This window comes from Streptomyces sp. NBC_01233, from assembly GCF_035989305.1.
In the GTDB taxonomy this organism is placed as follows: Bacteria; Actinomycetota; Actinomycetes; order Streptomycetales; family Streptomycetaceae; genus Streptomyces.
This window is the reverse complement of the sequence record NZ_CP108514.1, coordinates 5,369,071-5,593,769: the sequence shown is the minus strand read 5'-3', so window position 1 is coordinate 5,593,769 and position 224,699 is coordinate 5,369,071. Positions and strand designations below refer to the sequence as shown.

The 224,699-nt window shown below is 70.3% G+C and carries 225 protein-coding genes, 4 tRNA genes and 6 pseudogenes (2 of these 235 only partly in view); 66 read left to right on the top strand and 169 right to left on the bottom strand.

All coding sequences use genetic code 11. From position 1 onward, the window contains the following. The 4 genes in view from OG332_RS26740 to OG332_RS26725 are tightly spaced (at most 56 nt apart) and all read left to right on the top strand, a layout consistent with a single transcriptional unit that may run on beyond the window. On the top strand, positions 1-423 hold the 3' portion of the coding sequence (locus OG332_RS26740; protein WP_327415835.1) for a response regulator transcription factor. Its footprint begins 258 nt before the window's first position; 423 of the gene's 681 nt are visible here — the last part of the coding sequence; its start codon lies off the left edge, out of view; it ends in the stop codon at positions 421-423. Next, positions 416-1,756: a sensor histidine kinase gene (locus OG332_RS26735; protein ID WP_327415834.1), complete on the top strand. Its 1,341-nt coding sequence runs from the start codon at positions 416-418 to the stop codon at positions 1,754-1,756. Before OG332_RS26740 ends, OG332_RS26735 begins: the two co-directional genes overlap by 8 nt. Positions 1,757-1,812: 56 nt before the next feature. Beyond that, complete coding sequence (locus OG332_RS26730; RefSeq protein WP_327415833.1) at positions 1,813-3,033, top strand: LCP family protein; 1,221 nt, start codon at positions 1,813-1,815, stop codon at positions 3,031-3,033. After that, positions 3,021-4,439 (top strand): FtsW/RodA/SpoVE family cell cycle protein, encoded by a 1,419-nt coding sequence (locus OG332_RS26725; protein WP_327415832.1) that lies wholly within the window; start codon positions 3,021-3,023, stop codon positions 4,437-4,439. Before OG332_RS26730 ends, OG332_RS26725 begins: the two co-directional genes overlap by 13 nt. Here OG332_RS26725 and OG332_RS26720 read toward each other — a convergent pair. Then, complete coding sequence (locus OG332_RS26720) at positions 4,430-5,329, bottom strand: polysaccharide deacetylase family protein (RefSeq protein WP_327415831.1); 900 nt, start codon at positions 5,327-5,329, stop codon at positions 4,430-4,432. The genes OG332_RS26725 and OG332_RS26720 overlap by 10 nt on opposite strands. Next, positions 5,326-6,195 (bottom strand): polysaccharide deacetylase family protein, encoded by an 870-nt coding sequence (locus OG332_RS26715; protein WP_327415830.1) that lies wholly within the window; start codon positions 6,193-6,195, stop codon positions 5,326-5,328. Before OG332_RS26715 ends, OG332_RS26720 begins: the two co-directional genes overlap by 4 nt. Before the next feature lie 195 nt (positions 6,196-6,390). Between OG332_RS26715 and OG332_RS26710 the strand changes: the two genes are divergently transcribed. Next, the gene (locus OG332_RS26710) at positions 6,391-7,587 is read left to right on the top strand and encodes a class I SAM-dependent methyltransferase (RefSeq protein WP_442816208.1); all 1,197 of its coding nucleotides are present in this window, start codon (positions 6,391-6,393) and stop codon (positions 7,585-7,587) included. 138 nt (positions 7,588-7,725) lie between these two features. On the opposite strand, the gene OG332_RS26705 is transcribed toward OG332_RS26710, so the two are convergent. Genes OG332_RS26705 through tsaB form a run of 5 tightly spaced genes read right to left on the bottom strand, consistent with a single transcriptional unit; the run spans position 7,726 to position 10,974 of the window. Next, positions 7,726-8,349, bottom strand: coding sequence for a hypothetical protein (locus OG332_RS26705; RefSeq protein ID WP_327415829.1), 624 nt, complete (start codon positions 8,347-8,349; stop codon positions 7,726-7,728). A 52-nt stretch (positions 8,350-8,401) separates the two neighbouring features. Next, positions 8,402-8,674 carry a hypothetical protein gene (locus OG332_RS26700; protein ID WP_327415828.1) on the bottom strand — a complete coding sequence of 91 codons (273 nt, stop codon included), beginning with the start codon at positions 8,672-8,674 and terminating at the stop codon, positions 8,402-8,404. Next, positions 8,671-9,810 (bottom strand): tRNA (adenosine(37)-N6)-threonylcarbamoyltransferase complex transferase subunit TsaD, encoded by a 1,140-nt coding sequence (tsaD, locus tag OG332_RS26695; protein ID WP_327415827.1) that lies wholly within the window; start codon positions 9,808-9,810, stop codon positions 8,671-8,673. Before tsaD ends, OG332_RS26700 begins: the two co-directional genes overlap by 4 nt. Next, positions 9,803-10,282 (bottom strand): ribosomal protein S18-alanine N-acetyltransferase, encoded by a 480-nt coding sequence (rimI, locus tag OG332_RS26690; protein WP_030710386.1) that lies wholly within the window; start codon positions 10,280-10,282, stop codon positions 9,803-9,805. The genes tsaD and rimI overlap by 8 nt, the downstream gene beginning before the upstream one ends. A 29-nt stretch (positions 10,283-10,311) precedes the next feature. Further along, positions 10,312-10,974, bottom strand: a complete 663-nt coding sequence (gene tsaB / locus OG332_RS26685; protein WP_327415826.1) for a tRNA (adenosine(37)-N6)-threonylcarbamoyltransferase complex dimerization subunit type 1 TsaB — start codon at positions 10,972-10,974, stop codon at positions 10,312-10,314. Between the two features lie 167 nt (positions 10,975-11,141). Between tsaB and OG332_RS26680 the strand changes: the two genes are divergently transcribed. Next, positions 11,142-11,699 carry a hypothetical protein gene (locus OG332_RS26680; protein ID WP_327415825.1) on the top strand — a complete coding sequence of 186 codons (558 nt, stop codon included), beginning with the start codon at positions 11,142-11,144 and terminating at the stop codon, positions 11,697-11,699. A gap of 33 nt (positions 11,700-11,732) precedes the next feature. Here OG332_RS26680 and OG332_RS26675 read toward each other — a convergent pair whose 3' ends face one another. From OG332_RS26675 to OG332_RS26640, 8 genes are all read right to left on the bottom strand, one after another. Then, a complete protein-coding gene (locus OG332_RS26675; RefSeq protein WP_327415824.1) occupies positions 11,733-11,912 on the bottom strand; it encodes a hypothetical protein in 180 nt (59 codons plus the stop codon). A 116-nt stretch (positions 11,913-12,028) separates the two neighbouring features. Continuing rightward, positions 12,029-12,595, bottom strand: a complete 567-nt coding sequence (tsaE, locus tag OG332_RS26670) for a tRNA (adenosine(37)-N6)-threonylcarbamoyltransferase complex ATPase subunit type 1 TsaE (RefSeq protein WP_383577451.1) — start codon at positions 12,593-12,595, stop codon at positions 12,029-12,031. Next, entirely contained in the window at positions 12,546-13,754 is a 1,209-nt protein-coding gene (locus tag OG332_RS26665) for an alpha/beta fold hydrolase (protein WP_442816376.1), read from the bottom strand. Before OG332_RS26665 ends, tsaE begins: the two co-directional genes overlap by 50 nt. Then, positions 13,751-14,887 (bottom strand): alanine racemase, encoded by a 1,137-nt coding sequence (alr, locus tag OG332_RS26660; protein ID WP_327415822.1) that lies wholly within the window; start codon positions 14,885-14,887, stop codon positions 13,751-13,753. The genes OG332_RS26665 and alr overlap by 4 nt, the downstream gene beginning before the upstream one ends. A gap of 281 nt (positions 14,888-15,168) precedes the next feature. Continuing rightward, complete coding sequence (locus OG332_RS26655; protein WP_327415821.1) at positions 15,169-16,557, bottom strand: NAD(P)H-hydrate epimerase; 1,389 nt, start codon at positions 16,555-16,557, stop codon at positions 15,169-15,171. Positions 16,558-16,583: 26 nt separating this feature from the next. Further along, the gene (locus tag OG332_RS26650) at positions 16,584-16,952 is read right to left on the bottom strand and encodes a holo-ACP synthase (RefSeq protein WP_327415820.1); all 369 of its coding nucleotides are present in this window, start codon (positions 16,950-16,952) and stop codon (positions 16,584-16,586) included. 22 nt (positions 16,953-16,974) lie between these two features. Further along, positions 16,975-18,822, bottom strand: coding sequence for a glutamine--fructose-6-phosphate transaminase (isomerizing) (gene glmS, locus OG332_RS26645; protein WP_327415819.1), 1,848 nt, complete (start codon positions 18,820-18,822; stop codon positions 16,975-16,977). Positions 18,823-18,931: 109 nt separating this feature from the next. Continuing rightward, entirely contained in the window at positions 18,932-19,693 is a 762-nt protein-coding gene (locus tag OG332_RS26640) for a hypothetical protein (protein WP_327415818.1), read from the bottom strand. Between the two features lie 259 nt (positions 19,694-19,952). Here OG332_RS26640 and coaA point away from each other — a divergent pair, with 259 nt between their 5' ends. Together coaA and OG332_RS26630 are read left to right on the top strand one after the other, a co-directional pair. Beyond that, entirely contained in the window at positions 19,953-21,002 is a 1,050-nt protein-coding gene (gene coaA / locus OG332_RS26635; RefSeq protein WP_327415817.1) for a type I pantothenate kinase, read from the top strand. Positions 21,003-21,018: 16 nt separating this feature from the next. Continuing rightward, positions 21,019-21,990, top strand: a complete 972-nt coding sequence (locus OG332_RS26630) for a DUF389 domain-containing protein (protein ID WP_327415816.1) — start codon at positions 21,019-21,021, stop codon at positions 21,988-21,990. Here the strand turns inward: OG332_RS26630 and glmM are convergent. The 45 genes from glmM to rfbB all read right to left on the bottom strand — a co-directional run bounded on the left by glmM (position 21,987) and on the right by rfbB (position 56,903). Then, positions 21,987-23,345, bottom strand: a complete 1,359-nt coding sequence (glmM, locus tag OG332_RS26625) for a phosphoglucosamine mutase (protein WP_327415815.1) — start codon at positions 23,343-23,345, stop codon at positions 21,987-21,989. The genes OG332_RS26630 and glmM overlap by 4 nt on opposite strands. A gap of 136 nt (positions 23,346-23,481) precedes the next feature. Beyond that, positions 23,482-24,000, bottom strand: a complete 519-nt coding sequence (gene rpsI, locus OG332_RS26620; protein WP_327415814.1) for a 30S ribosomal protein S9 — start codon at positions 23,998-24,000, stop codon at positions 23,482-23,484. Between the two features lie 42 nt (positions 24,001-24,042). Next, positions 24,043-24,486 carry a 50S ribosomal protein L13 gene (gene rplM, locus OG332_RS26615; protein WP_073912858.1) on the bottom strand — a complete coding sequence of 148 codons (444 nt, stop codon included), beginning with the start codon at positions 24,484-24,486 and terminating at the stop codon, positions 24,043-24,045. Between the two features lie 231 nt (positions 24,487-24,717). Then, entirely contained in the window at positions 24,718-26,031 is a 1,314-nt protein-coding gene (locus tag OG332_RS26610; protein ID WP_327415813.1) for a glycosyltransferase family 87 protein, read from the bottom strand. A 69-nt stretch (positions 26,032-26,100) separates the two neighbouring features. After that, complete coding sequence (locus tag OG332_RS26605; protein ID WP_327415812.1) at positions 26,101-27,729, bottom strand: ABC-F family ATP-binding cassette domain-containing protein; 1,629 nt, start codon at positions 27,727-27,729, stop codon at positions 26,101-26,103. 33 nt (positions 27,730-27,762) lie between these two features. After that, on the bottom strand, positions 27,763-28,614 hold the full coding sequence (gene truA, locus OG332_RS26600) for a tRNA pseudouridine(38-40) synthase TruA (protein WP_327415811.1): 852 nt from the start codon (positions 28,612-28,614) through the stop codon (positions 27,763-27,765). Between the two features lie 99 nt (positions 28,615-28,713). Then, a complete protein-coding gene (gene rplQ, locus OG332_RS26595) occupies positions 28,714-29,187 on the bottom strand; it encodes a 50S ribosomal protein L17 (protein WP_319733898.1) in 474 nt (157 codons plus the stop codon). A 92-nt stretch (positions 29,188-29,279) separates the two neighbouring features. After that, a complete protein-coding gene (locus tag OG332_RS26590) occupies positions 29,280-30,302 on the bottom strand; it encodes a DNA-directed RNA polymerase subunit alpha (protein WP_008739666.1) in 1,023 nt (340 codons plus the stop codon). Positions 30,303-30,452: 150 nt separating this feature from the next. Continuing rightward, positions 30,453-30,857, bottom strand: a complete 405-nt coding sequence (gene rpsK, locus OG332_RS26585) for a 30S ribosomal protein S11 (RefSeq protein WP_003956432.1) — start codon at positions 30,855-30,857, stop codon at positions 30,453-30,455. Between the two features lie 54 nt (positions 30,858-30,911). Then, positions 30,912-31,292 (bottom strand): 30S ribosomal protein S13, encoded by a 381-nt coding sequence (gene rpsM, locus OG332_RS26580; protein ID WP_030710357.1) that lies wholly within the window; start codon positions 31,290-31,292, stop codon positions 30,912-30,914. Between the two features lie 201 nt (positions 31,293-31,493). Further along, on the bottom strand, positions 31,494-31,607 hold the full coding sequence (rpmJ, locus tag OG332_RS26575; RefSeq protein ID WP_003956441.1) for a 50S ribosomal protein L36: 114 nt from the start codon (positions 31,605-31,607) through the stop codon (positions 31,494-31,496). A 74-nt stretch (positions 31,608-31,681) separates the two neighbouring features. Then, positions 31,682-31,903, bottom strand: a complete 222-nt coding sequence (gene infA, locus OG332_RS26570) for a translation initiation factor IF-1 (RefSeq protein ID WP_003956442.1) — start codon at positions 31,901-31,903, stop codon at positions 31,682-31,684. 540 nt (positions 31,904-32,443) lie between these two features. After that, complete coding sequence (gene map / locus OG332_RS26565) at positions 32,444-33,295, bottom strand: type I methionyl aminopeptidase (RefSeq protein ID WP_327415810.1); 852 nt, start codon at positions 33,293-33,295, stop codon at positions 32,444-32,446. 92 nt (positions 33,296-33,387) lie between these two features. Further along, complete coding sequence (locus OG332_RS26560) at positions 33,388-34,035, bottom strand: adenylate kinase (RefSeq protein WP_319725412.1); 648 nt, start codon at positions 34,033-34,035, stop codon at positions 33,388-33,390. Then, positions 34,035-35,348 (bottom strand): preprotein translocase subunit SecY, encoded by a 1,314-nt coding sequence (gene secY / locus OG332_RS26555; RefSeq protein WP_327415809.1) that lies wholly within the window; start codon positions 35,346-35,348, stop codon positions 34,035-34,037. Before secY ends, OG332_RS26560 begins: the two co-directional genes overlap by 1 nt. Before the next feature lie 187 nt (positions 35,349-35,535). Next, the gene (gene rplO, locus OG332_RS26550) at positions 35,536-35,991 is read right to left on the bottom strand and encodes a 50S ribosomal protein L15 (protein WP_008739693.1); all 456 of its coding nucleotides are present in this window, start codon (positions 35,989-35,991) and stop codon (positions 35,536-35,538) included. 2 nt (positions 35,992-35,993) lie between these two features. Continuing rightward, on the bottom strand, positions 35,994-36,176 hold the full coding sequence (gene rpmD, locus OG332_RS26545; protein WP_005313525.1) for a 50S ribosomal protein L30: 183 nt from the start codon (positions 36,174-36,176) through the stop codon (positions 35,994-35,996). After that, the gene (rpsE, locus tag OG332_RS26540) at positions 36,176-36,778 is read right to left on the bottom strand and encodes a 30S ribosomal protein S5 (RefSeq protein WP_030388857.1); all 603 of its coding nucleotides are present in this window, start codon (positions 36,776-36,778) and stop codon (positions 36,176-36,178) included. Before rpsE ends, rpmD begins: the two co-directional genes overlap by 1 nt. A gap of 45 nt (positions 36,779-36,823) precedes the next feature. Then, entirely contained in the window at positions 36,824-37,207 is a 384-nt protein-coding gene (gene rplR / locus OG332_RS26535; protein WP_008739696.1) for a 50S ribosomal protein L18, read from the bottom strand. A gap of 2 nt (positions 37,208-37,209) precedes the next feature. Continuing rightward, the gene (rplF, locus tag OG332_RS26530; protein ID WP_327415808.1) at positions 37,210-37,749 is read right to left on the bottom strand and encodes a 50S ribosomal protein L6; all 540 of its coding nucleotides are present in this window, start codon (positions 37,747-37,749) and stop codon (positions 37,210-37,212) included. Between the two features lie 20 nt (positions 37,750-37,769). After that, on the bottom strand, positions 37,770-38,168 hold the full coding sequence (rpsH, locus tag OG332_RS26525) for a 30S ribosomal protein S8 (protein ID WP_007265911.1): 399 nt from the start codon (positions 38,166-38,168) through the stop codon (positions 37,770-37,772). Positions 38,169-38,391: 223 nt separating this feature from the next. Continuing rightward, positions 38,392-38,577: a type Z 30S ribosomal protein S14 gene (locus OG332_RS26520; RefSeq protein ID WP_003956452.1), complete on the bottom strand. Its 186-nt coding sequence runs from the start codon at positions 38,575-38,577 to the stop codon at positions 38,392-38,394. A gap of 5 nt (positions 38,578-38,582) precedes the next feature. Beyond that, positions 38,583-39,134 (bottom strand): 50S ribosomal protein L5, encoded by a 552-nt coding sequence (rplE, locus tag OG332_RS26515; protein WP_030388859.1) that lies wholly within the window; start codon positions 39,132-39,134, stop codon positions 38,583-38,585. Further along, positions 39,134-39,445 (bottom strand): 50S ribosomal protein L24, encoded by a 312-nt coding sequence (rplX, locus tag OG332_RS26510; protein WP_327415807.1) that lies wholly within the window; start codon positions 39,443-39,445, stop codon positions 39,134-39,136. Before rplX ends, rplE begins: the two co-directional genes overlap by 1 nt. 2 nt (positions 39,446-39,447) lie before the next feature. Further along, the gene (rplN, locus tag OG332_RS26505; RefSeq protein WP_008739701.1) at positions 39,448-39,816 is read right to left on the bottom strand and encodes a 50S ribosomal protein L14; all 369 of its coding nucleotides are present in this window, start codon (positions 39,814-39,816) and stop codon (positions 39,448-39,450) included. Between the two features lie 137 nt (positions 39,817-39,953). Further along, a complete protein-coding gene (rpsQ, locus tag OG332_RS26500; protein WP_030008467.1) occupies positions 39,954-40,235 on the bottom strand; it encodes a 30S ribosomal protein S17 in 282 nt (93 codons plus the stop codon). After that, entirely contained in the window at positions 40,235-40,459 is a 225-nt protein-coding gene (gene rpmC, locus OG332_RS26495) for a 50S ribosomal protein L29 (RefSeq protein ID WP_008739703.1), read from the bottom strand. The genes rpsQ and rpmC overlap by 1 nt, the downstream gene beginning before the upstream one ends. Continuing rightward, entirely contained in the window at positions 40,459-40,878 is a 420-nt protein-coding gene (gene rplP, locus OG332_RS26490; RefSeq protein ID WP_008739704.1) for a 50S ribosomal protein L16, read from the bottom strand. Before rplP ends, rpmC begins: the two co-directional genes overlap by 1 nt. Before the next feature lie 5 nt (positions 40,879-40,883). After that, positions 40,884-41,726, bottom strand: a complete 843-nt coding sequence (gene rpsC / locus OG332_RS26485; RefSeq protein ID WP_008739710.1) for a 30S ribosomal protein S3 — start codon at positions 41,724-41,726, stop codon at positions 40,884-40,886. Then, positions 41,726-42,073, bottom strand: coding sequence for a 50S ribosomal protein L22 (gene rplV / locus OG332_RS26480; protein WP_037792011.1), 348 nt, complete (start codon positions 42,071-42,073; stop codon positions 41,726-41,728). Before rplV ends, rpsC begins: the two co-directional genes overlap by 1 nt. Before the next feature lie 43 nt (positions 42,074-42,116). Beyond that, positions 42,117-42,398 carry a 30S ribosomal protein S19 gene (rpsS, locus tag OG332_RS26475; protein ID WP_008739713.1) on the bottom strand — a complete coding sequence of 94 codons (282 nt, stop codon included), beginning with the start codon at positions 42,396-42,398 and terminating at the stop codon, positions 42,117-42,119. Between the two features lie 12 nt (positions 42,399-42,410). Continuing rightward, positions 42,411-43,247, bottom strand: a complete 837-nt coding sequence (rplB, locus tag OG332_RS26470) for a 50S ribosomal protein L2 (protein ID WP_030388860.1) — start codon at positions 43,245-43,247, stop codon at positions 42,411-42,413. 39 nt (positions 43,248-43,286) lie between these two features. Next, positions 43,287-43,610 carry a 50S ribosomal protein L23 gene (gene rplW / locus OG332_RS26465; protein ID WP_030154694.1) on the bottom strand — a complete coding sequence of 108 codons (324 nt, stop codon included), beginning with the start codon at positions 43,608-43,610 and terminating at the stop codon, positions 43,287-43,289. Beyond that, a complete protein-coding gene (gene rplD, locus OG332_RS26460) occupies positions 43,610-44,260 on the bottom strand; it encodes a 50S ribosomal protein L4 (RefSeq protein ID WP_030388861.1) in 651 nt (216 codons plus the stop codon). Before rplD ends, rplW begins: the two co-directional genes overlap by 1 nt. A gap of 4 nt (positions 44,261-44,264) precedes the next feature. Then, positions 44,265-44,909 (bottom strand): 50S ribosomal protein L3, encoded by a 645-nt coding sequence (gene rplC / locus OG332_RS26455; protein WP_007265899.1) that lies wholly within the window; start codon positions 44,907-44,909, stop codon positions 44,265-44,267. Positions 44,910-44,923: 14 nt separating this feature from the next. Beyond that, a complete protein-coding gene (gene rpsJ, locus OG332_RS26450) occupies positions 44,924-45,232 on the bottom strand; it encodes a 30S ribosomal protein S10 (RefSeq protein ID WP_003948644.1) in 309 nt (102 codons plus the stop codon). 469 nt (positions 45,233-45,701) lie between these two features. Then, a complete protein-coding gene (locus tag OG332_RS26445) occupies positions 45,702-46,802 on the bottom strand; it encodes a hypothetical protein (protein ID WP_327415806.1) in 1,101 nt (366 codons plus the stop codon). Positions 46,803-46,905: 103 nt separating this feature from the next. Further along, positions 46,906-49,512 carry a peptidoglycan recognition protein family protein gene (locus OG332_RS26440; RefSeq protein WP_327415805.1) on the bottom strand — a complete coding sequence of 869 codons (2,607 nt, stop codon included), beginning with the start codon at positions 49,510-49,512 and terminating at the stop codon, positions 46,906-46,908. A 189-nt stretch (positions 49,513-49,701) separates the two neighbouring features. Then, a complete protein-coding gene (locus OG332_RS26435; RefSeq protein WP_327415804.1) occupies positions 49,702-51,561 on the bottom strand; it encodes a hypothetical protein in 1,860 nt (619 codons plus the stop codon). Between the two features lie 16 nt (positions 51,562-51,577). Continuing rightward, positions 51,578-52,477, bottom strand: coding sequence for a glycosyltransferase family 2 protein (locus OG332_RS26430; RefSeq protein ID WP_327415803.1), 900 nt, complete (start codon positions 52,475-52,477; stop codon positions 51,578-51,580). Between the two features lie 5 nt (positions 52,478-52,482). Continuing rightward, on the bottom strand, positions 52,483-52,923 hold the full coding sequence (locus OG332_RS26425; protein ID WP_327415802.1) for a DUF2304 domain-containing protein: 441 nt from the start codon (positions 52,921-52,923) through the stop codon (positions 52,483-52,485). Beyond that, positions 52,920-53,609, bottom strand: coding sequence for a glycosyltransferase family 2 protein (locus OG332_RS26420; RefSeq protein ID WP_319725460.1), 690 nt, complete (start codon positions 53,607-53,609; stop codon positions 52,920-52,922). The genes OG332_RS26425 and OG332_RS26420 overlap by 4 nt, the downstream gene beginning before the upstream one ends. A gap of 68 nt (positions 53,610-53,677) precedes the next feature. Beyond that, positions 53,678-55,012: a lipopolysaccharide biosynthesis protein gene (locus OG332_RS26415; protein WP_327415801.1), complete on the bottom strand. Its 1,335-nt coding sequence runs from the start codon at positions 55,010-55,012 to the stop codon at positions 53,678-53,680. Further along, positions 55,009-55,929, bottom strand: coding sequence for a dTDP-4-dehydrorhamnose reductase (gene rfbD / locus OG332_RS26410; RefSeq protein WP_327415800.1), 921 nt, complete (start codon positions 55,927-55,929; stop codon positions 55,009-55,011). Before rfbD ends, OG332_RS26415 begins: the two co-directional genes overlap by 4 nt. Continuing rightward, positions 55,926-56,903 carry a dTDP-glucose 4,6-dehydratase gene (rfbB, locus tag OG332_RS26405; RefSeq protein ID WP_327415799.1) on the bottom strand — a complete coding sequence of 326 codons (978 nt, stop codon included), beginning with the start codon at positions 56,901-56,903 and terminating at the stop codon, positions 55,926-55,928. Before rfbB ends, rfbD begins: the two co-directional genes overlap by 4 nt. An 81-nt stretch (positions 56,904-56,984) precedes the next feature. On the opposite strand from rfbB, the gene rfbA reads away from it, so the two are divergent. Together rfbA and rfbC are read left to right on the top strand one after the other, a co-directional pair. After that, positions 56,985-57,860, top strand: a complete 876-nt coding sequence (rfbA, locus tag OG332_RS26400; protein WP_327415798.1) for a glucose-1-phosphate thymidylyltransferase RfbA — start codon at positions 56,985-56,987, stop codon at positions 57,858-57,860. Next, on the top strand, positions 57,857-58,456 hold the full coding sequence (gene rfbC, locus OG332_RS26395) for a dTDP-4-dehydrorhamnose 3,5-epimerase (protein WP_327415797.1): 600 nt from the start codon (positions 57,857-57,859) through the stop codon (positions 58,454-58,456). The genes rfbA and rfbC overlap by 4 nt, the downstream gene beginning before the upstream one ends. A 192-nt stretch (positions 58,457-58,648) precedes the next feature. Here rfbC and tuf read toward each other — a convergent pair whose 3' ends face one another. From tuf to rpsL, 4 genes are all read right to left on the bottom strand, one after another. Then, positions 58,649-59,842 carry an elongation factor Tu gene (tuf, locus tag OG332_RS26390; protein WP_031146566.1) on the bottom strand — a complete coding sequence of 398 codons (1,194 nt, stop codon included), beginning with the start codon at positions 59,840-59,842 and terminating at the stop codon, positions 58,649-58,651. Between the two features lie 147 nt (positions 59,843-59,989). Further along, positions 59,990-62,122: an elongation factor G gene (gene fusA / locus OG332_RS26385; RefSeq protein WP_033225050.1), complete on the bottom strand. Its 2,133-nt coding sequence runs from the start codon at positions 62,120-62,122 to the stop codon at positions 59,990-59,992. Between the two features lie 39 nt (positions 62,123-62,161). After that, positions 62,162-62,632, bottom strand: a complete 471-nt coding sequence (rpsG, locus tag OG332_RS26380; protein ID WP_007265894.1) for a 30S ribosomal protein S7 — start codon at positions 62,630-62,632, stop codon at positions 62,162-62,164. Between the two features lie 2 nt (positions 62,633-62,634). Next, positions 62,635-63,006, bottom strand: a complete 372-nt coding sequence (gene rpsL, locus OG332_RS26375; protein WP_007265893.1) for a 30S ribosomal protein S12 — start codon at positions 63,004-63,006, stop codon at positions 62,635-62,637. Positions 63,007-63,373: 367 nt separating this feature from the next. On the opposite strand from rpsL, the gene OG332_RS26370 reads away from it, so the two are divergent. Beyond that, complete coding sequence (locus OG332_RS26370; protein WP_327415796.1) at positions 63,374-65,842, top strand: YfhO family protein; 2,469 nt, start codon at positions 63,374-63,376, stop codon at positions 65,840-65,842. Between the two features lie 122 nt (positions 65,843-65,964). Here OG332_RS26370 and OG332_RS26365 read toward each other — a convergent pair whose 3' ends face one another. From OG332_RS26365 to OG332_RS26320, 10 genes are all read right to left on the bottom strand, one after another. Beyond that, positions 65,965-69,864 carry a DNA-directed RNA polymerase subunit beta' gene (locus OG332_RS26365; protein WP_319726621.1) on the bottom strand — a complete coding sequence of 1,300 codons (3,900 nt, stop codon included), beginning with the start codon at positions 69,862-69,864 and terminating at the stop codon, positions 65,965-65,967. A gap of 97 nt (positions 69,865-69,961) precedes the next feature. Then, complete coding sequence (gene rpoB / locus OG332_RS26360; protein ID WP_327415795.1) at positions 69,962-73,444, bottom strand: DNA-directed RNA polymerase subunit beta; 3,483 nt, start codon at positions 73,442-73,444, stop codon at positions 69,962-69,964. Between the two features lie 587 nt (positions 73,445-74,031). After that, positions 74,032-74,415: a 50S ribosomal protein L7/L12 gene (gene rplL, locus OG332_RS26355; protein WP_327415794.1), complete on the bottom strand. Its 384-nt coding sequence runs from the start codon at positions 74,413-74,415 to the stop codon at positions 74,032-74,034. A gap of 110 nt (positions 74,416-74,525) precedes the next feature. Further along, positions 74,526-75,056 (bottom strand): 50S ribosomal protein L10, encoded by a 531-nt coding sequence (gene rplJ, locus OG332_RS26350; RefSeq protein ID WP_008739730.1) that lies wholly within the window; start codon positions 75,054-75,056, stop codon positions 74,526-74,528. 264 nt (positions 75,057-75,320) lie between these two features. After that, entirely contained in the window at positions 75,321-76,247 is a 927-nt protein-coding gene (locus OG332_RS26345; RefSeq protein WP_327415793.1) for a hypothetical protein, read from the bottom strand. A gap of 179 nt (positions 76,248-76,426) precedes the next feature. Then, positions 76,427-77,155: a 50S ribosomal protein L1 gene (gene rplA, locus OG332_RS26340; protein WP_030710300.1), complete on the bottom strand. Its 729-nt coding sequence runs from the start codon at positions 77,153-77,155 to the stop codon at positions 76,427-76,429. 87 nt (positions 77,156-77,242) lie between these two features. Further along, on the bottom strand, positions 77,243-77,677 hold the full coding sequence (rplK, locus tag OG332_RS26335; RefSeq protein ID WP_266934889.1) for a 50S ribosomal protein L11: 435 nt from the start codon (positions 77,675-77,677) through the stop codon (positions 77,243-77,245). A gap of 164 nt (positions 77,678-77,841) precedes the next feature. Continuing rightward, on the bottom strand, positions 77,842-78,780 hold the full coding sequence (nusG, locus tag OG332_RS26330; RefSeq protein WP_327415792.1) for a transcription termination/antitermination protein NusG: 939 nt from the start codon (positions 78,778-78,780) through the stop codon (positions 77,842-77,844). An 84-nt stretch (positions 78,781-78,864) separates the two neighbouring features. Next, entirely contained in the window at positions 78,865-79,146 is a 282-nt protein-coding gene (gene secE, locus OG332_RS26325; protein ID WP_030825982.1) for a preprotein translocase subunit SecE, read from the bottom strand. Between the two features lie 106 nt (positions 79,147-79,252). Then, positions 79,253-79,325, bottom strand: a tRNA-Trp gene (locus OG332_RS26320). 236 nt (positions 79,326-79,561) lie between these two features. On the opposite strand from OG332_RS26320, the gene OG332_RS26315 reads away from it, so the two are divergent. Then, positions 79,562-80,788 carry a pyridoxal phosphate-dependent aminotransferase gene (locus OG332_RS26315; protein WP_327415791.1) on the top strand — a complete coding sequence of 409 codons (1,227 nt, stop codon included), beginning with the start codon at positions 79,562-79,564 and terminating at the stop codon, positions 80,786-80,788. A gap of 198 nt (positions 80,789-80,986) precedes the next feature. Further along, entirely contained in the window at positions 80,987-82,006 is a 1,020-nt protein-coding gene (locus tag OG332_RS26310; RefSeq protein WP_327415790.1) for an adenosine deaminase, read from the top strand. Here OG332_RS26310 and OG332_RS26305 read toward each other — a convergent pair. The 10 genes from OG332_RS26305 to OG332_RS26260 all read right to left on the bottom strand — a co-directional run bounded on the left by OG332_RS26305 (position 81,996) and on the right by OG332_RS26260 (position 88,273). Next, positions 81,996-82,412, bottom strand: coding sequence for a hypothetical protein (locus OG332_RS26305; RefSeq protein WP_319726599.1), 417 nt, complete (start codon positions 82,410-82,412; stop codon positions 81,996-81,998). The two genes, OG332_RS26310 and OG332_RS26305, sit on opposite strands and share 11 nt — an antisense overlap. 16 nt (positions 82,413-82,428) lie before the next feature. Further along, a complete protein-coding gene (locus OG332_RS26300; RefSeq protein ID WP_327415789.1) occupies positions 82,429-83,544 on the bottom strand; it encodes a UDP-N-acetylmuramate dehydrogenase in 1,116 nt (371 codons plus the stop codon). Further along, positions 83,541-83,939: a DUF3291 domain-containing protein gene (locus OG332_RS26295; protein WP_327415788.1), complete on the bottom strand. Its 399-nt coding sequence runs from the start codon at positions 83,937-83,939 to the stop codon at positions 83,541-83,543. The genes OG332_RS26300 and OG332_RS26295 overlap by 4 nt, the downstream gene beginning before the upstream one ends. A gap of 131 nt (positions 83,940-84,070) precedes the next feature. Then, positions 84,071-85,528: an MFS transporter gene (locus OG332_RS26290; RefSeq protein WP_327415787.1), complete on the bottom strand. Its 1,458-nt coding sequence runs from the start codon at positions 85,526-85,528 to the stop codon at positions 84,071-84,073. A gap of 80 nt (positions 85,529-85,608) precedes the next feature. Further along, positions 85,609-86,178 carry a TetR/AcrR family transcriptional regulator gene (locus OG332_RS26285; RefSeq protein ID WP_327415786.1) on the bottom strand — a complete coding sequence of 190 codons (570 nt, stop codon included), beginning with the start codon at positions 86,176-86,178 and terminating at the stop codon, positions 85,609-85,611. Between the two features lie 582 nt (positions 86,179-86,760). After that, entirely contained in the window at positions 86,761-87,189 is a 429-nt protein-coding gene (locus OG332_RS26280) for a MaoC family dehydratase (RefSeq protein WP_327415785.1), read from the bottom strand. A 1-nt stretch (position 87,190) separates the two neighbouring features. Continuing rightward, entirely contained in the window at positions 87,191-87,643 is a 453-nt protein-coding gene (locus OG332_RS26275; RefSeq protein ID WP_327415784.1) for a MaoC family dehydratase N-terminal domain-containing protein, read from the bottom strand. Positions 87,644-87,826: 183 nt separating this feature from the next. After that, a complete protein-coding gene (rpmG, locus tag OG332_RS26270) occupies positions 87,827-87,991 on the bottom strand; it encodes a 50S ribosomal protein L33 (protein ID WP_006604855.1) in 165 nt (54 codons plus the stop codon). Between the two features lie 88 nt (positions 87,992-88,079). Further along, positions 88,080-88,152: transfer RNA gene (locus OG332_RS26265), tRNA-Met, on the bottom strand. A 48-nt stretch (positions 88,153-88,200) separates the two neighbouring features. Then, a tRNA-Thr gene (locus tag OG332_RS26260) sits at positions 88,201-88,273 on the bottom strand. Between the two features lie 349 nt (positions 88,274-88,622). On the opposite strand from OG332_RS26260, the gene OG332_RS26255 reads away from it, so the two are divergent. Continuing rightward, a complete protein-coding gene (locus tag OG332_RS26255) occupies positions 88,623-89,891 on the top strand; it encodes an amidohydrolase family protein (RefSeq protein WP_327415783.1) in 1,269 nt (422 codons plus the stop codon). 53 nt (positions 89,892-89,944) lie between these two features. After that, on the top strand, positions 89,945-90,601 hold the full coding sequence (locus OG332_RS26250; protein ID WP_327415782.1) for an SDR family oxidoreductase: 657 nt from the start codon (positions 89,945-89,947) through the stop codon (positions 90,599-90,601). Between the two features lie 77 nt (positions 90,602-90,678). On the opposite strand, the gene OG332_RS26245 is transcribed toward OG332_RS26250, so the two are convergent. The 3 genes from OG332_RS26245 to OG332_RS26235 all read right to left on the bottom strand — a co-directional run bounded on the left by OG332_RS26245 (position 90,679) and on the right by OG332_RS26235 (position 92,743). Beyond that, on the bottom strand, positions 90,679-91,119 hold the full coding sequence (locus OG332_RS26245) for a DUF3574 domain-containing protein (RefSeq protein ID WP_327415781.1): 441 nt from the start codon (positions 91,117-91,119) through the stop codon (positions 90,679-90,681). Between the two features lie 218 nt (positions 91,120-91,337). Then, entirely contained in the window at positions 91,338-92,291 is a 954-nt protein-coding gene (locus tag OG332_RS26240) for a hypothetical protein (protein ID WP_327415780.1), read from the bottom strand. 299 nt (positions 92,292-92,590) lie between these two features. Continuing rightward, positions 92,591-92,743, bottom strand: coding sequence for a hypothetical protein (locus tag OG332_RS26235; protein ID WP_327415779.1), 153 nt, complete (start codon positions 92,741-92,743; stop codon positions 92,591-92,593). Between the two features lie 35 nt (positions 92,744-92,778). Between OG332_RS26235 and OG332_RS26230 the strand changes: the two genes are divergently transcribed. Continuing rightward, the gene (locus tag OG332_RS26230) at positions 92,779-93,912 is read left to right on the top strand and encodes a hypothetical protein (protein ID WP_327415778.1); all 1,134 of its coding nucleotides are present in this window, start codon (positions 92,779-92,781) and stop codon (positions 93,910-93,912) included. Positions 93,913-94,022: 110 nt separating this feature from the next. On the opposite strand, the gene OG332_RS26225 is transcribed toward OG332_RS26230, so the two are convergent. Further along, a tRNA-Tyr gene (locus tag OG332_RS26225) sits at positions 94,023-94,104 on the bottom strand. 200 nt (positions 94,105-94,304) lie between these two features. Here OG332_RS26225 and OG332_RS26220 point away from each other — a divergent pair. From OG332_RS26220 to OG332_RS26210, 3 genes and pseudogenes are all read left to right on the top strand, one after another. Further along, positions 94,305-94,793 carry a YajQ family cyclic di-GMP-binding protein gene (locus OG332_RS26220; RefSeq protein WP_030009008.1) on the top strand — a complete coding sequence of 163 codons (489 nt, stop codon included), beginning with the start codon at positions 94,305-94,307 and terminating at the stop codon, positions 94,791-94,793. Positions 94,794-94,992: 199 nt separating this feature from the next. Next, positions 94,993-96,420 (top strand): SulP family inorganic anion transporter, encoded by a 1,428-nt coding sequence (locus OG332_RS26215; protein WP_327415777.1) that lies wholly within the window; start codon positions 94,993-94,995, stop codon positions 96,418-96,420. 103 nt (positions 96,421-96,523) lie between these two features. Next, a pseudogene (locus tag OG332_RS26210) lies at positions 96,524-96,745 on the top strand (amino acid permease); the annotation flags it as partial. Here the strand turns inward: OG332_RS26210 and OG332_RS26205 are convergent. The 13 genes from OG332_RS26205 to OG332_RS26145 form a co-directional block, all read right to left on the bottom strand. Beyond that, a complete protein-coding gene (locus OG332_RS26205; RefSeq protein WP_327415776.1) occupies positions 96,729-97,253 on the bottom strand; it encodes an SMI1/KNR4 family protein in 525 nt (174 codons plus the stop codon). The pseudogene OG332_RS26210 and the gene OG332_RS26205 sit on opposite strands and share 17 nt — an antisense overlap. 54 nt (positions 97,254-97,307) lie before the next feature. After that, positions 97,308-97,700 carry a YccF domain-containing protein gene (locus tag OG332_RS26200; RefSeq protein WP_327415775.1) on the bottom strand — a complete coding sequence of 131 codons (393 nt, stop codon included), beginning with the start codon at positions 97,698-97,700 and terminating at the stop codon, positions 97,308-97,310. Then, positions 97,697-98,560, bottom strand: coding sequence for a zinc metalloprotease HtpX (gene htpX / locus OG332_RS26195; RefSeq protein WP_327415774.1), 864 nt, complete (start codon positions 98,558-98,560; stop codon positions 97,697-97,699). Before htpX ends, OG332_RS26200 begins: the two co-directional genes overlap by 4 nt. A gap of 172 nt (positions 98,561-98,732) precedes the next feature. Then, the gene (locus OG332_RS26190; RefSeq protein ID WP_327415773.1) at positions 98,733-100,274 is read right to left on the bottom strand and encodes an NADH-quinone oxidoreductase subunit N; all 1,542 of its coding nucleotides are present in this window, start codon (positions 100,272-100,274) and stop codon (positions 98,733-98,735) included. Beyond that, a complete protein-coding gene (locus OG332_RS26185; RefSeq protein ID WP_327419374.1) occupies positions 100,271-101,824 on the bottom strand; it encodes a complex I subunit 4 family protein in 1,554 nt (517 codons plus the stop codon). The genes OG332_RS26190 and OG332_RS26185 overlap by 4 nt, the downstream gene beginning before the upstream one ends. 38 nt (positions 101,825-101,862) lie before the next feature. Further along, positions 101,863-103,917 carry an NADH-quinone oxidoreductase subunit 5 family protein gene (locus tag OG332_RS26180; RefSeq protein WP_327415772.1) on the bottom strand — a complete coding sequence of 685 codons (2,055 nt, stop codon included), beginning with the start codon at positions 103,915-103,917 and terminating at the stop codon, positions 101,863-101,865. Further along, positions 103,914-104,270, bottom strand: a complete 357-nt coding sequence (gene nuoK / locus OG332_RS26175; RefSeq protein ID WP_327415771.1) for an NADH-quinone oxidoreductase subunit NuoK — start codon at positions 104,268-104,270, stop codon at positions 103,914-103,916. The genes OG332_RS26180 and nuoK (OG332_RS26175) overlap by 4 nt, the downstream gene beginning before the upstream one ends. Continuing rightward, complete coding sequence (locus OG332_RS26170) at positions 104,270-104,869, bottom strand: NADH-quinone oxidoreductase subunit J family protein (RefSeq protein ID WP_327415770.1); 600 nt, start codon at positions 104,867-104,869, stop codon at positions 104,270-104,272. Before OG332_RS26170 ends, nuoK (OG332_RS26175) begins: the two co-directional genes overlap by 1 nt. After that, positions 104,866-105,495 (bottom strand): NuoI/complex I 23 kDa subunit family protein, encoded by a 630-nt coding sequence (locus OG332_RS26165; RefSeq protein WP_327419373.1) that lies wholly within the window; start codon positions 105,493-105,495, stop codon positions 104,866-104,868. Before OG332_RS26165 ends, OG332_RS26170 begins: the two co-directional genes overlap by 4 nt. Next, the gene (locus OG332_RS26160) at positions 105,492-106,460 is read right to left on the bottom strand and encodes a complex I subunit 1/NuoH family protein (protein ID WP_327415769.1); all 969 of its coding nucleotides are present in this window, start codon (positions 106,458-106,460) and stop codon (positions 105,492-105,494) included. Before OG332_RS26160 ends, OG332_RS26165 begins: the two co-directional genes overlap by 4 nt. Next, positions 106,457-107,719: an NADH-quinone oxidoreductase subunit C gene (locus OG332_RS26155; RefSeq protein ID WP_327415768.1), complete on the bottom strand. Its 1,263-nt coding sequence runs from the start codon at positions 107,717-107,719 to the stop codon at positions 106,457-106,459. Before OG332_RS26155 ends, OG332_RS26160 begins: the two co-directional genes overlap by 4 nt. Further along, positions 107,716-108,303 carry an NADH-quinone oxidoreductase subunit B gene (locus OG332_RS26150; protein WP_327415767.1) on the bottom strand — a complete coding sequence of 196 codons (588 nt, stop codon included), beginning with the start codon at positions 108,301-108,303 and terminating at the stop codon, positions 107,716-107,718. Before OG332_RS26150 ends, OG332_RS26155 begins: the two co-directional genes overlap by 4 nt. Further along, a complete protein-coding gene (locus OG332_RS26145) occupies positions 108,294-108,701 on the bottom strand; it encodes an NADH-quinone oxidoreductase subunit A (RefSeq protein ID WP_030710243.1) in 408 nt (135 codons plus the stop codon). Before OG332_RS26145 ends, OG332_RS26150 begins: the two co-directional genes overlap by 10 nt. Positions 108,702-108,848: 147 nt before the next feature. Between OG332_RS26145 and OG332_RS26140 the strand changes: the two genes are divergently transcribed. From OG332_RS26140 to OG332_RS26105, 8 genes and pseudogenes are all read left to right on the top strand, one after another. After that, positions 108,849-110,030 (top strand): sensor histidine kinase, encoded by a 1,182-nt coding sequence (locus tag OG332_RS26140; RefSeq protein ID WP_327415766.1) that lies wholly within the window; start codon positions 108,849-108,851, stop codon positions 110,028-110,030. 516 nt (positions 110,031-110,546) lie between these two features. After that, positions 110,547-111,857, top strand: a complete 1,311-nt coding sequence (locus OG332_RS26135; RefSeq protein ID WP_327415765.1) for a sensor histidine kinase — start codon at positions 110,547-110,549, stop codon at positions 111,855-111,857. A gap of 489 nt (positions 111,858-112,346) precedes the next feature. Further along, entirely contained in the window at positions 112,347-113,006 is a 660-nt protein-coding gene (locus OG332_RS26130; protein WP_327419372.1) for a response regulator transcription factor, read from the top strand. A gap of 151 nt (positions 113,007-113,157) precedes the next feature. Then, positions 113,158-115,101 (top strand): 2-oxoacid:acceptor oxidoreductase subunit alpha, encoded by a 1,944-nt coding sequence (locus OG332_RS26125; protein ID WP_327415764.1) that lies wholly within the window; start codon positions 113,158-113,160, stop codon positions 115,099-115,101. Further along, complete coding sequence (locus OG332_RS26120; RefSeq protein WP_327415763.1) at positions 115,094-116,170, top strand: 2-oxoacid:ferredoxin oxidoreductase subunit beta; 1,077 nt, start codon at positions 115,094-115,096, stop codon at positions 116,168-116,170. Before OG332_RS26125 ends, OG332_RS26120 begins: the two co-directional genes overlap by 8 nt. 205 nt (positions 116,171-116,375) lie before the next feature. Further along, positions 116,376-116,522: pseudogene (locus OG332_RS26115) on the top strand (KR domain-containing protein); the annotation flags it as partial. 175 nt (positions 116,523-116,697) lie between these two features. Then, positions 116,698-117,642 (top strand): EamA family transporter RarD, encoded by a 945-nt coding sequence (gene rarD / locus OG332_RS26110; RefSeq protein WP_327415762.1) that lies wholly within the window; start codon positions 116,698-116,700, stop codon positions 117,640-117,642. A gap of 225 nt (positions 117,643-117,867) precedes the next feature. Next, positions 117,868-119,184, top strand: a complete 1,317-nt coding sequence (locus OG332_RS26105; protein ID WP_327415761.1) for a M28 family metallopeptidase — start codon at positions 117,868-117,870, stop codon at positions 119,182-119,184. A 56-nt stretch (positions 119,185-119,240) separates the two neighbouring features. Here OG332_RS26105 and OG332_RS26100 read toward each other — a convergent pair whose 3' ends face one another. From OG332_RS26100 to OG332_RS26085, 4 genes are all read right to left on the bottom strand, one after another. Further along, positions 119,241-119,657: a hypothetical protein gene (locus OG332_RS26100; RefSeq protein ID WP_327415760.1), complete on the bottom strand. Its 417-nt coding sequence runs from the start codon at positions 119,655-119,657 to the stop codon at positions 119,241-119,243. Further along, complete coding sequence (locus tag OG332_RS26095) at positions 119,654-119,857, bottom strand: hypothetical protein (protein ID WP_327415759.1); 204 nt, start codon at positions 119,855-119,857, stop codon at positions 119,654-119,656. The genes OG332_RS26100 and OG332_RS26095 overlap by 4 nt, the downstream gene beginning before the upstream one ends. Positions 119,858-119,962: 105 nt before the next feature. After that, complete coding sequence (locus OG332_RS26090; RefSeq protein WP_327415758.1) at positions 119,963-121,165, bottom strand: LolA family protein; 1,203 nt, start codon at positions 121,163-121,165, stop codon at positions 119,963-119,965. Positions 121,166-121,397: 232 nt separating this feature from the next. Beyond that, positions 121,398-122,408, bottom strand: coding sequence for a polyprenyl synthetase family protein (locus OG332_RS26085; protein ID WP_327415757.1), 1,011 nt, complete (start codon positions 122,406-122,408; stop codon positions 121,398-121,400). A 190-nt stretch (positions 122,409-122,598) separates the two neighbouring features. On the opposite strand from OG332_RS26085, the pseudogene OG332_RS26080 reads away from it, so the two are divergent. After that, a pseudogene (locus OG332_RS26080) lies at positions 122,599-123,378 on the top strand (peptide MFS transporter); the annotation flags it as partial. A gap of 106 nt (positions 123,379-123,484) precedes the next feature. After that, a complete protein-coding gene (locus OG332_RS26075) occupies positions 123,485-125,506 on the top strand; it encodes a CocE/NonD family hydrolase (protein ID WP_327415756.1) in 2,022 nt (673 codons plus the stop codon). A 96-nt stretch (positions 125,507-125,602) separates the two neighbouring features. On the opposite strand, the gene OG332_RS26070 is transcribed toward OG332_RS26075, so the two are convergent. Continuing rightward, a complete protein-coding gene (locus tag OG332_RS26070; protein WP_327415755.1) occupies positions 125,603-126,421 on the bottom strand; it encodes an HAD family hydrolase in 819 nt (272 codons plus the stop codon). A 339-nt stretch (positions 126,422-126,760) separates the two neighbouring features. Here OG332_RS26070 and fahA point away from each other — a divergent pair, with 339 nt between their 5' ends. Together fahA and OG332_RS47890 are read left to right on the top strand one after the other, a co-directional pair. After that, a complete protein-coding gene (gene fahA, locus OG332_RS26065; protein WP_327415754.1) occupies positions 126,761-127,984 on the top strand; it encodes a fumarylacetoacetase in 1,224 nt (407 codons plus the stop codon). An 82-nt stretch (positions 127,985-128,066) separates the two neighbouring features. Beyond that, positions 128,067-128,930 (top strand): hypothetical protein, encoded by an 864-nt coding sequence (locus OG332_RS47890; protein ID WP_442816207.1) that lies wholly within the window; start codon positions 128,067-128,069, stop codon positions 128,928-128,930. A 69-nt stretch (positions 128,931-128,999) separates the two neighbouring features. On the opposite strand, the gene nuoN is transcribed toward OG332_RS47890, so the two are convergent. The 14 genes from nuoN to OG332_RS25990 are packed head-to-tail and all read right to left on the bottom strand — an operon-like array spanning position 129,000 to position 144,954. Beyond that, a complete protein-coding gene (gene nuoN, locus OG332_RS26055; RefSeq protein WP_442816375.1) occupies positions 129,000-130,646 on the bottom strand; it encodes an NADH-quinone oxidoreductase subunit NuoN in 1,647 nt (548 codons plus the stop codon). Positions 130,647-130,651: 5 nt separating this feature from the next. Continuing rightward, entirely contained in the window at positions 130,652-132,268 is a 1,617-nt protein-coding gene (locus tag OG332_RS26050; RefSeq protein ID WP_327415752.1) for an NADH-quinone oxidoreductase subunit M, read from the bottom strand. 1 nt (position 132,269) lies between these two features. Next, a complete protein-coding gene (nuoL, locus tag OG332_RS26045; protein WP_327415751.1) occupies positions 132,270-134,168 on the bottom strand; it encodes an NADH-quinone oxidoreductase subunit L in 1,899 nt (632 codons plus the stop codon). Positions 134,169-134,177: 9 nt separating this feature from the next. Further along, on the bottom strand, positions 134,178-134,477 hold the full coding sequence (nuoK, locus tag OG332_RS26040) for an NADH-quinone oxidoreductase subunit NuoK (RefSeq protein ID WP_327415750.1): 300 nt from the start codon (positions 134,475-134,477) through the stop codon (positions 134,178-134,180). Continuing rightward, positions 134,474-135,280, bottom strand: coding sequence for an NADH-quinone oxidoreductase subunit J (locus OG332_RS26035; RefSeq protein ID WP_327415749.1), 807 nt, complete (start codon positions 135,278-135,280; stop codon positions 134,474-134,476). The genes nuoK (OG332_RS26040) and OG332_RS26035 overlap by 4 nt, the downstream gene beginning before the upstream one ends. Continuing rightward, entirely contained in the window at positions 135,277-135,888 is a 612-nt protein-coding gene (gene nuoI, locus OG332_RS26030) for an NADH-quinone oxidoreductase subunit NuoI (protein WP_327415748.1), read from the bottom strand. The genes OG332_RS26035 and nuoI overlap by 4 nt, the downstream gene beginning before the upstream one ends. Positions 135,889-135,891: 3 nt before the next feature. Further along, a complete protein-coding gene (nuoH, locus tag OG332_RS26025) occupies positions 135,892-137,259 on the bottom strand; it encodes an NADH-quinone oxidoreductase subunit NuoH (protein WP_327415747.1) in 1,368 nt (455 codons plus the stop codon). Beyond that, positions 137,256-139,775 carry an NADH-quinone oxidoreductase subunit G gene (locus tag OG332_RS26020; RefSeq protein ID WP_327415746.1) on the bottom strand — a complete coding sequence of 840 codons (2,520 nt, stop codon included), beginning with the start codon at positions 139,773-139,775 and terminating at the stop codon, positions 137,256-137,258. The genes nuoH and OG332_RS26020 overlap by 4 nt, the downstream gene beginning before the upstream one ends. Then, the gene (gene nuoF, locus OG332_RS26015; protein WP_319722239.1) at positions 139,772-141,151 is read right to left on the bottom strand and encodes an NADH-quinone oxidoreductase subunit NuoF; all 1,380 of its coding nucleotides are present in this window, start codon (positions 141,149-141,151) and stop codon (positions 139,772-139,774) included. The genes OG332_RS26020 and nuoF overlap by 4 nt, the downstream gene beginning before the upstream one ends. Then, complete coding sequence (gene nuoE / locus OG332_RS26010) at positions 141,148-141,930, bottom strand: NADH-quinone oxidoreductase subunit NuoE (protein WP_327415745.1); 783 nt, start codon at positions 141,928-141,930, stop codon at positions 141,148-141,150. The genes nuoF and nuoE overlap by 4 nt, the downstream gene beginning before the upstream one ends. After that, the gene (locus OG332_RS26005) at positions 141,927-143,267 is read right to left on the bottom strand and encodes an NADH-quinone oxidoreductase subunit D (RefSeq protein ID WP_327415744.1); all 1,341 of its coding nucleotides are present in this window, start codon (positions 143,265-143,267) and stop codon (positions 141,927-141,929) included. Before OG332_RS26005 ends, nuoE begins: the two co-directional genes overlap by 4 nt. Then, positions 143,267-144,028, bottom strand: coding sequence for an NADH-quinone oxidoreductase subunit C (locus OG332_RS26000; protein WP_327415743.1), 762 nt, complete (start codon positions 144,026-144,028; stop codon positions 143,267-143,269). The genes OG332_RS26005 and OG332_RS26000 overlap by 1 nt, the downstream gene beginning before the upstream one ends. Beyond that, positions 144,025-144,579 carry a NuoB/complex I 20 kDa subunit family protein gene (locus OG332_RS25995; protein ID WP_319722244.1) on the bottom strand — a complete coding sequence of 185 codons (555 nt, stop codon included), beginning with the start codon at positions 144,577-144,579 and terminating at the stop codon, positions 144,025-144,027. Before OG332_RS25995 ends, OG332_RS26000 begins: the two co-directional genes overlap by 4 nt. A gap of 15 nt (positions 144,580-144,594) precedes the next feature. Beyond that, entirely contained in the window at positions 144,595-144,954 is a 360-nt protein-coding gene (locus OG332_RS25990; RefSeq protein WP_030010013.1) for an NADH-quinone oxidoreductase subunit A, read from the bottom strand. Between the two features lie 779 nt (positions 144,955-145,733). Between OG332_RS25990 and OG332_RS25985 the strand changes: the two genes are divergently transcribed. Beyond that, positions 145,734-146,585, top strand: a complete 852-nt coding sequence (locus tag OG332_RS25985) for a C40 family peptidase (RefSeq protein ID WP_327415742.1) — start codon at positions 145,734-145,736, stop codon at positions 146,583-146,585. A gap of 77 nt (positions 146,586-146,662) precedes the next feature. Here the strand turns inward: OG332_RS25985 and OG332_RS25980 are convergent, their stop codons facing one another. Continuing rightward, positions 146,663-147,355 (bottom strand): hypothetical protein, encoded by a 693-nt coding sequence (locus OG332_RS25980; protein ID WP_327419584.1) that lies wholly within the window; start codon positions 147,353-147,355, stop codon positions 146,663-146,665. Here OG332_RS25980 and OG332_RS25975 point away from each other — a divergent pair. Continuing rightward, positions 147,330-147,760, top strand: a pseudogene (locus tag OG332_RS25975) (ABC transporter permease); the annotation flags it as partial. The gene OG332_RS25980 and the pseudogene OG332_RS25975 sit on opposite strands and share 26 nt — an antisense overlap. A gap of 52 nt (positions 147,761-147,812) precedes the next feature. Further along, on the top strand, positions 147,813-148,109 hold the full coding sequence (locus OG332_RS25970) for a hypothetical protein (RefSeq protein WP_327415741.1): 297 nt from the start codon (positions 147,813-147,815) through the stop codon (positions 148,107-148,109). A gap of 34 nt (positions 148,110-148,143) precedes the next feature. Here the strand turns inward: OG332_RS25970 and OG332_RS25965 are convergent, their stop codons facing one another. Then, entirely contained in the window at positions 148,144-149,427 is a 1,284-nt protein-coding gene (locus OG332_RS25965) for a geranylgeranyl reductase family protein (protein ID WP_327415740.1), read from the bottom strand. A gap of 97 nt (positions 149,428-149,524) precedes the next feature. Between OG332_RS25965 and OG332_RS25960 the strand changes: the two genes are divergently transcribed. The 4 genes from OG332_RS25960 to OG332_RS25945 all read left to right on the top strand — a co-directional run bounded on the left by OG332_RS25960 (position 149,525) and on the right by OG332_RS25945 (position 153,766). After that, positions 149,525-150,043, top strand: a complete 519-nt coding sequence (locus OG332_RS25960; protein WP_327415739.1) for a GNAT family N-acetyltransferase — start codon at positions 149,525-149,527, stop codon at positions 150,041-150,043. An 18-nt stretch (positions 150,044-150,061) separates the two neighbouring features. Next, the gene (locus tag OG332_RS25955) at positions 150,062-150,430 is read left to right on the top strand and encodes a hypothetical protein (RefSeq protein WP_327415738.1); all 369 of its coding nucleotides are present in this window, start codon (positions 150,062-150,064) and stop codon (positions 150,428-150,430) included. A gap of 334 nt (positions 150,431-150,764) precedes the next feature. After that, positions 150,765-152,996, top strand: a complete 2,232-nt coding sequence (locus tag OG332_RS25950; RefSeq protein WP_327415737.1) for a glycoside hydrolase domain-containing protein — start codon at positions 150,765-150,767, stop codon at positions 152,994-152,996. Between the two features lie 29 nt (positions 152,997-153,025). Continuing rightward, complete coding sequence (locus OG332_RS25945; RefSeq protein WP_327415736.1) at positions 153,026-153,766, top strand: hypothetical protein; 741 nt, start codon at positions 153,026-153,028, stop codon at positions 153,764-153,766. A gap of 61 nt (positions 153,767-153,827) precedes the next feature. On the opposite strand, the gene OG332_RS25940 is transcribed toward OG332_RS25945, so the two are convergent. From OG332_RS25940 to OG332_RS25920, 5 genes are all read right to left on the bottom strand, one after another. Beyond that, a complete protein-coding gene (locus OG332_RS25940) occupies positions 153,828-154,724 on the bottom strand; it encodes a glutaminase (RefSeq protein ID WP_442816374.1) in 897 nt (298 codons plus the stop codon). A gap of 38 nt (positions 154,725-154,762) precedes the next feature. Then, positions 154,763-155,455: a demethylmenaquinone methyltransferase gene (locus tag OG332_RS25935; protein ID WP_327415734.1), complete on the bottom strand. Its 693-nt coding sequence runs from the start codon at positions 155,453-155,455 to the stop codon at positions 154,763-154,765. Between the two features lie 103 nt (positions 155,456-155,558). Then, a complete protein-coding gene (locus OG332_RS25930) occupies positions 155,559-156,836 on the bottom strand; it encodes an ABC transporter permease (protein ID WP_327415733.1) in 1,278 nt (425 codons plus the stop codon). Beyond that, on the bottom strand, positions 156,833-157,585 hold the full coding sequence (locus OG332_RS25925) for an ABC transporter ATP-binding protein (protein WP_327415732.1): 753 nt from the start codon (positions 157,583-157,585) through the stop codon (positions 156,833-156,835). Before OG332_RS25925 ends, OG332_RS25930 begins: the two co-directional genes overlap by 4 nt. Beyond that, positions 157,582-159,102 (bottom strand): peptidoglycan-binding domain-containing protein, encoded by a 1,521-nt coding sequence (locus tag OG332_RS25920; RefSeq protein ID WP_327415731.1) that lies wholly within the window; start codon positions 159,100-159,102, stop codon positions 157,582-157,584. Before OG332_RS25920 ends, OG332_RS25925 begins: the two co-directional genes overlap by 4 nt. A 268-nt stretch (positions 159,103-159,370) precedes the next feature. Between OG332_RS25920 and OG332_RS25915 the strand changes: the two genes are divergently transcribed. The 6 genes from OG332_RS25915 (at position 159,371) to OG332_RS25890 (ending at position 163,358) form a co-directional block, all read left to right on the top strand. Next, positions 159,371-159,775 (top strand): hypothetical protein, encoded by a 405-nt coding sequence (locus OG332_RS25915; protein WP_327415730.1) that lies wholly within the window; start codon positions 159,371-159,373, stop codon positions 159,773-159,775. 57 nt (positions 159,776-159,832) lie between these two features. Then, positions 159,833-160,231, top strand: coding sequence for a hypothetical protein (locus OG332_RS25910; protein ID WP_327415729.1), 399 nt, complete (start codon positions 159,833-159,835; stop codon positions 160,229-160,231). 192 nt (positions 160,232-160,423) lie between these two features. Next, complete coding sequence (locus OG332_RS25905) at positions 160,424-160,822, top strand: hypothetical protein (protein WP_327415728.1); 399 nt, start codon at positions 160,424-160,426, stop codon at positions 160,820-160,822. A gap of 92 nt (positions 160,823-160,914) precedes the next feature. Further along, the gene (locus OG332_RS25900) at positions 160,915-161,889 is read left to right on the top strand and encodes a hypothetical protein (protein WP_327415727.1); all 975 of its coding nucleotides are present in this window, start codon (positions 160,915-160,917) and stop codon (positions 161,887-161,889) included. A gap of 161 nt (positions 161,890-162,050) precedes the next feature. After that, positions 162,051-162,947, top strand: a complete 897-nt coding sequence (locus OG332_RS25895; protein WP_327415726.1) for a DUF3152 domain-containing protein — start codon at positions 162,051-162,053, stop codon at positions 162,945-162,947. Between the two features lie 45 nt (positions 162,948-162,992). Next, positions 162,993-163,358 carry a response regulator transcription factor gene (locus OG332_RS25890; protein WP_327415725.1) on the top strand — a complete coding sequence of 122 codons (366 nt, stop codon included), beginning with the start codon at positions 162,993-162,995 and terminating at the stop codon, positions 163,356-163,358. On the opposite strand, the gene OG332_RS25885 is transcribed toward OG332_RS25890, so the two are convergent. The 4 genes from OG332_RS25885 to OG332_RS25870 all read right to left on the bottom strand — a co-directional run bounded on the left by OG332_RS25885 (position 163,324) and on the right by OG332_RS25870 (position 168,158). After that, positions 163,324-163,968 carry an imidazolonepropionase-like domain-containing protein gene (locus OG332_RS25885; RefSeq protein ID WP_327415724.1) on the bottom strand — a complete coding sequence of 215 codons (645 nt, stop codon included), beginning with the start codon at positions 163,966-163,968 and terminating at the stop codon, positions 163,324-163,326. The two genes, OG332_RS25890 and OG332_RS25885, sit on opposite strands and share 35 nt — an antisense overlap. 13 nt (positions 163,969-163,981) lie before the next feature. Beyond that, complete coding sequence (gene mqnC / locus OG332_RS25880) at positions 163,982-165,181, bottom strand: cyclic dehypoxanthinyl futalosine synthase (protein ID WP_319727704.1); 1,200 nt, start codon at positions 165,179-165,181, stop codon at positions 163,982-163,984. A gap of 78 nt (positions 165,182-165,259) precedes the next feature. Then, positions 165,260-167,095 (bottom strand): serine/threonine-protein kinase, encoded by a 1,836-nt coding sequence (locus OG332_RS25875; RefSeq protein WP_327415723.1) that lies wholly within the window; start codon positions 167,093-167,095, stop codon positions 165,260-165,262. Positions 167,096-167,294: 199 nt separating this feature from the next. Further along, positions 167,295-168,158 carry a menaquinone biosynthetic enzyme MqnA/MqnD family protein gene (locus OG332_RS25870; protein WP_327415722.1) on the bottom strand — a complete coding sequence of 288 codons (864 nt, stop codon included), beginning with the start codon at positions 168,156-168,158 and terminating at the stop codon, positions 167,295-167,297. A 237-nt stretch (positions 168,159-168,395) separates the two neighbouring features. Here OG332_RS25870 and OG332_RS25865 point away from each other — a divergent pair, with 237 nt between their 5' ends. Then, entirely contained in the window at positions 168,396-168,599 is a 204-nt protein-coding gene (locus OG332_RS25865; protein WP_030162033.1) for a cold-shock protein, read from the top strand. 346 nt (positions 168,600-168,945) lie between these two features. Here OG332_RS25865 and OG332_RS25860 read toward each other — a convergent pair whose 3' ends face one another. The 4 genes from OG332_RS25860 to OG332_RS25845 all read right to left on the bottom strand — a co-directional run bounded on the left by OG332_RS25860 (position 168,946) and on the right by OG332_RS25845 (position 175,131). Then, entirely contained in the window at positions 168,946-170,607 is a 1,662-nt protein-coding gene (locus OG332_RS25860) for a hypothetical protein (protein WP_327415721.1), read from the bottom strand. A gap of 309 nt (positions 170,608-170,916) precedes the next feature. Next, positions 170,917-173,649 carry a PKD domain-containing protein gene (locus OG332_RS25855; RefSeq protein ID WP_327415720.1) on the bottom strand — a complete coding sequence of 911 codons (2,733 nt, stop codon included), beginning with the start codon at positions 173,647-173,649 and terminating at the stop codon, positions 170,917-170,919. A 314-nt stretch (positions 173,650-173,963) separates the two neighbouring features. Then, positions 173,964-174,521, bottom strand: a complete 558-nt coding sequence (locus tag OG332_RS25850; protein ID WP_327415719.1) for a GNAT family N-acetyltransferase — start codon at positions 174,519-174,521, stop codon at positions 173,964-173,966. A 181-nt stretch (positions 174,522-174,702) separates the two neighbouring features. Continuing rightward, positions 174,703-175,131: an ATP-binding protein gene (locus OG332_RS25845; RefSeq protein WP_327419371.1), complete on the bottom strand. Its 429-nt coding sequence runs from the start codon at positions 175,129-175,131 to the stop codon at positions 174,703-174,705. A 139-nt stretch (positions 175,132-175,270) separates the two neighbouring features. Here OG332_RS25845 and OG332_RS25840 point away from each other — a divergent pair. Further along, positions 175,271-176,142, top strand: a pseudogene (locus OG332_RS25840) (helix-turn-helix domain-containing protein). Further along, a complete protein-coding gene (locus OG332_RS25835; RefSeq protein WP_327415718.1) occupies positions 176,139-176,396 on the top strand; it encodes a DUF397 domain-containing protein in 258 nt (85 codons plus the stop codon). Before OG332_RS25840 ends, OG332_RS25835 begins: the two are co-directional and overlap by 4 nt. 270 nt (positions 176,397-176,666) lie before the next feature. On the opposite strand, the gene OG332_RS25830 is transcribed toward OG332_RS25835, so the two are convergent. From OG332_RS25830 to OG332_RS25820, 3 genes are all read right to left on the bottom strand, one after another. Continuing rightward, complete coding sequence (locus OG332_RS25830) at positions 176,667-176,960, bottom strand: hypothetical protein (RefSeq protein WP_327415717.1); 294 nt, start codon at positions 176,958-176,960, stop codon at positions 176,667-176,669. Between the two features lie 346 nt (positions 176,961-177,306). Continuing rightward, a complete protein-coding gene (locus tag OG332_RS25825) occupies positions 177,307-177,930 on the bottom strand; it encodes a histidine phosphatase family protein (RefSeq protein ID WP_327415716.1) in 624 nt (207 codons plus the stop codon). 83 nt (positions 177,931-178,013) lie between these two features. Continuing rightward, positions 178,014-178,454, bottom strand: a complete 441-nt coding sequence (locus OG332_RS25820; protein WP_442816206.1) for an AMP-binding protein — start codon at positions 178,452-178,454, stop codon at positions 178,014-178,016. Between OG332_RS25820 and OG332_RS25815 the strand changes: the two genes are divergently transcribed. Beyond that, positions 178,393-178,527, top strand: a complete 135-nt coding sequence (locus OG332_RS25815) for a helix-turn-helix domain-containing protein (protein ID WP_442816373.1) — start codon at positions 178,393-178,395, stop codon at positions 178,525-178,527. The genes OG332_RS25820 and OG332_RS25815 overlap by 62 nt on opposite strands. Here the strand turns inward: OG332_RS25815 and OG332_RS25810 are convergent. The 6 genes from OG332_RS25810 to OG332_RS25785 form a co-directional block, all read right to left on the bottom strand. After that, positions 178,524-179,234 (bottom strand): contact-dependent growth inhibition system immunity protein, encoded by a 711-nt coding sequence (locus tag OG332_RS25810; RefSeq protein ID WP_327415715.1) that lies wholly within the window; start codon positions 179,232-179,234, stop codon positions 178,524-178,526. The two genes, OG332_RS25815 and OG332_RS25810, sit on opposite strands and share 4 nt — an antisense overlap. A gap of 12 nt (positions 179,235-179,246) precedes the next feature. Then, positions 179,247-179,546 (bottom strand): RNase A-like domain-containing protein, encoded by a 300-nt coding sequence (locus tag OG332_RS25805; protein ID WP_327415714.1) that lies wholly within the window; start codon positions 179,544-179,546, stop codon positions 179,247-179,249. 26 nt (positions 179,547-179,572) lie between these two features. After that, entirely contained in the window at positions 179,573-180,154 is a 582-nt protein-coding gene (locus OG332_RS25800; RefSeq protein ID WP_327415713.1) for a hypothetical protein, read from the bottom strand. Positions 180,155-180,257: 103 nt separating this feature from the next. Continuing rightward, positions 180,258-181,964, bottom strand: a complete 1,707-nt coding sequence (locus OG332_RS25795) for an RNase A-like domain-containing protein (RefSeq protein ID WP_327415712.1) — start codon at positions 181,962-181,964, stop codon at positions 180,258-180,260. After that, positions 181,964-182,269, bottom strand: coding sequence for a WXG100 family type VII secretion target (locus tag OG332_RS25790; protein ID WP_327415711.1), 306 nt, complete (start codon positions 182,267-182,269; stop codon positions 181,964-181,966). The genes OG332_RS25795 and OG332_RS25790 overlap by 1 nt, the downstream gene beginning before the upstream one ends. A gap of 22 nt (positions 182,270-182,291) precedes the next feature. Then, positions 182,292-182,732, bottom strand: a complete 441-nt coding sequence (locus OG332_RS25785) for a WXG100 family type VII secretion target (protein WP_327415710.1) — start codon at positions 182,730-182,732, stop codon at positions 182,292-182,294. A gap of 229 nt (positions 182,733-182,961) precedes the next feature. Between OG332_RS25785 and OG332_RS25780 the strand changes: the two genes are divergently transcribed. Together OG332_RS25780 and OG332_RS25775 are read left to right on the top strand one after the other, a co-directional pair. After that, entirely contained in the window at positions 182,962-183,171 is a 210-nt protein-coding gene (locus OG332_RS25780; protein WP_327415709.1) for a hypothetical protein, read from the top strand. Beyond that, a pseudogene (locus tag OG332_RS25775) lies at positions 183,149-183,845 on the top strand (lipase family protein); the annotation flags it as partial. The gene OG332_RS25780 and the pseudogene OG332_RS25775, both read left to right, overlap by 23 nt. A gap of 23 nt (positions 183,846-183,868) precedes the next feature. Here OG332_RS25775 and OG332_RS25770 read toward each other — a convergent pair. The 3 genes from OG332_RS25770 to OG332_RS25760 form a co-directional block, all read right to left on the bottom strand. Beyond that, positions 183,869-185,422: an alpha/beta hydrolase gene (locus tag OG332_RS25770; RefSeq protein ID WP_327415708.1), complete on the bottom strand. Its 1,554-nt coding sequence runs from the start codon at positions 185,420-185,422 to the stop codon at positions 183,869-183,871. Between the two features lie 380 nt (positions 185,423-185,802). Then, complete coding sequence (locus OG332_RS25765; RefSeq protein ID WP_327415707.1) at positions 185,803-187,704, bottom strand: AMP-dependent synthetase/ligase; 1,902 nt, start codon at positions 187,702-187,704, stop codon at positions 185,803-185,805. 177 nt (positions 187,705-187,881) lie between these two features. Continuing rightward, a complete protein-coding gene (locus OG332_RS25760; protein ID WP_327415706.1) occupies positions 187,882-188,712 on the bottom strand; it encodes an NAD(P)H-binding protein in 831 nt (276 codons plus the stop codon). An 82-nt stretch (positions 188,713-188,794) separates the two neighbouring features. On the opposite strand from OG332_RS25760, the gene OG332_RS25755 reads away from it, so the two are divergent. Further along, on the top strand, positions 188,795-189,787 hold the full coding sequence (locus tag OG332_RS25755; protein WP_327415705.1) for an AraC family transcriptional regulator: 993 nt from the start codon (positions 188,795-188,797) through the stop codon (positions 189,785-189,787). Between the two features lie 365 nt (positions 189,788-190,152). Here the strand turns inward: OG332_RS25755 and OG332_RS25745 are convergent, their stop codons facing one another. Then, positions 190,153-190,887, bottom strand: a complete 735-nt coding sequence (locus OG332_RS25745) for a helix-turn-helix domain-containing protein (protein WP_327415704.1) — start codon at positions 190,885-190,887, stop codon at positions 190,153-190,155. 485 nt (positions 190,888-191,372) lie between these two features. Here OG332_RS25745 and OG332_RS25740 point away from each other — a divergent pair, with 485 nt between their 5' ends. Beyond that, entirely contained in the window at positions 191,373-192,770 is a 1,398-nt protein-coding gene (locus OG332_RS25740; RefSeq protein WP_327415703.1) for an IS1380 family transposase, read from the top strand. 160 nt (positions 192,771-192,930) lie between these two features. Here OG332_RS25740 and OG332_RS25735 read toward each other — a convergent pair whose 3' ends face one another. After that, complete coding sequence (locus OG332_RS25735) at positions 192,931-193,368, bottom strand: ATP-binding protein (protein ID WP_327415702.1); 438 nt, start codon at positions 193,366-193,368, stop codon at positions 192,931-192,933. Between the two features lie 154 nt (positions 193,369-193,522). On the opposite strand from OG332_RS25735, the gene OG332_RS25730 reads away from it, so the two are divergent. The 8 genes from OG332_RS25730 to OG332_RS25695 all read left to right on the top strand — a co-directional run bounded on the left by OG332_RS25730 (position 193,523) and on the right by OG332_RS25695 (position 198,144). Continuing rightward, on the top strand, positions 193,523-194,380 hold the full coding sequence (locus OG332_RS25730) for a helix-turn-helix domain-containing protein (protein ID WP_327415701.1): 858 nt from the start codon (positions 193,523-193,525) through the stop codon (positions 194,378-194,380). Beyond that, entirely contained in the window at positions 194,377-194,559 is a 183-nt protein-coding gene (locus OG332_RS25725) for a DUF397 domain-containing protein (RefSeq protein ID WP_327415700.1), read from the top strand. The genes OG332_RS25730 and OG332_RS25725 overlap by 4 nt, the downstream gene beginning before the upstream one ends. A gap of 15 nt (positions 194,560-194,574) precedes the next feature. Then, positions 194,575-195,021, top strand: coding sequence for a WD40 repeat domain-containing protein (locus OG332_RS47885; RefSeq protein ID WP_442816205.1), 447 nt, complete (start codon positions 194,575-194,577; stop codon positions 195,019-195,021). Between the two features lie 74 nt (positions 195,022-195,095). Beyond that, positions 195,096-195,545: a hypothetical protein gene (locus OG332_RS25715; protein WP_327415698.1), complete on the top strand. Its 450-nt coding sequence runs from the start codon at positions 195,096-195,098 to the stop codon at positions 195,543-195,545. Then, positions 195,542-196,933: a hypothetical protein gene (locus tag OG332_RS25710; RefSeq protein WP_327415697.1), complete on the top strand. Its 1,392-nt coding sequence runs from the start codon at positions 195,542-195,544 to the stop codon at positions 196,931-196,933. The genes OG332_RS25715 and OG332_RS25710 overlap by 4 nt, the downstream gene beginning before the upstream one ends. Then, positions 196,930-197,250, top strand: a complete 321-nt coding sequence (locus OG332_RS25705) for a hypothetical protein (RefSeq protein ID WP_327415696.1) — start codon at positions 196,930-196,932, stop codon at positions 197,248-197,250. Before OG332_RS25710 ends, OG332_RS25705 begins: the two co-directional genes overlap by 4 nt. After that, positions 197,247-197,561, top strand: coding sequence for a hypothetical protein (locus OG332_RS25700; RefSeq protein WP_327415695.1), 315 nt, complete (start codon positions 197,247-197,249; stop codon positions 197,559-197,561). Before OG332_RS25705 ends, OG332_RS25700 begins: the two co-directional genes overlap by 4 nt. 262 nt (positions 197,562-197,823) lie before the next feature. After that, positions 197,824-198,144: a hypothetical protein gene (locus tag OG332_RS25695; RefSeq protein ID WP_327415694.1), complete on the top strand. Its 321-nt coding sequence runs from the start codon at positions 197,824-197,826 to the stop codon at positions 198,142-198,144. A 133-nt stretch (positions 198,145-198,277) separates the two neighbouring features. Here the strand turns inward: OG332_RS25695 and OG332_RS25690 are convergent, their stop codons facing one another. From OG332_RS25690 to OG332_RS25665, 6 genes are all read right to left on the bottom strand, one after another. Next, the gene (locus tag OG332_RS25690) at positions 198,278-199,609 is read right to left on the bottom strand and encodes a dicarboxylate/amino acid:cation symporter (RefSeq protein ID WP_327415693.1); all 1,332 of its coding nucleotides are present in this window, start codon (positions 199,607-199,609) and stop codon (positions 198,278-198,280) included. A 372-nt stretch (positions 199,610-199,981) separates the two neighbouring features. Continuing rightward, positions 199,982-200,293 carry a DUF4229 domain-containing protein gene (locus tag OG332_RS25685; protein WP_327415692.1) on the bottom strand — a complete coding sequence of 104 codons (312 nt, stop codon included), beginning with the start codon at positions 200,291-200,293 and terminating at the stop codon, positions 199,982-199,984. Positions 200,294-200,440: 147 nt separating this feature from the next. Beyond that, complete coding sequence (locus OG332_RS25680) at positions 200,441-201,634, bottom strand: IS30 family transposase (protein WP_327419355.1); 1,194 nt, start codon at positions 201,632-201,634, stop codon at positions 200,441-200,443. Positions 201,635-201,910: 276 nt separating this feature from the next. Continuing rightward, complete coding sequence (locus OG332_RS25675) at positions 201,911-202,435, bottom strand: GNAT family N-acetyltransferase (RefSeq protein WP_327415691.1); 525 nt, start codon at positions 202,433-202,435, stop codon at positions 201,911-201,913. A gap of 108 nt (positions 202,436-202,543) precedes the next feature. After that, positions 202,544-203,707 (bottom strand): aminofutalosine synthase MqnE, encoded by a 1,164-nt coding sequence (gene mqnE / locus OG332_RS25670; RefSeq protein WP_030710107.1) that lies wholly within the window; start codon positions 203,705-203,707, stop codon positions 202,544-202,546. Positions 203,708-203,768: 61 nt separating this feature from the next. Beyond that, the gene (locus OG332_RS25665; protein WP_030710106.1) at positions 203,769-204,224 is read right to left on the bottom strand and encodes an Lrp/AsnC family transcriptional regulator; all 456 of its coding nucleotides are present in this window, start codon (positions 204,222-204,224) and stop codon (positions 203,769-203,771) included. A 122-nt stretch (positions 204,225-204,346) separates the two neighbouring features. On the opposite strand from OG332_RS25665, the gene OG332_RS25660 reads away from it, so the two are divergent. Further along, a complete protein-coding gene (locus tag OG332_RS25660) occupies positions 204,347-204,481 on the top strand; it encodes a hypothetical protein (protein WP_267884487.1) in 135 nt (44 codons plus the stop codon). Here the strand turns inward: OG332_RS25660 and OG332_RS25655 are convergent. Continuing rightward, positions 204,478-205,167 (bottom strand): UbiX family flavin prenyltransferase, encoded by a 690-nt coding sequence (locus tag OG332_RS25655; protein WP_327415690.1) that lies wholly within the window; start codon positions 205,165-205,167, stop codon positions 204,478-204,480. The two genes, OG332_RS25660 and OG332_RS25655, sit on opposite strands and share 4 nt — an antisense overlap. Before the next feature lie 91 nt (positions 205,168-205,258). Between OG332_RS25655 and OG332_RS25650 the strand changes: the two genes are divergently transcribed. Continuing rightward, positions 205,259-205,879, top strand: a complete 621-nt coding sequence (locus OG332_RS25650; RefSeq protein WP_327415689.1) for a rhomboid family intramembrane serine protease — start codon at positions 205,259-205,261, stop codon at positions 205,877-205,879. Between the two features lie 70 nt (positions 205,880-205,949). Here the strand turns inward: OG332_RS25650 and mqnP are convergent, their stop codons facing one another. The 3 genes from mqnP to OG332_RS25635 form a co-directional block, all read right to left on the bottom strand. Beyond that, the gene (gene mqnP / locus OG332_RS25645; protein WP_327419369.1) at positions 205,950-206,870 is read right to left on the bottom strand and encodes a menaquinone biosynthesis prenyltransferase MqnP; all 921 of its coding nucleotides are present in this window, start codon (positions 206,868-206,870) and stop codon (positions 205,950-205,952) included. A gap of 88 nt (positions 206,871-206,958) precedes the next feature. Then, a complete protein-coding gene (locus OG332_RS25640) occupies positions 206,959-207,435 on the bottom strand; it encodes a hypothetical protein (protein ID WP_327415688.1) in 477 nt (158 codons plus the stop codon). Next, positions 207,432-208,889 carry a menaquinone biosynthesis decarboxylase gene (locus tag OG332_RS25635; protein WP_327415687.1) on the bottom strand — a complete coding sequence of 486 codons (1,458 nt, stop codon included), beginning with the start codon at positions 208,887-208,889 and terminating at the stop codon, positions 207,432-207,434. Before OG332_RS25635 ends, OG332_RS25640 begins: the two co-directional genes overlap by 4 nt. An 89-nt stretch (positions 208,890-208,978) precedes the next feature. Here OG332_RS25635 and OG332_RS25630 point away from each other — a divergent pair, with 89 nt between their 5' ends. Continuing rightward, positions 208,979-209,302, top strand: coding sequence for a PLD nuclease N-terminal domain-containing protein (locus tag OG332_RS25630; RefSeq protein WP_327415686.1), 324 nt, complete (start codon positions 208,979-208,981; stop codon positions 209,300-209,302). A 507-nt stretch (positions 209,303-209,809) separates the two neighbouring features. On the opposite strand, the gene OG332_RS25625 is transcribed toward OG332_RS25630, so the two are convergent. Continuing rightward, positions 209,810-210,181: a cupin domain-containing protein gene (locus OG332_RS25625; protein WP_327415685.1), complete on the bottom strand. Its 372-nt coding sequence runs from the start codon at positions 210,179-210,181 to the stop codon at positions 209,810-209,812. Between the two features lie 94 nt (positions 210,182-210,275). On the opposite strand from OG332_RS25625, the gene OG332_RS25620 reads away from it, so the two are divergent. Then, positions 210,276-210,740 (top strand): MarR family winged helix-turn-helix transcriptional regulator, encoded by a 465-nt coding sequence (locus OG332_RS25620; RefSeq protein ID WP_327415684.1) that lies wholly within the window; start codon positions 210,276-210,278, stop codon positions 210,738-210,740. A gap of 28 nt (positions 210,741-210,768) precedes the next feature. Here OG332_RS25620 and OG332_RS25615 read toward each other — a convergent pair whose 3' ends face one another. From OG332_RS25615 to hemL, 8 genes are all read right to left on the bottom strand, one after another. Further along, positions 210,769-211,272: an SRPBCC domain-containing protein gene (locus OG332_RS25615; protein WP_327415683.1), complete on the bottom strand. Its 504-nt coding sequence runs from the start codon at positions 211,270-211,272 to the stop codon at positions 210,769-210,771. Positions 211,273-211,297: 25 nt separating this feature from the next. Continuing rightward, entirely contained in the window at positions 211,298-212,383 is a 1,086-nt protein-coding gene (ccsB, locus tag OG332_RS25610; protein WP_327415682.1) for a c-type cytochrome biogenesis protein CcsB, read from the bottom strand. After that, on the bottom strand, positions 212,380-214,122 hold the full coding sequence (gene resB / locus OG332_RS25605; RefSeq protein WP_327415681.1) for a cytochrome c biogenesis protein ResB: 1,743 nt from the start codon (positions 214,120-214,122) through the stop codon (positions 212,380-212,382). Before resB ends, ccsB begins: the two co-directional genes overlap by 4 nt. A 13-nt stretch (positions 214,123-214,135) precedes the next feature. Further along, on the bottom strand, positions 214,136-214,909 hold the full coding sequence (locus tag OG332_RS25600; protein WP_327415680.1) for a cytochrome c biogenesis CcdA family protein: 774 nt from the start codon (positions 214,907-214,909) through the stop codon (positions 214,136-214,138). A gap of 4 nt (positions 214,910-214,913) precedes the next feature. Further along, positions 214,914-215,561, bottom strand: a complete 648-nt coding sequence (locus tag OG332_RS25595; protein ID WP_327415679.1) for a TlpA family protein disulfide reductase — start codon at positions 215,559-215,561, stop codon at positions 214,914-214,916. 121 nt (positions 215,562-215,682) lie between these two features. After that, entirely contained in the window at positions 215,683-216,741 is a 1,059-nt protein-coding gene (locus OG332_RS25590; RefSeq protein WP_327415678.1) for a hypothetical protein, read from the bottom strand. A gap of 175 nt (positions 216,742-216,916) precedes the next feature. After that, positions 216,917-217,597, bottom strand: a complete 681-nt coding sequence (locus OG332_RS25585; protein WP_327415677.1) for a histidine phosphatase family protein — start codon at positions 217,595-217,597, stop codon at positions 216,917-216,919. Continuing rightward, positions 217,594-218,916, bottom strand: a complete 1,323-nt coding sequence (gene hemL, locus OG332_RS25580) for a glutamate-1-semialdehyde 2,1-aminomutase (RefSeq protein ID WP_327415676.1) — start codon at positions 218,914-218,916, stop codon at positions 217,594-217,596. Before hemL ends, OG332_RS25585 begins: the two co-directional genes overlap by 4 nt. Positions 218,917-219,049: 133 nt before the next feature. Between hemL and OG332_RS25575 the strand changes: the two genes are divergently transcribed. Both OG332_RS25575 and OG332_RS25570 read left to right on the top strand, forming a co-directional pair. After that, the gene (locus OG332_RS25575) at positions 219,050-219,658 is read left to right on the top strand and encodes a hypothetical protein (protein WP_327415675.1); all 609 of its coding nucleotides are present in this window, start codon (positions 219,050-219,052) and stop codon (positions 219,656-219,658) included. Between the two features lie 565 nt (positions 219,659-220,223). After that, complete coding sequence (locus OG332_RS25570) at positions 220,224-224,516, top strand: golvesin C-terminal-like domain-containing protein (RefSeq protein ID WP_327415674.1); 4,293 nt, start codon at positions 220,224-220,226, stop codon at positions 224,514-224,516. Between the two features lie 75 nt (positions 224,517-224,591). On the opposite strand, the gene OG332_RS25565 is transcribed toward OG332_RS25570, so the two are convergent. Beyond that, a protein-coding gene (locus tag OG332_RS25565) for an SMI1/KNR4 family protein (RefSeq protein ID WP_327415673.1) crosses the window boundary here: on the bottom strand, positions 224,592-224,699 show its 3' end. The gene runs 450 nt beyond the window's last position; the window shows 108 of its 558 coding nt (coding positions 451-558); its start codon lies off the right edge, out of view; it ends in the stop codon at positions 224,592-224,594.

Here is a 224,699-nt window from a genome sequence, read left to right as displayed (position 1 = left end):
GACGAGGCCGAGGGGCTGGACCGCGGCGCCGACGACTACCTCACCAAGCCGTTCTCCTTCGTGGTCCTGGCCGCCCGGATCCGGGCGCTGGCCCGGCGCGCCGGCGCCCCCGACCGCGGCACCCTCCAGGCCGGCGACCTCCTCCTGGACCCGCAGGGCCGCCGCTGCCGCCGCGGCGGCCGGGACATCGAGCTCACCGCCCGCGAACTGGGCGTGCTCGCCTGCCTGATGGAGCAGCCCGGCCGGGCCGTCGCCAAGCAGGACATCCTCGACGAGGTCTGGGACACCCCGCACGGCATCGACCCGAACATCGTCGAGGTGTACGTCTCCTCACTGCGCAAGAAGGTCGACGCGCCCTTCGGCCGCCGCTCGATCCTCACCGTCCACGGCACCGGCTACCGGATGGCCCCCGACGGTGGCTAGAACCACCGTCCGCGCGCGCACCGCCGCGGCCGCCGCCCTCGCGATGGCCGCCGTCCTCGCCACCGGCGGGCTGTGGCTGCACGCCCTGCTGCGGGCCAACCTCCTCGACAACACCACCGGCCGCACCGAGCTCGCCGCCCGCAAGGCCGCCGGCCGGCTCGACGGCCGGACCCTGCCGCCCGGCGGACGGCTGCCCGCACCCGAGAGCGGGGTGGACCTGGTCCTCGTACGGGACGCGGCCGGCCGGACCGTCGCCACCACCGCAGACCCGAAGCACGCCCCGGACCTCCACCGGCTCGACGGCGCGCCGCGCCCCGGCCCCGGGGAGGACTCCAGGTCGGCCGTCCTGCCGCCCGCGCACCCCGGCGCGGAACGGCGCGCGGTCATCGTCGTCGAGGCGCCGGGCGGGCACACCGTGTACGCGATGACCGTGCTCGGCGACGTCGACGACGCGACCCGGGCCGTCGGGATCGGGCTGCTGGCGGGCGCGCCCCCGCTGATCGGCTTCGCGGCGGCCCTGGCCTGGTGGGTGACCGGCCACGCGCTGCGCCCGGTGAGCGCGATCCGGACCGAACTGGCGGCGGTCACCGGGAGCGAGCTGGGCCGGCGGGTTCCGGACCCGGGCGGGGCGGACGAGATCGCGCAGCTGGCCCGGACCGTGAACGACGCCCTCGACCGGCTGGAGCGCTCCGACGCCCGGCAGCGGCAGTTCACCGCGGACGCGTCCCACGAGCTGCGCAACCCGCTGGCCGCCGTACGGTCCCGGCTGGAGGTGGCGCTGGCCATGGACCGCCCCGACCGGGAGTCGGTCGCGGCCGCGCTGGCCGACACCGGGCGGCTCCAGCGGATCGCGGCGGACCTGCTGCTGCTGGCCCGCCTCGACGGCGGGCCGGCGCCCCGGCCCGAGCCGGTGGACCTGGCCCTGCTGGCCGCGGAGGACGTGGCGCGCCGGGGCGGCTCCCGGGTCGCGGTACGGCTGGACGCGCGGGCGCCCGTACCGGCGTCCGGGGATCCGGCGCGGCTGGAGCGGGCGCTGGCCAACCTGGTGGACAACGCCCTGCGGTACGCCCGCGCGGAGGTCGTCGTACGGGCGGCCGCGCAGGACGGCTGGGCGGTGCTGGAGGTCACGGACGACGGGCCGGGCATACCGCAGGCGGACCGGGACCGGGTGTTCGAGCGGTTCGTCCGGCTGGCCGCGGACCGGGGCCGGGCCAGCGGCGGCACCGGGCTGGGCCTGGCCATCGCCCGGGAGATCGCGCGGGCGCACGGGGGCGACGTACGCGCGCTGCCGGCGCCCGCCGGGGGCGCGCGGCTGGTGCTGCGGATCCGGTAGCGCTCCGCAGGCGCCCTCAGGATTCCTTCAGCGGACCTCCGTCAGCATCGGCAGGTATGAGCGCGCACCGGAGGAAGCCGACGACCCGATCCCGCCGCCGTCCGTCCCGCCGACGGCGCCTGGGCCGCACGCTGCTGGTCACCGGGTGCGCGCTGACGGCCCTGACGGGAGGCGGCGCCTGGTACGCGTACCGGGACCTCGCCGCCGGCATCGGCAGCTCCAAGGCCCTGCAAGGCGCCGAGAAGTCGAAGTTCGGCGACACCAACATCCTGCTCATGGGGCTGGACAGCCGCCGGGACCAGAACGGCGAGGAACTGCCGGAGGAGGTCCTCGACGCACTGCACGCCGGCAGCTCGGACATCGGCGGCTACAACGCGAACACCCTGATCCTGCTGCACGTGCCCGGGGACGGCAGCCGGGCGAAGGCCTTCTCCGTGCCGCGCGACGACTTCGTCGAGATCGCGGGCCACGGGAAGGACAAGATCAAGAAGGCGTACGGGCTGGCGAAGGAGAAGCGGCAGGAGCAGCTCGCCGCGCAGGGGGTCGAGGACCGCCGGCAGCTGGATCGGGAGGGCCGGGAGGCGGGACGCAGGGCGCAGATCGAAACGGTGCGGAACTTCCTGGGCGTCCCGGTCGATCACTTCGCCGAGCTGAACCTCGCCGGTTTCCACCACCTCGCCGAAGCGCTGGGCGGCGTACCGGTGTGCCTGAACAGGGCGGTGAAGGACAAGCACTCCGGCGCCGACTTCCCGGCGGGCCCGCAGACCCTCGACGGCCGGCAGTCACTGGCCTTCGTGCGCCAGCGGCACGGCCTCGACATGGGCGACCTGGACCGGACGAAGCGGCAGCAGGCCTTCCTGGCGGGCGCGACGAAGAAGCTGAACTCGGCCGGGACCTTCACCGACCCGATGAAGCTGATCAAGCTGATCGACGCCGCGAAGAAGGACGTGGTCACGGACGAGGGCTGGGACCTGCTGGCGTTCGTGAAGCAGGCGAAGAACCTGTCCGGCGGCCGGGTGCACTTCACGACGCTCCCCGTCGAACGCTTCGGAAGGAACCATGGGGAGGACATCAACGTCGTAGATGATATGAAGATAAAGCGCCTCATTGCCGAGCAGATCGGACCTGAAGCCGCCGCGAGCCCCGGCGCACCGGGCGCCGCGTCCGCACCTGCGGCGTCACATGAGGCGTCACGCGAGGACGCACCCCCGCCGCCCTCCTCACCGCCCTCCCCGTCCGCCCCCAAGGACGGTGGCGGCATCCCGTGCGTGGACTGAAACCCCTGACCTCGGCGGGCGCCCGCCGCCGCACGGAGGCGCTGCTCCTGGCCTTCGTCATCGCCATCGCGGTCTTCGGCCACGCCGCCGCGGGCCTCGCCATGAACGACGAGCTGCCGCCCAGCCTCGCCGGATTCACCATCAGCATGACCCTGCTGTCGTTGGTCGGGCACCTGGGCGTGCGCCGTTTCGCGGCCTACGCGGACCCGCTGGTCCTCCCCCTCGCGATGCTGCTGACGGGGCTCGGGCTGGTGCTGCTGCACCGCCTCGACCAGGGCTACATCGAGCGCTACAACTCGGACGCGAACGCCCCCGGGCAGCTGATGTGGACGGTGGTCGGGGTCGCCGCCTGCCTCCTGGTGCTGGCGCTGCTGCGCGACCACCGGCTGCTGCAGCGGTTCATCTACATCACGATGGCCGTCGCGCTGGTGCTGCTGATCGCGCCGGCCTTCTTCGGCGCGGACACCTACGGCGCGAAGCGCTGGATCAAACTCTTCGGCTTCTCGCTGCAGCCCGGCGAGTTCGTGAAGATCATGATCGCGGTCTTCTTCGCCGGGTACCTGGTCATCCACCGGGACTCGCTGGCGCTCACGGGCCGCAGGTTCCTGGGCATGCGGCTGCCGCCGATGCGCCAGCTCGGGCCGATCGTCACGGTGTGGATCGTCTCGATGCTGGTGCTGGTCTTCGAACGCGACCTCGGCACCTCCCTGATCTTCTTCGGCGTGTTCGTGGTGATGCTGTACGTCGCCACCGAGCGCACCGGCTGGATCGTCTGCGGCCTGGCCATGGCCGCGGCCGGCGCCTTCGTCGTCGGCTCGACGGAGCCGCACGTCAAGGCGCGCGTGGCGGCGTGGCTCAACCCGCTGTCGTACTACTGGGAGAACCGGCCGCCGGGGGTCACCTCGGACCAGTCGGCGCAGGCGCTGTTCAGCTTCGGCACGGGCGGCGTCTCCGGCACGGGCCTGGGCATGGGCCACCCCGAGCTGATCGCGTTCGCCGGGCGCAGCGACTTCATCCTGACCACGGTGGGCGAGGAGCTCGGCCTGGCCGGGGTCATGGCCGTCCTGATCCTCTACGCACTCCTCGTGCAGCGGGGGCTGCGGATGGCGCTCGGTGCCCGCGACCCCTTCGGCAAACTGCTCGCGGTCGGCCTGGCGTCGGCACTGGCCCTGCAGGTCTTCGTGGTCGCGGGCGGCGTGACGGGCCTGATCCCCCTGACCGGCAAGGCACTGCCCTTCCTGGCCAAGGGCGGCTCGTCCCTCCTGGCCAACTGGGTCATGATCGCCCTGCTCCTGCGCATCAGCGACAGCGCGGAACGCCAGCGCGAGGCGGACGCGCGCGGGCCGGTGGAAACCACCATCACCCCGGTGGTGCGGGTGGAGAGCGGCGCCCGCGGCTACAGGTAGTCCTCCAGGCGGCCTATGCGGTAGCCCTGTTCCTGGATCCGCTGGAGCATGCGCGTCGTCATCTGGGTCTCCGTCGCGCCCTTGAGCTCTGCCGGGCCGCGGAAGTGGGCCAGGATGATGTCGCCCGGGCGGAGGGCGGAGCCCTCGGCGTACTGGAAGTTGTTGATCTGCATCGACGCCCGCCACAGGACCAGGGACGAGACACCGCACTCCGAGGCGGCCCGGAGGGTGTCGTCGTTGTAGTTGCCGAAGGGCGGGCGGAAGAGCGGCGGGCGCGTGCCGAAGCGCTTCTCCAGACGCTCCTGCTGGCCGCATATCTCCTTCTTCTGCCCCTCGAAGGGCAGGGTCCGGAGGTTCGGGTGCGTCAGCGTGTGGTTGTTTATCGTGCTCGACGAGCCGTTGTCGCGGAGCTTCTCGAAGTGCCCGTAGTCCGAGGCGGCCACGTTGTCCGTGAGGAACATGCTGATCGGCAGCTTGAGGTCGGCCGCCATCTTCAGGAACTCGGGGTCCTTCTCCGCGCCGTCGTCGAAGGTCAGGAAGACCGTCTTCTCCCCGGCCGGGACGGGTATTCGGTCGACCACCGGGACCTTGCCCGGGGCCGCCTTCGGTAGCTGCGGCTTCTGGGCGGGCTTCGGCGCGAAGGAGAGGGGGGCCGTCAGGCCCCACTTCTTGTACGCCTCGTCAGAGGCGGTCCCCGGCGCCGACGGAGCCCCCGACGGAGCGGCGGAACCGGTGTCCGTCGGCTGCTTCGACTCCGGCGTCCCCTGCGTCTGCTTCGTCTTGCCGCCCAGTCGTTCGGTGGGGTCCACGCTGTCCCCGCACCCCGTCAGGGACAGCGCGAGCGCGCCGGCCGCCAGCGTTCCGGCTACCAACCGGCGCGCGTGCTTCACAGATAGTCCTCCAGGCGGGCCACGGCATATCCCTTGTCCGTGACGGTCTTCATGACATGACGGATCATGTCAGGCATCGTGCCCTTCCAGTCCTCCTTGCCGCGGAAGTGCGTGAGGATGATGTCGCCGGGGTGCAGGTCCCGGTCCCACTCGCGGTAGTCCATGCGGTTCGTGAACGCCTCGGCGTTCCACAGGGGGACGGCCTTGATGCCGCAGGACTTCGCCGCGCGCAGCGTGTCCTGGTTGTAGTTGCCGTACGGCGGCCGGAAGAGCGTCGGCCGCTTGCCGAACTGCTTCTGGATGGTGTCCTGCTGACCGCAGATCTCCTCGCGCTGCTGCTCGTACGACAGGCCCGGCATGTAGCGGTGGTTGAGCGTGTGGTTGTTCAGGGTGACGCCCGCGGCCTGCATCTCCTTGAAGTACGGGTAGTTGTCCCGCACGACGTAGTCGCTGAGGAAGGCCGTGTACGGGATCTTCAGCTCCTTCATCATCCTCAGGAACTCGGGATCCTTCTCCGACCCGTCGTCGATCGTCAGGAAGACGACCTTGTCCTCGGTCGGGACGGTGGTGAAGACGTTGGGGTACTCCTCCTGGTCCTCCACCTCGAAGCCGTCCCGCGTGGTGATCTCGGGCTTCTCCTTCGGCGCGGGCGGGGCGACGAGCGGGGTCTTGCGCAGGCCCCACTTCTTCGCCGCGACGACGCGCGCCTGCTGGGCCGCCTTGGCCTTCTCGGCGGCGCTGAGCGCACCCGCGGCGCCCGCCTCGGCGGCCTTGGCGGCCTTCTCCTTCGCGGCCTTGTCCGGCCCGGAGTCCCCGGATCCGCAGGCCGTTCCGAGGGCGGCGACGAGCAGGGCTGCGACGGCCACCCCGAACCGGCCGCGCGGACCTGCCGCGTACCGGTGACCTTGTTGCGACTTATTTCCCTTTTGTCGTACTAGCTGCATAGCAGCGCATCCTGGCACCCGACACACGGGCTCCCCGGAAGACACCGCGAACGCGGTCCCACCTTCCTTCGACTGGCCCACACGGTCCGGGTCCGGCCCGTCGCCGACAATGGACCCGTGACCCCCGAAGACTTCGCCGCCCTCCTCACCCCCGAGGGCCGCGCCCTCCTCGACTCGCTCCGCGACTACGACCCAGCCCAGGAGCTGGCCGTGGCCACGCGGCTGCGCCGCGAGCACCCCGCCGGGCTGGTGTCCGCCGCGCTCGGGCAGGCCCGGCTGCGGCAGCGCGCGGTGGCTAAGTTCGGCGCCGAGGACGCCTTCCGGATGTACTTCACGCCCGGCGGCGGCGAGATGGCCACCCGCGCGTCCGTGGCCTCGTACCGGGCGGAGCGGCTCGCGGCCCTCGGCGTACGCAGCCTCGCCGACCTGTGCTGCGGCATCGGCGGCGACGCCCTCGCCCTGGCCCGGCTCGGCATCCGGGTGCTCGCGGTGGACCGCGACCCGCTGACGGTCGCCGTCGCGCGGGCCAACGCCGAGGCGCTGGGGCTGGCGGACCTGATCGAGGTCCGGGAGGCGGACGTGACCGGGGTGGACACCTCCGGCTACGACGCCGTCTTCATCGACCCGGCCCGGCGCGGGGGGCGCGGCCGGGTCTTCGACCCGGAGTCGTACTCGCCGCCGCTGTCCTGGGCCGTCGCCACCGCCCGTACGGCGAAGTACGCGGCCGTCAAGATCGCCCCCGGGATCCCGCACGAGGCCGTGCCCGAGGAGGCCGAGGCCGAGTGGATCTCCGACCACGGTGACGTCAAGGAGGCGGTGCTCTGGTTCGGGACCGCCCCCGGGACCGTGCGCGCCACCCTGCTGCCCGGGCCGCGCGAACTGCGGACCGCCGATCCGCTGCCCGATCCGCCGGCCGGCCCGGTCGGCCGCTGGCTCTACGAGCCCGACGGCGCCGTCATCCGCGCCCACCTGGTCGCCGAGGTCGCCGGACAGCTGGACGGCCGGCTCATCGACCCGACCATCGCCTACATCACCGCCGACGAGCTGCGCGCGACCCCGTACGCGACCGCGTACGAGATCACCGACGTGCTGCCCTTCGGCCTGAAGAAGCTGAAGGCCCTGCTGCGCGAGCGCGGGGTCGGCGTCCTGACCGTGAAGAAGCGCGGCTCGGCGATCGAACCGGAGGAGCTGCGCAGGAAGGTCAAACCACAGGGCCCGAACTCGGCGACGGTCTTCCTGACCCGCGTGGCGGGCGCCCCGTCGATGCTGATCGGCCGTCCCGCCGTGCCGCCTGCGGCGATGCCTGAGCAGTGACTTCCCGCGCGGCCGCGACCCGGCGACGGGCAGCGCGGACGCGGCGCACGCGACGGCCCGGCATCCGGCGCAGCGCATGCGGCGGGCCCGACCGGCGGAGCCGGCGCGGGCCGGAGCCGGCAGCCTCCGGTCCCCGGGCTACGCCGTGCGGGCCGGGCGGACGGCGCGCAGTGCCCAGCGGTAGTGGGCGGCCGCCTTGGCGGCGCCCAGGAGGGCGGTGATCCACAGGATCATGCCCAGGCCCATGTAGTAACCGACCTCGCCGTAGGTGTCCTCGCCCGGGCGGGCCGACAGGGCGACGCCGAAGGTGACCCACAGCCCGGCCGCGCCCAGTGCGAGGGAGGCCAGCAGCCAGGTCAGGCTCCGGCCGGGCGCGCGCATCCGGGCGTCGACGGCCGGGTCCCGGCCCGCCTCGGCCCACGCACACAGCAGCCGCCGCACCTCGCGGTCGCGCCGGGCGCCCCAGGCGAACCAGAACCCGGCCGGGATCAGCACTCCGGAGCCCAGGACGACGAAGACGATCCCGAGGACGAAGGAGACCGGGTCCCCCGCCTCGAAGGCCACCAGGGCCATGCCGACGAAGGACCAGCCGAGGGCGAAGACGGCCGAGACGGCCCAGAGCAGCAGCAACCGCCCGATGCCCAGGCTGCGCTGACCCAGGTCGTGCAGGAAGCGCGCGCGGTCGGCCCGTACGTCGCCCTCGTCCAGCCAGGCGCGCAGGTGTGCGGGCGGCGGCGGAGGCGGCAGGTCGCGGCGAGGCATGCGCATGACCATAGCCGCAGCCCCGGACCACGCACGGACCGGGCGGGCGCCGTCAGCCCCCGTCGACCTCCACCGACTCGAACCGCCAGCGGTGCACCGCCCGCGTGATCAAGTCGGCCGCTGGCTCGGGAAGTTCGGGGAGTTCCGCCGACACCCCTTCGGCCGCCTCCCACCACGTGATCACGAGCACCCGGCCCTGCGGGGCCCGGAACACCTCGCGGCGCACCGGCTCCCGGGCGAGGACCTGGGCCCGGGCCCACTCCAGGAGTTCGTTGCCCCGGCCGTCGGCGGCCCGGGCCTCCCACATCAGCGCGACGGTGCTCATGAGTAGAGGTTGTCCTTGCTCAGCTCGTGCACGTGGTCGTGGTCGTGACCGTGTGCGTGCCCGTGGCCGTGGCCGTCACCGTGCGCGTGGCCCTCGCCCGGCACGTGCGGGTCCGTCACCGGCAGCGAGGAGTCCGCCGACAGGTCCCAGTCGGATGGGGCCCGGTTCCGCTTGACCATCTCCGCGCCCAGCGCAGCCACCATCGCGCCGTTGTCCGTGCACAGCTTCGGCCGCGGCACCCGCAGGACGATCCCCGCGTCGTCGCACCGCTCCTGCGCCAGCGACCGCAGCCGGGAGTTGGCGGCCACACCGCCGCCGATCATCAGGTGGTCGACGCCCTCGTCCTTGCACGCCCGGATCGCCTTGCGCGTCAGCACGTCCACCACGGCCTCCTGGAAGGACGCCGCCACGTCGCGCACCGGCACCTCCTCGCCCGCGTTCCGCTTCGCCTCGATCCAGCGGGCGACGGCCGTCTTCAGCCCGGAGAAGGAGAAGTCGTACGCCGCGTCGCGCGGCCCGGTCAGCCCGCGCGGGAAGTGGATCGCCTTCGGGTCGCCCTCGCGCGCGAGCCGGTCGATGACCGGACCGCCGGGGAAGCCCAGCTGCAGCACGCGCGCGATCTTGTCGAAGGCCTCGCCCGCCGCGTCGTCGATGGTCGCGCCGAGCGGCCGCACGTCGGAGGTGATGTCGGGGGCCAGCAGCAGCGAGGAGTGCCCGCCGGACACCAGCAGCGCCATCGTCGGCTCCGGCAGCGGCCCGTGCTCCAGCTGGTCCACGCAGATGTGCGAAGCCAGGTGGTTCACCCCGTAGAGCGGCTTGCCCAGCGCGTACGCGTACGCCTTGGCCGCCGAGGTGCCCACCAGCAGCGCGCCCGCGAGGCCCGGCCCGGCCGTGACCGCGATGCCGTCGAGGTCGCGGGCGCTGACCCCGGCCTCCTTCAGCGCGCGCTCGATGGTGGGGACCATCGCCTCCAGGTGGGCCCGCGAGGCCACCTCGGGCACGACGCCGCCGAAGCGCGCGTGCTCGTCGACGCTTGACGCGATCGCGTCCGCGAGCAGGGTCGTGCCACGGACGATGCCGACGCCGGTCTCGTCGCAGGACGTCTCGATTCCGAGGACGAGCGGTTCGTCAGCCATTGCTCTCACTGCTCTCAGTTCGTGCTTGTGCGGGGTCGGTCAGTCGCATGACGAGCGCGTCGACGTTGCCGGGCTGGTAATAGCCGCGCCGGAAGCCGATGGGCTCGAAGCCGAAGCGCTCGTAGAGCTTCTGGGCGCGGGTGTTGTCCACCCGCACCTCCAGCAGCACCTCGGCGCATTCGAACGCGGTGGCGGCGCGCAGCAGGTCGGTGAGGAGCCGGGCGCCGAGCCCGGTCCCCCACTGGTCGCGGGCGGCCGCGATGGTCTGTACGTCGGCCAGGTCGCCGGCGGCGGCCAGCCCGGCGTAGCCCACGAGCCGGCCCGACGCGTCCTCGGCCACGACGTAGCGGCGGGTGGCCTGCGGGCCGCGGGCGTGGGCGAGTTCGGACCAGAACATCCCGGCGGACCAGGCGTCCTCGGGGAACAGCTCGTGCTCCAGTTCCAGCACGGGTCCGATGTCCCACCAGCGCATCTCGCGCACGGTGTGGGGGGTCGCCGGGGTCACTGCGGGGTGACCACCTTGTAGTTCTTGGGGACCTGCGCGTCGGGCCGGCGCAGGTAGAGCGGGGTCGGAGGCAGGAACTCCGCTCCCGCCGCCAGTCGTTCCGCGGCCAGCGAGGCCAGCGCGGCGGCGGACTGGTGCTCGGGGCCGCGCGCGTCCGGGAACACCTCGGGGTACAGGAGCGCGCCCTGGCCCACCGCGGGCACCCCCGCGACCTGCTCGGCGATGTCGGCCGGGCGGTCCACGGCGGGCTCTCCGACGCGCGTGCGCGGGTCCTCGTACCGGGCCCAGTAGACCTCCTTGCGCCGCGCGTCGGTGGCGACGGTGAAGGGGCCCTCGATCCCGGCGGCGCCCGCGGCGTACGCGAGGCCGTCGAGCGTGCACAGGCCGTGCACGGGCACGCCCAGCACGGCGGCGAAGGTGGTGGCGGTGACGAGGCCCACGCGCAGCCCGGTGTAGGGGCCGGGGCCGACCCCGACGACGATGCCGGTGAGGGCGTCGAGCTTCAGCCCGGCCTCGGCGAGCACCTGGTCCACGGAGGGCAGCAGCAGCTCCCCGTGGCGGCGGGCGTCGACCTGGTTCGACTCGGCGAGGACGGACTCGCCGTCGTGCAGGGCGACGGTGACGGCGGGCGTGGCGGTATCTACAGCGAGCAGGAGCACGCGAACAGCCTACGACTCCGGCGGCCGCGCCCCTTGCGGCCGGTCGGAAAGGAGGGCGGCTGCTACCTTTCGACCGAGGGATCACTGAGGTATCGGTCGAGCCGTCGGCCGAGGTGTCGGTCGAGGTGTCGGCCGGCGTACCGGTCAGCGCGGAGAGGTGGAGCAAGGTGGCACGCAGCAGCTCGGGAATCGTGGCCGGGCTCACCGTCGCGGCAGTGGCCGCCGTCGGCTTCCTCGGCTACCAGGCCTCCGCCACGGCGCCGCCGCGCCCCCCGAAGGCGGCCCCGCAGAACGCGGCCCCCGCCCCGAGCCAGCCCGCCGCCAAGCAGGATCCGGCGAAGCCGGTGCCCGTGCCGGAGGGTTCCGGTACCGGGACGCGCGTCGTGTACTCGGTGGGCCAGAAGCGGGTGTGGCTGGTGGGCGACGCCGCGCAGGAGCCGAAGTCGTTCACGGTGATGCCGAGCACGGTGCACCCGAAGGCGGGCAGCTACCTCGTCGGTTCGCGCTCGGGCTCGGTCACCGGCACGGACGGCGTCCCGATCGAGCACGTCGTGCGGTTCGCCACCGCCGAGGGGGTGGCGGTCGGCTTCAGCGCCCGTCTGGACGGCGCGACCCCGGCGCCCGACGCGGCCAAGAAGACCGGCGGCATCCGCATGACGCGCGCCGACGGCGACGCGATGTGGGCCTTCGCGACGATCAACTCGAAGGTCGTCGTCGTTCCCTGACCGGAACGCCCGCGCTGCACCCGTACGTGCGACTCAGGCCGCTTCGGATTCCGGAGCGGCCTCTTCGCATGCGCCGTCCTCGGGCCCGCCCGGTACGCGTTCGCGCGCGGGCGGCGTCGAGACGGCTGTGGCGGCCACTCCGGCGGCGAGCAGCATCCGCATGGAGACGACGGACGGGCGGGGATCGCGCTGTGCTCCTGCTGGTGCCGACATGGCTGCCTCCTGGACCCCGGGACGCCGAACTTAGGCATACCTAAGAAACTCTCGGTACCATGTCACCACGAGGGCTGCCACCAGCGCAATATCTTGCCGACGAGTTGTCGGTACGTTCACTCCGAGAGGGCGCCGGCCAGGGAGTCCAGCCCGGCCCCGGCGGTCCAGCGCGCCCCGACCCCGCGCACCGAGACCTCGCGCACGTCGTCCAGCACCTCCTCGTGGCCGACCGCGCGCGCGATCACCACGTGCAGGCGGTCGTCGGAGAGCTCCTCCACCTTGCCGTCGCCCCACTCCACGACGACCACGGACTCGGGCAGCGAGACGTCGAGGTCCAGGTCCTCCATCTCGTCGAGCCCGCCGCCCAGGCGGTACGCGTCCACGTGCACCAGCGCGGGCCCGCCGGTCAGCGAGGGGTGGACGCGGGCGATCACGAACGTCGGCGAGGTCACGGCCCCGCGCACGCCCAGGCCCTCGCCCAGGCCGCGGGTCAGCGTGGTCTTGCCCGCTCCCAGCTCACCCGTCAGCAGGACGAGGTCGCCGGGACGCAGCAGGGCGGCGATCCTGCGGCCCAACTCCTGCATCGCGTCCGGCGAACCGACGGTGATCCGGGTCTCTGTGCTGTCCTCGGCCTCAGGTGCCGGTGCCTGGCTGCGCTGGGCTTCCAGCGGTACTTCTTCCATGCGCCCCAACGTTAGTCGGTGTGGGGAGCGGGACCGCGCCGGTCTGCGCCAGCAGCCCGGTGAGCAGCCGCGTCACGGTCTCCGGGCGCTCCAGCATCATCAGGTGCCCGGTGGACTCCAGGACCACGAGGTCGGCGCTGGGCAGCGCCTCCTTGATGGCCACGCTGTGCCCGGGCGGGGTGATCATGTCCTTGTCGCCGGCGATGACGGTGACCGGGATGTCCGCGAACAGCCGGAGCGCGGCCGTCTTGTCGTGGGTCTGGAAGGCCGGGTAGAACTCGGCGACCACGTCGATCGGGGTGGCCTCGATGAGCCGCTCCGCGAAGCGCGTGACGCCCGGGTCCACGTCCCGGGAGCCGAACGAATACATCTTGATCATGCCGGCGAACAGGTCGGCGGTGGCCCGGCGGCCCTTCTCCACCAGCTCCACCTGCGAGCCGAGCGCCTTGAGCACGCCCGGCAGGATCCGGCGCACGGCGCCCACCCCGACGGACGGCAGCCCGTACGTCACCTCGTCGAGGCGGCCGCTGGAGGTCCCGACCAGGGCCACGCCGACCACGCGCTCGCGCACGATGTCGGGGAACTGCTCGGCGAATCCCATGATGGTCATTCCGCCCATCGAGTGACCCACGAGGATCAGCGGGCCCTCGGGAGCGGCGGCGTCGACGACGGCCTTCAGGTCGCGGCCGAGCTGCTCCATGGTCAGCGGCTCGCCGTCCGCCTGGGCGAGGCCGCGCGCGCTGCGGCCGTGGCTGCGCTGGTCCCAGTAGACCGCGCGGACCATGCCGCGCAGGGCGGCGCGCTGGAAGTGCCAGGAGTCCTGGCTGAGGCAGTAGCCGTGGCAGAAGACGACGGTGGCCGGGGACGCGGCCTTGCGCCGCAGCCTGCGCCGCTTGCCCTCCGGCAGCTCTTCGACCTCGTAGTAGAGCTCGGTGGCGTCCCCGGCCCGGCAGGTCCCCTCGGTCCCGCGCAGGGCGCCGTAGTCCCCGGCGGCGTCGAGTGCGAGGCGCGCCTTCCTGCGCATGCCGCGCCCGACGGTGATCCGTTCGACCGCGACACCGGCCGCCGCGCCTGCGGCTATCACGCCGATGGCGGCGCCGGCCCAGCCGGCCTTGCGCCAGTTCTCGCTCACGCCGCCGCCCTCACTCCGCTCGCTCAGGCGCCCAGGTACACCCGGGGCACACGTCCACCGATACGGGTGACGATCTCATACGCGATCGTGTCCGCCGCTTGTGCCCAGTCCTCGGCGGTGGGTTCACCGCGTTCCGCGTCCCCGAAGATGACGGCTTCGTCGCCGACGCGGGCGTGGTCCGCACCCAAGTCGACCACGAACTGGTCCATGGCGACGCGCCCGGCGACGTGGCGGATCCGGCCGGCGACGAGCACCGGGCCGCGCCCGGAGGCATGCCGCGGGATGCCGTCGGCGTAGCCCGCCGGGATCAGCGCCAGGTTCGTCTCGGTCCCGGTGACGTAGTGGTGGCCGTAGCTGACGCCGTGCCCGGCGGGGACGGTCTTGACCAGGGCGAGGGAGGCCTTGAGGGCCATCGCGGGCCGCAGGCCCAGCTGGGCCGGGGTGCCGAGTTCGGGCGCGGGCGAGACTCCGTAGACGGCCAGCCCGCAGCGCACCATGTCGAAGTGGGACTCGGGCAGGGTCAGGGTGGCCGGCGAGTTGGCGATGTGCCGGACCTCGGGCTCGACGCCCTCCTTCTCGGCGTACGAGAGCATGTCGCGGAAGGCGGCGAGCTGCAGCTGGATGGAGGGGTGGCCGGGCTCGTCGGCACAGGCGAAGTGCGACCAGACCCCGGTGACCTGGACGGTCCCCTCGGCCTGGGCGGCGACGGCCGCACCGACCAGCGCCTCCCAGTCGGCGGGCTGGCAGCCGTTGCGCCCGAGGCCGGTGTCGGCCTTGAGCTGGACGCGCGCGGTCCGGCCCGCGGCCCGGGCGGCCTCGCGCGCCTCGTCGAGGGCCCACATTCCGCTGACGGACACGTCGATGTCGGCCTCGACGGCCTCGTGCCAGGGCCCGCCGGGGGTCCAGAGCCAGCACATGATCCGCCCCTCGATCCCGGCGGCGCGCAGCGCGAGCGCCTCCTCGGGGGTGGCGGTCCCGAGCCAGGTGGCACCGGCCTCCTGGGCGGCCCTGGCGCAGGCCGGGGCCCCGTGCCCGTAGGCATTCGATTTGACCACGGCCATCAACTCGGCCCGGGGCGCCCGCTCGCGCAGTGCGCGCACGTTCTCCCGTACGGCGTCAAGATCGATCTCGGCGTACACGCGCGTCGGTGTCTCGTTCATCGCCCCCAGTCTCTCAGAACCGCCGCCGTCCCCTGCCTTTCAGCTCCGCCGGGCCTGTCAAGCCTCGCCGGCGTTCGAGGCGCGGGGTCCGGGGCCGGCCCCGGCAACGGCGCCGCTGCGCGAAGCTGCTCCCCGCCCCGCCCTTTCACCGTTTCTCCCCCAGCTACCGCTGGGAGGTGCCCCCAGGGGCTCCGCCCCAGACCCCGGTCCTCAAACGCCGGACGGGCTGAAGATCCAGGCGCGGGGTTCGGGGCGGAGCCCCGGCAGCCGGGCCGCGCGGGTCACGGCCGGCTCGCTCGCCGCCAGGCAGCCGGCAGGGCCTCGGCCAGTTGGTGGGCCAGGAGGGGGCCGCCGGTGAGCCCGGCCGCCAGGCCGTGGAGGTACGCCGCCACCGAACCGGCGTCCGCGCCGGACAGCCCGCCCGCCAGGAGCGACCCGGCCAGCCCGGACAGCACGTCCCCGCTCCCCGCGGTGGCCAGCCACGAACTCCCCGTCGGATTCACCCGGACGGCGCACCCGCCGGAGGCGACCAGCGTCGTCGACCCCTTCAGCAGCACCGCCACCCCGTACCCGGCCGCCAGCCTCCGCACCGACCCCAGCCGCCCCGCCTCCACCGACTCCCGCGACACCCCGAGCAGCGCCGCCGCCTCCCCCGCGTGCGGGGTCAGCAGGGTCGGGGCCGTCCGGGCCCGCAGCACGTCCGCGTCCAGCCCGCGCAGCCCGTCCGCGTCGACCAGCACCGGCACGTCGTCCGCCAGCAGGTCCGAGACCTCCCCGACGCGCCCCTCCCCCAGTCCCGGCCCGACCACCCACGCCTGCACCCGGCCGGGCCCGATCAGCGTCTCCGGGTACCGCGCGAGCACGGCCTCCGCCGCCGGCCCCACGTACCGCACCGCACCCGCACCGCCCCGCAGTGCTCCCGCCACGGCCAGTACGGCCGCCCCCGGGTACTGCGCGGAGCCGGCGACGATCCCGACCACGCCCCGCCGGTACTTGTCGCTCGACGCCGTCGGCACCGGCAGCAGCCCCGCGACGTCGGCGTGCTGCAAGGCCTCCACCTGCGGCGACGGCAGCTCCAGCCCGATGTCCACCAGCCGCACCACCCCGGCCCGCGAGGCTCCGGGGTCGATCAGCAGACCGGGCTTGTACGCGCCGAAGGTCACCGTCACATCGGCCGTGACGGCCGGCCCCGCCACCTCCCCGGTGTCCGCGTCCACCCCGCTCGGCAGGTCCACGGACACCACCGGGATCCCCGGCGGGATCCGTTCCGCCAGCGCGGCCGCCGCCGGCCGCAGCCCGCCCCGGCCGCCGATCCCGAGCAGCCCGTCGACCACGAGGTCCGCCCGCTGCGGGACGGCCTCCTCGACCCGGCCTCCGGCGGCCCGCAGCGCGGCCAGCCCGCCCGCGTGCATCCGTTCCGGGTCCATGGGCACCGCCGTCACCGCGGCCCCGCGCCGGGCGAGCCGCGCCCCGGCGTAGAGCGCGTCGCCCCCGTTGTCGCCGGGCCCGACCAGCAGCACGATCCGGGACCCGTACACCCGTACGAGCAGCCCCGCGCACACGGCGGCCAGTCCGGCCGCCGCCCGCTGCATCAGGGCTCCTTCGGGCAGCCGGGCCATCAGCTCCCGCTCGGCGGCCCGTACGGTCTCCACGCTGTAAGCAGTACGCATGGCACCAGCCTGCCCGACGGCAGGCGCTATCCCTCGGCGATCACCACGGCGGACGCGACGCCGGCGTCGTGGCTCAGCGAGATGTGCCAGGACTTCACGCCCAGCGCCAGCGCCCGCGCCTCCACCGTTCCCGCCACCCGCAGCCGCGGCTGCCCGCTGGCCTCCACGAACACCTCGGCGTCGGTCCACAGCATCCCGGCGGGCGCGCCGAGCGCCTTGGCCAGCGCCTCCTTGGCGGCGAACCGCGCGGCGAGCGAGGCGGTCCCGCGCCGCTCACCGCTCGGCAGCGTCAACTCGGCGTCGACGAAAAGCCGCTGGGCGAGGCCCGGCGTGCGCTCCAGCGCCGCGCCGAACCGATCGATCTCCGCCACGTCGATCCCGACGCCGATAATCACGTCTCACAGCTCCAGCAGGTCACTACTCCACGGTCACGGACTTTGCGAGGTTACGCGGCTGGTCCACCTCGTTCCCCCGCGCCGTCGCCAGTTCGCACGCGAAGACCTGCAGGGGCACCGTCGCCACCAGCGGCTGGAGCAGCGTCGGCGTCGGCGGGATCCGGATCAGGTGGTCGGCGTACGGGACCACCGCCTCGTCGCCCTCCTCCGCGATCACGATGGTCCGCGCCCCGCGCGCCCGGATCTCCTGGATGTTCGACACGATCTTGTCGTGGAGCACCGACCGGCCGCGCGGCGACGGGACGACCACCACCACCGGCAGGTCCTCCTCGATCAGCGCGATCGGCCCGTGCTTGAGCTCGCCCGCCGCGAAGCCCTCGGCGTGCATGTACGCGAGCTCCTTGAGCTTGAGCGCGCCCTCCAGCGCCACCGGGTACCCGACGTGCCGGCCGAGGAACAGCACGGTGTTCTTGTCGGCCAGGGAGCGCGCGAGCTGCCGTACGGGCTCCATGGTCTCCAGTACGGTGTCCACCGCGGCGGCGATGTCCGACAGTTCGCGGATCACGGCCTCGATCTCGTCGCCCCACTTCGTGCCGCGCACCTGCCCGAGGTACAGCGCCACGAGGTAGCAGGCGACCAGCTGCGTCAGGAACGCCTTGGTCGAGGCGACGGCCACCTCGGGACCGGCGTGCGTGTAGAGCACGGCATCCGATTCGCGCGGGATCGTCGACCCGTTCGTGTTGCAGATGGCCAGCACCTTGGCCCCCTGCTCGCGCGCGTGCCGGAGCGCCATCAGGGTGTCCATGGTCTCGCCGGACTGCGAGATCGCGACGACCAGCGTCCGCTGGTCCAGGATCGGGTCGCGGTAGCGGAACTCGCTCGCCAGCTCCGTCTCGCACGGGATGCGGGTCCAGTGCTCGATGGCCAGCTTCGCGATCATGCCCGCGTGGTACGCCGTACCGCACGCCACGATCACGACCTTGTCGACCTCCCTGAGCACCGAGACGGGGATGCGCACCTCGTCCAGGGTCAGCGAGCCGCTCGCGTCGATCCTGCCCAGGAGGGTGTCGGCGACGGCCTTCGGCTGCTCGGCGATCTCCTTGAGCATGAAGTAGTCGTAGCCCCCCTTCTCGGCCGCCGAGGCGTCCCAGTCCACGTGGTAGGCCCGGACGGTCGCGGGCGAACCGTCGAAGTTGGTCACCGTGACCCCTTCGCGGCGCAGTTCCACGACCTGGTCCTGGCCCAGCTCGATCGCGGACCGGGTGTGGGCGATGAACGCGGCCACGTCCGAGGCGAGGAAGTTCTCGCCCTCTCCGACGCCCACCACCAGGGGCGAGTTCCGGCGCGCGCCGACCACCACGTCCGGGTCGTCGGCGTGCACGGCGACGAGCGTGAAGGCGCCCTGCAGGCGCCGGCACACCTGCCGCATGGCCTCGGCGAGGTCGCCGGCCGCCGAGAAGTGCTCGGCCAGCAGGTGCGCCACGACCTCGGTGTCCGTCTCGGAATCCAGCCGGTGTCCGCGCTCGGCGAGTTCGGCCCGGAGCTCGGCGAAGTTCTCGATGATGCCGTTGTGCACGACGGCGACCCGCCCCGCGTTGTCGAGGTGCGGGTGGGCGTTGACGTCGGTGGGCCCGCCGTGGGTCGCCCACCGGGTGTGCCCGAGTCCCGTGGAGCCGGCCGGCAGCGGGTGCCCGACCAGTTCCTTCTCCAGATTGACGAGCTTGCCGGCCTTCTTGGCGGCCGCCAGGCTGCCGTCGGCGAGCACGGCGACCCCCGCCGAGTCGTAGCCGCGGTACTCCAGCCGCTTGAGTCCGGCGATGACCACATCGAGCGCAGACTGCGCTCCCACGTAACCCACAATTCCGCACATACGGCGCAGCGTACGCCGTGGTTGGCTGTCTGCCCCGTACCTGAACCAGACGAAAACCCCGCCCCGGCGAATGGGCCGGAGCGGGGTTGACGTCGGGTCGGGCGGGGGCTCAGCCGAGCTTCTTCACCTGCGCCGCCACGATGGCGGTCGGCTTGTCCGCCACGCCCAGGGCCGACGCGGTGTGGGTGGCGAGGGTGTTGCCCTTGCGGACGACGACGGTCTCGGTCGTGACCTTCGCGCCCTCCACATCGGCCTCCAGCGTGAGGGCGAGCGCCTCGTCGCCCCCGGTGGCGGTGCCGGACACCACCTTGTTGATCTTGGTGACCTCGCCCTCCATCGTCAGCGTGAAGCCGCCGGCGCACGCGGTGGCCGCGGTCTTGACGGCCGCGAAGGCCTCCTCCGCGCCCTTGCCCTCGTACGAGGCGAGGGTGACCGAGGTCCGGGTGCCGGTGAGGGCCTTGAGGCCTGCGGCGGCCGTGTCCTCCGGGCTGGCGCCTTCCTTGGGCTTGGCGACGGCCTTGGTCCGCGCCACACCGGCGGCCGTACCGACGGTGGCCGTGCCCTGCGTCTTGACCACGGGCTGGCACTCGGCCTTGTCGCCGGACGCGGCCTCACCGAGAGCCACCTCGTCCTTCGGGACGGCGGAGAACAGGTGGTCCGCCAGCTCGGCCTTGGTCACGAGCAGGGCGGCCAGCTCGGCGTCCGTCTTCGCCTTGGCGGCCGGGGCGGCCGGCGCCGACGAGGACGCGGGGGCCGACGGCTTGGCGTCCGCCTTGGTGTCGGCCTTGTCGGAGCCGCAGGCGGTGGCCAGCAGGGCCAGGGACACCGCGGACGCGGTCAGGACGGTACGACGGACAAGAGCGGTACGCACGAAAGATCTCCCCCATGGAGCAAACGACATCAGGGCAGCACGAAAGGTCCTCAGCGCTGCGGTGATCAACAATGTACGGGCCGTTCGATCAGCCGGTCGGGGTTTTCCGCGCCGGCCCCCGATCGTGATCAGGGCGATACCCCCCTTGCCCCGAATCGAGACCGCCCCCGCCACAACCCGGGCCCGGCCCTCCCACGGCCCCCGCGCACGTGACCGACCACACCACCCACAAGCGCCCCGGAGCCCCGACAATGGCGGTGTGATCACTTCGCCGCCACGAAGCAGCACGCCGGACGACGCAACGGAGCGACGCGGCCGGGAGGGGCACCCCACGCGCCCCGCCCACCGCCGGGGCACCGAGGCCTCGCCGTACGTCGACCTCACCCGGGCCGAGTGGAGCGCCCTGCGCGAGCGGACCCCGCTGCCGCTGACCGCCGACGAGGTGGAGCGGCTGCGCGGCCTCGGCGACGTCATCGACCTCGACGAGGTCCGCGACGTCTACCTGCCGCTCTCCCGCCTCCTCAACCTCTACGTCGGCGCCACCAGCAACCTCCGCGGCACCCTGAACACCTTCCTCGGGGACGCGGGCAACGGCCACGGCGCCCAGCAGGGCACGCCCTTCGTCATAGGGGTCGCCGGTTCGGTCGCCGTCGGCAAGTCCACCGTGGCCCGCCTCCTGCAGGCCCTCCTCGCCCGCTGGCCCGAGCACCCGCGCGTGGAGCTGGTCACCACCGACGGGTTCCTGTACCCGATGAAGGAGCTCCAGCGGCGCGGGCTCACCTCCCGCAAGGGCTTCCCGGAGTCCTACGACCGGCGCGCGCTCACCCGCTTCGTCGCCGACATCAAGGCCGGGAAGGACGAGGTCAGGGCCCCCGTCTACTCGCACCTGATCTACGACATCGTCCCCGGCGAGGAGCTCGTGGTCCGCCGCCCGGACATCCTCATCGTCGAGGGCCTCAACGTGCTCCAGCCGGCCCTCCCCGGCACGGACGGCCGCACCCGCGTCGCCCTCGCCGACTACTTCGACTTCAGCGTGTACGTGGACGCGCGCCCCGAGGACATCGAGCGCTGGTACCTCAACCGCTTCCGGAAGCTGCGCGAGACCGCCTTCCAGAATCCCTTCTCCTACTTCCGCAAGTACACCCAGGTCTCCGAGGAGGAGGCCATGGAGTACGCGCAGACGATGTGGCGGACGATCAACAAGCCCAACCTGCTGGAGAACGTGGCGCCCACCCGCGGCCGGGCCACCCTCGTCGTCCGCAAAGGTCCGGACCACAAGGTGCAGAAGCTGAGTCTGCGCAAGCTCTGAAAGCTACTCTGCGGGGATGTTGCATCTGCGGATGATCACCCCGCACCACCTCACGGAAAAGGTGGTGGAGCTGATCGACAACACGGTCGGCACCACTCACCTGGTCGTACTGACCGGCGCCGCCCGTGACCCCGAGGGCGACCTCGTGCTGTGCGACGTCGCCCGTGAGGCGACCGACGAACTGCTGCAGGAGATGCGCGGCCTCGGCATCGACAAGAGCGGTTCCATCGCCGTCGAGAACATCGACCTGTCGATCTCCAGGCGCGCCGACGACGCCGAGGAGGAGGCCCCGGGCGAGGCCGCCGACGCGGTGGTCTGGGAGCAGCTCGCCGAGTCGACGCACGAGGAGTCCACCCTCACGATCACCTACGCGGCCTTCATGATCCTGGCGACGATGATCGCGGCCTGCGGTGTGGTCCTGGACAACGCGATCCTGATCGTGGGCGCCATGGCGGTCGGCCCGGAGTTCGGCCCGCTCGCCGGCATCTGCACGGGCCTGGTGCAGCGTCGGCCGAGGCTCGCCGGGCGCTCTCTGTCCGCGCTGGTGGTCGGCTTCACGGCGGCGATCGTCGCGACGACGGTCTTCAGTCTGGGGATGGACGCGCTCGGCCTGTTCCACGAGGGAATGCTCGACGAGCCCCGGCCGAACACCAGCTTCATCTGGCAGCCCGACCCGTTCTCGTTCGTCGTGGCGCTGCTCGCCGGCGTGGCCGGCATGCTGTCGCTGACGTCGGCGAAGGCAGGGGCGCTGGTCGGCGTGGCGATCTCCGTCACCACGGTCCCGGCGGGTGCCAACGCCGCCGTGGCACTCAGCTACGGCGATCTCGGCCAGATGTGGGGATCGGGCATCCAGCTGGCGCTCAACCTGGGCGGCATCATCTTCTCGGGCACGCTCACCCTCATCGCCTGGAAAATGCTGTGGCGCACCCAGCAGGGCCGGATGATCCGGAAGCCGGGTGCGCCACACAGGCCTGGCGGAGGAATCTAGCCGAGCGCGGACTTCACGACGTCCGCGAGCCGGCCGGCGACCGCGCGGGCCTGCTCGATGTCGGCGGCCTCGACCATCACCCGTACGAGCGGCTCCGTACCGGAGGGCCGGAGCAGCACCCGTCCGGTGGTGCCCAGCTCGCGCTCGGCGTCGGCCACGGCCGCCGCCAGCTCCGCGGAGGTGGTGACCCGGGACTTGTCCACGTCGGGGACGTTGACCAGCACCTGCGGCAGCCGCTGCATGACGCCCGCCAGCTCGGCGAGGGACTTGCCGGTGGCCGCGACCCGCGCCGCCAGCAGCAGGCCGGTCAGCGTGCCGTCACCGGTCGTCGCGTGGTCGAGGATGATCACGTGGCCGGACTGCTCGCCGCCGAGCGCGTAACCGTGCTCCTTCATCGACTCCAGCACGTACCGGTCGCCGACCCCGGTCTGTACGACCTGGATGCCCTCGCCCTCCATGGCCAGCTTGAAGCCCAGGTTGGACATCACGGTGCCGACCACGGTGTTCTCGCGCAGCTGGCCGGCCTCGCGCATGGCCAGCGCCAGCACCGCGAGGATCTGGTCGCCGTCGACCTCCGCGCCCGCGCCGTCCACGGCCAGGCAGCGGTCGGCGTCACCGTCGTGCGCGATGCCGAGGTCGGCGCCGTGCTCGACGACGGCCGCCTTGAGCAGGCCGAGGTGGGTGGAGCCGCAGCCGTCGTTGATGTTCAGGCCGTCCGGCTCGGCGCCGATCGTGACGATCTCCGCGCCGGCCCGGGCGAAGGCCTCGGGCGAGACGTACGCGGCGGCGCCGTGGGCCTCGTCCAGGACGATCTTCAGGCCGTCGAGGCGGTTGGGGAGGACACCGATGAGGTGGGCGACGTACTTCTCGAAGCCCTCGGTGTAGTCGGAGACCCGGCCGACGCCGGAGCCGGTGGGCCGGTCCCAGGGGGCGCCGGTGCGGTGCTCCTCGTAGACGGACTCGATGCGGTCCTCCAGCTCGTCGGCGAGCTTGTGGCCGCCGCGCGCGAAGAACTTGATGCCGTTGTCGGGCATCGCGTTGTGGCTGGCGGAGAGCATCACGCCGAGGTCGGCACCCAGCGCACCGGTGAGATACGCCACCGCCGGGGTGGGCAGCACACCGACGCGCAGGACGTCCACGCCCGCGCTGGCGAGGCCGGCCACGACCGCGGCCTCGAGGAATTCGCCGGAGGCCCGGGGGTCCCGGCCGACCACGGCCGTCGCCCGGTGGCCCGCGAAGGTGCCCGCTTCGGCCAGTACGTGGGCAGCCGCCACGGAGAGGCCGAGCGCGAGCTCCGCCGTCAGATCCGCGTTGGCAACGCCGCGTACACCGTCCGTCCCGAAGAGTCGTCCCACTGTTGTCCTCCCGAGTTTCCGCATCGCTTTTTGACCGCTTGTGACAGGTATTTGCCGCTTGTGGCGGTAAACGAACCGCCCCGGCAGCACAGAGAGTGCTGCCGGGGCGGTTTCGTTGCAGAACAGCAGGCGCAGATTAACGCTTGCTGTACTGCGGAGCCTTACGGGCCTTCTTGAGACCGGCCTTCTTGCGCTCGACCGCACGGTCGTCGCGGGAGAGGAAGCCGGCCTTCTTCAGCGCCGGGCGGTTGTTGTCGACGTCCGCCTCGTTCAGCGCACGGGCCACGCCGAGACGCAGGGCGCCGGCCTGGCCGGAGACGCCGCCACCCGCGATGCGGGCGATGACGTCGTAGCGGTTGTCGAGCTCGAGCAGCTTGAACGGCTCGTTGACTTCCTGCTGGTGCACCTTGTTGGGGAAGTAGTCCTCAAGGGTGCGACCGTTGATCTTCCACTTGCCGGTGCCCGGAACGATCCGGACGCGGGCGATGGCGTTCTTGCGACGGCCCAGGCCGGCAGCCGGCTGGGGGTCGCCGAAGCGACCGGCAAGGGACTCAGAGGTGTAGTCGCCCTCGACTACGGCCTCGGACTCGCTGGTGTACTCCTCGACGTTGCCCTCGAACTCTTCGACGGTCGTCTCGGCGGTGGTCTCGGCCACGATGCTCCTCAGAATTTTCTACGTCTTAGGGGGTGGCCGGAACTACTGCGCGACCTGGGTGATCTCGAACGGCACCGGCTGCTGGGCAGCGTGGGGGTGCTGGTCGCCCGAGTAGACCTTCAGCTTCGAGAGCATCTGACGGCCCAGGGTGTTCTTGGGGAGCATGCCCTTGATGGCCTTCTCGACGGCCTTCTCCGGGTTGTTGGCCAGGAGGTCGTCGTAGCGCACCGAACGGAGACCGCCCGGGTAGCCGGAGTGGCGGTACGCCATCTTCTGGGTCGCCTTGTTGCCGGACAGGTGAACCTTGTCGGCGTTGACGATGATGACGAAGTCGCCCATGTCCATGTGGGGGGCGTAAGTCGGCTTGTGCTTGCCCCGCAGGAGGGCAGCGGCCTGGGTCGCCAGACGGCCGAGGACAACGTCCTGGGCGTCGATGACGAGCCACTGGCGCGAGATGTCGCCGGGCTTGGGGCTGAACGTACGCACGCGTATGCCTTCGCTTCTTCAGTGGTGGTATCCCAAGGGCGCAAGCCCCGCGGGAAGGTCCTGACAGGGTCACCACGGACGATCACGACAGCCCTCGTTCACATCGGGGACGCAACCCGTGTGAACCGCTGGTCATCGGTCCGGTGGACCGGCGCAAGGCCCTTTCACGTGAGAATGAGAAAGCCAATACGCATAACAAACCAGCAGGATACCCAAGCAGACCCTTACGGGTCAAAACGCGGTCCGCGATGCCGATTCTGCTGGCGTCGCGGCGCACTCCGGTTCGGTCCTGGGTGGGGACCCCGCAGTTGTTACGGGCTCCAGAGTAACCCGCCCGGAGCGCAGCGCACGACGCGCCAGCAGAATCGCGAGCCCGCAGAGGGTGGCGCAGTCCTTGAAGGCGCGCCGCTTGTGGGCCAGCTCCGACGGCCACGGGACCAGCGCCACCTGGGGGGTCAGGGCCAGCCAGAACCAGGGCGAGCGCGGCATCGAGCCCGGCCGCACCGCCGAGGCCAGCAGCAGCGGAAGCACCACCAGCAGGTAGTGGTCGAAGGACGGACGCGACACCAGGAATGCGGCGAGCATCACCATGCAGGCGGTCTCCACCAGGCGCAGCTCCCCCTGGTCGGTCTCGTCCTGCCGGCGCCAGCGCACCCAGGCCGCCCACAGGCCGCCCCCGGCCCCCGCGAACGCGAGCAGCACCGCCACCGGCTCCGGCACCCCCAGCCGCGGCAGCACCGCTATCGGCGAGGCGTCCCAGGGCAGGGCGTACGCGTCCTGCCCCTGGAGCAGGAAGGGCAGGGTCTTGGTGAAGAAGAGCGTCGGGCTCGGCATCGTCAGCGCACCGGCCAGCGAGAGCCCCAGCGGCACCAGTACGGCCGCGGCCAGTGCCCGCCACTGCCGGGCGAGCAGGAACAGCAGCCCGATCGGCACCAGCATCGGCTTGCAGGCGATCGCCAGCCCGACCACCAGCCCGGCCGCCGCCCACGACCGCCGGTGCGCGAGCAGCAGCGCCACCGGCAGCGCGGCCGCCGAGATGGCGGTCCAGTTGCCGATCAGCACGAGGTTCACGTACGGCTTGTAGGCGAGGGCGAACACCGCGAAACCGCCGACCGCGAAGCGCGAGCGCAGCGGCACCGAGAACATCCGCAGCGCGGCCAGCCAGCCCGCGCCCAGCAGCCCCGACATCCCGACCGGCAGCACCCACTGCAGCAGCGTGCGCGGCAGCAGGGCCTCGGGAACCGCCATGATCACGGCACTGGGGAGGTAGAGGAAGCGCTTGTCCTCGTACGGGGACCCGCCCGCGAGCAGCGTCTGTGCGGCCTTGACCACGAAGGCGTTGTCCGAGCCCCAGTTCGCGCGCAGGCTGGTGGAGACGCAGACCCCGAGGAACACCGCGAGGGAGAGCACCTGCCAGGTCCGGGAGGCCGGGCGCAGCAGCCAGTCGATCAGCCGGCTCCCCGAGCTCCCGTTCCCCGGGGACCGTTCCCCGGGGGCGCCGTCCCCCGGGGCCCTGGTTCCGGAGGTCTGGTTCTCCCACTTCATCAGCCAGATGCTAGGCCGCAGCCCCACGACGCCTGCCCCTCACTCATCCGAGGGGGTGACGGTATCCCCCTAGCGCTTGCGTTCGACCCTACGTTCGTCCCAGACGGGTTCCTGAGTCTCCCGCACAACACCGTCCGAACCGAAGACCAGGTAACGGTCAAATGTGCGCGCGAACCACCGGTCGTGCGTGACGCACAGCACAGTGCCGTCGTACGCCTCCAGCCCGTCCTGCAGCGCTTCCGCCGATTCCAGGTCCAGGTTGTCCGTCGGCTCGTCCAGGAGCAGCGCCGTGGTCCCCGCCAGCTCCAGCAGCAGGATCTGGAAACGGGCCTGCTGGCCGCCGGAGAGCTTCTCGAAGGGCTGCTCTGCCTGCCGCTCCAGCTCGTAGCGGCGCAGGGCGCCCATCGCCGCGCCGAGCGGCTTCGCCGCCTCCGACCACAGGATGTCGACGAGGGTACGGCCGAACAGCTCCGGGTGGGCGTGGGTCTGCGCGAAGTGCCCCGGGACCACGCGGGCACCGAGCTTCCACGTACCCGTGTGCTTGACGTCCTCGCCCGCCATCAGCCGCAGGAAGTGGGACTTCCCGGAGCCGTTCGAACCGAGGACCGCGACCCGCTCCCCGTAGAAGACCTCCAGCGAGAAGGGCTTCATCAGCCCCGTCAGCTCCAGGTTCTCCACGGTGAGCGCGCGCACGCCCGTACGCCCGCCCTTGAGCCGCATCCGGATGTCCTGCTCGCGCGGCGGCTCCGGCGGCGGGCCGGCCTCCTCGAACTTCTGGAAGCGGGTCTGCATCGCCCGGTACCGCGAGGCCATGTCGGGGCTGCTCGCGGCCTGGTTGCGCAGCCGCAGCACCAGGGCCTTCAGCCGGGCGTGCTCCTCGTCCCAGCGCCGCTTGAGCTCCTCGAAGCGCGCGAAACGCTCCTTGCGGGCGTCGTGGTACGTGGCGAATCCGGCGCCGTGCACCCAGACGTCGGAGCCCGTCGGGCTCGCCTCCAGGCTGATGATCTTCTCGGCGGCCTGGGTCAGCAGCTCCCGGTCGTGGCTGACGAAGAGCACCGTCTTGCGGGTGGCCTCCAGCTGCTCCTCCAGCCACCGCTTGCCCGGGACGTCGAGGTAGTTGTCCGGCTCGTCGAGCAGCAGCACCTCGTCCGGCCCGCGCAGCAGCGCCTCCAGGACGAGCCGCTTCTGCTCACCGCCCGACAGCGTGCGCACCTCGCGGAACTGCGCCGTGTCGTACGGGAGGGCCAGCGCGGCCATCGTGCAGACGTCCCACAGCGTCTCCGCCTCGTACCCCTGCACGTCGGCCCAGTCGCTGAGCGCCTGCGCGTACGCCATCTGCGCGGCCTCGTCGTCCACCGTCAGGATCAGCTGCTCGGCGCGGTCCACCGCCTTCGCGGCCTCCCGGATCCGCGGCTGCGCCACCGAGACCAGCAGGTCCCGTACGGTCGTCTCGTCGCGGACCGAGCCCACGAACTGCGACATCACGCCCAGCCCGCCGCTCACGGTGACCGCGCCGCCGTGCGGCTGCAGCTCGCCGGAGATCATCTTCAGCAAGGTGGTCTTGCCGGCCCCGTTCGCGCCGACGAGGGCGACGACCGACCCCTCCCCCACCCGGAAGGAGACGTCGGGGAGCAGGACCCGCCCGTCGGGAAGGTAGTACTCCAGGTGGCTGGCTTCGAGATGTCCCATGCCGCGCATTGTCCAGGTCCGGCGCCGATCCACCCAAACCGATTAACAGCAGCCGGCGCCCGGCAGGGTCCGCATGTTGCGCGCTTCCTTGCTGCGGGCGGCCAGCAGCTCGTCCGCGGGGTAGCCGACCTCTTCCAGGGTCAGCCCGTGCGGCTTCACGACGTGCACCGAGGAGTCCCGTACGGCGGCGCGCAGGACCTTCCCCGGCCAGTCGGTGGGCCGGTGCCCGTCTCCGACGTGCAGCAGGGCGCCCACCAGCGAGCGGACCATGTTGTGGCAGAAGGCGTCGGCGCGGACGGTCGCGGTGACGATCCCGTCCTCGGCGCGCTCCCAGCTGAGCTGCTGGAGCGTACGGATGGTCGTGGCACCCTCGCGCTTCTTGCAGTACGCGGCGAAGTCGTGCTCGCCGAGCAGCGGGGCGGCGGCCTCGTTCATGGCGTCCACGTCGAGGGGCCACTGGTGCCACAGCACGTGGCCGCGGCGCAGCGGGTCGACGCCGCCCTGGTGGTCGCCGACGCGGTAGGCGTAGCGGCGCCAGATGGCCGAGAAGCGCGCGTTGAAGCCCTCGGGGGCCTCGGCGACCTTCCACACCCGCACGTCGTGCGGCAGCCGGCCCGCGAGCCGGCGCAGCAGCTTGTCGTGGTGCTCGGCCCACACCTCCTCGGCGAGGTCGAACTGGGCGACCTGCCCGCGGGCGTGCACGCCCGCGTCGGTACGCCCGGCCACGGTCAGCTCGACCGGCTCGGACAGCCGCATCACGGTCTGCAGGGCCGACTCCAGCTCGCCCTGGACGGTGCGCAGCACGCGCTGCTTCGCCCAGCCGGAGAAGTCCTTGCCGTCGTAGCTCAGGTCCAGCCGCACCCGGACGTGCCCGGGGTCCACCTCGTCACTCACGTGACAGATCCTCTCAGAGTCACCGAAATGCAGAACGGGCCCGCCCCGGGAAGGGGCGGGCCCGTTCAGAGCCGATCAAGCAAGCGTGATCCCGGGGGATCAGGCCTCCTTGGTCTCCTCGGCGGGGGTCTCGGTGGCCTCGGCCTTGGCCTCCGCCTCCTTCACCGCGCGCTTGGTGGCGGCCTCGGCCTCACCAGTGGCCTGCTGGGCGACCGTGAGGGCCTCGACCAGCTCGATCACGGCCATCGGGGCGTTGTCGCCACGACGGTTGCCGATCTTGGTGATGCGCGTGTAACCACCGGGGCGGTTCTCGTAGCGCGGGGCGATCTCGGTGAACAGCGTGTGCACGATGCTCTTGTCCGTGATCGTCTGCAGCACCAGGCGACGGTTGTGGATGTCGCCCTTCTTGGCCTTGGTGACCAGTCGCTCGGCGTAGGGACGCAGGCGACGGGCCTTGGCCTCGGTGGTGGTGATGCGGCCGTGCTCGAAGAGCGCCTTCGCGAGGTTCGCGAGGAGGTGCTTCTCGTGCGCGGCGGAACCGCCCAGGCGGGCACCCTTTGCGGGACGCGGCATGGTGTTACTCCTTCATATCTGCACCGGCCGTGTCAGGTACCGGTGTCAGTTCCCCCGAGGCGGATGCCGCGGGAAAGATCTACGGGTGCTGCTTAGTACTGCTCGGTCTCGACGAAGCCGGCGTCGGCGTCGTCGTCCGCGCCGAACGCGTCGGCGGCGGCGGTCGGGTCGAATCCGGGCGGGCTGTCCTTGAGGGCCAGGCCCATGCCGGCCAGCTTCGCCTTGACCTCGTCGATCGACTTCGCACCGAAGTTGCGGATGTCGAGCAGGTCCGCCTCGGAGCGGGCGACGAGCTCACCCACGGAGTGGATGCCCTCGCGCTTGAGGCAGTTGTACGACCGAACGGTGAGCTCGAGCTCCTCGATCGGCAGCGCCAGGTCGGCGGCCAGGGCGGCGTCCGTCGGGGACGGGCCCATGTCGATGCCCTCGGCGTCGATGTTGAGCTCGCGCGCCAGACCGAACAGCTCGACCAGGGTCTTGCCGGCGGACGCCATGGCGTCACGCGGGCGCATGGCCTGCTTGGTCTCGACGTCGACGATCAGCTTGTCGAAGTCGGTGCGCTGCTCGACTCGGGTCGCCTCGACCTTGTAGGTGACCTTGAGGACCGGGCTGTAGATGGAGTCGATCGGGATGCGGCCGATCTCCTGGCCCAGCTGCTTGTTCTGGACGGCGGAGACGTAGCCGCGACCGCGCTCGACGGTCAGCTCCATCTCCAGCTTGCCCTTGCCGTTGAGCGTGGCGAGGACCAGGTCCGGGTTGTGCACCTCGACACCGGCCGGGGGCGCGATGTCAGCAGCGGTGACCAGGCCGGGACCCTGCTTGCGCAGGTACATCACGACCGGCTCGTCGTGCTCCGAGGAGACGACCAGCTGCTTGATGTTGAGGATGATGTCGGTGACGTCTTCCTTGACGCCCGGCACGGTGGTGAACTCGTGCAGGACGCCGTCCACGCGGATGCTGGTGACAGCGGCACCCGGGATCGAGGACAGGAGCGTACGGCGCAGGGAGTTGCCGAGGGTGTAGCCGAAGCCCGGCTCCAGCGGCTCGATCACGAACCGCGAGCGGTACTCGTCGACGACCTCTTCGGTCAGCGAAGGACGCTGAGCGATAAGCATGTCTGTGTTCCTTCATTCGTGGACGCCCACTATTTGACGCCCGACGGGATGCCGTACCGGAGTACGGCTACTGCAAGGGTACGGGCGGCACGGCCCCCGAAGGGGTCGTACCGCCCGGACACTCAAGAACGCACAGGTGCGTCCGCTGCGTCAGACGCGGCGGCGCTTCGGCGGGCGGCAGCCGTTGTGCGGGGTGGGGGTGACGTCCTGGATCGAGCCGACCTCGAGGCCGGTGGCCTGGAGGGAGCGGATCGCGGTCTCGCGGCCGGAGCCCGGACCCTTGACGAAGACGTCAACCTTGCGCATGCCGTGCTCCTGCGCGCGGCGGGCGGCCGACTCGGCGGCCATCTGCGCGGCGAAGGGGGTGGACTTGCGCGAGCCCTTGAAGCCGACGTGGCCGGCGGAGGCCCAGGAGATCACGTTGCCCGAGGGGTCGGTGATCGAAACGATGGTGTTGTTGAACGTGCTCTTGATGTGGGCGTGCCCGTGAGCGACGTTCTTCTTTTCCTTGCGGCGCACCTTCTTGGCAGCGCCCTGACGACCCTTGGGGGGCATCTAAATCTCCTACGGGAGGTGGTCGGTCCTACAGCGCAAGACCGCTGAACAGGACTACTTCTTGCCCGGCTTCTTCTTACCGGCGATCGCGCGACGCGGGCCCTTGCGGGTACGCGCGTTCGTGCTGGTGCGCTGACCGTGCACCGGGAGGCCGCGACGGTGGCGGATGCCCTGGTAGCACTGGATCTCGACCTTGCGACGGATGTCGGCCTGGATCTCGCGGCGGAGGTCACCCTCGGTACGGAGGTTGGCGTCCACGTACTCGCGGATCTTGACCAGGTCCTCTTCGGCCAGGTCACGAACGCGGGTGTTCGGGTTCACGCCGGTGGAGGCGAGGATCTCCTTGGACCGGGTGCGCCCGATACCGAAGACGTAGGTGAGTGCGATCTCCACACGCTTTTCGCGCGGGATGTCAACACCGGAAACGCGTGCCATTCAATGGCTCCTGTGTGTTCGGGGGTCTTCCGCAGAATCAGCCCCGACCGCCGACCACACCTGATGGGTGGTGGTACGTCCGGGTCCCCGGCCCCCGCCGGAGGTGCCGCCGGCCACTTTGCAGGGCTGGGCGGATTCTGCGTATGTACGTTTTCTTACGTCGCGCGAAGAACTGCGTTAAGGCAGGTCGGTCGGCGTGCGTCAGCCCTGGCGCTGCTTGTGGCGCAGGTTGTCGCAGATGACCATGACCCGGCCGTGACGGCGGATCACCTTGCACTTGTCGCAGATCTTCTTGACGCTCGGCTTGACCTTCATGTTGGTGAGGTTCTCCGGGTCAGTGCCACCACCCGCACCGGGACAAGACGCCCAGGCAGGAGTGAGGACAAGATCTACTTGTATCGGTAGACGATCCGGCCACGCGTCAGGTCGTACGGAGACAGCTCCACGACGACCCGGTCATCCGGGAGGATGCGGATGTAGTGCATGCGCATCTTGCCGCTGATGTGCGCGAGGACCTTGTGACCGTTCTGCAGTTCCACCTTGAACATCGCGTTCGGGAGGGACTCGATCACGGTGCCCTCGATTTCGATGGCACCTTGCTTCTTGGCCACGCTTCGCCCTTCGAATCGGCTACCTTGATCGGCTCGGTGCGCCATGCAGGCATGGAAGTGCACGAGAGCCGACGAGTCAGTCTACGTCAGGGCACCCAGAAAGACGAATCCGGAAAGTTTGCCCCAGAGTGTAGATCATTACGCCAGAGGGTCCGGAGCCGTGGCGACCCCGGCCCCTCTTCCCCCTGCCGCTCTCGCGGGCTCGGCGCTGGCGCGCCTCACATGCTTCGAGCAGCTGCGCCGGACTCCGTCCGCCGACCACCCCGGCCGCGGCCCCGGCAGGGCACTCCCCTGCGTCGGCCCGGGACCGCGGAACACGGGCCCGGGGTCGCCCCAGGGTCAGCCCAGGGGGTCCGGAGCCGTGGTGACCCCGGCCCCTCTTCCCCCTGCCGCTCTCGCGGGCTCGGCGCTGGCGCGCCTCACATGCTTCGAGCAGCTGCGCCGGACTCCGTCCGCCGACCACCCCGGCCGCGGCCCCGGCAGGGCACTCCCCTGCGTCGGCCCGGGACCGCGGAACACGGGCCCGGGGTCGCCCCAGGGTCAGCCCAGGGGGTCCGGAGCCGTGGTGACCCCGTACTCCGCCAGCTTCGCCTTGCCGCAGTCGGGGCTGGTCAGGACGATCGGCCCCGCTTCGGTCAGGGCGATGGAGTGCTCCCAGTGCGAGGACCAGGTGCCGTCCGTGGTGATGACGGTCCAGTCGTCCGCCAGTACCTCCGTCTGGGCGGTGCCCAGGGAGACCATCGGCTCGATCGCCAGGCAGACGCCCGGGACCAGCTTGATGCCCTTGCCCCGCTTGCGCGAGACGTAGTTCAGCAGGTGGGGGTCCATGTGCATCTCGGACCCGATGCCGTGGCCGCCGTAGTCCTCGATGATCCCGAACTTGCCGAGGCTGTGGTCACCGGTGGCGGGACGCGGCTGGCGCTTGATGTACGTCTCGATCGCCTTGGAGATGTCCACGAGGCGGTTGCCGAGCTTCATGGCGGCGATACCGGCCCACATGGACTCCTCGGTCACCCGGGAGAGCTCCAGGAGCTCAGGGGCGTGCCCAGTGCCCACGAAGGCGGTGTACGCGGCGTCGCCGTGCCAGCCGTCGACGATGGCGCCGGCGTCGATCGAGATGATGTCGCCGTCCTTGAGGACCGTCTTGTCGTCCGGGATGCCGTGGACGACGACCTCGTTCACCGAGGTGCAGATCGTCGCGGGGAAGCCGCCGTAGCCGAGGAAGTTCGACTTGGCCCCGGCGTCCGCGATCACCTTGCGGGCCACCATGTCCAGATCCAGCGTCGTGGCGCCCGGAACGGCCGCCTCACGGGTCGCCGCGTGGATCGCGGCGACGACCAGCCCCGCCTCGCGCATCTTCGCGATCTGCTCGGGGGTCTTGATCTGGACCATGAAAAACGCCTTCCAGCCTCGGTACGAGTCTTCTCAACAGTACGGCCGCGATGCCCTGGGGACACCGCGGCCGTTCTTGCACTACGGGGGTACTACTTCTTGAGGGCGTCCATCGCGCGCTTCGTGACGTCCGCGACCTCACCGAGGGCCGGGATGGTCACCAGCAGGCCCTGGGCCTTGTAGTAGTCGATGATCGGCTCGGTCTGCGTGTGGTAGACCTCCAGCCGGTTGCGGACCGTGGCCTCGGAGTCGTCACCGCGCTGGTACAGCTCGCCGCCGCAGGTGTCGCAGACGCCCTCGGCCTTCGGCGGGGCGTACGTGACGTGGAAGACGTGCGAAGAGTCGTTGCGGCAGATCCGGCGACCGGCGATCCGCTTGACGACCTCGTCCTCCTCGACCTCCAGGTCGAGGACGGCGTCGAGCTTCATGCCCTCCGCCTGGAGCATCACGTCGAGGGCCTCGGCCTGCGAGACGTTGCGCGGGAAACCGTCGAGCAGGAAGCCGCCCACGGCGTCCGGCTGCTCCATCCGGTCCTTCGCCATGCCGATGGTCACCTCGTCGGGGACCAGGTCGCCGGCGTCCATGTACGCCTTCGCCTGCTTGCCCAGCTCGGTGCCCTGGCTGATGTTGGCCCGGAACAGGTCGCCCGTGGAGATGTGCGGGATCGACAGGTTCTTGGCAAGGAACGCGGCCTGCGTTCCCTTGCCCGCACCGGGCGGTCCGACGAGGACGATTCGCATCAGCGGAGGAACCCTTCGTAATTACGCTGCTGGAGCTGGCTCTCGATCTGCTTCACGGTTTCCAGACCCACACCCACGATGATCAGGATGCTCGTCCCGCCGAACGGGAAGTTCTGGTTCGCTCCGAAGCCGGCCAACGCCATCGTCGGCACAAGAGCGATGAGACCCAAGTACAGCGACCCCGGCCAGGTGATCCGGTTGAGCACGTAGCTCAGGTACTCGGCGGTGGGTCGACCGGCACGAATACCCGGGATGAACCCACCATACTTCTTCATGTTGTCTGCAACTTCCTCGGGGTTGAACGAGATCGCCACGTAGAAGAACGCGAAGAAGACGATCAGGAGGAAGTAGGTCGCGATGTAGTACGGGTGGTCGCCCTTGACGAAGTGCTTCTGGATCCAGTTGGCCCAGCCCGCGGTGGAACCGCTGAACTGCACGACCAGTGCCGGGATGTAGAGCAGCGACGAGGCGAAGATGACGGGGATGATGCCCGCCTGGTTCACCTTGAGCGGGATGTACGTCGAGGTACCGCCGTAGGCACGGCGGCCGATCATGCGCTTCGCGTACTGGACCGGGATCCGGCGCTGCGCCTGCTCGACGAAGACCACCAGGCCGACCATCGCGAGACCGACCAGCATGACGACGCCGAATTCGACCCAGCCGTCGGCGATCTTGCCCTGCTCCTTGATGGCCCAGAGGGCGCCGATGAAGCCGGCGGCGATCGAGATGAACATGAGGATCGACATGCCGTTGCCGATGCCGCGGTCGGTGATGAGCTCACCGAGCCACATGACGACGCAGGTGCCGGCGGTCATGGTGATCACCATGACGACCGTGGTGAAGATCGACCGGTCGGGGACGATCTGGCTGGCGACCTGGCAGCCCTGGAACAGGGCCCCCGTGCGGGCAGTGGCGACGAGGCCCGTGCCCTGCAGGATCGCGAGCGCGACCGTCAGATAGCGCGTGTACTGAGTGATCTTCGCCGTGCCGGACTGTCCCTCTTTTTTGAGGGTTTCCAGCTTCGGGATGACCACGGTCAGCAGCTGCAGAATGATGCTCGCCGTGATGTACGGCATGATGCCGAGCGCAAAGATCGTGATCTGCAGCAGCGCGCCGCCGCTGAACATGTTGACGAGGCCGAACAGCCCATTGCTGCTGCCCGCCTGTTCGACGCAGATCTGAACGTTCTTATAGCTCACGCCGGGTACCGGGATGTGGGACCCGAGCCGGAACAGCACGATGATGCCGAGCGTGAAGAGCAGCTTCTTGCGCAGGTCGGGCGTCTTGAACGCCCGGGCGAACGCGGTGAGCACGGTGCCTCCTGCGACCCCCGCGCTACTGCGTCAGAGGTGACGGTCTGAGGGATCGACGTATACGACAAAGCAAAGGTGCACGCCACCTTACCGGCGAGTGTGCCTTCCGTGGAACGACCAACCGGGGATGCCCCATATGTGAGGCATCCCCGGTCGGGTTTCGAGCTATTCAGCCACTGAGATCGTCTTAGACGAGCTCGGTGACGGTGCCGCCGGCAGCGGCGATCTTCTCCTTGGCGGAGGCGGAAACGGCGTCAACCGAAACCTGCAGCGCCACGGAGAGCTCGCCCTGGCCCAGGACCTTGACGAGGCTGTTCTTGCGAACCGCGCCCTTGGCGACCAGGTCGGCCACCGTGACTTCTCCACCCTCGGGGTAGAGAGCGCCGAGCTTGTCCAGGTTCACGACCTGGAACTCGGTGCGGAACGGGTTCTTGAAGCCCTTGAGCTTCGGCAGACGCATGTGGAGGGGCATCTGCCCACCCTCGAAGCGCTGCGGGATCTGGTAACGGGCCTTCTGGCCCTTCGTACCACGACCGGCCGTCTTACCCTTCGACGCCTCACCACGACCGACACGGGTCTTCGCGGTCTTGGCGCCGGGGGCGGGACGGAGGTTGTGGGCCTTCAGCGGGCTGTTCTCAGCCATGATTAGTCAACCTCCTCAACCGTCACGAGGTGGCGGACGGTGTGAACCATTCCGCGGAACTCGGGGCGGTCCTCCTTGACGACGACGTCGTTCAGGCGCTTGAGCCCGAGCGAACGCAGCGTGTCGCGGTGGTTCTGCTTGCTGCCGATGTACGACTTCGTCTGCGTGATCTTGAGGCGAGCCATTACGCACCCGCCCCGGCACGTGCACGAAGCAGAGCCGCGGGGGCGACGTCCTCGAGGGGCAGACCACGGCGAGCCGCGATCTCCTCGGGACGCTGCAGGCCCTGAAGGGCCGCCACGGTCGCGTGCACGATGTTGATCGCGTTGTCGGAGCCCAGGGACTTCGACAGGATGTCGTGAACGCCGGCGCACTCCAGAACGGCGCGCACCGGGCCACCGGCGATAACACCGGTACCGGGGGAAGCAGGCTTCAGCAGGACGACGCCCGCAGCCTTCTCGCCCTGGATCGGGTGAGGGATGGTGCCCTGGATGCGCGGAACCTTGAAGAAGTTCTTCTTGGCTTCCTCGACACCCTTGGCAATGGCCGCGGGAACTTCCTTGGCCTTGCCGTAACCGACACCTACAGTGCCGTCACCGTCGCCCACCACGACCAGCGCGGTGAAGCTGAAGCGGCGACCACCCTTGACAACCTTGGCGACGCGGTTGATCGCGACAACGCGCTCAACGTAAGCGGTCTTCTCGGCGGCAGGGCCACCGTCGCGACCCTTCCGGTCCCGCCGCTCGCCGCCACCGGCACCGCTTCCGCGGCGCTGGGGTCCAGCCATTGGATTACCTCTCTCTGTTACGTCCGTGAGTCCCGGAACCGGGGCTTAGAACTTCAGCCCGGCTTCGCGGGCGGCGTCAGCCAGAGCGGCAATGCGCCCGGCGTATCGGTTGCCACCGCGGTCAAAGACAACGGTCTCGACGCCGGCAGCCTTCGCACGCTCGGCCACGAGCGCGCCGACGGCCTGGGCCTGGGCGCTCTTGTCGCCTTCGCCACCGCGGATCGAGGTGTCCAGGGTCGACGCGGACGCCAGGGTGTGACCCTGGAGGTCGTCGATGACCTGAGCAACGATGTTGCGGTTGGAACGCGTCACGACGAGGCGCGGACGCTCCGCCGTACCCGACACGTTCTTGCGAATGCGGATGTGGCGGCGAGCCTTGGCAGCGCGCTTGTACGCGTCGCCCTTGGCGATCTTCACACCGTATGCCATGGCTACTTACCAGCCTTTCCGACCTTGCGGCGGATGACTTCGCCGGCGTACTTGACACCCTTGGCCTTGTACGGGTCGGGCTTCCGCAGCTTGCGGATGTTGGCGGCGACCTCGCCGACCTTCTGCTTGTCGATGCCCTCGACCGAGAACTTGGTCGGCGACTCGACCTTGAAGGAGATGCCCTCGGGCGCCTCCACCAGGATCGGGTGGCTGTAACCCAGCTGGAACTCCAGGTCGGAGCCCTTCGCCAGGACACGGTAACCGACACCGCTGATCTCGAGAGCCTTGACGTATCCCGTGGTCACACCGGTGATCATGTTCGCCACCAGCGTGCGGGACAGGCCGTGCAGGGCCTTGTTCTGACGCTCGTCGTTCGGACGGGTGACGTTCAGAACGCCGTCCTCGCCCTTAACGACGGCGATGGGAGCCTTGACGGTGTGGGAAAGGGAACCCTTGGGACCCTTCACCGCAACCGTGCTGCCATCGATGGTGACGTCCACACCGGCGGGAACCTGGATGGGGAGCTTGCCGATTCGCGACATTGCTTTTCCTCCGTTCCCGACTACCAGACGTAGGCGAGGACTTCCCCACCTACGCCCTTCTTGCCTGCCTGCTGGCCGGTGAGGAGACCGTGGGACGTGGAGATGATCGCCACGCCCAGGCCGCCGAGCACCTTCGGCAGGTTGGTGGACTTCGCGTACACGCGCAGACCGGGCTTCGAGATCCGCTTGATGCCCGCAATGGAGCGCTCGCGGTTCGGCCCGAACTTCAGCTCGAGGACGAGGTTCTTGCCGACCTCGGCGTCCTCGACCTTCCAGCCGGTGATGAAACCCTCCTGCTTGAGGATCTCTGCGATGTGCGACTTGATCTTGCTGTGCGGCATCACGACGGTGTCGTGGTACGCCGAGTTAGCGTTACGCAGACGCGTGAGCATGTCTGCGATCGGGTCAGTCATGGTCATGAAGTGGCCTTCGGCCTCTCTCGCCGGGGTTTCCTGTATGCGCCATCCCTCTCCCCACTCAGTGGCGGGACGGGTGCGGTGCGGGGACCTACGGCGTAGTAAGTCGTTATGGGCGGCGGACGCCCAACCACACAAGCCTAAGGCATGCGCGGCCGGGCACCCACCGTCCAGATGCTTACCGAGAGTGCCTGGTACTCCCCAAGTCCTTGCGGACGAGGGTGATTTACCAGGAGCTCTTGGTCACGCCCGGCAGCTCGCCACGGTGAGCCATCTCACGAAGGCAGACGCGGCACAGGCCGAACTTGCGGTACACGGAGTGGGGGCGACCGCAGCGCTGGCAGCGGGTGTACGCACGCACACCGAACTTGGGCTTGCGGGCAGCCTTCGCGATGAGAGCCTTCTTCGCCATCTCGCTTACGCCTCCTTGAAGGGGAAGCCGAGGTGACGAAGGAGGGCGCGGCCCTCGTCGTCGTTGGTCGCCGTGGTGACCACGGTGATGTCCATACCCCGGGTACGGTCGATCTTGTCCTGGTCGATCTCGTGGAACATGACCTGCTCCGTGAGACCGAAGGTGTAGTTGCCACGGCCGTCGAACTGCTTCGGCGACAGACCACGGAAGTCACGGATACGCGGCAGCGCGAGCGACAGCGTACGGTCCAGGAACTCCCACATGCGGTCACCACGGAGGGTGACGTGGCAGCCGATCGGCTGACCCTCGCGCAGCTTGAACTGCGCGATGGACTTCCGGGCCTTCGTGACGGCCGGCTTCTGACCGGTGATCGTCGTCAGGTCCTTGATGGCGCCGTCGATCAGCTTGGAGTCGCGGGCGGCGTCGCCCACACCCATGTTGACCACGATCTTCACGAGACCGGGGATCTGCATGACGTTCTCGTACGAGAACTCCTCACGCAGCTTGCCCGCGATGTCCTCGCGGTACTTCGTCTTGAGACGCGGAGTGGTAGCCATCAGATGTCCTCACCCGTCCGCTTGGCAACGCGGATCTTGTTGCCCTCGTCGTCGAAGCGGTAGCCGACGCGGGTGACGACCTTCTTGCCGTCCTTCTCCACAACCAGCTGAACGTTGCTGACGTGGACCGGGGCCTCGGTGATCACAATGCCACCGGCCTGGTTCTGCGCAGCCTTGGTGTGCTTCTTGACCCGGTTGACACCCTCGACGAGGACGCGGTCGTCGGCGGGGAAGGCGACGATGACCTTGCCCTGCTTGCCCTTGTCCTTACCGGTGATGACCTGAACCAGGTCGCCCTTCTTGATCTTCATGCTTACAGCACCTCCGGCGCGAGCGAGATGATCTTCATGAACTTCTTCTCGCGCAGCTCACGGCCCACCGGGCCGAAGATACGGGTGCCGCGAGGGTCGCCGTCGTTCTTCAGAATGACGGCGGCGTTCTCGTCAAAGCGGATGTACGAGCCGTCCTGACGGCGACGCTCCTTGACGGTGCGAACGATGACCGCCTTGACGACGTCACCCTTCTTCACGTTGCCACCGGGGATCGCGTCCTTGACGGTGGCGACGATGACGTCACCGATGCCCGCGTAGCGGCGACCGGAACCACCGAGAACACGGATGCAAAGGATTTCCTTGGCACCAGTGTTGTCGGCGATACGCAGTCGCGACTCCTGCTGGATCACGTGTATCTCCTGTTTGTCTGCCGGTTCCCGGCGGGGGCTTCACTCCGGAGAGCGTCGCCCCCACCGAGCCTGGCGGAACGAATCTGAGGGAAACCCCTCAGACTGTGTCTGTTTGGAATTCGCTTGCGCGAATTGCCTTACTTGGCCTTCTCGAGGATCTCGACGATGCGCCAGCGCTTGCTCGCCGACAGCGGACGCGTCTCCATGATGAGGACGCGGTCGCCGACGCCGGCAGCGTTCTGCTCGTCGTGCGCCTTGAGCTTGTTCGTACGGCGGATGACCTTGCCGTACAGGGCGTGCTTCACGCGGTCCTCGACGGCGACGACGACGGTCTTGTCCATCTTGTCGCTGACGACCAGACCCTCACGGGTCTTGCGGAATCCGCGCTCGGTCTTCTCAGTCACGTTGTTCTCGCTCATCAGGCGCTCTCCACCGTCTCGATACCGAGCTCACGCTCGTGCATCAGGGTGTAGATGCGAGCGATGTCCTTACGGACGGACTTGAGCCGGCCGTTGTTCTCCAGCTGACCCGTGGCCGCCTGGAAGCGGAGCTTGAACAGCTCCTCCTTGGCCTCGCGCAGCTTGCCAACGAGCTCCTCGTTGCCGAGCTCACGCAGCTCGGACGCCTTGGTTCCCGTCGCCATCACGACTCACCTGCCTCGCGCCGAACAATCCGGCACTTCATCGGAAGCTTGTGAGCAGCGCGGGTGAGCGCCTCACGAGCAATCTTCTCGTTCGGGTAGGACAGCTCGAACATGACCCGGCCCGGGTGCACGTTGGCGATCCACCACTCGGGAGAACCCTTACCGGAACCCATGCGGGTTTCGGCCGGCTTCTTCGTCAGCGGGCGGTCCGGGTAGATGTTGATCCAGACCTTGCCGCCACGCTTGATGTGGCGGGTCATCGCAATACGAGCCGCCTCGATCTGGCGGTTCGTCACGTACGCCGGGGTCAGCGCCTGGATGCCGTACTCGCCGAACGTGACCTCAGTACCGCCCTTGGCCATACCGCTGCGCTTCGGGTGGTGCTGCTTGCGGTGCTTGACCCTACGAGGGATCAGCATGTCGGTCAGGCCTCCGTTCCGGTGCTCTCGGCCGGAGCGGCGGCGGGAGCGTCGGCCTTGGGGGCCTCGGCACCAGCAGCCTGCTGCGGCTTGCGGCCACCACGGCCGCCGCGCTCGCCACCACGGCCACCACGGCCGGCGGGACGGTCGCCAGCGCCCTGAGCACCACGGGCCGGGCGGTTACCCGCACGGGCCGCAGCGTTCTCGGCGCGAACCTCGGCGATGTTCTTGACGTCGCCCTTGTAGATCCAGACCTTCACACCGATACGGCCGAAGGTGGTCTTGGCCTCGAAGAAGCCGTAGTCCACGTTCGCGCGGAGGGTGTGCAGCGGCACACGGCCTTCGCGGTAGAACTCGGAGCGGGACATCTCGGCGCCGCCGAGACGGCCGCCACACTGGATCTTGATGCCCTTGGCTCCGGCCTTCATCGTGCCCTGCATGCTCTTACGCATGGCGCGACGGAAGGAGACGCGGGAGGAAAGCTGCTCGGCAACGGCCTGGGCAACCAGCTGGGCATCGAGCTCGGGGTTCTTGACCTCGAGGATGTTCAGCTGGACCTGCTTGCCCGTGAGCTTCTCGAGGTCACCGCGGATGCGGTCGGCCTCGGCGCCACGGCGGCCGATGACGATGCCCGGACGAGCGGTGTGGATGTCCACACGCACGCGGTCACGGGTGCGCTCGATCTCAACCTTCGAGATGCCGGCGCGCTCCATGCCGGACGTCATCATCCGACGGATGGCGACGTCTTCCTTGACGTAGTCCTTGTACAGCTTGTCGGCGTACCAACGCGACTTGAAGTCGGTGGTGATGCCGAGCCGGAACCCGTGCGGGTTTACCTTCTGGCCCATTACCGGGAACCTTCCTTGCTGCTGACGACCACGGTGATGTGGCTGGTCCGCTTGCGGATCCGGTAGGCACGGCCCTGCGCACGCGGACGGAACCGCTTCAGGGTCGGGCCCTCGTCCACGAACGCCTCGCTGATGACCAGCGTGGAGGCGTCCGGGTGGTTGTAGTTGTGTGCGGCATTGGCAATGGCGCTGTCCAGCACCTTGCCAACCGGCACGCTCGCGGCCTGCGGGGCGAAACGCAGGACCGCCTGAGCCTCCGTGGCATCCATGCCACGGATAAGGTCCACCACTCGGCGGGCCTTCATGGGCGTGACGCGGATGTACCGCGCCTGGGCCCTGGCTTCCATGGTTGTCCCTTCGGTGTAAGTCATAGTCGTAACCACCCCGCCTTTAGCGGCGCTTCGACTTCCGGTCGTCCTTGACGTGGCCGCGGAAGGTGCGAGTCGGCGAGAACTCGCCGAGCTTGTGGCCGACCATCGACTCGGTGACGAACACCGGGACGTGGGTCTTGCCGTTGTGCACCGCGATGGTGTGACCCAGCATGCTGGGGATGATCATCGAGCGACGGGACCAGGTCTTGATGACGTTCTTGGTGCCGGCTTCGTTCTGGACGTCCACCTTCTTTACGAGGTGGTCGTCGACGAAGGGCCCCTTCTTGAGACTGCGCGGCATCTAAACCCGCTCCTAGCGCTTCTTGTTCGTCTTGCGGCGGCGGACGATGTACTTGCTCGAAGCCTTCTTCGGCGAGCGAGTACGACCCTCCTTCTGACCCCACGGGGAGACCGGGTGGCGACCACCACTGGTCTTGCCCTCACCACCACCGTGCGGGTGGTCAACCGGGTTCATCGCGACACCGCGGACGGACGGGCGAACGCCCTTCCAGCGCATGCGGCCGGCCTTGCCCCAGTTGATGTTCGACTGCTCGGCGTTGCCGACCTCGCCGACCGTGGCGCGGCAGCGCGCGTCGACGAGACGGATCTCGCCGGACGGCATGCGGAGGTGGGCCATGACGCCCTCCTTCGCGAGCAGCTGCACCGAGGCACCAGCGGAACGCGCGAACTTGGCGCCGCCACCGGGGCGGAGCTCGATCGCGTGGATCGTGGTACCGACCGGGATGTTGCGGAGCGCCAGGTTGTTGCCCGGCTTGATGTCGGCCGTCGGGCCGTTCTCAATCCGGTCACCCTGCTGCAGACCGCGCGGCGCGATGATGTAGCGCTTCTCGCCGTCGGCGTAGTGCAGCAGCGCGATGCGCGCGGTGCGGTTGGGGTCGTACTCGATGTGCGCGACCTTGGCCGGCACGCCGTCCTTGTCGTGACGACGGAAGTCGATCACACGGTAGGCGCGCTTGTGGCCGCCACCCTGGTGTCGAACCGTGATCCGACCGGTGTTGTTACGGCCGCCCTTGCTGTGCAGGGGGCGGACCAGCGACTTCTCCGGCGTGGACCGCGTGATCTCGACAAAGTCGGCGACGCTGGAGCCACGACGGCCCGGGGTCGTCGGCTTGTACTTGCGGATACCCATTTCTCAGTCCTCGTCCGATTCCGGACGACTAGACCTCCGTTAGGAGGCCTGGCCGCCGAAGATGTCGATTCGGTCGCCCTCAGCGAGGGTCACGATGGCGCGCTTGGTGTCAGCGCGCTTGCCGAAACCGGTCTTGGTGCGCTTGCGCTTACCCTGACGGTTGATCGTGTTGACCCCGGTGACCTTGACCCCGAAGACCGCCTCGACGGCCTGCTTGATCTGGGTCTTGTTGGAGCCGGGCGCGACGATGAACGTGTACTTGTTCTCGTCCAGCAGCGCGTAGCTCTTCTCCGAGACAACCGGCTTGATCAGCAGGTCGCGCGGGTCGGTGAAGGTCTTGCTGGTAACGGTCGCCTCAGACATCAGGCGTCGCTCCCTTCGGTCTCATCGGCCTTGGGGCCAGACACGAAGGACTCGAAAGCGGCCTGGGTGAAGACCACGTCGTCAGAGACGATCACGTCGTACGTGTTCAGCTGGCCCGGCTCCAGGATGTGAACCTGGGGCAGGTTGCGGGCGGACAGCCACGCGGCCTCTTCGGCACGGTCGACGACCAGGAGCAGGTTCTTGCGCTCCGAGATCTTGCCGAACAGCGTCTTGGCGGCCTTCGTGGAGGCGGCACCCTCGACCACGCCGGTGACGACGTGGATGCGGGAGTGACGCGCACGGTCCGAGAGGGCACCGCGGAGGGCGGCGGCCTTCATCTTCTTGGGGGTCCGCTGGGAGTAGTCACGCGGCTGCGGGCCGTGGACGACGCCACCGCCGACGAACTGCGGAGCGCGGGTCGAACCCTGGCGCGCGCGGCCGGTGCCCTTCTGGCGGTACGGCTTGCGGCCACCACCACGGACTTCGCCACGACGCTTGGTCTTGTGCGTGCCCTGACGGGCAGCAGCCAGCTGAGCGACAACGACCTGGTGGATCAGCGGAACGCTGGTCTTCGCGTCGAAGATCTCCGCGGGGAGCTCGACGGTACCGGCCTTGTCGCCTGCCGGCGAAAGGATGTCAATGGTGCTCATTACCTCAAGCCCCCTTGGCCGCGGTACGGACCAGGACGAGGCCGCCGTTCGGACCGGGGACCGCACCCTTGATGAGGAGCAGACCCTTCTCCGCGTCAACCGCGTGGATGGTCAGGTTCTGGGTGGTGACACGCTCGTTACCCATGCGACCGGCCATGCGCATGCCCTTGAAGACACGCCCAGGGGTGGCGCAGCCACCGATCGAACCGGGGGAGCGGTGCTTGCGCTGCACACCGTGACCGGCGCCGAGGCCCCGGAAGTTGTGCCGCTTCATGACACCGGCGAAGCCCTTGCCCTTGCTGTTGCCCGTGACGTCAACCTTGACGCCGGACTCGAACACCTCAGCAGTGATCTCCTGGCCGAGCGTGTACTCGCTGGCGTCGGAGGTGCGGAGCTCCACCAGGTGGCGGCGGGGGGTCACGTCGGCCTTGGCGAAGTGGCCCTTGAGGGGCTTGTTCACCTTGCGCGGGTCGATCTCGCCGAAGGCGATCTGGACCGACTCGTAGCCGTCGATGTCGTTCGTACGGACCTGGGTAACGACGCAGGGTCCGGCCTTGACCACGGTCACCGGGACGACACGGTTGTTCTCGTCCCAGACCTGGGTCATGCCGAGCTTCTCGCCCAGGACGCCCTTGATCTGCTTTGCCATCTTCTCGACGCCTCTCAGAGCTTGATCTCGATGTCAACGCCGGCCGGAAGGTCCAGGCGCATCAGCGAGTCAACGGTCTTGGGGGTCGGGTCGAGGATGTCGATCAGGCGCTTGTGCGTGCGCATCTCGAAGTGCTCGCGCGAGTCCTTGTACTTGTGCGGCGACTTGATGACGCAGTACACGTTCTTCTCAGTGGGCAGCGGCACCGGGCCCGCGACCGACGCACCAGTGCGCGTCACCGTCTCGACGATCTTCTTCGCCGAGGAATCGATGACCTCGTGGTCGTAGGCCTTGAGCCGGATGCGGATCTTCTGTCCCGCCATGGCTACTCCGTAGTCCTGTCTGTATGTGGAAACGCTCTGGCTCTCGGTCGGCTGCGGGACGGATCCCGCGGCCCCTCTCCGACCCACGCGGTCGGGCGTGTCGCACTCCCTCTACAGAAAATTCCCATACGGAAATTCCCTCGTCCAAGGGGGTGCGGTCCCTGTGACCGCGTTTCGGGGGAGAAACACCCACCGAGTGCCTGGTGGGCACCGTGCTGACACTTCCCAGAAGATTCCCGTACGTCCGCCCCCATTGCTGCCCCGAGAGGCAGATTAAGAACGACGAGTACTGTGGGACTCGCTTCCGGTCCTCCCGGCGGGAGGCGCGCAGCATCGGCACTCAGCCGAGCAACTTGAGTAGTCTGCCATACGAGGCACGTACCTGGCCAATCGGGCCGAAGAGAATACCCCGCCACGCTGAGTGGTCAAACCGCAGCACGCGCATCGCCCGGCGGGGCTCCTCCCCCGGTCAGGAGCGGGTGACCGTCCCGCACCCTTCGCCCTTGATGTCCCTGCTGCGGTCGTACGGATCCACGGCGGGCCCGGTGGGCGCCGGCCCGGCCGGCGCCTCCCGCGGGAAGTCCGGGTGCAGGAAGCCGTCGGCCGAGTCGCATTCGACGTTCGACCACTCCGAGACGTACTTGCGCAGCTGGAGCCTGCCCCGGGTGGCCTCCCAGCGCGCCGGGTCGAGCAGGCTCAGGGTGACCTGCCGGCGCACGATGGTGCGCTGCACGCTCGTGCCCCCGTCCGTCATGGGGTGGACGAAGGTGTAGTCCGTCACCACGAGGAGTTCCCCGGGCTCCCCCTGCTCCGCGCGCATGCTGCCGCGCACCTTGACGACGTCGCCGACCGGCTTGACCTTCGCCTGGTCGAAGCGGGTGAAGAGCAGCACCGGGGTGTTCTCCGCGGTGGGCTTCGCCAGGGACTGCTCCAGCCGCTGCGGGACGTCCGGCTGCCGGGGGTCCAGGATCGCCAGGGCGGCGGCCGGCCGCTCCCCGCGCAGGGTCGCCGGGTCGAGGTTGGTCGCGATCAGGAACTGTCTGGCCTTCTCCAGGGCGTCCGCGACCTGCTGCTGGGACATCCCGCCGACGGCGGTGGCCGCGGGGACCTCGATGCCGGCGGCCCCGTCGGCCCACTGGAGGGCCGGGGAGCCGCGGAAAGGTTCCTGCAGGGTCGGCTGGTCGGGCGCCGTCGACGGCGGTGGGGCGGTCGGACGTCCGGACTCCCCGGGCAGCGGAGCGGCGTTCCGGGCCTCCTGGCGGGCCTCGGTCTTGCCGGTGAGCCGGTCGATCACCAGCTCGGGCCGTACGGCGATCAGCGCGAGCCCGGCGACGCCGAGGACGGCCAGAGCGGCCCCCAGCCGCCCGGGGCGCCGGCGCTCCCGCCGTGCGGGACCGGTCCGCCACCCCGGCGGCTCCTGCCCCTGCGTGGCGCGCAGCCGTTCGGTCACCATCCGCGCCCGCGCGGAGGGCTCCGTCGGGGCGTTCCCCGCGCCCCGGGCGGCCTGCTCCATGAACCGGGCCAGCTCCTCGTCGGAGATGCCCGCCCTGTCGTCCTCGCTCTTCCCCATGTCCCCTGTGTCCCCTGTTTCCGTTCCCTGCCCCGACATGCGCGAGGGGCTCCGCACCTTGCGGCGTGGAGCCCCTCACCTGCAAAAAGGCGTGTTCACGCCACTAGCTGAAGTACCCCGTGATGTCCGCGATGAGATCCACGGAACCGGAGTTGTTGTAGAAGCTGACCTTGCCGTCCACCACCGGGACGACCACCAGGTTGGGGATCGTCAGGCCGGCCGTGACGTTCAGGTTCGAGGCGCTGGAGCGCGTCGTACCGCTCGGGAACACCGACACGAAGCTCGCCTCGGTCGGGTTGGTCGCCGTCACGTTCAGCACCACGGCCTTGATCCCGGTGGCCGGGATGCCGCCGACGCCCGCCACGGGCAGCGTGACCACGCCGCCCCCGGTGACCGGGCCCTGCCGGACGCCGAGGCCCGTGCGGGTGTCCATCAGGCGCTTCGGGCCGAAGTTCGCGTGCACGGCGCCCTCGGCACCGTCCGAGAAGTAGCCGGTGATGTCCGCGATCAGGTCGACGTTGCCCTGGTTGTTGTAGAAGCTGACCTTCCCGTCCACCACCGGGACGACCACCAGGTTGGGGATCGTCTGGCCCGGGGTGAAGTTCAGGTTCGAGGCACTGGAGCGCGTGGTCCCGCTCGGGAAGACCGACACGAAGCTCGGCTGCGTCGGGTTGGTCGCCGTCACGTTCAGCACCACGGCCTTGACGCCGGTGGCCGGGATGCCGTCGACGCCCGCCACGGGCAGGGTGACCACGCCGGCGGTGCCGACCGGGCCGGCCGGAACGCCCAGGCCGGTACGGGTGTCCATCAGCCGCTTCGGGCCGAAGTTGGTCTGCGTGGCGCCCTCACCCTCGGAGGTGAAGTAGCCGGTGATGTCCGCGATCAGGTCGACGTTGCCCTGGTTGTTGTAGAAGCTGACGCTCCCGTTGATGACCGGCACGACCACCAGGTTGGGGATCGTCTGGCCCGGGGTGAAGTTCAGGTTCGAGGCACTGGAGCGGGTCGTCCCGCTCGGGTACACCGACACGAAGCTCGGCTGCGTCGGGTTGGTCGCCGTCACGTTCAGCACCACCGCGGTGGGCGTGCCACCGGTGGCGGCGGCCACCGGCAGGGTGACCACGCCGGCGGTACCCACGGGGCCGGAGCGGACGCCCAGGCCGGTACGGGTGTCCATCAGGCGCTTCGGCGCGAGGGGGACGAACTTGGCGCCCTTGACGTCCGCTTCGACGGTGACCGCGAGGCTCGTGGAGACCTTGCCGTTCGCGGCGGTCGCGCGGACCCGGACCTCGTGCTTGCCGTTGGTCACGACCGCGGTCGCCTTGCGGGCGGCGGCGTCGGTGACGGCGGCGGCCTCACCGTCCACCAGCAGCTCGAACTTGTTCAGCGCGCCACTGGCCGTGCTGGTGCTCCAGTCGACCGTCAGGGCCGCGCCGCCGGGGTAGGTGGCGCCCGGCACGGCCGGCGCCCCGTTCACCGAGGCGAGCTTCAGCTGGGCCGCGGGGCCCGTCTGGCGGAGCGCCTCCAGCTGCGGGTAGAGGGAGTTGCCCGGGCACTGGGTGTTGAAGCCGTCCCGGTGGCCCGAGAGCGACTTGAACTCGTAAGTCTGCTTCTCGGTGTAGCTCTTGCCGAAGAAGTTCTTCTGGGTGGCGCCGGCGGTCAGCGTCGCCGTGCCGTTCATGTCGCCGTCGTACTGGCCGAGCTTGTACGCGGCGACCTTGGAGACGGCTTCGAGCGCGGCGGGCGAGGCCCCCGCGTTCGTGTAGTCACCGAGGATCGAGACGCTCGTCGACTCGGAGTTCCAGCCGTAGGTGTGCGCGCCCTGGACGGGCTGGTCCACACCGCCCTGACGGCCTTCGAAGACCGTGCCGCACTTGTCGACGAGGAAGTTGTAGCCGAGGTCGCGCCACTTCTCGATCTCCACGTGGTACTTGTGGATGCTCCGGACGATGGCAGCGGACTCGGAGCACTCGTACGGCGTGGTGGCGGCGGTGTGGTGGACGAAGACCGCCTTGATCTTCGCTCCGGCGAGGTAGATCGGGCCCTCGTTGTTCAGGGACTCGTCCGCGCCCCACTGCACGCGCGAGACCACGTCCGGCCGCGGGGCGGTCGACTCCGGTCCCGGCGTGGTCGGCGGGGTCGCCGGGACCGGCACGGGGTCGTCCGCGGGAAGGGCGAAGGCAGCCGGACCGAGGCCCAGGTTGCCCTTCTTCTTGGCCTTCGCGCCGCCGGCACCCGGGTCCACCAGGTTCAGTTCCATGCCGGCGGGCAGCTCGGCGCCGCCGGACACCCGCACCTCGGCGCCGTCGGACGGACCGACCCAGACCGGCTCGGTGGCTCCGCGCAGCCCGGGGCGCTTGCCGTCGAGGCCGGACTCGGCCTGCTCCAGCTCGACCCACTTCGACCACTTGCCGGTGTCGGCGTCGCGGGTGCGGGCCTCGATCTTCCCCTTGACCTCGGCCTCGGGGTCGCTCCAGGAGACGCCGAGGAGCCCGAAGGGTTCCGTGCCCTGCTGGGAGAGGACGGCCTCGCCCCTGCCCTTGGGCTTCAGCGCGAGCCGGTGCAGCTCGCCCTCGACCGGACCCTTCTCGCGGGCGCGGGTGCTGTAGGGCGATACCTCTCCCCCGTCGGAGGAACCCGTTCCGCTGGCGATGCCCTGGATGCCGAGCACTGCAACGACCCCGAGCGCGGCGGCCAGAGCCGTCCCGCGCACACGACCTAGTTTCAAGTTGTCCCCGCCCCTGTTGTGATGCCAGAAGTAATGGCTGACCGGCCGGATGCTACTGGCCGCCGGTGCCGGCCCGATCAGGGGGGTCGGTCTCGGGCGAACAGGGGTACGGATACGCGAGGACCCCCGGTCCGCAGCGATGTGCGGGACGGGGGTCCTCGGTCGGGACGAAGGCTACTTCTTCGCCTTCTCCCGCTCCTTCTGCTCCTGCTCTTCCTTCTTCAGCTCCGACGCCGGCGCCTTGCGCCCGCAGACGGCCTGCCAGTTCAACGGGCCGATGCCACCGCACCAGATCTCGCCGTCGTCGGCGTTCTGCTTCCAGTCGTTCGTGACGATGTCCGCGCACTTCTTCTTGTCCGGCGCGAAGCGCGGGCAGGTGCCGTCCGCCTTCTTGATGGTGTGGGCCCGCCAGGCGTCGATGCCCATCGTCATGTTGTCGGACTGCGGCATGTACCGGTTGACCGACCAGGACGCGCCCATCGTGGCGAACAGGGCGATCGCGCACACCATGCCGGCCGCGAGCTGCGCGACGACCCGCCGGGGCACGACGCGGGCAGCCGGGGCCGCACCGCTCGGCCGCAGGGTGCGCTCGGCCCAGCCGGAGCCCCGGTCGACCACCGCCATCATGCCGAGGACGGCCAGGATCATCAGGCAGTACATGATGATCCAGGTGGTGCGCGGGAAGAGCTGCACGGCCTTGTCGTGCGCCATGTGCGAGGCGAACCAGAAGCGCGCCAGCCAGGCACCCGCCAGCGTGGCGGCGGCGGTGAGGACCATGATGTTGCGCAGCCCCAGGCCGACGCCCAGGCCCACGGCGAACAGCAGCAGCAGGGCGAAGCCGCTCTGGCCGGCCATCTCGCCGGCCGCCGGCCAGGTCTGGTACTCCAGCTTCCCGGAACGGTCGGACACCCAGCCCAGTACGTACGCCGGGTCGACGTACACGGCCAGGAACGCGTAGCGGTCCGGGGTCTGGGAACCGAGCCGGGCCATCTGGTAGATCAGCGGGGCGCCCACGACGCCGGCCGTCAGCACGGTGGCGCCGACGAACGCGGCGGCCCGCTTGACCACCGTCTTGCCGGCGCGCCACGGGAACACGCACAGCGCCAGCAGGAAGACGCCGGGGGCGGCCCAGACGTACCAGCCGGAGTACCAGAGGAAGACCACGCCGAAGACGAGGCCGAGGACCGCGCCGCGGAGCAGCGTCGCGCGCAGCGGCCGGTCACCGCAGCGGCGCATCTCGCGCAGGGTGTAGCCGAGCAGCGGCAGCAGGACGAGCATGCTGGCGTGGCTGTACGGACGGATCGGGTCCATGAAGAGGACGGCCGACGGCACGGCGATCAGCAGCGCCCAGAACGGCCGGAGCAGCAGCCGCCAGGCCAGGTACGTCATCGGGCCCGCGATGGCGGTGAAGAAGATCTGGAAGTCCTTGAGGGCGAACCCGGCCCCGCCGGCACCGTCGTAGCGGAGCTTCGCCCAGACGGCCATCAGACCGGGGAAGAGCGGCGGGTAGATGCCCGACGGACCCTCGCCGTGCAGGAAGGAGTTGGCCATGGCGATCAGGGCGCTCGGGTCGCCCTCCTGGCCGCCGAGGCCCCAGGGCGTACCGCGCAGCGCGACGACCACTCCGCCCGCCACCACACCGGTGGCGAGACCGGCCAGGGCGGCGCACACCAGGCGCTTCGCCAGCTGGCGGCGGTGCAGGGTGCCGCGGTAGGCGGTGTAGAGCAGGATCGCGAGCAGCGGCAGGCCCAGGACGGCCGCGTACATCTGGAGCTTGGCGAGACCGCTGACCTGACCGATGCGGACGAGCGGGTTCACGCTGATGTGCGTGCTCAGCAGCGTGAACCCGAGGGCTGCCACCAGACTGACGACGACCTCGGCCAGGACCAGCACCCACCGCCGGGACAGCCACGCCTCGCTCCGGGAGGGGGACAAGTGGCTCTTGCCTTGCGCCGGTTCGGCAGGCCGCTGCGCCGGAGCGCCGGCCTCACCGACCTCCTCGGGGGCCAGGTGTGTCATCTCAGTCCGTTTCATGGTGGGCGGAGTCGGCTCAGTTCTGGCCGGAGGTGAAGGCGTGCTTCGCCAGCGTACGAGCGCCCTCCTTGTGTCCGCGGCGCAGGGCTCCGGGGAGCATCGTCAGCGCGTGCAGACGGGAGGCGCTGTGGAAGCGCGCCGCACGGGCCGCCTTCGGCCAGCCGCGGGCGTCCATGCGCGCGGCGACCGCGGAGAAGTACCGCTCGGCCTCGGCGAAGCGGGTGCCGGAGAAGGCCTGCACCGAAGACTCGCTGACCGCGTGGCGGCGGTACTGGAACACGGTGGTGGAGTTGTCGATGACCATCTGCTCGCCGTCTTCGAGCAGGTCGACGACGAGCGCGAGGTCCTGGATCACCGAGTAGTCGTCGCGGAAGTTCACCTTGCGCAGGGCCTCGCCGCGCCAGGCGATCGACGGGAAGTAGAGCCAGTTGCCGCGCAGCACGCTGGCGGCCAGCTCCTCACCGGCCATCAGCCGACGGCCCTTCACCTGCGGTGCGTACAGCCGCTTCTTGGTGTTGTCCGCGAGACCCGCCGTCACCTGGCCGTCGCCGTCGATGACCTCGACACCGGGCTGGACCATGCCGATGCCCGGGTGGGCCCCGACGATCCCTCGCACGGTCTCCAGGTAGTGCGGGTGCAGCAGGTCGTCGCAGCCCATGATGACGACGTAGTCGGCCTCGGACAGCCGCACGCACTTCTGGAAGTTCTTGGTGATGCCGAGGTTCTGCTCGTTGCGCGTGTAGTGGACCCGGTCGTCACCGAGCTGCGCGAACCAGCCGGGTACGTCGGGCTCCTTGCCGTCGTCGATGACGACGAGGCGGAAGTCGCGGTCCGTCTGCGCCAGGACGCTGCGGACGGCGTCCTGCATCAGCTGCACGTCCCCGTAGTAGGGGAGCATGAAGTCGAAGGTCACCATGGACTTCAGGCCTTCACGGAGTGGGAGTCGGCCTCGGCCTTGGCACCGGCGGCGGAGTCCGGGGCGGCGGCCTGCGCCACGACGGCGTCCGCACCCAGACGCTCGTCGTTGTGCCGGACGCCCTCGTTGATGGCCACCGTCCGGGCGAGGTCGGTGATCTTCTTCTCCAGCGAGCGGAAGCGCAGGAAGGTGTTGAGGGTGAGGAAGCCCATCGCGAGCACCATCACGTACAGCACCAGGTCGGTGCCACGGCCGACGCCCAGCTGCTGGGCGAGCCAGGTGACGTCGGTCGGGCGGAGGACCGCGTACACGTTGACGATGACGAACGCCGAGAACGCGATCCGCTTCCACGCCCGGTTCTTCGCCTGGCCCCAGGTCCGGATGAACATCAGTGCCATCGACACCGAGCCGACGATCAGCAGCAGCTGGATCCAGAAGTACTTCATCGACGCCCACGCTCCCGCAGCGAAATGTCAAAAAGGATGTTGACGCCGTTGATCAGGGACTGACCCTTGGCGCGTGAGTAGTCGGTGTAGAGGATGTCCACCGGTACCTCGGTGACGCGCAGCGTGGAGCCGGCGAGGAAGCCGACGAGCTCGGACGCGTGGGCCATGCCGTTCATGGTGATGTTCAGCTGCTCGGCGGCCTCCCGGCCCAGCACGCGCAGACCGTTGTGCGCGTCGGTGAGCTTGAGCTTGCGCGCGGTCGGGCTGACGGCGGCGGCCGTGCGCAGCACGACCTGCTTGATCCACGGCACCTGGCCGTTCTGCTCGATGAAGCGGGAGCCGAGCACGACGTCGGCCTCGTCGCGGCGGAGCACCGCGACCATCGTCTCGACGTCCTTGGTCTGGTGCTGGCCGTCGGCGTCGAAGGTGGCGAAGTAGCGGGCGCCGGGCTGGGCGAGCGCGTAGGTGAGGCCGGTCTGGAGGGCCGCGCCCTGGCCGAGGTTGACCGGGTGGCGCACCAGGTGGGCGCCGGTCGTCGCTATGTGCTTGGCCGAGTCGTCGGTGCTGCCGTCGTCGACGACGACGATGTTGGGGAACGTCTTGCGGGCCCCCTCGACCACGTCGGCGATCACCTGGCCCTCGTTATAGGCCGGTATGACCAGCCAGACATCGTCGTATTGGGACACGGTAGCTCCAGCGGAATGTGGCACATACGAGTGCTCGGTGATCGGTGTGACGTCGTGGGGAGGCATGGTCATTTCCCGACCGCGCCCACGCCCGGAGGGCCTGCGTCGGCCATCTGCCGGGGTGCTTCACCGGCTGCGGCCGCGGCTCCGGGGAAGCTCAGCCTGAGGGCTGCCAGCATAGCGAGGACGGTGGCGGTGGAGCCGATCGCGTAGGCGAGGATCACGCGCACGGCCACGTCGCCGGGGACCAGGGTGATGCCCACCAGCACCGCGGTACCGACGGCCCAGCAGAGCAACTGCAGGTTGTGCCGCTTGAATACCATGAGCGCCTGTCCGAGCACCATCGCGAACATGTACGCCACGGTGCCGGCGGACAGCAGGAAGAAGTCGAGGCGGTCCAGCACCGGGTCCTCGGTGCCGAAGAGCACCTCGATGAGCCAGGGGCCGAGGACCGTGGCGGGCACCCCGCCGAGCACGCCGAGCGCTCCGACGACCATGCCGATCCGGCGCAGCATCGCCCAGAAGGCCACCCTGTCGCCGGCCGTGAAGGCGGCGGTGAGGCCGCTGAGCAGCGAGGCCTGGAGCGAGCCGAAGACGAAGAGCGGCACCCGCGCCAGGACCAGGGCGCTCAGCAGCGCCGAGATCAGCGCGCTGTCGGACGGGGCCAGCAGCTTGGTGCTCATCACGGCCGCGTTCACGACCAGCTGGGACAGCAGGGTCGCGCAGACCAGCAGGCCGAGACCGTTGCACAGGTCCCGCCAGGCGATGGGCTCGCCGGGCCCGACCGCGCGCAGCAGCGCGGGCAGCGTGACCAGGGTCGCGACGACGGGCGCGACGGCGAGGATGAGGCTGAAGGCCAGCGCCGAGTGCAGCCCGAACAGCGCGCAGCCGAAGGCGAGTACGATCCGCAGGCCGCCGTCGACGGCGAGCTGGGCACCGTACGCGCCGAAGCGGCCGAGGCCGGCGAGCACCCCACGGGTGAGGTAGCAGACGGCCATGCCGGTGAAGGCCCCGCCGAGCGCGGCCACCAGGCCGCGGTCCCCGTGGAACAGCAGGTCGGCGATGGGTTGTGCGCCGAGGCCGAGTACGAGCAGGGTCGCGCCGAGGATCCCCGCGGTGAGCAGGGTCGCACGGCGCAGCACCGGGGCGGCGCCCTGGTTCAGGACCGCACGGGCGGAGACGATCCGGGTGAGCTCCTGCTCGATGGGGAAGAACACGCCGATGCCGATGGACATCACGATCGTCCACAGCACCGACACGTTCGCCTTGGCGTCCATGGTCAGGCTGTGACCGGCCACGCCCAGGTGGACGTACGAGGCCGCGCCGAGCACGACGGTGCCGCCGGCCACCGCGACGGTGCCCGGCGGCAGCGCCGCGCTCAACTTGGTCAGCAGGGCTTTCATCCCGCCCGGCCGTCCCGGGCAGCTCCGGCCAGTGCCGTGAAGGCGGGGGTGGCGAGCGCCTCGGCCAGCTGTTCGCGCCAGTCGGCGAGCGGGGCCATTCCCGCCTCGTCCCAGCGGTCGTGCGCGAGCACGCTGAAGGCGGGGCGGACGGCGGGGCGGACGAACGCCTCGGAGGTCGTCGGCCGGATCCGCTCGGGGTCGAGCCCGCTCAGCCGGTAGGTCTCGCGGGCGAGCCCCATCCAGGTGGTCCGGCCGCTCGCGGTGCCGTGGTAGATCCCGCCCATGGCCCAGCCCTTCAGCGCGGCCTGGCCGAGCTCGACGAGGTGGCGGGCCAGCGCGTAGGACCAAGTGGGCTGGCCGTGCTGGTCGTCGACCACGTCGAGGGTGTCCCGCTGGGCGGCCAGCTTCAGCATGGTGGCGACGAAGTTGGGGCCGTGCTCGCCGTAGAGCCAGGCGGTGCGGACCACGTAGCCGTCCTGCGGCAGCAGTTCGGTCACGGCCTGCTCGCCGACCAGCTTGGAGCGGCCGTACGCGTTCACGGGCCCGGTGGTGGTGTCCTCGCGGTACGGCTCCGAGGCGTCGCCGGGCAGCACGTAGTCGGTGGAGACGTGGATCAGGCGCACGTGGGCGGCGGCGCAGGCCTCGGCGAGGACGCGCACGCCGGTGCCGTTGACGGCGGTGGCGGCTTCCTCGGCGGTCTCGGCGCCGTCCACGTCGGTCCAGGCGGCGCAGTTGACGACCACGGCGGCGCCCTCGACCGCGGCCCGGACGGCAGCCGGGTCGGTGATGTCGAGGTCGGCACGGCGCAGGCCCACGGCCTCGATCCGGGCGGCCTTCAGGACCGCCAGGACGTCCTGGCCGAGCATCCCGGCGGCACCGGTGACGAGCCAGCGCGTGGGCACGGGGTAGGCGGTCACTTCTGCAGCGCCGCCTTGACCTTCAGCGGCTCCCACCAGGCGCGGTTCTCGCGGTACCACGCGATGGTGGCCTTGATGCCGTCCTCGAAGGTGACCTGCGGGGCGTAGCCCAGCTCGGCGCCGATCTTGCTGATGTCGATGGAGTAGCGGAGGTCGTGGCCCTTGCGGTCCTCGACCTGCTCGACCATCTCCCAGCCGAGGCCCGCGGCCTCCAGCAGCACGCCGGTGAGCTCCTTGTTGGTGAGCTCGGTGCCACCGCCGATGTTGTAGACCTCGCCCGCGCGGCCCTTGCGCATGGCCAGGTCGATGCCGCGGCAGTGGTCGGAGACGTGCAGCCAGTCGCGGACGTTGCCGCCGTTGCCGTACAGCGGGACCTTCTTGCCGTCCATCAGGTTCGAGACGAACAGCGGGATGACCTTCTCCGGGAACTGGTAGTGCCCGTAGTTGTTGGAGCAGCGGGTGACCACCACGTCCATGCCGTGGGTGCGGTGGTACGCCAGCGCCAGCAGGTCGGACGACGCCTTGGAGGCGGAGTAGGGGGAGTTGGGCACCAGCGGCCACTCCTCCGTCCAGGAGCCCTCGCTGATCGAGCCGTAGACCTCGTCAGTGGAGATGTGGACGAAGCGGCCGACGCCGTGCTTGCGGGCGGAGTCGAGCAGTACCTGGGTGCCGACGACGTTGGTCATCACGAACGGGCCCGCACCGGCGATGGAACGGTCCACGTGGGACTCGGCGGCGAAGTGCACGACGACGTCGTGGCCGGGCATGACCTCGTCGACGGCCTCGGCGTCGCAGATGTCGCCCTTGACGAAGGTGTAGCCGGGGTGGTCCGCGACCGGAGCGAGGTTGGCCTCGACGCCCGAGTAGGTCAGCTTGTCGAAGACAGTGATCTGCGCCGTGGCATCTGCACCGAGCTGCTGGCGGACGAATTCTGAACCGATGAAGCCGGCGCCGCCGGTCACGAGGATGCGCATAATACGAAGAGTCTAGCGGCCTGCCGAACGTCACATTCCCTTGGCTCGGCTCCCCTGTGCGCTCTCGCATAGGGTTCACCCATGCGTGGAATCCTTTTGGCCGGTGGCACCGGATCGCGACTCTGGCCGTTGACCCGGGCAGTCTCGAAGCAGCTGCTGCCCGTCTTCGACAAGCCGATGATCTACTACCCCCTCTCCACCCTGGTGATGGCGGGGATCAGCGAAATCCTGATCATCACCACCCCGGAAGACCGCGACCAGTTCGAGCGACTGCTCGGCGACGGTTCGCAGTTCGGCCTGCGGCTGGAGTACGCCGTCCAGGAGCGCCCGGAGGGCATCGCCCAGGCCTTCGTCCTCGGCGCCGACTTCATCGGTGACGAGTCCGTCGCGCTGATCCTCGGCGACAACATCTTCCACGGCAGCGGCCTCGGCACCCGTCTCGCCCAGCACACCGGCGCCAAGGGCGGCCGCGTGTTCGCGTACCCGGTGGCCGACCCCACCGCGTACGGCGTGGTCGAGTTCGACGAGAACGGCCAGGCCATCTCCATCGAGGAGAAGCCGGAGAAGCCCAAGTCCCGCTACGCGGTGCCGGGTCTCTACTTCTACGACAACCAGGTCGTCGAGATAGCCCGCGGCCTGAAGCCCAGCGCCCGCGGCGAGCTGGAGATCACCGCCGTCAACGACGCGTACCTCCAGGCCGGCGAGCTCAACGTCACGATCCTCGACCGCGGTACCGCCTGGCTGGACACCGGCACCTTCGTCTCGATGGTGCAGGCCTCGGAGTTCGTCCGCGTGATCGAGGAGCGCCAGGGCTTCAAGATCGGCTGCATCGAGGAGGCGGCCTGGCGGGCCGGCCTGATCGATTCCGTGCAGCTGCGCGAGCTCGCCCAGCCCCTCACCAAGAGCGGCTACGGCAACTACCTGCTGACGCTGCTCGACGAGGAGGACGCCCGATGAAGTTCCGCGAGCTCTCCATCGCGGGTGCCTTCGAGGTCACCCCGCAGCTGCACGGCGACCCGCGCGGCCTGTTCACCGAGTGGTACCGCTTCGACCGGCTGGCCGAGGTCGTCGGCCACCCGCTGAACCTGGCGCAGGCGAACCTCTCGGTCTCCTCCGCGGGCGTGGTCCGCGGCATCCACTTCGCCGACGTGCCGCGCGGCCAGGCCAAGTACGTGACCTGCGTACGCGGCGCCGTGCTCGACGTCATCGTCGACCTGCGGGTCGGCTCCCCCACCTTCGGCAAGTGGGAAGGCGTCCGCCTGGACGACGTGGACCGCCGCGCGGTCTACATCCCCGAGGGGCTGGGCCACGGCTTCTGCGCGCTGAGCGACGACGCGACGCTTTCGTACCTCTGCTCGGAGACGTACAACCCGACCGGCGAGCACGCGGTCCACCCCCTCGACCCCGACCTGGGCATCGAGTGGCCGGCGGACGTCCCGCTGCTGTCCGCCCGCGACGAGGCCGCCCCGTCGCTGGCCGAGGCGATCGAGACCGGGCTGCTGCCCGACCACGCCGCCTGCCTGGAGTTCACCGAGTCCCTGCGCGTGAACTGACCCGCCGCACGTACGAGAGAGGGCCGTATCCCCGGACGGGGGTGCGGCCCTCTCTCGTACCCGCTCACGCATCGGGGCCCGCGCGCGGACCCGCAACGCCGAAGGGCCCCGACCCACCGCCGAGGCGATGGGCCGGGGCCCTTCAGTGCAACTTGGTGCCCGATTCAACGAGCTACCAGGTCAGAACCCGAATTACTTCGAGATCTTGGTGACCTGGCCGGCGCCCACGGTACGACCACCCTCACGGATGGCGAACTTCAGGCCCTCCTCCATGGCGACCGGCTGGATCAGCGCGACCGTCATCTCGGTGTTGTCGCCCGGCATGACCATCTCCGTGCCGGCCGGCAGGGTGACGACACCCGTGACGTCCGTGGTACGGAAGTAGAACTGCGGACGGTAGTTGTTGAAGAACGGGGTGTGACGGCCACCCTCGTCCTTCGACAGGATGTAGGCCTGGGCCTCGAACTCGGTGTGCGGGGTGACCGAACCGGGCTTGATGATGACCTGGCCGCGCTCGACGTCCTCGCGCTTGATGCCACGGAGGAGCAGACCGACGTTCTCGCCCGCCTGGCCCTCGTCGAGGAGCTTGCGGAACATCTCGATACCGGTGACCGTGGTGGTGGTCTTCTCTTCCTTGATACCGATGATGTCGACGGTCTCGTTGACCTTCAGGACACCACGCTCGATACGGCCGGTGACGACCGTACCGCGACCGGTGATCGTGAAGACGTCCTCGACGGGCATGAGGAACGGCTTCTCGGTGTCACGCGGCGGGGTCGGGATGGCCTCGTCGACGGCAGCCATGAGGCCGAGAAGCTTCTCGCCCCACTCCTTGTCGCCCTCGAGCGCCTTCAGCGCGGAGACGCGGACGACCGGCAGGTCGTCGCCCGGGAACTCGTACTCGGAGAGCAGCTCACGGACCTCGAGCTCGACGAGCTCCAGGATCTCCTCGTCGTCCACCATGTCGGCCTTGTTCAGGGCGACGACGATGTAGGGGACGCCGACCTGGCGGGCCAGGAGCACGTGCTCCTTGGTCTGCGGCATCGGGCCGTCGGTGGCGGCGACCACGAGGATCGCGCCGTCCATCTGCGCGGCACCGGTGATCATGTTCTTGATGTAGTCCGCGTGACCCGGGCAGTCGACGTGGGCGTAGTGACGCGCCTCGGTCTGGTACTCGACGTGCGCGATCGAGATGGTGATACCGCGCTGGCGCTCCTCAGGAGCCTTGTCGATCTGGTCGAAGGCCGAGGCCTCGTTCAGGTCCGGGTACGCGTCGTGCAGCACCTTGGTAATGGCGGCCGTGAGGGTCGTCTTACCGTGGTCAATGTGACCGATGGTGCCGATGTTGACGTGCGGCTTAGTCCGCTCGAACTTCGCCTTCGCCACGGGGTCCTCCTGGAGAGTGGTTCTGTACGCCTTACTCATCGGCGCCAGGTGATCTTTGCTGGAATGCCGGCCCCTCCGGGGCAACGGAAGTTACTCCTGTTGCCCCAGAGGCTCCGGTGACAAGCCTAAAGCGTGTACTCGGAAGAGTTACTCGCCCTTGGCCTTCGCGATGATCTCCTCAGCGACGTTCCGGGGAACCTCGGCGTAGGAGTCGAACTGCATCGAGTAGCTGGCGCGACCCGAGGTCTTGCTGCGGAGGTCTCCGACGTAGCCGAACATCTCCGAAAGGGGCACGAGGCCCTTCACGACGCGAGCACCGTGACGCTCCTCCATGGCCTGGATCTGGCCACGGCGGGAGTTGATGTCACCGATGACATCACCCATGTAGTCCTCGGGCGTGGTGACCTCTACGGCCATCATCGGCTCGAGGAGCACGGGAGAAGCCTTGCGCGCGGCCTCCTTGAAGGCCTGCGAGCCGGCGATCTTGAACGCGAGCTCGGAGGAGTCGACCTCGTGGTAGCCACCGTCGAGAAGCGTGACGCGAACGCCCGTCATCTCGTAGCCGGCCAGGATGCCGAACTGCATGGCCTCCTGCGCACCGGCGTCGACCGAAGGGATGTACTCCTTCGGGACGCGTCCACCGGTGACCTTGTTCACGAACTCGTACGCCGGACCGTCGGTCTCGGTGATGGGCTCGATCGCGATCTGCACCTTGGCGAACTGACCGGTACCACCGGTCTGCTTCTTGTGGGTGTAGTCGTGACGCTCGACGGCCTTGCGGATCGTCTCGCGGTACGCGACCTGCGGCTTGCCGACGTTGGCCTCGACCTTGAACTCGCGCTTCATACGGTCGACCAGCACCTCGAGGTGCAGCTCGCCCATACCGCCGAGGATGGTCTGGCCCGTCTCCTCGTCCGAGTGAACGTGGAAGGAGGGGTCCTCCTCCGCGAGACGCTGGATGGCGACACCCAGCTTCTCCTGGTCACCCTTGGACTTGGGCTCGATGGCGACCTGGATGACCGGAGCCGGGAAGTCCATGGACTCCAGGATCACGGGTGCCTTGTCGTCACACAGCGTCTCACCGGTGGTGGTCTGCTTCAGACCCATGACGGCGACGATGTCACCGGCGCCCACCGCGGCGATCTCTTCACGCTTGTTCGCGTGCATGCGGTAGATCTTGCCGATGCGCTCCTTCTTGCCCTTGACGGAGTTCAGCACCGCAGTGCCGGCCTCCAGGCGGCCCGAGTAAACCCGGACGAAGGTGAGCTTGCCGAGGTGCGGGTCGCTCATGATCTTGAACGCGAGCGCGGCGAGGGGCTCCTCGTCGGACGGCTTGCGCTTCACGACGACCTCGGCGTCGCGGACGTCGTGGCCCTCGATGGCCTCGATGTCCAGCGGCGACGGCAGGTAGCGGACGACGGCGTCGAGCAGGGGCTGAACACCCTTGTTCTTGAACGCCGTGCCACAGAACACCGCGGTGATCGTGGGCTCGCCCTTGCCCTTGCCGGAGTTCAGGATGATCCGACGGACGGCGGCGTGCAGCTGCTCGACGGTGGGCTCGTTGCCCTCCAGGAACAGCTCCATGATCTCGTCGTCGTTCTCGGCGACGGTCTCGACCAGCTTGCCGCGCCACTCTTCAGCAGCCTCGGTGTGCGTGGCCGGGATGTCGACGATGTCATACATCTCGCCCTTGGTCGCCTCGGCGGACCAGACGAACGCCTTCATGGTGACCAGGTCGACAACGCCCTGGAAGTCCATCTCGGCACCGATGGGGAGCTGCATGACGATCGGAACCGCACCGAGGCGGTCCTTGATCATGTCGACGCAGCGGTGGAACTCGGCGCCGGTGCGGTCCAGCTTGTTGACGAAGCAGATGCGCGGCACGCCGTAGCGGTCCGCCTGACGCCAAACGGTCTCGGACTGCGGCTCCACACCGGCGACACCGTCGAACACGGTGACGGCACCGTCGAGGACGCGGAGCGAACGCTCCACCTCGACCGTGAAGTCCACGTGACCCGGGGTGTCGATGATGTTGATGGTGTGGTCGACGTCCTCGAGCGGCCAGTGGCAGGTCGTCGCGGCGGACGTGATCGTGATGCCGCGCTCCTGCTCCTGCTCCATCCAGTCCATCGTGGCAGCGCCGTCGTGGACTTCACCGATCTTGTAAGACACACCGGTGTAGAACAGGATGCGCTCGGTGGTGGTCGTCTTGCCCGCGTCGATGTGAGCCATGATGCCGATGTTGCGCACCTTGGCCAGGTCAAGCGAAGTGGTAGCCATATCGGCTCAGTCTTCTCTCGGTCTCGATGTGGGTTGGGACTACCAGCGGTAGTGCGCGAAGGCCTTGTTGGACTCGGCCATCTTGTGCGTGTCCTCGCGCTTCTTGACGGCAGCGCCAAGACCGTTGGAGGCGTCGAGCAGCTCGTTCATGAGGCGCTCGGTCATGGTCTTCTCACGACGGGCGCGGGAGTAACCCACGAGCCAGCGGAGGGCCAGGGTCGACTGGCGACCCGGCTTGACCTCGACGGGGACCTGGTAGGTCGCGCCACCGACACGGCGGGACTTGACCTCGAGGGACGGCTTGACGTTCTCCAGCGCGCGCTTCAGCGTGATGACCGGGTCGTTGCCGGTCTTCTCGCGGAGGCCTTCCATGGCGCCGTAAACGATGCGCTCGGCGGTGGAGCGCTTGCCGTTCAGGAGGATCTTGTTGATGAGCGACGTCACCAGAGGAGATGCGTAGACCGGGTCGATGATGACCGGGCGCTTCGGGGCGGGGCCCTTACGAGGCATTCTTACTTCTCCTTCTTGGCGCCGTAGCGGCTGCGGGCCTGCTTGCGGTTCTTGACAGCCTGGGTGTCAAGCGCACCGCGGATGATCTTGTAACGAACACCCGGCAGGTCCTTCACACGGCCACCACGCACGAGCACGATCGAGTGCTCCTGCAGGTTGTGTCCCTCACCCGGAATGTAAGCGGTGACCTCGATGCCAGAGGTCAGACGCACACGCGCGACCTTGCGCAGCGCCGAGTTCGGCTTCTTCGGGGTGGTCGTGAACACACGCGTGCAGACGCCGCGACGCTGGGGCGAAGCCTCAAGCGCGGGGGTCTTTGTCTTCTCGACCTTGTCCTGCCGGCCCTTACGGACCAGCTGCTGGATCGTAGGCACTACTTCTCCGGTTTCTGTGTGCCGTGTAGTGAAACTAACCTGGAACTCCCCCGACCCACGCGGTCGGGTGTGTCGAACACTGCACGCTCTCACCGAGGTGAGGCAGGCGCAGATTGCGGTGTGTTCTTCTCGGCTCTCCGCGGGGTCTTATGCACACGCGGGAGCCAGGGCACACCCCAGGCACAAGGTCAGAGCGTACCTACCTCACAGAGGTAGGTCAAAACAAATGCCCAGCACGAAAACTCGCCGTGCGCAAGCGGGGAGCGGCCCGATCGGCCTTCCACCCCGCCCCGGCGCCCTAAACTGACACCTTGCCCGGCGCGGGACGCCCGCGAGTCGATCAGCAGGGAGCAGGACATTGGGGACCGTGGCACCCGAGCCGACCACCGTCGACGCCCGCCCCCCGGCCCCGGGCCGCCCGGCCCCGCGCAGACCGGGCGTCCGCCGGACCAGGCGTTTCCGCGGCCCCCTGCTCGCCTTCGCCATCACCGCGGCCGCCTTCTGCGCGGCCTGGACGGCCCGCGGCAGCTTCCCCCTCGGCAACACCGGCCGCGCCCTCAACGACCAGGCCAACCAGTACGTGCCCTTCCACCGGGCGCTGTGGGACCTGGTCCACGGGCAGGCCGCCGGCGACCTGCTCTTCTCCTGGCGCGGCGGATTCGGGCAGCAGTTCCTGTCCGACTACTACACGTACCTCGGCAACCCCTTCTCCTGGCTGGCCGTCCTCGTCCCGCGCGCCCACGTCGACCTGGCCGTCTTCGCGGTCACCCCGGTCACGATGGGCGCCGCCGCCGCCGTGATGACGGTGTACCTCGGCAAGCTGCACCCCGGCCCGTGGTGGCAGCGGGGCGTGCTCGGAGCCACGTACGGCCTGTGCGGCTGGGCGCTCAGCGACGCCTCGTACATCCCGATGTGGCTGTGGGGCCTGGTCGCGCTCCCGATGCTCGGCATCGCCGTCGAGTGGTGCCTGGAGGAGCGGCGCTGGCCGGGCGTGGCCCTGCTGGTCGCCCTCGCCTGGTTCGGGAACTTCTACACCGCGATGATGGCCACGATGGCCGCCTGCGTCCTGCTGGCCATCCGCCTGATCACGCGGGACCTGACCGGCCGGCAGCGGCTGCGCGCCGTGTGGCGGGCGGCGACGGCCGCCGGGACCGGGATCCTGCTCACCCTCCCGCTCCTCCTGCCAGCCTTCCTGTCCAGCGGCGCCGCGCAGCCCACGAAGGCCGCCGCCTTCGACCCCGTACGCATCGAGGTCTTCCTCGCCGGCATGCTCCCGGCCACCCACCTGTGGGGCGGCCGTCCGCGCCTGTACGTGGCCTCGCTGGGCCTGATCCTGGCGGGAAGCTTCCTCCTCAACACGAAGATCGCGAAGCGGACCCGCCTGGTGTGGGCGGCCGCGACCCTGCTCGTGGTCGCCTCCTTCCAGTTCCCGCCCACGCAGTTCGTGTGGCACGGGCTGGCGGTGCCGAACGGCAACCCGTACCGCGAGACCTTCGTCTTCAGCGGCATGGTGGTGGTCCTCGCATGGCTGGCGCTGGCGAACCGGCCGCGCCCCCTCCACCTGGCCCTGACCGCCGCCCTGCTGGTCGCGGCCACCTTCGTCCTGCGCCACACCGACGACTTCGGCGGGTGGACCTGGCACGCCGTCCTCGGCGGCGGGGCGGTCTCGCTGCTCGCGCTCGTCCTGCTCTCCCTCGGCGAGAAGCGCCGCGCCCTCGTCCCCCTGGCCGCGGCGCTGATGATCGGCGTGGTCTTCGCCGAGTCCACCGTCGCCGCGGCGAGCGCCGACGCCCGCCGCGCCCGCGAGCGCTGGGCCAAGCCGATCGCCACCTCGAACCGGTCGATCACCGACCACTTCGACGCGGTCCGCGGGGTGAGCGGCTGGCCCGCGTACCGCACCGACTCGGGTGCGCCCCAGACCGCGTACAACGACGCCCTCGCCCTGCGGGCGGAGGGTCCGCAGTACTACAGCAGCTACCTCCCGGAGGCCACGTACCAGGCCCTCGAACCCCTCGGCTACGGCTTCAAGAACGACGGCCGGACCTTCTTCGGCGCCGACAACCCGGTGCTCGACGCGATCTTCTCGATCGGCGCGCGGGTCCGCCCGGGGTCCGCCCCGGGCACCTGGACCGCCTCGAAGTTCCCCGCGCCCCCGCTGGTCACCGTCCGCACCGGCCCGTACGCCTCCCCCAACCCCGCCGACAGCGTCTACGCACGCCAGGAGAGCGTCCTGGGCGCGACCGTCTACGAGGTCCCCCAGGTCACCCGCATGGGCAGCGCCACCGAGCAGACGTACGCCGCCCGGTGCACCCCCGGCTCCGAGGCCTACTGGTACTCCCCCGCCCTCTACGGAACCCTCGAAACCGGCGGCGCCCAGCACCGGCTGGAGGACCGGATGACCGGAGTCCTCCCGCTCGGCCCGGTCCCCGCCTCCGGCGGGGTCGACGTGACGGTGCGGACGCAGACCAAGGACGCCACCGCCGGCGAGCACCCGCTGGGCTGCCTGAACCGCGCGGACCTCGACACGGCGGTCCGCCACCTCACCGCCACCGGCGCCACCGAGGTCACCGCGGGCGGCCACTCCATCGAGGCCGCCCTCCCCCCGGGCGCCACCGGCACGGCCGTCCTGGCCGTGACCGCCATCCCGGGCTGGCAGTGCTCGGCTCCGGCGAAGAGCTTCCACGGCCTGCTCGCCGTGGACCTCCCCCCGGGCACCCGCAAACTCTCCTGCACCTTCACCCCCAAGGGCCTCACCCCGGGCCTGGCGGGCGGCGCCCTCGGCCTGATGGTCCTCGCCGGCACCACGGTGACGGGCCTACGCCGCCGCCGCGCCTGAGCCCGCCCGCTGCGCCCTGGCCCCCGCCCTGCGCCCTGCGCCCGCAGGAACGAGAAAACCCGGGAACGAAGAAACCCCCCGCCGCTCCTCTCGGAGCGACGGGGGTTTCTTCTTACGAGCTCTTAGCCGTTGTACGGGCCGTAGTCGTAGTCCTCCAGCGGGACAGCCTGGCCGGAGCCGGTGCCGAAGGGCGAGTAGTCGATGTCGTCGTAACCGACGGCCGAGTACATCGCTGCCTTGGCTTCCTCGGTGGGCTCCACCCGGATGTTGCGGTAGCGGGCGAGGCCCGTACCGGCCGGGATGAGCTTACCGATGATGACGTTCTCCTTGAGGCCGATGAGGCTGTCGGACTTGGCGTTGATCGCCGCATCCGTCAGGACTCGGGTCGTCTCCTGGAAGGAGGCGGCCGACAGCCAGGATTCCGTCGCCAGCGAGGCCTTGGTGATACCCATCAGCTGCGGACGGCCGGAGGCGGGGTGACCGCCCTCGGTGACCACACGACGGTTCTCGGTCTCGAACTTCGACCGCTCGACCAGCTCGCCCGGCAGGAGCTCCGCGTCGCCGGACTCGATGATCGTCACGCGGCGCAGCATCTGCCGGATGATGATCTCGATGTGCTTGTCGTGGATCGACACGCCCTGCGAGTTGTAGACCTTCTGGACTTCGCCGACCAGGTGGACCTGGACGGCACGCTGGCCGAGGATGCGCAGCACGTCGTGCGGGTTGGTGGCACCCATGGTGAGCTTCTGGCCCACCTCGACGTGGTCGCCTTCGTGCACGATGACCTTGGCGCGCTTCGAGATCGGGAACGCCGTCTCGTCGCTGCCGTCGTCGGGCGTGATGACGATCTTCTTCGTCTTCTCGGTCTCCTCGATCCGCACGCGGCCGGCGGCCTCGGAGATCGGGGCGACACCCTTCGGGGTACGGGCCTCGAAGAGCTCGACGACACGCGGCAGACCCTGCGTGATGTCGTCACCGGCCACACCACCGGTGTGGAAGGTACGCATCGTCAGCTGGGTACCGGGCTCACCGATGGACTGGGCGGCGATGATGCCGACCGCCTCACCGATGTCGACCAGCTTGCCGGTGGCGAGCGAGCGTCCGTAGCAGAAGGCACAGGTGCCGACCGCGGACTCACAGGTCAGGACCGAGCGGGTCTTGACCTCCTCAACGCCGTTGGCGACCAGGGCGTCGATGAGCACGTCACCGAGGTCGACGTTGGCCGGCGCGATGACCTTGCCGTCGATGACGACGTCCTCGGCCAGCATGCGGGCGTAGATCGAGGTCTCGACGTCGTCGGCCTTGCGCAGCACGCCGTCCTCGCCGCGAACGGCGATCTTCAGCTTCAGACCGCGCTCGGTGCCACAGTCCTCCTCGCGGATGATCACGTCCTGCGAGACGTCCACCAGACGACGGGTCAGGTAACCCGAGTCGGCGGTACGCAGGGCGGTGTCCGCCAGACCCTTACGGGCACCGTGCGTGGAGATGAAGTACTCCAGAACGGTGAGGCCCTCACGGAAGGACGCCTTGATCGGACGCGGGATGGTCTCGTTCTTCGCGTTCGACACCAGACCACGCATACCGGCGATCTGTCGCATCTGCATCATGTTTCCTCGGGCACCCGAGTCAACCATCATGAAGATGGGGTTCGTCTTGGGGAAGTTCGCGTTCATCGCCTCGGCAACCTCGTTGGTCGCCTTGGTCCAGATCGCGATGAGCTCCTGCGTGCGCTCGTCCTTGGTGATCAGACCGCGCTCGTACTGCTTCTGGACCTTCTCGTCCATCGCCTCGTAGCCCGCGACGATGGCCTTCTTGGCCTCGGGCACGACGACGTCGGAGATGGCCACGGTGACGCCCGAACGGGTCGCCCAGTGGAAGCCGGCCGCCTTCAGGTTGTCGAGCGTCGCCGCCACGATGACCTTGGGGTAGCGCTCCGCCAGGTCGTTGACGATCTCGGAGAGCTGCTTCTTGCCCACCGAGTAGTCGACGAACGGGTAGTCCTCGGGCAGCAGCTCGTTGAAGAGCGCGCGGCCCAGGGTGGTGCGCAGACGGAAGCTGTCGCCCGGCTGGAACTCCTGCTCGCCTTCCTCGGCGACCGGCGCCACCCAGCCGCGCGGCGGGATGGTGCCCACCGGGAAGCGGATGTCGACGGACGACTGGAGCGCGAGCTCGCCGTTGTCGAACGCCATGGTCGCCTCGGCCGTGGAGCCGAACGCGCGGCCCTCGCCCTTGGTGTCACGGAGCTCACCGTCGGTGGTCAGGAAGAACAGACCGAGGACCATGTCCTGGGTCGGCATCGTGACCGGACGGCCGTCGGCCGGCTTGAGGATGTTGTTCGAGGACAGCATCAGGATGCGGGCCTCGGCCTGCGCCTCCGCGGAGAGCGGCAGGTGCACGGCCATCTGGTCACCGTCGAAGTCCGCGTTGAACGCGGTGCAGACGAGCGGGTGGATCTGGATGGCCTTGCCTTCGACCAGCTGGGGCTCGAAGGCCTGGATGCCGAGGCGGTGCAGCGTGGGCGCACGGTTCAGCAGGACCGGGTGCTCGGCGATGACCTCTTCGAGCACGTCGTAGACGACCGTGCGGCCGCGCTCGACCATGCGCTTCGCCGACTTGATGTTCTGCGCGTGGTTCAGGTCGACCAGGCGCTTCATCACGAACGGCTTGAAGAGCTCCAGCGCCATGGCCTTGGGCAGACCGCACTGGTGCAGCTTCAGCTGGGGACCGACGACGATCACGGAACGCGCGGAGTAGTCCACGCGCTTGCCGAGGAGGTTCTGACGGAATCGACCCTGCTTGCCCTTCAGCATGTCGCTGAGGGACTTCAGGGGACGGTTGCCGGGACCGGTCACCGGACGACCACGACGACCGTTGTCGAAGAGGGCGTCCACGGCCTCCTGAAGCATGCGCTTCTCGTTGTTCACGATGATCTCGGGGGCACCGAGGTCGAGGAGACGCTTCAGACGGTTGTTGCGGTTGATCACGCGGCGGTACAGGTCGTTCAGGTCGGAGGTCGCGAAGCGGCCACCGTCCAGCTGCACCATCGGACGCAGGTCCGGCGGGATCACCGGCACGCAGTCCAGAACCATGCCCTTGGGCTTGTTGCTGGTCTGCAGGAACGCGGAGACGACCTTGAGGCGCTTGAGCGCACGGGTCTTCTTCTGGCCCTTGCCGGTACGGATGATCTCGCGGAGGCGCTCGGCCTCCTCCTCGAGGTCGAAGGACTCCAGGCGCTTCTGCAGCGCGGCGGCGCCCATGCAGCCGTCGAAGTACGTGCCGAAGCGGTCACGCAGCTCGCGGTAGAGCAGCTCGTCGCCCTCGAGGTCCTGGACCTTGAGGTTCTTGAAGCGGGCCCACACCTCGTCGAGGCGGTCGATCTCGCGCTGGGCGCGGTCACGGAGCTGCTTCATCTCGCGCTCGGCGCCTTCGCGCACCTTGCGGCGCACGTCGGCCTTCGCGCCCTCGGCCTCCAGCTCGCCGAGGTCGGTCTCGAGCTTCTTCGCACGGCCTTCGAGGTCCGCGTCGCGGCGGTTCTCGATCTGCTGGCGCTCGACGGAGACGTGGGCCTCCAGCGACGGGAGGTCGCGGGTGCGGCGCTCGTCGTCCACGAACGTGATCATGTACGCGGCGAAGTAGATGACCTTTTCGAGGTCCTTCGGCGCGAGGTCCAGCAGGTAGCCGAGGCGCGACGGGACGCCCTTGAAGTACCAGATGTGGGTGACGGGAGCGGCAAGCTCGATGTGGCCCATCCGCTCACGGCGCACCTTGGCGCGCGTGACTTCGACGCCACAACGCTCACAGATGATGCCCTTGAAGCGGACACGCTTGTACTTGCCGCAGTAGCACTCCCAGTCCCGGGTCGGACCGAAGATCTTCTCGCAGAAGAGTCCGTCCTTCTCGGGCTTGAGGGTGCGGTAGTTGATGGTCTCCGGCTTCTTGACCTCGCCGTGCGACCAGGTTCGGATGTCGTCCGCGGTGGCAAGGCCGATCCGCAGCTCGTCGAAGAAGTTGACGTCGAGCACTGTGCGTCAATCCCTCTTTCGGGGTCGAGTCTCAATCATGGTCTGAACGGTCCCGGGGATGACGGGGGGCTCTTGAGCGGGCCCCCCGTCAGGCCCGTCAGACCTCTTCGACGCTGCTCGGCTCACGCCGGGACAGGTCGATACCGAGCTCCTCCGCCGCGCGGAAGACGTCCTCGTCGGTGTCGCGCATCTCGATGGACATGCCGTCCGAGGACAGCACCTCCACGTTGAGGCAGAGCGACTGCATTTCCTTGATGAGCACCTTGAAGGACTCGGGAATGCCCGGCTCGGGGATGTTCTCGCCCTTGACGATGGCCTCGTAGACCTTCACGCGGCCGGTGACGTCGTCGGACTTGATGGTCAGCAGCTCCTGGAGGGCGTAAGCGGCGCCATAAGCCTCGAGCGCCCACACCTCCATCTCACCGAAGCGCTGGCCACCGAACTGCGCCTTACCACCCAGCGGCTGCTGCGTGATCATCGAGTACGGACCGGTCGACCGAGCGTGGAGCTTGTCGTCGACCAGGTGGTGGAGCTTGAGGATGTACATGTACCCGATCGAGATCGGGTCCGGGAACGGCTCGCCGGAGCGGCCGTCGAACAGGCGCGCCTTGCCGGACGGGAGGACCAGGCGGTCACCGTCGCGGTTCGGGATGGTGTGCTCGAAGAGGCCCGCGAGCTCGTCCTCGCGCGCACCGTCGAACACCGGGGTGGCGACGTTGGTACCGGGCGCGACCTTGTCGGCACCGATGACCTTCAGACGCTCGGCCCACTCCTCGCCGAGCCCGGAGACGTCCCAGCCGCGGCTGGCGAGCCAGCCGAGGTGGATCTCCAGGACCTGTCCCGGGTTCATTCGGGACGGGACACCCAGCGGGTTCAGGATGATGTCGACCGGCGTGCCGTCCTCAAGGAAGGGCATGTCCTCGATCGGAAGGATCTTGGAGATGACACCCTTGTTGCCGTGGCGGCCGGCGAGCTTGTCACCGTCGGTGATCTTGCGCTTCTGGGCGACGTAGACGCGGACCAGCTGGTTCACGCCCGGAGGAAGCTCGTCGCCCTCCTCGCGGTCGAAGACGCGGACACCGATGACCTTGCCGATCTCACCGTGAGGGACCTTGAGCGAGGTGTCACGCACCTCGCGGGCCTTCTCACCGAAGATCGCGCGGAGCAGGCGCTCCTCCGGGGTCAGCTCGGTCTCACCCTTGGGCGTGACCTTGCCGACCAGGATGTCGCCGGCGACTACGTCCGCACCGATGCGGATGATGCCGCGCTCGTCGAGGTCCGCGAGGACCTCCTCGGAGACGTTCGGGATGTCCCGGGTGATCTCCTCGGGGCCGAGCTTGGTGTCACGGGCATCGACCTCGTGCTCCTCGATGTGGATCGAGGAGAGGACGTCGTCCTGCACGAGGCGCTGCGACAGGATGATCGCGTCCTCGTAGTTGTGACCTTCCCACGGCATGAACGCGACGAGCAGGTTCTTGCCGAGGGCCATCTCGCCCTCTTCGGTCGCCGGTCCGTCGGCGAGGACCTGGGACTCGACGATCCGGTCACCCTCGTTGACGATGACCTTCTGGTTGACCGAGGTGCCCTGGTTCGAGCGGGAGAACTTGGCGACGCGGTACGTGGTGTACGTGCCGTCGTCGTTGGCGACGGTGATGTAGTCGGCCGAGACCTCCTGGACGACACCGTCCTTCTCCGCACGGATCGAGTCACCGGCGTCGACCGCACAGCGGTACTCCATGCCGGTGCCTACGAGCGGGGCCTCCGCCTTGATGAGCGGAACGGCCTGGCGCATCATGTTCGCGCCCATGAGGGCACGGTTGGCGTCGTCGTGCTCCAGGAAGGGGATCATCGCGGTCGCGACGGACACCATCTGGCGCGGGGAGACGTCCATGTAGTCGACGTCGTCGCCGGCGATGTAGTCGATCTCGCCGCCACGACGGCGCACCAGCACGCGGTTCTCGGTGAAGCGCATGTCCTCGGACAGGCCGGCATTGGCCTGGGCGATGACGAAGCGGTCTTCCTCGTCGGCCGTCAGGTAGTCGACCTCGTCGGTGACGACGCCGTCGATGACCTTGCGGTACGGGGTCTCCACGAAGCCGAACGCGTTGACGCGGCCGTAGGAGGCGAGCGAGCCGATCAGACCGATGTTCGGGCCTTCAGGGGTCTCGATCGGGCACATGCGGCCGTAGTGCGACGGGTGAACGTCACGGACCTCGAAGCCGGCCCGCTCACGGGACAGACCGCCGGGGCCCAGCGCCGACAGGCGGCGCTTGTGGGTCAGGCCCGAGAGCGGGTTGTTCTGGTCCATGAACTGCGACAGCTGGCTGGTGCCGAAGAACTCCTTGATGGAGGCGACGACCGGCCGGATGTTGATCAGGGTCTGCGGCGTGATCGCCTCGACGTCCTGGGTCGTCATGCGCTCGCGGACGACGCGCTCCATACGGGCCAGACCCGTGCGGACCTGGTTCTGGATGAGCTCGCCGACGTTGCGCAGACGACGGTTGCCGAAGTGGTCGATGTCATCGGTCTCGACCACGATCGAACGGCCGGACTCGCCGGTCGTCTCGGTCTCGCCGGCGTGCAGCTTGACCAGGTACTTGATCGTCGCGATGACGTCGTCGGTGGTGAGCACACCGGCGTCGAGCGGCTCGTCGGCGCCGAGCTTCTTGTTCACCTTGTAGCGGCCGACCTTGGCGAGGTCGTAGCGCTTCGGGTTGAAGTAGAGGTTCTCGAGCAGCGTCTGAGCGGCCTCGCGGGTCGGCGGCTCGCCCGGGCGCAGCTTGCGGTAGATGTCGAGCAGCGCGTCGTCCTGGCCCTGGGTGTGGTCCTTCTCCAGGGTGGCGCGCATGGACTCGTACTCGCCGAACTCCTCGAGGATCTGCTCGGTGGTCCAGCCGAGAGCCTTCAGGAGGACGGTGACGGACTGCTTGCGCTTGCGGTCGATGCGTACACCGACCATGTCGCGCTTGTCGATCTCCATCTCCAGCCAGGCACCCCGGGACGGGATGATCTTGGCGGAGAAGATGTCCTTGTCGGACGTCTTGTCGATGGAGGAGTCGAAGTAGACACCGGGGGAGCGGACAAGCTGCGACACGACGACACGCTCGGTGCCGTTGATGACGAAGGTGCCCTTGTTGGTCATGAGCGGGAAGTCGCCCATGAAGACCGTCTGAGACTTGATCTCTCCGGTCTCGTTGTTCGTGAACTCGGCCGTGACGAACAGCGGAGCCGCGTACGTGAAGTCGCGCTCCTTGCACTCGTCGACAGAGTTCTTCGCCGGCTCGAAACGGTGGTCGCGGAAGGTCAGCGACATCGACCCGGAGAAGTCCTCGATCGGCGAGATCTCCTCGAAGATCTCTTCCAGACCGGACTTGGTGGGGACGTCCTGTCCACTCTCAAGCGCCGACTCGACGCGAGACTTCCAGGCAGCATTGCCGAGAAGCCAGTCAAAGCTCTCGGTCTGCAGCGCCAGGAGGTTCGGAACCTCGAGGGGCTCCTTGATCTTTGCAAAGGAGATGCGCAGCGGGGCGGTGCTGGCACCGTTGTTCGTATTGGTCGAGGCGTTGCGCGAGGCGGCCAAGAGGGGGTCCTTCCGAGGGCTCGGACTCACTACGCGCGTACCGGTCCCAGCAGACACAGAAGACAAGCCCCCCAAATCCAGCTGAAAGGCCAGGTCAGGGCGGATCAATCAAGTGTGCTCAAGCGTGGGCATGTCCCTGGCGACGGGCAGGGGACAGCTAACAGGCAGCGCAAAGGGTCAGTGTAGCCACTTGGCCCACTGATGTCCAGACCAGGTTTCCGGAAACCGGCAACAGGCCTTCCCCAACTCGTTCAACCAACGCAGTGCTCGTCCGACCCTGCGTACAACGCGTGCGTCCCTCGTACACAGAGCGCGTATCAGTACTGCCCTCTTCGTAGTCGATCCATGCCTCAGATCTCGGATCGAGGTGGTCGACCTCTCGACGGGTCTGAGAATTGCGCGCCGCGTCCCGTTCGTCAAGGCCCCCTGCTCCGAGCGGATCATCTTCAGACCCTGCATCGGGGCAACGATGATCACCCTACTCCCCAACGAGACCAGGGCAAGTCAGGCACCGCGGGTACGCCAAAGGGCGACCACCCTTACGGGTGATCGCCCTTGGTTGGGGCCTCAGAGAGGCCCCAGAGGTGTTACTTGACCTCGACAGCCGCGCCGGCAGCCTTGAGGGACTCGGCGGCCTTGTCAGCGGCCTCCTTGGCGACCTTCTCGAGGACCGGCTTCGGAGCGCCGTCCACGAGGTCCTTGGCCTCCTTGAGGCCCAGGGAGGTCAGCTCACGCACGACCTTGATGACCTGGATCTTCTTGTCGCCGGCACCGGTGAGGATGACGTCGAACTCGTCCTGCTCCTCGGCAACCTCGGCGGCCGGGCCACCGGCGGCGGGGCCGGCAACGGCGACGGCCGCGGCGGCGGTGACGTCGAACTTCTCCTCGAAGGCCTTCACGAACTCAGAGAGCTCGATGAGGGTCATCTCCTCGAACTGGGCGAGGAGGTCGTCCTGAGAGAGCTTCGCCATGATGGGCGATCCTTCCACTAAATCGGCAGGTGCCGGATGTATATAGAGGCGGGCGTAACGGCCCGCTACGACCCACGCACTAGGCGGCGTGGATCAGTGCGCGAGCCGAATTACTCGGCACCGCCCTGCTCGGCGAGCTTGACGCGAAGCGCTTCCGCGGTGCGGACGAACTTCGACGGCAGCGCCTGGAAGAGCGAGGCAGCCTGAGACTGCTTGCCCTTGAACGCGCCGGCCAGCTTGCTGAGCAGAACCTCGCGGGACTCGAGGTCCGCAAGCTTCTTGATCTCATCGGCGGTGAGCGCCTTGCCATCAAGGACACCCGCCTTGATGATGAGGTTCGGGTTGTCCTTGGCGAAGTCACGCAGGCTCTTCGCCGACTCCACCGGGTCACCGGTGATGAAGGCGACCGCGGTCGGACCAGCGAAGTGCTCGTCCAGCGCGGTGATCCCGGCCTGGTTGGCCGCAATCTTGGTCAGCGTGTTCTTCACCACGGCGTACTGGGCGTTCTCACCGAGAGAGCGACGCAGCGTCTTGAGCTGCGCGACGGTGAGACCCCGGTACTCGGTCAGCACGGCGGCGTTCGAGCTCTGGAACGCGTCCTTGAGCTCGGCTACCGCGGCAGCCTTGTTGGGCGTCGGCATAGTGCGTCGGCCTCCTTCCGGGTGATGAGGACCGCTCAGAAGGGGCTGAACAAAACGAAACGCCCCGGCGCAAGCGCACGGGGCTGAAGCTCGACCGGATCACTCCGGGAGCTTTTCCACGAACACCTGCGCAGGACGTCCGCGCTCAGCGGATCCTTCGGCCGCCGCACCCTTGCGGGCACGGCAACGACCAGCGGTCTTTGGCTTCTGGGGAAGCGTACGTGAAGGGGTCCAGTCGAGGCAAATCGCCTCCGGCCAGCCGTCTCAGGAGCCGCCGAGACCGCCCAGTCCGGCGTCCCGCAGCGTCTTGTCGGCCTCCTTCAGGTCGTCGTCGGCGTCCTTCAGCTTCTGGTCGGTCTCCGCGAGGGACTCGTCGACGCCCTTCAGGACGTTCTCGAAGGCGATGACCTGGTCGGCCGGCGGCGGCTGGACGGCGGGGACGCTGCCGAAGTCGGAGAACTTCGCCGTCGTCTTCGAGGTGCCCTTGCCGTCCGTGCTCACACTGTCGACGCGGACGGGGTAGCCGTCCTTGCCGATCCACAGGTCGACCTCGAAGGTCTTGACGTGCTTCAGGGCCTCGCGCAGGTACTGACGGTTCTTCTCGTCCATGGCCTTGGTGGACTCGTCCGCCTTGAGCAGGTCCTCGTTGGTGAGGCTGCCCTTGTAGTGCTGCGCGTCGATGCCGTCGGTCTTTTCGGCGCCGACGTGCTTGAGCTTCTCCTGGCCCAGCAGCATCGCGAGGTACTCGGCCGGGTCCTCGTTCAGCCGGATCCCCGGCTTCCCGTCCTTGGCCAGGTTCATCCTCATCCAGGGCTTGCCGTTCACGGGCTTGTCCGTCTGGGTGTAGACGATGTCCCCCATCATGATCGACCGGGACTCGGGCTCCTCGCCCTTCAGGATCACGTCGTGGCCGGCCGGGTACCAGCCCTTCGTGCCGGACTGACCGCTGGTCTTGCCGTCCTGCCCGACCGTGGACAGCTCCGCCTTGGCGAACTTGGCGGCCACCGTCTTCAGGTACGACGCCTTCACCGCCTCCACGGGAGAGTGCGCCTTGGCGTCGCCCCCGCGGCCCCCCTCGGCCTTGCCGCCGCCCGCGTCGGCCTTCGCGCCACCGCAGGCCGTGAGGCCGCCCACGAGCAGTGCGGTACCCGCCACCGCGATACCGGCCCGGGTCCGGACAGCCTTGTGCATCTGGTTCTCCCCCATGATCGTGCGTCGAATTCAAGGCGACCCTACGTTCCCCCTCCGCGGGATCTCGCCTCCATTGCGCCCGTGACGACCCGCCTGTGGCCCGAAACACGGAAACGGGCCCCTCGCCGCCCCGTGAAGGGGGCGAGGGGCCCGTTCAGCCACTCAGTGAGCCGTCAGGCTCAGACAGCAGCCGGGTCTTCCTCGACGAGGAGGTTCCGGGTGCGGTTCGAGTCCAGCTGGATGCCGGGACCCATCGTGGTGCTCAGGGCGGCCTTCTTGATGTAGCGGCCCTTCGCGGCGGACGGCTTCAGACGAAGGATCTCGTCCAGGGCCGCGCCGTAGTTCTCGACCAGCTGCTCATCGGAGAAGGAGACCTTGCCGATGATGAAGTGCAGGTTCGAGTGCTTGTCGACGCGGAACTCGATCTTGCCACCCTTGATCTCGGTGACGGCCTTCGCGACGTCCATCGTGACGGTGCCGGTCTTCGGGTTCGGCATGAGGCCACGGGGACCGAGCACGCGGCCGAGGCGGCCGACCTTGCCCATGAGGTCCGGGGTGGCCACAACGGCGTCGAACTCGTTCAGGCGGTTGCCCTTGGCGATCTCGTTGATCAGCTCGTCGTCGCCGACAATGTCGGCGCCGGCGGCTTCCGCGGCCGCAGCACGGTCACCGGTCGCGAAGACCAGGACCCGGGCGGTCTTGCCGGTGCCGTGCGGGAGGTTCACGGTGCCACGCACCATCTGGTCGGCCTTGCGCGGGTCGACACCCAGGCGGAAGGCGACCTCGACGGTGCTGTCGAACTTGGTCGCGGAGGTCTCCTTGGCGAGACGGACGGCCTCGAGCGGGGCGTACAGCTTCTCCCGGTCGACCTTGGCGTCCGCAGCGCGGAGAGTCTTGCTGCGCTTCACTTCTGCTCCTGTGTTTTGGCTTCAGGCATGGAGTCGTGGTGCGGACCAGCGCTTGGTCCTACCACTGGTGGTGCTGGGGTGGCTGGATCAGCCTTCGACCGTGACGCCCATCGAGCGCGCGGTGCCGGCGATGATCTTCATCGCGGCGTCGACGTCGTTGGCGTTCAGGTCGGGCATCTTCAGCTCGGCGATCTCGCGGACCTGGGCGCCGGTGAGCTTGGCGACCTTGGTCTTGTGCGGCTCGCCGGAGCCCTTCTCGATGCCCGCGGCCTTCAGGATGAGGCGCGCGGCCGGCGGAGTCTTGGTGATGAAGGTGAAGGAGCGGTCGTCGTAGACCGTGATCTCCACCGGCACGACCATGCCACGCTGCGACTCGGTCGCGGCGTTGTAGGCCTTGCAGAACTCCATGATGTTGACGCCGTGCTGACCGAGCGCGGGGCCGACCGGCGGAGCCGGGTTGGCCGCACCGGCCTTGATCTGGAGCTTGATGAGCCCCGTGATCTTCTTCTTCTTGGGAGGCATTGCTCTCTCCGGGTCCTAGTGAGAGTTTTTCGCCGCCAACCGGTCATCCGGATGGAGGCATACCGCACCACGATAACGGGTATCGGTGCGGGGCTAAAAACCGAGCAGGTCAGACCGCCCTTCACGGGGCGATCTGACCTGTCCGGAAGCGTTGTCTCAGAAGATCAGTTCTTCTGGATCTGGTCGAAGCTGAGCTCGACCGGAGTCTCGCGACCGAAGATCTCGACGAGGCCCTTGACCTTCTTCGAGTCCGGGTTGATCTCGTTGATCGTCGCCTGCAGCGTGGCGAACGGGCCGTCGGTGACGGTGACCGAGTCGCCGACCTCGAAGTCCAGGACCTCGATGGTGCGCTTGACGGCGGGCGCCGGCAGACCGGCGGCCTCCGCGGCTGCCTTGTCGGCCTTCTCCTTGGCCTCCGGCGCGAGCATCTTGACGATCTCGTCCAGGGTCAGCGGGTACGGGTCGTACGCGTTGCCGACGAAGCCGGTGACGCCAGGCGTGTTGCGGACGACGCCCCAGGACTCGTTCGTCAGATCCATGCGGACGAGAACGTAACCGGGCAGCTTGTTCTGCCGGACGTTCTTGCGCTCGCCGTTCTTGATCTGGACGATCTCTTCCTCGGGCACCTCGGCCTGGTAGATGAACTCCTCGACGTTCAGCGAGACGGCACGCTGCTCCAGGTTGGCCTTCACGCGCTTCTCGTAGCCGGCGTAGGTGTGGATCACGTACCACTCGCCGGGAAGCAGACGGAGCTCGTCGCGCAGGGCCTGGACGGGGTCGACGGGCTCGGCGGGCTCGACCGGGGCGGCCTCTTCGGCCTCCTCGTCATCGGCCTCGGCCTCAACGTCGATGTCGGCGTCGGCCTCGACGTCCGTCTCGACGTCGTCGGCAGCCTCTTCGAACTCGGCGTCGTCCTCGATCTCGGCGTCGGCCTCGATCTCGTCCTCGACGTGCAGCGCGGCCTCCTCGGCGGCGACACCCGCCTTGGCGTCGGCGTGCTCGGCCTCATCGGGGTCCACAGCGTCTGCCGCCTCGACGATGTCGAGCTCGTCCTCGACGGACTCGACGGAGTCGTGGCTCGCGTTCAGGTTCGGGTCAGACACGGTGGCTGCTTCTTCCTGGATACAAAAGGTGGTGGAACATGCGAAAACGGGCGGCACCCATCAAGGCGCCGCCCTCCGCGGGGATCAGCCGAAGACGAACTTGATGGCTTCCTGGAACCCATAGTCAATCACGGTCACCAGACCGATCATGATGACGACGAAGACAATCACCACGGTGGTGTACGTCGTGAGCTGGTTGCGAGTGGGCCAGACAACCTTGCGGAGTTCCGCGACGATCTGACGGTAGAAAAGCGCGAGTCGGCCCAGAGGGCCCTTCTTGCCGCGCTTGCCGCCCTTGCGGGCCTTCTTCTCGCGCGTCTCGTCCTCGGCGTCAGGCATGTCGATGGAGCCCAGGGCGTCCGTCACGTCTCTCACCTGAATCCGGGTCGTGGCCGTACCGCGCCCGGTTGCGCCGCACGGCGTTGCATCTAAGTACGTACCTGCGCACACACATCCGAGAAGGAGTGTGGAGCAGGGCCGGAGGGACTCGAACCCCCAACCGCTGGTTTTGGAGACCAGTGCTCTACCAATTGAGCTACGACCCTTTGCGTCCCCCAACCTACCGCATCCGAGCGAGTGCACGGAGTGCTCACGCTCTGCAGCGGCTGGCGAGGTCCAACGACAGGTGAGTGTACGTGAACCGGGCCCTGACGTCGAACAGCACCCGGGCTGACATGCTCCGGCGCCGTCCGGAGGATGTCAGCCCCCTCTCCGGTACGCGTCCGGTCCGATGACTGAAACGGTGTGCGGCGCTTCTTTGCCGTCTGGGACGATTGCTCGCATGACCTCTGCAACGCCTTCCTCCGAGCGCCGGGTGTCCGCCCGTATCGGCGCCATCTCCGAGTCCGCCACCCTCGCCGTCGACGCCAAGGCCAAGGCCCTCAAGGCCGCCGGGCGCCCGGTGATCGGCTTCGGCGCGGGCGAGCCCGACTTCCCGACCCCGGACTACATCGTCGAGGCCGCGGTCGAGGCCTGCCGCAACCCCAAGTACCACCGCTACACGCCGGCCGGCGGCCTGCCCGAGCTCAAGGCCGCGATCGCCGCGAAGACCCTGCGCGACTCCGGCTACGAGGTCGACCCGGCGCAGGTCCTGGTGACCAACGGCGGCAAGCAGGCGATCTACAACGCCTTCGCCGCGATCCTGGACCCGGGTGACGAGGTCATCGTCCCGGCTCCGTACTGGACCACCTACCCGGAGTCCATCCGTCTCGCCGGCGGTGTCCCGGTCGAGGTCGTCGCCGACGAGACCACCGGCTACCGCGTCTCCGTCGAGCAGCTGGAGGCCGCGCGCACCGAGCGCACCAAGGTCGTCCTCTTCGTCTCCCCGTCCAACCCGACGGGCGCGGTCTACAGCGAGGCCGATGCCGAGGCGATCGGCCGCTGGGCCGCCGAGAAGGGCCTGTGGGTCCTGACCGACGAGATCTACGAGCACCTCGTCTACGGCGACGCGAAGTTCGTCTCCCTCCCGGCGATCGTCCCCGAGCTGGCCGACAAGTGCATCGTCGTCAACGGCGTCGCCAAGACGTACGCGATGACCGGCTGGCGGGTGGGCTGGATCATCGGCCCCGAGGACGTGGTCAAGGCCGCGACGAACCTCCAGTCGCACGCCACCTCGAACGTCTCCAACGTGGCCCAGGTCGCCGCCCTGGCCGCCGTCTCCGGCAACCTGGACGCCGTCCACGAGATGCGCACCGCGTTCGACCGCCGCCGCCAGACGATCGTGCGGATGCTGAACGAGATCGACGGCGTCGTCTGCCCGACCCCCGAGGGCGCCTTCTACGTGTACCCCTCGGTCAAGGCCCTCCTCGGCAAGGAGCTCCGCGGCAAGCGCCCGCAGACCTCCGTCGAGCTCGCCGCCCTGATCCTGGACGAGGTCGAGGTCGCGGTCGTCCCCGGCGAGGCCTTCGGCACCCCGGGCTACCTGCGCCTGTCCTACGCCCTGGGCGACGAGGACCTGGTGGAGGGCGTCTCCCGCATCCAGAAGCTCCTGGCCGAGGCCAAGGCCTAAAGCGGCCCGCAGCAAGATCTGAGCGGCGCCACCCCCACGAGGGTGGCGCCGCTCAGCCACATCCGGCCCCGCAGGCGTGTGAGGCGCGGGCCCGGGTGGCGCCCGGCAGCCCCGGACGGCCCCGCTCTCGCGTTCGGGCAAGCCCCCAAAAGGTAAAACCCCCTCCCGCCGAGCTCAGCGGTACGGCAGGATCAGCAAATGGAGCACGCACGCGATCTCACGCTTCTGCCGAAAGCCCACCTCCACCTGCACTTCACCGGCTCGATGCGACCATCGACCCTCCTGGAGCTCGCCGACAAGTACGGCGTCCGCCTCCCGGACGCCCTCACCGCCGGCGAGCCCCCGAAGCTCCGCGCCACCGACGAGCGCGGCTGGTTCCGGTTCCAGCGGCTCTACGACGCCGCCCGCTCCTGCCTCCGCGAGCCCGACGACATCCGCCGCCTCGTCCGCGAGGCCGCGGAGGAGGACGTACGGGACGGCAGCGGCTGGCTGGAGATCCAGGTGGATCCCACCTCCTACGCCCCCCTGCTCGGCGGGTTGATCCCGGCCGTCGAGATCATCCTCGACGCCGTCGACGCGGCCTCCCGCGAGACCGGCCTCGGCATGCGGGTCCTCATCGCCGCCAACCGCATGAGGCACCCCCTCGACGCCCGCACCCTGGCCCGCCTCGCCGTCCGCTACGCCGACCGCGGGGTCGTCGGCTTCGGGCTCTCCAACGACGAGCGCCGCGGCATGGCCCGCGACTTCGACCGGGCCTTCGCCATCGCCCGCGAGGGCGGCCTCCTCGCCGCCCCGCACGGCGGCGAGCTCACCGGCCCGTCCTCGGTCCGCGACTGCCTCGACGATCTGCACGCCGCCCGCATCGGGCACGGCGTACGGGCCGCGGAGAACCCCCGGCTGCTGAAGCGCCTCGCCGACCGGCAGATCACGTGCGAGGTCTGCCCCGCCTCCAACGTCGCCCTCGGCGTGTACGAGCGGCCCGAGGACGTCCCGCTGCGCACCCTCTTCGAGGCGGGCGTGCCGATGGCGCTGGGCGCGGACGACCCGCTGCTCTTCGGGTCCCGGCTCGCCGCCCAGTACGAGATCGCCCGCCGCCACCACGGTTTCACGGACCCGGAGCTCGCCGAGCTGGCCCGCCAGTCCGTCCGCGGCTCGGCCGCGCCCGCCGACGTACAGGAGAAGCTGCTGGCCGGGATCGAGCACTGGCTCACCGGGTGAGCCGCAGGTCCCCCTCGTAGCAGTCGGCGCGCACCCGGCGCCCGTCCTGGAAGCCGATCTCCAGGTGGGTGCGGCCCTGCTCGGGCAGCGCGAACTCGGCGACCGAGGCGACGGTCTCGCCGAGGTGGCGCAGGAACGGGTGGTCGCCGAGGTCCTCGCCGACCTCGATGCGGCCCCACTCCCCCATGTCGTAGGGCTCGTGGGGCGCCGCCGACTCGACGATGAGGCACTGGTCGGACCCGGTGGTGATGCGGATCGAGTCGCCGACGCTGTCGATCAGCCAGACGTCGAGGGGCGCCTCGGAGCGTTCGCCCTCGCTGATGTGCCAGGACGCGACGACTCTGCTGAGCGTGCGGCCCACGAGGCGGGTGGGGTCCGTACCGGCCCCGTGCAGGGGACAGAGCATGGGCGGCCGGGGCTCCTCAGATGCTGACGCCGACCGTCACCGGCTCGTTGACCAGGGTGACGCCGAAGGCCGCGTGGACGCCCGCGACGACCTCGCGGGCCAGGGCGAGGAGGTCCTCGGTGGTGGCCTCGCCGCGGTTGGTGAGGGCGAGGGTGTGCTTGGTGGAGATGCGCGCGGGGCCGGTGCCGTAGCCCTTGGTGAAGCCGGCCTTGTCGATCAGCCAGGCCGCGCTGGTCTTCGTACGGCCGTCGCCGGCGGAGTAGGCGGGCGGTGCGGTCTCGGGGCCGAGGCGGTCCTGGGCGCGGGCGAGGAACGCGGCGTACGCCTCGTCGGTCAGGATCGGGTTGTGGAAGAAGGAACCGGCCGACCAGGTGTCGTGGTCGGCGGGGTCGAGGACCATGCCCTTCCCGGCGCGCAGGCGCAGCACGGTCTCGCGGGCGGTGGCGGCCGGGACCCGGTCACCGGCCTCGACGCCGAGGGCGCGGGCGGTCTCGGGGTACTTGATCGGCGCGGAGAGGCCGCCCGCGTCCTCCAGGGCGAAGCGCACGCGCAGGACGACGTACCGCTCGGGCTGGTCCTTGAAGGTGCTGTTGCGGTACCGGAACGCGCACTCGGCGGCGGTCAGCGTGACCGTCTCGCCGCTGGTGCGGTCGTAGGCGACGACCTCGGTGATCGTGTCGCAGACCTCCTGGCCGTACGCGCCGACGTTCTGGATGGGCGTGGCGCCGGCCGAGCCGGGGATTCCGGCGAGGCACTCGATACCGGCGAGGCCGGACTCGACGGTGCGGGCGACGGCGTCGCTCCAGTTCTCGCCGGCGGCGAGCTCCAGGGTGGTGCCGTCGAGGGTGAAGCCGGTGGTCGCGATGCGCAGGGCGGTGCCGTCGAAGCCCCGGTCGCCGATGACCAGGTTGCTGCCGCCGCCGATGATGAGGAGCGGGGTGCCGCTCTCGTCCGCGGCGCGCACGGCGGCGACGACCTCGGCGTCGGTGGTCGCGGTGACCAGGCGGGCGGCGGGACCACCGAGACGGAAGGTGGTCAGCGGGGCGAGGGGGGCATCGTGGAGTTCCTGCACGTGGACAAGAGTACGGTCCGTGCCCCTCGCATCCCGGCGGGGCCACGGACCGTGACTCACGAGGCGGCCTTCTGTTCGGCCAGGCGGCGCTCGGCCTCCTCCCAGCCGATGGGCAGCTCGCAGGCGCGCACGGTCCAGAAGGTGAAGGCCGATTCCTTCATGTGGGCGCTGGCGGCGCGGGAGCTGGAGCGGTGGGGCTCGCTGCCGGCGAACCGGTAGAGCGCGTCCCGGTCCTCCCATGCGGAGAGGGTGAGGAAGGTGCGTCGGAGGACCCGGGCCCGCAGGGCGACCCCGTGGGCGCCGGGGGCCTTGCGGATCTGCAGGACGATGCCGGGAGCCTTGAGGAAGAACCTGACGGCGCCGGCGAGGGTGGCGGTCTCGAAGCGGGAGGCCATGACGTGGACCTCGGCGTCGGGGGCGGCCCGGGTGGGGGTGGACCAGGGGATGTCGGGCATGGCGGCGCTCCTTCACGATGAGTCGTACGGATCTTCGTGCGCGGGCGGTATTGCGGTTCTCCCGGCCGGCCCCCGCGCGGGGGGCGGCCTGCGAGCGGGGTCCGGCCTGCGAGCGGGGTCCGGCCGCCCGGTCAGCCGGCGGCGGGCACCTTCTCCGGTGTTGCGACCGCCTCGACGGCGACGGGGGCGGGGACCGGGGAGGGCTTCGTCCGGCGCGGCAGGAGCAGGGCGAAGGCGGCGGCCAGGGCGACGGCGCCGGCGCCGATCCACAGGGCGGGGATGGTGCCGTCGGTGAAGGTCTGCGGGGATTCGTAGCCGCCCTGGGCGGAGAAGACCGACGCCAGGACGGCGACGCCGAGGGCTCCGCCGACCTCGCGCAGGGCGTTGTTGGTGCCGGAGGCCTTGCCCTGGTCGGCGGGGGCCACGGTGGACATCAGGACGTTGGCGGCGGGGGCGAAGTAGAGGGCCATGCCGATCCCGCTGAGGATCAGCGGCGGCAGCTGGGCGGCGTACGAGACGTCCGTGCTCAGGACCGCCGCGAACCAGCCGAGGCCCAGGGCCTGGAACGCCAGGCCGGCGGCGACGACGGGGCGGCCGCCGATGCGGTCGGAGAGGATCCCGGCCAGCGGCGCGACGATCATCGGCATTCCGGTCCAGGGGAGCATGCGCAGTCCTGCCTCGGTGGGCGAGTACCCGGCGACGCCTTGGAGGAACTGGCTGAGCAGGAAGATCGAGCCGAACATGCCCAGGAACATCAGCAGGCTGGCGATGTTGATCCCGAGGAAGCCGCGGTCCTGGAAGAGCCGCATGGGGAGCATGGGGTTGGCGTTGTTGAAGCCGTGGTGGATGAAGCCGCCGACGAGCGCGGCTCCGACGATCAGGCCGGTGAGGACCGGGGCACTGGTCCAGCCCTCGGAGTTGGCGTTGACCAGGGCGTAGACGATGCCGAAGAGGCCGCCGCTGATGAGCAGGGTGCCGGGGACGTCGAGACGGGCGCCCGGGGCGGTGGACTCGGCGAGCCGCAGACGGGCGAGCGGTATCAGCGCCAGGCCGATCGGGACGTTCAGCCAGAAGATCCACTGCCAGGAGATGTGCTCCGTGAGGCTGCCGCCGATGAGGGGGCCACTGGCGACCGCGAGGCCGGTGACGGCGCCGTAGATGCCGAGGGCCATGCCGCGGCGGGCTGCCGGGACGGCGGCGGTGAGCAGGGTGAGCGTGAGCGGCATCATGATCGCGGCGCCGACGCCCTGCACGGCGCGTGCGGCGATCAGCGCGTCGATGCCGGGCGACAGGGCGGCCGCGGCGGAGGCGCCGGTGAATATCGCGAGGCCGGCGATGAAGAGCCGGCGGCGCCCGAAGCGGTCGCCGAGGGCGGCGCCGAACATCAGGAGGACGGCGAAGGTGAGCGTGTACGCGTTCACCGTCCACTCCAGGTCCTCCAGCCGGCCGCCGAGGTCCTCGCGGATGGCGGGGAGGGCGGTGGTGACCACCAGGTTGTCGAGTGCGGCCATGAAGCTGGCCACGCCGGTGAGGACGAGGGCCCAGACGGCGGGCCCCTGGAGCTTGGTGTCCGTGTCGTGCGTGTTCACGATTCCCCCTCGGGATAGTTAGTTATTGATGACTAACTTTTGTGGACATAAAGGCGCGCACGACAGGGCGCGCCCCGGCGTCACACTTCCAGACGGCCCTTGGCGCGGGCCGACGGGTAGAGACCCTCCCAGACCCGGTGCTCGGGCGGGAACCCCATGGCGGCGAGGGTGTTGATCAGCATTCCGTACGCCATGAAGGTCGTGGTCTCGTTCGGGTCGGCGCCCAGCGCCAGATGGGCGGTGTCCCAGAGCTCCATCCAGCCGGCGCGGACGACCTCGCCGAACTCGTGGTCGCCGGCCGCCTCGGCGGCGGCAACCGTGACGTAGACCTGGAGCTGCATCTGGAGCTTGTCCGGGTCTTCGGCGATCAGCCGGGTGTACGCGTTGGCCATGGCGTGCAGCGCCTCTTCGCCGTGCAGCCCTTCGGAGGCCGCGGCGAAGACGTCCCGCGTGTCCTTCAGGCAGCGCGCGGAGGCGGCCAGGAAGATCGCCTGCTTGTTGGGGAAGAGCCGGAAGAGATACGGCTGCGAAACACCCACCCGCTTGGCGATCGCCTCGGTGGAGGTCCCGTAGTAACCACCGCGAGCGAACTCGTGCATCGCCGCACGAATAACGCTCTCCCGCCGCTCGTCTGCACTCATCCTTGCCATGACCTCAAAGTTAGTGCTCAATCACTAACTTAGTCAAGGGCTCTGGAGCCGCTCTTCGGAAGAGGGAGTCGGGGTTCGCGCGGCGGAGGCTCCGGGCGGCCGCGGCCGGCCAGCGGCCGCCGTCCCACAGAAGCGCGCACCGATCGGTGACGACTTACGCCCGGCCACAGACGGGCCGCAGACGCCAAGACACGCGAACCGCGCGCCCATCAGGGGCAGCGTAGACCCAGCCCCAGACGGCCGGCAGCCGCCAAGACATACGAACCGCGTAGCGATCTGACGCGCCCCCGACCGGGCCGGAGGCCACCGACACGGCCGCCCCCACCTCGATCGCCCGGCCCGTTCTTTCGGGGGTTTCCCGGCTGTCCTCGATTTTCCGTGGCCGGACGGTCGGTCAAGGGTGGCCGCAGGCCATCGCGCAGCGACGCGACCGAAGGGAGCGCCCTTGAGGGACCGTCCCGCCACGGAAGACCATGAGACCGACGGGAAACCCGCCCCAGCAGCAGCCAGCCCCAACGGCAGCCCCGCACAGGCCCCCGCCCCAACGGCGGGTCCCGGCGACGGCACCCCCGCCCACCCGCCTCAGGCCAGTTCGACCACCGCGCGGGCCATGCCCAGGACCTTCTGGCCGGCGCTCATGGCCGTCACGTCGACCCGGACGCGGTTGTCGTCCAGCTTCGCGGCGACCTTGGCGGTGACCTCGATCAGCCCGCCCCGGTCGTCGTTCGGGACCACGACGGGCTTGGTGAAGCGCACGCCGTATTCGACGACCGCACCCGGGTCGCCGGCCCAGTCGGTGACCACACGGATCGCCTCGGCCATCGTGAACATGCCGTGCGCGATCACGTCCGGCAGCCCGACCTCCTTGGCGAACTTCTCGTTCCAGTGGATCGGGTTGAAGTCGCCCGAGGCACCGGCGTACTGGACGAGCGTGGCGCGCGTCACGGGGAAGGACGCCGCCGGCAGCTCGGTGCCGACCTCGACGTCGGCGTACTGGATCTGTGCTGCCATGTCAGGCCTCCTCGGGGGCGCGGGAGACGAGCTTCGTCCACGCCGTCACCACGTGCTCGCCGGTCTCGTCGTGGACCTCGCCTCGGATGTCGATGATGTCGTTGCCCGCCATCGACTTCACGGCCTCGATGGTGGAGGTCACCGACAACCGGTCCCCCGCGCGCACCGGGCGGGAGTAGGCGAACTTCTGGTCGCCGTGCACGACGCGGCTGTAGTCCAGACCCAACTGCGGGTCCTCGATGACCTGGCCGGCCGCCTTGAAAGTGATCGCGAACACAAAAGTCGGGGGCGCGATCACATCGGAGTGGCCGTACGACTTGGCGGCTTCGGGGTCGGTGTAGACGGGATTGGCGTCACCCACCGCAACCGCGAATTCGCGGATCTTCTCCCGGCCGACCTCGTACGGATCGGTGGGCGGGTAGCTCCGCCCCACGAAGGACTGGTCGAGAGCCATGCTCACTACCTCCTGATGAAGGGACACGAAAGACACAAAGACACAAAGAACAAGAAGCAAGAAGCAAGAAGAAGCAAGAAGACGGAAGGCAGAAGACAAAGACGGGCACGGAAACGACACAAGGTCGCCCCCAATGAAGGGGACGACCTCATGACGGTGCCTGTATACGAGACTTCGCTGGGGTCAGCGGGTCTCGCGGTGCGCGGTGTGCGAGTTGCAACGCGGGCAGTGCTTCTTCATCTCAAGACGGTCCGGGTCGTTACGCCGGTTCTTCTTGGTGATGTAGTTCCGCTCCTTGCACTCCACGCAGGCCAGCGTGATCTTCGGGCGGACGTCGGTGGCAGCCACGTGAGTGCTCCTTGACGGAAATTGGGACGGATGAACGCATACAAGAGTAGCCGACCGGGAGACCGACCCCGCAATCGGCTACTGTGTGTAGCGGCGACCGGACTTGAACCGGTGACACAGCGATTATGAGCCGCTTGCTCTACCGACTGAGCTACGCCGCTTTGATGTGATCAGCTCCCCACCCGAGGGCGGGGAACCTCTCTCACCAGAGCCCCAATGCGGAATCGAACCGCAGACCTTCTCCTTACCATGGAGACGCTCTACCGACTGAGCTATTGGGGCGAGCGATGAAGACATTACACGGTTGCCCGCCGATCGCCCAAATCCTTTGCGGGGACCGGGCTCCGAGGGGGTTCCGAAGCCCTTCCCGATCAACCCGCCCGTCACTTCCACCCCACTTCCCGGCCGAAATGTGTGCGGGCTCACACGTGTGCGGGCGCCGGTCGGAGCCGGCCCGGCCGACGGGGCGCACGCGCGGGCGCCGCGGCGTACGGGCACCACACCGGTACGACTATTGCGCTCTTCCGTGAAGCGGGGTGCGCCGCGCCCTAGGCTCTGAGCACGCTGCGTGATCTTGGGCCGTGAGCCGCGGCCAGGGCCCAGGAACCGCCCGAGCCACCGCAGGAGCGCGATGTCCGACAGCCAGCCGCAGCAGCCGTTCCATTCGCCCCGTAGTGGCAACGGCAACGCGGCCGCAGCCGAGGCCACCACCCTGCTGCTCGCCGGGGCCCGCCTCACCGACGGCCGGACCGTCGACGTCCGCCTCAGCGGCGGCCGGATCCAGGCCGTCGGCACCGCCGGCAGCCTCCCCTCCCCCGCGCTCTCCCGGGTCGACCTGGGCGGCTACCTGCTGCTCCCCGCTCCCGCCGAGCCGCACGCCCACGGGGACACCGCGCTGACCGCCGACGGCGAAGGGCCCGTCTCCTACACCCCCGACGAGGTCCAGCGCCGGGCCACCGAGGCGGCCCTGCTCCAGCTCGGCCACGGCGCCACCGCCGTGCGCTCCCACGTGCGGATCGGCGATGTGCACGGACTCGGCCCCATGGAGGCCGTGCTCCAGGCCCGGCGCTCACTGCGCGGGCTCACCGACCTCACCACCGTGGCCGTCCCCCGGCTGCTGACCGGGGTGGCCGGCGCGGACGGGCTCGCCATGCTCCGGGACGCCGTCAAGATGGGCGCCTCCGTGATCGGCGGCTGCCCGGACCTGGACCCGGACCCGACGGGCTTCCTCGAAGCCGTCCTGGAACTCGCCGCCGAGCACGGCTGCCCCGTGGATCTGCACACGGACGGTGACGATCCCGGCCGCCTCTCCCGGCTCGCCGCGATGGCCGGCGGGCTGCGCCCCGGAGTGAGTATCGGCCCCTGCGGCGGTCTGTCCCGGCTTCCCCTGGACGCGGCGGCCCGCGCCGCCGACCAGCTGGCGGCGGCCGGCGTACGGGTGACCTGCCTGCCCCAGGGCGACTGCGCGGCCCTGGAGCGCCGCGGCCTGCGCACCGCGCCCGTACGCCTGCTGCGGGCCGCCGGCGTACGGGTCGCGGCCGGCAGCGGGGCACTGCGGGACGCCGGGAACCCGGTCGGCCGCGGCGACCCGCTGGAGGCCGCGTACCTGCTGGCCTCCCAGGGCGGGCTCCGGGCCGGCGAGGCCTACGACTCGGTCAGCGCCTGCGCCCGCGAGGCCTTGGGCCTGCCGCAGGTGCGGGTGGAGGCCGGTTTCCCGGCGGAGCTGCTCGCCGTACGCGGGGACCGGATCGCGGGTGTGCTGTCCCTCGCGTACAGCCGGATCGTGATCCACCGCGGGCGAGTGGTAGCCCGTACGAGTGCCGTACGGGAGTACTGCGACTCTGCGGTCGCGGTGGCGCTCGACCTGCCCCGGCAGGGCCGTACGGAGCCCGGTCCCTGAAGTTCGCCGTGCGTTCGCGGGCGTGGGCGCCCGGCTCGTCGTACGGTCGGGGCATGCGCATCGTCATCGCGGGTGGACACGGTCAGATCGCGCTGCGGCTTGAGCGCCTGCTCGCCGCGCGCGGGTACGAGGTCGCGGGCATCATCCGCGATCCGGCACAGGGCGACGACCTCAGGGAGGCGGGCGCCGAGCCGGTGCTCTGCGATCTGGAGTCGGCCTCGGTGGAACACGTGGCCGGGATCCTGCAGGGTGCGGACGTGGCGGTGTTCGCAGCGGGCGCGGGCCCCGGCAGCGGCATCAGACGGAAGGACACCGTGGACCGGGGCGCGGCGGTGCTGTTCTCCGATGCGGCCGAACGGGCCCGTGTGCGGCGCTTCCTGATGGTCTCTTCGATGGGCGCGGACGCGCACCACGGGGGTGACGAGGTCTTCGACGCCTATCTGCGCGCCAAGGGTGAGGCCGACGACCACGTACGCACCCGGCTGGGCCTGGAGTGGACGGTCGTGCGCCCCGGCTCGCTGATCGACGACGCCGGGACGGGTCTGGTCCGTCTGGAGGCGCAGGCGGGCCGTGGGGCCGTTCCGCGCGACGACGTGGCGGCGGTGCTGGCCGAGCTGGTCGAGACCCCGGCGACGGCGGGCCTGACGCTGGAGCTGATCTCCGGTTCGACCCCGGTCCAAGTGGCCGTCAAGGACGTGGCGGGCAACTGACGGCCGGCCCGACGACCACCCGGGCGGTGGTTCGGACGCGTTCGGAGAGTGGTTCGGGCGGTGGTTCGGACGGTGTCTCAGAACCCGGCACTGACCTTGTCGTCGGACCGCCCGACCGAATCCTGCTGGTACCGGTCCTCGTAGGCCTGCCGGATCCGCTCGATGCGCGTGCTGCGCTCGTCGGCCTCCTTCTCGGGGTACAGCAGGACCACCTCGTACGAGGTCTCGCGGACGGTCTTGCCGTCCTCGCCCCGCCACTGGCCGTACCCGTCGTGGAGGGTCAGCCCCTCGGGGAAGGCGGGGGTGATCTCCGCGTCCAGGAACCGCATGAACTCCCGCTCCTCGACGGGGCCTCGGCCGTCGGGGCGTTCGGTGCCGAAGTACAGCCGGGTCTCCTGGTACGGCTCCCCCACGTCCGTGTGCAGCGCCGCTCCCATCAGAGCCGGAATCCCGGCGCCGAGCAGGGCGACGAGCACCCCGCCGCCGGCCTTCCCCCGTGTGTCAGATGTCCACTTCACTCCCGGTGAACGAACAGGAGCCCGCGACGATGCGGCCGATGGGCCGACGGTGGGCTCCGGGCCGGACGGGCGACCGTTCGACCGGCCCGGCATGCCGCAGCCGCGGTGCCGCCGCCCCGTGCTCTTCCGCGCCCCGGCGCGGCGGCGAGAAGCCCGCCCGGCCCTGGTCTTCGGGCGCGGGACGGGCTTCTGGCCGTTGGTGCGACGAGCGGGTGGGGTTACCAGTAGATGACCGCGTACCCGTCTCCGCCGTCCTTGCCGCGGGAGCCGGAGTGGCCGATGGCCCGGGGCGCGCCGCCGCCTCGGCCTCCGTCGCCACCCACTGCGGCACCTGCCGGGAGCTCGACGATGCCGTCGGCGGTGCCACCGCCGGTGCCGTCGGCGCCGCCCGGGTCGCCGGACACGTTGACGCCGCCCGCGGAGCACCATCCGCTGCCGCCCTGGCCCGGCGTGCCGGCGTCGCCGGGACCGCGGTCCGCGGCGCCGCCGCCACCGCCACCGGTGCCGCCCGTGGCGGTGAGGAGCGCGGTGGCGGTGGAGGCCACGGTCAGGGACGTGGTGGTTCCCGCGCCGCCGTCGGTGCCGTTCACGCCCGGTGCGCCGCCCAGGCCGTTGGCGCCGCCGGTGCCGACGTCCACCCCGTAGTTCGTTCCGGGAGTGACCGGGATGACGCACCAGGTGAAGCCGCCGCCACCGCCACCGCCACCGGTGCCGCCGGTGTTGTTGCGCGGGGCTTCGGCGGCGGCGCCGGCTCCGTCCGCGGTCGGGTTGCCGCCGCCGGGGTTACCGCCCCCGGGGTTGCCGCCGTTCCCGTTCCCGTTCCCGTTGTTACGGGCTGAGCCGCCGCCACCGCCACCGCCACCGCCGGCACCCCACGCCTGGACGAACACCGAAGTGACGCCCGGCGGGGCCGTGAACGTGTTGTCCGAGGTGAACTGCTGCAGACCGTGGAGCACCTCGGGGAGCTTCTTGAGGTCTTCATGGCCGTGCTTCTTGGTCTCGGCCACCTTGGCGTTGTGCTGGTCCGACGGCTTGGGATCGTCCGCGGACGCGGTCGGTGCCACCGCGATCAGCTGGCCGGTCAAGGCCGCCGCTGCGGCGATGGAGGCGAGCAGAACCCGGGAACGCCCCCGGGGCCGTTGAATCGTCGCCGACTGATGCTTCAGGTTCATGGCTTCCTTACCCGCCGACGCCGAGGGCTGCCGCGGGAGTGCGATGGGAGGGTGCGTGGACCATGGGATGCCCTGTGGCCCTGTGAGTTCTTCACGCGCCGCCCATCCGACCTGCTGCCGACGCGGCGGTGGCGCTGGCAGGGCCGAGGCTGTGACCCAGGCAGGTGAGTAGTTCATCTGACCGGAGCAATTCGAGGGTGGGAATCGTTTCCACCGCACCCGGGGCCGACAGAGATGACATGTGGGCCTTGGTGTGCAGGGCCGGGGGACGAACGGGCGACCGCCATTCGAATGCAATCTCAGAGCGTCCGAACCAGGATGCGGGAGATGGCCCGCCGCGAGCGATACCACTCGTACGTCTTGCCGGGCTCCACGATCAGGTTCCTCCTCCTCTCCACGTGCAGGGAGAGGAGGAGGAGGGCTGCCCGGCTTGTAACCGAGAGGAAGGGCATCGATGAAGAATCGTCTCGTACTCGCTGGATGTGCCGTGGCGGCAAGCGTGGGCATGTGCATGGCGGCCTCGCCGGCCATGGCGCAGGCGCCGAACAAGGTGAACATCGCCTGTGGCGATGTCGCCGCGCTCATCACCGCCGTCGAGGAGGCGAATACGAATGCCGCGGGCGGCACGATCAATCTGGCCAAGGACTGTGCATACCGCTTCGTGGACGACTACGGCAGCGATTCCGGCAATGCCCTGCCGGCCATCACCGGGAACGTCGCGATCGTCGGCCACAACTCGACCCTGATCCGCTCGGTGAGCGGCGGCAGCCCGCTCTTCCGCCTCCTCTCGGTCGAAGAGAACGGCACCCTCACCCTCAAGGGCCTCACCGTGACCGGTGGCCGCACCGACGAGAACGGCGCCGGCATCGCCAACGCGGGCACCCTGCGCCTGGAGGACAGCAAGGTCGCCGGCAACCAGACCGGCGGGAACGGCGGCGGCATCTCCAACGAGGGCGGCGACGTCACCCTCGTCGACACCGAGATCCTGACCAACGTGGCCACGTCGCCCACGGACGACCCCGGGGACGGCGGCGGCCTCAGCAACAGCGCGACCGGCACCCTCACGCTCCGCAAGAGCACCGTCGCCGGCAACACGGCGGACGAGAACGGCGGCGGCATTCAGAACGAGGGCACGCTGACCGTCGAGCACGGCCTCATCACGAACAACGAGGCCCGCGACGGCAACGGCGGTGCCATCAACAACCTGGGCACCGCGAACATCAAGCACAGCAAGCTCATCGAGAACTGGGCCGGTCTCAACGGTGGGGCCGTCAACAACGTCGCGGGCGGGACCCTGGAGATCCAGCAGTCCGCCCTCGCCAACAACAAGGCGGGCAACGACGGCGGCGCCGTCAACAACGCCGGCACCGCGACGCTGAAGAAGGCCAAGGTCGAGTCGAACTCGGCCGGGCACGACGGCGGCGGCATCAACAACGCGGAGGAGGAGGGCGGCGACGCCACGCAGCTGACCCTGGAGCACACGACGGTCGCGGAGAACCGCGCCGCCAACGTCGGCGGCGGCATCAACAACCAGGCCGGCGCGGTCGTGACCCTCAAGGAGAGCAAGATCATCAAGAACCTGCCCGCGAACTGCGCCGGCACGGTCCCCGACTGCTCCTGAGGCCCCCACCACGACGCTGAAGCCGGCGCGGCCGTAGCCCCGTGGTCCAGGCGTTAACGAGGAAGCCCCTCTGGTCTGCGTTTCCGCAGATCAGAGGGGCTTCTTTCGCGTGGCGGCGCCAGGGTTCGAACCTGGGTAGGCTGAGCCGGCAGATTTACAGTCTGCTCCCTTTGGCCACTCGGGCACACCGCCAAGATTTGCTGCCATTTTTTCCGCCTTGCGGCGGCGCTCCCTGGCAACGACGTAAACGATACCTGATGACCAGGGGTGCTTCACCACCGGATTGATCAGCGTCGTGGGTGGGCGCGGTGGCTAGGCTTTGCGGAGCGGGCCGGGGATGTCCGGCCGCGCCCTCCGGGGCGATCACAACCGACTTCAAGGAGCCACAGCACATGGCCGACTCCAGTTTCGACATCGTCTCGAAGGTCGAGCGGCAGGAGGTCGACAACGCCCTCAACCAGGCCGCCAAGGAGCTCTCGCAGCGCTACGACTTCAAGGGCACCGGCGCCACGATCGCCTGGTCCGGCGAGAAGATCCTGATGGAGGCGAACTCCGAGGAGCGCGTGAAGGCCGTCCTCGACGTCTTCGAGACCAAGCTGGTCAAGCGCGGGATCTCGCTCAAGGCGCTGGATGCCGGTGAGCCCCAGCTGTCCGGCAAGGAGTACAAGATCTTCGCCACGATCGAGGAAGGCATCTCCCAGGAGAACGCCAAGAAGGTCGCGAAGATCATCCGGGACGAGGGTCCCAAGGGCGTCAAGGCCCAGGTCCAGGGCGAGGAGCTGCGCGTCAGCTCCAAGAGCCGTGACGACCTGCAGGAGGTCCAGGCGCTGCTCAAGGGCAAGGACCTGGACTTCGCGATCCAGTTCGTGAACTACCGCTGACACAGGTCCGAGACCTGCCACCACGCCGGCCCGGCGGTCTTCACCGACCGCCGGGCCGCGGCGTGTGCGGGGGTGCGGGGGTGTGTGCGGGGCGTGTGCGGCGCACGCGCCACCGTGGACTCCTGTGGGCACTTGGGCCGCGGTGAGTGCGCCCACCAGGCTGAGGGCATCGCATCACCGCGCGGCAGGGGGTTCTCGCATGTCTGGGGCCGGCACGTTTCGGGATGACTTCGGGGCGTCCGTCGTCGTCGCGCTGGTCGCGTTGCCGCTGTGTGTGGGGGTGGCGGTCGCCTCCGGCGTGCCGGCCGAGCTGGGGATCGCCACCGGGGTGGTCGGCGGGCTGGTCACCGGATGGTTCCGCGGGAGCTCGCTGCAGGTGAGCGGGCCCGCGGCCGGGCTCACCGTGCTCGTCTACGAGGCGGTGCAGACGTACGGCCTGCCCGCGCTCGGGGTGCTGGTGCTGGCCGCGGGGGTACTGCAACTGGGTATGGGGGTGCTGCGGCTCGGGCGGTGGTTCCGGGCGATCTCGGTGGCCGTCGTCCACGGGATGCTGGCCGGGATCGGGCTGGTCCTGATCTCCGGGCAGTTGTACGCGCTGGGCAGCGTGGAGGCTCCGGGGCAGACCCTGGCGAAGCTGGGCCGTGTGCACGAGCTCGGGGCGCAGGCCGACTGGGTCGCCGTGCTGCTCGGGGTGGGGACGATCGCCGCCATGGTCGCCTGGCGCCGGGTGCCCGCCCGGCTGCGGCTCGTGCCCGGGGCGCTCGTCGGGGTGGCCGCCGCCACCGCCGCGGCCGCCCTGCTGCGACTGCCCGTCGAGAAGGTGAGGGTGACGGGCGTGCTGGCGGCCGTGTCCCCGCCCGGCTGGGGCGATTTCGAAGTGCTGGCCTCCGTCGGGGCGGCCGGGACCGTGGTCGCTCTGGCGCTGATCGCTTCCGCCGAGACGCTGTTCAGCGCCGCAGCCGTGGACCGCATGCACGACGGGCCGAGGACGGAGTACGACCGGGAGCTCATCGCCCAGGGCGTCGGCAACAGCGTGTGCGGGCTGCTCGGGGCGCTGCCGATGACCGCCGTGATCGTGCGCAGCGCCGCCAATGTGGAGGCCGGCGCGCGCACGCGGGCGGCTCGGGTGATGCACGGCGGCTGGCTGCTGCTGTTCGCGGTGGCGTTCCCCCAGGTGCTGGAGATCGTGCCGCTCGCCGCGCTGGCCGGGGTGCTGCTGCACGCGGGCTGGAAACTGCTGCCGGCCAAGGCGGTGGCCGCGCTGTGGCGGACGCACCGGGGCGAGGCGGTGGTGCTGCTGGCCACGGCCTCCGCGATCGTGGTCACCAACCTCTTCGAGGGGGTGCTGGTGGGGCTGGGGCTCGCCGTCGCCAAGGCGGCCTGGGAGACCTCCCACGTGCACATCGAGGAGGTGTGGGAGGAGGAGGGGCTGTCCGTGCGGATCGTGGGGAACGCCAGTTTCCTGCGGCTGCCCAAACTGCTCGACGCGCTGGACGCTTTGCCGCACGGGCAGCCGGTACGGCTCGACCTCAGCGGGCTGCGCCACCTCGACCACGCCTGCCTGACCGCCCTCGAGGGCTGGGAGCGGATGCGGACGCCGCTCCCCGGCCGGGAGGGCGTCATCTAGCCGGGCTACCCTCCGCCCGCGGAACATCAGCTGAAGCGCACCCCGGGTGTCTCCGACGCCGTCGTCGTCGGGCTCGGCGCGATGGTCGGCGGGGCGCGATCGGTTCTCCTCCTTCGGAGTGCTCGCCTACTACGCGATCGCGAACGCCTCCGTGTGGACTCTCGATTCAGGTGTCAAGGGGCGGACCGTGGCAGCGGTCGGGCTGTCCGGCTGTGTGGTGCTGGCCTGCGCGCTGCCCCTCGCGTCGGCGGTCGCGGGGGCGGTGGTGCCGGCACTCGGCGCGTTGGCCTACGGGGTGCGGAGCCGGCTCAGATCCGGGATCTGAATTCCGCCCAGGGCGCCAGCTCCAGGTCTCGCTCCTCCCCCAGCTCTGACTCCTCGCAGAACCAGGCGGTGCCGTCGAGCCAGCCGCGCAGCCAGCCGGCCAGGCTCGGGGTGTCGATGGACCAGGCGAGGTCCGGCTCCCCGAGGCTCGGGTCGAACAGCAGCACTTGGGCGGTCTCGGAGCGGCAGTCCACGCAGGCGTACATGCTGCATCCGAAGTCGGCTATCGGCAGCACGCTCTCGGGCCAGCGCCATCCGGATGCACGGTGCGCCTCGTAGCTCTGGACGGTCTGGCGCAGGGACAGCAGCCCGCATTCGGGTCCGAATCCGCCGTCGCCGATGCGGGTGTAGAGCGCGGTGAGCAGCGGGGGCAGGGCGAAGCCGAGTATGCCCTCGGCCCGGGCGATCTCCCGGCTCCCCAGCGGCGCGGGCAGCGGCCCTCCGTGCCCGCGCGCGGACTTGCGCACGCGGTCTGCGACTTGCTCCAGCAACTGCTCGGTCTCGTTCATGCGTTCATGGTGACGCACCCCACCGACAACCCGCCGGGCCTGTGGACAACTCCGTCAGCGGGAAGCGAACGGGGCGTCCGTCGGGACGATTTCGCGGCCCAGGGGGAGCAGGGCGAGGGGGACCATCTTGAAGTTGGCGATGCCGAACGGGATGCCGATGAGCGTGATGCAGAGGGCGATGCCTGTGACGATGTGGCTCAGGGCCAGCCACCAGCCCGCCAGGACCAGCCACAGGACGTTGCCGATGCAGGAGCCGGCGCCCGCGTCGTGGCGCTCGACCGTGGTGTAGCCGAAGGGCCAGAGGGCGTAGACCGCGATGCGGAAGGCGGCGATGCCGAAGGGGATGCCGATGATGGTGATGCAGAGCAGCACGCCCGCGAGAAGGTACCCCAGGAACAGCCAGACGCCGCTCAGGATGAGCCAGATGACGTTCAGGATTGTCTTCATTGGGGGCGGCCTGCCATCTGTTCGAGCCGGGCGATGCGCTCGGCCATCGGAGGGTGTGTGGAGAACATCTTAGAAAGACCTTCTCCGGGACGGAACGGGTTGGCGATCATCATGTGGCTCGCCGTCTCCAGCCGGGGCTCCGCAGGCAGCGGGAGCTGCTTGGTGCCCGCGTCGAGTTTGCGCAGGGCGCTGGCCAGGGCGAGCGGGTCCCCGGTGAGCTGGGCGCCGGACGCGTCGGCCTCGTACTCGCGCGAGCGGCTGATGGCCAGCTGGATCACGGAGGCGGCCAGCGGGCCCAGGATCATGATCAGCAGCATGCCGAAGAGGCCGGGGCCCTCGTCGTCGTTCGATCGGCCGACCGGAATCAGCCAGGCGAAGTTCACCAGGAACATGATCACCGAGGCGAGGGCGCCGGCGACCGACGAGATCAGGATGTCCCGGTTGTAGACGTGGCTGAGCTCGTGGCCGATGACCCCGCGCAGCTCGCGTTCGTCGAGGATGCGCAGGATGCCCTCGGTGCAGCAGACCGCGGCGTTGCGCGGGTTGCGGCCGGTGGCGAAGGCGTTGGGGGCCTCGGTGGGCGAGATGTAGAGGCGTGGCATGGGCTGGCGCGCGGACGTGGAGAGCTCGCGCACCATGCGGTAGAGCTGGGGAGCCTCGAACTCGCTGACGGGGCGGGCGCGCATCGCGCGTAGAGCCAGCTTGTCGCTGTTCCAGTACGCGTAGGCGTTCGTCCCGAGGGCGATGACCACGGCGACGATCAGGCCGCCCCGCCCGAAGAAGCTTCCGATGAGGATGATGAGTGCGGACAGCCCGCCGAGGAGTACGGCGGTCTTGAGCCCGTTGTGCCGGCGGTGCACGGTACGCCCTCCAAGTGGTGCGGCAGGGGGAGCCCGTCATGGGTCTGAGGGTCTACGGTCCAGTGGACCCTCCCTTCCTGGTCAACGCGAGGTGAGGGCGTCTGGTTCCCAGGGCGCACGGCCGCGGCGGGCGTTGCTCCGTGCGGGTGAGGGCGGGGCCGCCTCGTGCGGGCTACTGCGCGAAGAGGCTGCCCGACGCGACCCGCAGGATCAGCTGCGGGGCGCCTGAGAGGACGACCGCGGTGATCGCGGTGACGACGATGGCTGCCGTCACGGGCCAGGGGGCCTTCGTACGGGGCTGCGCACCCTCGGAGCCCTCGGCGCCCTCCGGCACGCGGAAGAGGAGCGCGGTCCACCGCAGGTAGTAGTACAGGGCGATCACGACGTTGATCGCCATGACCACGGCGAGCCAGCCCAGGCCCGCGTCGACCGCGGACCGGAAGACGGTGACCTTGGCGAAGAGCCCGATGATGCCCGGCGGCAGGCCCGCCAGGCAGAGCAGGAAGAAGGCCAGCGAGAGGGCGGCCAGCGGGCGCTCGGCGTACAGCCCGCGGTAGTCGCTGATCCGGTGGAGCGGCTTCGTACGGGCGACGAGGGCGGCCACGGCGAAGGCGCCGAGGTTCACGGCGGCGTACATCAGGGCGTAGGCGACGGTGGAGCCGATCTGGTCGCGGCCGGAGTACGCGGCCGCGGCGATCGGGACCAGCAGGTAGCCGGCCTGGCCGACCGAGGACCAGGCGAGCAGCCGTACGGCGCTGTTCGGGCGGTCGGCGGACTGGCGCAGTGCACCGACGTTGCCCACGGTCATGGTGAGCGCGGCGAGGACGGCGAGGGCCGGGCCCCAGATGTCGGAGTACGCCGGGAAGGCGATCACCGTGACGAGGATGAGGCCGGTGAAGCCGACGGCCTTGCCGATCACGGAGAGGTAGCCGGCGATGGGCAGCGGGGCGCCGACGTAGGTGTCGGGGACCCAGAAGTGGAAGGGGACGGCCGCGGTCTTGAAGGCGAAGCCGACGAGGGTGAGCGCGACGCCGGCCATGGCGAGGGTGTCGAGCTGTCCGGGGACGTCTTCGAGGCGGTCGGCGATCTGGGTGAGGTGCAGGGAGCCGGTGGCGGCGTAGACGAAGCTGACGCCCATCAGCGACACGGCGGTGGCGGTGACGGAGGACAGGAAGAACTTGAGGGCGGCCTCGGAGGAGAGGCGGTCGCCGCGCCGCATGCCCACGAGGGCGAAGGCGGGCAGCGAGGCGACTTCGAGGGCGACGATCAGGGTGGCGAGGTCGCGGGATGCGGGCAGTAGGGCCGCGCCGGCGGCGGAGGAGAGCAGCAGAAACCAGTACTCTCCGGCGGGCATGGGCGTGTCGCGGACGGCCGTGACCGACAGCAGGGCGGTGACCAGGGCTCCGGCCAGCACCAGGAACTGGATGACGAGCGCGAAGTGGTCGGCGGCGTAGCTGCAGGCCGCGGGGTCGTTGGTGAGGCAGAAGGTGGTGCGGTCGCCGGCGCGCAGCGGCAGCAGGGTGGCCGTCGCGGCTGCCAGGCCGGCGACCGAGATCCAGCCGAGGAGCGGCTTGTGGCGCTCGGACACGAAGAGGTCGGCCACGAGGACGAGCAGGCCGACGGCGGCAGTGATCACCACGGGCGCGATGGCGAGCCAGTCGACGGACTGGACCAGGCTGGGGGTCTCGGCGGAGAGGACCGTCAGGGCCGTCATGAGTTGCCTCCTGCGAGGAGCTTCTGGACGGCCGGGTCGGTGAGGCCGAGGAGGACCGCGGGCCACAGGCCGGCGAGGACGGTGAGGGCGACGAGCGGGGTCCAGGCGGCGAACTCGTAGTGCTGGATGTCCGCGACGGCGAGCTCGGGGCCGTCCTTGGGGTCTCCCATGCAGACGCGCCGTACGACGATCAGCAAGTAGGCGGCGGTGAGCAGGGTGCCGAACGCGCCGATGGCCATGAAGGTGAGGAAGGCGGGGCGGGACAGGCCCTCGGCGGGGTCGAAGGCGCCGAAGAGGGCCAGCATCTCTCCCCAGAAGCCGGCCAGGCCCGGCAGGCCGAGGGAGGCGACGGCGGCGAAGGCGAGGAAGGCGCCCATGCGGGGGGCGCGGCCGTAGAGGGCGGCGCCGGTGGCCCCGGCGAGGGTGTCGAGGTCGGCGGTGCCGTAGCGGTCCTTGAGGGCGCCGACCAGGAAGAAGAGGAGGCCGGTGATCAGGCCGTGGGCGATGTTGGCGAAGAGCGCACCGTTGACTCCGGTGGGGGTCATGGACGCGATGCCGAGGAGGACGAAGCCCATGTGGCCGACGGAGGAGTACGCGATGAGGCGCTTGAGGTCGCCCTTGTTCCCCTTGCGGGCCAGCGCGAGGCAGGCGAGCGATCCGTAGACGATGCCGACGGCGGCGAAGGCGCCCAGGTAGGGGGCCATGGTGGCCATGCCGTCGGGGGTGATGGGGAGCAGGATGCGGACGAACCCGTACGTGCCCATCTTGAGCAGGACGCCGGCCAGCAGGACGGATCCGACGGTGGGTGCGGCCGTGTGCGCGTCCGGCAGCCAGCTGTGCAGCGGCCACATCGGGGTCTTCACGGCGAGGCCGATGCCGATGGCGAGGACGGCCAGCAGCTGGGTGGTGTAGGTCAGTTCGCGGCCGTTGTCAGTGGCGAGTGCCACCATGTCGAATGTGCCGCTCTTCAGTCCGATCAGCAGCAGACCGAGCAGCATGACGACGGATCCGAGCAGCGTGTAGAGGATGAACTTCCAGGCGGCCGCCTGCCGCTGGGCACCGCCCCAGCGGGCGATGAGGAAGTACATCGGGATGAGGACCATCTCGAAGGCGAGGAAGAAGAGCAGCAGGTCGAGGACGGCGAAGGTCGCGAGGGTGCCGGACTCCAGGACGAGGAGCAGCGCGACGAAGGCCTTCGGGGAAGGGCCTGCGGGGAGCTTGAAGTAGCTGTAGAGCGCGCAGAGGAAGAACAGCAGCGCGGTCATCAGGAGGAGGGGGAGCGAAATGCCGTCGACACCGAGGTGGATCCGGACGTCGAGCGCCGGGATCCAGCTGATGTCCGTCGTCGCCTGGAAGCGGGACGGGGCGTCGTGGTCGAAGCCCAGGGTGAGGGCGATGGCCGCGGCGAGGATCACGCCGGTCACGGTCACGCCGTGGCGGAGCACGGCTTGTTCGGGGCTGCGGCCCTTGAGGCCGGGCGGGGCCGGCAGGAGGGCCGCGGCGGCGCCGAGGAGCGGTGCGGCCACGATGAACGCCAGAAGGAACTGCATCACGGACGGGCTGATATCAATCACGGCTGACTCACGGCTCACGATCCGGCGTTGACGTTGGCGAGGACGGCGGTGGTGATCGCCAGGACCACGGCGCCGGCGAGCAGGGCGCTCAGGTAGCTCTGCACGTTGCCGGTCTGGGCACGGCGTACGAGGCTGCCGAGCAGCCGGGGGCCGGCGCCCGCGCCGCGGACGTACGTGTCCACGACCTCGCGGTCGAGGAAGCGGACGAGGCTTGCCGCCGCCCGGACGGGGCGGACGAAGAGCCGGTCGTAGACGGCGTCGAGGTGGAAGCCGTCGGCGGCGTGGCGGTGCAGCGGGCCCAGGAGCGCGCGACCGGGGTCGGGGGCGGGCCCGGCCGGGACGGCGGGGTGGTCGTGGGTGACCTCGGCGACTTCGGGGGCCTCGGCCGCGGATTCGGCGGCGGCAGTGGCCGCGGACGCGGCGGCGGCCACGGCGGCGGGCTGCGGGGAGCCCGCTCCGGTGCCGGGGACGGCACCGGCCGTGGCGGGGGCCGTGGCCAGTCGGGCCGCGGCGCGCTGCCAGAGGGCGTAGGTGAGCATCACGCCGACGACCGCGGCGCCCGTGCCGAGGACCGAGGTGACCAGGGTCGGGGTGAGCTCCTCGCCGTCGAACCAGTCGGCGATGGGGCCCGCCGCGAGGCCGAAGCCGATCGACGGGATCGCGAGCAGCCACAGCACGCCGGTCATGGCGACGGGCTCCTTGCCGTGGTCGGGGGCGGCTGCGCCCCGGCCGCGGAAGGCCATCAGCCACAGCCGGGTGGCGTAGGCGGCGGTGAGCAGGGCGGTCAGCACGCCGGCGACCAGCACCAGCCAGCCGGCGCTGCTGGGGGCGAAGTCCGAGTGGCCGGTGGCGGTCTGCTCGGCGGCGACGAGGACGGCTTCCTTGGAGAAGAAGCCGGCGAAGGGCGGGATCGCGGCGAGCGCGAGCAGCGCGATCGTCATCGTCCAGAAGGCGTCGGGGATGCGCTTGGCCAGGCCGTCCATCCGGGACATGGCGGCCAGGGAGTTCGTACCGGCGGCGTGGATGATCACGCCCGCGCCGAGGAAGAGGAGCGCCTTGAAGACGCCGTGGGACAGGAGGTGGAAGATGGCGGCGCCGCGGTCGCCGACGGCCAGGGCGCCGGTCATGTAGCCGAGCTGCCCGATCGTGGAGTAGGCGAGCACGCGCTTGATGTCGTCCTGGGCGAGGGCGGCGAGGGCGGAGCCGACCATCGTGACGGCCGCCATGACCGCCATGACCACCAGCGCGGCACGGGACGCGGCGAAGACGGGGAGGAGGCGGGCGATGAAGTAGACACCGGCGGCGACCATCGTCGCGGCGTGGATCAGCGCGGAGACCGGGGTCGGGCCCGCCATGGCATCGGGGAGCCAGGTGTGCAGCGGGAACTGCGCGGACTTGCCCGCGACTCCGGCGAGCAGGAGCAGCGCGATCAGCGTCGGGTGGTCGAGTCCGCCGGCGGAGACGGTGCCCAGGATCTTCGTGATCTGGAAGGAGCCTGCGTCGGTGGCGAGCGCGAACAGGCCGATCAGGAAGGGGACGTCGCCGAGCTTGGTGACGAGGAAGGCCTTCAGGGAGGCGGAGCGGGCCGCCTCGGTCTCCCAGTAGTGGCCGACCAGGAAGTACGAGCAGATGCCCATGACCTCCCAGCCGACCAGCAGCACCATGAGGTCGCCGGAGTAGACGACGAGCAGCATGGCGGAGGTGAACAGTGAGATGAGAGCGGCGTACGACGGGTAGCGCGGGTCCTCACGGAGGTACGCCGTCGAGTAGAGCTGTACGCAGGTGGCGACGAGCCCGACCAGCACGGCGACCAGCACGGCGAAGCCGTCCAGGTAGAGCGAGAGGTCGATCGGCACCGAGCCGGTCGGGGTCAGTTCGGTCGCGGTGCTGATCGCCGGGCCGCCGCCCTGGCGGACGGCGACGATCACGGCCAGTACGGCGGCGCCGAGCGTCGGCAGGATCGCGAGCGGCCGGACGAACCCGGGAGCGGTGCGGCCGAAGAGGAGTCCCGCCACCGCGCCCAGGAAGGGGAGCAGCGGGACCAGGACGGCGAGGGTCGTGGTGCTCACGCGGTGACCTCGCTCTGGTTGTTCGGGCTGTTCGGGGCGGGCTCGTGGCCTTCGGCGGTGTCGCGCAGCCGGTCGACGTCGGAGGTGCCGCGGTTGCGGTAGACCATCAGCACGATCGCGAGGCCGATGCCGATCTCGGCGGCGGCGATGGCGATGGTGAAGAGGGTGAGGGCCTGGCCGGCGTGCAGGGCGTCGCGCAGCCAGACGTCGAAGGCCACCAGGTTGAGGTTGACGGCGTTGAGCATCAGCTCGACGGACATCAGGACCAGGATGGCGTTGCGGCGGGCGAGTACGCCGTACAGGCCCGCGCAGAAGAGGAGCGCCGCGAGGACCGCGGGGTAGGCGAGGTGCATCAGCGCTGCCCCTTGTCACTGGTGACGCCGTCTTCGGCGGGACTGTTCCTGCGGGACAGCACGATGGCGCCGATCAGGGCCGCGAGGAGGAGGACGGAGAGCGCCTCGAAGGGCAGCACCCAGTGCTGGAAGAGGATCTCGCCGGAGACCTTCGTGGAGCCCTGGACCGGCCCGTCGAGGTCGATCCAGGTCGTGCGGAAGGCGTCGACGACGACCCAGACCAGTGCCACGGCGGCGACGCCGGCGACGCCGAGGGCGATCCAGCGGTTGCCGGAGTCCGCGTCCGGGGAGCGGCCGATGGGCGCCTTGGTGAGCATCAGCCCGAAGAGGAGGAGGACGACCACGGATCCGAGGTAGATGAGGACCTGCACCCAGGCGATGAACTCGGCGGTCAGCAGCAGGTACTCGACGGCGATGCCGCCGAGTGCGACGACCAGCCAGAGGGCGGCGTGCACCAGTTGCCGGGTGGTGACCGTGACGAGGGCCGCGCCGAGGGTGGCGAGTCCGACGAGCACGAACGCGATCTCGACGCCGGTCGGGGAGAGGAAACCGGGCCCGGCGGCGGCTTGGGCTGCGGCCAGGGTGGCGGCGGGGGTCACGCGTCTCCCTCCGGGGTCGGGGTGGTCGGGGGTTCGCTTCCGCCTTCCGCCGCTGTGGCGGATGCGGCGGCTTCGGCTGCCGCGGCGGCTGCAGCCGCGGCAGCCGCTGCCTCGGCCTTCTCCACTGCCTTGCGGGCGGCGGCGATCTCCTTGGGCTCCTCGGCGGCCGGGTCCAGCGCGGGCGGGGCCGGGACGGTCCACATCCACTCGCGGAGCTTGTCGCGCTCGTGGGTCAGCTCGTGGATGTCGGTCTCCGCGTACTCGAACTCCGGCGACCAGAAGAGAGCGTCGAAGGGGCACACCTCGATGCAGATGCCGCAGTACATGCAGAGGGAGAAGTCGATGGCGAAGCGGTCGAGGACGTTGCGACTGCGCTCGCGGCCACCGGGGGTGGACGCGGGGACCGTCTCCTTGTGGGAGTCGATGTAGATGCACCAGTCGGGGCACTCACGGGCGCAGAGCATGCAGACCGTGCAGTTCTCCTCGAACAGGCCGATGACCCCGCGGGAGCGGGGCGGGAGTTCGGGCTGGACCTCGGGGTACTGGGCCGTGTGCGAGCGCTTCGTCATCGTGCGCAGCGTGACGGCCAGGCCCTTGGCGAGGCCGGATCCGGGGATGGGCATCAGTTCATCGCCACCTTCACGATGCCGGTGAGCGCGATCTGGGCGAGCGCGAGCGGGATGAGCGTGGTCCAGGCGAGCTTCTGGAGCTGGTCCTCGCGCAGGCGCGGGTAGCTCACGCGGAGCCAGATCACGACGAAGGCGAGGATCGCGGCCTTGAGCAGGGTCCAGACCCAGCCGAGGCCGTCGGCGCCGAAGGGGCCCTGCCAGCCGCCGAGGAAGAGGACGGTGGTGAGGAAGCAGAGGACGACGATGCCGGCGTACTCGGCGAGGAGGAACAGCGCGAAGCGCAGGCCGGTGTACTCGGTGTACGCGCCGAAGATGATCTCGGAGTCGGCAACGGGCATGTCGAAGGGGGGCCGCTGCAGTTCGGCGAGGCCGGCGGTGAAGAAGACGAGCGCGCCGACGATCTGCCAGGGGAGCCACCACCACTCGAAGCTCTCGACGATCCCGGGGAGGGAGACCGTCCCGGCGGCCATCGCGACGGAGGCGGCGGCGAGCAGCATGGGGAGCTCGTAGGCGAGCAGCTGGGCGGCGGTGCGCAGGCCGCCGAGCAGGGAGAACTTGTTCGCGGAGGCCCAGCCGGCCATGAGGGAGCCGAGGACTCCGACGCCCATGACGGCGAGCACGAAGAACAGGCCCGCGTCGATGACCTGGCCGACCGCGCCCTCGCCCGGCCCGATGGGGATGGCCAGGAGGACGAGGAGGTACGGAAGCAGGGCGACGGCGGGGGCGAGCTGGAAGATCCGGCGGTCGGCGTTCGCCGGGACGATGTCCTCCTTCTGCGCGAACTTCACGCCGTCGGCGACGAGCTGGGCCCAGCCGTGGAAGCCGCCGGCGTACATGGGGCCGAGGCGGCCCTGCATGTGGGCCATCACCTTGTGCTCGGTCTGCCCGACGACGAGCGGGAGCACGAGGAAGACGGCGAAGACGACGATCAGCCGCAGGGCGACGTCGAGGACGTCGTTCACGCGTCGCCTCCGTTGTCGGTGGTGGGGTGGGTGGTGGGGGCGTCTGCCTCGGCCTCCGGCGCGGGCGGCGGGGTCTCCGCCTGCCGGCCGGTGGCCGCCGGCTTCGCCGCGTCTGCCTCCGGCGGGGGCTCCGTGGCGTCGGCCTTGGGTGACGGTTGCTCGGCGAAGGCGGGCTTCGGGTCGTGCCAGGGGGCGTCCGCGCTGCGGGGCGCGACCCGGCGGGGTGCGGGTGCGGGCTGCGGCGCGTCCGGGGCCTGGCTCGCGGAACCCTCGCTCGCCGAACGGGTACGGCGCGGCGGGCGGGCCCGGGCTTCGGGGGCCTCGGCCGTCGGGGTCTCCCCCGGCTCCGCGGTGGTCGGGGCCTGGCTCGCGGAACCCTCGCTCGCCGAACGGGTACGGCGCGGCGGGCGGGCCCGGGCTTCGGGGGCCTCGGCCGTCGGGGTCTCCCCCGGCTCCGCGGTGGTCGGGGCCTGGCTGACCGAGCCTTCCGATACGGAGCGGGTACGGCGCGGCGGGCGGGCCGGGGCTTCGGCGGCCGGGGTCGTCGGGGGCTGGGTGGCCGAGCCTTCGGCGACCGAGCGGGTGCGGCGGACCGGGGCGCCCTCGCGCGGGGTGCGGGCGGCGGCGCCCGCCGCGCCTGCGGCGCGGGGGGTGCGGGCCGGGCGGGCGGGGGCCGGCGGGAGCTGGCCCTTCATCGGGCCCCAGTCGTTGGGGTCCGGGACGCCCGGCGGGAGCATCTGACGGCGCTTCGGCGCGTCCGGATCGTGGGCCTCGCCCGGTTCCTTGGCGCCGGGCCAGGCCTTGGCGACCCGCGCGGCCAGGACGAAGTCCTTGCGCAGCGGGTGCCCTTCGAAGTTCTCCGGGAGGAGGAGGTGGACGAGGTGCGGGTGGTCGGTGAAGACGATCCCGAACATCTCGTACGTCTCGCGCTCGTGCCATTCCGCTCCCGCGTAGACGGCGACGGCCGACGGCAGGGAGGGGGCGCTGTGCGGGACGGTCGTGCGCAGCAGGAGACGCCGTACGCGGTGGTTCTCCAGCGAGGCGACGTGCGCGCAGATCCGGAAGCCGGTGCCGGGCTCGTCGACCGCGCTCAGCCAGTCGAAGTAGGTGCAGCCCAGCTTGTCCCGGGCGATTTCGAGGGCGGCGATCCAGCTGCCGACGGGCACGTCCACCGTGAGGACGTCGTACGAGAACTCGGCGACGGCCTCGGCTCCGAAGACCGTCGGCGCCTCGTCGGGAAGGGAGTCGTAGAGGTTCACGCACCGCTCCCGGGGGTCGGCGGGGCCGTGACCAGGCCACTCGTGAGCTGGGAGACGGACGGCCCGGCCGCGTAGCGGTCGGCCAGCGACTCGCGGGCGATCTTCTCCTGGAGCTTGAGGATGCCCTGGAGGAGGGCTTCCGGGCGCGGCGGGCAGCCCGGCACGTAGACGTCGACGGGGATGATCTGGTCGACGCCCTTCGTCACCGAGTACGAGTCCCAGTACGGGCCGCCGCAGTTGGAGCAGGCGCCGAAGGAGATGACGTACTTCGGCTCCGGCATCTGCTCGTAGAGCCGCTTCACGGCCGGGGCCATCTTGTCCGTGACGGTGCCCGAGACGATCATGAGGTCGGCCTGGCGCGGCCCCGGCGCGAAGGGGATCACGCCGAGGCGGATGAAGTCGTGCCGTGCCATGGACGCGGCGATGAATTCGATCGCACAGCAGGCCAGACCGAAGTTGAAGACCCACAGGCTGTACCGGCGGCCCCAGTTCAGGACCACCTTCATGGGTTCCGGGGCCAGGCGGGAGAGGACTCCCAGGCGCTTGGGCTCCGGGAGCAGCTCCGGCTGAGGTGTCACGTCCATTCGAGGACGCCCTTCTTGTACGCATAGAGCAGGCCGACGGCCAGGAAGCCCAGGAAGATGAACATCTCCACGAGCGTCGTGGCGCCGTAACCGGCGGCGGCGAACACCGTCGCCCACGGGAACAGGAAGATCGAGTCGACGGCGAAGATGACGTAGAGGAAGGCGTAGACGTAGTAGCGGACCTGGGTGTGCGCCCAGCCCTCGCCGACCGGGTCCACGCCGCATTCGTAGGTCAGGAGCTTCTCGTGGGTGGGGACCACGGGCCTCAGCAGGCGGCCGGCGCCGAAGGCCACGGCCACGAAGAGCACACCGAGGGCGGCCAGCAGACCGACGACCGAATAACTCCGGAAGTAGTCCGCCGCGAGCACGGTTACGGTCGATACCGTTGGTTCGGGCACGTCCGTTCCTCGCTCCTCGGTCACTGTCGACGATCTGGTACGGACGGGAGTCTAGGGCCTGCCTCACACAGGGTGGGGTTATCCCCCGTTCACAGCACCCCGGACACCCCATGGCACCGGCGGGCCGCTCTTGACAGGCTGTGGCCCATGACCACGAGCCATGCCATCCCCGACAACGATCGGCTTCCTCCCGTACGCCCCGCCTTCAGCGCCGTGACGTGGAAGGAGATCGCCTATCTGCTGACCAACCTGCCGTTGGCGATCGTCGGATTTGTGTACGCGGTTGTCATGGTTTCCGTCACGGGCGGTCTTTCCGTGACCGCGATCGGAATTCCCCTGCTCGCATGCGGTCTCTATCTGTCTCGGCAAATGGGACGGCTGGACCGGGCACGCGCCCGCGCGCTGCTGGGCGTACGGGTGGACGAGCCGACCCCGATCCCCGGGCCGAAGCGGTCCGGCGGATTCTTCCCCTGGCTGTGGACGAGCATCAAGGACCCCGTCGGCTGGCGGACCGTGCTGTACCAGCTCATCCGGCTGCCGTGGGGCGTACTCACCTTCACGGTAGCTCTGACTGGCCTGTTCGTGCTGTGGCCGGTGCTGCCGTACCTGGTGCGGCTGCTCGCGAACACGGACCGGGCGATGGTACGGGGGCTGCTGTCGCCCTCCGACGACCTGGAACGGCGGATCGCGGAGCTGGAATCCGACCGCGGCGTGGTCGTCGACACCGCGGCGGCCGACCTGCGGCGCATCGAGCGGGACCTGCACGACGGGGCGCAGGCGCGGCTGGTGGCGCTGGCGATGGGGCTGGGCCTGGCGAAGGAGAAGCTGCTGGAGGACCCGGAGGGCGCGGCGGCAATGGTCGACGAGGCCCACGGAGAGGTGAAGCTGGCGCTCCAGGAACTGCGGGACCTCGCCCGCGGGATCCATCCGGCCGTGCTGACGGACCGCGGGCTGGACGCGGCGCTGTCGTCGGTGGCGTCGCGGTGCGTGGTGCCGGTGAAGGTGGCGGTGGACCTGCCGGAGGCGCGGCCGGCGCAGGCGATCGAGGGGATCGCGTACTTCGTGGTGTCCGAGCTGCTGCAGAACGTGAGCAAGCACGCGGGGCCGGGGGCGCGGGGCGCGAGCGTGGAGGTGTGGCGGGCGGGGGCGCGGCTGCTGATACGGGTGTCGGACGACGGGCGGGGCGGAGCGGATGCCTCTGGCGGGGGGAGCGGGTTGGCGGGATTGACGGAGCGGTTGGGCGCGGTGGATGGGGCGCTGGTGGTGGACTCGCCCGCGGGGGTCGGGACGACGGTCACTGCGGAGCTGCCGTGGCGTGACCGGGGCTGAAGCCCCGGGCCCCCTGGCCACCGGGCCCCCTTCTTTGTGCTGGTGAGCGGGACTCCCGTCCGGGTGGGCGGGGGTCCCGCTCGCGTGTCCGTTGCGGCGACGCTTCCCGGGGCTCCGCCCCAGACCCCACGCCTCAAACGCCGGCGAGGCTGAGTTTGGCGCGGCCGACGCTCCGTGGGCGCAGCCCCGGGGCCCGCGCCAACGTTCGGCGCGGCTGGAACTGGCGCGCCTTGAGCGGCGCCAGGCGTGGGCCCGGGTGCCTCAAACGCCGGCAGGGATGGGATGGGCACGGCCGGCGCTACGTGGGCACAGCGCCGCCCCCGCGCCAACGCCGACGGGGATGGGATGGGCGCGGCCGATGCTTCGTAGGCGCGGCCCCGGGGCCCGCGCCGACGCCGCGGGGGCGGCGGTGGGGTTAACCCCCCGGTCCAGAGGCCGACTCGCCGGATGGTTCGGGGGTGGGGCGGGGCGGCAGGGTGGGGGTGTAACGGAGGACCGGAAGGGTGGGGCGGGATCATGGACAACGGCAAGGGCACGGGCGGTGGTGTCGGCGCGGTGCTGCGGGCTCCGGTCGAGGGGCGGACCTGGCGGGAGTTCGGATACCTGCTGATCGGGCTGCCGCTGAGCACGCTGTACTTCTCGCTCGCCATCACGGGTGTGAGCCTCGGCGCCGGGCTGCTCGTCACCTTCCTCGGCGTGCCGGTCCTCGCCGGCGTGCTCGCCATGTGCCGCGGGTTCGGCGCGGTGGAGCGGGCCCGGGTGCGCGCGCTGCTCGGGGCGGACATCGCCGGCCCCGCGCCGATCCGGGCCAAGAAGGCCGGGCCCCTCGCTGCCATGGGCGCGCTGCTCAAGAGCGGGAGCGCCTGGAGGCACGTGCTGTACTCCGTGATCCACTTCCCGTGGGCGGTGTTCGGGTTCTGCCTGGCACTGACGTTCTGGGCGTCGGGGTGGGCCCTCCTGCTGTACCCGCTCTGGTTCTGGGTCCTGCCGACCTACTCCGACCAGCCCGGGCTGCTGCTCTTCGAGAACGGCGACTACTCCTTCTTCCTCGACAAGCCCGTGGAGATCGCCCTCGCCTGCGTCGTCGGACTGGCGCTCACCCTCACCACCCCCTGGGTGATCCGGGCCCTGACCACCGTCGACCGGGTCATGGTCGGCGGGCTGCTCGGCCGCTCCCGTCTGGACAGCCGCGTCACCGAGCTGGAGTCCGACCGGGGCGTGGTGGTGGACACCGCCGCCGCCGACCTGCGGCGCATCGAGCGTGATCTGCACGACGGGGCGCAGGCCCGGCTGGTGTCGCTCGCCATGGACCTGGGGCTGGCGAAGGAGAAGCTCACCGAGGATCCGCAGGCCGCGGCCCGCATGGTGGACGAGGCGCACGGCGAGGTGAAGATCGCCCTGCAGGAGCTGCGCGACCTGGCCCGCGGGATCCACCCCGCCGTACTGACCGACCGCGGGCTGGACGCGGCACTGTCGGCGGTGGCCGCGCGCTGCACGGTGCCGGTGCGGGTGGCCGTGGACCTTCCGGCCCGCCCGGCGGAGGCGATCGAGGGGATCGCGTACTTCACGGTCTCGGAGCTGCTGCAGAACATCAGCAAGCACGCGGTGGCCCGGTCGGCCTCTGTGGACGTGTGGAAGTCCGGGGAGCGGCTGCTGATCCAGGTCGCGGACGACGGGCGGGGCGGAGCGGATGCCTCTGGCGGGGGGAGCGGGTTGGCGGGGTTGACGGGGCGGCTGGATGCGGTGGATGGGGTGCTGGTGGTGGACTCGCCCGCGGGGGTCGGGACGACGGTCACTGCGGAGCTGCCGTGGCGTGACCGGGGCTGAAGCCCCGGGCCCCCTGGCCACCGGGCCCCCTTCTTTGTGCTGGTGAGCGGGACTCCCGTCCGGGTGGGTGGGGGTCCCGTTCGCGTGTCCGTTGCGGCGACGCTTCCCGGGGCTCCGCCCCAGACCCCGCGCCTCAAACGCCGGCGAGGCTGGATTTGGCGCGGCCGTCCTACGTGGGCGCAGCCCCGGACCTCACGCCTCACATACCGGCGGGGCTGGGATTGGCACAGCCGACGCTCCGCAGGCGCAGCCCCGGACCCCACGCCTCACATGCCGGCGGGGCTCCTTACATACCGGCGGGGCTGGGATCGGCGCGGGCGGGGCTTCGTGGGTGCGGCATGTGACCTTCCGGTTCGTGAAAACTGCCCCCGGACGCCCACGTGTTGTCCCGGCTCTGCCTTCACCAGGACTTAAGGCTGGGATGCTTGGCTGAGTCGTGTAGTGCGGGAAACGAGTGGACGCGGGAGCTGCAAAGACGTGGAAGACAGGGTGCGAGTGGTCATCGCCGAGGATTCAGTGCTGCTGCGTGAGGGCCTGACCCGGCTGCTGACCGACCGGAGGCATGACGTCGTGGCGGGCGTCGGGGACGCGGAAGCCCTGCTCAAGACGATCGCGGACCTGGCGGCCGACGACGCGCTGCCGGATGTGGTGGTGGCGGACGTGCGGATGCCGCCGACCCACACCGACGAGGGCGTACGGGCGGCCGTACGGCTGCGCCGGGACTACCCCGGGATAGGCGTGCTCGTGTTGTCGCAGTACGTGGAGGAGCAGTACGCCACCGAACTGCTGGCCGGGTCGAGTACCGGGGTGGGGTACCTGCTCAAGGACCGGGTGGCCGAGGTGCGGGAGTTCCTGGACGCGGTGGTGCGGGTGGCGCGGGGCGGTACGGCCCTGGACCCGGAGGTCGTCGCCCAGTTGCTCGGCCGCAGCCGGAAGCAGGACGTCCTGGCGGGGCTGACCCCGCGCGAGCGCGAGGTGCTCGGGCTGATGGCCGAGGGACGCACCAATTCGGCGGTGGCGAAACAGCTGGTCGTGAGCGACGGAGCGGTGGAAAAGCACGTCAGCAACATCTTCATGAAGCTGGGCCTCTCGCCGAGTGACGGGGATCACCGGCGTGTACTGGCCGTTCTCACCTATCTGAAATCTTGATCGACTGACACTCTGTCAGATACGGCATACCGGTCGGCCCGTCTCAAAGGGCGGTCCTACGGTCCAGAATGTGGTCGCCTCCGGGGAGCCTGATCCCTACCGACGTAGGGTGGGTCTGGGGGTGCTCACGCCTCGAAGGAGGTCCAGTTCAGTGACCAGCCAGGTCAGCAGCCCAGCCGAGCAGGCCGACGGGGCTGGGGGTGCGGTAGTCGGTGGACAACGCATCCCGGCGAGCCCCGGCAGCAAGGAAGTGCGCCGTCTCGATCGTGTGATCATCCGGTTCGCGGGTGACTCCGGTGACGGTATGCAGCTCACCGGTGACCGGTTCACCTCGGAGACGGCGTCGTTCGGGAACGACCTGTCGACGCTGCCGAACTTCCCCGCCGAGATCCGCGCCCCCGCCGGAACCCTCCCGGGCGTCTCCTCCTTCCAGCTCCACTTCGCCGACCACGACATCCTCACGCCGGGCGACGCCCCGAACGTGCTGGTGGCGATGAATCCGGCGGCGCTGAAGGCGAACATCGCGGACGTGCCGCGCGGCGCGGACGTCATCATCAACACGGATGAGTTCACCAAGCGCCCGATGGCCAAGGTCGGCTACGAGACCTCGCCGCTGGAAGACGGCTCCCTGGACGCGTACAACCTCCACCCGGTACCACTGACCACCCTGACGGTCGAGGCGCTGAAGGACTTCGGGCTCTCCCGCAAGGAGGCCGAGCGCAGCAAGAACATGTTCGCGCTGGGCCTGCTGTCGTGGATGTACCACCGGCCCACCGAGGGCACCGAGAAGTTCCTGCGGCAGAAGTTCGCGAAGAAGCCGGAGATCGCCGAGGCGAACATCGTCGCCTTCCGGGCCGGCTGGAACTTCGGCGAGACGACGGAGGACTTCGCGGTCTCCTACGAGGTCGCCCCCGCCACCCGCGCCTTCCCCACCGGCACCTACCGCAACATCTCGGGGAACCTGGCCCTCTCCTACGGCCTCATCGCCGCGAGCCAGCAGGCCGACCTGCCCCTCTACCTGGGCTCCTACCCGATCACCCCGGCCTCGGACATCCTGCACGAGCTCTCGAAGCACAAGAACTTCGGCGTGCGGACCTTCCAGGCCGAGGACGAGATCGCCGGCATCGGCGCGGCCCTCGGCGCGGCCTTCGGCGGGGCGCTCGGGGTGACCACCACCTCCGGGCCCGGTGTGGCGCTCAAGTCGGAGACGATCGGTCTCGCGGTGTCGCTCGAACTGCCGCTGCTGATCGTGGACATCCAGCGCGGCGGCCCCTCCACCGGCCTGCCGACGAAGACGGAGCAGGCGGACCTCCTCCAGGCCATGTTCGGCCGCAACGGCGAGGCGCCCGTGCCGATCGTGGCCCCGCGGACCCCCGCGGACTGCTTCGACGCCGCCCTCGACGCGGCCCGGATCGCGCTCGCCTACCGGACTCCGGTCTTCCTGCTCTCCGACGGCTACCTCGCCAACGGGTCCGAGCCCTGGCGGATCCCGGAGATCACGGACCTGCCCGACCTGAAGGTCAAGTTCGCCACCGGCGCGAACCACACCCTGGCCGACGGCACCGAGGTCTTCTGGCCGTACAAGCGGGACCCGGAGACGCTCGCCCGGCCCTGGGCCGTCCCCGGCACGCCCGGCCTCGAACACCGCATCGGCGGCATCGAGAAGCAGGACGGCACCGGCAACATCTCCTACGACCCCGCCAACCACGACCTCATGGTCCGCACCCGCCAGGCCAAGATCGACGGGATCCGGGTACCGGACCTGGACGTCGACGACCCGGACGGAGCCACCACCCTGGTCCTCGGCTGGGGTTCCACCTACGGCCCCATCACCGCGGCCGTCCGCCGGCTGCGGAACGCCGGACTCCCCATCGCCCAGGCCCACCTGCGCCACCTGAACCCGTTCCCCAGGAATCTCGGCGAGGTCCTGGAGCGTTACGAGAAGGTAGTGGTGCCGGAGATGAACCTCGGGCAGCTCGCCACCCTGATCCGGGCGAAATACCTGGTCGACGCCCAGTCGTACACCCAGGTCAACGGAATGCCGTTCAAGGCGGAGCAGCTCGCCAAGGTTCTCGAGGAGGCCATCAATGACTGAGGTGACCGTGACCGAAGGGTCCCGCACACTGCTTTCGCTGGTGCCCAAGTCCGAGTCCAAGCAGTCGATGAAGGACTTCAAGTCGGACCAGGAGGTCCGCTGGTGCCCGGGCTGCGGCGACTACGCCGTGCTCGCCGCCGTTCAGGGCTTCATGCCCGAACTGGGGCTGGCGAAGGAGAACATCGTCTTCGTCTCCGGCATCGGCTGCTCCTCCCGCTTCCCGTACTACATGAACACGTACGGAATGCACTCCATCCACGGCCGTGCGCCCGCCATCGCCACCGGCCTCGCCACCTCCCGCCGCGACCTGTCCGTATGGGTCGTGACGGGCGACGGCGACGCGCTCTCCATCGGCGGCAACCACCTGATCCACGCCCTGCGCCGCAACGTCAACCTCAAGATCCTGCTGTTCAACAACCGGATCTACGGGCTGACCAAGGGGCAGTACTCCCCCACCTCCGAGGTCGGCAAGATCACCAAGTCCACGCCGATGGGCTCGCTGGACTCGCCCTTCAACCCGGTGTCGCTGGCGATCGGCGCCGAGGCCTCCTTCGTCGCCCGTACCGTCGACTCCGACCGCAAGCACCTCACCGAGGTGCTGCGCGCGGCGGCCGACCACCAGGGCACGGCGCTCGTCGAGATCTACCAGAACTGCAACATCTTCAACGACGGCGCCTTCGAGGTCCTCAAGGACAAGGACCAGGCACTGGAGGCCGTGATCCGGCTGGAGGAGGGCCGGCCGATCCGCTTCGGCGCGGACGGCGCGAAGGGCGTCGTGCGCAACCCGGCCACCGGCGACCTGGAGGTCGTCGACGTCACCCCGGCCAACGAGTCGCAGATCCTGGTCCACGACGCGAAGACCGCCAGCGCCACCACGGCGTTCGCGCTCTCCCGCCTGGCCGACCCCGACACCTTGCACCACACCCCGATCGGGGTGTTCCGCAGCGTCGAGCGGCCCGTGTACGACACCCTCATGGCCGACCAGCTCGACACCGCGATCGACCGCAGCGGCAAGGGCGACCTCGGTGCGCTGCTGAGCGGCAACGACACCTGGACCGTCGTCGGCTGACCCGCACGACGCGGACGCGGACACGGCCGCACGAAGCCGCACGAAGCCGCACGAAGCCGCACGAAGCCGCACGAAGCCGCACGAAGCCGCACGAAGCCGCACGAAGCCGCACGAAGCCGCACGAAGCCGCACGAAGCCCGGATCTCCCCAGAGATCCGGGCTTCGTGCGTGTCCGCCCCGCCCCGCCCCGCCCCGTACGCAATCCCTCGGAAAGCCTTTCGCCGCGATCCTCGTCGACGCGGACGCGGCGATCGCACGCGGCCGGCTGGCGGGCACCAGCGGTGACCTGGCCCGGCTGATCGGGCGGCCGACGACCCCGGTGGCCGAGGCGATCCGCGCCGCACTGGCCTGACCCGGGACCGGCCCTCGGGGGGGCGGCGGCAGGCGCGGACACGGGGCGGGCGCAGCACGGGCCCGTCCACGCAAGCCCAGGAAGATGTCATGAGTATCTCGCAATAACGGGCATGACATCCGTGCCGCGCGGCGCTACGGTCGTGAAGTTGGCTGGAAGTCGCACAGGAGGCCCCGTGAAGGCGGAGAACGAGCAGCGCACGGGTTTGCTCTACGGATTCGGCGCATACGGGCTGTGGGGTCTGGTGCCCCTCTTCTGGCCGCTCCTGATGCCTGCGGGGGCCGTCGAGATCCTCGCCCACCGCATGACGTGGTCCCTGGCCGTGGTCGGGCTGGCGCTGCTCGCGGTGCGCCGCTGGGGCTGGATCCGGGAGCTGCTGCGCCAGCCGCGCAAGCTCGGCCTGACCGCGCTGGCCGCATCGGTGATCAGCGTGAACTGGGGCCTGTACATCTGGTCGGTCAACAACGGCCACGTCGTCGAATCGAGCCTCGGCTACTTCATCAACCCGCTGGTCAGCATCGCGATGGGCGTGCTCGTCCTGGGCGAGCGGCTGCGCCGCGTGCAGTGGGTGGCGGTCGGCATCAGCTTCGTCGCCGTCCTCGTGCTCGCCATCGGCTACGGGCGGCCGCCGTGGATCTCACTGGTCCTGGCCTGCTCCTTCGCGACGTACGGGCTGATCAAGAAGAAGCTCAACATGGGCGGGCTGGAGTCGCTGGCCGCCGAGACGGCCATGCTGTTCCTGCCGGCCCTGGGCTACCTGCTGTGGCTGGGCTGGCAGGGCCAGTCCAGCTTCACCTCGCAGGGCGTCGGGCACGCGCTCCTGCTGGCCGCGACCGGGCTGGTCACCGCGATCCCGCTGGTGCTCTTCGGGGCGGCCGCCATCCGCGTCCCGCTGTCCACCCTCGGGCTGCTCCAGTACATGGCCCCCGTCTTCCAGTTCGGGCTGGGCGTCCTGTACTTCCACGAGGCCATGCCGCCCGAGCGCTGGGCCGGCTTCTCCCTGGTGTGGACCGCGCTCGCCCTCCTGACCTGGGACGCGCTGCGCACGGCACGGCGGTCCAGGGCGGCCCTCGAGACGGCCCCGGCCGCCCTGCCGGCACCGGCCCGCGAGCCGGCGTAACGGGCCTGCCGGCAGGCACACACCAGCAAACGCTCCACACCCACGATCCCCGGTACAGGGCACCTGTACCGGGGATCGTCCGTTTTCCGAACTGCCCTGACCGAATTATGGTCTTGACGGACAGTCATACTCTCGCTGAACATCAGGCTCGCACTGACGCACTAACGCTCACCTGCTCTATCCCGCTCGTTCCGTCATATCCCCGCGGAATCCCGGAGCCCCCACATGAGCCTGTCCGTCTCCCGGCGCCTTGCTGCCGTGACCGCCTTCGCGGTCGCGGGCCTGATCGCCTCCACCGCCCCCGCCGCTCTCGCCGCCCCCACGGCGGTCACCGCGGCGCCCACCCCGCCCGACATCCCGCTGGCCAACGTCAAGGCCCACCTGTCGCAGCTCTCCACGATCGCCGCGAACAACGGCGGCAACCGTGCCCACGGCAGGGCCGGCTACAAGGCCTCGATCGACTACGTGAAGGCCAAGCTCGACGCGGCCGGCTTCACGACCACGCTGCAGACCTTCACCTCCAGCGGCGCCACCGGCTACAACCTGATCGCCGACTGGCCGGGCGGCGACCCCAACTCCGTGCTGATGGCGGGAGCGCACCTCGACTCCGTGACCTCGGGCGCGGGCATCAACGACAACGGCTCGGGCAGTGCGGCCGTCCTGGAGACGGCCCTCGCGGTCTCGCGGGCCGGGCTCCAGCCCACCAAGCACCTGCGCTTCGGCTGGTGGGGTGCGGAGGAGCTGGGTCTGGTCGGCTCGAAGTACTACGTCAACAACCTGCCGACCGCCGAACGCGCGAAGTTCTCCGGCTACCTGAACTTCGACATGATCGGGTCCCCGAACCCGGGCTACTTCGTCTACGACGACGACCCGACCATCGAGCAGACCTTCAAGAACTACTACGCGGGCCTCGGCGTGCCCACCGAGATCGAGACCGAGGGCGACGGCCGCTCCGACCACGCCTCGTTCAAGAACGTGGGCATACCGGTCGGCGGCCTGTTCACCGGCGCCAGCAACACGAAGTCATCGGCGCAGGCCCAGAAGTGGGGCGGCACGGCCGGTCAGGCCTTCGACCGCTGCTACCACTCCTCCTGCGACAACACGGCGAACATCAACGACACCGCCCTGGACCGCAATGCCGACGCCGTCGCCTACGCGATCTGGAACCTCGGGGCGGCCACCCCGGTCCCGCCTGGCCAGTCCTTCGAGAGCACGACGGACGTGAACATCCCCGACTCCCCCGCCGCCGCGGTCAACTCGCCGATCACCGTCTCGGGTGTCGCGGGCAACGCCCCGGCCACCACCAAGGTGGACGTGAACATCGTCCACACGTACCGCGGTGACCTGGTGGTCGACCTGGTCGCCCCGGACGGCACGGTCTACAACCTGCACAACCGCTCCGGCGGCAGCGCCGACAACCTCGTTCAGTCGTACACCGTCAACGCCTCCAGCGATGTGGCGAACGGGGTCTGGAACCTCCGGGTCAAGGACGCCGCCGCGCAGGACATCGGCTACATCAACAGCTGGAAGATCACCTTCTAGCGCTTGCCGGTCGAGGCCCCAGGGCTCCGGCGCGATCCGGTCGGATCGCGCCGGAGCTACGCGTCCTCGGCGCGGCCCCGCAGCGAGGCGGGCAGCGGTTCCTGGATCCGGGCGCGCAGCTCCTCGGCGACGGCCGCGATGTCCGCGCGGCCCAGCTTCGCCGCCTCCACGAGATCGCCGAGCTCCTCCGGCGAGGGCAGCTGCCGGGCCCCGGCCACGCGCAGGTACGAGCGGGTCGCGGCGGCCGCGTAGAACTCGTTCATCGGGGATTCCAGCGCCGGGCACACCGCGAGGGTGTGCAGAAACGCGGCGGCCCGCCACGCGGTGTCCGGGGCGGGCTGTTCGGGCACCAGAACGAGGTCGTTCTGGTGGCGGGCGACCGCGGCGGCCACCCCGGAGGGATCCCACACGGCGGGATCGGACGGAAGATGGTGGGCCAGAGCGGTCCAGGCCCACTCCATGGTGATCTTCAATTCCCGAACCGCTCCTGGAAGTAGCCCCAGTGGTCGGCGAACTCCTCTATGCCGGACAGGAAGCTCTTCCGGTCCTCGTCGAGTTCGCGCTCGGTGACCTCGGTGATCAGCGCGGTCACCGTCGTCCCCAGGGCCGCCGCACGCGCCTTCAGGCGTTCGTGGAAGTCCTCGTCCAGGCGGATGGTGACGTGTCTCGACATGTCCAACACCGTACAGCGCGTGTGCTGTACGGACAGCCGGAATGCCGCAAGGGTGGGCAGGGACACAGTCCCGGCCCACCCTTGCGGCGCTCTCGTGCGGGGTGACTACTTGTTGGCGTCGGCCGCCTTCACCAGCGCGTCCTTGGTGACCGCGCCGACGTAGACCTTGCCGTCGTCGGTGACCAGGGCGTTGACCAGGCGGGTCGACAGGACCCGGCCCTCACCGAACTTCCCGGTGACCTTGTCCCCGAGGGAGTCGAGGAACTGCTTGGCCTCCTTGGGGGCGTTCTTGTCGTTCTCCAGCTCCTTCAGGCCCTTGCCGGCGCCCGAATCGATCCGCGCGATGGTCGCCCAGCCCTCGCCGAGCACCTTCACGTCGCCCTGGCCGTTCGGACCGCCCAGCAGCCCGTCCAGGCCCGGGAAGGACTCCAGCGCCTTGAAGGACTGGTCCTTGTCCCCCTTGCCCGAGCCGTCCACTCCCTCGGTCACCTTGGCGCCCTTGGGCGCGGTGAAGGTGAAGGTGTCGGCGGCCGGCTTGGCGAAGTCCACCTTGGTGAAGCCGGCGTCCACGATCGGCTTGCCGCCCTGGGCGGAGAGCAGCTGCACGCGCAGCGGCACGCCGTTCTTGGCGTCGACCGCGATCTGGACCGAGCCGACCGTGGAGCCGCTCTGCTTGGGCTTGAGCACCAGCTGGTAGGCGTCGCGGCCGGCCACCTGCGCGGTGTCGCCGACGCTGACGTCGGTGGTCGGACCGGCGGCCTTCAGGAGCTCCTCGGCGATCTTCTGGGGGGAGGCGTCCATCCGGTCGGCCGTCTTGTGGTCCTTGCCGGCGTCCTTGCCCGCCTGCGGGTTCTTCTCGTGGAAGACCTCGTTCGACTTGGAGTCGTAGCCCCAGACGTCGTCGCCGTTGTGGACGAGGCTGTACTCGTCCTTGCCGTCCAGGAACGTGAGCTTCTGGCGGTCCGGGCCGTCTGCCGCGACGCGGAAGGTGTGCGTGCCGCTCGCCAGCTGCGCGACCTTGTCCTCCGGGTTGGCGGAGCCGCCGGCGACCCCACCGCCGCCGAGCAGCCCGGTCGCGATCTGCGGGAGACCCAGGTCGGTGCTGATCTTGGCCGTGCCCGACAGCTGCTGTGCGTCGGAGGCGGCGACCTTCTCGATGAGCTGCTGCGCCGTCACCTTCGGCAGGTCGGGCCCGCCGGCGTTGGCGAAGGCGGGGACCATCGCCACGGTCGCCGCGGCAACACCCGCCACCGCCACCGGTACGGCGTACCGGGCGACCTTGCGAGAAGTCTTCGTGTTCGCTGCCATGTCAGTGCCCTGCCCTCTTGTGTCGACGGCGGCGACCGCCGTGTCGCCGCGCTCACCCGATCTGGTGGGGTTGATGACTCCATCTGACCAAATCACCGGCTCGGGGGCGTCAGCCCCCGGACGCAACTGTGCGTACGACCGTGGGATGACACGGGAAGGGCCCTCCCGCCCGGACCCGTAGGGGTCGTTGGGGGCGGAAGGGCCCGTTCCGGTGCTGCGGGTGCCCGAGGGACTAGCCGGCGCGGTGCACCACGGCGTCGCAGAGCTCTTCGAGCGCCGACTTCGCGAAGCACTCGGGCAGCGGTGCGAGCGCGGCCCGCGCCTCCTCCGCGTACCGGACGGTGTCGCGGCGGGCCTGCTCCAGGGCGGGGTGCGCCCGCAGCCGGGTCAGCACCTCGGCGTGGCGGGCGTCGTCCGTCAGGTCGCCGTCCAGGAGGCGTACGAGTTCCAGGTCCTCGGGGCGCCCGTCCCGTTCGGCCATCTCGCGCAGCCGCAGCACGGGCAGCGTCGGAATGCCCTCGCGCAGGTCGGTGCCCGGGGTCTTGCCGGACTCGTGCGCGTCGGAGGCGATGTCGAGGACGTCGTCGGCGAGCTGGAAGGCGGTGCCGAGCCGCTCGCCGTACTGGGTGAGGATGTCGACGACCGACTCGTCGGCGCCGGCCATGAGCGCGCCGAAGCGGCCGGAGACGGCGATCAGCGAGCCGGTCTTGCCGGCGATGACGTCGAGGTAGTGGGCGACGGGGTCGCGGCCGTCGCGCGGACCGGCCGTCTCCAGGATCTGACCCGTCACCAGCCGTTCGAAGGCCTCGGCCTGGATGCGTACGGCCTCGGGCCCGAGGTCGGCCAGGATGTGCGAGGCGCGGGCGAAGAGGAAGTCACCCGTCAGTACGGCGACCGAGTTGCCCCAGCGTGCGTTGGCGCTCTCGACGCCGCGGCGCACGTCCGCCTCGTCCATGACGTCGTCGTGGTAGAGCGTCGCCAGGTGCGTGAGCTCGACCACCACGGCGGACGGAACGATTCCGGGCGCGTACGGATCCCCGAACCGGGAGGCGAGCATCACCAGCAGCGGCCGGAACCGCTTGCCTCCGGCCCGGACCAGGTGCTGTGCGGCCTCGGTGATGAAGGGGACTTCGCTCTTGGTGGCTTCCAGCAGACCCGCCTCGACGGCGGCCAGTCCGGCCTGGACATCGGTCTCAAGAGCCTGGTCCCGCACGCTCAGTCCGAACGGCCCGACGACGGTCACGAGGGGTACTCCTGTCTGCTGACGATCACGCTGACGATCACATGGATTGTCGATGTGTCGCTGCCATCACTCAAGCCAGCGTATCGGGTCTGTTTTCGATCACCGAGAGCGCCTTCCCGGCCACCACCCGAGCGCTGTCCGATGCGCACCGGTATGTTATGGAGAAGCCGAAACAACCGGAGCATACGTTTTGTCCAGAACTGCGACCGACACGGGCGAGCCCGCGGATCCGGCGGACGACCGGCCGCCGCCCTGCGACGACCACGCCTTCCTCGGCCACCCCGCGGAGGCTCGCCACGCGCTCCGGCCTGGAGGTCTGGGAGCGCTTCTCCTTCCTCGGCACGCAGGCGACCCTCGTCCCCTGCTTCGCGGACACGGTGGCCGGGGGCGGCCTGGGGATGGGCCCGGGCACCGCGGCCTCCGTCTCGGCGGCCTACGGGACCATGGTCCCGCTCGTCTCCGTCGCCGGCGGATGGCTCGCCGACCGCATCCCCGGTTCGTACCGGGCCGTGCTCCGGGGCGGCATCCTGATCGCCTGCGGGCACTGCGCGATGGCCGTGTCGTCCGCCGCCATGACCCGGGTGGGGCTCGGCCTGATCAGCGCGGGCACCGGCCTGCTCGGCCGAGCGTGGCCACCATGGCCGGCAAGCCCCACCGGACGGACGACGACCTGCGCGACGCCGGCTTCGCCCTCTCCTCCACCGGCATCAACGTGCTCGGCCGCCGCCACCCGGCCGGACGCAAGCACCCCGCGCAGGACGCCCTGGCGCCCGACGCGATGCGCAGGGCCGTGTGGCGGATCGTCGGCGGCCGCCTCGCCTTCGCCGTGCCCGCCACCCTTCTGGCGGCCGCCGGCCGGCTGACGACGACCCGCTGCGTCGGCCTGCTCACCCTCTCCTTCGCGGTGATGTTCGCCAGCCCGCGGGTGACGAGCGGGGAGCACCGGCGGCTGCGCCCGTACGTGGTCCTCGACGGCGCCGTCGCGGTGGCGGTGGGCCTGGCCGTGTTCGCGCCGGCTCCGTGGCTGCGGCGCACGATGCACCCCGTCCACTGAGGTCCATTGAGGTGGTTCACACATGATCATCCGTACCGCGTTCCCGTACGAGACCACCCACGGGGATGTCCGGATCCCGATGGCGGACGGCGTGGAGCTGTACGCGCGCATCTGGCGCCCGGTGACGGACGAGCCGGTTCCGGCGCTGCTGGAGTACCTCCCGTACCGGCTCACCGACTGGACCGCGCCGCGCGACTGGCAGCGCCATCCCTGGTACGCGGGCCACGGCTACGCCTCGGTACGGGTGGACGTGCGCGGCCACGGCTGCAGCGGAGGCCGCCCCGGCGACGAGTACGACGCCCGCGAGCTGGCCGACGGGGTCGCGGTGGTGGAGTGGCTGGCGGCGCAGCCGTGGTGCACAGGGGCGGTGGGGATGTTCGGGATCTCCTGGGGCGGCTTCAACTCCCTCCAGATCGCCGCCCTGGCCCCCGAGGCGCTGAAGGCGGTCGTCACCGTCTGCTCGACGGACGACCGGTACGACAACGACGTGCACTACATGGGCGGCTCGGTGCTGGCCGTGGACATGCACGCGTGGGCGGCGACCATGCTGGCCTTCGCCTCCCGGCCGCCGGACCCGCTGTTCGTCGGCGACGGCTGGCGGCAGCAGTGGCTGGACCGGCTGGAGGCGGTCGAACCGCTGATCCACACCTGGCTCTCGCACCAGACCCGCGACGCCTACTGGCGCCACGGCAGCGTCTGCGAGGACTACACGGCGATCGGCGCGGCGGTGCTCGCGGTGGGCGGCTGGCACGACCCGTACCGGGACACCGTGCTGCGGCTCGTCGAGCACCTGCCGTCCGGGCGCGTGCGCGGCCTGATCGGGCCCTGGTCGCACCAGTACCCGGACCGCGGGCTGCCGCCCGGACCGGCGATCGGCTTCCTCCAGGAGACCCTGCGCTGGTGGGACCACTGGCTGAGGGGCACGGACAACGGGGTGATGGACGAGCCGCTGCTGCGCGCCTGGATCAGCGACTCGCACCCGCCGGCGACCGTGTACGAGGACCTCCCCGGCCGCTGGGTCGGCGAGAAGGCCTGGCCTTCGGCGTCCGTGATCCCCGTCCCGTACGTGTTCCAGGGCGCGCCGGTGGCCGTCGCCTCCCCGCAGCACACCGGGATGGACGCCGGACGCTTCTTCCCCTTCGGCAACGAGGCCGACCTGCCGCCCGACCAGCGGGAGGAGGACGCGAAGTCGGCCTGCTTCGAGTTCCCGGTGGGGGGCGGGGAGCCGGTGGAGATCCTGGGCCGGCCCTCGGTGACCCTGCGGCTGCGGCTCGACGTGCCGTACGGGCAGGTGGTGGCCCGGCTGTGCGACGTCGCCCCGGACGGTACGTCGACGCTGGTCACGCGGGGCGCCCTGAACCTGTCGGCCCGCCAGGGCCGGGACCGGGCCGTGCCGTGGCCGGTGGGCTCGTACGAGGACGTCACCTTCGAGCTGAACGGCATCGGCCACGCCTTCCCGCCCGGGCACCGGATCCGGCTCGCCGTGTCCTCCGCGTACTGGCCGTGGATCTGGCCGCGGGCCGGGTCCGAGGCCGGCTGGACCCTGGACCCGGCGGGCAGCGCGCTGACCCTCCCGGTGCGGGCCGCGTCCGCTGCGTCCGCCGCGTCCGTCGTGGACGGGGGCATCGTCTTCGAGCCGCCGGAGCAGGCGCCGCCGCTGGGGGTCGCCTTCCCGGCCACGCTGGACGAACCGCGCCCGGAACGGCTGGTCGTACGGGACGTCGCGCGCGGGACGTGGCGGCTGGAGGTGGACCCGCGGTACGGGGGCACGCGGGTGTACCCGGACGGCCTGGAGTTCAGCGAGGACGCGGAGGAGGTGTACGAGATCCAGGACGCCGACGCGCTGTCCGCGCGGGCCCGCTCGCAGTGGCGGATCCGGCTCCACCGGCCCGAACTGGGCTGGGACGCACGGGTGGAGACCCGGTCGGAGATCTCGTGCGACGAAGGCGGCTTCCTCACGTCGAACGAGGTGGTGTGCCGGGAGGGGGGAGAGGTGGTCTTCCACCGCACGTGGGAACGCCGTCTGCCGCGCGCGGCGGGCTGAGCGGGGCCGACCGCCCCGGACCCCGCGCCTCAAACGCCGGCGAGGCTGAAGGATCCGAGGCGCGGGGTGCGGGGGTGGAGCCCCCGGAGGCGGCGGTCAGCCGTACAGGCGCTCCAGGACCACCGCGATGCCGTCGTCCTCGTTGGACAAGGTGATCTCGTCGGCCACCGCCACCAGCTCGTGGTGGGAGTTGGCCATGGCCACCCCGTGCGCGGCCCACGCGAACATCGGCACATCGTTCGGCATGTCCCCGAAGGCGATCGTCCCGGCCGGGGACGCCCCCAGGGCTTCCGCCGCCCGCGCGAGCCCACTGGCCTTGTCGATGCCCGGCGGCTGGAGTTCCACCGTGTGCTCCCCCGCCATCGTGACGTTCACGAGGTCCCCGACCACCGCCCGCGCCACCCGCGTGAGCTCGTCGTCGTCCAGCTCCGGGTGCTGGAGCAGCACCTTGTTGATCGGCGCCGACCACAGGTCGCAGCGCCGCGGGACGCGGACCGTCGGCAGGTGGGGGTGCCACATCCGGTAGCCCGGCCCTATCAGCATCTCCGCGTCCAAGCCCTCCTGGTTGACCGCGGCGTAGACCTCGCCGATCTCCGCCTCGATCTTGCCGAGGGCCACCTCGGCCAGCTCCCGGTCCATGGAAACGGAGTGCAGCAGGCGCCCGCGCGCTGCGTCGTACACCTGCGCGCCCTGCCCGCACACCGCGAGCCCCGTATAGCCGAGCCGGTCCAGGACGTGTCGGACCTGGGGAACGGGGCGTCCGGTGACGATGATGTGCTGGGCGCCGGCCGCGCGCGCCCTCGCGAGCGCCTCGTACGAGCGGGCGGAGACGGTGTCCCCGGCTTGCAGCAGAGTCCCGTCCAGGTCTGTGGCGATCAAGGCATAGGGAAGGGCCGGAGGCGGGGCGGAAGTCACGGCGCCTAGGATACGGACCCCTTTGGACAAGTCCTACAAATAGAGCCCGAATCCGGCCTCCCCCACGTCCCATCCGTCACTTTGACCCGCTCCCGCGTCAAGCGGGACAGGGGCGGGGCAGGGAAGTGCACAACCCCGACCGTAGAGCCCCCGATCGACAGCACGCACCAAAAGATCAGATATGACCGGAACTGTGGATACCTGACCACGGGCGTCGTCCCGAGGTGTGTTTCATCTCCGACCGGGTACCCGCGCTTTCCCGCGGGATCCTGAGTAGCGTGTCCCGCACCGTGTCTACCGGGACACCCCCGGACCGCGTCGAAAGCGAGGCAGCACCCCATGCCCCAGCAGAGCCCCCTCGATCTCCCCGAGGGCGACCCGTTCGGGCCGCACAACCTCCCGTACGGCGTCTTCTCGACTTCCGCGGAGGACCGCCGCCGCATCGGCGTGCGGATCGGCGGGCACGTGCTCGACGCGGGGGCGGCCGCCGCCGCGCTCGGTTCCCCGTACGCCGGGCTGCTCGGGCAGTCCTCCCTCAACCCGCTGCTGGCCGCCGGGCGCACCGCCTGGCGCGACGTGCGCCGCGCGCTGACCGCCTGGGTGACCGACCCCGGCCACCGCGTCACGGTCGAGCCGCACCTGCTGCCGCTCGACGAGGTCACGCTGCACCTGCCGTACGAGGTCGCCGACTACGTCGACTTCTACGCGAGCGAGCACCACGCCACCAACGTCGGCCGGATCTTCCGCCCGGACGGCGACGCGCTGACGCCCAACTGGAAGCACCTGCCCATCGGTTACCACGGCCGCTCCGGCACGATCGTGGTCTCCGGGACCGAGGTCGTACGGCCCTCCGGGCAGCGCAAGGCTCCCGCCGACCCGGCGCCCGTCTTCGGCCCGTCCGTCAAGCTCGACATCGAGGCGGAGGTCGGCTTCGTCGTCGGCACGCCCTCCGAGCTGGGCCGCCCGGTGCCGCTGGCCGACTTCGAGGACCACGTCTTCGGGCTGTTCCTGCTCAACGACTGGTCCGCGCGCGACATCCAGGCCTGGGAGTACGTGCCGCTGGGCCCCTTCCTCGGCAAGTCCTTCGCCACCTCCGTCTCCGCGTGGGTCACCCCGCTGGAGGCCCTGGACGCGGCCCGCGTCGCCCCGCCGGCCCGGGACTTCCCGCTCCTGCCCTACCTGGACGACGCCGGGCTCGACCGCCCCGGCGGCTTCGACCTGCACATCACCGTCTCCATCAACGGGCAGGAAGTGGCGCAGCCGCCGTTCGCGTCGATGTACTGGACCGCCGCCCAGCAGCTCGCGCACATGACCGTCAACGGCGCCTCCCTGCGCACCGGCGACGTGTACGGCTCCGGCACCGTCAGCGGCCCCGAGACCGGCCAGCGCGGCTCGCTGCTGGAGCTGACCTGGAACGGCCGGGACGCGATCGAGCTCGCCGACGGCAAGCGCACCTTCCTGGAGGACGGGGACACCGTCACCCTCACCGCCTGGGCCCCGGGCCCGGACGGGACGCGCGTCGGCCTCGGCGAGGTCACCGGCCGCATCGTGGGACCGCGCTAGTCCGACGCCGGCGGCAAACACAGTCGGCGGGGTGGCGGATCTTTCCGTCACCCCGCCGAAACCGCAGCTCAGAGCCTTGTGAATGCGCCGTCAGGTGGCGCAACGGCGGCTGCGCGCGGACCAGGCGCGACAGCTCGCCGACCTGCTGCGCGGCGAGCAGTTGGTGGAGCGCCGGCCGGGTGTCGGCACGGTCGTCATCTGCGAGAAGTACCCGCACGGCCCGGCCGGGGCCCCGTTCGGAGGCGCGCCGCGTGCGGCGGGCGGGACGGGCCGGGATGGTGGACGGACGAATGGAAGCGGGAACCCGTACCCCGTACCCCCACCGCGAGGAGCCCCCGCCATGTACGTGCGCAGCCTGAAGACCGTCCTCGCCTGTGCGGCCGCCGCGTCGCTCGGCCTGGCCGCAGTGGCTCCGGCCCACGCGGTCGAGGGGCCCGCGCCCGACCCGCGCGACGCCAAGGCCATGAAGGACATGGCGACGGCCATCGCGGTGACGGCCAAGTACGTGGACGAGCGGGAGGCGCTCAAGGACGGGTACGTTCCGCACGGCGAGGCGTGCATGACCAACCCGTTCGGGGTGGGCTCCATGGGCTACCACTACGTCAAGCAGGCCAACTGGGGCTCGATGGACCCCGCCCGGCCGACCGCGCTCCTCTACAGCACCGAGAAGGACCACAACGGCCGTCGCAAGCTCCAGACCGTGGAGTGGATGTACACCGACCGGGACCAGGACCTGAAGACGGTTGACGACCGTCCGAGCATGTTCGGGCTGCCCTTCGACGGGCCGATGCCGGGCCACTGGGCGGGCATGCCCAAGCACTATGACCTGCACATGTGGGCGTACAAGGACAACCCGGCCGGCCGCTTCCACAACTGGAACCCCGCGCTGGCCTGTCCGGCGAAGTCCCCCACCGCGGCGAAGCCCGCACACGGGCACGGCCGTTAGGGGTGGCACGGCGAAGGGTCCGGCCCCCTTCACAGGGGGCCGGACCCTTCGCCGTGCCTGCGGACCGGGTCAGCGGACGAAGGTGCTCGCCTGCCCCGCCAGGTCCAGGAAGTACTGCGGGGCCACGCCCAGGACCACGGTGACCGCGACGCCCACCGCGATGGTGGTCATCGTCAGCGGCGAGGGGACCGCCACCGTCGGGCCGTCGGCCTTCGGCTCGCTGAAGAACATCAGGACGATCACCCGGATGTAGAAGAACGCGGCGATCGCGGACGAGATGACACCGACCACGACCAGCGCTCCCGCGCCGCCCTCGGCCGCCGCCGTGAACACGGCGAACTTGCCCGTGAAGCCCGACGTCAGCGGAATGCCGGCGAAGGCCAGCAGGAACACCGCGAAGACGGCCGCCGTCAGCGGCGAACGCCGGCCCAGCCCCGCCCACTTGGACAGGTGCGTCGCCTCGCCGCCCGCGTCGCGCACCAGCGTGACCACGGCGAAGGCGCCGATCGTCACGAAGGAGTACGCCCCCAGGTAGAAGAGGACCGCCTGGACGCCCTCCGCCGAGGTCGCGATCACACCGGCCAGGATGAAGCCCGCGTGCGCGATCGAGGAGTACGCGAGCAGCCGCTTGACGTCCGTCTGGGTCACGGCGATCACCGCGCCCGCCAGCATCGTGACGATGGCCACCGCCCACATCACCGGCCGCCAGTCCCACCGCAGGCCCGGAAGGACCACGTAGAGGAGCCGCAGCAGCGCGCCGAAGGCGGCCACCTTCGTCGCCGCCGCCATGAAGCCGGTGACCGGGGTCGGGGCGCCCTGGTAGACGTCCGGGGTCCACATGTGGAAGGGGACCGCGCCGACCTTGAAGAGCAGGCCCATCATGATCAGCGCGCCGCCGATCAGCAGCAGCGCGTCGTTGCCCATGGTGGAGGCCAGCGCCGGGTCGATCTTCGTGACCGTGCCGTCGACCACGTCGGCGATCACCGCGTACGAGACCGAGCCCGCGTAGCCGTAGAGCAGGGCGATGCCGAAGAGGAGGAAGGCGGAGGAGAAGGCGCCCAGCAGGAAGTACTTCACCGCGGCCTCCTGCGACATCAGCCGCTGGCGGCGGGCGACGGCGCAGAGCAGGTACAGCGGGAGGGAGAAGACCTCCAGCGCGACGAAGAGCGTCAGCAGGTCGTTGGCCGCCGGGAAGATCAGCATTCCGGCGATCGCGAACAGGGCCAGCGGGAAGACCTCGGTGGTGGTGAAGCCCGCCTTGACTGCGGCCTTCTCGCTCTCGCTGCCCGGTACGGACGCCGCCTGGGCGGCGAAGGAGTCCACCCGGTTGCCGTGCGCGGCCGGGTCGAGGCGCCGCTCGGCGAAGGTGAAGATCGCGACGACCGAGGCCAGCAGGATGGTGCCCTGCAGGAACAGCGCCGGGCCGTCCACGGCGATGGCGCCCATCGCGGCGATGTGCGCCTTCGTCGAGCCGTACCCGCCGGCCGCGAGGCCGACGACCGCCGCGAAGGCCGAGGCCAGCGCCGCGACGGCGAGGAACACCTGCACGTAGTAACGGGACTTGCGGGGCACGAAGGCCTCCACGAGGATCCCGAGGACCGCCGCGCCCACCACGATCAGCGTGGGCGCGAGCTGTGCGTACTCGATGGTCGGTGCCGGGATCCGGTCGGCCGGTGCCTCGGCCGCCAGCGTCCACAGGCTGTGGGCGGAAGTCACTGTGCTCACTTCGCCGCCTCCCCGTTCTTGGCTTCGACGGCCACTTCGGGCTTCGGGTCCGTCTGCTTCACGTCCGACATGGTGTGCTCCACCGCCGGGTTGACGATGTCGGTGAGCACCTTCGGGTAGACGCCCAGCCCGATCAGCAGCGCGATCAGCGGGGCGACCACCAGCAGCTCGCGCAGGCGCAGGTCCGGCATCGTGCGGACCTCCTCCTTCACGGGGCCGGTCATCGTGCGCTGGTAGAGCACCAGCGTGTACAGCGCGGCGAGCACGATGCCGATGGTGGCGATGATGCCGACGACCGGGTACCGGGCGAACGTGCCGACCAGGACCAGGAATTCACTGACGAAGGGCGCGAGGCCCGGCAGCGAGAGGGTGGCCAGGCCGCCGATCAGGAAGGTCCCGGCGAGGACCGGGGCCACCTTCTGGACGCCGCCGTAGTCGGCGATGAGCCGCGAACCGCGCCGCGAGATCAGGAAGCCGGCCACCAGCATCAGCGCCGCCGTCGACAGGCCGTGGTTGACCATGTAGAGGGTGGCGCCGGACTGGCCCTGCGAGGTCATCGCGAAGATGCCCAGGATGATGAAGCCGAAGTGCGAGATCGAGGCGTAGGCGATCAGCCGCTTGATGTCCCGCTGGCCGACCGCGACCAGCGCGCCGTAGACGATGCTGATCAGGGCCAGGACCAGGATCACCGGTGTGGCCCACTTGCTGGCGTCCGGGAAGAGCCCGAGGCAGAAGCGGAGCATCGCGAAGGTGCCGACCTTGTCGACGACCGCGGTGATCAGGACGGCGACCGGGGCGGTGGACTCGCCCATCGCGTTCGGCAGCCAGGTGTGCAGCGGCCACAGCGGGGCCTTCACCGCGAAGGCGAAGAAGAAGCCGAGGAAGAGGAGCCGCTCGGTGTTGGTCGCCATGTCGAGCGTGCCCGCGGCGCGGGCGGCGGTGATCTCCTGGAGCGAGAAGTTCCCGGCGACCACGTAGAGACCGATGACGGCGGCCAGCATGATCAGGCCGCCGACCAGGTTGTAGAGGAGGAACTTGACCGCCGCGTACGAGCGCTGCGCGGACGCGTTCTCGTCGGAACCCGAGTGTGCCCGGTCCCCGAAGCCGCCGATGAGGAAGTACATCGGGATGAGCATGGCTTCGAAGAAGATGTAGAAGAGGAAGACGTCGGTGGCCTCGAAGGAGATGATCACCATCGCCTCGACCAGCAGGATCAGGGCGAAGAAGCCCTGTGTCGGCCGCCAGCGCGAGGGCTGCCACGTGGCGGAGCCACTCATGGGCTCGGCCAGCGGGTCGGCGTCGTGCCAGCCGGCCGCGATCACGAAGGGGATCAGCAGCGCGGTGAGCCCGATGAGCACCACCCCGATCCCGTCGACGCCCAGCTCGTAGCGGACGCCGAAGTCGGCGATCCAGGGGCGGGATTCGGTGAGCTGGTAGCGGTCGCCACCGGGGTCGAAGCGGACCGCGACGAGCACGGCCAGGGCCAGGGTCGCCAGCGAGAAGAGCAGCGCGAGCCACTTGGCGGCGGTCCTGCGGGCGGCCGGGACGGCCGCCGTCAGGATCGCGCCGACCGCGGGGACCGCGGCCGTCACCGTCAGAAGCGGGAAACTCATTTCACACCGCCCTCATCAGCAGGGTCGCGGCGATCAGGACCACCGTTCCCCCGAACATCGAGACCGCGTAGCTGCGGGCGTAGCCGTTCTGCAGCTTGCGCAGGCGGCCCGAGAGCCCGCCGACCGAGGCGGCCGTCCCGCTGACCACCCCGTCGACGAGGCTGTGGTCGACGTACACGAGCGAGCGGGTCAGGTGCTCCCCGCCGCGCACCAGCACGACGTGGTTGAAGTCGTCCTGGTACAGGTCCCGCCGGGCCGCCCGGGTGAGGATCGAGCCGCGCGGGGCGACGACCGGGACGGGCCTGCGGCCGTACATCCCCCAGGCGATGCCGACGCCGACGACCAGGACGACCATGGTGGCCGCGGTCACCGTCATGGCGCTGACCGGCGGGTTGCCGTGCTCGTAACCGGTGACGGGCTCCAGCCAGTTCAGGAACCGGTCGCCGATCTCGAAGAAGCCGCCGGCGAGGACCGAACCGAACGCCAGGATGACCATCGGGATGGTCATCGACTTCGGGGACTCGTGCGGGTGGGGCAGCTCCCCGCTCTCCGCATCCGGCTGCCAGCGCTTCTCGCCGAAGAAGGTGAGGAACATGACGCGGGTCATGTAGAACGCCGTGATGCCGGCGCCCAGCAGGGTCACGCCGCCGAGGATCCAGCCCTCGGTGCCGCCCTTGGCGAAGGCCGCCTCGATGATCATGTCCTTGGAGAAGAAGCCCGACAGGCCCGGGAAGCCGATGATGGCCAGGTACCCGAGTCCGAAGGTCACGAAGGTGACCGGCATGTACTTCCGCAGGGCCCCGTACTTGCGCATGTCCACCTCGTCGTTCATCCCGTGCATCACGGAACCCGCGCCGAGGAAGAGCCCTGCCTTGAAGAAGCCGTGCGTCACCAGGTGCATGATCGCGAAGACGTAGCCGATCGGGCCGAGGCCCGCGGCGAGGATCATGTAGCCGATCTGCGACATCGTCGAGCCCGCCAGGGCCTTCTTGATGTCGTCCTTCGCACAACCGACGATCGCACCGAAGAGGAGCGTGACCGCGCCCACGACGGTGACCACGAGCTGCGCGTCCGGCGCCCCGTTGAAGACGGCGGCCGAGCGGACGATCAGGTACACGCCGGCGGTCACCATGGTGGCGGCGTGGATCAGGGCCGAGACCGGGGTCGGGCCCTCCATCGCGTCACCGAGCCAGGACTGCAGCGGGACCTGCGCCGACTTGCCGCAGGCGGCCAGCAGCAGCATCAGGCCGATCGCCGTGAGCGTGCCCTCGGAGGTCTCCCCCACCGCACCGAACACGGGCCCGAAGGTGAAGGTCCCGAAGGTGGTGAACATCAGCATGATCGCGATCGACAGGCCCATGTCGCCGACGCGGTTGACGAGGAAGGCCTTCTTCGCGGCGGTGGCCGCGCTGGGCTTGTGCTGCCAGAAGCCGATCAGGAGGTACGAGGCGAGGCCCACGCCCTCCCAGCCGAAGTACAGCAGCAGGTAGTTGTCGGCGAGGACCAGCAGCAGCATGGCCGCGACGAACAGGTTGAGGTAGCCGAAGAAGCGGCGGCGGCGCTCGTCGTGCTCCATGTACCCGATCGAGTACACGTGGATGAGCGTGCCCACCCCGGAGATCAGCAGGACGAAGGTCATCGACAGCTGGTCCAGCTGGAAGGCCATGTCCGCCTGGAAGCCCTCGACGGGGATCCAGGTGTACAGGCGCTGGTACAGGGTCCGGTCATCGGCACTGCGCGACAGCATGTCGGCGAACAGCGCGGCGCCGATCCCGAAGGAGACGGCGGCGAGCAGGGTGCCGATCCAGTGACCGATCTTGTCGAGGCGCCGGCCGCCGCACAGCAGCACCACCGCTCCGAGCAGGGGCGCCGCGATCAGCAGCGCAATCAGGTTCTCCACAGCGACCCCTTACAGCTTCATCAGGCTGGCGTCGTCGACCGAGGCCGAGTGGCGGGTACGGAACAGCGACACGATGATCGCCAGGCCGACCACGACCTCCGCGGCGGCGACGACCATCGTGAAGAACGCGATGATCTGGCCGTCGAGGTTGCCGTGCATCCGGGAGAAGGCGACGAAGGCGAGGTTGCAGGCGTTGAGCATCAGCTCGATGCACATGAACAGCACGATCGCGTTCTTGCGGATCAGCACGCCGGTCGCGCCGATGGTGAACAGCAGGGCCGCCAGGTACAGGTAGTTGACCGGATTCACTTGGATGCCTCCTCGCGGCCGAGGCGCTCCGCCGACGCCTGTTCCAATGCCTTCAGGTCGTTCAGCGCCTCGCTCGACACGTCGCGGATCTGGCCGCGGCCGCGCAGCGTCTTGTTGACCGTCAGCTCGGACGGGGTGCCGTCCGGCAGGAGACCGGCGACGTCCACCGCGTTGTGCCGGGCGTAGACGCCGGGCGCGGGCAGCGGCGGGAGCTGCACGCCCTCGCGGACGCGCTTCTCGGCGAGCTCGCGCTGGGTGGCCGCCCGTTCGGTGCGCTCGCGGTGGGTGAGCACCATCGCGCCGACGGCCGCGGTGATCAGCAGCGCGCCGGTGATCTCGAAGGCGAAGACGTACTTGGTGAAGATCAGCTGTGCCAGGCCCTCGACGTGTCCGGCGGAGTTGATCCGGCCGAGCCCGTTGAAGTGGGTGAGGTTGGCGTGGCCGATGCCGGCGATCAGCAGGATGCCGAAGCCGAGCCCGCACAGGGCGGCCAGCCAGCGCTGCCCCTTGATGGTCTCCTTCAGGGAGTCGGCGGCGGTGACGCCGACGAGCATGACCACGAAGAGGAAGAGCATCATGATCGCGCCGGTGTAGACGATGACCTGGACCACGCCCAGGAAGTACGCCCCGTTGGCGAGGTAGAAGACCGCCAGGATGATCATCGTCCCGGCCAGGCTGAGGGCGCTGTGCACGGCCTTCTTCATCAGGATCGTGGCCAGGGCGCCGATGACGGCGACCGTGCCGAGGATCCAGAACTGCACGGCCTCGCCGGTGGAGGTGAGGCTCGCCGCGATGGTGCTCACGTCTGCACCTCCTCGGCCTGCGGGGCGTCCACCGACTCGTCCTCGGGCTTCTCGCCCTTGGTGACCGCGACCTGCCGGACCGTGCCCGGGGCGGCCCCCGTCACCCGCCCGCGGTAGTAGTCGGTGTCCTCCGTGCCGGGGTACATCGCGTGCGGCGCCTCGACCATGCCCTCGGTGAGGCCGGCGAGCAGCTGCTCCTTGGTGTAGATGAGCGACTCACGGCTGGCATCGGCCAGTTCGAACTCGTTCGTCATGGTGAGCGCCCTCGTCGGGCACGCCTCGACGCACAGCCCGCACAGGATGCAGCGGGCGTAGTTGATCTGGTAGACGGCGCCGTACCGCTCGCCCGGGGAGTAGCGCTCCTCCTCGGTGTTGTCCGCGCCCTCCACGTAGATGGCGTCGGCGGGACAGGCCCAGGCGCACAGCTCGCACCCGATGCACTTCTCCAGACCGTCGGGGTGCCGGTTGAGCTGATGCCGTCCGTGGAAGCGCGGGGCGGTCGTCTTCTGCTGCTCCGGGTACTGCTCGGTGAGGCGCTTCTTGAACATGGCCTTGAAGGTCACGCCGAAGCCCGCCACCGGGTTCTGCCACTTGTCGTCGTCGGACATCTCTCAAGCCTCCTCTCGGTCACTGTCAGTATTTGTCCCGCCACTGACAATCAGCTCCCGCTCGCTGCGAGGCCGCCTGCGCGGTACGGGTGCCAGGTGCTGGCCGGGCTTGGGCGGTACGGGGAACCCGCCCGCCAGCGGGTCGAAGGGCACGGCGTCGTCGACGGCCTCGGCGGCCTGCGCCTTCTCGCGCTTGTCGCGGAAGATGTCCGCGACGAAGGAGAGCAGCAGGATCGCGACGACTCCGCCGCCGACGTAGAGGACGATCTCGCTGAAGTCGTACGCCTCGTTGCGCAGCGCCCGGACGGTGGCGACCAGCATCAGCCAGACCACGGAGACCGGGATGAGCACCTTCCAGCCGAGCTTCATCAGCTGGTCGTAGCGCACGCGCGGCAGCGTGCCGCGCAGCCAGATGAAGAAGAACAGCAGCAGCTGCACCTTGAGGACGAACCAGAGCATCGGCCACCAGCCGTGGTTCGCACCCTCCCAGAAGGTGCTGATCGGGTACGGGGCCCGCCAGCCGCCCAGGAAGAGGGTGACCGAGACCGCCGAGACGGTGACCATGTTGACGTACTCGGCCAGCATGAAAAGCGCGAACTTGATGGACGAGTACTCGGTGTTGAAGCCGCCGACCAGGTCGCCCTCGGACTCCGGCATGTCGAAGGGGGCGCGGTTGGTCTCGCCGACCATCGTGATGACGTAGATGATGAAGGACACCGGCAGCAGGACGATGAACCAGCGGTCCTCCTGCGCCTCGACGATCGCCGAGGTCGACATCGACCCGGAGTAGAGGAAGACCGAGGCGAAGGCCGCGCCCATCGCGATCTCGTAGGAGATCATCTGCGCGCAGGAGCGCAGTCCGCCGAGGAGCGGGTACGTGGAGCCGGAGGACCAGCCCGCCAGCACGATGCCGTAGATGCCGACCGAGGCCACCGCGAGGATGTAGAGCATCGCGATGGGCAGGTCGGTCAGCTGCATCGTGGTGCGCTGGCCGAAGATGGAGACCTCGTCGCCGGGCGGCCCGAAGGGGATCACCGCGATGGCCATGAAGGCCGGGATCGCCGCGATGATCGGGGCCAGGACGTAGACCACCTTGTCGGCGCGCTTGACGATCAGGTCTTCCTTGAGCATCAGCTTCACGCCGTCGGCGAGCGACTGGAGCATGCCCCAGGGCCCGTGCCGGTTGGGGCCGATGCGCAGCTGCATCCAGGCGACGACCTTGCGCTCCCACACGATGGAGAAGAGCACGGTCACCATCAGGAAGGCGAAGCAGAACACCGCCTTGACGACGACCAGCCACCAGACGTCGCGGCCGAACAGGGACAGGTCCTCGGCGGCCAGTTGTACGAAGTCACCGTGTACCGCGTTCACGCGTCCACCTCCGCAGTGGTGTCGCCGGCGCCGGCCGGGGTCGCCGGGCCGATGCGTACGAGGCTGCCCGGGCGGGCGCCGGCGTCGGCGAGGACGCCGGAGCCGGTGGAGTTCAGCGGGAGCCAGACCACGCGGTCGGGCATCTCGGTGATCCGGAGCGGGAGTTCCACGGAGCCGGCCGGTCCGGTGACCGCGAGGACGTCGCCGTTCTTGACGCCCGTCTCGGCGGCCGTGGCGGCCGACAGCCGGGCGCTCGCCTCGTGGCGGGTGCCGGCCAGGGCCTCGTCGCCCTCCTGGAGCCGGCCCAGGTCGAGGAGGAGCCGGTGGCCCGCGAGGACCGCCTCGCCGATGCCCGGGCGGGGCAGCGCCTCGGTGTCGGCGGGCTGTTCGGCGGCGCGCTCCCCGGCCCACGGGCCGAGCGCGTCGAGCTCCCGGCGTACGGCGTGTACGTCGGGCAGCGCGATCGGGCGGTCGGCGGCGTCGGCCAGCATGTGGAGCACGCGGGCGTCGGCCGGGGCGAGCCGGCGGGTCATCTGGTCGGGCTTGAGCGCCGCCTCGAACGGGCGGACCCTGCCCTCCCAGTTGATGAACGCGCCCGCCTTCTCGGCCACCGCGGCGACCGGCAGGACCACGTCCGCGTGGGCGGTGACCTCGCTGGGCCGCAGTTCCAGGGAGACCACGAAGGCCTCCTGGAGGGCGATCCGCGCGCGGACCGGATCCGGCAGGTCGCTCACCTCGACGCCCGCGACCAGCAGGGCCGAGAGCTCGCGGGAGGCCGCGGCCTCGACGATCTGGCCGGTGTCGCGGCCGTAGCGGTGCGGGAGTTCGTCCAGGCCCCAGGCGGTGGCGACCTCGTCGCGGGCCCGCGGGTCGGTGGCCGGACGGCCGCCCGGGAGCAGGGACGGCAGCGCGCCCGCCTCGACGGCGGCCCGCTCACCGGCCCGGCGCGGGATCCACACCAGCTTCGCCCCGGTCGCCGCGGCCGCCCGTACGGCGGCGGTCAGCGCGCCGGGCACCCCGGCGAGCCGCTCACCGACCACGATGACGGCGCCGGGCTCGCGCAGCGCGGCGGCGGCCGCGGCCCCGTCGGCCTCCAGGCCGGTCCCGGAGGACTGCACGCCTTGAGACAACGCAGTGAGCCACTCGGGCTCGGTGCCGGGGGCGGCGGCCAGCAGGGTGCCGCCCGTCTTCTCCAGGCCGCGGGTGGCGAAGGGGGCGAGGGCGAAGGTCCGCTGCTTGTGCTTGCCGTGGGCCTTGCGCAGCCGCAGGAAGACGCCGGGGGCCTCCTCCTCCGCCTCGATGCCGACGAGGAGGACGGCCGGGGCCGCCTCCAGCGAGGCGTTGGTGACACCGCGACTGTCGAGGTCCTTGCCGGTGCCGGCGACGGTGGCGGCCAGGAACTCGGCCTCCTCCGCGCTGTGCACACGGGCCCGGAAGTCGATGTCGTTGGTGTCGAGCACCACCCGGGCGAACTTGGCGTACGCGTAGGCGTCCTCGACGGTGAGCCGGCCGCCGGTGAGCACCCCGGCCCGGCCGCGCGCGGCGGCGAGCCCGCCCGCCGCGGCCTCCAGGGCCTCGGGCCAGCTCGCCGGCTCCAGGACCCCGGCGGCGCTGCGCACCAGCGGGGTGGTGAGCCGGTCCGGGCGCTGCGCGTAGCGGAACCCGAAGCGGCCCTTGTCGCAGATCCACTCCTCGTTGACCTCGGGGTCCTCCGCGGCGAGGCGGCGCAGCACCTTGCCGCGGCGGTGGTCGGTACGGGTCGCGCAGCCGCCCGCGCAGTGCTCGCACACGCTCGGGGAGGAGACGAGGTCGAAGGGGCGGGAGCGGAACCGGTACGCGGCCGAGGTGAGGGCGCCGACCGGGCAGATCTGGATGGTGTTGCCGGAGAAGTACGACTCGAAGGGGTCGCCCTCGCCGGTGCCGACCTGCTGCAGTGCGCCGCGCTCCAGCAGCTCGATCATCGGGTCGCCGGCGATCTCGTTGGAGAAGCGGGTGCAGCGGGCGCACAACACGCACCGCTCGCGGTCCAGCAGCACCTGCGTGGAGATCGGGACGGGCTTCTCGTAGGTGCGCTTCCTGCCCTCGAACCGCGATTCGGCGTTGCCGTGCGACATCGCCTGGTTCTGCAGCGGGCACTCGCCGCCCTTGTCGCAGACCGGGCAGTCCAGCGGGTGGTTGATGAGCAGCAGCTCCATCACCCCGCGCTGGGCCTTGTCGGCGACCTCGGAGGTCAGCTGGGTCTTGACGACCATGCCGTCGGTGCAGGTGATGGTGCAGGAGGCCATCGGCTTGCGCTGGCCCTCGACCTCGACGATGCACTGGCGGCAGGCGCCGGCCGGGGAGAGGAGGGGGTGGTCGCAGAACCGGGGGATCTCGATGCCGAGCTGTTCGGCGGCCCGGATGACGAGGGTGCCCTTGGGCACGGACAGTTCGGCCCCGTCGATGGTCAGCGACACCAGATTCTCCGGCGGAACGGCCGCGTCTCCTCCGGAGGCGGCCGTAGTGGTGACGGTCATGCGTTCACCTCCGTGTCGGCCCAGAGGGTCGACTTCCTGGGGTCGAAGGGGCAGCCCTTGCCCGTGATGTGCTGCTCGTACTCCTCGCGGAAGTACTTGAGCGAGGAGAAGATCGGGCTGGCCGCGCCGTCACCGAGCGCGCAGAAGGACTTGCCGTTGATGTTGTCGGCGATGTCGTTCAGCTTGTCGAGGTCGGACATGACGCCCTTACCGGCCTCGATGTCGCGCAGCAGCTGGACCAGCCAGTACGTGCCTTCGCGGCACGGAGTGCACTTGCCGCAGGACTCGTGGGCGTAGAACTCCGTCCACCGGGTGACGGCCCGCACCACGCAGGTCGTCTCGTCGAAGCACTGGAGCGCCTTGGTGCCGAGCATCGAGCCGGCCGCGCCGACGCCCTCGTAGTCGAGCGGGACGTCGAGGTGCTCGTCGGTGAACATCGGGGTGGAGGAGCCGCCCGGGGTCCAGAACTTCAGCCGGTGCCCGGGCCGCATGCCGCCGCTCATGTCGAGCAGCTGGCGCAGGGTGATGCCGAGCGGGGCCTCGTACTGGCCGGGGCCGGCGACGTGCCCGGAGAGCGAATACAGCGTGAAACCGGGGGACTTCTCGGTCCCCATCGACTTGAACCAGTCCTTGCCCTTGTTCAGGATCGCGGGAACCGAGGCGATGGACTCGACGTTGTTCACGACAGTGGGGCACGCGTAGAGCCCCTCGACGGCAGGGAAGGGGGGACGCAGCCGGGGCTGACCGCGCCGGCCTTCGAGGGAGTCGAGCAGCGCCGTCTCCTCGCCGCAGATGTACGCGCCCGCTCCCGCGTGCACCGTGATGTCGAGGTCGAGCCCGCTCCCCAGGATGTCCTTCCCGAGGTAACCGGCCTCGTACGCCTCGCGCACCGCCTCGTGCAGGCGCCGCAGGACCGGCACCACCTCGCCGCGCAGGTAGATGAAGGCGTGCTGCGAGCGGATCGCGTAGCACGCGATGATCATTCCCTCGATGAGGGAGTGCGGGTTGGCGAAGAGGAGGGGGATGTCCTTGCAGGTTCCCGGCTCCGACTCGTCCGCGTTCACGACGAGGTAGTGCGGCTTTCCGTCGCCCTGCGGGATGAACTGCCACTTCATTCCGGTGGGGAAGCCCGCGCCGCCGCGTCCGCGCAGACCCGAGTCCTTCACGTAGGCGATGAGGTCGTCCGGGGTCATCGCGAGCGCCTTGCGCAGGCCCTCGTAGCCCTCGTGGCGCCGGTAGGTCTCCAGCGTCCACGACTGCGGCTCGTCCCAGAAGGCCGACAGCACGGGTGCGAGGAGCTTCTCCGGGCTCGTGCCTCCGCCGGCCTCCGGCCGGGAGGTGCTGCCCCCATTGCTCAGTTCGGAGGACACGGTCATCCCTCCCCTCCCTCGGTGGTGGTGCCGCCACGGGTCTCGCCGCGCGCCTCGGTGCGCGGGTGCACGATCGAGGCGTGCGGGGACTCGCCGCGGGCGATGCGCAGCCCGATCAGGGAGGCGGGACCGGCGCCGCCGGTCGCCTCGACCGCGCCCTCGCGCTCATCGGGGAACCCGGCCAGGATCCGGGCGGTCTCCTTGTACGTGCACAGCGGCGCGCCCCGGGTCGGCGAGACCTCGCGGCCGGCCAGCAGGTCGTCCACCAGGGCCTTGGCGGATTCGGGGGTCTGGTTGTCGAAGAACTCCCAGTTGACCATCACCACGGGGGCGAAGTCGCAGGCCGCGTTGCACTCGATGTGTTCGAGGGTGACCTTGCCGTCGGGGGTGGTCTCGTTGTTGCCGACCCCGAGGTGCTCCTTGAGCTCCTCGAAGATGGCGTCGCCGCCCATCACCGCGCACAGCGTGTTCGTGCAGACGCCGACCTGGTAGTCGCCGGAGGGCCGCCGCCGGTACATCGTGTAGAAGGTCGCGACGGCCGTGACCTCGGCGGTGGTCAGGCCCAGCACCTCGGCGCAGAAGCGGACCCCGGTGCGCGAGACGTGGCCCTCCTGCGCCTGGCACAGGTGCAGGAGCGGCAGCAGCGCGGAGCGGCTGTCCGGGTAGCGGGCGATGATCTCCTTCGCGTCCGCTTCGAGGCGCTCGCGTACCTCCGCCGGAAAGTCGGGGGCCGGCAGCTGGGGCATGCCCAGCGAGACCCCTTGGTTCTGAGGACTGGCGGTCATCGGTCGACGCCTCCCATCACGGGGTCGATGGAGGCGACGGCGACGATGACGTCGGCGACCTGGCCGCCCTCGCACATCGCGGCCATGGCCTGCAGGTTGGTGAAGGACGGGTCGCGGAAGTGGACCCGGTAGGGGCGGGTGCCGCCGTCGGAGACGACGTGCACGCCGAGCTCGCCCTTGGGCGATTCGACGGCCGCGTACACCTGCCCGGCCGGTACCCGGAAGCCCTCGGTCACCAGCTTGAAGTGGTGGATGAGGGCCTCCATGGAGGTGCCCATGATGTTCCTGATGTGGTCGAGGGAGTTGCCGAGGCCGTCCGGGCCCATCGCCAGCTGTGCCGGCCAGGCGATCTTCTTGTCGGCGACCATCACCGGGCCCGGCTCCAGGCGCTCCAGGCACTGCTCGACGATCCGCAGCGACTGGCGCATCTCCTCCAGGCGGATCAGGAACCGCCCGTAGGAGTCGCAGCTCTCGGTGGTCGGCACGTCGAACTCGTAGTTCTCGTATCCGCAGTACGGCTCCGACTTGCGCAGGTCGTGCGGCAGGCCGGCGGAGCGCAGGATCGGGCCGGTGGCGCCGAGCGCCATGCAGCCGGTGAGGTCGAGGTAGCCGACGTCCTGCATGCGGGCCTTGAAGATGGGGTTGCCGGTGGCGAGCTTGTCGTATTCCGGCAGGTTCTTCTTCATCGTCTTGACGAACTCGCGCAGCTGGTCGACGGCGCCCGGGGGCAGGTCCTGCGCGAGGCCGCCGGGGCGGACGAACGCGTGGTTCATGCGCAGGCCGGTGATCAGCTCGAAGATGTCGAGGATCAGCTCGCGGTCGCGGAAGCCGTAGATCATGATCGTGGTCGCGCCCAGCTCCATGCCGCCGGTGGCGATGCACACCAGGTGGGAGGAGAGCCGGTTGAGCTCCATCAGCAGGACGCGGATGACGGTGGCGCGGTCCGGGATCTGGTCGGTGATGCCGAGGAGCTTCTCGACGCCGAGGCAGTACGCCGTCTCGTTGAAGAACGGCGTGAGGTAGTCCATGCGCGTCACGAAGGTGGTGCCCTGCGTCCAGTTCCGGTATTCGAGGTTCTTCTCGATGCCGGTGTGGAGGTAGCCGATGCCGCAGCGGGCCTCGGTGACCGTCTCGCCGTCGATCTCCAGGATCAGGCGGAGCACCCCGTGGGTGGACGGGTGCTGGGGGCCCATGTTGACGACGATCCGCTCGTCGTCGGCCCGGGCCGCGGACTGGACGATCTCGTCCCAGTCGCCGCCGGTGACGGTGTAGACGGTGCCTTCGGTCGTCTCCCGCGCGGAAGCATGGTCGGCGGAGGCGTGATTCGAAGTGGACATCAGCTGTACGACCTCCGCTGGTCGGGAGCCGGGATCTGGGCGCCCTTGTACTCGATGGGGATGCCGCCGAGCGGGTAGTCCTTGCGCTGCGGGAAGCCCTGCCAGTCGTCCGGCATCATGATCCGGGTGAGGGCCGGGTGCCCGTCGAAGACCAGGCCGAAGAAGTCGTACGTCTCGCGCTCGTGCCAGTCGTTGGTCGGGTAGACGGAGACGAGCGACGGGACGTGCGGGTCGCTGTCCGGGACGGACACCTCCAGCCGCACGATCCGGCCGTGGGTGAGCGAGCGCAGGTGGTAGACGGCGTGCAGCTCGCGGCCCACGTCGTGAATCGGCGCAGTGTCGGGGAAGTGGACCCCGGAGACGCCGGTGCAGAGCTCGAAGCGCAGGGCGGGGTCGTCGCGCAGGGTGCGCGCGACCCGGACGAGGTGCTCGCGGGCGATGTGGAGAGTGAGCTCTCCCCGATCTACGACCACCTTCTCGATCGCGTTCTCGGGGAGCAGGTCCTGCTCCTCCAAGGCGCCCTCCAGCTCGTCCACGACCTCGTCGAAGTACGAGCCGTAGGGCCGGGCGGACGGGCCCGGGAGGGCAATCGTCCGCACCAGGCCGCCGTAGCCGCTGGTGTCGCCGCCGTTCCTGGCGCCGAACATGCCCTTGCGGACGCCGATGACCTCGGGGCCCTGGTCGCGCGGCGCAGGGACGTTGCTGCCGTTGCCGCCGTTGCCGCCCGTGGTGCCGTTCTCCGGCTCTTGGGTCTCGCTCACCGGAGCAGCCCCTTCATCTCGATGGTGGGGAGGGCCTTGAGGGCCGCCTCCTCCGCCTCACGTGCCGCCTGTTCCCGGTTCACGCCGAGCTTTCCGCCCTGGATCTTCTGGTGGAGCTTGAGGATCGCGTCCAACAGCATCTCGGGGCGCGGCGGGCAGCCGGGCAGGTAGATGTCCACCGGGACGATGTGGTCGACGCCCTGGACGATCGCGTAGTTGTTGAACATGCCGCCCGAAGAGGCGCAGACCCCCATGGAGATCACCCACTTGGGAGCGGGCATCTGGTCGTACACCTGCCGCAGCACCGGCGCCATCTTCTGGCTGACCCGGCCGGCCACGATCATCAGGTCGGCCTGGCGCGGGGAGCCGCGGAAGACCTCCATGCCGAAGCGGGCCAGGTCGTACCGGCCCGCTCCGGTGGTCATCATCTCGATGGCGCAGCAGGCCAGGCCGAAGGTCGCCGGGAAGACGGACGACTTGCGCACCCAGCCCGCGGCCTGTTCGACGGTGGTCAGCAGGAAGCCGCTCGGCAGCTTCTCTTCCAGTCCCATGGAAAATTCAGCCCCTCAGTCCCATTCCAGGCCGCCGCGGCGCCACACGTAGGCGTAGGCGACGAAGACGGTGAGCACGAAGAGCAGCATCTCGACGAGCCCGAAGATCCCCAGGGAGTCGAAGGTGACGGCCCAGGGGTAGAGGAAGACAACCTCAATGTCGAAGACGATGAAGAGCATCGCCGTCAGGTAGTACTTGATGGGGAAGCGGCCGCCGCCGGCCGGCATCGGCGTCGGCTCGATGCCGCACTCGTAGGCTTCGAGCTTCGCCCGGTTGTACCGTTTTGGGCCGATCAGCGTGGCCATGACCACGGAGAAGATCGCAAACCCTGCGCCGAGGGCGCCGAGCACGAGGATGGGTGCGTACGCATTCACGCTCCTCGCTCCTTCCAGTCGTCCTTGACCGTTGGACCGCCGCCGGCACCGCGTGCACCGCCTCGCGAAGATCGCGCCGTGATCGAGCGCTCGCATGTGAGGCAGTTCACAAGCCGGACTGGTGCGCATCTTATGCCCGCCCGTCTGTGATCTGCGACACGGGTTACAACACCGAGTTTGTGATCTCCACCACCTGACGAACGATCATGAAGCCCAACGAGTGGTGATCTTCATACGTGAAGCATCCACATGATCACCAAAGGTGACATCCAACCCCGTTACCGCAGGTAGAAGGCGCACGGCACTATCAAATGGTGGCCTGTGCAGGCAAATTGGCACCACAGGCACCGGGGTGGTAAGGAGATCGGCGTCGCCCGGTCGGGGGAGCCGGTGTGTACGGAGGTGGACGCGGGGCGGACGAGGGGTCGGGGAGCGCGCCGAGCGCGTGCATCCGTTCACGAACCTTTCGGCCCCTTCACAGGAAGGTCACGGACGGGCCACAGCGTCCGCATCGCGTGACGCTCCTGTGACCTGCGCCACTCTGAATCCGCGCTTCCGAAAGAGGGCTTGGCCATCTGTACGGAGGGATGGTAGGTCGTGGATCAATTCGGACTTAATTCAGAAACCCCATGATCACAGCCTCGCGAAGGCCTGTCCGTTTCGTCCGTTACGGCGTCAATAAGAAGCCGGGCGCGCCCGGTTAGCGCCGTTCGCGGGCAACTGTGGCGCAACCCACGTTTCTTGAAGGGACCCCGGACGCCCTGATAGCGGTTGTCCTCATGTCCCACACCGCTCACATACCCAGCCACCGGAAGCCCCGTCGTAGCGCCTCGAAGCTCGCGGTCCGCGCCGGAGTTGCCGGTGGCGTCCTCAGCACCCTGGCCATGGCCGGCACCGCGAGCGCGTCCCCGTCCGAGCCCGTGGCCGAGACGACGCTCGAAATGCCGGTCCTCAACCTGGATCTGGCCGCCGAGGTCTCCTCCGCCGTCACCAAGGCAGCCGAGAACACCCGCCTGGCCGCCGTCGAGGGCGAACTGACCGCCCAGGAGGAGAGCGCCCGCACCGGCGCCGCCGCCGAGGCGAAGCAGGCCAAGGAAGAGGCCCAGAAGAAGGTCGACGAGGAGAAGAAGGAGAAGGAGGAGGCGGACCGCAAGGCCGCGGCCGAGCGCGCCACCCGCTCCACCGCCCGCACTTCCCTCAACAGCACCTCGGCCTCCGGCTCCGGCTCCGGCTCCGCCGGCTCCCAGGGCACCGGTACCGTCACCGCACCGGCCACCGGCTCCGCCGCCGCGATCGTCAACTTCGCCCGCGCGCAGGTCGGCAAGGCGTACGTCATGGGCGGCACCGGCCCGTCCTCGTTCGACTGCTCCGGTCTCGTGCAGGCCGCCTACCGCCAGGCCGGCATCTCCCTGCCGCGCATGTCCCAGGCGCAGTCCTCGGCCGGCACCTCGGTGTCCCTGAACGCCCTTCAGCCGGGCGACATCCTGTACTGGGGCTCCAAGGGCAGCGCGTACCACGTCGCCATCTACGTCGGCGGCGGCAAGTTCGTCGGCGCGCAGAACCCCAGCACGGGCATCGTCGAGCGCAACCTGAGCTACGACAAGCCGACGGGCGCCGTCCGCGTCCTCTGATCCTCCGGATCGTCACGAAGCACGAAAGGGCCGGTACTCCCCCGCTCGGGGGTGGAGTACCGGCCCTTCGGCGCGCCTCAGACGAGGCTCGCCGCCAGCTTGAAGCGGGCGTCACGCTGCTTCTTGTAGAGCGCCAGCGTCTCGGCGTGCTCCTCGACGAGCCGCCCCTGGTAGGCCTTCTCGACCGCGGCCCAGATCCCGACGAGGTTCACCTCGCGCTTGCACGCGACATCGGCCTTGGCCGCCGTGACGGCCTTCGCCCCGCCCTTGTCGTTCTCCAGGCCCGCTTTCTCGATGACCTCGTACGGCGTGGCAATCCCGCCGTATCCCGACTTGTCCATGCATGCCGGCCAGTTCTTCAGCATCTCGACGACCCGGGAGTCCTGCCGGGACCGCTCGTGCGCCTCCGAGGCCGGCCCGAACGTGAAGAGCAGGTCCACGCTGTCCTTGGTCGGCGCGTACAGCTTCCGGTACCCCTCCCGCGCGCACCCGCCCGCCGGCACCTTCTGCCCGCCCGCGGTGAGGCCGCTGTCCAGCTGCGCGGCCTCCTCCTCGGTGTTCGCGTCGGGAGCCGCGCCGCTCTGGGCGCCCGGCTGTTCGCCGTTCATCACGACGTAGGCGCTGTCACTCAGCTGCGGGACCGGGGACTTGGCCGGCATTCCCTCCCCCGCGTACTTGTCGTACCCGTGGGCCGCCGCGTACGCCGGATCGGCCAGGCCGAAGGGGTACCGGTGCCGGTCCTCGGCCGTCCCGCCGCCGGACCCCCGCACGCTGCGCTCCGGTGTGACGTCCGACCTGAGCGCGCTCTTCCTGCTGCTCGCCGGGATCTGCCCGGTCATCGGGGCCGTAGGGATCGCCAACACCACGCTCGTCGCGGTGCTGGAGAGGACCGGGGAGATCGGGCTGCGCCGTGCGCTCGGCGCCCGCGGCCGGCACGTCTCGGCGCAGTTCCTCACCGAGTCCGCGGCCCTCGGGCGCTCGGCGGGCTGGTCGGCACCTCGCTGGGCGAGCTGACCGTGGTCGCCGTCTGCCTCGCCCGGGACTGGACCCCGGTGATCCACCCGGTCACCGTCGCCGCGGCCCCGCTGGTCGGCCTGGTCACCGGGCTGCTGGCGGGGCTCTATCCCGCCTGGCGGGCGGCCCGTGTGGAACCGGCCGAGGCCCTGCGAAGATAGCGGGCGGCACCCTGAACGTCAGAGCCGACCCGTCACCGGAGGTGGTGGTCCCGTGAATCCGAAGCCGTACGAGCCCCGCGGCGCCGGCGACCCCACCGCCGTCCCGGGCGCGCTCGGGCTCGGCCTGCTCGCCGTGGGGGGCTGGCTGCTGACGACCGCCCGCCCCTGGCAGAAGCCGGGGCACCCGCTCACGCTGGGGCTCGGCTGGACCGCCTCGGGCGTGCTGCTGCTGTGCGGGCTGGTGCTGCTGGCGAGGTGCGTCCGTACGGTGCACGGCCGCCCGGACCCGGAAACCAACACCGAGGACGCGAACGCGGCCGCAGCCACGACCGCGGACGGGGAGGACTGAACGAGCGGCGCCCGCACGGGCGCCGCCGCCCGGTTCAGGCCTTCGGGGCCACCTTCGACAGGCCGTTGATGATGCGGTCCATCGCGTCGCCGCCCGTCGGGTCGGTCAGGTTGGCCAGCATCTTCAGCGTGAACCGCATCAGGACCGGGTGCGTCAGGCCGCGCTGCGCGGCGACCTTCATGACCTTCGGGTTGCCGATGAGCTTCACGAAGGCGCGGCCCAGCGTGTAGTAGCCGCCGTAGGTCTCCTTGAGCACCTTCGGGTAGTTGTGCAGCGCCAGCTCGCGCTGGGCCGGGGTGGCCCGGGCGTGCGCCTGCACGATGACGTCGGCCGCGATCTGGCCCGACTCCATGGCGTACGCGATGCCCTCGCCGTTGAACGGGTTGACGAGCCCGCCCGCGTCACCGACCAGCAGCAGGCCCTTGGTGTAGTGCGGCTGCCGGTTGAAGGCCATCGGCAGGGCCGCGCCGCGGATCGGCTGCGTCATGTTCTCGGGGGTGTAGCCCCAGTCCTCGGGCATCGAGGCGCACCAGGCCTTGAGGACCTCGCGCCAGTCCAGCTCCTTGAAGGCGGAGGAGGAGTTGAGGATGCCGAGGCCGACGTTGGAGGTGCCGTCGCCCATGCCGAAGATCCAGCCGTAGCCGGGCAGCAGCCGGTCCTGCGCGCCGCGCCGGTCCCACAGCTCCAGCCACGACTCCAGGTAGTCGTCGTCGTGCCGCGGCGAGGTGAAGTAGGTGCGGACGGCGACGCCCATCGGGCGGTCCTCGCGCCGGTGCAGGCCCATCGCCAGGGAGATCCGGGAGGAGTTTCCGTCGGCCGCGACGACGAGCGGGGCGTGGAAGGTGACCGGGGTCTTCTCCTCGCCCAGCTTCGCCTGCACGCCGGTGATGTGGCCAGTGCGCGAGTCGCGTACGGGCTCGCCGACGTTGCAGCGCTCGTACAGCCGGGCGCCGGCCTTCTGCGCCTGGCGGGCGAGGGTCTCGTCGAAGTCGTCGCGCTTGCGGACGAGTCCGTAGTCCGGGTAGGAGGCGAGTTCCGGCCAGTCCAGCTGCAGCCGCTGGCCGCCGCCGATGATGCGCAGACCCTTGTTCCGCAGCCAGCCGGCCTCTTCGGAGATGTCGATGCCCATCGCCACCAGCTGTTTGGTGGCGCGCGGGGTGAGGCCGTCACCGCAGACCTTCTCGCGCGGGAACGCCGTCTTCTCCAGCAGCAGGACGTCCAATCCGGCCTTGGCGAGGTAGTAGGCGGTGGTCGAGCCGGCGGGCCCGGCCCCGACGACGATCACGTCCGCGGAGTGTTCGGAGAGGAGCTCGGTCACTGCGGGGTCTCCCGAAGGCTCGATAAAGGGTGCCCAACGGCACCGGACATGTGCAGTCTATGCAGCGAGAGAGATCACGATCCGAAGGGTGCCTCCGATGACCACCTCGCCGACCCGGCCGCTTCCCGCCGTACAGCTCCGCGTGCCCACGGACGAGGACGCGCACGCCTGGCACGCGGTCTTCGCCGACCCCGACGTCATGGAGTTCCTGGGCGGTCCCGCGGAACTGTCCGCGTACGAGGAGATCACCGCGCGCCAGCGCATGCACGACGCCCAGCTCGGCTACTGCCTGTGGACCCTGCTGGACGGGGAGGGCGCGGTGATCGGCTTCACGGGCGCCCAGCCGTGGCCCCGGGAGAAGGAGTGGGGGCCGGTCGGGGAGATCGAGATCGGCTGGCGGCTGGGCCGCTCCGCGTGGGGCCGGGGCTACGCGTACGCCGCTGCGCTGGCCACGCTGGACCGGGTCCGGGCGGCCGGCCTGACCCGGGTCGTGGCGATGATCGACGCCCGCAACGACCGCTCGGTGGCGGTCGCGGAACGGCTGGGCATGGTGCTGGCGCGGGAGTTCACCACCCCGTCGGGCAACCCCGCCCGCCGCTACGAACTCACCCTTTAGAACAGAAGAGAGCGGTCCGTGTCCTCCAACGACTCCGTCGACGACTCCAGTTCTCCGTCTGCCGCTGTCACGCGGATGTCCTCCGCGCTGACCGTGTGGTGGGCGACGTCTCCGATCGCCTTCCTCGTCAGCGCCCGCTTCGGCATCTGGTCACATGACCACAGGTTCTTCTGGGGCCCCTCCACGGTGCTGGTGTGGGTGGCCCTCACAGGCGTGGCCGTCGCTCCCGTCGCCGGGCTGGTGCTGGCATACGCGGGAGGGCACCGGCGAGTGCGCCGGCGCTTCGCCGTCATGAGCGCCGTGTCCCTCGCCGTGTGCCTCCTCGTATTCCTCTTCTTCCAGTTCGCCACGGAATGCCGTCCGGGCGAACCGTCCTGCTCTCCGTAGCACACGGTATACGGACCCATCGATTCAAGAATTCCCCCCGCAATCGAACAACCCTCGCCATACCTGCACTTCGCCTCGGATCGCAACAGAATATTTCACGCCAATCTCCCCGGAAGCAGATGTCCGGACCGGTTCGCACAGGATCCTTCCGATAGGTTGATCAACAAGCGCGGCAATTTCGGCCACCATCCGAAATCGTCAGACCGGTGCCGGGGGGACACATCGGTCTGCTCTAGAGCGCTCCCGTCACGCGCACCCGCGCCCATCAGCCCACACGCCACTGCGGCGGGCCGGTGCCCCACCTGGTTGCGACCGCACCGACAGGAGTTCCCGCATGGCCGACGAAATGGTGCTCAGGGCCCAGAGCTGGCTCAATACCGCCTACCGCGGAAAGCTGGGCACCGAGCCGCTCGTCGAAAACGGCGTCACCAGCTGGAAGGTGATGTTCGCACTCACCCGTGCCCTTCAGTACGAGCTCGGCATAACGACCCTGTCCGACACTTTCGGGCCCACGACGCTGAATGCCCTCCAGTCGAAATACCCGGCTCTCAACAGCAGCACGGTGCCCAACAAGAACGTCGCCTCGATCATCCAGGCCGCCCTTTACTGCAAGGGCTACGACGGGGGCTCGTTCGACGGCACCTACAACTCCCGCGTATCGGCGTCCGTCGCCAAGCTGAAGCAGGACATGGGGGTGGACTCCACGTACCCCGGCGACACCCTCGTTCCCAAGGTCTTCAAGGGCCTGCTCAACATGGACGCCTACGTCACCGTCAACGGCGGCTCGGAGAACATCCGGGCCGTCCAGCGCTGGCTGAACGGCTCCTACGTCAACCGCCGGGACTTCTACATCATCCCGGCAGACGGCCACCACTCCCGCGACGTCGCGAAGTCCATGCTGTTCGCCGTGCAGTACGAGTTGGGCATGGCCGACGGCACCGCGAACGGCGTCTTCGGACCCGGCACCCAGAACGGGCTGAAGAACCACACCGTCTCCACGGGTTCCTCGGGCACCTGGGTCCGGCTCTTCTCCGCCGGCATGGTCCTCAACCAACGCCCGGCCTCCTTCACCGACAGCTTCACCGACTCCCTCTCCTACGCGGTCAGCGCCTTCCAGTCGTTCGTGAACCTTCCCGTCACCGGCACCGGGAACTTCTCCACCTGGGCCTCCCTGCTGGTCTCGTACGGGGACCAGTCCCGCAACGGCGAGGCGTGCGACGGCATCACGCTGATCACGCCCGCGCGGGCCGCCACCCTCAAGGCCCAGGGCATCAAATACGTGGGCCGGTACCTCACCAACCCGGTCCCCCCGAAGGACGACAAGGACCCGCTGCGCCACAAGGCGATCCAGCCGGGCGAGCTCCAGACCATCGCCGCGAGCGGGCTCCGCTGCTTCCCGATCTACCAGACCTTCGGCCGCGACTCCTCGGACTTCAGCTACCCCCTGGGCCGTGCCGCAGGCCAGTCCGCGATCAACGCGGCGCTGGACCACGGCTTCAAGACCGGGACACGGATCTTCTTCGCCGTGGACTTCGACGCGCTCGACCAAGACGTGTCGAGCAGCGTCCTGCCGCACTTCAAGGGCATCCAGGACGCCATCGCGGACGACGGCAACCGCTTCGGCATCGGTGTCTACGGACCCCGGAACGTCTGTACCCGTGTCGGCGAGGCCGGTCACGCCACCGCCTCGTTCGTCTCCGACATGTCGTCCGGCTTCTCCGGCAACTTCGGCTACCCGATGCCCCCGAACTGGGCCTACGACCAGATCGTCACCCGCACCGTCGGCTCGGGTGACGGCGCGATCAACATCGACGTCAACATCGCGTCGGGGCGCGACATCGGGCAGGCATCGTTCAATGCGCCCCGCACCCCGCTCCCGGACACCAACCTCGCCTCCAGTGTCATCGGGGCGATGCGGACGGACGTCGGCAAGTACATGGAGTCCATCGGCTTCCCGAACGACGGTGGCGTCAGGACGTACGGCAACGAGACGTGCTTCCAGAGGGTCGTCGTCGAGTGGGACACGGTGATCACTCAGCTCGCCTACAAGTACAAGATGCGCAAGGCCCTCATCCAGACGTCGTGCTACTGGGAGATGCGGCACATCGACGCCGTCGACCTCGCCGCGGACGTGCGCGTCCAGGCTCAGTTCCAGTCTGGCCTCGGGTTCGCGGACAGCTCGACCGGAATCGCCCAAATGTTCGGGAAGACCGCCGTCCTGGCGTGGAACTACGCCATCCAGAACGGCTACACCACGGGCACGATCCGCAACGTCAGCAGTGACAAAGACAAGTTCGAGGTGTGGGACGACCTCCGGAACGAGGACTACTTCGCCATCCAGAGCGTCCCCCTCGTCCACCTCTGGAACGCCGCCGGCGCGCCCGGCAACTCGCCTGCCGAAAAGCCGCTGCGGCCCATGAGCCTGGACTACACGGAGAGCGAGATCTACCAGATCCTGCGCCGGTACCAGGGCACCGAGGACTCGGTGGCCGTGGAGCACGCGAAGAAGCGCCTGGCGCTCTACCAAATCATGGAGAAGTACAACTCCATATCCCGGAACGTCTGACGCCGGCCACCGGTACGAGGAGACAAGAAGTGACTGAAAAGATCTCTCGCCGCACGGTCCTGCGGCGGGCCGCCTTCGTGGCGGTCGGCGTAGCGGTCGGCTCACAGCTGGCCACCCCCGCCCACGCCGCCGGCAGTTCCCCGGACCCGGCGCACGTCCGTGACGCCATCAAGAAGGCCCAGGAACGCGAGAAGCGCGTCCAGACCGGCATCCCCTCGAAGAACGAGTGGGAGATGGAGAAGGTCGCGGACGACCACGGCAGCATCTACACCCGGCCCGTCACCGGCCTCCCGGTCGGGGGGATCCAGGTCCGCATGGCCGACGTCGAGACCCTCCTGGTCCACGTGGTCCGCCGCTTCCACTACGAGGTCGACGCCCTCCGGGCCGATGACGTCGTCGGCTGGGTGAAGCCCGGCTCCGTGCGCAAGGGGCTCCCCGAGTCGAACCTGGCGTCCGGTACGGCCGTGCGGATCCGGCCCGGTTCCTACCCCGCCGGGGCGCGCGGCGGCTTCTACCCGATGCAGGAGCTGACCCTGCGGGACATCCTCGCCGACTGCGAGGGCGTGGTGCGCTGGGGCGGCGACGACCCGAAGCCGGAGGAGGCGCTCTTCTACATCGACGTGCCGCCCGGCGACGAACGGCTCGGCAGGGTCGCGGCGAAGGTCTGGGACTGGAACCACACCCCCGGGCAGGGATCCGGTGTCCTCGTGGACACCCTCCAGCCGCAGCGCCGGAGTTCTGCCGATCGTCTGGCGGCGCAGCAGTCCTGATCAGGTGGCAGCGGGTCCGGACCACGCACGGTCCGGACCCGTTGCACCGGCATGCGCCGGTCTAGAACACCGAAAGCCCCGTCAGCGTGGTGAACCGGTCGAGCGCGGCCACGCCCGCCACCGAGTTGCCCCGGGCGTCCAGGCCCGGGCTCCACACCGCCAGAACGCACTGGCCCGGGACGACCGCGACGATGCCGCCGCCGACGCCGCTCTTGCCCGGCAGGCCGACGCGGTAAGCGAATTCACCGGCCGCGTCGTAGGTCCCGCAGGTCAGCATCACCGCGTTGATCTGCTTGGCCTCGCTGCGCGTCAGCAGCCGCGAGCCGTCCGCCCGGAGCCCGTGCCGGGCCAGGAAGCGCCCGGCGCGGGCCAGGTCGGCGCAGGTCATCTCGATGGAGCACTGCCAGAAGTAGTGCTCCAGCAGTGCGGGCACCGGGTTGTCGATGTTCCCGTACGAGGCCATGAAGTGGGCGACGGCCGCGTTGCGGTCGCCGTGCTCCTGCTCGGAGGCCGCGACCTCGGCGTCGAAGCCTATGTCGGGGTTCTGGCTCTCCTGCCGCAGGAACTCCAGCAGTTCGCTGCTCGCGTCGCCCGTGAGGGTCTGGAGCCGGTCGGTGACCACGAGCGCGCCCGCGTTGATGAACGGGTTGCGCGGAATGCCGTTCTCGTACTCCAGCTGTACGAGCGAGTTGAACGGGTTGCCGGAGGGCTCCCGGCCGACCCGCTCCCACAGGCTGTCGCCGCCCTCGGCCAGGGCCAGGGCGAGCGCGAAGACCTTGGTGATGGACTGCGCGGAGAAGGGGACCTGCCAGTCGCCCACCCCGAAGACGTTGCCGTCGAGGTCGGCGACGGCCATCCCGAAGTGCCGCGGGTCCACCTCGGCGAGAGCCGGGATGTACTCGGCGGGCGTGCCGCTGCCCAGCAGCGGGGCGATGTCGGCCGCGATCCGCTCCAGCAGGGGCCCGTAGTCGGTGGGGGCGGCGTCGGGCACGGCCGTCAGCCCTTGATGCCCCGGTGCAGCGCGACGATGCCGCCGCTGAGGTTGCGCCAGGCGACCCGGGACCAGCCGGCCTTCTGCAGCAGCGCGGCGAGCGCGGGCTGGTCCGGCCACTCGCGGATGGACTCGGCGAGGTACACGTACGCGTCGGGGTTGGACGACACGGCGCGGGCCACCGGCGGCAGCGCGCGCATCAGGTACTCCGTGTAGACGGTCCGCAGCGGCGCCCACGTGGGCTGCGAGAACTCGCAGATCACGACCTGGCCGCCCGGCTTGGTGACCCGGTACAGCTCGCGCAGGGCGGCGTCGGTGTCCTGGACGTTGCGCAGGCCGAAGGAGATCGTCACGGTGTCGAAGACGTCGTCCTTGAACGGCAGCTTCGTCGCGTCGCCGGCGGTCAGCGGCAGCCAGGAGTGCTTCTTCTTGCCCTCCTGGAGCATGCCCAGCGAGAAGTCGCAGGGGACCACGTAGGCGCCGGTCGCGGCGAAGGGGAGCGAGGAGGTCGCCGTGCCCGCGGCAAGGTCGAGGACCTTCTGCCCGGGACGCGCGCCGACCGCCTTCGCGACCTCCTTGCGCCACACCCTGTCCTGGCCGAGGGAGAGGACGTCGTTGGTCAGGTCGTAGTTCGCCGCGACCCTGTCGAACATGGAGGCGACTTCGTGCGGCTGCTTGTCCAGGGAGGCCCTTGTCACTGGCGTTCGCCCCTCGGTGTGCGATGCGGATCGGCGGGTACGGCCCCATCCTCTCAGGCCGCGCCGCCCCCGCCGGTGCCGCCTCCCCCGGCACTCGCCCCGCTCAGCGGCGCAGTGCCTCGGCCGGCTCGATCCGGGAAGCCCGCCACGCCGGGTAGAGGCCGGCCAGCACTCCGGTGAGCAGTCCGATGGCGGGCGCGGCCAGGACCGTGAGCGGGTGGATGACCGGCGTCCACTCCCTGATCACCGCGACGAGGACGACGGTCACGCTGCCCAGGGAGGTGCCCACGAGCCCGCCCAGCGCGCCGAGGGCCCCGGACTCGGCCAGGAACTGCAGGCTGATGTGGCGCCCCCGGGCGCCCAGGGCGCGGCGCAGCCCGATCTCGCCGGTGCGTTCCAGTACGGCGACCAGGGTCGTGTTGGCGATACCGACCGCCCCGATGATCAGGCAGATTCCGGCGAGGACGAGGAAGAGCTGGCCGAGGTCCGAGGAGACGTTCGTCCGCAGGCTCTTCGGATCCGCCGGGGCGACCGCCTTCAGGTACTCCGGATGGTCGGGACGCAGCGCGGTCGGGGCCAGTTCCGCGACCTGCTGGGCCGCCCCCAGCTCGGTGGCGATGAGCATCCTGGCGTCGCTGCCCTGGGGAGGTCCGAAGACCTCCTCGGCCGTGGTGCGGGGCACGACGACGGACAGCAGCAGGTCCGCCTTGCGCTCCACGTCTCCGATGATCCCCACGACGGTGAACGGTTCCTCGCCGATGAAGACCGCCGGGTGCGTGGCGACGGTGGTGATCCCCAGCCGTGCCGCGGTGGCCGCGCCGAGGACCGCGACCCGCTGCCGGGTCTCGGAGTGGTAGTCGTCGAACAGCCTGCCCTGGTCGAGTGCGGGGACGGCGGCCCGCAGTGCGCCGGGGGACGCGGCGACGACGTCGAGCCGCTCGCCTCCCTCGGCTCCGACGGGAGAGGAGCTGACGGTGGTGCCCGAGGGGAGCCGCACGCCGTAGTACACACCGGCGTTCCTGACGCCGCCCAGCCGTCCGACCCGTTCGTCCGCGTCGGCGGGGAAGCCCGGGCCGGCGAACTCGTTCCGGCTCCGGGCCACGTCCTCGACGGTCACCTCGGTGGCACTGAGCACACTGAAGCGGGCGTCGATCTGGGACGAGGTCGTCGCCGTCAGACCGAGGATGGCGACGAACGAACCGACGCCCAGGACGGTGCCCAGGGCCGTCAGCATCGAACGGGCGGGGCGCTGCAGGATCCCGGCCAGGGATTCGGCGAGCGCGTCGCGCACGGCCAGCCGCGAGGGCCGTACGAGGCTCCGCGGCGGCCCTTCCGGCCGGCGGCCCCGGATGCGGATGCGGGTCCGGATGCGACCGGTCATGCGGTCACCTCGGCGTGCTCCGCGGCGCGCTCGGACAGGACGCCGTCCCGGATGGTGACCGTCCGCCCGCCTCGGCGGGCCACCTCGGGATCGTGCGTGATCACGAGGATGGTCATCCCGTCCCGGTGCAGTTCGTCCAGGAGACCGAGGACGGTCTGCGCGTTGGCGGTGTCCAGGTTTCCGGTCGGTTCGTCGCACAGCAGCAGGGAGGGGTTGCCGACCAGGGCGCGGGCGATGGCCACGCGCTGCCGCTCACCGCCCGACAGCCGGGCGGGCAGCGCGTCGACACGGTGTCCCAGCCCGACCCGCTGGAGGACCTCCCGTGCCCGGGGCGCGCGTTCGCGCCGCGGGACCCCGTTGTAGAGCATGGCAAGGGCCACGTTCTCCTCGGCCGAGCGGTGGGCGAGGAGGTGGAAGGACTGGAAGACGAACCCGATGCGGCTGCCGCGCAGCGCGGTGCGCCCCGCGTCCCCGAGGGTGCCGGTGTCGATCCCGTCCAGGGTGTAGGTGCCCGAGGTGGGCGCGTCGAGGAGCCCGGCGATGTTCAGGAACGTGGACTTGCCGGAACCGGAGGGACCGACGACGGTGACGAACTCGCCTGCCGCCACCCGCAGATCGGCGGGCCGCAACGCCTCCACCGGCGGCGGCCCGGGATAGGTGAGGCCGACCTGCCGGAACTCGATGACGGGCGGCCCGTCCCCGGCGTCCGGGGCGTCCGGCGCGCCCGTCCCGTTCGGGGTCTGCGTCACGGCCGGCCCGCCGTTCCGCCGCGAGCCGCCGGAGTCTGCTTCACGCCGGTGACCACGCTGTCCCCTTCGTTCAGGGTGCCCGCAGTGCTGGGCACGACCTCGACGAAGCCGTCCCCGACGGTCCCCGCCTTGACCCCGACCCGGCGCTGGGCGCCGGAGGCGTCGACGACCGTCACGCTGGTGAGGCCGTCCGCACCCGCCGACACGGCGCTCACGGGCACGACGAGAGCGGCCCCGTCGGTCGCGGCCGCCTCGATGGTCAGGCGCACGTCCTGCCCCACGAGCGAGGGGTCGAGCGGCTGGTCGGGACGGATGACGAGGGCGTAGCCCGGCTGTCCCGCGGGCCCCTGGGCCTGGCCCTGACCCTGGCCCTGACCCGATCCCTGGCCGGGCCCGCCGGCCGGGGCGGCGGCCTTCGGGACGGACAGCTTGTCGTCCACCGACTGCACCTGGGCGGCCGCGGTGATGCGGCTCACCTCGGACTGGATCTCCACCTTCTGTCCGGCGCGCACCAGACCCTTCTGGTGCTCCTTGAGCTGTGCCCGGACCACGAGCTCCCCGGCGGACAGGGTCATCGCGGTACCGGAGACGTTGCTGCCGATGGCCACGTTGAGCGCGTCCACCCGTGCGGGGAGCCCGTCCAGGAAGACCACCTCTCCGGCGGGCAGCATCGGTCCGGCCTTGGCCTGGGCCTCCGACAGCCGGCGGCGGGCCTTGTCGAGGTCCTCCTGGGCCCGGGTCACCGCCAGTTGGGGGTCGGAACCGCTGGAGACCGGCTTGCCGGAGGGCGTACCCGACGCCCCGGCCGCTCCGGTCGATCCGGTCGATCCGGTCGATCCGCCTCCGGGCCCCCCGGCCTTGGCGGCCGCCCGTGCGTCCTGCAGGGCCCGTTCCGCTCCGCTCACCGAGTCCTGGGCCGCGGTCACGGCCTGACCGCCGTCCGTCGACGCCGGCACCGGGTCGTACCCGATGGAGGCGTAGAAAGCGGTCAGCGCCGTCTTCGTGCCGGCGCCGAACTGGCCGGCCTTGTCGCCGCCGCTGCCGTGTCCCATCGCCGCCAGCGCCCGCTGGAGCTGTGCGACGTCGTCACCGGTCGCTCCGGGCTTGAGGTCCCGGTACACGGGCGTCTTTCCGGGCAGGACGAACAGCGGGCGCCCTGAGATCTCCATGAGCACCCGGCCGGCGCCCGCCTCGCTCCCCTGCGTGAGCGGCAGCTTCGTCACCACCGCGGCCCCGGCCCCTTCGCCCCTGGCGGAGGGGGCGACCTGGACCGTCTGCGCGGCGCTCGCCGTACCCCGGACGATGAGCGTGTCGCGGAGCACCCTCTTCTCGACCCGGGACGTCAGCACGTCCACCGGCGGCGGCCCCGCCTCCGCGGCGGCCTGCGCGGGCGACTTGATCACGAACGAGGACCCCACACCGACCGCGGTGAGCAGGACGGCCCCACCCGCCACCGCGCCGATCCAGCGGCGACGGCGCGAAAGCCCGGCCGGCGCCGGGACCTTCTGAGAAACCACGAGTTCCGACTCCTTCATCCCGCTCCCCCGACGACCCGGGCCGCGCAGCCCCACCGCCATGACGACACGTCAACTCCCTCTGAGTGAGGGCCCCCACGCGCAATCGCTTGATCCAAACCAAGTTGCGGAGTGCGAACGCTTCGCATTAACTGGCGCGCGACCTGGACTTTTCGAACTCTAACCGAACAGCCCCGGTGGTCTGCGAATGACTTTCGAAACGTCACCTACCTCACAGGCCAACGGACTTGACAACGAAAGAAGGAATCACATGCGCACTCGCAACGTGCTGCGCGGCGTCGCCGCCACCGCCCTCACCCTCTCCGCCCTCGGCCTCGGCATGGGCACGGCCAACGCCGGCGACCGGGAGAAGGACGGCTACCTCACCAGCACCGAGTTCGGCCTGTTCTGCTACGAGAACCAGGAGAACTCCGTCTTCGACCTCTGGTACGCCGACGAGAACTTCACCGACGACTGGTTCAAGGGGTCGAGGAGCTGCGCGGGCCAGAACGTCAACGACAACACCCGCTCTTACAAGAACGGCGATCGCTGTGTCTGGTACGTGTTCACCAACATCGGCATGACCGGCGCCCAGGGCTCGGTCCCGTCCGGCTACCGCGGCAACGCCAGCGCCACGTACAAGGACCAGATCTCCTCCACGACCCCCGGCTGCTGACGAACGCGACGCTCCACGACCACGGATCGCCAGACCTGACAACGGGGGAACCGACTCATGCTTACTCACAACGTACTGCGCGGCGTCGCCGCCACCGCCCTCACCCTCTCCGCGCTCGGCCTCGGCATGGGCACCGCCAACGCCGCCGAGAAGGACGGCTACCTCACCGAAACCGAGTTCGGCCTGTTCTGCTACGAGAACCAGGAGAACTCCGTCTTCGACCTCGCAGCACGCGACAGGAACTTCACCGACGACTGGTTCAAGGGCTCGAGGAGCTGCGCGGGCCAGAACGTCAACGACAACACCCGCTCCTATCTGAACAGGTCGGGCTGCGTCTGGTACGTGAACACCCACATCGAGTGGCAGGGCAGCCAGGGCACGATCCCGGCCGGCTACCGCGGCAACGCCTCCGACACGTTCAAGGACCAGATCTCCTCCGCGCTCCCGGGCTGCTGAGGACCAGGGCGTCTCACCGGTACGCCGCTCCTTGATCCAAAACCGGTTGCGGGGGACGAGCACCTCACATTGACTGGCGCGCGACCTGGACTTTTCGGCCTTTGGCCGAACGGTCCATGGGGCGTGCGCGCGAGTCGACAGAACGTCATTCAGCTCACCGACCACAAGTCTTGATAACGGGAGAACAACCTCATGCGTACTCGCACCGCACTGCGCGGCGTCGCCACCGCCGCCCTCACCCTCTCCGCCCTCGGCCTCGGCATGGGCACCGCCAACGCCGACGGCTGGAAGGACGGATACCTCGACAACACGGAGTTCGGCCTCTTCTGCCAGACGAACTACCAGAACTCCGTCTTCGACCTGAGGGCCACGGACGAGGACTTCGGCGACGACTTCTTCAAGGGGTCCCGGAGCTGCGCCGGCCAGATGGTCAACGAGAACACGCAGTCGTACATCAACAACAGCTGCGGCTTCTTCGTCTGGACCAACTCCGGCATGTGGGGTGACAAGGGCTTCATTCCGGAGGGGCACCGGGGCAACGCCTCGGCGACCTTCAAGAAGAGGATCTCCTCCGCCGCCCGCAACTGCTGACGACCAGAGCGTTCCACCGGTACGCCGCCCCACCCGTCCACGCCGGGTGGGGCGGCGTACCGCGGCCCCCTACCGCTGTTCCCGGAGCACCGATGACCTCCTCACACCCCTCTCGCACCCTCCCCCGCCTCCTGGCCGCCTCCGGGCTGCTGACCGCGCTCACCCTGACCGGGTGCTCCTCGACGGGTTCCGGCGCCGACGGCGACGGCCGCGAGCCCGAGGCAGGTGACGCTCCGCGGATCCTGAACTCGGCCGAGCTCACGCTTCCGCTCGATGCGTACATCCTGCGCGGCGAGCGGGTCACCCTGCTGACGCGAGCTCAGAACACGTTGGTGGAACAGTGCATGAAGCGGTACGGGTTCCGCTACACGGGCCAGGGTGGCGACAGGGTCCTGAACGACCGGGCCCGGCTCTACGGGGTCTCGGATGCCGAGCAGGCGGCCCGCTACGGCTACAGCAACCCCGACCTCGCCTCCGGCGGCGGCGAGCGGCCCGCCCCCGCGGCGCAGCTCGGCCCCAACGAGTCGCTGTTCCTGCACGGTGAGAAGGAAGTCGACCCCTCCAAGCCCGTGCCGATGAGCCAGGAGGAGGCCGAGCAGACCGGCCAGGGCGCGATCACCGTCGACGGGCAGAAGGTGCCGGCCGGCGGGTGCCGCCGCGAGAGCTACCTCAAGCTCTACGCCCCGACCAAGGACGCGGTGGACATCATGCTCCCGCAGAACATGGCGACCGACTCCTACCTGAGGGCCGGCGAGGACAGCAGGGTCCGCAAGGTCACCGCCGAGTGGTCGGCCTGCATGGCCGAGAAGGGCTACAAGAGCGACGACCCGGTGTCTCCGCAGGAGGACCTCGGGTTCCAGTCGGCGCCGGGCTCGCCGCAGGCGATCGCCGCGGCACAGCAGGACGTCGCCTGCAAGGAGCGCACCAACCTGGTGGGCGTCTGGCACACCGTCCAGACCGCGTACCAGAAGCGGGTGATCGAGAAGAACGCCGAGACCCTCGACCTGGCGAAGAAGCAGATGGAGGACCGGCTCCGGCTGGCCGCCCAGCTCACGGGCAACGGCTGAGCCCCGGCCGGGTGGGGCAAACTGGTCCGAAGGACAGTTCCGCCCGGGGGCCGGGGCACGTTGACTGGGGGACGGTGCGGCCCGGTGACGGTCACCCAATGGATCATGGTGCTGATCAGCGGCCGGATCCGTGGCGGCCGCCACGAGCAAAGGGCTTCACGATGCCGGCAGGCCATTCCACCGGTCGCTCCAGCCGCAACGGCCCGCGCGCCAGGCGCCGGGCCGAGCGGCGCAAGCGGCTGCGGCGCACCATCCTCCTCGGTTCGGCCGCGCTCGTCGCGGTCTCGGCGACCGCGTACGCGCTGGTCCCCCAGGACGAGAGCGCCACGGCGGCCGGGGGGCGTGCCGCGGTCCAGCCCGAGCCGCAGGACGGGGAGTCCGCCGACGGCGCGGGGAACCCGGTCCCCAACGGCGGCCAGCAGTCCCCCTCGCCGTCCCCGTCCTCCGCCGCGCCCTCCCAGAAGCCGTCGGGCACGCCTTCGGGCGCCGCGACGCCCGCCCGGCCCGGCGTCTTCACCGGCTCCACCACCGCCGGCGCGGCGAAGGGCAAGGGTCCCGCGCTGCGCTGGCGGATCGAGGTCGAGGAGGGCAGCGGGGTCGACCCGGAGTCGGCCGCCCGCTCGGTCGAGTCGATCCTCTCGGATCCGCGCGGCTGGACCCGGGACCCGGCGTACGGCTTCCAACTCGTCGGAGCGGGCCAGCCGGTGGACTTCACCGTCAAGATCGCGACGCCGACGACCACCGACCGGCTGTGCGACGTGGTCACTCCCGAGCTCATCGGCGAGACCAACTGCCGCGCCGGCCACACCGTCGTGGTCAACCTCAAGCGCTGGCAGGAGGGTTCGCCGCAGTTCAACGGGCCGGTGGAGGAGTACCGGGCGCTGATCGTGAACCACGAGGTCGGGCACGAGATAGGCCGCGAGCACGAGAGCTGCCCGGGCGCCGGCAAGCCCGCGCCCGCGATGATGCAGCAGATCAAGGGCCTGAACGGCTGCAAGGCCAACGCATGGCCGTACGACGCGAATGGAACCTACCTGTCCGGTCCACGCGTCCCTTAGGGGGAGAGCCGTCCGCAGGAGGACGGCTCGGGGGGAGTGGAATCGGTGCGCGTCGTCAGCTTCAGCGTCCCCTCGTGGTTCCCCTCGTACGAGTCGTACGGGGAACCGGCCGGGCCGCAGACGACGGGCGAGGCCCTGCCCGCCGACGCGCAGACCGCCGAGGCACAGCTGACCGAGCAGGAGTCGGCCGTGTTCCTGTGCCTGGCCACCGGGGCGTCCAACCGGGAGCTGGCCGTGGAGCTCCAACTGTCCGTCAGCACGGTCAAGTTCCACGTCGTGAACATACGGGCCAAGCTCGGCGGGATCAGCCGGCTGCAGGCCTGTCTGCTGGCGGCCCTCGCCCGCGAGGACACCCGGCGCGCCGGGGACGGCTCCCTCAGCGACGGCGGTGCAGCAGTCGCCCGCCGATGACGGTGGCCACGCAGGTGGTCGCGCCCCGGACCGGCAGTTCGGCCTCGTCCGCCACCGCGAAGACCGCGAAGCGGGCCACGACGCCCGGCTCCAGCAGCCCGTGGAAGGCCTGCCCGGCCGTGTCCCGGCCGGCGAGGGGATCCAGGGCGGGCCGCCCCTCGTAGGCGGCCGGCGGCAGGATCAAGAGCCCCGAGCGGGTCACCGCCGTGCGCACCGACGCGATCGTGAAGCGGCCGCACACCGCGACCACCCCGCGCGCGAGGAGCTTCTGCGTGCCGCGCCGGGCGCTGTGGCCCCACCGCGCCTCGGTCATCTTCAGGGCGTCCAGCCCGGCCTCGCCGCTGATCGGGTCGGCGCCGAGCTCGGGAACCTCGTACGGGTCGTCCGGGTAGTACGTCCGCTCCAGCAGCTCGTCCGCCCCGCGCACCTGCAGCCCCGGGGTGAGCACCCCGGGCCAGCGGCGGGTGCGCGCGTGCGGAAAGGCCGCGGCGACATCCTCGTACGACCCCACGCGGGCGATCCGGTCGCCCTCGACGAGGACCGCACCGCCGGGCAGCGGTGCGGAACCCGGCCCGGGGACGAGGAGTTCGGCGGTGTGAAGCGTCAGCATCGTGTCGAACGCGTCAGTTCGTGGAGATGAGCTTCAGTTCGGGGTGCGCCGTGCCGCCTTCGATGGCGGTGGAGGAGATGTGCGAGACGACGCGGTCGTCGACCGGGTCGTTCGCCGGGTCGTCGTGCACCAGCAGGTGCTCGTAGGTCGTCGCGCGCTGCGCCGGGGTGCGGCCCGCCTTGCGGATCAGGTCGATGATCTCCTGGCGGTTGGAGCGGTGCTTGGCACCGGCCGAGGAGACGACGTTCTCCTCCAGCATGATCGAGCCGAGGTCGTCGGCGCCGTAGTGCAGCGAGAGCTGGCCCGCCTCCTTGCCGACGGTCAGCCAGGAGCCCTGGATGTGGGCGATGTTGTCGAGGAAGAGGCGCGCGATCGCGATCATGCGCAGGTACTCGAAGATCGTCGCCTGGGTGCGGCCCTTGAGGTGGTTGTTCTCGGGCTGGTAGGTGTACGGGATGAAGGCGCGGAAGCCGCCCGTACGGTCCTGCGTGTCCCGGATCATCGCGATGTGCTCGATGCGCTCGGCATTGGTCTCGCCGGTGCCCATCAGCATGGTGGAGGTGGACTCCACGCCCAGCTTGTGGGCGATCTCCATGATCTCCAGCCAGCGCTCGCCGGACTCCTTGAGCGGGGCGATCGCCTTGCGCGGCCGCTCCGGCAGCAGTTCGGCGCCGGCGCCCGCGAAGGAGTCGAGGCCGGCCGCGTGGATGCGCTGGATGGCCTCCTCCGCCGAGACGCCCGAGATGCGGGCCATGTGCTCGACCTCGGACGCGCCGAGGGAGTGGATGACCAGCTGCGGGAAGTCCTTCTTGATGGCGGAGAAGTGGTGCTCGTAGTACTCGACGCCGTAGTCCGGGTGGTGCCCGCCCTGGAACATGATCTGCGTGCCGCCGAGCTCCACGGTCTCCGCGCAGCGGCGCAGGATGTCGTCGAGGTCGCGGGACCAGCCCTTCTTCGCGTCCTTGGGGGCCGCGTAGAAGGCACAGAACTTGCACGCCGTGACGCACACGTTCGTGTAGTTGATGTTGCGCTCGATGATGTACGTCGCGATGTGCTCGGTACCGGCGTAGCGGCGGCGGCGCACCGCGTCGGCCGCCTGGCCGAGCGCGTGCAGCGGCGCGTGGCGGTAGAGGTCGAGCGCCTCTTCCTTGGTGATCCGGCCCCCCGCGGCGGCGCGGTCGAGGACAGACTGGAGAACGGCCTGGTCGGTCACCGGTGAGTCACCTTTCGGCGGTGTGTCTGTGTCAAGGTCCGGACCGATCCAGCCTACGCCAGGGGTTCCCGCGCCCCGTCACGGGCTTCGGGTCAGGTCGCCCTCGGGGTTCCCGGCCGGGCTGTCGCCCGACTTGTAGTGGAGGGTCCCGTTGGCGTTGAGGGTGAAGCGTTCGTCGGCGGAGCCGTTGGAGCACACCCCGGGAGCCGGGTTGGTGCCGCCCGAGGTGTCCAGGACGAGCGAACGGTCCGTGGCGGAGGAGAGCTTCCAGTCTCCGCTGCAGTCGGTGCCGAGGACCGCGAGGACCGACTTGTCCCGGGCGACGACCTCGCCGGTCCTTCCGCCCTTGATGGTGATCTCGAACTCGGTGGAGACGCCGAGCCGGGCGGTGGTGACCGTGCCCTTCCACGTCCCGATGAGTTCCTTGGGGACGTCGCCCCGGGTCCCCTTGGGCGGCGACGCGCTCCCGCTCGGAGCGGCCGGGGAGGAGCTGGGCGCCGGGTCCCCCGGCGCGGGCGCCGAGGAGGAGGCGCGGGGCCCGCCGTCGGCGAGGTCCTTCTCCTTCTCGCCCTGTCCGGGCAGCAGCCCCATCCCGTACAGGCCGCCGGTCAGCACCGCGAGCGCGGCCGCCGCGGCGAGGACGAGCGTGCAGCTGAAGCGGCGGCCGGCCGCGCTGACGGTGACCTGCTTCCCCGGCGTCTCCGAGGCGGTCCGCTGCCCGGGCAGCACACCGCCGGCGGTCGGGGCCGGGGACCCGTACGGGCCCCCGCTCGAGCCCGCGCTCTCGGTCGGGGCCCCGAACACCCCGGCGCCCGAACCGGCGGAGCCGTACGGGCCGGCCGGCCCCGGGCCCGCGGAGGACGCCCCGGGCGGGCCGAAGCCGACGCCGGCGGCCCCTCCGTAGGAGGCGGCGGTGAACGGCACCGGCCCCGACGGGGCGCCCGCGCCGGCGCCCCGGCCCCCGTACGACGGGTCGGGAGCACCGAAGCCGACGCCGCCCGGAACCGCGGACCCGCCCCCGGCAGGATCGGCGTCGAGGTCCAGCAGCGCCACCGCGGCCCGGCTGGCCTGCTCCACCAGGGGAGCGGGAAGCCAGCCGGGGGCGCCCAGCGCCCCGCCGAGGGCCGCCGCGACCGCCTCCGGGGACGGCCGGTCGGCGGCCGCCTTGGCCAGGCAGGCCGCGATCAGCTCGCGCAGCTCGCCGGCCGGCACCGCACCGAGCTCGGGCGGCTCGTGCACCACCTTGTAGAGGAGGGTGGCCGAGTTGTCCCCGGTGAAGGGCGGCTGCCCGGTCGCCGCGAAGGCCAGGACCGCGCCGAGCGAGAACACGTCGGCCGCCCCGGTGATGCCCTTGCCGAGGATCTGCTCGGGCGACATGTAGCCGGGCGAGCCGACGGACACCCCGGTGGAGGTGAGCGAGGCGGTGCCGTCGGTGGCCCGCGCGATCCCGAAGTCGATCAGCCGCGGCCCGTCGAGGGTGAGCATCACGTTCGACGGCTTCACGTCCCGGTGGACGAGGCCCAGCCCGTGCACGGCGACCAGGGCACGGGCCAGACCCGCGCCGATGGCCCGTACGGAGTTCTCCGGGAGGGGCCCGTGCGCGGCCAGCGCGCGGTCCAGGGAGGGCCCTGCCACGTACCCGGTGGCCACCCACGGCACCGGAGCCTCCGGATCCGCGTCCAGCACCGGAGCGGTCCACTCGCCGCCCACCCGCCGGGCCGCCTCCACCTCGCGGCGGAACCGGGCCCGGAACTCCTCGTCGGCGGCGAAATGCGGGTGCACGATCTTGACGGCGACGGTCCGGCCGCCCGCACTGCGACCCAGGTAGACCCGGCCCATGCCACCCGCGCCGAGCCGGCCGAGCAGCCGGTAGGCGCCGATGGTCCGCGGCTCACCGGCTTCGAGCGGCTGCATCGCGTCCCCCAATTCCCCGTGATCCCGGGCACCTTGTGCCACCCGTTCGAGCAGCAGCCTAGGCCGTGCGGGCGCGGGGAAGGGCCCCGTCACCCTTCTGCATTTCCCTTCCGCGATCAGAAATGCAAAAAGGCGTGAATTCCCGGGAAACTTCGCATTCGCCCGTCCGGCCCAATGGACTACCGCCCGGTAAACCCGGTCAGCACTCCTGGACCACCGAGCTCAGCAGCTCCACGGCGACATCCGCGGCATACCCCGTCGTGGGTCCCGTACGGCGTGCGAATTCCCGTACGCCGGCCAGCTGATCGGGGCCGAAGCGGAAGTCGAGCGTCGTGAAGTACCGCTCCAGCAGGTCCGCGTCGAAGGCCTCCCAGCGGGCCGCCTGCTCGGCGACCTTGGTGACCTCCTCCAGGGAGACGTCCCGGGAGGCGAGGAAGGCCTCGTGGACCTCGCGGACGACGCCGGGCTCACGGGCGAGGTAGTCCTTGCGGGCGGCCCAGACGGCGAAGACGAACGGCAGTCCGGTCCACTCCTTCCACATGTGCCCCAGGTCGTGGACGGTCAGCCCGAGCCGGGGTGCGTCGTGGAGGGAGGCGCGCAGCGCGGCGTCGCCGATCAGTACGGCCGCGTCCGCCTCCTGCATCATCACGCTCAGGTCGGGCGGGCAGGTGTAGTAGTCGGGCCGTACCCCGTACTGCTCGGAAAGCAGCAGCTGAGCGAGTCGCACGGACGTGCGGGAGGTGGAGCCGAGGGCGACGCGGGCGCCGTCGAGCTGCTCCAGGGGCACCTGCGAGACGATCACGCAGGACATCACGGGACCGTCGCAGCCGACCGCGATGTCGGGGAAGGCGACGAGCTGGTCGGCGTTGCGCAGGAACTCCACGAGGGTGATCGGGCCCATGTCCAGGTCCCCCTGGACGAGGCGCTCACTGAGCTTCTCGGGGGAGTCCTTGGTCAGCTCCAGGTCCAGCAGCGTGCCGGTTCTGGCCAGGCCCCAGTAGAGGGGAAGGCAGTTCAGGAACTGAATGTGGCCGACGCGGGGCCGGCTGCGGTAGACGTCCACATCGCGAGACTAGTCCCCGTCTCCGCGTCAGCCTTCGGGCGGGTCTCAAACGTCCGGGTGACGTGATCTTTCCCTCTGGTCTCCGCCGCAGGGTGCGTGCTAGGCTCGACGCAAGTTGCAGTTTGGTTTCCCTTGCAGTACGAGGCCTGCGGAGAATGTGACCCGCAGGCTTTTGTAGTTTTCAGACTTCTTAGCAGGTTCTGGAGCAGGGCGACCCTTTGGCCCATAGGAGGGCTCATGGCTACCGGAACCGTGAAGTGGTTCAACGCTGAAAAGGGCTTCGGCTTCATCGCCCAGGACGGCGGCGGCCCGGATGTCTTCGTCCACTACTCCGCGATCAACGCCTCTGGCTTCCGCTCCCTCGAGGAGAACCAGATGGTGAACTTCGACGTCACGCAGGGTCCGAAGGGCCCGCAGGCGGAGAACGTCACCCCGGCCTAGTCGCCTGGGCCAACCTCATCGCGGGTTGGAAAAGCAGTACCCAAGGAGCCCTGTCACCTCTGCGCGAGCAGAGCGGCAGGGCTCCTGCCTTTTCCCTCCCGGGGTGGGGGCGGGGTACGGCAGTGGCCCTCGGCACCGTGGGACGGTGCCGAGGGCCACTGCCGTACGAGCCGGGGCCCGGCCGCGGGCCCGCCGGGGGCGGACCGGGCGGGCCGGTACCGATCCGCCTCGGCCGGCCGGCCGGAGACGGTTCGCCGGTGCCGGCCGGAGGGCCGGGTTAGGCCGGGGGGGCCGGGTTAGGCCGGGTTAGGCCGGGGGGGGCCGGGTTAGGCCGGGGGGGGCCGGGTTAGGCCGGGGGCTGCTGGGCGGGGGCCGTGATCTTGATGTCCAGGATCAGGGTCACGTTCTCCTTGGTGGTCAGACGCAGGGAGTACGTGCCCGGGGGCACGTCCGTGGTGAACAGGTCCGGCAGGACGATCTTGCCGTCGGCGCCCGTCTTGGGCAGCACCCGGCCGAAGACCTTCTTGCCGTCCTCGTCCTTGAAGTACGGACCCTTCGCGGTCGCCGGGTCCACCGGGACCCACTTGCCGTCCGCGTCCTTCACGACCAGGTCGGCGACGGCCTCCGTACCGGCGACGGCCTTGCCGGCGGCCGTGGCGAGGACCTGCACGCCCGTGAGGCTCGTACCGGCGACCGCCTCCAGGGGCTTCGAGCCCTCCGGGCGGGCCAGCTTGTCGGCGACCGTCACCGTGACGCGGCCCTCGACGTTCACCGTGAGCCTGGTCGTGGTGTCGTAGGCGGAGGCGCGCAGCGTGAAGGTGCCCGCCTTTGTGCCCGCCTTCAGACCGGGCGCGGCGGCGATGCCGTCGGCGCCCGTCTTGATCACCAGGGACTTCTCCGCCCCGAAGAGCGTGCCGCCGGTGGTGTCCTCCTCGACCGCGAAGATCACCTCGCGGTCGGCGGCGGGCTTGCCGTCGCTCAGGACCAGCTTGACCTTCGGGATCACGGTGAAGGCCGCGCCGGCCTCGGCCGTCAGCCCGGGCCCGTCGAGCAGCGTCAGATCCTGCAGGTGCGGGGCCGGCTTCTCCGGAGTGGGAGTCGGGGTCGGGGTCGGCGTGGGCGTCGGGGTGGGGGTCGGCGTCGGGGTCGGCGTCGGCTTGGGCTTCGGGGTCGGCGTGACCGGGGTCTGCCGCGGGGTGGGCAGCGTGGTGCCCGGCTGCTGGGGCGGGTAGCTCCCGGCCGGCGGGTTCGGGACCTCGGCGGCGCCGCCGTTCTGGTACTGCCGCATGTAGCCGAGCACGGTGTTCACGTACTCGCGGGAGTTGTTGTAGCTGAGGATCGCCGCGTCGAGCTTGGCCTGGTCCGACAGGTCCCGGTCGCCCGCGCACAGGTAGAGCCCCGCGCCCAGCGCCGCGTCGTAGATGTTGTTCGGGTCGCGCTTGGCGTCGCCGTTGCCGTCGGCGCCCCAGGTGGCCCAGGTGGACGGGATGAACTGCATCGGGCCGACGGCGCGGTCGTACACCGCGTCCGCGTCGAACTCGCCCTTGTCGGTGTCCCGGATCTCGGCGAAGCCGTTGCCGTCGAGGCGGGGGCCGCGGATCGGCTTCTCGGTGTAGCCGTCGGCCTTGAGCCCGTAGCCGGAGGCGTGGACGGACTCGACCCGGCCGATGCCCGCGAGCAGCTGCCAGGGCAGCTTGCAGCCGGGGAGCGCGGCCGCCACCGAGAGCTCGGCGCGGTGATAGGCGTCGAGGGCGGTGGCGGGTATCCCGCTGGCCCCCTCCTGCGTACCCGCGCCGGCGGGCGGCGGGTCCGCGACGATGTCGGGCAGGTCCAGCCGGGCGTCACCGCGGTCGGTGGCCTGCGGGCTGTCCGGAGTCGGCTCGGACTCGCCCGCGTCGGCGGTCGACGGATTGGTCACGACCGCGGCGGTGGTCAGGCTGGCCGCGAGGGCGGCCGTGCACAGGACCTTGCGCGAGGTGTTGACGAGGTGACGGTGAAGCGGCTTCACAGTGCGGCGATCCCCCCAGGAGCCGTCAAAGGTGTACGGCCGGTCTAGCCGTGAATATCCACTGTCTATCAGGTATTCGCACCCGACTCGCCGTCCGCCCGGCAGATGTGACACACCATTCGTCTCGGCTTCACCACGGTCTCATGACCGAACGCACAGAGAACCCAACTCCTCGCCCGTATTGCCCCGATGGGCACCGGTTTCGGATCGGAGCGCCGAACGGCCGGAGCCCCGGCCTCCGCGGTGGGCGGGGGCCGGGGCTCCGGTGTGCTGCGGGTGTTACGGGGGTTACGGGTGTTCCCGGGCCGGCTAGCCCTGGGTGAAGTAGCCGAACAGGTCGGTGATCACGTGGTTGCTGCCGCCCCAGCTGTTCCAGATGCTGACCTTGCCGTCCCCGACGGGGGTGATGACGTGGTTGGGGACGGTCTCGCCGGGACGGGTGTTGAGGCTGCTGGCGTCCGTGCGGGCGGTCCCGTACCCGTGGACGGTGAGGAAGCCGGCGCCGGTGGTCTCGGTCGCGGTGACGTTCAGGGCCGCGCCGACGGCATGGGCCGGCAGGCCGGCGACGGTGCTGGTCTCGCCGGGGGCGAGCTTGGCGGTGGTGCGGGTGTCGGCGAGCCGCTTGGGAACGACCGGGGTGAAGAGCGCCCCGCCGCCCCATTGGTGGTAGTAGCCGACCACGTCGAGGACGAGGTCGGTGGAGCCGGCATTGTTGTAGAGGGTGATGGTGCCGTCCGGGCCGACCGGGACGATGACCTGGTTGGACTTGTCCTTGCCCGGTTCCGGGTTCAGGTTCGAGGTGGTGGGGCGCTTCGCCGGGTCCGGGTAGGCGATCACGTGCGTGTCGGTCGTGGCGCCGGTGCTGGTCAGGTTGAGCGCGACGGCGGCGGCGTCCGGCGGAATGCTCCTCACACCCGCCACCTTGACGGTCCGGGTCTGGCCGGTGCCCAGCGCGCCGCCCGCGGTGCGGGTGTCGGCGAGACGGGTCGGGGTGACCGGGTAGAACCTCTGCCCGGTGTTGGGCTGGTAGTAGCCGACGAAGTCGACGACGACGTGCCCCTGGCCGGCGTTGAGCTGGGCGAGGACCTTGCCGTCGGCGCCGACGGGCACGGTGACGGTGTTGGACGAGGTGCCGCCCGCACGGACGTTCACGTTCGAGGTCGACGGGCGCGGCTGGCCCGAGGGCCAGACATTCAGGTGGGTGTCCTGGGTGGCGCCGGTCACGGTCACGTTCAGGACGACCGCGGTCGCCCCGGCCGTGTGGTGGGGGCCCGAGCTGTAGTAGACGATCGGCAGGCTCACGGGGATGGCGGTGCCGGCCTGCACCGGGGTGTTGGCGCTACGGGTGTCCAGGGCGCGGAACGGGGCCACGGGCACGTAGCCCGACGCGGCGTACGCGACCTGCACGGTCCGGCCGACCGTGGAGGTGGCGCCCTTGGCGTCCTTGAGGCTCACGGTCACCTTGTACTCGCCGGGCTGCGCGTAGGCGTGCCGGACGGGCTCCAGGGCGGACACCCGCTCCTTGGCGCCGTCACCGAAGTCCACGTCCACCTGCTGGACGGGCCACGGTGCGGCGGAGGTGCTCGGGTCGACCTCCACCGTCAGCGGGGCGACGTACGCCCTCGGGTCCTCGGCGCTCGGCAGGAACGGCTTGGAGGTGAAGCCGGCCGTCAGCGGACCGGGCGCGGTCACCTTGGCCTTGTACCCGGCGCCGGCCTGCAGGTTGGCGTCGTTGTACGCGGTCACCGTGGCCGTGCACTCGCACGGCGCGCTGTAGACGTGCGTGGCGGTGCGCTCCTTGGTGACGACCGGGGCGGACCCGTCACCGAACGCGAAGTGGTAGGTGAGCGGACCGGACCACGCGCTGACCGCGGTGGCCGTCGCCTTCACGACGGTGCCGGCCGGCGCCCAGGGCTGGTCGAGCTCCAGTTTGACGCTCTCCAGCCAGTCCTGGCCCTCGCGCGCGCCGCGGTCGAGGTACCCGCCGTCCTTGCCGGTGTTGGGCACCCGCGGGTCGTCCGCGACCGGATACCCCCGGGAGTCGGTGAGCAGCACGCCGGGTGCCGTCGCGTCCGCGGAGTCGACGGCCTTCGTGCCGATCTCCTCGGACGACGGGACCACGATGTCCTGACCGCCCTGGCCCGTCGCCGCGTGGAACGCCGCCTGGTCCTGGTAGGCGGCGCCGCCCCACTTGTAGACCTGTCCGGCCTGGAAATCGCCGGCGATCAGGTTGCAGTCGGAGCGGGTGCCGGCCGCCGCGCTCTGCGACACCGCGATACCGCCGCGCCCCGGAACCGTGTCGCACGGACCGGACAGGTACTTGGCGTTGATCGCGTTGTTGAACACGGCGGAGCCGGACGAACCGCCGCTGAGTGAAACGGCCGTGCCGCAGCCGAGTGAGAACGTGTTGTTCGTGATGACGGTGCCGGGGGCGTCCACCACGGCGAGCGGCTCCTGCTTGTAGCCGTGGATCTCGTTGCGGCTGAGTACGGTGCGCTGGGCGCCGCCCTCGATCCGGACGCCGTACAGCACCGCCCGGCTGACGCGCACGTCCGTGCTCGCTTCGCCGACCACCAAGGACGCCCCGGTCGTCGAGCCGATCGTTCTGATCCGCTCCAGCTCGACATCGGAGGACCGGTTGACCCTGATGCCGCCGTTGGCGTTCAGATCGCGGACCATCACGTGCGAGGCACCGCTGATGGTGAGCGCCTCCGTGCCCAGGCTCACCGGATTGCCCACCGGCCCGTCGGCCACGAAGCTGATCGGCTTGCCCGGTGCGCCGGAGCGGTCGATGGTGACGGCCTCGGCATACGTCTTGCCCGTCTTGATCCGCACGGTCTGGCCCGGCGCCACGACCTTGGCCGCCGCCGAGATGGTGCAGAAGGGCACGGCTTGCGAGCCGGGGCCGCCGTCCGCGCAGGAGGAGCCTGCGTAGTTGTTCACATAGAGCGAGGGCGGGGCCTCGGCGGCCGCGGCGGACGGAACGCCGAGAAGAGTGACGAGACCTGCGGTCAGCAGGACCGTCGCACGAGTGGAACGCACCAGAAGGGTTTCCTTCAAGCCAGAAGTGACGTGGGAGTCACGCCGGTCGCGGCGCCGCACGACTGGTAGACGTTCTGTTCCCCCAGCGTCAGTCGGGCGCACGCGAACTCGAACAGACGTCGATCATCATCCCCCGCGAGCCAGCCACTGTCATCCGTATTCAGCCACCCACGGCAGGTGACTGCGTGACCCGCGCCACTGCCGCGAGCGCGTGGGGGCGGCACGCACGAGCCGTCGCCGCCGTCAGCAGCGCCGGCAAGCCCGAACTGACGCCTGCTCAAGGACGCCCTTGCCCCCTGGCGGGCCCCTGCCGGTCAGGCCGGGCCCGCGGCGTCCGGCCATTCCTCACGCAGCATCCCGAACAGCACCGTGTCGTAGCGCTTGCCCGCCACCAGCAGGGCGGACCGGCGCCGGCCCTCCGCGCGGAAGCCCGCCTTGGTGAAGGCGCGGACGGCCCGCTCGTTGCCGCTCCAGGTGTCGAGCTCGATCCGGTGCAGCCCGAAGGCCCCGAACAGATGCCCCACCAGGAGTCGCAGCGCATCGGAGCCATGGCCACGGCCCCAGCGGTCCCGCTCGCCGATGGTGACCCCGACCGTGGCCAGCCCGGCGAAGGGATCCAGGTCGCGGTAGTCCACCATGCCGATCACCGTGCCGTCCGCAAGATCCTCGACCGTGAAGACGGCCGACTCCCTCGGGCTCAACCGCAGCAACGTCTCGAACCCGAGCTCGACGGCCTCCGCCGTGACCGGGCCGAAGCACGGGTCGCCGCCGGTGGCCCAGTGGACCACCTCCGGATCGTTGCGCCACCGAACGTGATGCTCCGCGTCCTGCGCACGGAGTGCGCGAAGCCGTACCAACTCTCCTTGGATCATGGACAGATCATAGGATCCACGCGATCGTCGACGATCTTGAGACAGGTCTCGGGAACGACCGAGGCCTTCGCGATCGAACGCCCGCCCGGAGGGCACCGGCCGCAGCCCGCGCCCACCCGGCCTCCGACCCCACGGCCCCCGGCCCCGCGCCGTAGGTCGCGCCGCGCCGCGCCGTGGAGGGTCACCGGGCACCCGTGCCCGAGCCCGTGCCCGTCAGGTGCGCCCACACGGTCTTCCCCGGCCCCCTCGGCGCCACGCCCCACTCCCGCGCCAGCGCCTGCACCACCAGCAGCCCCCGCCCGCCTTCCGCCGACCACGGATCGACCACCGGCGGCTCTCCCGGCGGCCTCGCGTCGGCCCGGGTGTCACTGACCGCAACGCGCACGTTCTGCCCTCCGTCGTACCCCATCCGCAGCTCGAAGTCCCGCCCCGGCACCCGCCCGTGCAGTACGGCATTGGCGGCGAGCTCCCCGACGACGAGCCCCACGTCGTCGGAGAGCGCGCAGCCGTAGGGCACGCCCCAGAAGGCCAGCTGCGCCTGCGCGAGCCGCCGGGCGAGCCGGGCCCCGCGGCACGTCGAACTGAACCGCTGCCGGAAGGCCAGTGCCATGTCACTCAATTCGGTCGTCACCTCACCGAGCGTGGCGACCGCGCCTTACGCTTTCCAGTGACGGCGGCGCTACGACGGTGATCCGCAGGGACGTCGGCCTGTTCGTGTACGGCCCGTACGGATGAGGGCGGTTCAGCCGATGAACGACCTGTCAGACCGCGAAGAACGCCCCGAACGCCCGGTGGAGGCGGACGGCACGGCCCACCTGTTCCGCGCCCTGGGCAAACAGATCAAAACCCTCCGCGAGGCGGCCGGCCTCCTCCAGAAGGAACTCGCCACCCGCCTGAACGTCGGCGAGGACCTCATCGGCGCGATCGAACGCGGCGTCCGCACCCCCCAGCCGGACCTCCTGGAACGAGCGGACCGCATGCTCCAGGCGCGAGGGGTCCTGCTGGTGGCGATCCCGGAGGTCAAGGAGGCGCTGAAGCGGGCCCGGACACGGCATCCGGACTGGTTCCGGAGTTATGCGAAGGCGGAGGCCGTCACCCAGGCCCTCCAGCGTACGGACACCAGGGCGTGCCGGGTCTGCTGCAAACGGAGCGCCACGCCCGTGAGGTCTTCACGCAGCGCCGCCCGCTCCTGGACGAGGAGACGATCGAGAAGCGGGTGCGGGACCGGCTGGACCGCCAGCAGGTCTTCGAGCGCTGGCCCTCCCCCACCTTCAGCTTCGTGCTCGACCAGAACCTGTTGGAACGAACGGTGGGCGGCCCGGAGGTCCACCGCGAGCAGCTGCAACGCTTCCTGCACATCGGCCAGTTGCGCACGGTGGAACTGCAGGTGATGCCGTACAGGCGCGGTGCTCATGCCGCGATGGATGGCTCGTTCACCCTGCTCCACCCCAAGGGCCGTCAGCAGATCGCCTACCACGAGGCCTACGGCAAACCCCACCTGATCACCGACCCTGATCAGGTACGCGTCATGGCCGAGCGCTATGGGATCATCCGGGCACAGGCGCTCGCGCCCGACGAATCCTTCGCCTTGATCGAGAAGATGCTGGGAGAAGCAGGATGAACACCACCGACCTGGCCTGGTTCAAGAGCAGCTACAGCAGCGGCGAGGGCGGTGAGTGCGTCGAAGTGGCGCTCGACTGGCGGAAGTCGAGCTACAGCGACGGCGAGGGCGGCAACTGCGTCGAGGTCGCCGCCTGCCCCGCCACCATCCACGTCCGCGACTCCAAGGTGACGGCCGGCCCCCACCTGTCGGTGGCCCCCGGCAGCTGGACCGCCTTCCTGGACGGGATCACCGCGAACCGCCTGCCGGAGTAGGTCCGGCAGGCGGGATCGGCCGGGACGACCTCGCCGCCGACCTCACCCGCGCCGGCGACCACCTGCCGGGACTCGCCGCCGCCACGGCACAGGCCGTCGCGGACTCCCTGGCCGCCGGCGACGGCCACGGCGGCCTGCCCGCCCTGGCCAGGGCCCGCATCGCCCTCGCCGCCTACGCCCACGCCGACTCCAGCCCCGTCGCCGTGGTCCTGCGCAGGCCGTTCCAACGCATCCTCGACGACCTGGAGCGGGCACAGAGCGGCGAAGGCGTCAGAAGATGAACGTGCCGATCCCGACCAGCGTCCCGGCCAGCGCACCCAGCACCATGGCGGCGAACAGTCCGGCCATGGCCGCGAGGAAGTAGAGCTCGCCCTCCTCGACCCTGCCGTGGCGGGCGCAGGAGAACAACCAGGACGCCAGTGTCAGGAACGGCACGAGGAGCAGGCCCGTGGCGGTGCTGAAGTTGAACACGGCGCTCCCCGACAGCTCGTAGGCCTTTCCCCGCGCCGTCCTGACCTCCACCTCGGTACCGGACCGGTACTCCTCGTCGGCCGTGTCCAGCACGATCTCGCGCCCCGGCTCCCCGGACCGCCGGGGGGGTGAACCAGCCCGTGCAGTCGGTGCCCGTCGCGTAGCCCTCGGCGTCGGCGGCCTCGTAGCACCTGTGGATCGAGACGACCCCGTCCACGGGACCGAAGCCGAACACCGCCGCCATCTGCGGCCCGGGCAGCAGCCACACCAGCCACCCGGCCACCGCGAGCGTCACGACCGCCCCGGCCCCGGCCGCCCCCCGCCCCCACTTCCGCACGGCAGCAGCTCGCACCACGCCCCTCCCCTCTCCCGCGGAGGCAGATACCCGCCCGGGGCGGGGCGTAACGCGGGGTGGGAGGTGGGGGTGCGGCGGGTGGACTCAGATGTGCAACTCGGGCGGGAAGCCCGTCCAGCGCAGTTCGGCGGGCAGGTGGCGCATGTCGTTGGAGACGAGGACGGAGGCGGGCCGGCCGGGTGCGTACCGGATGACCGTCAGCGCGGCGTTGGCGTGGTTGAGGCCGAGCCAGCGCCACTTCGGTGCGTACATGGCGTCCCGGACGAGCCAGGCGACCAGGAAGTTGTGCGTGACGACCAGTTCGTGCCGGTCCTCGTCGCCGTCCACCGGACCGGTGAACAGGTCCATCGCCTGCCGGACCAGCACGGGTCCGTGCTCCCGCTCCTCGGCGGAGGCGCCTTCGAGGAAGCGGAGGTAGAAGTCTGCCGACTCTGCCGGGAGTTCCTCCCGCTGCGGCATGTGGGGAACGTAGTCGCCGGCGGCTTCCGAGCAGTGCAGGGGAACGTTCTTCAGCTGGTCGCCGATCAAGCGTGCGGTCTGCTCGGCCCGGGGCAGCGGGCCGTGATGGACAGCGGCGAGCGGAATCCCTTGGAGGCGGCGGCCGAGCAGCGTGGCCTGCCGTCGCCCGTCTTCCGTCAGCCCGCTCTCGTCCGGCAATGCCTCGCCGTGCCGGACGAGATAGAGGTACCGTGTGGCCGTGCCGGTCATGCCGAACTCCTTCGGATCCGCTGTCGATCTTGCGCACAGGTGGACGCCGCCCCTCCCCGTGCCGGTTCCCCCTCGCCCCGCCCTCACTCCCCGTACAACCCCGCGATCACCTCCGCGTACCGCTCCGCCACTGCCGCGCGGCGGAGTTTCAGGGTCGGGGTCGGGGTGCCCGCGGCCGTCGTGAAGTCCTCCGGGAGGACGTGGAAGGCGCGGATGCGGGCCGGGCGGAAGAGCGTGGCGTTGGCTTCGGCCACCGCCGCTTCGATGAGGGCGTGGACCGCCGGGTGCGTGGACGGGGTCGGGCCCGGGTCGAGGCCCTCGCGCGCCGCCCAGGCCGTGATCTCGTCCGCGTCGAGGGTGATCAGGGGGAGGGTGGCGTCCTGGACGGCGCCCAGGTTCCCGTGGGTGAGGCGGCAGCCCTTCGGCAGGCCCGTCGTGCCCGAGGTGTAGACGATCGCGGGGCTGGCGGAGAGCGGGGAGCCGATCGCGGAGCTGGCGGCCCGGCTGGGCTTCTCGGAGGACACGGCCTTCCGCCGGGCCTTCCGCCGCTGGACGGGCACGACCCCGGGGGGCTACAGGATCGCGTCGGGCGGCTAAGCCGTCTCTTCCGGATCCGGCTGCCCGGCCGGGGCGCCGTACTCGGGGCGGAACCGGGCCAGCTGTTGGGCCACGACGGCCAGCCAGGCGCTCGGCGCGTAGGGGACCGGCAGGTCGACCTCCATGCCCAGCTCGGCGATGCCGACCGCGTAGTCGACCTCCTCCAGGCCGAGGGCGAGCAGTTCGCGCACCTCGCCGACGAGGCGTGCCACGAGGGTCGGGTCGGCCGAGCCGGCGTAGTCGTCGACGGCGGCTTCGTGGTCCTCGAATTCCGCGGGCATGTCCTGCGAGAACCAGCCGCCGAGGAACTGGCCGAGTTCCGGGTAGCGGGCGTGCCACTCCCAGTGCGTCTCGGGCAGCGCCGCCGGGGGCGGGACCCGGCCTTCCTCGATGCTCTGCTTGATGTGGTCGGCGAGCACCAGCAGCCACTGCTGGATCTCGGCCTCGGGCAGCCCGATGTCCGGGACCGGGTAGAACTCTCCGAGCCGCAGCCGCAGCCGGCCGGGCGGGTTGCGGGCGTAGGTGCGGAGCTGCTGCTCGGCGACCGACAGGGCCCAGGGGCGGGTGTGCCAGGTGTGGCGCAGGTAGGCGGTGAGGGCCTGGCCCGGCCGGTCGGGGGTGTCGTCGGCGGCGAGGCCGGCGTACGCGCTGATCACCTGGTCGAGTTCGCCGTAGTGGCGGTCGAACTCCAGGGGCTTCATGGACATGGGCCTGTGCCTCTACAGGTAGATCGGGAAGTTGCCGTGCACGACGAAGCCGAGCGGGCTCGTCGGCTCGCGCCGCAGCACCACCCGCGCGGCCCGCACGTCCACGGCCCCGCGTCCGGCGAGCGCCATGGCCTGGATCAGGACGCGGCCGACCGGCTCCTCGCGCGAGGGCCATGCGGCCTCGATGGTGAGCCGGGGGCGGGTGCCCTGGGCGAGCCAGCGGTGGATGGCCTGCTCGTTGCGGGTGACGACCTGCTGGGCGGCCCACTGGGCGGTTTCCCGGTCGGGGTATGTGGCGGATCTGGTGAGCACGTGGTCTTCCCGGTTCGGCGGTCTGGTCAGGTGGACAGGAAGTTCCAGAGCACGGCGACTTCGTCGTCGTTCACGGCGATCAGTCCGGCGTCCCAGTCGTACCGGCTGAAGGGGTCGTGGGTCCGGAAGGGCTGTTCGCAGAAGTCCGGGTGGTCGCTCTTCCAGCCGAGGTTGGTGTAGAAGCGGGTGCCGTCGGGGAAGCGCGACAGGATCGCTTCGGCCCGGCGTTCCGTCTGCGGCCTGTGTTCCTCCCACCCCGGTGACCTGGAGACGTCCGTGCGGCTCGTTCCGGCTCCGAGCAGGACGATCAGTGACCGCACCGAGGACCTGGGGATTTCGTCCACCCGCCCCCGGTAACGTTCCGCATCCGCGGGTGTGGAGGGCGTCTCCAGCCACGGGAACAGCGGATCCTCCAGGCGCTCGTCCTCGCCCTCGTAGGGGTCGATGGATTCCCAGCCCCGCGGGTCCCGGGTCTCCAGGCGCATGACCGCCCCCACATCGAGCCACCACTCGTCGTGCTCGCGCGGAGCGACGCCGACGAACGTGCTGACCCACGTGTACAGCTTGAGCGCGTCGGCCCATGCTTCCGCATTCAGATCTTGCCGCATCAGCTTCCTGTCGTCAGATGGCTTCGCAGGCCGGCTCTCGACCCGTACGGGCCGAGTGCGTCCGCCCGGGATTCCGAGGTCAGGGGTTCCATCATCCGTTCCCCTACGAGGGCGCCGAGGTGTAGACGACGAACGGCGGGTTCAGGTTCGCGTCGTACTTGAGATGCGAGGTCACGCCGAGGGTGTCCCGGGCGGGCGCGATCGTGCCGGTGTCCTTGTCCGCCACGACGGTCCGACCGGTCGAGGCAGACCCGTTGAGCGGGCCCTCAAGCGGGACCGAGGGGACGTCGATGTGCAGGTCCTTCGCGGGCGGTGGGTTCTTGAGCCAGTCCTGGATCACCGAAGTGTTCTGTCGGACGTTGTACTGAGTGTATTTCTGCGCCGACTCCAGATCCCGGAAGGACGAGGAGGTGAGGATGTCGTACTTGCCGTTCGCGCGCTGCTCGTCCTTGATCCGCTGGTGGAGCTGTTCGTCCGTCTTGCCGACGTGCTTGTCGATGGTGTGGGCGCCGTTCAGCCCCTCGTTCGTCGCCAGGTCCAGCGAGTACATGTACGGGATCTGGCTCTCCCCGGCGAGCTGCCAGCGGTGTTCCTTCTTGAACTCGTTGAGCGCGCGGCCGCCGAAGCTGTGGGCGCGGGCGATCTCCGCCTGGTAGGTCGGGGCGCTCGTGATCGAGAAGTCAAGCTCGTGGACGAGGGCCTTGAGCTTGACCGCCGCCTCGGTGAACTCCTTGTGGTAGGTCTCGACGACCGCGTCACACCCCGACTTGTCCATGTGGGACCGGAAGGACAGCACGATCCGGCCGACGACCCCGCCGACCGCCAGCTTGGTCAGATTCGTGAAACTCAGGTCGGTGAGCTCCGAGGCCGTGGCCTTGGCCGCGTTGATGCCGGCTTGGCTGGTGAACTTCCTGGTCTTCTCGCCGATGTCGGACACGTGTTCCAGGATCTCGGCGACCTTCTCCGCCGTCTCCTTCAGGACGTCGACGATGGGGCGCCGCCCGGACGGCGGCTGGTCCTTGGTGGTCCGCCACTGGCGGCCCGTCTGGCTCCGGTTCCCCTGCGCGTCCATCTGCCGGCCCCACGCCGTGGTGCCCCAGATCGTCTGGCCGAAGGTCCGCATGGCGGCTTGCCACTCGCCCTTGTCCTTCGGGTCGGTGATCCCGGCGATGGCGGTGTTGAATTCGTCCGAGGCCTTCACGGCCTCGGAACCGAGCTTCTTCCACGCCTTGGCCATGTCCCGGACCTCGTCGTCCCTGATGCCCGGGGTGATCTCGTGGACCTTGCCGAGGCGGAGGCCGTCCTCGATGGCGGGCCGGATGACGTCCGCGAGGAAGTCGGGGAACTCACCGATGACGCCGGAGATCCACCACGAGTCGACGTCCTCGCCGGTGCCCGTCCATTTGACGGGGTTGACGGGTCCGTAGCGCGGAGGCTTGTTGATGACCACCGGCTCCGGCTGCCGGGCCGGCTGCGCGCCCTTGCGGCCGCTCGCCTCCCAGTCCGCCAGGACGTAGCTGTTGGCGGTGTGGTTCAGGCCGACGGCGGCTCCGCCGGCGCTGACCACGCTGCGGCCCCACGCCTCGAGGAACTTCGCGGTCACTTCCTGGTAGGCGTCCGCGAACGCGTCGGCGCCCCGGCCGGTGCCGGCGGACTGGTTGTACTTGTTCAGGACGTCCACCAGGACGAACGCCCGCTCGGCGTGCGCGAACTGGGCTTCCTTCACCAGGTCGGCCGCATGGTGGACGTGCACCGGCTGGACGTCGAATCCACCGTTCGCGGCCGGGGAGGGCGGGGGCGGTCCGGCCATCAGGCGGCCCCCCAGCCACGCAGCACGGCCCGGTGCGCGGCGGCGTAGGTGACGTGGCCGTTCACGACGATGTCGTGCAGCCAGGCCTGGGTGGCCTCCAGGTCCTGTGCGGACCGGTCCCATTTGTCGAGCTGGTCGACGAAGGTCCGGCGGGCCTCGCCGTCCCAGGTCAGGACGACCTTCTCGACGCGCCCGTAGAGCAGTTCCAGCTGCTCGTTGAGCGTCTTGAGGATCTCCTCGAGATCCCCGGCCATGCCCTGGAGCGTCGCGAAGTCCGCTGTTATGTGGTCGTCGCCGGACGGCATGAATCCCCCTCGTTCGATCCGGTCACAGGTCGGCGATGCGGCTGCGCGGCGCGGGCGGCGGCGCAGGCGCCGTGTTCGGCGTGGACAGGGCGTCGGTCTCCGCCTGAACGTCCGCGGAGGACTGGACGCGCCGGAACGCGTCCAGCGTTTCGAGCTCCTGCGCGGTGAATCCGTCCTTGCTGAGGCGCACAGCCTTGGCCAGCAGCTTCATGGTCTCCCTGATGTGCACGGCGTCCTCCGCCGCCGCACGGTGCCTGGCCCGGTACACCTCCGAGGCCGGCCCGCGCCATCGCGCTTCGATGCGGTCGACGATCTCGTCCATCCGCAGGAGCTGCTTCTTCAGTACTTCCTGCATCGTGTCGAGATCGGCGGCAAGCGTTTTGAGTTTGCCGCCGTCCACCGTGAGATCTGCCGCGGGACCGCCCGCCCCTGCCGAACTCGCCATATCAGGCCCAGCGTTCACGATGACTCCTCCCCCGAGCATGTCGTCAAGAACTGATCGATATTGACGTTAGCAAACGTCGGGAAGGCAGGTCGTGGGGGCCCTTCGCCGTGTCCCCGGCCCGCTGTCAAGCCACGAGATCGAGTGGCGTGACGGGGTCACTGCCACCGGGGCCCAATGGAGGCACCGGGCTCGGGCCTCCGCATCCCGGCCGACCGGGCCCCGCTCCCCACAGCGCGAAGGAGAACCCATGACCAGCATCCACCGCCTCGCTCTCCTCAGGGCTGCCATTGCCGTGGGAGCCATACGTGTGGCCCCCAGCGCCATCGGCGCCGCCCCCCTCACCTCCTCCCCCCTCATCCCCTCCACCGGCACCCTCATCCCCATGAGGCCCGCCCGCAGCGGGCCCGAGTCCGCCGAGCGGACGCCGCAGGGCAGCCGCGGGGCGCGCGCCGCCTGACGCGGCGCGCGCGGCCCAGCGGCTGCCCGGGACGGGCCTGTCGGCGACCGGCCCGGTCGGCATCATGGGCTACTTCCAGGGCGGCCAGGCCAGCAGCCGGGCCGCCGAGCTGCAGGGCTCGTACGCCCCGGAGCTCCAGGTGAAGGGCACGGCGACCGGCGGGGTCCCCGGCGACCTGCTGGAGGTGGCCGACTTCAACAACGGTTCCCACGGCTCCGGACTCATCTTCATGGCGGCAGCCGGACAGGACGCGGCCTTCCCCGAGCTGGACTCCTAACTCAACCCGGCGGGCCGGCTGCTGGTCGAGGGCATGAAGGAGAACTGCGTGGCGATCGATTCGATCGCCGGCTCGTTCAAGCGGATCTCCGACCTGACCACGCGCGACCCGCTCGCCCAGCCGGACTGGCGGGCCCGGCTGGACCAGAGCAGGCTCGGGCGGACCGCCCCGGCCGCGCCGGTGTACCAGTACCACGCGCTCGCCGACGAGCTGATCCCGTACGGGGTGGGCCGCCGGCTGCGCTCCGACTGGTGCGCGCGGGGCGCGGGGCGCGAACCTCGAACTCGACACGGTCTGGGTCGGTGAGCACGTCAGCGGCGTGATCACGCACTCCCCGGCGGCCGGGAACTGGCTGGCGGACCGCTTCGCGGGCCGCTCCACGCACGCCAACTGCTGATCCGGCGTGCCCCGTCGGGGGGATCACTCCTCGGCGGGGCAGGACCGCGTCCCGGTCGGCAGCCGCCCGTCGATCAGGAAGCGGTCCACGTGCTCCCGTACGCAGTGCGAGGCCGGGTAGCCGGTGTGCCCGTCGCCCCCGTGGTCCACGAGCACCGCCGAGCCCAGCCGCTCGGCGGTCTCCCGCGTCCACGCGTACGGGGCCGCCGGGTCGCCGCGGGCGGCGACCAAAAGCATCCGCGGGGCGCCCGGGTGGTGGATCCGCCGGATGAAGTCGGTGCCGGCGGGCCGCCCGTGGCAGGAGAGCACGGCCGTCAGCTGCAGCGGCCCGAAGATCTCCGAGGCGCTCCGGAACTCGCCCTCCAGGTCCGCCAGTTCCTGCTCGACGCCGGCCTCGGTGGCCCGGTCGCCCGACCGGTCGGGGTCATCGGCGCAGTTCACGGCGACCCGGGCGGCCGCGCCGTTGTCGGCGGGCACCGGGGCTGCGGCGGCGTCCGGCCCGGCCTCGTCGCGAGGGGCCGTCGGGCCCGTCGGGTCCGTCGGGCCGCCGAGCTGCAGCAGGGCGGCCGGGGCCCCGTCCCGCTCGGCCCTGGACAGCGCCCGGGCGAGCGCGGGCCACCGGCTCCGCGCGTCCACGGCGGCGGCGATCGCGGCCACGGCGTCCTGCCCGGTCCCGTACGAGCCGTCGGGGCGGAGCAGCGGCTGCGCGTCGAGCCGCGCCACCAGGGCGGCGACCTTCTCCTCGGCGGTGCGGGGGTCCGTCCCGTGCACGCAGTCCCGCTGGGTGGCGCACCAGGCGAGGAAGCCGTCGAGGGCCTGCTGCTGGGCGCGCGCCGCCACGAGCGCCCGCGCGGCCAGCGGTCGGGTGAGGGTGCCGACGCCGTCGAGGACCATCCGGCCGGTGCTCCGGGGGAACTGTGCGGCGTACACGGCCCCGAGCCGGGACCCGTAGGAGAAGCCGAGGAAGTTGAGCTTCTCGTCCCCGAGGGCCCGGCGCACCACGTCCATGTCGCGGGAGACGTTGACGGTGCCCATGTACGGGAGGACCGGGCCGGAGGCGAGTGCGCAGCGCCCGGCCACGGCGCGCAGGGCGGCCAGCAGCCCCGCGGTGTCGGCGGCGGCCCCCTCGCCGGTCTGCTGGGAGCCGCCGCAGGAGACGGGCTCGCTGTGGCCGACCCCGCGGGGGTCGAAGGCGATGAGGTCGTAGCGCTCGCCGAGGCGGGCGAGGATCCCGGCGTGGCCGGCGGCCAGGCCCGCGATGCCGGGGCTGCCGGGGCCGCCGAGGTTCAGCAGGAGCGAGCCGAGGCGCCGCGCGCGGTCGGTGGCGGGGATCCGGGCCAGGGCCACCGCGACCGTGCCCTTGGCCGGGGCGGCGTGGTCGAGCGGTACGTCCACGGTCCCGCACCGCATCCGGGCGGGGACGGGCTGCTCGGGGCACTCGCCCCACCGGATGCGCCGGCCGTGGAGGTCGCCGACGGACGGGGGCGCAGGCTCCGGCCCGGGGGCCGGGGCGGCCACCAGCGAGGCGAGGAGCAGGGCGCAGGCGGCCACGACGGCAGGGGCGGGGGAACGGTGCACAGCACCCTCCTCGGATGATCCCCCGGACCCTCCGCCACCCTAGACCGCCTCCCGCCCACCCGCCCGACGGACGCAGCCGTGGTCCGCCGCGGGCGCCCGGCGAACCCCCGTCACGACCCCGGGCGGGCGCCGGCATGGACCCCGCACGGGCGCCGGACGAACGACCCCTGGCGGAGGCCGGACGGCCGCCGGGCGCCCCCGGGCGGGCGCCCCGGACGCGCGCCCCGCGCCGGAGACCCGCGCCGGGGCGGACGCCGGACAGACCCCGGGCGGGCGCCGGGCGGGCGCCGCACGGGGGCCGGGCCGCTCGGGCCGGCGCGGGGGCCGGGCGGCTCGGGGTGGCCGGCTTGCTCGGCTCGCCGGCCCCGTTCGGCCCGCCGCTAGGCGTCCCGCGGGCCCCGGTACAGCTCCTCGATGCGGTCCGCGTAGTCGCGGGCGACCGCGCCCCGCTTGAGTTTCATCGACGGGGTCAGGTGGCCGCGCGCCTCGGTGAAATCGCGGGGCAGGACGGCGAACCGGCGGATCGACTCGGCCCGCGACACCAGCCGGTTCGCCTCGTCGACCGCCCGCTGGAGGTCCGCCAGCAGTTCCTCGTCCCGCACCAGCTCGCGCATCGGCACGCCCTGCTTCTTGTGCATCTGGCGCCAGTGCTGCAGCCCGTCGGGCTCCAGGGTGATCAGCGCGGTGATGTACGGCCGGTTGTCGCCGACCACCATGCACTGGCCGACCAGCGGGTGGGCCCGCAGCCAGTCCTCCAGGGGTGCGGGGGCCACGTTCTTGCCGCCGGAGGTGATGATCAGGTCCTTCTTGCGGCCGGTGATGGTGAGGTACCCGTCGGCGTCGAGCTCCCCGATGTCGCCGGTGGCGAGCCAGCTCCCGTACGGGAGGGCGTGCCCGCTGTTCCAGTAGCCGGCGAAGACGTGCCCGCCGCCCAGCAGCACCTCCCCGTCGTCCGCGATCCGCACGGCCGTGCCCGGAAGTGGCCAGCCCACCGTGCCGAGCCGGGGGTGCAGCGGCGGGGTCACGGTGCTCGCACCGGTCGTCTCCGTCAGTCCGTAGCCCTCGAAGACCTCGATGCCCGCGCCGGTGTAGAAGGCGGCGAGCCGCCGGCCCAGCGGGGATCCGCCGCTCAGGATGTAGCGGACGCGGCCGCCGAGTGCGGCCCGGATGCGCCGGTAGACGAGCGGGTCGTACAGGGCACGGCCGGCGCGCAGCACGAGCCCGGGGGCCTTGCCCTTCGCCAGCTCGCCGAGGCGCTGCGCGATGCGGGCGGCCCGGTCGAAGGAGGAGGCCCGGCCCATGCTCTCGGCGGTGGCCCGGGCGGTGTTGTAGACCTTCTCCAGTACGTACGGGATGGCCAGGAGGAAGGTCGGCCGGAAGCCGGCGAGGTCGGCGTGGAGGTCCTCGGTACTGATGCTGGGCGCGGGCCCGAGCTTGACGCGGGCCCGCAGGCAGCCGACGGCCACCATCCGCCCGAAGACGTGGCTGAGCGGGAGGAAAAGGAGGGTGGAGGCCGGGTCCTTGCTGACGGACTTGAAGACGGGGTGCAGCAGCTCCACCGCGTTGTCCACCTGGGCGAAGAAGTTGGCGTGGGTGATCACGCAGCCCTTGGGCTGCCCGGTGGTGCCGGAGGTGTAGATGAGGGTGGCGACGGTGTCCGGCGTACGGGCGTCCCGGCGGGCGTGCACGAGCGCGTCGGGGATGCGCTCCCCGGCCTTGATCAGCCGTGCCACGGCGCCGGTGTCGAATTCCCACAGGTGCGCCAGCCAGGGCAGGTGGGCCCGCTCGTTGCTGATGAGCCGGGCCTGCGCCGTGTCCTCGACGGCGCAGGCCACGGCTCCGGAGTCCTGGATGATCCAGCGGGCCTGGAGGGCGGAGGAGGTGGGGTAGATCGGTACGGTGACCAGCCCGGCCGCCCATCCGGCGAAGTCGAGCAGGGTCCACTCGTAGGTCGTGCGGGCCATGATCGCCAGCCGGTCGCCCTCGCGCAGCCCTTCGGCGATCAGACCCTTGGCCACGGCGAGCACCTCGGCCGCGAACTCGGCGGCGGTGACGTCGCGCCAGGACCCGTCCCGCTCCTTGCGGGCGAGCACCGCTTCGCCGGGGGCCTCCCGGGCGTTGTCGAAGGGGATGTCCCCGAGGGATCCCCGCTGCGGCGGTCCCACCAGCGCGGGGACCCGTACCTCGCGCACCACCCCGTCGACCACGGTTTTGACGGGTCCGACGGGGCTGACGGGGCTGACGGGGCTGACGGGCCTGACCGGCTTCAGCTCGGCTCCCATGGCGCACTCTCCTTGGCTCGGCACGAGCGTTACCGCGGGTAATTTACGTAGCGGTAACCCGGTCCGACCAGCCCCTGGAGCCCTTCTTCACGGACGCTCCACCCCACTGACACCGATCGGTGCCACGGACACCGATCCGTGCCGCACGCGTGGAGATCAGTGCCACACCCTTGTGGATCAGTGCCACACCCCGGTCGCGGCGGTGCGGCGGACGTAGTCGGCGAAATCGCGGGGCTCACGGCCGAGTGCGCGCTGCACGCCGTCGGCGAGCGTGGCGAAGCGGCGCTCCTCGATCCAGCCGTTGAGCAGGTTCAGCAGGGCCACGTAGTCCTCGGGCAGGCCCTTGCGCAGGGCGTAGGCCGCGTACTCCTGCGCCGGGACGGGGCGGTAGGCGATGTCCCGGCCGGTGGCCCGGGCGATCTCCTCGACCACGTCGCCCAGGCTCAGCAGCCTCGGTCCGGTCAGCTCGTAGGCCTGCCCGCCGTGCCCGTCCTCGGTGAGGGCGGCCACGGCGACGTCGGCGATGTCCTCGGCGTCGACGAACGGCTCGATGCCGTCCCCGGTCGACATCACGAACTCGCCGTCGAGCAACTGGCCGCGGTAGAAGGGGTCCTCGCTGAAGTTCTGGGCGAACCAGGTCGGCTTCAGGATCGTCCACTGCGCGCCGGACTCCCGTACCGCACGCTCGCCGGGAAGCTTCTCCTCGCCGTCCGGCACCACCCAGTCGCGGGCCGACAGCAGCACCAGCCGCTCCACACCGCCGGTCACGGCCAGCCCGGCGAAGGAGCGCAGCGACGTCGCGGCGTCGCTCTGCTGCGAGTCGACCAGGTAGACCGCACCGGCCCCCTCCAGTGCCGGCTCCCAGGTGTTCTCGTCGTTCCAGTCGAAGCGGGTCAGCCCCTTCCGAGAGGCCCCCCGGACCTCGTGTCCGTGCTGTCGGAGGCGGGAAAGCACGCGCCGTCCCGTCTTGCCTGTGCTGCCGAGGACCAGAATCGGTTTCGTCGTCATGCGGCCAGTCAAGCCGCCGCCGTTGAGGCGTGGAATGGTCTTCCCGCTCAGATCGATGTCTGAGCGTCTAAGGTCTTGCCGTATGGATGCGTTGGCGAGTCTGCTGTACGAAGTGCGGTCCGACGGGGCCCTGTTCAGCCGGGCCATCCTGGCCCCACCGTGGTCGATCCGGTTCGCCGACCGGACTCCCCTCACCCTGGTCACCATGCTGCGCGGCTCGGGCCGGATCCTCCCCGGCGGCGACGCCGAGCCCGTCGCGCTCGACCGCGGCGACGTGGCCATCGTGGTGGGGGGCCGGCCGTTCACCATCGCCGACACCGCGGACATCGCCGACACCGCCGACGACGGCCCGGTGGCGCCTCCGCTGTACGTGGTGCACGGCCCCGACCACTGCACGACGGCCGACGGCGCGGAGATCAGCGAGGAGCTCGTACTGGGCGTGCGCACCTGCGGGAACAGCCTGGACGCCGACGCCCCGAACGTGCTGCTCACCGGCAGCTACCACGTCGGCGGCCGGGTCTCGGAGCGGCTGCTGAGCGCGCTCCCCCGAGTGCTCGTGGTGCGCTACGGCGGCGAGCCCGGCCCGATCCTCGACCTCACGGCCCTGGAGATCAGCCGGGACGACCCCGGCCAGCAGGCGGTCCTGGACCGGCTGCTGGACCTGCTGCTGCTGTCCACGCTGCGGGAATGGTTCACCTGCCCGGAGTCCGACCCGCCCGGCTGGTACCGGGCGCTCGGCGACCCCGTGGCCGGCCCGGCGCTGCGCCTGATCCACGACCGGCCCGCGCGGCCGTGGACGGTGGCGGCGCTCGCCGAGGAGGCCGGCGTATCGCGGGCGACGCTCGCCCGCCGCTTCGGCGAGCTGGTCGGCCAGCCGCCCATGGCCTACCTGACGGGCTGGCGGCTGGCCCTGGCGGCCGACCTGCTGGTGCGCTCCGAGGCCACGGTGGAGTCGATCGCCCGGCAGGTCGGCTACCGCAGCGCCTTCGGACTGAGCGTGGCCTTCCAGCGGGTGTACGGCACCCGCCCGAGCCACCACCGCGCGGCCGCAGGCCCTCTCCGCAGCGCTTCCTAGGGCCCCTGAGACCACGGCCCCCACCGCCCCCTGCCGGTTGATCACCGCTCCGGCCAGAGCCGCCAGTACCGTCGCGGCGAGCACTGCCGCGACCACCCGGCCGTCCACCGGATCGGCCTGCCGCCAGTCCCCGTGGTCCAGGTTGGCGCCGCCACCCTCGGCTGGAGAAGCAGAGGCTGGTCGAGCGCCACCCGCACCCCACGGACCGCCGCGCCAAGCACCTCGCCGTCACCGCCGAGGGCACCGCACTGCGCGAACGCCTCCTCGCGCTCCTCGCCGTGGACTCCCCCCTGTCCGGCCTCACCCAGCAGGAACAGCGCGCCCTGCACGGCCTCCTGGAACAGGCCGTCGCTTCTCCCTGAGCCCTATGCGGCGGCCGGCGGACAGTCGCGGCAACGGCCCGGAGCCGGGGCCCGGAAGGCGCGATCACAGCCGTTGCAGTTCTGGAGGGGATCCGGCCGTCTGGGCCGCCGGACCACGGGGGCGGGCGGCAGGTGCGGCGGGATCAGCGCGCCGAGCCGGTACGCGAGGACGGACGCGGGGTCGCGCATAGGCTCGGGGAGGCCGCCGGACAGCGCTCGCGCCACCGCGTCGGGGTCGACCCCGCGCTCCAGCCAGGCCGACACCCCCGGCACGAGCCGCCGTACGTCGCGTTCGGCCAGCAGGAGCCGCGGATCGTACCGCCGCAGCCCGGCCAGCAGATCGGCCGCACCGGGGTGCAAGGCCTGCGGCACGGGCAGAGCATCGAATGCCCGGGTCCTCCGAGCCGGCGCGGAACCCGGCCCCGACAAGGGCTCCCGAACCGGCGGTGGAGGCGGCGGGCCATCCGGAGGCGGCGGATCGTCGGAAGGCGGCGGGCGGTCAGGGTCCGTCTGCGCCAGCCCCGGCCTGTTGTACGAGAACGTCCGCGTCACCACCTGCCCGGTCGCCAGCCGCTCGCGCCGCCGCTCCAGGTAGCCGTGCCGCTCCAACTCCCGCAGGGCCGAGGCGATCCGGACCTCCCCCTCGCGGAAGCGATCCGTAAGCGCCTTGATTCCGACGGGGGCACCGTCGGGCAGCGACTGGATGTAGGCCGCAACGCCGATCGCAGTCGCCGACAAGTCGGGATGCTGGAGCAGGTGGTTGCCCACCACGGTGAAGTGACGCGCGTGCGGCGTGTTGACGTGAATGACACCGGATCGGGGGGTCCCGGGTCGAACACGGGCCGCTGCGCGCGACGGCGCGCTAAGGTGCTGGGGAGCCATTGGGAAGGTGCTGACTTCCTAGTTGGTCAGGCCCTCGGCCGGGATTGCAGTCCCGCCGGGGGCCGTCTCATTTCTGTGGTGGTCGGGGCGAGCATATGCCCGACAACCCTCCCCGAATCCAGCCCAGTTGGCACGTTTCACCCGTCCGAGCGACACGGGGCCGGTTTGGTGGGGTTGGTTGGTTCTTTCCCCCGGTTCTTTGGGGTCTTATGCGTCTAAGCCTCGATCCACCGAGCAATAGCCGGTCCAGGGCTTGGACATGAAGACGCGGATGCCCTCTGAGCTGGGATGATGGGACTTCCTACGGTTCCATTTCCACAGAGCAAGAGAACATCCGCGAGATGCAATCTTCCCATGCTGCTTCGGCGGTGTTTGCCGCGTTCGATGACGCGAATCTGGTCGCGCATGCCGGGCTGGTCCCGGTGATGCGGCTGGCCGAGCGGTGCGGGCTTGCCCGGCTGGTGGCCGAGAAGGTGAAGCTGACCGGCGCGAAGAACGGCGCGGGCGCGTCGGCGGACGCCAAGGTGACCAGCATCGTGGCCGGGATGGTCGCTGGCGCGGACAGCATCGACGATCTGGATGTGCTGCGGCACGGTGCGATGCCCGTGTTGTTCGCAGGCGTCCGTGCGCCGTCCACGCTGGGCACGTTTCTGCGCTCGTTCACCCATGGTCACGCGCTCCAGCTCCACGCGGTGCACCGCGGGTTCCTGGCCGCTCTGGCCTCGCACACCCCGCTGCTGCCCGGCGCGGGCGAGAAGGCGTTCATCGATGTCGACTCCACCCACAAACGGGTCTACGGCCGGACCAAGCAGGGTGGCGAGTACGGCCGGTTCAAGGGTGTCCGCACCCTGCACCCCCTGCTCGCCACGATCTGCACCCCCGCCGCGCGGCCGGTGATCGCCGGGGCACGGATGCGGCGGGGCAAGGCGGCCGACTCCCGCGGCGCCCCCAAGTTCGTCAGCGAGGCTCTGGCCACCGCCCGGGAGGCCGGCTGCACCGGCCTGCGGATCCTGCGGGCGGACTCGCAGTTCTACAACGCCGGTGTGATCGCCGCCTGCCGCCGGGCCGGAGCCCACTTCTCCATCACGACCGGCATGAACCCCTCCATCAAACGGGCCGTCCTGGCCATCCCGGACGGCACGTGGCAGCAGATCAGCTACCCGACCGCGGTGCCCGACCCCGACACCGGGGAGCTCATCTCCGGCGCCGAAGTCGCCGAGATACCCGCATACACCGCGTTCGCCGGCCGCAAGAAGAGCGAGCGGGTCACGGCCCGGCTGATCGTGCGCCGGGTCCGGGACCTGGCCAAACCCGCCGGCGTCGGTGAGCAGGGCGAGCTGTTCCCCGTCTGGCGCTACCACCCGTTCTTCACCGACCAGCCCGCCCCCACGCTCCAGGCCGAGCGGGAACACCGTCACCACGCCGTCGTCGAGCAGGTCATCGCCGACAGCAAAGCCTCCGCCCTCGCCCACCTGCCCTCCGGACAGTTCAACGCCAACGCGGCCTGGCTCACCCTGTGGGCCATGACCTACAACCTGCTGCGGGCCACCGGTGCTCTGACCTCCGCCTTCCACGCCAGGGCCACCACCGCCACCCTCCGCGCCCACCTGATCCACGTGCCCGCCAGGATCGCCCGCTCAGCCCGCCGTATCACCCTGCACCTACCGCACAACTGGCCCTGGCAGCACGCCTGGACGCACCTGTTCGACACGGTCCACGGCCCACCCGGCCCGGCCTGACGCCCCCTGCCCACCCCGCCCGCCAGGGCCCAACCGGAACCAAGTCGTGGAAAAGCTGGGCAGACCAGCGGCTACAACCTGCCCATGCCCAACCACCGCCCCAAAACCGGCACAGACGCCCGCCAGAAGATCACCCTCAGACCACATCGGTGGATCGAGGCTAAGCACGCCGGATCGCAGCCCGCCGCGACCCGGCGGCGGGGCAAACCTCCACCCACACCACCTTGCCGGGAACCGGCCCCTCCCTTACGCCCCAACGGTCCGCGAGCGCTTCGACCAGCATCAGACCCCGACCGCCCTCCGCATCCCCTTCCGCGTCGCGGATTCGCGGGACCCGGTCGCCGCGCGTATCGGCCACCTCGATCCGCAGCACCCCGTCCGCCAGCGTGAGCGCGATCCGGAAGTCACGCCCGGGCCCCCGGCCATGGGTCACCGCGTTGGCGGCGAGCTCTGCCACGATGAGCGTCGGCCCTTCCGTCGGCAGACCCCACTCGGCGATCTTCTCGACGGCAAGTTGCCGCGCCTGGCGGGCACCGCGCGGGGTGGCGGCGAGCTGGGCGCCGAAGCAGTGCCCGAAGTCACAGATTTGAGTGTTCACGTGACCGAGCGTGTCGGGCCGTGCATACCGTGAGAAGCGACAACGCCCTTGCGTCCGGCCTTTGTCCGGACGTTGTCCGGTGCTGTCCCGGCTGTCCGGCGCGACCTGCGGGCAAAGGGCGTTGAGAAATTCGGTACGTCGGAGGTGGGCGCGCATGAGCGTGGACAGGGACGGTACGGAAGACGCCGGCTGGGACGTCGATCCCCAGGATGAGCAGGGAGTGGCCGTGCTGGCCGCGCTGGGACGGCAGCTCCGCGCGTGGCGGGAGGAGGCGGGGAAGCGGGTCGCGGACTTCGGCACGGCGATCGGGTACGGCGAGGACCTGGTCCGCAAGGTCGAGGCGGGCAAGCGCATCCCGCGCCCGGAGTACCTGGCCAGGGCGGACGAGGTGCTGGGAGCGGGCGGCAAGATCGTCGCGATGAAGGCGGACATGGAGCAGGTCCGCTACCCGAAGAAGGTCCGCGACCTCGTGAAGCTGGAGAGCCTGGCCGTCGAACTGTCGGCGTACGGCAATCACAACATCCATGGCCTGTTGCAGACGGACGACTACGCACGTGCCCTGTTCGAGATGTGGCAGCCTCCGCAGACCACCGAGCAGGTGGAGCGCGGCATGGTCGCCCGGATGGCCCGCCGGTCGATCTTCGACCGCAGCCCCTCGCCCGCTCTCTGCTTCGTCCAGGAAGAGGTGACCCTGCGGCGCCGCATCGGGGGGACAATGGTGCTGCGTGGGCAACTCGAACGCCTGCTGGAGGTTGCCGAGCTGCGGCACGTGACGATCCAGGTCATGCCCACCGTTCTCGAAGAGCACGCCGGAATGGGTGGGTTGATCCAAGTGCTGAAGTTCGCGGACGGATCGGCAGTAGGGCGCTCCGAAGGGGCGTTCAACGGCCGCCCCGTCTTCGATCCGAGGCAGGTCAGGGTCCTTGAGCAATGCCATGCCATGATCCGGTCCCAGGCTCTCACGCCACGGGAGTCCGTCGCATTCATCGAGCAAGTGCTGGGAGAGACATGATCCACGAGTCCGAGCTGGAGTGGTCCAAGAGCAGCTACAGCGACAGCGGCGACATCAACGACTGCGTCGAGGTGGCCACCAGCCCCGCCACCGTCCACGTCCGCGACTCCAAGGACACCGGCCTCCCCCACCTCGCCTTCACCCCCGACGCCTGGGCGGGATTCGTCTCGCACGCCTGACCCCGGCGTTACACAATGACCCGTGCCACAGCGGGAGTTGATGTACGACCGGGGGGGGACCATGCGTACGGGAGAGCACTTCTCCGGGCGGTACCGGCTGGACGCCCGGCTCGGGCACGGCGGCATCGGCGAGGTGTGGCAGGCGTACGACGTCGAGCTCGGACGGCCGGTCGCGGTGACACCCTCATCCGGTTCTGGGATGTCGCCAAGCGCACTGGCATCTACGGCTTCGACGGCCACACTGGCGACGTGGCTTCGGCGGCCTTCAGCCCCAACGGCCGGACCCTCGCCAGCGGCAGCGGCGACCGCACCATCCGGCTCTGGGACCTTGCCTCCCGCACCACCACAGCCACCCTCACCGGCCACACCAGTGACGTGGCTTCGGTGGCCTTCAGCCCCGACGGCAAGGCCCTCGCCAGCGGAAGCCGCGACTCCACCGTCCGGCTGTGGAAGCTCTCTTGACAGCTGAGCTGCCGTTTTCCCCGTACTAGCATGGACATGATCCAGCACTTCCGGGTCAAGTCAGGGGGAACCAGATGTCGTTCGACGCGGAATGGGCGCAGCACAAAGCTGCCGTCGTGGCTGGGCATTCGTCCCCCGCCATGCGTCTCAACCAGGTGGCGCCCGAGCCCGGCGGCGGCAGCCCCGCCGGGGGCCTGGTGGCCGGGGTCCCGTCCATCAACGGCAACGCGAACCTGCTGATCGAGATCGCCGCGCTGCTGCACGAGGGCCGTCCTGACGGCGACGCGAGCACGATGGCCCGCGTGCCCCGGGCGCACCCCGATGTCGCGGCGCAGACCCTCCGCTTCGCCCGGTTCGCCGACGACCAGTTCAAGGACACGGTCGCCCTGTTCGCCGGCCTGGCCACCCGCCTGAAGACCACCGGCACCAGCTTCGCCCGGGTGGACGACGACACCGCGGCGTCCTTCCTCCGCAAGATCGTGGAGACGGGCGTGTACCTGAGGCCGGAGGACAAGGACAGATGAGCAGCGGCCTGAGCTACCACGCCGACGTCACGTTCATGGCGGAGTGCAATCCTGCGCTGGTCGAACGGAACGCGGCCGAGTTCCGCCGGCTGCGCGACCTCCTCGTAGAGGTCGAGGAACCCGCCCGGCGGGCGGAGCGCACCAAGTGGGAGAGCGACGGGAGTACGACGTACTTCGCGCGTCTCACCGATGCCCGGGAGCTGGTGACGCACATGGCCGAGGGCTTCGACAAGGCCGCGAGCGCCCTGCACGCCTACGCCTTGGCGCTGGAGACGGCCAAGTCCCACTACCGCAACGGCGCTCGGTCGGAACGGGCGCTCGCCGCGCTCATCGGCACCAAGGGCGTCGCCATCACCAAGGTCGCGCAGCAGGCGGAGCCCATGCGCCGGTGGGAGGACATGCGCGCCACGACCGGCGTCTTCGACTTCCTGGCCGAAGTGACCATGGACGTGGACGACATCCGCGACGAGGCGAACCGGCTCCACGACGCCGCGGGCGGCGGCTTCCACCTCGCCAAGACCGTCGAACAGGAGGCCCGCGACACCTGCGTCCACGCGCTGAAGCAGGCGTACGAGCTGATGCCCGCACTCCGGGTCCAGGGCGGCGGCGAACGCCCCGACCTGTACGCCGTCATGGCCGACCTGCGCCGGGAGGGCGAGGAGGCGCGCAACAGCCCGCTGACCCACCTGCCGGGCAGCGGCCCGAAGCGGGAGATGCACGGGACGGTCGGGGAGAAGACCTACATGTCGCCGGAGCTCAAGGACATCCGGATGCGCATCGCCGGGCTGCCGCAGGGCGAGGAGATGTACTGGAACCCGCCGGACGACGACCGGGAGAAGGCCCAGTGGATCTCCCGCAACAAGGAGATCCTCCGGGCCGCCGCCCAGCACGCGGGACTGCCCGAGGAGCTCGTCGCGGGCATCGCCTGGAACGAGATCGCCGGGCAGGGCGGTTACGTCGACGACTTCACCGACCACATGCGCCACACCGCCGCGTTCCCCCTGAGCCCCATCACGCCCGAGAACCTCCCGAACCGGCTCGGCGGTGTGCCCGACCAGACCTCCTTCGGGCCGATCGCCATCCAGGTCCGGCGCGGTGCCGAAGTGCTCGGTTACGATCCCGCGCACCTCACGGAGGCCCAGCGCGCCCTCGTGGAGGAGTCCCTCCAGGACCACCGCCAGAACGCGTTCATAGCCGCCGGCTTCCTGGCCCAGATCAAGTCGGAGACCCCGTACGCGGACGTGCCGGCCGACCAGTTGACCGACGCCCAGATGCGCGAGATCGCCGCCCGCTACAACGGCGGCCCGTACTGGGAGTCGCAGAAGGCCCAGGACTACGGTGACAACTTCACCGAGGGGCTCGGCCAGGTCAAGGAAGCCATGCGATGACACGTCCCCGCGAGCGCACCGACCCGTCCGAGGACCAGGGCTTCCTCAGGTGGGTCCTCGGGGTCCCGCTCGGCCTCCTCCACCTGCTCAACGCGTTCTTCGTCTACACGGCGGTGCGTTTCGGACCGGCGGCCGAGTGGGACGATCCGGGCTACGCCGGGACGACGGCGATGGCCCTCTTCGCCATCATCTTCAGCGTGCTCGGGATCCTGATCACCCTCGTCCCGCCCGTCCGCCGCACCCTGGGCCCGTGGTGGCTCGCCCCGCCGGTCGTCCTCGGCGCGATCGCCTGGATCCGGATGGTGACGCTCGGATGAGGCTCCCCCGCGAGAACATCGACCTGCCCGAGGACCGGGGCTGCCTGCAGTGGGTGCTCGTGATCCCGCTCGTCCTGCTCTACGTCCCCGCCGCGTTCTCCTGTTGGGCCGCCGTGGCCATGCGGCCTCATTCGCCGTACGACCAGCTCCGCGAAGACGCCCGGTTCATGGGCAACTTCTCCGTCGTCCTGTGTCTGCTGGGACTGCTGATCACCATCACCCCCGTGTTCCGCCGGACCATGGGCCGGTGGTGGTTCGCCGTGCCGTTCCTGATCGCGACGGTCGCGTACTTCCGCGCGCAGACGGTCTGACGCCCAGGCTGCTTTCACGGGCCGAGACGATGACCGAGACCAGGGCCTGCCCGCCCACACCGTAACCATGCCATCGGTATGTACGTTGAGCAGTGCGCAGGTAAGCCGTCCGAAACCCGGGGTGGGACATGGCCAAGCCGAAGCGCGTGGGAATCTACGTCCGGATCAGCAGGGACCGCAAGGGCCAGGAGTACTGACGGACGAGGTCAGGAAGGCGGAAGAGCGCATCCGCCTCCTCCGGCTTCGCTGGAAGGAAGGGCGGATGGAGGACGAGGACTACTTCGACTCTCTGACGCATCTGCGCGTGCAACTCCAGCAGCTACGCACTCGGGAGGCCGTCGCCGTTGCCGCCTCAACCCAGACCGAGACGGACGCGCTGGCGGTATGGCGGGACGAGAGTGACGAGAACTTGGAGCGCCGCCGAGCAGTCGTGGCAAGCGTGATCAAGGAAGTTCAGGTGTTCAGCATCGGACGCGGCTGCAGGAAGCCACCTGAGACCGACTCCATCAAGATCACTCTGGTCAGCGCGGAGTCAGGCGGTCAGGAGGAGTGGCGGCGTCGCCCCCAGGGGTCGACGACGTGATCCTCGACTCCGGAATCGGACACCACCGCGGGGCAAGCCGTCTTGAGGCCATCCCGGCCGAACGCACGAACGCACGAACGCCCCAGAACGTTGAGTTCCGGGGCGTCCTTGTCCTCGCGGCGCGCCTGAGCGCTTACGCGGGGAGCGGAGCAGTCACCTTCTGCTCGACCTCACGCTCGTCGTGCTCGTCGATCGGCGACAACTTCACCGAGTTGTACGCGTCGCGGTCGAGGATGCCCTCACGTGCAGCGACGATCACCGGTGAGACAACTTGTCCGGCCACGTTCGTGGCGGTGCGGATCATGTCCAGGATCGGGTCGATCGCCATCAGCAGGCCGACGCCCGCCAGCGGGAGGCCCAGCGTGGAGAGGGTCAGCGTCAGCATGACCGTCGCGCCCGTCAGACCGGCCGTGGCGGCCGAGCCGATGACCGAGACGAAGACGATGAGCAGGTACTCCTTGATGCCCAGCTGCACGTCGAAGATCTGCGCGATGAAGATCGCGGCGAGCGCCGGGTAGATCGCGGCGCAGCCGTCCATCTTGGTGGTGGCGCCGAAGGGGACGGCGAAGGAGGCGTACTCCTTCGGAACGCCGAGGCGCTCGGTGACCTTCTGGGTGACCGGCATGGTGCCGACCGAGGAGCGGGAGACGAAGGCCAGCTGGATGGCCGGCCAGGCGCCCTTGAAGAACTGGAGCGGGTTGACCTTGGCGACCGTGGCGAGCAGCAGCGGGTAGACGCCGAACATCACGAGGGCGCAGCCGATGTAGATGTCGGCGGTGAAGGTCGCGTACTTGCCGATGAGTTCCCAGCCGTACGTGGCGATCGCGGTGCCGATCAGACCGATGGTGCCGATCGGGGCGAGGCGGATGACCCACCACAGGGCCTTCTGGAGGAGTTCCAGGGCGGACTCGGCGAGGTCGAGGACCGGCTTGGCCTTGGCTCCCAGCTGGAGGGCGGCGATACCGGCGACGACGGCCAGGAAGACGATCTGAAGGACCTTCAGCTGGGTGAACGGCGTGACGATGTCCGTCGGCACGATCCCGGTCAGGAAGTCGATCCAGGAGCCGGTCTTCTTGGGCTCCTGGCCGTCGGCCGCGGTGAGGCCGGTGCCCGAACCCGGGTCGGTAAGCAGGCCGATCGCGAGGCCGATGCCGACCGCGATCAGCGAGGTGATCATGAACCAGAGCAGCGTGCGGGAGGCGAGCCGCGCGGCGTTGTTCACCTTCCGCAGGTTGGTGATCGACACGAGGATCGCGAAGAAGACGAGCGGGGCGATGGCCAGCTTCAGCAGCTGGACGAAGATGTCGCCGGTCTTCTCCAGGGTGGTGGCGAGCCAGCTGACGTCCTGGCTGCGGGCTATCCAGCCGAAGAGGACGCCGAGGGCGAGACCGGCGACGATCTGGGCCCAGAAGGGGAACTTGAACGAGGCCTTGGCAGGGGCGTGGGGGGTCGCGGACACGGACACTCTCCGGAGGTGACGCACAAAGACAGGGGGGAAGTGCTGCGGTGGTGATGCGGTGCGGCAGCAGCCGGAAGGAGCCGGCCGGGACCGCTGCTGTATCGATTCAGCTCAACAGCAACAGGCCGCGGACGCGCGGCGGCAGAGGTCGACGTGCAGGCGCATCACGAGCGGAACGCTCGTGGTCATCGGGTGCGCGGCTGTGGTCAACATGTTCAACACGCTAACACTTCTCCTTTGGGAATCTCAAAGGGGCCCTTTGAGACAACGGCGCACGAGGCCCTCTTGCGCCGGCCCGGAAAATACGGCCGCCCCAGCGTTACGGGCGGTATACCCGGTGCTGGGGCGGTTCGATGTGTGATGAAGCCAACTGTGGCGTTACGAGCTCACGCGCGCCGCGTCGTCGGCCTGGTCCTCCTGGCTGCGGTTCGCGGCGAGCTTCTCCTTCGCACCCGCGACGCGCCCGGAGATCTGCCGGGACATCTCCTCCCGCTGCTTGCGCAGGAGGACGAAGGAGAGCGGGGCGGAGATGACGAGGGCGAGCAGCACGACCCAGGCGGCGTTGGCGGCGCCGAGCCCGGCGGGCACCCACTGGAGGCGGACCAGGCCCGCGACGACGACGAGGCATCCGACGAAGATGCCCAGGCGCATCGCGGTGTATCGGATCGTTGCGCTCGGCTTGAGGGACACGGTGACCCCTTCTCTCTCATCGTGGTCGTACGTCGGCTGGCGTGTCGGCAGTCGGCCGTCACGCCGGCCGGTGCCCGTCCAGTGAAGCACGCCGGGGCCCCGCGGCGGCCCTGGCGGATTCTTGGGGTCCTCGCAACACCTGACGGTCTACGTGCTCGTCAGTAGATCACGCAGGCGCTCGGCTGGGGTTTTCCAGCCGAGCGTTTTGCGGGGCCGGCCGTTGAGTTGCTGGGCGACGTGTTCGAGGTCTTCGGGGCTGTGCACGGACAGGTCGGTGCTCTTGGGGAAGTACTGCCGTAGCAGGCCGTTGGTGTTCTCGTTCGATCCGCGCTGCCAGGGTGAGTGCGGGTCGCAGAAGTAGACCGGCACGCCTGTGGCCACGGTGAACTGCTTGTGCGCGGCCATCTCGCAGCCCTGGTCCCAGGTCAGCGAGCCGCGCAGGTGCCCGGGCAGGGTCTGGATCAAGGGCACCAGCACGTCGCGGACCTCCTCGGCCGTATGCCCGCCGGGCAGATGCCCCAGCATGACGTAGCGGGTGGAGCGCTCGACCAGGGTGACGATCGCGCTCTCGCTGCGGGGGCCGACGATCAGATCGCCCTCCCAGTGACCGGGCACTGCCCGGTCCTCGACCTCGGCAGGACGCTCGGAGATCATCACCATCTCGTCGACGAACCGGCGCGTGCGCTGGTCCGGGCTGCGGTGCGGCTTGCGGCGAGTGCGCCCGGTGCGCAGCGCGGCCGCGACTTCGCGGCGCAGTCCGCCACGGGCCTGGACGTAGACCGCCTGGTAGATCGTTTCCGGGCTCACGCGCATGCTCTCGTCGTCGGGGAACTCGATGACCAGAGCGTGGCAGATCTGCTCGGGTGACCACTGTTCCTGCAGCTTTTCCGCGACGAACCGGCGGAGCGGGCCGTCCTGGGCGAGCTTGGAGTCCTTGGGGCGCGACCGGCTCCTCGCCCATGCCCGCTGGGCCCGGTGCGGCCGGTAGACGCCATCGACCGACCGGGCGTCGATCTCGCGCTTGATCGTGGACGCCGGTCGGCCCAGTGCCCGTCCGATCGCGCGCAGCGACCGGCCTTCACGGTGCAGATCAGCGATCAGCTCTCGCTCGGTCACCGTGAGAAACCTGGGGTGCAGTTCGGCCTCGACCGTTGCGAGGGACGACCTTGAAGAGGTGGCGGCGATGGTGGTCACACCAGTCTTGTAGTCGATGCGGCGCCCGTCAGGATGCAGGCGCGAGTGGCCGATCTGCCGGATACCGCGGTCCCAGTCCTCAGCGGTGCGCTCATGGACGCCGGCCTGCGCGGCGGCATCACGGCGCCGGACTCCCGCAGCACGCAGCCGCTCGTACTCCGCCCGACCGGGGTGGCCGGGCCTGCGAGGCTTGCCGCGACCACGGACTCCGGCCCGGCGTGCCCACCCGAACGCCGTGTTGCGGTTCACTCCGACTGCACGAGCCGCAGCAGTGATGCTGCCGTTCTCCCTGTCCAGCGCCTCGAAGAACCTCGCCTTCAGCACCTCGAAATCCACGATCCCCGCAACTCCCTGAACTCCAGGGTGTTGCGTGGATCATTAGAACCCGCCCCTCCGGGGTACGGGGCCGGGCGACCGGGCCCGTCAGTACAGCGGCAGCAGCATCGTGATGTCGTCGCGGTCGTCGCCCGGGGCCACCCGGACCGCGCCGGGTACGCGGCCGACCTCCTTGTAGCCGCAGGCCGCGTAGAAGTGCTCCAGGCCGTGGCCGCCGCGGCAGGTGAGGCGGATCGCGTCGATGCCCCCGAGGGAGCGGGCCGCGGCCTCCGTCGCGGCCATCAGGTCGCGCCCGTAGCCCTTGCCCTGATGGCGCGGATGGACCATGACCGTGTACGCCCACAGCCAGTGGAGCTGCAGTCGGTGGGCGTTGCGGGTGAGGAAGGCGGTCGCGGCGACCGAGCCGTCCTCGCCGCGCCCGACGAGCAGGCGGCAGCTCCCGTCGGCGACGCCGACGAGGTGCTTGTCGAGTGCGGGGCGGATGTCGTCGACGACGACCGGCGGCACGAAGCCCACGGCGCCGCCCGCGTTCGAGACGTCGGCCCACAGCCCGAGGATTCCATCACGCAGGGAAGGGTCGACGACCGGGTCCAGGGTGAAAGTAAGGGTCATTTTACGAGTTTACCCATTACCTCATCGGCCCGTCCAGAAAAAGTTAAACCCCGGCCCATGGGCCGGGGTTAACTCGCCGAGAGGCGGTCGGACGGGACCGACGGGGCGTCAGACCCGCATCGCCTGCGGGGTCTCGCGCAGACCCGCGTCCGGACCGGGGTACTCGCGGATGATCTCGTAGCGCGTGTTGCGCTCGACCGGCCGGAAGCCCGCTTCCCGGATCAGCTCCAGCAGATCGTCACGGCCCAGCTTGTTCGGGGTGCCGTAGTTGTCCGCGTCGTGCGTGATCTTGTACTCGACGACCGAGCCGTCCATGTCGTCCGCGCCGTGCTGCAGCGCGAGCTGGGCGGTCTGCACGCCGTGCATCACCCAGAAGACCTTGACGTGCGGCACGTTGTCGAAGAGCAGCCGCGAGACGGCGAAGGTCTTCAGCGCCTCCGCGCCGGTCGCCATCGTCGTGCGCGCCTGGAGCTTGTTGCGCACCTTGCCGTCCTGCATGTCCACGAAGTCGTGCTGGTAGCGCAGCGGGATGAAGACCTGGAAACCGCCGGTCTCGTCCTGGAGCTCGCGCAGCCGCAGCACGTGGTCCACGCGGTGGCGCGGCTCCTCGATGTGCCCGTACAGCATCGTCGAGGGGGTCTTGAGGCCCTTCGAGTGCGCCAGCCGGTGGATGCGCGACCAGTCCTCCCAGTGGGTGCGGTGGTCGACGATGTGCTGGCGCACCTCCCAGTCGAAGATCTCCGCGCCGCCGCCGGTGAGCGACTCCAGGCCGGCCTCGATCAGCTCGTCCAGGATGTCGGAGGCCGACATGCCGGAGATCGTCTCGAAGTGGTGGATCTCGGTCGCCGTGAACGCCTTCAGCGAGACGTTCGGCAGCGCCTTCTTCAGCTCCGAGAGCGAGCGCGGGTAGTAGCGCCACGGCAGGTTCGGGTGCAGGCCGTTGACGATGTGCAGCTCGGTGAGGTTGTCGTTCTCCATGGCCTTGGCCAGGCGCACGGCCTCCTCGATGCGCATCGTGTACGCGTCCTTCTCGCCCGGCTTGCGCTGGAACGAGCAGTACGCGCACGAGGCGGTGCACACGTTCGTCATGTTGAGGTGCCGGTTGACGTTGAAGTGGACGACGTCACCGTTCTTGCGCGTGCGCACCTCGTGGGCGAGGCCACCGAGCCAGGCCAGGTCGTCCGACTCGTAGAGGGCGATGCCGTCCTCACGGGTCAGCCGCTCGCCGGAGCGGACCTTCTCCTCCAGCTCACGCTTGAGCCCAGCGTCCATGTACCGGTCGCCCTCCTCTAGATGCCTCTGCCTGTCCTGCGAACCCTGCCCAACCGTACTCTCAGGCTTCCTCGGGCAGCTCCCCGACCCGGTTCTCCCACTTCGTGGAGAGCACGATGGTGGTGCGGGTGCGCGAGACGCCCTTGGTGCCGGAGAGCCTGCGGATGATCTTCTCCAGGCCGTCCACGTCGTTGGCGCGCACCTTGAGCATGAAGGAGTCGTCGCCCGCGATGAACCAGCAGTCCTCGATCTCGTTGAGGTCGCGCAGCCGCCGGGCCACGTCCTCGTGGTCGGCGGCGTCGGACATGGAGAGCCCGATCAGCGCCGTGACGCCGAGGCCGAGCGAACGCGAGTCCACCGTCGCGCGGTAGCCGGTGATGACGCCGGCCGTCTCCAGCCGGTTGATGCGGTCGGTGACGCTGGGGCCGGAGAGGCCCACGAGACGGCCCAGCTCCGCGTACGAGGCACGACCGTTCTCGCGAAGTGCCTGGATGAGCTGCCTGTCCACCGTGTCCATTACGTGGAGCCTTCCATTATTCGGCGATCCTGCAAGTTTAGGTATAGAATCTAAGGCACGCAGGGTCAACATCCTGTGAAATCTTTCGACAGATCAATAACGATCTTCAGGAGTGGTTCACCGTGTTCACGATCGAGATGGCCCACGCACACATGCGACAGCTCCAGGAGCTGGCCAACCGATCCCGTGCCCACCAGCCCGCCGCCGCCTACCGCGTCGACAAGGCCCGCAAGCCGCTGTCCGGCAAGAAGGCCTAGTCACCACCGTTCGCCTCCCGGGGAGTGCGGGCGCTCCCCAGCTCCCCCTCCCAGCGGCGGTACAGCCGGTGCGGCACCCCTGCCGCGTCCAGCACCCGCCCCGCGACGAAGTCCACCAGATCCTGGATGTGCGTCGCGCCCGCGTAGAACGCCGGAGAGGCGGGCAGCACGATCGCGCCCGCCTCGTCCAGCGCCACCAGATGCCGCAGCGTCTGCCCGTTCAGCGGGGTCTCCCGCACCGCGACCACCAGCCGGCGCCGCTCCTTGAGCGTCACGCTCGCCACGCGCTGGAGCAGGTCCTTCGACAGTCCGAGCGCCACCCCCGCCACGCAGGCCGTGGACGCGGGGACGACCAGCATCCCCTTGACCGGGTACGAGCCCGAACTCGGGCCGGCGGCAAGGTCCCCGGCGCCCCAGTAGCGGACGTCGTCCAGTTCGGGCCGCGCGAAGGTCCCGGGCTTCCCGTCGGCGCCCCGCTGCAGCCACTCCCCCAGATCGTCCCGCCAGTGCGCGTCGCGGAAGGCGATCCCGGTCTCGTCCAACAGGGTGAGCCGCGAAGCCCGGCTGACCACCAGGTCGACGCTCTCCCCCGCCGCCAGCAGCCCGCGGAGCACCGCCGCCGCGTACGGCGTCCCGGACGCCCCGGAAACCCCGACCACCCACGGGGTGCGCTTGCGCTCAGTCATACCTCCGAGACTATCCGGCCACCGCCGACGGGCACTCGGTAAGGTGCCTGGACGTTCCCCACTTGGGGCGCTGCGAGGGGACACGGACACGATGAGCACGACGAGCACGACGGTGCATCAGGGCGGGTGGCGGCAGAGCGACCGGGCGAAGGCGGCCGCGAAGCTCATGCTGGGCTGGGTGGCATTCCTGTGGGTCCTGGAGGCCGTCGACTACGCCACCGGGCACGCGTTGGACGCGTACGGGATCGTGGCCCGCGACCCGGACAGCCTGACGGGCGTCGTCACCGGGTCCTTCCTCCACCTCGGCTTCGACCACGTCGCCTCCAACAGCGTCCCGCTGCTGGTCCTCGGTTTCATAGCGGCCCTGTCCGGGATCCGGCACTTCCTCGCGGTGTGCGGGCTGATCATGCTGGCGGACGGCATCGGCACCTGGCTGATCTCCCCGCCGGACACCATGACCCTGGGCGCCTCGGGCGTCGTCTTCGGCCTCTTCGGCTACCTGCTGGTCCGCGGCTTCGTGGAGCGCAAGGTGCTGGGCGTCGCCGTCGCCGTGGGCATCGCGGCCGTCTGGGGCGGCACGATCGTGACCGGCATCCTCCCGACGGACGCGGGCGTCAGCTGGCAGGGCCACCTCTGCGGCCTGGTCGGCGGCGTGCTGACGGCCCTGTTCTACCGCCGCCCGGCCCGCCGACAGCCCGTCCTCACGGGCTGACGGCAGAGGGGTCCACGGCCAGGTCGGAGGCGCCGAGGTTCTCGCCACGCGAGGGCAGGCCGCACGCTGCTCAGAAGGCCAGACCGCGCACCACGAGATCCAGCAGGGCGCACACGAACAGGGCGATGCCGATGAAGCCGTTGACCGTGAAGAAGGCGCGGTTCAGGCGGGACAGGTCGTGCGGGGTCACGATGGTGTGCTCGTAGAAGAAGGCGACGACGACGATCGCCAGGCCCGCCCAGAACAGCGCGCCCGCGTCGGTGGCGAGGGCGTACCAGGCCAGCAGGGCCGTGGTCACGACGTGCGCGCCGCGGGCGCCCCAGAGGGCGGCCGGGACGCCGAAGCGGGCCGGGACGGACTTGACGCCGTCCGCGCGGTCCGAGGCCACGTCCTGGGAGCCGAAGATCAGGTCGAAGCCGCCGATCCACACGCCCACCGCGAGGCTCAGGATCACCGCGTCCCAGGACCACTCGCCGGTGACGGCCAGCCAGGCCCCGATCGGCCCTATGGCCTGGGCCAGGCCCAGGATGGCGTGCGGGAAGTTCGTGAACCTCTTGCCGTACGGGTACACCACCATCGGGATCACCGCGACGGGCGCCAGCATCAGGCAGAGCGGGTTCAGCAGCGCCGCCGAGCCGAGGAAGACGAGGAGCGCGATCCCGGCGCCGGTCCAGGCCGAGCGGACCGACACCGCGCCGGTGACCAGCTCGCGGCCGGCCGTACGCGGGTTGCGGGCGTCGATCTCGCGGTCGATGATCCGGTTGGCCGCCATCGCGAAGGTGCGCAGCCCGACCATGCAGACGGTGACCAGCAGCAGCGTGCCCCAGTGCACGTTCCGGTCGAACTGGAACATGGCGGTGAGCGCCGCGATGTAGGCGAAGGGCAGCGCGAAGACCGAGTGCTCGATCATCACGAGCCGCAGGAAGGCCTTGACCTTGTTGCCGGCCTCGGGCGAAGGCCCGGACCCCACCACTTCGTCGGCGGTGGTCATCATGCGAGTTCCCTCCGGAACTGATCGGGTTCGGTCCTCGGCCCGTCGAGCGGTACCGGCCCTGTCTCCGTGAAGGCGAGGCTCGGGATCACGCGAGGCTCGCGTGGAACTCTTGGAATTGAGCCAGGAGCGAGGCCGTGCGGTCCGGCTCCAGCTCCAGGGTCACGGGCTCCAACTGCTCGTCCTCGCCCTCGGGCGGGGTGATGTGGGCGGTGAACGCGCAGCCCTCGGCGCCGGCCGGGCGGGCGTCGAGGCGCAGCACGGCGCCGGCCTCGATCGTGAAGGGCTCGCCGGTGCCCAGCGCGAGGCGCAGCCGCTCGGCGAAGTCCTCCGCCTCGGCGTCGCGCAGGCCGGGCAGCTCGAAGCCACCGCCCTCGCCGTCCTCGTCCTCCCACGTCAGCGCCCAGACGTCGCCGGGGCCCGCGAACTCCTCGGGCGTCACGCCCGCCCGCTCGGCGGCCCGCCGCAGGCCCGGGTCGGTCGGGTCGAGCTTCGGGCGCTCCAGCATGACGTAGGCCGTGAGGCTGCCGAAGAACAGGGCAGGTCCTGAGACGAGGGGGCTCACAGGCCGTACTCCTTCCAGCGGCGGTCCACGAGGGCGGCCGTCGCCGGGTCGGACTCGACCATGTCGGGCCAGCCGCCGTCGCGGGTGTAGCCCTCCTCGGGCAGCTTCTTCGTCGCGTCGATGCCCGCCTTGCCGCCCCAGAACTGCTGGTACGAGGCGTGGTCCAGGTGGTCCACCGGGCCCTCGACGACGGTGAGGTCGCGGGAGTAGTCCGTGTTCCCGAGGGCCCGCCAGGACACCTCGTGCAGGTCGTGGACGTCGCAGTCGGAGTCCACCACGATGATCAGCTTGGTCAGCGACATCATGTGCGCGCCCCAGATGGCGTGCATGACCTTCTGCGCGTGCTTGGGGTACTTCTTGTCGATCGAGACGATCGCGCAGTTGTGGAAGCCGCCCGACTCCGGCAGGTGGTAGTCCACGATGTCCGGGACGATGATCTTCAGCAGCGGCAGGAAGAACCGCTCCGTCGCACGGCCCAGCGGCCCGTCCTCCGTCGGCGGCCGGCCGACCACGATCGACTGGAGCAGCGGACGCCTGCGCATCGTCACGCAGTCGATCTTCAGGGCCGGGAACGGCTCCTGCGGGGTGTAGAAGCCGGTGTGGTCGCCGAAGGGACCCTCCGGAAGCATCTCGCCCGGCTCCAGCCAGCCCTCGATGACGACCTCGGCGTTGGCCGGGACCTGCAGCGGGACCGTCTTGCAGTCCACCATCTCGATCCGCTTGCCGGCGACGAACCCGGCGAAGAGGTACTCGTCGATGTCGCCCGGCAGCGGTGCGGTGGACGCGTACGTCACCGCGGGCGGGCAGCCGAAGGCGATCGCGACCGGCAGCCGCTCGCCGCGCTTGGCGGCGACGGCGTAGTGGTTGCGGCTGTCCTTGTGGATCTGCCAGTGCATGCCGATGGTGCGCTTGTCGTGGCGCTGGAGGCGGTAGAGGCCGAGGTTGCGCACGCCCGTCTCGGGGTGCTTGGTGTGGGTCAGGCCGAGGTTGAAGAAGGACCCGCCGTCCTTGGGCCACGTGAAGAGCGCCGGGAGCTGGTCGAGGTCCACGTCGTCGCCGGTGAGGACGACCTCCTGGACGGGCGCGGAATCGCCCTTCACCTTCTTCGGCGGCACGTGGACCATCGAGCCGAGCTTGCCGAAGGCCTCGCGGACCCCGATGAAGCCCTGCGGCAGCTCCGGCTTGAGCAGGCCGCCGATCTTCTCGCTGATCTCGCCGTACGACTTCAGGCCGAGGGCCTTCAGCAGGCGGCGGTCGGTCCCGAAGACGTTCATGGCCAGCGGCATGGCCGAGCCCTTGACGTTCTCGAAGAGGAGGGCCGGGCCCCCCGCCTTGTTCACTCTGTCGACGATCTCCCCGACCTCCAGGTACGGGTCGACTTCGGCCTTGATGCGCTTGAGGTCGCCCTCCCGCTCCAGAGCCCGGAGCAGCGAGCGGAGATCGTCGTAAGCCATAGGGGCAAGTATCCGTCACCAACTACTCTGGAGGTGTCACCGGGGCCCGAGCGGGCCTGCCGTCACTGCCGGGGAGTCGGTTCCACACCGTGCTGCGCTATCTGCCGTTCCTGCTGATCCTCGCGCTGACCATCTATGCCTTCATCGACTGCCTGAACACGCCCGAGGAAGAGGTCAAGCACCTTCCCAAGGTGGTGTGGGTGATCATCATCCTGCTGTTCTCCATCGTGGGACCGGTGGTGTGGCTGTTCGCGGGCAGGAAGCGCTCGGCCGTCGGCGGTGGCGGTCGCGGTACCCGGGGGCGGACCCAGTGGGTCGCGCCCGACGACAACCCGGAGTTCCTGAAGTCCCTGCGCGACGAGCAGGAGAACAAGGACAAGAAGGACAAGGGCCGGGACCAGGACCAGGACTAGGCCACGCCGCGGCCGCCGGGGCCGCCTGCGGCAGGGCGCCGACGAGCCGCGGCACGTTCTTGCGGGCGACGTCGATGGGCACCTCGCGCTCCCCGTCCCGGCACTGGGCCACCAGGTACGTGGGCTCGTGCCGGCCGTACAGGTCCATGGCTCCGGGGTCCGAGGCGAAGACGGGGCGGACCTGCTCCAGCACCAGCCCGGAGGGCAGCGGGGCGCGGCGGAAGGCCGGCGGCGCGCCAGACCAGGCCGTACCCGACCGGTTCCGCGTCCGCGAAGGGGACGTAGGAGACGCCCGGACGGGCGTAGTACGTCGAGGTGCGGGCCGACGCCGGCAGCGCGCCCCGGCCCGCCGCGACCAGCATCAGCGCCTCCCGCATGTTCGTCACTTCGGGCCCGCGCCGGATGGGCCGCCCGGCCGGGGTGCGCGCGCCGGGCTCTGCGCCTCGCGGCGGTACCCGGCCGCCCCGGCACCCGGTGCGGCGACCGCGCGCTCCTGACCCCTTCGGGTCACTGCGCCCAGGGCAGGACGCGGGTGCCCTCGGTCCCCGGGACGGTGGCCACCCCGTCGGCGCGCATGGCCACGTACGCCTCGAAGTTCTCGGGGGCGTGGATCCGGCGCAGCACGTCGGGCGGAAGGACCAGGGTCTGGCCGGCGGCGACCTTCTCGGTACGGCCGTCGCAGGTGACCTCCAGGGATCCGGCGGTGAGCAGCCAGACCTGCTCGCGGTTGACGGAGTGCTCGGGTCCGGTGATGCCGGCGGCCATGTCGACGTGCCAGGTGCTGAGCTCGCAGCTGCCCCGGCTGGGGGCGGCGCGGCCGGTCATGGTGGCGTTCGGGGTGGCGGTGACGTGCTCGGGCGAAACGGTGATGACGTGCAAGGCGGTCCTCGTCTTCTCGTCGCGACTGAGTCAAGCTGCTTTACTCGACAAGGGTGAGTAAAGCAGCTTGACTCAGTCGTGTCACCATATTTGCGTGACGAGAGACGAGAACGAGGGCGTCGAGCTGACCTTCCTGCTCGGGCTGGGCTTCCAGCTGGTGCTGGGCGAGTTCACCCGGCGCGTCGCCGAGGCCGGATACCCGGACCTGCGCCCCCTGCACGGCATGGCCTTCCAGGCCCTGAAGGGCCCCGGCGCCACCGCCACCGAGCTCGCCGAACGGCTCGGGGTGACCAAGCAGGCCGCCGGGCAGATCGTCGACGACCTGGAGAAACGCGGCTACGTCCGGCGCGAGCCGCACCCCGCGGGCGGCCGCCGCAAGCTGGTGGTGCTGACCCCGGCGGCCGATGCCCACCTCGGCGTCGCGGGCCGGATCCTGCACGAGCTGGAGGCCGAACTGGCCGGCAGCGCCGACCTCACGGTCCTGCGCCAGGAGCTCGGGCGCCTCGTGCGCGCGCTCCACGGGGACGACGGGCTGCCGCCACTGCGCCCGGTGTGGTGAGGTCCGCCCGGCCGGGACCCCGTACGGCCTACGCCCTGGTGAAGGAGGCGTAGGCGTCGCGCAGCTGCGACCAGCGGGCGTCCGTCCAGGCCGCCCAGTTCGCCGGGCGGCCGCCCAGCGCGGATTCCAGCAGCTCGAAGTGCTCGTGCCAGCCAGCCAGGCAGTCGAGGCGCTCGTCCTCCGACCCGCCGCGCTCGTTCACGAACCGGATCACCGTCGAATCGGTCCCGACCGCTTCCAGGTGGAAGCGGATCCGCCCGTGCTCGGTGACGGTGTACTCCGCGACCCGTTCGACGTCCCAGGCGGTGATCCGCCCGGTCGCCACGGTCCCGGTGTTCAGCCAGCGCAGCGTGACCGCCCCGCCGAGCCTGCGCTCCAGGACGTCCGCCGCGGCCAGCCAGCCGCGCAGCCCGTCCGGCGTGGTCAGGGCGGGCCAGAGCGCCTCGTAGGAGTACGGCAGGTGCAGCTCGAAGCGGAGCAGCCAGCGGTCCTCGCCGCGGCGCTCGCTGGTGGCGTGGCTCACGAGAGACATGCCACCAGCGTCCCACTCCTGCCGGTCAGACGCCCGAGTAGGAGTGCAGGCCGTTGAGGAACATGTTCACGCCGTAGTAGTTCCAGATCCAGCAGGCGAAGGCGAAGAGCGCGAGGTACGCGGCCTTGCGGCCCTTCCAGCCGGCGGTGGCGCGGGCGTGCAGGTAGGCGGCGTACGCCACCCAGGTCACGAAGGACCAGACCTCCTTGGGGTCCCAGTTCCAGTAGCGGCCCCAGGCGTCGCCCGCCCAGATCGCGCCCGCGATGATCGTGAAGGTCCACAGCGGGAAGACGGCCGCGTTGATCCGGTACGAGAACTTGTCGAGCGAGGCCGCGGAGGGCAGCCGCTCCATCACCGACGCGTAGAACTTCCCCGCGGTCCGGCCGTTCGCGAGCCGGCCCTCGTAGGCGTCGCGGAAGAGGTAGAGGACCGCGCCGGCCGCGCCGATGTAGAAGACGGCGCCGCAGAAGATCGCGGTGGAGACGTGGATCCACAGCCAGTACGAGTGCAGGGCCGGAACCAGCTGGTCGCTGTCGGTGTAGAGGATCTTGACGGCGATGCCGAGGTCCAGCAGCACGCTGGTGACCAGGATCAGGCCGAGCCAGCGCACGTTCTTCTTCAGGGCGAGCAGCGCCAGGTACGTGCCGACGGCCACCGTGGAGAAGGTGATCGAGAACTCGTACATGTTGCCCCACGGGGCCCGCTGCACCGACATCGCGCGGGCGAGGACGCCGCCCGCCTCGATGAGGAAGGCGAGCGCGGTCAGCGAGATCGCGATCCGCCCGTAGAGGTCGCCCTGCACGGTGCCGCCGCCGGCGCCGGGGCCGTCCGGCACGTCGCGGGTGCCGGCGGCCGAGCGGGTGACGACCTTCGGCTGGTCGAGGACGGCCGTGCCGCCGCCCTTGCCGCGGACCTGCACGGCGGGCGCGTCCTGGGCCTCCGCGGCGCCGGTCAGCGCGGCGGCCGTACGGGCCACCTTGCTGCGGCTGCCGAAGGTCCACTCGGCGATGTGCGCGAAGAAGGCGAGCGTGTAGACCGCCATCGACGAATAGATCAGGTAGTTGCTGATCTGAGCCAGATTCTCATTGGCTGCGGCTGCGAGCGGCGTCATCCGCGCTCTCCTTCAGGGGTTTCTTCGACACGTGGTTCGGCAAGTGCGGCGGGCGCGGTCGGCGCCTGCCGGTGCAGCGCGGCGGCGAGGGCCGCCAGCTCCTGCGGGAGCCTGGCGGACTCGCTGCGGCCCAGACCCGCCATTTCGACGACGGTCACGCCGTCCGGGCCGGCCACCGCGCGGACCCAGATCCGGCGGCGCTGGATGAACAGGGATCCGGCCAGGCCCGCGATGGCGGAGATCGCGCCGGCGAGAGCGAGGCCGCTGCCGGGCTGGTGGGTGACGGAGAAGGTGGCCCACCGCTCGATGCCCTCGAACTTCACGGTGCCCGCGCCGTCCGGCAGGGTCATCGTGTCGCCGAGCGAGAGCTTCTGCTTGAACGCCTCGCCGGACTCGTCCTTGAAGGACTGCATCTTGTCCGTCTTGAGCACGTACACGTTCTGCGGCAGGCCCGAGTCCACGCCGAGGCTGCCGTGCCACGCGTTGAGCATGAGCCGCGGCTGGAGCACGGCCGGGAACTGGGAGAACATCGTGCCCTGGCCCTCGCCGGCGTAGGCCGGCACGAAGACGGCGTTGAAGCCGAGCTGCTCCTTCTTGCCGTCCTTGTCCTTGTAGCCGTCGGTGACCTTGATCGCTCCGGTGGAGGTCAGGTTGGAGTCCTGCGGGAGCATCGGCACGGCGTCCTTGAAGATCACCTTGCCGGTGGGGTCGGTCACCGAGATGATCGGCGCGTAGCCGTGGCCCAGCAGGTAGACCTTGGAGCCGTCGACCTGGAGGGGCTTGTTGACCTGGATCTCGCGCTTCTCCGGCTTGCCGTGGGCGCCTTCGCTGAAGGTGACGTACGCCTTGAAGTCGCGCGGGGTGCCCTTCTGCGGGCCGCTCAGCTCGTACGTCGCGTCGAACCGGTCCAGCGTGAAGCTGAACGGCGGCAGGTCGTCGGGGTGGAAGAGGGTGCCGGCCTTGAAGTCGTCGTACTGGGTGAGCGTGTTCGAGAAGCCGGTGCCGCGCAGGACCAGCTTGCCGCCCTCGGACTTGAAGTACTGGCCCCAGGCGAAGGCCACCAGCATCACGATCAGCGCGACGTGGAAGATCAGGTTGCCGGCCTCGCGGAGGTAGCCCTTCTCCGCCGCGACGTGCCCCCTGCCGGCCTCGGTCCGGAAGCGGCGCCCGCGGAGCACGGCCGTGGCGTACGAGAGGACCTCGTCCGGGGTCTTCCCGGTGCGCCAGGTGGTGTGGGCGGGGAGCCGGTCGAGCCGCTTGGGGGCGCCCGGCGGACGGCCGCGGAGCTGGCCGACGAACTGCCAGGAGCGCGGCAGGATGCAGCCGACCAGCGAGATGAACAGCAGCAGGTAGATCGCGGAGAACCACACCGAGCTGTAGACGTCGAAGAGCTGGAGCTTCTCGGCCACGGTCACCCAGGACGCATGGGCCCGCTTCCAGTCGATGACCTTCGACTCGTCGACGTTGCTCTGCGGAATGAGGGAGCCGGGGATGGCGCCCAGGGACAGCAGGAAGAGCAGGATCAGCGCCACCCGCATGGAGGTGAGCTGCCGCCAGAACCAGCGGGCCCAGCCGATCACGCCGATGCCGACGGCCGGCCCGGTGGGGCTGTCCTCCAGCGGGGCGGTGGAGAGCTGGGCTCCGGCCACGGCCTCCGCGGGGTCCGCGGCGGACTCGGTGGCGTCCGCCGCGCCGGATTCGGGCGACGCCTCGGTGGATGCCTTGTCAGTCGTACTCATGTCCGTGTAGTCCTCAGATCCCCACCGTGAAGCTTTGGGTCCAGCTCTGCATGTCGCTGACGATGCTGGCCCACATTCCTGTGACGAGCAGCAGACCGGTCAGGATCAGCATGCCTCCGCCGATGCGCATCACCCACGCATAGTGCTTCTTCACCCAGCCGAATGCGCCGAGCGCCTTGCGGAACGCGAGCGCGGTGAGGATGAACGGCACGCCGAGTCCGAGGCAGTAGGCGACGGTCAGCAGCGCGCCCCGGCCGGCGCTCGCCTGGTCGAGGGAGAGCGTGGTGACGGCCGCGAGGGTCGGGCCCATGCAGGGGGTCCAGCCGACGCCGAAGAGCACGCCCAGCAGCGGGGCGCCGAGCAGGCCGGCCGTCGGCTTCTTGTGGAAGCGGAACTCCCTCATCGTCAGACCCGGTATCGCGCCCATGAAGAAGAGGCCGAGAACGATCACCAGGCCGCCCAGGACCCGGGAGATGATCTCGTTGTTCTCCCGGAGGGTCTCCCCGAAGTAGCCGAAGAGCGCGCCGGTGGAGACGAAGACGGCGGTGAAGCCGGCGATGAACAGGGCCGCGCCCGCCAGCATCCGCCCGCGTCGCGCCTCGGCGAGGTCGGCTCCGCTGACGCCGGTCACGTAGGAGAGGTAGCCGGGGACCAGCGGGAGCACGCAGGGCGAGAAGAAGGAGACGAGCCCCGCGAGGACCGAGATGGGCAGGGCCAGCAGCAGCGCCCCGCTCAGCACGGTGGTGTTCACGCCGGTCGCCTCGGCGGCGAGCACGTAGTCGACCACGAGGTCACTGCTCCGCGAGGATCGGGTCGATCATCGAGCGCAGTCGCTCCTCGCCCAGCGGGGCCAGGGTGCGGGCGGCGATCTTGCCCTCCCTGTCGAGGATGATCGTGGAGGGGATCGCGTTCGGGTTGAGCGTGCCCTTGGGGAAGCGCAGCATCAGCTTCCCCGCGGGGTCGTAGAGGCTCGGGTAGGTGATCCCGAAGTTCTCCTCGAAGGCGGCCGCGTTCTGCGTGCTGCTGTCGCGGGTGTTGATGCCGACGAAGGCGACGTCCTTGCCGGCGTCGGCCAGCTCCTTGGAGACCTTCGCGAAGTCGGGGGCCTCGGCGCGGCACGGCGGGCACCAGGATCCCCAGACGTTGAGGACGACGACCTTGCCCTTGAGGGTGGTGGTGTCGAGGGTCTTGCCGTCGACGGTCTCGCCGTCGAGCTTGGGGGCCTCGACGCGCTCCCCCTTGGCGGCGGTGGAGATGCCGGTCGCGCCCGTGACGTAGTTGCCACCGGTGGAGGTCGTCTTGCCGCCGTCCGAGCCGGTGCAGGACGTCAGGGTCATGACGCCCGCGACGGTCACCGCGGTCACCACGGCGGGGAGGGTGGCACGGCCGCTGGTCGAGCGGCGGCTCCTGCGACGAACACGGACGCGGCTAAGGCTCATGTGAAAAGTTTCGCATGAGCAATTCGCGGATCTACCGCGCCCCCCGCGGGGATGTCAATGCCCTGGTCAGGCAATGGTCGGGCGCAGACCGGCCGGTGATCGGGCGCAGACCGGCCGGCCGTCAGGCCGCGGTCAGGTACGCGCTCCACCCGCCGGCCGGCGCCCGGCCCGGGCCGAGACCGCGGAGCCTGGCGAGCACCTTGGGGTCCTGGACGTCCAGCCAGTCGGTGAACTGCCGGAAGGATACGAGCCGTACATCCCTTTTGTCCGCCATGCCTTTGAGGGCTTCCTCGACGGCGTCCATGTAGATGCCGCCGTTCCACTCCTCGAAGTGGTTGCCGATGAAGAGCGGCGCGGACTGCAGCGGCAGGTCCCAGACGCCGGACCGGCGCACCGGCCAGACCTGGAGGCCGCCGGGCGAGCTGGAGTCGTAGCGCCAGCCCAGCCTCTGGGCGGTCGGCAGCAGGCTGTCCCGGCCGAGGAGGCAGGGGGTGCGGGCGCCGGCCAGTTCCTTGCGGTAGTCGAAGGGCAGGGGCTCGAGGTCGGCGAAACCGGTGTGGGTGCGCCAGTTGGTGACGAACGACACGGCCTGGTCGATCTCGCTCTGCCAGTCCTCCGGGGTCCACCGGCCGACGGAGCCGGACCCGCCGCAGAAGTGACCGTTGAAGTGGGTGCCTATCTCGTGCCCGTCGAGCCAGGCCTCGCGGACGTACGTGAGGGTGGAGCGGACGTTCTCGTCCTTGAGGTAGCCGATGTCCGAGGCCCCGACCGGGTTGTTCGGCGGCTGGTAGAGGCTCCGCTTCGACTCGGGCAGCAGGTAGATGCCGGAGAGGAAGAAGGTCATGGCCGCGCCGTGGTCCTTGGCGAGCTTGAGGAAGCGCGGGAAGAGGCCGTTGCCGATCTCCCCCGCACCGTCCCAGCTGAAGACGACGAACTGCGGCGGGGTCTCGCCCGGCTGCAGGGGCACGGGCTTGTCCGGCTGGTTCGGCTGCGGACCGGTGTCGGCGGTGGAGCCGTCACCGATGACCTTGGCCGCCGGCTTCCCGCCGGGCTTGGGATTCTTGACCGGCCCGGGGGTGCCGGGCTCGGCCTTGCCGGGTGAGCCGCAGCCCGCGATCCCCACCGCGGCGGCCGCCCCGAATCCGAGCCCGAGCACTCCCCTTCGGCTGAAGTCGCGCACGCCACCCTCCCCGTCGTCCCTCGCAAGCCCACGCAGAATCCATATAAACGGACAATTCGGAGCGACTTGCGGCACTGGAAGGTTGATTCCCGGCGCAACTTGTATTTATTTAGGTAAAACTGTAACGCTTCGTAACAGAGCGTCGATCAAGAAAACCGGACGGCGTAACGATCCGTCAGGCGCCGAACGCCTTGGACGCACCCTTCACCGGCTTCGCCCCGGCCAGCAGGTGCGCCGGGACCAGGTCCCGGGCCGGCTCGCTGTAGCCCACCGACATCAGCTTGTCGCCCTGGAACGTGAAGGACGTCAGCGAGGCGAGGGTGCACTGGCGGCGGCGCGGGTCGTGCCACAGCCGGCGCTTCTCCGCGAAGCTGCGCACGATCCAGATCGGCAGCTGGTGGCTGACCGCCACCGCCTCGTGGCCGCGGGCCGCGTCGCGCGCGGCCTCCAGCGCGCTCATCATCCGGACCACCTGCTCGACGTACGGCTCGCCCCAGGAGGGCTTGAACGGGTTCGTCAGGTGCTTCCAGTTGCCGGGCTTGCGCAGCGCGCCGTCCCCGACGCCGAAGGTCTTGCCCTCGAAGACGTTCTCCGCCTCCAGCAGCCGGGCGTCGGTCGCCAGGCTCAGGCCGCGGACCTTGGCGATCGGCTCCGCCGTCTCCTGCGCCCGCTCCAGCGGGGAGGACACCACGTAGGCGATGTCCCGGCCCTTGAGGTGCTCGGCGACCCGGTCCGCCATCTGCCGGCCCAGCTCGGAGAGGTGGTAGCCCTCGCGACGCCCGTAGAGGACCCCGTCCGGATTGTGCACCTCGCCGTGGCGCACCAGGTGCACGACGGTGATCTCGCTGCTGCTCATGCGGTGGCCTCCGCGGCGGCTCGGGCGGCGGCGGGCAGCGCCGCCGCGATGCGCTCGATCGCCCGCTCGTCGTGGGCGGTGGAAACGAACCAGGACTCGAAGGCGGACGGCGGCAGGTAGACGCCCTGCGCCAGCATCGAGTGGAAGAAGCCGTTGAAGCGGAAGCTCTCCTGCTTCTTGGCGTCGTCGTAGTTGCGCACCTCGCCCTCGGTGAAGAAGACGGAGAACATGTTCGACGCGGTCTGCAGCCGGTGCGCCACGCCCTCCTTGGCCAGCGCCCCGCTGACCAGGCCCTGGATCTCCTGCGACACCGCGTCGACCTTCTCGTACGCGGCCGCGTCCAGCAGGCGCAGCTGCGCGAGGCCGGCCGCGGTGGCGATCGGGTTACCGGAGAGGGTGCCGGCCTGGTAGACCGGGCCGGCGGGCGCGAGGTGGCCCATGACGTCGCGGCGGCCGCCGAAGGCCGCCGCCGGGAAGCCGCCGCCCATGACCTTGCCGAAGGTCATCAGGTCGGGCTTGACCCCGTCGACGCCGTACCAGCCGGCGCGGGAGGTACGGAAGCCCGTCATCACCTCGTCGGAGATGTACAGGGCGCCGTTCTCGCGACAGAGGTCGGCGAGCCCCTGGTTGAAGCCCTCGGCCGGGGTCACGACGCCCATGTTGCCGGGCGCGGCCTCGGTGATCACGCAGGCGATCTCGCCGGGGTGCGCGGCGAAGGCCGCCCGGACCGCCTCCAGGTCGTTGTAGGGGAGGACGATCGTGTCGCCGGCCTGCGCGCCCGTCACACCGGGGGTGTCCGGCAGTGCGAAGGTCGCGAGCCCGGAACCGGCCGCGGCCAGCAGCGCGTCCACATGGCCGTGGTAGCAGCCGGCGAACTTCACGACCTTGGCCCTGCCGGTGAAACCGCGCGCCAGGCGGATCGCCGACATCGTGGCCTCCGTCCCCGAGGAGACGAGCCGCACCTGCTCGACGGGCTCGATGCGCGCCACGATCTCCTCGGCGAGCGCCACCTCGCCCTCACCGGGCGTGCCGAAGGAGGTACCGCGGGCCACGGCCGCCTGGACGGCCGCGATCACCTCGGGGTGGGAATGGCCGAGGATCATCGGTCCCCACGAGCACACGAGGTCGACATACTCCCGACCGTCGGCGTCGGTGAGGTACGGACCGGTCCCGGACACCATGAACCGGGGCGTACCGCCCACGGCGCGGAAGGCGCGCACGGGAGAGTTCACGCCGCCGGGGGTCACGAGGGAGGCGCGCTCGAAGAGCGTCTGCGAAACTGGGGCTTCATACGGGTACGGGTAGCTCACACCAGCCATGGTCTCAGAGGCCGCGACAGACTTGCGGACGGGCGTTTCACCGCGTCGCCGCGGGGGAGGTCACTGCCATGATGATCAGGCTGCGTGGCGGGGGCCGCGGGGCCGGGGCAAGCAAGACCAGTCGGGTGGAGATATGCAACGCGGTGGTGGACCGGGCGAGGGTACGGACGGCCTCGATCCGCAGCGCGCCCGCGAAGCCCGCGAGGCCCGCCGCCGGGGCAAGCACCGCCGCCGTGCCACGGAGGCGGCCGACGCCGTCCCGGGACCCGCGACGCCCGCCGAGGACCTGCCCAAGGGCCGCGGCATGGGAGTGACGTACAAGTACTTCGGCGCCCCCGACGGCGCCACGGCGGCCCGCGTCCCGGTCACCATGCGGCCCGAGGAGCTCGGCGGCGACGAGCTCGGCATGGGCGGCCTCTTCACCAAGATCAAGCCGGAGACGGTGGCCGCGATGGTCCTGACCGGCATCGAGGGCATACCCCTGCACAAGGTCCCGCCGCTGGAGCTGGTCGTCCTCCACCCCGACTACGCGGTGGTCAAGCTCCCCATGACGGTGGTCGACCCGCTGCGCGGCATCGGCGAGGAGTCGGTGGGCGCGGCGGCCTTCATCTGGTCCACGGTCCCGGACCGCGGCGGCCCGAGCGACGCCTTCAACGTCTACCAGCTGCTCCACGAGTGGCAGGACTTCTCCCACCGCCTCCACGAGGCCGGCCACCAGCCGTACTGCCTGGTCTGGCCCTGACCCCAACCGGCCGTTTCCGGCCATCCACTCCACCGGTGGCCGGAAGCTGATCGCAGTCGGCGGGTGCTGAACAAGCGGGCGTCCCAAGGCCGTTCCGGCCTTCGGACCTCAGCCGTGCGCCGGAAATCAACTGGTCCGCTGTCACTGCTGCCGTGTACAACATCGAACGTGACGGCAAGGGTCCCAACTCCCGGAAACTCAACGGCTCGCCTCGGATGAGCCAGCCCGATCACAGCGCTCGGTGACGGGCCGTCCGATCCTTCGGCGGCCCGTTCTTCTGCGTGTCCGGCGGGCCGACGGCCCGGCCGACGCGCCGAGCGGCAGCGGGTCCTTCGGCGTGCGCCGAGCCGGGCCCGCCCGCCTCCCAGGGTGCTCAGCGCCACCCGCTCCTTCGCTCGCGAAGCCGCCCGTCGACACGGGCGCGTCTCCGACGTGCCTGCATCCGGGCGGTCTTGCGCGGAGAGACCCCGTACAGGCCGACCAAGGAAGACCTTTGAGACATCGTGTGAGAAAACGCAGCGCATCAGCTGCGGCCCTCATCAGTACCGCACTCATATGCGGCCTGGTGCAGGGGCAGGCATGGGCCGACCCGGCGACGCGGCCGGAAGCCGCCGCCGCGGACCCCTCCCAGGTCGCGCCCGCCGACCGGGAGAAGGTCCTGGGCAAGGGATGGAAGGCCTCGACCGACCGGGCGTGGACCACCAGCGGTGACGCTGCCGGTTTCCATGTGCTGGTCACGGACCAGAAGGCCGGCTACGGCTGGCGTACGGCCGCGACGCTCGCCGAGCCGGGCTTCGACGCCGACATGTGGATCGGCAACGCCTGCGTCACCGGATCGGGCAAGCGGGCCGTGGTCGCCTACGCCCCGCGTACCTTCACCAACAAGCCCGAGCTGATGGCGCGGGGCGCGTTCACCGCAGTGGTGGACCTGGACTCCGGCGCCGTCACCAAGCTGGACCGGCAGGCCTCGCTCGCCTACTTCAGCCCGGGCTGCGGCACCGGCGAGAGCGCCGTCCTCACCCAGGCCGGAGGCGACACCAAGAACCAGACCCGGCTGCTGACCGTCGACGCCGCCGAGGCGAAGGTCAGCCGGACCACCGAGCTGACCGGCCAGGTCACCTCCGCCGTCCCGGTCGGCAAGGACATCGTCGCGGCGGACGCCGCCCGCCTCACCCGGATCGACGAACAAGGCCGCCGGACCGCCATCGCCCACACGGGACAGGTGCCCTTCGGACTCAAGGCCGACGCCGACGGCGGCCTCGTCTACCTGGACCGCCCCGCCGGCTCCACCGACAAGGGTGAGGTCAAGCGCATCAGCGCGGCCGACATCGCGCGCGGCAACGCCGACAAGACGAAGCAGAGCGTCCTGGCGCGCGGTGCGCTGACGAAGATGGACGTCTCCAGCAGCGCCGGCGGCGCCGTCGTCATCACCGGCGACACCCAGGCCGCGGACCCGCTGCCCAAGACGGTCCAGCGCCGCCCGGACGTGCCCAAGGAGTCCCAGGTCACCACCGGGGGCAAGGCCCTGGTCACCAAGGTGGCGACAGCCGGCGAGGGCGACCCGCGCAAGCAGGACCTCGCTGCCGAGCCGAAGAAGATCAGCCTCAAGGTCCTCGCCACGGGCAAGGACACGCAGTTCACCGTCACCCCGTCACTGACGGCCGAGAAGGCCGCCGCGGGCACGGCTCCCTCCCCGGCCCTGGCCCCGGCCGCACCGACGTCGGCCGCCCCGGCAGCGAAGTCGGCCCCGGCGCTCGCGGCGGCGCAGGCCGCCTCGGTCGCCGAGCCCGAGCGCTACTGCTCGGTGGCGCGCAACGACCCGGCCAAGCAGGCCATGCAGCCCAAGCCGCGCCAGGTGGAGTGGGCGGTCGACCAGATCGTCAACGGGACGCTCGACAAGAACGTCTCCCGGCCGGCGAACTGGAAGAACCTGGGGATGCCGGCGTACCAGCCGCAGACCCTGTTCCCGCGCCTGGGCCTCCACAGCGGTGGCCGGATCCCCGCGCAGGTGCTGCTGGGCATCACCGCCCAGGAATCCAACATGTGGCAGGCCTCCCGCGTCGTCGTCCCCGGCGTCACCGGCAACCCGCTGATCGGCAACTACTACGGCATCAAGTACGCCGCCAGCGGCCAGCAGACCGACCCGTGGGGCATCGACTGGGCCGAGGCCGACTGCGGGTACGGCGTCACCCAGATCACCGACGGCATGCGCATGCACGGCAAGGAGAAGACCGGCGAACTGCCCCTGACGACCCTGCAGCAGGAAGCCGCCGCACTCGACTACACCGCCAACATCGCCGCCGGCCAGCGCATCCTCGCCGACAAGTGGAACGTGACCACCGCGGACGGCCTGAAGGTCAACAACGGCGATCCCAAGTACATCGAGAACTGGTTCTTCGCCCTCTGGGCCTACAACTCCGGCTACTACCCCAAGGCGGCGGCCGCGAGCAACGGCGGCCTGTGGGGCGTGGGCTTCACCAACAACCCGGCCAACCCGCTCTGGAAGGCCAACCGCACGCCGTTCCTCGAGAGCCCGACCGGCGGGAACGACTACTCGCACGCCAAGCACCCCCAGGACTGGCCCTACCAGGAGAAGGTCCTCGGCTGGGCAGCCCGGCCCCTGGAGGCGATGGAATCCCCGGGCAAAATGGTCGCGGGCTTCCGCGAGGCCTGGTGGAACAGTCCCGCACTGCGCACCGCGGTCAAGCCGGCGGAGAGCCTGTTCTGCACCACGGCCAACAGCTGCGACCCGAGCAAGATCGGCCCGAACGACAAGAACGAGCCGGGTCTCGGCGCCTGCACCCGCGAGGACCTCAAGTGCTGGTGGAACCAGCCGGTCACGTGGAAGGACTGCACCACCAAGGCCGAGTGCGGCAACGAAATCATGCGCTTCAACGACACCTACAAGGAAGAGGCCGACGGCACCGCCTACCCGCCCAACTGCACCACCCAGGGCCTGCCCGCCAACGCACTCGTCGTCGACGACGTACCGGACGGCACCCCGATCCACCGGCCGGGCTGCTCCCGTCCGACGGCGAACAGCGGCACCTTCACCCTCGACTTCGCCACACCCAGCGCGAAGATCGACTTCCAGCAGCTCGGCGCCGGCTACGCCGGCAACTTCTGGTTCGCCCACACCCGCAAGAGCGGCGCCGAAGGCGACCGCATGAAGGTGACCGGCACCTGGAAGCTCAAGCAGGCCCTCGACAAGGAGGCCAAGGTCTACGTGCACCTGCCCGACCACGGTGCGCACACCAAGGTCGCCACGTACGAGATCAAGACCGCGAACGGCTGGCGGCAGAAGGTCGTCTCGCAGCCGGGCACCGGAAACCGCTGGGTGAACATCGGCACGTACCGCTTCAAGGGCGTCGTCCCCGAGGTGCGGCTGACCAGCATCACCTCGGACGGCACCGGAGACCAGGACATCGCTTACGACGCCGTCGCGTTCGAGCCGGGCACCTGGAACATGCTGCCGGAGATCGTGATCCCCGACGAGAACCCGAACGCCCCCGAGCACGACTTCGTCGACAACGACCGGCAGAAGCAGCCGAACCCGCAGGGGGTGCCGGCGCCGCTGAAGGCGCTCGGCAAGGCCCCGGGCGCGAACTTCCTGAAGGCCCCCGAGGAGTGCCGGGAGACCAGCGGCAAGGGAGTGCGGCAGTGCGTCACTCTCGACTACGACATCGGCAAGTACAAGGCGGGCATGCCGAAGGCGGCTCCCTCGATGCGTGCCGCGGCAGGCGCCGAGGATCCGCTCGTCTCCTGGTGCAACGACCCGAGCGTCACCGGCTACACCGTGACGCGCCGCGAGGGCTGCCACAAGCTGGCCGTCCTCACCCGGTGGGAGAAGGACGGGAAGACCATCGGAACGGCCGTCTTCATGGTCCGCGAAGAGACGGTGGTCAGTAACTCCAAGGACTTCCACCAGCGGATGTTCGTCAGCCCGATGTCCATCAGTCCCAACCTGGGGACGATCAAACTGGACTACTGGGACGCGCTCTGCACGACGAACTGCAGCAGTTCGCTGGACGGCGTCTGGAGCGGTGCCACCTCCTGGGCCCCCGTGGGGGACAGCCACTGGGCCATCGCGACCCGGAAGTACACCTGGACCAAGCCGACCGCCGGCACGTCCGAGGAGTTCGACCGTGGAACGGTCATGAAGTTCAGCGCCTCCTCCCCCGAGGTGGCCGGATCCGTGGTGACGAAGGAGCCGAGCTGGTCCTTCTTCGACCAGATCCAGTGCGACAACGGAATGGCCGTGGCCAACTCCACCGGCTGCGTGTTCGGCAAGCACATTCCCACCTGGACCGCGGACGACCAGAGGTTCCCGCCGGCGGCCGCCTACTACTGGATCATGCGGGAGAAGCTCCCCACGCATCCGGGCAGCAAGCGCCACGGCACGCCGATGCACCGCCTGAAGAACCCCGCCATGGCGAAGAAGAACCGGGAGACGATCTGCAACAAGAGCGGAGCGTTCGCCTGGAAGGCGCACGACGACGCCACACCCGACGCGAAGGGCAGCGTCCAGTGCGACGAGTTCCCCTTCGCGGCAAGCCAGGAGAGCGGTGGGTCCTTCCTGCCCATCGTCAACGGCGGCCCCTGCGTCCAGCTGTACGCGGAGAAGCACGACGACGGGAAGTGGCGGATCCACGAGGACGAGAGGGCCGACCCGCCGTCCTGGTCGGAGATCTGCGGCAGGGCCAGCATGCCCGGCAAGGACAACATGGACGCGGGACGCGGTCCGGGTCTGTCCGGGTTCTACACGAAGGCCCGTGTCCTGGACGGCGGGCCCTTCTACATGGAACTCCCGAGCTATGAGGGCTGCAACATGAGCGACATCTGCATTCCCCGCCCCTGACAGGTAGGCAACCGAACGGGACCGGGGTCCGGCCTGAGGCCGGGCCCCGGTCCCCTTTCCGTCTCCCGCGGGCGGTCAACGCCAGTCGACGTGGCGCGCCCCGTCCGCGTCCTCGATCACCTGGGGGTACACGTCCTGGCCGACCCCGTCGCGGACCGGGGTCCCGGTGGACAGCGCGTGGTG

Excerpts from the sequence above, each read along its gene's own strand:
- OG332_RS26730 (WP_327415833.1), top strand. The coding sequence starts at position 1,813 with ATGAGCGCGCACCGGAGGAAGCCGACGACCCGATCCCGCCGCCGTCCG.
- OG332_RS26705 (WP_327415829.1), bottom strand. The coding sequence starts at position 8,349 with ATGCCTCGCCGCGACCTGCCGCCTCCGCCGCCGCCCGCACACCTGCGC.
- OG332_RS26700 (WP_327415828.1), bottom strand. The coding sequence starts at position 8,674 with ATGAGCACCGTCGCGCTGATGTGGGAGGCCCGGGCCGCCGACGGCCGG.
- tsaD (WP_327415827.1), bottom strand. The coding sequence starts at position 9,810 with ATGGCTGACGAACCGCTCGTCCTCGGAATCGAGACGTCCTGCGACGAG.
- rimI (WP_030710386.1), bottom strand. The coding sequence starts at position 10,282 with ATGCGCTGGTGGGACATCGGACCCGTGCTGGAACTGGAGCACGAGCTG.
- OG332_RS26675 (WP_327415824.1), bottom strand. The coding sequence starts at position 11,912 with ATGTCGGCACCAGCAGGAGCACAGCGCGATCCCCGCCCGTCCGTCGTC.
- tsaE (WP_383577451.1), bottom strand. The coding sequence starts at position 12,595 with ATGGAAGAAGTACCGCTGGAAGCCCAGCGCAGCCAGGCACCGGCACCT.
- alr (WP_327415822.1), bottom strand. The coding sequence starts at position 14,887 with ATGAACGAGACACCGACGCGCGTGTACGCCGAGATCGATCTTGACGCC.
- OG332_RS26655 (WP_327415821.1), bottom strand. The coding sequence starts at position 16,557 with ATGCGTACTGCTTACAGCGTGGAGACCGTACGGGCCGCCGAGCGGGAG.
- glmS (WP_327415819.1), bottom strand. The coding sequence starts at position 18,822 with ATGTGCGGAATTGTGGGTTACGTGGGAGCGCAGTCTGCGCTCGATGTG.
- OG332_RS26630 (WP_327415816.1), top strand. The coding sequence starts at position 21,019 with ATGTTGCATCTGCGGATGATCACCCCGCACCACCTCACGGAAAAGGTG.
- OG332_RS26610 (WP_327415813.1), bottom strand. The coding sequence starts at position 26,031 with ATGAAGTGGGAGAACCAGACCTCCGGAACCAGGGCCCCGGGGGACGGC.
- OG332_RS26605 (WP_327415812.1), bottom strand. The coding sequence starts at position 27,729 with ATGCGCGGCATGGGACATCTCGAAGCCAGCCACCTGGAGTACTACCTT.
- rplQ (WP_319733898.1), bottom strand. The coding sequence starts at position 29,187 with ATGCCGCGTCCCGCAAAGGGTGCCCGCCTGGGCGGTTCCGCCGCGCAC.
- OG332_RS26590 (WP_008739666.1), bottom strand. The coding sequence starts at position 30,302 with ATGCTTATCGCTCAGCGTCCTTCGCTGACCGAAGAGGTCGTCGACGAG.
- rpsK (WP_003956432.1), bottom strand. The coding sequence starts at position 30,857 with ATGCCCCCCAAGGGTCGTCAGGGCGCTGCCAAGAAGGTGCGCCGCAAG.
- rpsM (WP_030710357.1), bottom strand. The coding sequence starts at position 31,292 with ATGGCACGCGTTTCCGGTGTTGACATCCCGCGCGAAAAGCGTGTGGAG.
- rpmJ (WP_003956441.1), bottom strand. The coding sequence starts at position 31,607 with ATGAAGGTCAAGCCGAGCGTCAAGAAGATCTGCGACAAGTGCAAGGTG.
- map (WP_327415810.1), bottom strand. The coding sequence starts at position 33,295 with ATGGTCCAGATCAAGACCCCCGAGCAGATCGCGAAGATGCGCGAGGCG.
- OG332_RS26560 (WP_319725412.1), bottom strand. The coding sequence starts at position 34,035 with ATGCGAATCGTCCTCGTCGGACCGCCCGGTGCGGGCAAGGGAACGCAG.
- rplO (WP_008739693.1), bottom strand. The coding sequence starts at position 35,991 with ATGGCTGAGAACAGCCCGCTGAAGGCCCACAACCTCCGTCCCGCCCCC.
- rpmD (WP_005313525.1), bottom strand. The coding sequence starts at position 36,176 with ATGGCTCGCCTCAAGATCACGCAGACGAAGTCGTACATCGGCAGCAAG.
- rpsE (WP_030388857.1), bottom strand. The coding sequence starts at position 36,778 with ATGGCTGGACCCCAGCGCCGCGGAAGCGGTGCCGGTGGCGGCGAGCGG.
- rplR (WP_008739696.1), bottom strand. The coding sequence starts at position 37,207 with ATGGCATACGGTGTGAAGATCGCCAAGGGCGACGCGTACAAGCGCGCT.
- rplF (WP_327415808.1), bottom strand. The coding sequence starts at position 37,749 with ATGTCGCGAATCGGCAAGCTCCCCATCCAGGTTCCCGCCGGTGTGGAC.
- rpsH (WP_007265911.1), bottom strand. The coding sequence starts at position 38,168 with ATGACCATGACTGACCCGATCGCAGACATGCTCACGCGTCTGCGTAAC.
- OG332_RS26520 (WP_003956452.1), bottom strand. The coding sequence starts at position 38,577 with ATGGCGAAGAAGGCTCTCATCGCGAAGGCTGCCCGCAAGCCCAAGTTC.
- rplE (WP_030388859.1), bottom strand. The coding sequence starts at position 39,134 with ATGGCTACCACTCCGCGTCTCAAGACGAAGTACCGCGAGGACATCGCG.
- rplX (WP_327415807.1), bottom strand. The coding sequence starts at position 39,445 with ATGAAGATCAAGAAGGGCGACCTGGTTCAGGTCATCACCGGTAAGGAC.
- rpsQ (WP_030008467.1), bottom strand. The coding sequence starts at position 40,235 with ATGAGCGAGAACAACGTGACTGAGAAGACCGAGCGCGGATTCCGCAAG.
- rpmC (WP_008739703.1), bottom strand. The coding sequence starts at position 40,459 with ATGGCGACGGGAACCAAGGCGTCCGAGCTGCGTGAGCTCGGCAACGAG.
- rplP (WP_008739704.1), bottom strand. The coding sequence starts at position 40,878 with ATGCTGATCCCTCGTAGGGTCAAGCACCGCAAGCAGCACCACCCGAAG.
- rpsC (WP_008739710.1), bottom strand. The coding sequence starts at position 41,726 with ATGGGCCAGAAGGTAAACCCGCACGGGTTCCGGCTCGGCATCACCACC.
- rplV (WP_037792011.1), bottom strand. The coding sequence starts at position 42,073 with ATGGAAGCCAGGGCCCAGGCGCGGTACATCCGCGTCACGCCCATGAAG.
- rpsS (WP_008739713.1), bottom strand. The coding sequence starts at position 42,398 with ATGCCGCGCAGTCTCAAGAAGGGGCCCTTCGTCGACGACCACCTCGTA.
- rplB (WP_030388860.1), bottom strand. The coding sequence starts at position 43,247 with ATGGGTATCCGCAAGTACAAGCCGACGACCCCGGGCCGTCGTGGCTCC.
- rplW (WP_030154694.1), bottom strand. The coding sequence starts at position 43,610 with ATGTCTGAGGCGACCGTTACCAGCAAGACCTTCACCGACCCGCGCGAC.
- rplD (WP_030388861.1), bottom strand. The coding sequence starts at position 44,260 with ATGAGCACCATTGACATCCTTTCGCCGGCAGGCGACAAGGCCGGTACC.
- rplC (WP_007265899.1), bottom strand. The coding sequence starts at position 44,909 with ATGGCAAAGCAGATCAAGGGCGTCCTGGGCGAGAAGCTCGGCATGACC.
- rpsJ (WP_003948644.1), bottom strand. The coding sequence starts at position 45,232 with ATGGCGGGACAGAAGATCCGCATCCGGCTCAAGGCCTACGACCACGAG.
- OG332_RS26445 (WP_327415806.1), bottom strand. The coding sequence starts at position 46,802 with ATGGGGAAGAGCGAGGACGACAGGGCGGGCATCTCCGACGAGGAGCTG.
- OG332_RS26435 (WP_327415804.1), bottom strand. The coding sequence starts at position 51,561 with ATGAAACGGACTGAGATGACACACCTGGCCCCCGAGGAGGTCGGTGAG.
- OG332_RS26430 (WP_327415803.1), bottom strand. The coding sequence starts at position 52,477 with ATGGTGACCTTCGACTTCATGCTCCCCTACTACGGGGACGTGCAGCTG.
- OG332_RS26425 (WP_327415802.1), bottom strand. The coding sequence starts at position 52,923 with ATGAAGTACTTCTGGATCCAGCTGCTGCTGATCGTCGGCTCGGTGTCG.
- OG332_RS26415 (WP_327415801.1), bottom strand. The coding sequence starts at position 55,012 with ATGAAAGCCCTGCTGACCAAGTTGAGCGCGGCGCTGCCGCCGGGCACC.
- rfbB (WP_327415799.1), bottom strand. The coding sequence starts at position 56,903 with ATGCGCATCCTCGTGACCGGCGGCGCCGGCTTCATCGGTTCAGAATTC.
- rfbA (WP_327415798.1), top strand. The coding sequence starts at position 56,985 with ATGCGTGGAATCCTTTTGGCCGGTGGCACCGGATCGCGACTCTGGCCG.
- rfbC (WP_327415797.1), top strand. The coding sequence starts at position 57,857 with ATGAAGTTCCGCGAGCTCTCCATCGCGGGTGCCTTCGAGGTCACCCCG.
- fusA (WP_033225050.1), bottom strand. The coding sequence starts at position 62,122 with ATGGCTACCACTTCGCTTGACCTGGCCAAGGTGCGCAACATCGGCATC.
- rpsG (WP_007265894.1), bottom strand. The coding sequence starts at position 62,632 with ATGCCTCGTAAGGGCCCCGCCCCGAAGCGCCCGGTCATCATCGACCCG.
- rplL (WP_327415794.1), bottom strand. The coding sequence starts at position 74,415 with ATGGCGAAGCTCTCTCAGGACGACCTCCTCGCCCAGTTCGAGGAGATG.
- rplJ (WP_008739730.1), bottom strand. The coding sequence starts at position 75,056 with ATGCCGACGCCCAACAAGGCTGCCGCGGTAGCCGAGCTCAAGGACGCG.
- OG332_RS26345 (WP_327415793.1), bottom strand. The coding sequence starts at position 76,247 with ATGCACAAGGCTGTCCGGACCCGGGCCGGTATCGCGGTGGCGGGTACC.
- rplK (WP_266934889.1), bottom strand. The coding sequence starts at position 77,677 with ATGCCTCCCAAGAAGAAGAAGATCACGGGGCTCATCAAGCTCCAGATC.
- OG332_RS26315 (WP_327415791.1), top strand. The coding sequence starts at position 79,562 with ATGACCTCTGCAACGCCTTCCTCCGAGCGCCGGGTGTCCGCCCGTATC.
- OG332_RS26310 (WP_327415790.1), top strand. The coding sequence starts at position 80,987 with ATGGAGCACGCACGCGATCTCACGCTTCTGCCGAAAGCCCACCTCCAC.
- OG332_RS26305 (WP_319726599.1), bottom strand. The coding sequence starts at position 82,412 with ATGCTCTGTCCCCTGCACGGGGCCGGTACGGACCCCACCCGCCTCGTG.
- OG332_RS26295 (WP_327415788.1), bottom strand. The coding sequence starts at position 83,939 with ATGCCCGACATCCCCTGGTCCACCCCCACCCGGGCCGCCCCCGACGCC.
- OG332_RS26285 (WP_327415786.1), bottom strand. The coding sequence starts at position 86,178 with ATGGCAAGGATGAGTGCAGACGAGCGGCGGGAGAGCGTTATTCGTGCG.
- OG332_RS26280 (WP_327415785.1), bottom strand. The coding sequence starts at position 87,189 with ATGGCAGCACAGATCCAGTACGCCGACGTCGAGGTCGGCACCGAGCTG.
- OG332_RS26275 (WP_327415784.1), bottom strand. The coding sequence starts at position 87,643 with ATGGCTCTCGACCAGTCCTTCGTGGGGCGGAGCTACCCGCCCACCGAT.
- OG332_RS26255 (WP_327415783.1), top strand. The coding sequence starts at position 88,623 with ATGTCCGACAGCCAGCCGCAGCAGCCGTTCCATTCGCCCCGTAGTGGC.
- OG332_RS26250 (WP_327415782.1), top strand. The coding sequence starts at position 89,945 with ATGCGCATCGTCATCGCGGGTGGACACGGTCAGATCGCGCTGCGGCTT.
- OG332_RS26240 (WP_327415780.1), bottom strand. The coding sequence starts at position 92,291 with ATGAACCTGAAGCATCAGTCGGCGACGATTCAACGGCCCCGGGGGCGT.
- OG332_RS26235 (WP_327415779.1), bottom strand. The coding sequence starts at position 92,743 with ATGCCCTTCCTCTCGGTTACAAGCCGGGCAGCCCTCCTCCTCCTCTCC.
- OG332_RS26220 (WP_030009008.1), top strand. The coding sequence starts at position 94,305 with ATGGCCGACTCCAGTTTCGACATCGTCTCGAAGGTCGAGCGGCAGGAG.
- OG332_RS26215 (WP_327415777.1), top strand. The coding sequence starts at position 94,993 with ATGTCTGGGGCCGGCACGTTTCGGGATGACTTCGGGGCGTCCGTCGTC.
- OG332_RS26205 (WP_327415776.1), bottom strand. The coding sequence starts at position 97,253 with ATGAACGAGACCGAGCAGTTGCTGGAGCAAGTCGCAGACCGCGTGCGC.
- OG332_RS26200 (WP_327415775.1), bottom strand. The coding sequence starts at position 97,700 with ATGAAGACAATCCTGAACGTCATCTGGCTCATCCTGAGCGGCGTCTGG.
- OG332_RS26190 (WP_327415773.1), bottom strand. The coding sequence starts at position 100,274 with ATGACGGCCCTGACGGTCCTCTCCGCCGAGACCCCCAGCCTGGTCCAG.
- OG332_RS26185 (WP_327419374.1), bottom strand. The coding sequence starts at position 101,824 with ATGCAGTTCCTTCTGGCGTTCATCGTGGCCGCACCGCTCCTCGGCGCC.
- nuoK (WP_327415771.1), bottom strand. The coding sequence starts at position 104,270 with ATGCACCTCGCCTACCCCGCGGTCCTCGCGGCGCTCCTCTTCTGCGCG.
- OG332_RS26150 (WP_327415767.1), bottom strand. The coding sequence starts at position 108,303 with ATGGACGTGACACCTCAGCCGGAGCTGCTCCCGGAGCCCAAGCGCCTG.
- OG332_RS26140 (WP_327415766.1), top strand. The coding sequence starts at position 108,849 with ATGACCACGAGCCATGCCATCCCCGACAACGATCGGCTTCCTCCCGTA.
- OG332_RS26135 (WP_327415765.1), top strand. The coding sequence starts at position 110,547 with ATGGACAACGGCAAGGGCACGGGCGGTGGTGTCGGCGCGGTGCTGCGG.
- OG332_RS26120 (WP_327415763.1), top strand. The coding sequence starts at position 115,094 with ATGACTGAGGTGACCGTGACCGAAGGGTCCCGCACACTGCTTTCGCTG.
- OG332_RS26105 (WP_327415761.1), top strand. The coding sequence starts at position 117,868 with ATGAGCCTGTCCGTCTCCCGGCGCCTTGCTGCCGTGACCGCCTTCGCG.
- OG332_RS26095 (WP_327415759.1), bottom strand. The coding sequence starts at position 119,857 with ATGTCGAGACACGTCACCATCCGCCTGGACGAGGACTTCCACGAACGC.
- OG332_RS26090 (WP_327415758.1), bottom strand. The coding sequence starts at position 121,165 with ATGGCAGCGAACACGAAGACTTCTCGCAAGGTCGCCCGGTACGCCGTA.
- OG332_RS26075 (WP_327415756.1), top strand. The coding sequence starts at position 123,485 with ATGATCATCCGTACCGCGTTCCCGTACGAGACCACCCACGGGGATGTC.
- fahA (WP_327415754.1), top strand. The coding sequence starts at position 126,761 with ATGCCCCAGCAGAGCCCCCTCGATCTCCCCGAGGGCGACCCGTTCGGG.
- OG332_RS47890 (WP_442816207.1), top strand. The coding sequence starts at position 128,067 with ATGCGCCGTCAGGTGGCGCAACGGCGGCTGCGCGCGGACCAGGCGCGA.
- OG332_RS26050 (WP_327415752.1), bottom strand. The coding sequence starts at position 132,268 with ATGAGTTTCCCGCTTCTGACGGTGACGGCCGCGGTCCCCGCGGTCGGC.
- nuoI (WP_327415748.1), bottom strand. The coding sequence starts at position 135,888 with ATGTCCGACGACGACAAGTGGCAGAACCCGGTGGCGGGCTTCGGCGTG.
- OG332_RS26020 (WP_327415746.1), bottom strand. The coding sequence starts at position 139,775 with ATGACCGTCACCACTACGGCCGCCTCCGGAGGAGACGCGGCCGTTCCG.
- nuoF (WP_319722239.1), bottom strand. The coding sequence starts at position 141,151 with ATGACCGTGTCCTCCGAACTGAGCAATGGGGGCAGCACCTCCCGGCCG.
- nuoE (WP_327415745.1), bottom strand. The coding sequence starts at position 141,930 with ATGACCGCCAGTCCTCAGAACCAAGGGGTCTCGCTGGGCATGCCCCAG.
- OG332_RS26005 (WP_327415744.1), bottom strand. The coding sequence starts at position 143,267 with ATGTCCACTTCGAATCACGCCTCCGCCGACCATGCTTCCGCGCGGGAG.
- OG332_RS25995 (WP_319722244.1), bottom strand. The coding sequence starts at position 144,579 with ATGGGACTGGAAGAGAAGCTGCCGAGCGGCTTCCTGCTGACCACCGTC.
- OG332_RS25985 (WP_327415742.1), top strand. The coding sequence starts at position 145,734 with ATGTCCCACACCGCTCACATACCCAGCCACCGGAAGCCCCGTCGTAGC.
- OG332_RS25960 (WP_327415739.1), top strand. The coding sequence starts at position 149,525 with ATGACCACCTCGCCGACCCGGCCGCTTCCCGCCGTACAGCTCCGCGTG.
- OG332_RS25950 (WP_327415737.1), top strand. The coding sequence starts at position 150,765 with ATGGCCGACGAAATGGTGCTCAGGGCCCAGAGCTGGCTCAATACCGCC.
- OG332_RS25930 (WP_327415733.1), bottom strand. The coding sequence starts at position 156,836 with ATGACCGGTCGCATCCGGACCCGCATCCGCATCCGGGGCCGCCGGCCG.
- OG332_RS25915 (WP_327415730.1), top strand. The coding sequence starts at position 159,371 with ATGCGCACTCGCAACGTGCTGCGCGGCGTCGCCGCCACCGCCCTCACC.
- OG332_RS25910 (WP_327415729.1), top strand. The coding sequence starts at position 159,833 with ATGCTTACTCACAACGTACTGCGCGGCGTCGCCGCCACCGCCCTCACC.
- OG332_RS25905 (WP_327415728.1), top strand. The coding sequence starts at position 160,424 with ATGCGTACTCGCACCGCACTGCGCGGCGTCGCCACCGCCGCCCTCACC.
- OG332_RS25900 (WP_327415727.1), top strand. The coding sequence starts at position 160,915 with ATGACCTCCTCACACCCCTCTCGCACCCTCCCCCGCCTCCTGGCCGCC.
- OG332_RS25895 (WP_327415726.1), top strand. The coding sequence starts at position 162,051 with ATGCCGGCAGGCCATTCCACCGGTCGCTCCAGCCGCAACGGCCCGCGC.
- OG332_RS25885 (WP_327415724.1), bottom strand. The coding sequence starts at position 163,968 with ATGCTGACGCTTCACACCGCCGAACTCCTCGTCCCCGGGCCGGGTTCC.
- OG332_RS25875 (WP_327415723.1), bottom strand. The coding sequence starts at position 167,095 with ATGCAGCCGCTCGAAGCCGGTGAGCCGCGGACCATCGGCGCCTACCGG.
- OG332_RS25865 (WP_030162033.1), top strand. The coding sequence starts at position 168,396 with ATGGCTACCGGAACCGTGAAGTGGTTCAACGCTGAAAAGGGCTTCGGC.
- OG332_RS25850 (WP_327415719.1), bottom strand. The coding sequence starts at position 174,521 with ATGATCCAAGGAGAGTTGGTACGGCTTCGCGCACTCCGTGCGCAGGAC.
- OG332_RS25845 (WP_327419371.1), bottom strand. The coding sequence starts at position 175,131 with ATGGCACTGGCCTTCCGGCAGCGGTTCAGTTCGACGTGCCGCGGGGCC.
- OG332_RS25835 (WP_327415718.1), top strand. The coding sequence starts at position 176,139 with ATGAACACCACCGACCTGGCCTGGTTCAAGAGCAGCTACAGCAGCGGC.
- OG332_RS25825 (WP_327415716.1), bottom strand. The coding sequence starts at position 177,930 with ATGACCGGCACGGCCACACGGTACCTCTATCTCGTCCGGCACGGCGAG.
- OG332_RS25810 (WP_327415715.1), bottom strand. The coding sequence starts at position 179,234 with ATGTCCATGAAGCCCCTGGAGTTCGACCGCCACTACGGCGAACTCGAC.
- OG332_RS25800 (WP_327415713.1), bottom strand. The coding sequence starts at position 180,154 with ATGCGGCAAGATCTGAATGCGGAAGCATGGGCCGACGCGCTCAAGCTG.
- OG332_RS25795 (WP_327415712.1), bottom strand. The coding sequence starts at position 181,964 with ATGGCCGGACCGCCCCCGCCCTCCCCGGCCGCGAACGGTGGATTCGAC.
- OG332_RS25790 (WP_327415711.1), bottom strand. The coding sequence starts at position 182,269 with ATGCCGTCCGGCGACGACCACATAACAGCGGACTTCGCGACGCTCCAG.
- OG332_RS25780 (WP_327415709.1), top strand. The coding sequence starts at position 182,962 with ATGACCAGCATCCACCGCCTCGCTCTCCTCAGGGCTGCCATTGCCGTG.
- OG332_RS25765 (WP_327415707.1), bottom strand. The coding sequence starts at position 187,704 with ATGGGAGCCGAGCTGAAGCCGGTCAGGCCCGTCAGCCCCGTCAGCCCC.
- OG332_RS25760 (WP_327415706.1), bottom strand. The coding sequence starts at position 188,712 with ATGACGACGAAACCGATTCTGGTCCTCGGCAGCACAGGCAAGACGGGA.
- OG332_RS25755 (WP_327415705.1), top strand. The coding sequence starts at position 188,795 with ATGGATGCGTTGGCGAGTCTGCTGTACGAAGTGCGGTCCGACGGGGCC.
- OG332_RS25740 (WP_327415703.1), top strand. The coding sequence starts at position 191,373 with ATGCAATCTTCCCATGCTGCTTCGGCGGTGTTTGCCGCGTTCGATGAC.
- OG332_RS25730 (WP_327415701.1), top strand. The coding sequence starts at position 193,523 with ATGAGCGTGGACAGGGACGGTACGGAAGACGCCGGCTGGGACGTCGAT.
- OG332_RS25725 (WP_327415700.1), top strand. The coding sequence starts at position 194,377 with ATGATCCACGAGTCCGAGCTGGAGTGGTCCAAGAGCAGCTACAGCGAC.
- OG332_RS47885 (WP_442816205.1), top strand. The coding sequence starts at position 194,575 with ATGACCCGTGCCACAGCGGGAGTTGATGTACGACCGGGGGGGGACCAT.
- OG332_RS25715 (WP_327415698.1), top strand. The coding sequence starts at position 195,096 with ATGTCGTTCGACGCGGAATGGGCGCAGCACAAAGCTGCCGTCGTGGCT.
- OG332_RS25710 (WP_327415697.1), top strand. The coding sequence starts at position 195,542 with ATGAGCAGCGGCCTGAGCTACCACGCCGACGTCACGTTCATGGCGGAG.
- OG332_RS25705 (WP_327415696.1), top strand. The coding sequence starts at position 196,930 with ATGACACGTCCCCGCGAGCGCACCGACCCGTCCGAGGACCAGGGCTTC.
- OG332_RS25700 (WP_327415695.1), top strand. The coding sequence starts at position 197,247 with ATGAGGCTCCCCCGCGAGAACATCGACCTGCCCGAGGACCGGGGCTGC.
- OG332_RS25695 (WP_327415694.1), top strand. The coding sequence starts at position 197,824 with ATGGAGGACGAGGACTACTTCGACTCTCTGACGCATCTGCGCGTGCAA.
- OG332_RS25675 (WP_327415691.1), bottom strand. The coding sequence starts at position 202,435 with ATGACCCTTACTTTCACCCTGGACCCGGTCGTCGACCCTTCCCTGCGT.
- mqnE (WP_030710107.1), bottom strand. The coding sequence starts at position 203,707 with ATGGACGCTGGGCTCAAGCGTGAGCTGGAGGAGAAGGTCCGCTCCGGC.
- OG332_RS25665 (WP_030710106.1), bottom strand. The coding sequence starts at position 204,224 with ATGGACACGGTGGACAGGCAGCTCATCCAGGCACTTCGCGAGAACGGT.
- OG332_RS25655 (WP_327415690.1), bottom strand. The coding sequence starts at position 205,167 with ATGACTGAGCGCAAGCGCACCCCGTGGGTGGTCGGGGTTTCCGGGGCG.
- OG332_RS25650 (WP_327415689.1), top strand. The coding sequence starts at position 205,259 with ATGAGCACGACGAGCACGACGGTGCATCAGGGCGGGTGGCGGCAGAGC.
- mqnP (WP_327419369.1), bottom strand. The coding sequence starts at position 206,870 with ATGACCACCGCCGACGAAGTGGTGGGGTCCGGGCCTTCGCCCGAGGCC.
- OG332_RS25635 (WP_327415687.1), bottom strand. The coding sequence starts at position 208,889 with ATGGCTTACGACGATCTCCGCTCGCTGCTCCGGGCTCTGGAGCGGGAG.
- OG332_RS25615 (WP_327415683.1), bottom strand. The coding sequence starts at position 211,272 with ATGTCTCTCGTGAGCCACGCCACCAGCGAGCGCCGCGGCGAGGACCGC.
- ccsB (WP_327415682.1), bottom strand. The coding sequence starts at position 212,383 with ATGACGCCGCTCGCAGCCGCAGCCAATGAGAATCTGGCTCAGATCAGC.
- resB (WP_327415681.1), bottom strand. The coding sequence starts at position 214,122 with ATGAGTACGACTGACAAGGCATCCACCGAGGCGTCGCCCGAATCCGGC.
- OG332_RS25595 (WP_327415679.1), bottom strand. The coding sequence starts at position 215,561 with ATGAGCCTTAGCCGCGTCCGTGTTCGTCGCAGGAGCCGCCGCTCGACC.
- OG332_RS25585 (WP_327415677.1), bottom strand. The coding sequence starts at position 217,597 with ATGAGCAGCAGCGAGATCACCGTCGTGCACCTGGTGCGCCACGGCGAG.
- hemL (WP_327415676.1), bottom strand. The coding sequence starts at position 218,916 with ATGGCTGGTGTGAGCTACCCGTACCCGTATGAAGCCCCAGTTTCGCAG.
- OG332_RS25575 (WP_327415675.1), top strand. The coding sequence starts at position 219,050 with ATGCAACGCGGTGGTGGACCGGGCGAGGGTACGGACGGCCTCGATCCG.